The sequence below is a fragment of the Clostridium saccharobutylicum DSM 13864 genome (assembly GCF_000473995.1).
Taxonomy (GTDB): domain Bacteria; phylum Bacillota; class Clostridia; order Clostridiales; family Clostridiaceae; genus Clostridium; species Clostridium saccharobutylicum.
The window spans coordinates 2,669,217-2,899,902 of record NC_022571.1 but is presented as its reverse complement, the minus strand read 5'-3'; the positions used below and the strand labels follow the sequence as shown (position 1 = coordinate 2,899,902).

At 28.0% G+C, this 230,686-nt stretch carries 196 protein-coding genes, 9 pseudogenes, 1 CRISPR repeat array, 3 riboswitches and 1 other annotated feature (2 of these 210 only partly in view); of the genes and pseudogenes, 163 read left to right on the top strand and 42 right to left on the bottom strand.

Going from position 1 to position 230,686, the window contains the following annotated elements; all coding sequences use genetic code 11:
- Positions 1-472, bottom strand: the 5' portion of a protein-coding gene (locus tag CLSA_RS12410) for a histidinol-phosphatase HisJ family protein (RefSeq protein ID WP_022746691.1). It extends 317 nt beyond the left edge of the window; the window shows 472 of its 789 coding nt (coding positions 1-472); its start codon is at positions 470-472; its stop codon lies beyond the left edge, outside the window.
- Between the two features lie 513 nt (positions 473-985).
- On the opposite strand from CLSA_RS12410, the gene CLSA_RS12405 reads away from it, so the two are divergent.
- The 5 genes and pseudogenes from CLSA_RS12405 to CLSA_RS12385 all read left to right on the top strand — a co-directional run bounded on the left by CLSA_RS12405 (position 986) and on the right by CLSA_RS12385 (position 6,886).
- Positions 986-2,002 carry a cytochrome b5 domain-containing protein gene (locus CLSA_RS12405; RefSeq protein WP_022746690.1) on the top strand — a complete coding sequence of 339 codons (1,017 nt, stop codon included), beginning with the start codon at positions 986-988 and terminating at the stop codon, positions 2,000-2,002.
- A 315-nt stretch (positions 2,003-2,317) separates the two neighbouring features.
- Complete coding sequence (locus tag CLSA_RS12400) at positions 2,318-3,307, top strand: flavodoxin family protein (protein ID WP_022746689.1); 990 nt, start codon at positions 2,318-2,320, stop codon at positions 3,305-3,307.
- A gap of 102 nt (positions 3,308-3,409) precedes the next feature.
- Positions 3,410-3,979 (top strand): TetR/AcrR family transcriptional regulator, encoded by a 570-nt coding sequence (locus CLSA_RS12395; protein WP_022746688.1) that lies wholly within the window; start codon positions 3,410-3,412, stop codon positions 3,977-3,979.
- A 113-nt stretch (positions 3,980-4,092) separates the two neighbouring features.
- A complete protein-coding gene (locus tag CLSA_RS12390) occupies positions 4,093-5,514 on the top strand; it encodes a DHA2 family efflux MFS transporter permease subunit (RefSeq protein ID WP_022746687.1) in 1,422 nt (473 codons plus the stop codon).
- A 133-nt stretch (positions 5,515-5,647) separates the two neighbouring features.
- A pseudogene (locus tag CLSA_RS12385) lies at positions 5,648-6,886 on the top strand (IS256 family transposase).
- A 357-nt stretch (positions 6,887-7,243) separates the two neighbouring features.
- On the opposite strand, the gene CLSA_RS12380 reads toward CLSA_RS12385, so the two are convergent.
- Entirely contained in the window at positions 7,244-9,337 is a 2,094-nt protein-coding gene (locus CLSA_RS12380) for a glutamine synthetase III family protein (protein ID WP_022746686.1), read from the bottom strand.
- Positions 9,338-10,178: 841 nt separating this feature from the next.
- Here CLSA_RS12380 and CLSA_RS12375 point away from each other — a divergent pair.
- Entirely contained in the window at positions 10,179-10,982 is an 804-nt protein-coding gene (locus CLSA_RS12375; protein ID WP_022746684.1) for a DUF4097 family beta strand repeat-containing protein, read from the top strand.
- Positions 10,983-11,410: 428 nt separating this feature from the next.
- On the opposite strand, the gene CLSA_RS23630 is transcribed toward CLSA_RS12375, so the two are convergent.
- Together CLSA_RS23630 and CLSA_RS12365 are read right to left on the bottom strand one after the other, a co-directional pair.
- Positions 11,411-11,731, bottom strand: coding sequence for a hypothetical protein (locus tag CLSA_RS23630; RefSeq protein ID WP_022746683.1), 321 nt, complete (start codon positions 11,729-11,731; stop codon positions 11,411-11,413).
- Between the two features lie 457 nt (positions 11,732-12,188).
- Positions 12,189-13,076 carry an AraC family transcriptional regulator gene (locus CLSA_RS12365; protein ID WP_022746682.1) on the bottom strand — a complete coding sequence of 296 codons (888 nt, stop codon included), beginning with the start codon at positions 13,074-13,076 and terminating at the stop codon, positions 12,189-12,191.
- Positions 13,077-13,326: 250 nt separating this feature from the next.
- Between CLSA_RS12365 and fabF the strand changes: the two genes are divergently transcribed.
- Both fabF and CLSA_RS12355 read left to right on the top strand, forming a co-directional pair.
- Entirely contained in the window at positions 13,327-14,565 is a 1,239-nt protein-coding gene (fabF, locus tag CLSA_RS12360) for a beta-ketoacyl-ACP synthase II (protein WP_022746681.1), read from the top strand.
- A gap of 306 nt (positions 14,566-14,871) precedes the next feature.
- Positions 14,872-15,381: a flavin reductase gene (locus CLSA_RS12355; protein WP_022746680.1), complete on the top strand. Its 510-nt coding sequence runs from the start codon at positions 14,872-14,874 to the stop codon at positions 15,379-15,381.
- Positions 15,382-15,502: 121 nt separating this feature from the next.
- Here CLSA_RS12355 and CLSA_RS12350 read toward each other — a convergent pair whose 3' ends face one another.
- A complete protein-coding gene (locus CLSA_RS12350; protein ID WP_022746679.1) occupies positions 15,503-16,381 on the bottom strand; it encodes a DMT family transporter in 879 nt (292 codons plus the stop codon).
- Positions 16,382-16,644: 263 nt separating this feature from the next.
- On the opposite strand from CLSA_RS12350, the gene CLSA_RS12345 reads away from it, so the two are divergent.
- Complete coding sequence (locus tag CLSA_RS12345) at positions 16,645-17,250, top strand: sugar O-acetyltransferase (RefSeq protein ID WP_022746678.1); 606 nt, start codon at positions 16,645-16,647, stop codon at positions 17,248-17,250.
- A gap of 121 nt (positions 17,251-17,371) precedes the next feature.
- On the opposite strand, the gene CLSA_RS12340 is transcribed toward CLSA_RS12345, so the two are convergent.
- Positions 17,372-17,689: a hypothetical protein gene (locus CLSA_RS12340; protein ID WP_041716262.1), complete on the bottom strand. Its 318-nt coding sequence runs from the start codon at positions 17,687-17,689 to the stop codon at positions 17,372-17,374.
- A 212-nt stretch (positions 17,690-17,901) separates the two neighbouring features.
- Here CLSA_RS12340 and CLSA_RS12335 point away from each other — a divergent pair, with 212 nt between their 5' ends.
- The 7 genes and pseudogenes from CLSA_RS12335 to CLSA_RS12305 all read left to right on the top strand — a co-directional run bounded on the left by CLSA_RS12335 (position 17,902) and on the right by CLSA_RS12305 (position 22,250).
- Positions 17,902-18,357, top strand: a complete 456-nt coding sequence (locus tag CLSA_RS12335; protein WP_022746676.1) for a hypothetical protein — start codon at positions 17,902-17,904, stop codon at positions 18,355-18,357.
- 334 nt (positions 18,358-18,691) lie between these two features.
- On the top strand, positions 18,692-18,898 hold the full coding sequence (locus CLSA_RS12330; protein ID WP_139355292.1) for an alpha/beta-type small acid-soluble spore protein: 207 nt from the start codon (positions 18,692-18,694) through the stop codon (positions 18,896-18,898).
- Positions 18,899-19,203: 305 nt separating this feature from the next.
- Positions 19,204-19,527 carry a thioredoxin family protein gene (locus CLSA_RS12325; RefSeq protein WP_022746674.1) on the top strand — a complete coding sequence of 108 codons (324 nt, stop codon included), beginning with the start codon at positions 19,204-19,206 and terminating at the stop codon, positions 19,525-19,527.
- A gap of 332 nt (positions 19,528-19,859) precedes the next feature.
- A complete protein-coding gene (locus CLSA_RS12320; protein ID WP_022746673.1) occupies positions 19,860-20,159 on the top strand; it encodes a SoxR reducing system RseC family protein in 300 nt (99 codons plus the stop codon).
- Between the two features lie 92 nt (positions 20,160-20,251).
- A pseudogene (locus CLSA_RS12315) lies at positions 20,252-20,569 on the top strand (nucleotide pyrophosphohydrolase).
- Between the two features lie 475 nt (positions 20,570-21,044).
- Positions 21,045-21,620 (top strand): GNAT family N-acetyltransferase, encoded by a 576-nt coding sequence (locus CLSA_RS12310; protein ID WP_022746672.1) that lies wholly within the window; start codon positions 21,045-21,047, stop codon positions 21,618-21,620.
- Between the two features lie 39 nt (positions 21,621-21,659).
- Positions 21,660-22,250 (top strand): NUDIX hydrolase, encoded by a 591-nt coding sequence (locus tag CLSA_RS12305; protein WP_022746671.1) that lies wholly within the window; start codon positions 21,660-21,662, stop codon positions 22,248-22,250.
- A 275-nt stretch (positions 22,251-22,525) separates the two neighbouring features.
- On the opposite strand, the gene CLSA_RS12300 is transcribed toward CLSA_RS12305, so the two are convergent.
- Positions 22,526-22,861, bottom strand: a complete 336-nt coding sequence (locus CLSA_RS12300) for a winged helix-turn-helix transcriptional regulator (protein WP_022746670.1) — start codon at positions 22,859-22,861, stop codon at positions 22,526-22,528.
- Positions 22,862-23,113: 252 nt separating this feature from the next.
- Here CLSA_RS12300 and CLSA_RS12295 point away from each other — a divergent pair, with 252 nt between their 5' ends.
- Together CLSA_RS12295 and CLSA_RS12290 are read left to right on the top strand one after the other, a co-directional pair.
- On the top strand, positions 23,114-23,746 hold the full coding sequence (locus CLSA_RS12295) for a flavodoxin family protein (protein WP_022746669.1): 633 nt from the start codon (positions 23,114-23,116) through the stop codon (positions 23,744-23,746).
- Between the two features lie 865 nt (positions 23,747-24,611).
- Positions 24,612-25,289, top strand: a complete 678-nt coding sequence (locus CLSA_RS12290; protein ID WP_022746668.1) for an SIMPL domain-containing protein — start codon at positions 24,612-24,614, stop codon at positions 25,287-25,289.
- 121 nt (positions 25,290-25,410) lie between these two features.
- On the opposite strand, the gene pknB is transcribed toward CLSA_RS12290, so the two are convergent.
- Entirely contained in the window at positions 25,411-26,952 is a 1,542-nt protein-coding gene (gene pknB, locus CLSA_RS12285) for a Stk1 family PASTA domain-containing Ser/Thr kinase (protein ID WP_022746667.1), read from the bottom strand.
- 404 nt (positions 26,953-27,356) lie between these two features.
- Here pknB and CLSA_RS12280 point away from each other — a divergent pair, with 404 nt between their 5' ends.
- From CLSA_RS12280 to CLSA_RS12255, 6 genes are all read left to right on the top strand, one after another.
- Positions 27,357-27,740 (top strand): hypothetical protein, encoded by a 384-nt coding sequence (locus tag CLSA_RS12280; protein ID WP_022746666.1) that lies wholly within the window; start codon positions 27,357-27,359, stop codon positions 27,738-27,740.
- A 243-nt stretch (positions 27,741-27,983) separates the two neighbouring features.
- Complete coding sequence (locus CLSA_RS12275) at positions 27,984-28,928, top strand: ABC transporter ATP-binding protein (RefSeq protein WP_022746665.1); 945 nt, start codon at positions 27,984-27,986, stop codon at positions 28,926-28,928.
- A gap of 11 nt (positions 28,929-28,939) precedes the next feature.
- Positions 28,940-29,683: an ABC transporter permease gene (locus tag CLSA_RS12270; RefSeq protein WP_022746664.1), complete on the top strand. Its 744-nt coding sequence runs from the start codon at positions 28,940-28,942 to the stop codon at positions 29,681-29,683.
- Between the two features lie 13 nt (positions 29,684-29,696).
- Entirely contained in the window at positions 29,697-30,644 is a 948-nt protein-coding gene (locus tag CLSA_RS12265; RefSeq protein WP_022746663.1) for an ABC transporter permease, read from the top strand.
- A gap of 303 nt (positions 30,645-30,947) precedes the next feature.
- On the top strand, positions 30,948-33,506 hold the full coding sequence (locus CLSA_RS24325; RefSeq protein ID WP_022746662.1) for a LuxR C-terminal-related transcriptional regulator: 2,559 nt from the start codon (positions 30,948-30,950) through the stop codon (positions 33,504-33,506).
- A gap of 100 nt (positions 33,507-33,606) precedes the next feature.
- Entirely contained in the window at positions 33,607-34,515 is a 909-nt protein-coding gene (locus tag CLSA_RS12255; protein WP_022746661.1) for a metallophosphoesterase family protein, read from the top strand.
- 238 nt (positions 34,516-34,753) lie between these two features.
- Here CLSA_RS12255 and CLSA_RS12250 read toward each other — a convergent pair whose 3' ends face one another.
- Positions 34,754-35,125, bottom strand: a complete 372-nt coding sequence (locus CLSA_RS12250; protein WP_022746660.1) for a hypothetical protein — start codon at positions 35,123-35,125, stop codon at positions 34,754-34,756.
- A gap of 243 nt (positions 35,126-35,368) precedes the next feature.
- Positions 35,369-36,715, bottom strand: coding sequence for an aminotransferase-like domain-containing protein (locus CLSA_RS12245; protein ID WP_236903241.1), 1,347 nt, complete (start codon positions 36,713-36,715; stop codon positions 35,369-35,371).
- Positions 36,716-37,114: 399 nt separating this feature from the next.
- Here CLSA_RS12245 and dapA point away from each other — a divergent pair, with 399 nt between their 5' ends.
- The 3 genes from dapA (at position 37,115) to CLSA_RS12230 (ending at position 40,234) form a co-directional block, all read left to right on the top strand.
- The gene (gene dapA, locus CLSA_RS12240; RefSeq protein ID WP_022746656.1) at positions 37,115-37,999 is read left to right on the top strand and encodes a 4-hydroxy-tetrahydrodipicolinate synthase; all 885 of its coding nucleotides are present in this window, start codon (positions 37,115-37,117) and stop codon (positions 37,997-37,999) included.
- 158 nt (positions 38,000-38,157) lie between these two features.
- Complete coding sequence (locus CLSA_RS12235; protein WP_022746655.1) at positions 38,158-39,042, top strand: LysR family transcriptional regulator; 885 nt, start codon at positions 38,158-38,160, stop codon at positions 39,040-39,042.
- Between the two features lie 208 nt (positions 39,043-39,250).
- Entirely contained in the window at positions 39,251-40,234 is a 984-nt protein-coding gene (locus tag CLSA_RS12230; protein ID WP_022746654.1) for a carbon-nitrogen hydrolase family protein, read from the top strand.
- A 69-nt stretch (positions 40,235-40,303) separates the two neighbouring features.
- On the opposite strand, the gene CLSA_RS12225 is transcribed toward CLSA_RS12230, so the two are convergent.
- Positions 40,304-41,512, bottom strand: coding sequence for an MFS transporter (locus tag CLSA_RS12225; RefSeq protein ID WP_022746653.1), 1,209 nt, complete (start codon positions 41,510-41,512; stop codon positions 40,304-40,306).
- Positions 41,513-41,749: 237 nt separating this feature from the next.
- Positions 41,750-42,367 (bottom strand): histidine phosphatase family protein, encoded by a 618-nt coding sequence (locus CLSA_RS12220; RefSeq protein ID WP_022746652.1) that lies wholly within the window; start codon positions 42,365-42,367, stop codon positions 41,750-41,752.
- A 133-nt stretch (positions 42,368-42,500) separates the two neighbouring features.
- Between CLSA_RS12220 and CLSA_RS12215 the strand changes: the two genes are divergently transcribed.
- From CLSA_RS12215 to CLSA_RS24590, 7 genes and pseudogenes are all read left to right on the top strand, one after another.
- Positions 42,501-43,382, top strand: coding sequence for a LysR family transcriptional regulator (locus CLSA_RS12215; RefSeq protein WP_022746651.1), 882 nt, complete (start codon positions 42,501-42,503; stop codon positions 43,380-43,382).
- Positions 43,383-43,571: 189 nt separating this feature from the next.
- Complete coding sequence (gene hydE, locus CLSA_RS12210) at positions 43,572-44,615, top strand: [FeFe] hydrogenase H-cluster radical SAM maturase HydE (RefSeq protein WP_022746650.1); 1,044 nt, start codon at positions 43,572-43,574, stop codon at positions 44,613-44,615.
- Between the two features lie 52 nt (positions 44,616-44,667).
- Positions 44,668-45,561 carry a phosphatidylserine decarboxylase gene (locus CLSA_RS12205; RefSeq protein WP_022746649.1) on the top strand — a complete coding sequence of 298 codons (894 nt, stop codon included), beginning with the start codon at positions 44,668-44,670 and terminating at the stop codon, positions 45,559-45,561.
- Positions 45,562-45,878: 317 nt separating this feature from the next.
- Positions 45,879-47,426 carry a nitrite/sulfite reductase gene (locus CLSA_RS12200; protein WP_241393267.1) on the top strand — a complete coding sequence of 516 codons (1,548 nt, stop codon included), beginning with the start codon at positions 45,879-45,881 and terminating at the stop codon, positions 47,424-47,426.
- Between the two features lie 29 nt (positions 47,427-47,455).
- A pseudogene (locus tag CLSA_RS22550) lies at positions 47,456-47,584 on the top strand (deoxyribose-phosphate aldolase); the annotation flags it as partial.
- Between the two features lie 49 nt (positions 47,585-47,633).
- Positions 47,634-48,854 carry a peptidase U32 family protein gene (locus CLSA_RS12195; RefSeq protein WP_022746646.1) on the top strand — a complete coding sequence of 407 codons (1,221 nt, stop codon included), beginning with the start codon at positions 47,634-47,636 and terminating at the stop codon, positions 48,852-48,854.
- Between the two features lie 67 nt (positions 48,855-48,921).
- Positions 48,922-49,106: pseudogene (locus tag CLSA_RS24590) on the top strand (gfo/Idh/MocA family oxidoreductase); the annotation flags it as partial.
- A 133-nt stretch (positions 49,107-49,239) separates the two neighbouring features.
- Here CLSA_RS24590 and CLSA_RS12190 read toward each other — a convergent pair.
- A complete protein-coding gene (locus CLSA_RS12190) occupies positions 49,240-50,139 on the bottom strand; it encodes a LysR family transcriptional regulator (protein ID WP_022746644.1) in 900 nt (299 codons plus the stop codon).
- Between the two features lie 129 nt (positions 50,140-50,268).
- Between CLSA_RS12190 and CLSA_RS12185 the strand changes: the two genes are divergently transcribed.
- Both CLSA_RS12185 and CLSA_RS12180 read left to right on the top strand, forming a co-directional pair.
- Positions 50,269-51,258 carry a sulfide/dihydroorotate dehydrogenase-like FAD/NAD-binding protein gene (locus CLSA_RS12185; RefSeq protein WP_022746643.1) on the top strand — a complete coding sequence of 330 codons (990 nt, stop codon included), beginning with the start codon at positions 50,269-50,271 and terminating at the stop codon, positions 51,256-51,258.
- 321 nt (positions 51,259-51,579) lie between these two features.
- Positions 51,580-52,581, top strand: coding sequence for an NADH:flavin oxidoreductase (locus tag CLSA_RS12180; protein WP_022746642.1), 1,002 nt, complete (start codon positions 51,580-51,582; stop codon positions 52,579-52,581).
- A gap of 320 nt (positions 52,582-52,901) precedes the next feature.
- On the opposite strand, the gene CLSA_RS12175 is transcribed toward CLSA_RS12180, so the two are convergent.
- From CLSA_RS12175 to larA, 4 genes are all read right to left on the bottom strand, one after another.
- Positions 52,902-53,957, bottom strand: a complete 1,056-nt coding sequence (locus CLSA_RS12175; RefSeq protein WP_077393795.1) for an alpha/beta hydrolase — start codon at positions 53,955-53,957, stop codon at positions 52,902-52,904.
- A gap of 108 nt (positions 53,958-54,065) precedes the next feature.
- Positions 54,066-54,614, bottom strand: a complete 549-nt coding sequence (locus tag CLSA_RS12170) for a spore coat protein (protein ID WP_022746640.1) — start codon at positions 54,612-54,614, stop codon at positions 54,066-54,068.
- Positions 54,615-54,661: 47 nt separating this feature from the next.
- The gene (locus tag CLSA_RS12165; protein WP_022746639.1) at positions 54,662-55,333 is read right to left on the bottom strand and encodes a manganese catalase family protein; all 672 of its coding nucleotides are present in this window, start codon (positions 55,331-55,333) and stop codon (positions 54,662-54,664) included.
- A 350-nt stretch (positions 55,334-55,683) separates the two neighbouring features.
- A complete protein-coding gene (gene larA, locus CLSA_RS12160) occupies positions 55,684-56,961 on the bottom strand; it encodes a nickel-dependent lactate racemase (protein ID WP_022746638.1) in 1,278 nt (425 codons plus the stop codon).
- 593 nt (positions 56,962-57,554) lie between these two features.
- Between larA and thiS the strand changes: the two genes are divergently transcribed.
- From thiS to CLSA_RS24005, 11 genes and pseudogenes are all read left to right on the top strand, one after another.
- Positions 57,555-57,752 carry a sulfur carrier protein ThiS gene (gene thiS, locus CLSA_RS12155; protein WP_022746637.1) on the top strand — a complete coding sequence of 66 codons (198 nt, stop codon included), beginning with the start codon at positions 57,555-57,557 and terminating at the stop codon, positions 57,750-57,752.
- 1 nt (position 57,753) lies between these two features.
- A complete protein-coding gene (thiF, locus tag CLSA_RS12150; protein ID WP_022746636.1) occupies positions 57,754-58,563 on the top strand; it encodes a sulfur carrier protein ThiS adenylyltransferase ThiF in 810 nt (269 codons plus the stop codon).
- A gap of 230 nt (positions 58,564-58,793) precedes the next feature.
- The gene (locus CLSA_RS12145) at positions 58,794-59,570 is read left to right on the top strand and encodes a thiazole synthase (protein ID WP_022746635.1); all 777 of its coding nucleotides are present in this window, start codon (positions 58,794-58,796) and stop codon (positions 59,568-59,570) included.
- 13 nt (positions 59,571-59,583) lie between these two features.
- Positions 59,584-60,741 carry a 2-iminoacetate synthase ThiH gene (thiH, locus tag CLSA_RS12140; protein WP_022746634.1) on the top strand — a complete coding sequence of 386 codons (1,158 nt, stop codon included), beginning with the start codon at positions 59,584-59,586 and terminating at the stop codon, positions 60,739-60,741.
- Positions 60,734-61,336 (top strand): thiamine phosphate synthase, encoded by a 603-nt coding sequence (locus tag CLSA_RS12135; RefSeq protein WP_022746633.1) that lies wholly within the window; start codon positions 60,734-60,736, stop codon positions 61,334-61,336. The genes thiH and CLSA_RS12135 overlap by 8 nt, the downstream gene beginning before the upstream one ends.
- A 253-nt stretch (positions 61,337-61,589) precedes the next feature.
- Positions 61,590-61,796: a hypothetical protein gene (locus CLSA_RS12130; protein ID WP_022746632.1), complete on the top strand. Its 207-nt coding sequence runs from the start codon at positions 61,590-61,592 to the stop codon at positions 61,794-61,796.
- The gene (locus CLSA_RS12125) at positions 61,781-62,032 is read left to right on the top strand and encodes a type II toxin-antitoxin system PemK/MazF family toxin (RefSeq protein ID WP_022746631.1); all 252 of its coding nucleotides are present in this window, start codon (positions 61,781-61,783) and stop codon (positions 62,030-62,032) included. The genes CLSA_RS12130 and CLSA_RS12125 overlap by 16 nt, the downstream gene beginning before the upstream one ends.
- A gap of 334 nt (positions 62,033-62,366) precedes the next feature.
- Positions 62,367-62,982 (top strand): annotated as a pseudogene (locus tag CLSA_RS12120) (IS607 family transposase).
- The gene (locus CLSA_RS12115; protein ID WP_022746629.1) at positions 62,960-64,120 is read left to right on the top strand and encodes an RNA-guided endonuclease InsQ/TnpB family protein; all 1,161 of its coding nucleotides are present in this window, start codon (positions 62,960-62,962) and stop codon (positions 64,118-64,120) included. The pseudogene CLSA_RS12120 and the gene CLSA_RS12115 overlap by 23 nt, the downstream one beginning before the upstream one ends.
- 159 nt (positions 64,121-64,279) lie before the next feature.
- Positions 64,280-64,915 carry a tRNA-uridine aminocarboxypropyltransferase gene (locus CLSA_RS12110; RefSeq protein WP_022746628.1) on the top strand — a complete coding sequence of 212 codons (636 nt, stop codon included), beginning with the start codon at positions 64,280-64,282 and terminating at the stop codon, positions 64,913-64,915.
- A 5-nt stretch (positions 64,916-64,920) separates the two neighbouring features.
- Positions 64,921-65,142: pseudogene (locus CLSA_RS24005) on the top strand (nitroreductase family protein); the annotation flags it as partial.
- Between the two features lie 204 nt (positions 65,143-65,346).
- Here CLSA_RS24005 and CLSA_RS12105 read toward each other — a convergent pair.
- Positions 65,347-65,826, bottom strand: coding sequence for a flavodoxin (locus CLSA_RS12105; RefSeq protein ID WP_022746626.1), 480 nt, complete (start codon positions 65,824-65,826; stop codon positions 65,347-65,349).
- Positions 65,827-66,175: 349 nt separating this feature from the next.
- A complete protein-coding gene (locus CLSA_RS12100) occupies positions 66,176-66,496 on the bottom strand; it encodes a winged helix-turn-helix transcriptional regulator (RefSeq protein ID WP_022746625.1) in 321 nt (106 codons plus the stop codon).
- Between the two features lie 363 nt (positions 66,497-66,859).
- Between CLSA_RS12100 and CLSA_RS12095 the strand changes: the two genes are divergently transcribed.
- The 16 genes from CLSA_RS12095 (at position 66,860) to CLSA_RS22540 (ending at position 89,774) form a co-directional block, all read left to right on the top strand.
- Positions 66,860-67,261 (top strand): pyridoxamine 5'-phosphate oxidase family protein, encoded by a 402-nt coding sequence (locus CLSA_RS12095; RefSeq protein WP_041716591.1) that lies wholly within the window; start codon positions 66,860-66,862, stop codon positions 67,259-67,261.
- Positions 67,262-67,836: 575 nt separating this feature from the next.
- Positions 67,837-69,411, top strand: a complete 1,575-nt coding sequence (locus CLSA_RS12090; RefSeq protein ID WP_022746622.1) for an MDR family MFS transporter — start codon at positions 67,837-67,839, stop codon at positions 69,409-69,411.
- A 1,129-nt stretch (positions 69,412-70,540) separates the two neighbouring features.
- Positions 70,541-71,233: a CRISPR-associated endoribonuclease Cas6 gene (gene cas6, locus CLSA_RS12085; RefSeq protein WP_022746621.1), complete on the top strand. Its 693-nt coding sequence runs from the start codon at positions 70,541-70,543 to the stop codon at positions 71,231-71,233.
- A 15-nt stretch (positions 71,234-71,248) separates the two neighbouring features.
- Positions 71,249-73,027 carry a crispr-associated protein, Csh1 family gene (locus tag CLSA_RS12080; RefSeq protein ID WP_022746620.1) on the top strand — a complete coding sequence of 593 codons (1,779 nt, stop codon included), beginning with the start codon at positions 71,249-71,251 and terminating at the stop codon, positions 73,025-73,027.
- The gene (locus tag CLSA_RS12075) at positions 73,027-74,004 is read left to right on the top strand and encodes a type I CRISPR-associated protein Cas7 (protein ID WP_022746619.1); all 978 of its coding nucleotides are present in this window, start codon (positions 73,027-73,029) and stop codon (positions 74,002-74,004) included. Before CLSA_RS12080 ends, CLSA_RS12075 begins: the two co-directional genes overlap by 1 nt.
- 3 nt (positions 74,005-74,007) lie before the next feature.
- Positions 74,008-74,808, top strand: coding sequence for a type I-B CRISPR-associated protein Cas5b (cas5b, locus tag CLSA_RS12070; RefSeq protein ID WP_022746618.1), 801 nt, complete (start codon positions 74,008-74,010; stop codon positions 74,806-74,808).
- Positions 74,809-74,886: 78 nt separating this feature from the next.
- Positions 74,887-77,478 (top strand): CRISPR-associated helicase/endonuclease Cas3, encoded by a 2,592-nt coding sequence (locus CLSA_RS12065; RefSeq protein WP_022746617.1) that lies wholly within the window; start codon positions 74,887-74,889, stop codon positions 77,476-77,478.
- A 182-nt stretch (positions 77,479-77,660) separates the two neighbouring features.
- Entirely contained in the window at positions 77,661-78,155 is a 495-nt protein-coding gene (locus tag CLSA_RS12060; protein WP_022746616.1) for a CRISPR-associated protein Cas4, read from the top strand.
- Positions 78,156-78,164: 9 nt separating this feature from the next.
- Entirely contained in the window at positions 78,165-79,163 is a 999-nt protein-coding gene (gene cas1b / locus CLSA_RS12055; protein WP_022746615.1) for a type I-B CRISPR-associated endonuclease Cas1b, read from the top strand.
- Positions 79,163-79,453, top strand: a complete 291-nt coding sequence (cas2, locus tag CLSA_RS12050) for a CRISPR-associated endonuclease Cas2 (protein WP_022746614.1) — start codon at positions 79,163-79,165, stop codon at positions 79,451-79,453. Before cas1b ends, cas2 begins: the two co-directional genes overlap by 1 nt.
- A 175-nt stretch (positions 79,454-79,628) precedes the next feature.
- Positions 79,629-81,747: direct repeats of the CRISPR family, unit length 30 nt; unit sequence GATTAACATTAACATGAGATGTATTTAAAT.
- A gap of 486 nt (positions 81,748-82,233) precedes the next feature.
- On the top strand, positions 82,234-82,935 hold the full coding sequence (locus tag CLSA_RS22110; RefSeq protein WP_022746613.1) for a lysozyme inhibitor LprI family protein: 702 nt from the start codon (positions 82,234-82,236) through the stop codon (positions 82,933-82,935).
- Positions 82,936-83,065: 130 nt separating this feature from the next.
- Positions 83,066-83,587, top strand: a complete 522-nt coding sequence (locus CLSA_RS12040; protein ID WP_022746612.1) for a cysteine hydrolase family protein — start codon at positions 83,066-83,068, stop codon at positions 83,585-83,587.
- A gap of 27 nt (positions 83,588-83,614) precedes the next feature.
- A complete protein-coding gene (locus CLSA_RS12035) occupies positions 83,615-84,130 on the top strand; it encodes a ClbS/DfsB family four-helix bundle protein (RefSeq protein WP_022746611.1) in 516 nt (171 codons plus the stop codon).
- 229 nt (positions 84,131-84,359) lie between these two features.
- Positions 84,360-86,081 (top strand): methyl-accepting chemotaxis protein, encoded by a 1,722-nt coding sequence (locus tag CLSA_RS12030; protein WP_022746610.1) that lies wholly within the window; start codon positions 84,360-84,362, stop codon positions 86,079-86,081.
- Positions 86,082-86,648: 567 nt separating this feature from the next.
- The gene (locus CLSA_RS22105) at positions 86,649-87,299 is read left to right on the top strand and encodes a putative cell wall binding repeat protein (RefSeq protein WP_022746609.1); all 651 of its coding nucleotides are present in this window, start codon (positions 86,649-86,651) and stop codon (positions 87,297-87,299) included.
- 567 nt (positions 87,300-87,866) lie between these two features.
- The gene (locus CLSA_RS22540) at positions 87,867-89,774 is read left to right on the top strand and encodes a sensor histidine kinase (protein WP_022746607.1); all 1,908 of its coding nucleotides are present in this window, start codon (positions 87,867-87,869) and stop codon (positions 89,772-89,774) included.
- Between the two features lie 197 nt (positions 89,775-89,971).
- On the opposite strand, the gene asnB is transcribed toward CLSA_RS22540, so the two are convergent.
- The 3 genes from asnB to CLSA_RS12005 all read right to left on the bottom strand — a co-directional run bounded on the left by asnB (position 89,972) and on the right by CLSA_RS12005 (position 93,882).
- Positions 89,972-91,561: an asparagine synthase B gene (gene asnB / locus CLSA_RS12015; RefSeq protein ID WP_022746606.1), complete on the bottom strand. Its 1,590-nt coding sequence runs from the start codon at positions 91,559-91,561 to the stop codon at positions 89,972-89,974.
- A gap of 49 nt (positions 91,562-91,610) precedes the next feature.
- Positions 91,611-91,884, bottom strand: a binding site (T-box leader).
- Positions 91,885-92,081: 197 nt separating this feature from the next.
- On the bottom strand, positions 92,082-93,080 hold the full coding sequence (locus CLSA_RS12010) for an aromatic acid exporter family protein (RefSeq protein WP_022746605.1): 999 nt from the start codon (positions 93,078-93,080) through the stop codon (positions 92,082-92,084).
- A 16-nt stretch (positions 93,081-93,096) separates the two neighbouring features.
- Positions 93,097-93,882 (bottom strand): PucR family transcriptional regulator, encoded by a 786-nt coding sequence (locus CLSA_RS12005; RefSeq protein WP_022746604.1) that lies wholly within the window; start codon positions 93,880-93,882, stop codon positions 93,097-93,099.
- An 87-nt stretch (positions 93,883-93,969) separates the two neighbouring features.
- On the opposite strand from CLSA_RS12005, the gene CLSA_RS12000 reads away from it, so the two are divergent.
- Positions 93,970-94,908 carry a transposase gene (locus tag CLSA_RS12000; protein ID WP_022745633.1) on the top strand — a complete coding sequence of 313 codons (939 nt, stop codon included), beginning with the start codon at positions 93,970-93,972 and terminating at the stop codon, positions 94,906-94,908.
- Positions 94,909-94,962: 54 nt separating this feature from the next.
- Here CLSA_RS12000 and CLSA_RS11995 read toward each other — a convergent pair whose 3' ends face one another.
- Positions 94,963-95,472: a hypothetical protein gene (locus tag CLSA_RS11995; RefSeq protein ID WP_022746603.1), complete on the bottom strand. Its 510-nt coding sequence runs from the start codon at positions 95,470-95,472 to the stop codon at positions 94,963-94,965.
- Between the two features lie 228 nt (positions 95,473-95,700).
- On the opposite strand from CLSA_RS11995, the gene CLSA_RS11990 reads away from it, so the two are divergent.
- The 4 genes and pseudogenes from CLSA_RS11990 to CLSA_RS11975 all read left to right on the top strand — a co-directional run bounded on the left by CLSA_RS11990 (position 95,701) and on the right by CLSA_RS11975 (position 100,165).
- Positions 95,701-96,654 carry a flavodoxin family protein gene (locus CLSA_RS11990; protein ID WP_022746602.1) on the top strand — a complete coding sequence of 318 codons (954 nt, stop codon included), beginning with the start codon at positions 95,701-95,703 and terminating at the stop codon, positions 96,652-96,654.
- Positions 96,655-97,173: 519 nt separating this feature from the next.
- Positions 97,174-98,088, top strand: a pseudogene (locus tag CLSA_RS11985) (DMT family transporter).
- 138 nt (positions 98,089-98,226) lie between these two features.
- Positions 98,227-99,129, top strand: a complete 903-nt coding sequence (gene rarD, locus CLSA_RS11980) for an EamA family transporter RarD (protein ID WP_041716586.1) — start codon at positions 98,227-98,229, stop codon at positions 99,127-99,129.
- A 91-nt stretch (positions 99,130-99,220) separates the two neighbouring features.
- The gene (locus CLSA_RS11975) at positions 99,221-100,165 is read left to right on the top strand and encodes a DUF2935 domain-containing protein (protein ID WP_022746600.1); all 945 of its coding nucleotides are present in this window, start codon (positions 99,221-99,223) and stop codon (positions 100,163-100,165) included.
- Positions 100,166-100,470: 305 nt separating this feature from the next.
- Here the strand turns inward: CLSA_RS11975 and CLSA_RS11970 are convergent, their stop codons facing one another.
- The gene (locus tag CLSA_RS11970; protein WP_022746599.1) at positions 100,471-101,463 is read right to left on the bottom strand and encodes a sodium:calcium antiporter; all 993 of its coding nucleotides are present in this window, start codon (positions 101,461-101,463) and stop codon (positions 100,471-100,473) included.
- Positions 101,464-101,934: 471 nt separating this feature from the next.
- On the opposite strand from CLSA_RS11970, the gene CLSA_RS11965 reads away from it, so the two are divergent.
- The 5 genes from CLSA_RS11965 to CLSA_RS11945 all read left to right on the top strand — a co-directional run bounded on the left by CLSA_RS11965 (position 101,935) and on the right by CLSA_RS11945 (position 106,813).
- The gene (locus tag CLSA_RS11965; RefSeq protein ID WP_022746598.1) at positions 101,935-102,471 is read left to right on the top strand and encodes a hypothetical protein; all 537 of its coding nucleotides are present in this window, start codon (positions 101,935-101,937) and stop codon (positions 102,469-102,471) included.
- 666 nt (positions 102,472-103,137) lie between these two features.
- A complete protein-coding gene (locus tag CLSA_RS11960; protein WP_022746597.1) occupies positions 103,138-104,688 on the top strand; it encodes an acyl CoA:acetate/3-ketoacid CoA transferase in 1,551 nt (516 codons plus the stop codon).
- A gap of 84 nt (positions 104,689-104,772) precedes the next feature.
- Entirely contained in the window at positions 104,773-105,408 is a 636-nt protein-coding gene (locus tag CLSA_RS11955) for a class II aldolase/adducin family protein (protein WP_022746596.1), read from the top strand.
- Between the two features lie 240 nt (positions 105,409-105,648).
- Positions 105,649-106,104 carry a LytTR family DNA-binding domain-containing protein gene (locus CLSA_RS11950; RefSeq protein ID WP_041716261.1) on the top strand — a complete coding sequence of 152 codons (456 nt, stop codon included), beginning with the start codon at positions 105,649-105,651 and terminating at the stop codon, positions 106,102-106,104.
- A gap of 1 nt (position 106,105) precedes the next feature.
- Positions 106,106-106,813, top strand: a complete 708-nt coding sequence (locus CLSA_RS11945) for a LiaF transmembrane domain-containing protein (RefSeq protein WP_022746594.1) — start codon at positions 106,106-106,108, stop codon at positions 106,811-106,813.
- A gap of 117 nt (positions 106,814-106,930) precedes the next feature.
- Here the strand turns inward: CLSA_RS11945 and mmuM are convergent, their stop codons facing one another.
- Positions 106,931-107,869 (bottom strand): homocysteine S-methyltransferase, encoded by a 939-nt coding sequence (mmuM, locus tag CLSA_RS11940; protein ID WP_022746593.1) that lies wholly within the window; start codon positions 107,867-107,869, stop codon positions 106,931-106,933.
- Positions 107,870-108,207: 338 nt separating this feature from the next.
- Between mmuM and CLSA_RS11935 the strand changes: the two genes are divergently transcribed.
- The 11 genes from CLSA_RS11935 to CLSA_RS11885 all read left to right on the top strand — a co-directional run bounded on the left by CLSA_RS11935 (position 108,208) and on the right by CLSA_RS11885 (position 123,220).
- On the top strand, positions 108,208-108,978 hold the full coding sequence (locus CLSA_RS11935) for a GH12 family glycosyl hydrolase domain-containing protein (RefSeq protein WP_022746592.1): 771 nt from the start codon (positions 108,208-108,210) through the stop codon (positions 108,976-108,978).
- A 143-nt stretch (positions 108,979-109,121) separates the two neighbouring features.
- Positions 109,122-110,609, top strand: a complete 1,488-nt coding sequence (locus CLSA_RS11930; protein WP_022746591.1) for an amino acid permease — start codon at positions 109,122-109,124, stop codon at positions 110,607-110,609.
- A 293-nt stretch (positions 110,610-110,902) separates the two neighbouring features.
- The gene (locus CLSA_RS11925) at positions 110,903-111,793 is read left to right on the top strand and encodes an MBL fold metallo-hydrolase (protein WP_022746590.1); all 891 of its coding nucleotides are present in this window, start codon (positions 110,903-110,905) and stop codon (positions 111,791-111,793) included.
- 96 nt (positions 111,794-111,889) lie between these two features.
- A complete protein-coding gene (surE, locus tag CLSA_RS11920; protein WP_022746589.1) occupies positions 111,890-112,648 on the top strand; it encodes a 5'/3'-nucleotidase SurE in 759 nt (252 codons plus the stop codon).
- A 313-nt stretch (positions 112,649-112,961) separates the two neighbouring features.
- Positions 112,962-114,404: an MFS transporter gene (locus tag CLSA_RS11915; RefSeq protein WP_022746588.1), complete on the top strand. Its 1,443-nt coding sequence runs from the start codon at positions 112,962-112,964 to the stop codon at positions 114,402-114,404.
- A 444-nt stretch (positions 114,405-114,848) separates the two neighbouring features.
- Entirely contained in the window at positions 114,849-116,606 is a 1,758-nt protein-coding gene (locus CLSA_RS11910; protein WP_022746586.1) for an HD domain-containing phosphohydrolase, read from the top strand.
- A gap of 125 nt (positions 116,607-116,731) precedes the next feature.
- Entirely contained in the window at positions 116,732-117,031 is a 300-nt protein-coding gene (locus CLSA_RS11905) for a hypothetical protein (RefSeq protein WP_022746585.1), read from the top strand.
- A gap of 251 nt (positions 117,032-117,282) precedes the next feature.
- Positions 117,283-118,077: an SIR2 family protein gene (locus CLSA_RS11900; protein ID WP_022746584.1), complete on the top strand. Its 795-nt coding sequence runs from the start codon at positions 117,283-117,285 to the stop codon at positions 118,075-118,077.
- Between the two features lie 574 nt (positions 118,078-118,651).
- Positions 118,652-120,130 (top strand): glycosyltransferase family 39 protein, encoded by a 1,479-nt coding sequence (locus CLSA_RS11895; protein WP_022746583.1) that lies wholly within the window; start codon positions 118,652-118,654, stop codon positions 120,128-120,130.
- Between the two features lie 146 nt (positions 120,131-120,276).
- The gene (locus CLSA_RS11890; protein WP_022746582.1) at positions 120,277-120,981 is read left to right on the top strand and encodes a response regulator transcription factor; all 705 of its coding nucleotides are present in this window, start codon (positions 120,277-120,279) and stop codon (positions 120,979-120,981) included.
- A gap of 31 nt (positions 120,982-121,012) precedes the next feature.
- Positions 121,013-123,220 (top strand): sensor histidine kinase, encoded by a 2,208-nt coding sequence (locus CLSA_RS11885; RefSeq protein WP_171770623.1) that lies wholly within the window; start codon positions 121,013-121,015, stop codon positions 123,218-123,220.
- A gap of 369 nt (positions 123,221-123,589) precedes the next feature.
- Here the strand turns inward: CLSA_RS11885 and CLSA_RS11880 are convergent, their stop codons facing one another.
- Complete coding sequence (locus CLSA_RS11880; RefSeq protein ID WP_022746580.1) at positions 123,590-125,701, bottom strand: M6 family metalloprotease domain-containing protein; 2,112 nt, start codon at positions 125,699-125,701, stop codon at positions 123,590-123,592.
- Positions 125,702-125,994: 293 nt separating this feature from the next.
- Between CLSA_RS11880 and CLSA_RS11875 the strand changes: the two genes are divergently transcribed.
- From CLSA_RS11875 to CLSA_RS11775, 21 genes are all read left to right on the top strand, one after another.
- Positions 125,995-126,738 carry a TatD family hydrolase gene (locus CLSA_RS11875; protein WP_022746579.1) on the top strand — a complete coding sequence of 248 codons (744 nt, stop codon included), beginning with the start codon at positions 125,995-125,997 and terminating at the stop codon, positions 126,736-126,738.
- Positions 126,739-127,050: 312 nt separating this feature from the next.
- A riboswitch (TPP riboswitch) is annotated at positions 127,051-127,156 on the top strand.
- Between the two features lie 152 nt (positions 127,157-127,308).
- Positions 127,309-127,599: a thiamine-binding protein gene (locus tag CLSA_RS11870; RefSeq protein WP_022746578.1), complete on the top strand. Its 291-nt coding sequence runs from the start codon at positions 127,309-127,311 to the stop codon at positions 127,597-127,599.
- Positions 127,571-128,335, top strand: coding sequence for an ABC transporter permease (locus tag CLSA_RS11865; RefSeq protein ID WP_022746577.1), 765 nt, complete (start codon positions 127,571-127,573; stop codon positions 128,333-128,335). Before CLSA_RS11870 ends, CLSA_RS11865 begins: the two co-directional genes overlap by 29 nt.
- A 189-nt stretch (positions 128,336-128,524) precedes the next feature.
- A complete protein-coding gene (locus CLSA_RS11860; protein ID WP_022746576.1) occupies positions 128,525-129,529 on the top strand; it encodes an ABC transporter substrate-binding protein in 1,005 nt (334 codons plus the stop codon).
- Positions 129,510-130,238 carry an ABC transporter ATP-binding protein gene (locus CLSA_RS11855; RefSeq protein WP_022746575.1) on the top strand — a complete coding sequence of 243 codons (729 nt, stop codon included), beginning with the start codon at positions 129,510-129,512 and terminating at the stop codon, positions 130,236-130,238. The genes CLSA_RS11860 and CLSA_RS11855 overlap by 20 nt, the downstream gene beginning before the upstream one ends.
- Positions 130,239-130,507: 269 nt before the next feature.
- Complete coding sequence (locus CLSA_RS11850) at positions 130,508-131,212, top strand: lantibiotic protection ABC transporter ATP-binding protein (protein ID WP_022746574.1); 705 nt, start codon at positions 130,508-130,510, stop codon at positions 131,210-131,212.
- Between the two features lie 2 nt (positions 131,213-131,214).
- Positions 131,215-131,964, top strand: coding sequence for a lantibiotic immunity ABC transporter MutE/EpiE family permease subunit (locus CLSA_RS11845; RefSeq protein WP_022746573.1), 750 nt, complete (start codon positions 131,215-131,217; stop codon positions 131,962-131,964).
- Positions 131,965-131,969: 5 nt separating this feature from the next.
- Positions 131,970-132,746, top strand: a complete 777-nt coding sequence (locus CLSA_RS11840; RefSeq protein ID WP_022746572.1) for a lantibiotic immunity ABC transporter MutG family permease subunit — start codon at positions 131,970-131,972, stop codon at positions 132,744-132,746.
- A gap of 251 nt (positions 132,747-132,997) precedes the next feature.
- The gene (locus CLSA_RS11835; RefSeq protein ID WP_022746571.1) at positions 132,998-133,660 is read left to right on the top strand and encodes a response regulator transcription factor; all 663 of its coding nucleotides are present in this window, start codon (positions 132,998-133,000) and stop codon (positions 133,658-133,660) included.
- Positions 133,648-135,009, top strand: coding sequence for a sensor histidine kinase (locus tag CLSA_RS11830; protein ID WP_022746570.1), 1,362 nt, complete (start codon positions 133,648-133,650; stop codon positions 135,007-135,009). Before CLSA_RS11835 ends, CLSA_RS11830 begins: the two co-directional genes overlap by 13 nt.
- Positions 135,010-135,226: 217 nt before the next feature.
- Positions 135,227-136,342, top strand: coding sequence for an SLC13 family permease (locus CLSA_RS11825; RefSeq protein ID WP_022746569.1), 1,116 nt, complete (start codon positions 135,227-135,229; stop codon positions 136,340-136,342).
- Positions 136,343-136,568: 226 nt separating this feature from the next.
- A complete protein-coding gene (locus CLSA_RS11820; protein ID WP_022746568.1) occupies positions 136,569-137,966 on the top strand; it encodes an amino acid permease in 1,398 nt (465 codons plus the stop codon).
- Positions 137,967-138,166: 200 nt separating this feature from the next.
- On the top strand, positions 138,167-138,442 hold the full coding sequence (locus CLSA_RS11815; RefSeq protein WP_022746567.1) for a CD3324 family protein: 276 nt from the start codon (positions 138,167-138,169) through the stop codon (positions 138,440-138,442).
- Positions 138,443-138,806: 364 nt separating this feature from the next.
- Positions 138,807-139,613 carry an MBL fold metallo-hydrolase gene (locus tag CLSA_RS11810; protein WP_022746566.1) on the top strand — a complete coding sequence of 269 codons (807 nt, stop codon included), beginning with the start codon at positions 138,807-138,809 and terminating at the stop codon, positions 139,611-139,613.
- Between the two features lie 312 nt (positions 139,614-139,925).
- Entirely contained in the window at positions 139,926-140,702 is a 777-nt protein-coding gene (locus tag CLSA_RS11805) for a class I SAM-dependent methyltransferase (RefSeq protein WP_022746565.1), read from the top strand.
- A 487-nt stretch (positions 140,703-141,189) separates the two neighbouring features.
- A complete protein-coding gene (locus tag CLSA_RS11800) occupies positions 141,190-142,110 on the top strand; it encodes a nuclease-related domain-containing protein (RefSeq protein ID WP_022746564.1) in 921 nt (306 codons plus the stop codon).
- Positions 142,111-142,341: 231 nt separating this feature from the next.
- Positions 142,342-142,854, top strand: a complete 513-nt coding sequence (locus CLSA_RS11795; RefSeq protein ID WP_144079386.1) for an RNA polymerase sigma factor — start codon at positions 142,342-142,344, stop codon at positions 142,852-142,854.
- Positions 142,833-143,303, top strand: coding sequence for a hypothetical protein (locus tag CLSA_RS11790; protein ID WP_022746562.1), 471 nt, complete (start codon positions 142,833-142,835; stop codon positions 143,301-143,303). Before CLSA_RS11795 ends, CLSA_RS11790 begins: the two co-directional genes overlap by 22 nt.
- Positions 143,284-143,808, top strand: a complete 525-nt coding sequence (locus tag CLSA_RS11785) for a hypothetical protein (protein ID WP_022746561.1) — start codon at positions 143,284-143,286, stop codon at positions 143,806-143,808. The genes CLSA_RS11790 and CLSA_RS11785 overlap by 20 nt, the downstream gene beginning before the upstream one ends.
- Positions 143,801-144,106, top strand: coding sequence for a LiaI-LiaF-like domain-containing protein (locus tag CLSA_RS11780; RefSeq protein WP_022746560.1), 306 nt, complete (start codon positions 143,801-143,803; stop codon positions 144,104-144,106). The genes CLSA_RS11785 and CLSA_RS11780 overlap by 8 nt, the downstream gene beginning before the upstream one ends.
- A 494-nt stretch (positions 144,107-144,600) precedes the next feature.
- The gene (locus tag CLSA_RS11775) at positions 144,601-145,782 is read left to right on the top strand and encodes a NupC/NupG family nucleoside CNT transporter (protein WP_022746559.1); all 1,182 of its coding nucleotides are present in this window, start codon (positions 144,601-144,603) and stop codon (positions 145,780-145,782) included.
- A gap of 123 nt (positions 145,783-145,905) precedes the next feature.
- Here CLSA_RS11775 and CLSA_RS11770 read toward each other — a convergent pair whose 3' ends face one another.
- A complete protein-coding gene (locus CLSA_RS11770) occupies positions 145,906-146,640 on the bottom strand; it encodes a GntR family transcriptional regulator (protein ID WP_022746558.1) in 735 nt (244 codons plus the stop codon).
- A gap of 372 nt (positions 146,641-147,012) precedes the next feature.
- Between CLSA_RS11770 and udp (CLSA_RS11765) the strand changes: the two genes are divergently transcribed.
- The 5 genes from udp (CLSA_RS11765) (at position 147,013) to CLSA_RS11745 (ending at position 152,471) form a co-directional block, all read left to right on the top strand.
- Complete coding sequence (gene udp, locus CLSA_RS11765; RefSeq protein WP_022746557.1) at positions 147,013-147,792, top strand: uridine phosphorylase; 780 nt, start codon at positions 147,013-147,015, stop codon at positions 147,790-147,792.
- A gap of 244 nt (positions 147,793-148,036) precedes the next feature.
- Positions 148,037-149,218, top strand: a complete 1,182-nt coding sequence (locus tag CLSA_RS11760) for a NupC/NupG family nucleoside CNT transporter (RefSeq protein WP_022746556.1) — start codon at positions 148,037-148,039, stop codon at positions 149,216-149,218.
- A gap of 334 nt (positions 149,219-149,552) precedes the next feature.
- Positions 149,553-150,332 (top strand): uridine phosphorylase, encoded by a 780-nt coding sequence (gene udp, locus CLSA_RS11755; RefSeq protein WP_022746555.1) that lies wholly within the window; start codon positions 149,553-149,555, stop codon positions 150,330-150,332.
- Between the two features lie 243 nt (positions 150,333-150,575).
- Entirely contained in the window at positions 150,576-151,766 is a 1,191-nt protein-coding gene (locus CLSA_RS11750) for a phosphopentomutase (RefSeq protein ID WP_022746554.1), read from the top strand.
- A gap of 21 nt (positions 151,767-151,787) precedes the next feature.
- Complete coding sequence (locus tag CLSA_RS11745) at positions 151,788-152,471, top strand: YczE/YyaS/YitT family protein (protein WP_022746553.1); 684 nt, start codon at positions 151,788-151,790, stop codon at positions 152,469-152,471.
- Between the two features lie 171 nt (positions 152,472-152,642).
- On the opposite strand, the gene CLSA_RS11740 is transcribed toward CLSA_RS11745, so the two are convergent.
- Both CLSA_RS11740 and CLSA_RS22535 read right to left on the bottom strand, forming a co-directional pair.
- Positions 152,643-154,070, bottom strand: a complete 1,428-nt coding sequence (locus CLSA_RS11740) for a DUF4317 domain-containing protein (RefSeq protein WP_041716258.1) — start codon at positions 154,068-154,070, stop codon at positions 152,643-152,645.
- 204 nt (positions 154,071-154,274) lie between these two features.
- A pseudogene (locus CLSA_RS22535) lies at positions 154,275-154,391 on the bottom strand (DUF4317 family protein); the annotation flags it as partial.
- Positions 154,392-154,645: 254 nt separating this feature from the next.
- Between CLSA_RS22535 and CLSA_RS11735 the strand changes: the two are divergent.
- The 6 genes from CLSA_RS11735 to CLSA_RS11710 all read left to right on the top strand — a co-directional run bounded on the left by CLSA_RS11735 (position 154,646) and on the right by CLSA_RS11710 (position 162,127).
- Positions 154,646-155,893: a glycoside hydrolase family 16 protein gene (locus tag CLSA_RS11735; RefSeq protein ID WP_022746551.1), complete on the top strand. Its 1,248-nt coding sequence runs from the start codon at positions 154,646-154,648 to the stop codon at positions 155,891-155,893.
- A 109-nt stretch (positions 155,894-156,002) separates the two neighbouring features.
- On the top strand, positions 156,003-156,719 hold the full coding sequence (locus tag CLSA_RS11730) for a zinc dependent phospholipase C family protein (RefSeq protein ID WP_022746550.1): 717 nt from the start codon (positions 156,003-156,005) through the stop codon (positions 156,717-156,719).
- 507 nt (positions 156,720-157,226) lie between these two features.
- Complete coding sequence (locus CLSA_RS11725; RefSeq protein WP_022746549.1) at positions 157,227-158,570, top strand: FAD-dependent oxidoreductase; 1,344 nt, start codon at positions 157,227-157,229, stop codon at positions 158,568-158,570.
- A 186-nt stretch (positions 158,571-158,756) separates the two neighbouring features.
- On the top strand, positions 158,757-159,197 hold the full coding sequence (locus tag CLSA_RS11720; protein ID WP_022746548.1) for a MarR family winged helix-turn-helix transcriptional regulator: 441 nt from the start codon (positions 158,757-158,759) through the stop codon (positions 159,195-159,197).
- A 26-nt stretch (positions 159,198-159,223) separates the two neighbouring features.
- Positions 159,224-160,645 (top strand): MFS transporter, encoded by a 1,422-nt coding sequence (locus CLSA_RS11715; RefSeq protein ID WP_041716584.1) that lies wholly within the window; start codon positions 159,224-159,226, stop codon positions 160,643-160,645.
- A gap of 159 nt (positions 160,646-160,804) precedes the next feature.
- A complete protein-coding gene (locus CLSA_RS11710; RefSeq protein ID WP_022744368.1) occupies positions 160,805-162,127 on the top strand; it encodes an IS3 family transposase in 1,323 nt (440 codons plus the stop codon).
- 82 nt (positions 162,128-162,209) lie between these two features.
- Here CLSA_RS11710 and CLSA_RS23450 read toward each other — a convergent pair whose 3' ends face one another.
- Positions 162,210-162,374: a hypothetical protein gene (locus CLSA_RS23450; protein ID WP_022746546.1), complete on the bottom strand. Its 165-nt coding sequence runs from the start codon at positions 162,372-162,374 to the stop codon at positions 162,210-162,212.
- Positions 162,375-162,827: 453 nt separating this feature from the next.
- Positions 162,828-162,916: riboswitch (cyclic di-GMP riboswitch) on the top strand.
- Positions 162,917-163,007: 91 nt separating this feature from the next.
- Here CLSA_RS23450 and CLSA_RS11705 point away from each other — a divergent pair.
- The 15 genes from CLSA_RS11705 (at position 163,008) to CLSA_RS24320 (ending at position 180,428) form a co-directional block, all read left to right on the top strand.
- Positions 163,008-164,729, top strand: a complete 1,722-nt coding sequence (locus CLSA_RS11705; protein WP_022746545.1) for a methyl-accepting chemotaxis protein — start codon at positions 163,008-163,010, stop codon at positions 164,727-164,729.
- 289 nt (positions 164,730-165,018) lie between these two features.
- A riboswitch (cyclic di-GMP riboswitch) is annotated at positions 165,019-165,107 on the top strand.
- Between the two features lie 82 nt (positions 165,108-165,189).
- Positions 165,190-165,552, top strand: a complete 363-nt coding sequence (locus tag CLSA_RS11700; RefSeq protein ID WP_041716257.1) for a response regulator — start codon at positions 165,190-165,192, stop codon at positions 165,550-165,552.
- Between the two features lie 27 nt (positions 165,553-165,579).
- A complete protein-coding gene (locus CLSA_RS11695; protein ID WP_041716256.1) occupies positions 165,580-167,658 on the top strand; it encodes a chemotaxis protein CheA in 2,079 nt (692 codons plus the stop codon).
- Positions 167,659-167,677: 19 nt separating this feature from the next.
- A complete protein-coding gene (locus CLSA_RS11690) occupies positions 167,678-168,178 on the top strand; it encodes a chemotaxis protein CheW (protein WP_022746542.1) in 501 nt (166 codons plus the stop codon).
- A 32-nt stretch (positions 168,179-168,210) separates the two neighbouring features.
- On the top strand, positions 168,211-170,049 hold the full coding sequence (locus CLSA_RS11685) for a methyl-accepting chemotaxis protein (protein WP_022746541.1): 1,839 nt from the start codon (positions 168,211-168,213) through the stop codon (positions 170,047-170,049).
- A 59-nt stretch (positions 170,050-170,108) separates the two neighbouring features.
- On the top strand, positions 170,109-170,924 hold the full coding sequence (locus CLSA_RS11680) for a CheR family methyltransferase (protein WP_022746540.1): 816 nt from the start codon (positions 170,109-170,111) through the stop codon (positions 170,922-170,924).
- Positions 170,925-170,938: 14 nt separating this feature from the next.
- A complete protein-coding gene (locus tag CLSA_RS11675) occupies positions 170,939-171,961 on the top strand; it encodes a protein-glutamate methylesterase/protein-glutamine glutaminase (RefSeq protein ID WP_022746539.1) in 1,023 nt (340 codons plus the stop codon).
- 252 nt (positions 171,962-172,213) lie between these two features.
- Positions 172,214-173,563: a GH25 family lysozyme gene (locus tag CLSA_RS11670; RefSeq protein WP_022746538.1), complete on the top strand. Its 1,350-nt coding sequence runs from the start codon at positions 172,214-172,216 to the stop codon at positions 173,561-173,563.
- A gap of 554 nt (positions 173,564-174,117) precedes the next feature.
- Entirely contained in the window at positions 174,118-175,170 is a 1,053-nt protein-coding gene (locus CLSA_RS11665) for a phosphate/phosphite/phosphonate ABC transporter substrate-binding protein (protein WP_022746537.1), read from the top strand.
- A 59-nt stretch (positions 175,171-175,229) separates the two neighbouring features.
- Positions 175,230-175,994, top strand: a complete 765-nt coding sequence (gene phnC / locus CLSA_RS11660; RefSeq protein WP_022746536.1) for a phosphonate ABC transporter ATP-binding protein — start codon at positions 175,230-175,232, stop codon at positions 175,992-175,994.
- 10 nt (positions 175,995-176,004) lie between these two features.
- Complete coding sequence (locus CLSA_RS11655) at positions 176,005-176,790, top strand: PhnE/PtxC family ABC transporter permease (protein WP_022746535.1); 786 nt, start codon at positions 176,005-176,007, stop codon at positions 176,788-176,790.
- Positions 176,787-177,638, top strand: coding sequence for a PhnE/PtxC family ABC transporter permease (locus CLSA_RS11650; protein WP_022746534.1), 852 nt, complete (start codon positions 176,787-176,789; stop codon positions 177,636-177,638). The genes CLSA_RS11655 and CLSA_RS11650 overlap by 4 nt, the downstream gene beginning before the upstream one ends.
- Before the next feature lie 114 nt (positions 177,639-177,752).
- On the top strand, positions 177,753-178,436 hold the full coding sequence (locus CLSA_RS11645) for a hypothetical protein (protein WP_022746533.1): 684 nt from the start codon (positions 177,753-177,755) through the stop codon (positions 178,434-178,436).
- Between the two features lie 198 nt (positions 178,437-178,634).
- Positions 178,635-180,110, top strand: a complete 1,476-nt coding sequence (locus CLSA_RS11640; protein ID WP_022746532.1) for an amino acid permease — start codon at positions 178,635-178,637, stop codon at positions 180,108-180,110.
- A 189-nt stretch (positions 180,111-180,299) separates the two neighbouring features.
- The gene (locus tag CLSA_RS24320; protein ID WP_257788092.1) at positions 180,300-180,428 is read left to right on the top strand and encodes a hypothetical protein; all 129 of its coding nucleotides are present in this window, start codon (positions 180,300-180,302) and stop codon (positions 180,426-180,428) included.
- 256 nt (positions 180,429-180,684) lie between these two features.
- On the opposite strand, the gene CLSA_RS11635 is transcribed toward CLSA_RS24320, so the two are convergent.
- A complete protein-coding gene (locus tag CLSA_RS11635) occupies positions 180,685-181,074 on the bottom strand; it encodes a thioesterase family protein (protein ID WP_022746531.1) in 390 nt (129 codons plus the stop codon).
- Positions 181,075-181,337: 263 nt separating this feature from the next.
- Between CLSA_RS11635 and CLSA_RS11630 the strand changes: the two genes are divergently transcribed.
- The 5 genes from CLSA_RS11630 (at position 181,338) to CLSA_RS11610 (ending at position 185,530) form a co-directional block, all read left to right on the top strand.
- Positions 181,338-181,982 (top strand): flavin reductase, encoded by a 645-nt coding sequence (locus CLSA_RS11630; protein ID WP_022746530.1) that lies wholly within the window; start codon positions 181,338-181,340, stop codon positions 181,980-181,982.
- A 123-nt stretch (positions 181,983-182,105) separates the two neighbouring features.
- Positions 182,106-182,297, top strand: coding sequence for a small acid-soluble spore protein Tlp (locus CLSA_RS11625; RefSeq protein ID WP_052334806.1), 192 nt, complete (start codon positions 182,106-182,108; stop codon positions 182,295-182,297).
- 302 nt (positions 182,298-182,599) lie between these two features.
- Positions 182,600-183,904 (top strand): MATE family efflux transporter, encoded by a 1,305-nt coding sequence (locus CLSA_RS11620; RefSeq protein ID WP_022746528.1) that lies wholly within the window; start codon positions 182,600-182,602, stop codon positions 183,902-183,904.
- Between the two features lie 30 nt (positions 183,905-183,934).
- Positions 183,935-184,747: a MerR family transcriptional regulator gene (locus CLSA_RS11615; protein ID WP_022746527.1), complete on the top strand. Its 813-nt coding sequence runs from the start codon at positions 183,935-183,937 to the stop codon at positions 184,745-184,747.
- A 255-nt stretch (positions 184,748-185,002) separates the two neighbouring features.
- Entirely contained in the window at positions 185,003-185,530 is a 528-nt protein-coding gene (locus CLSA_RS11610; protein ID WP_022746526.1) for a 2'-5' RNA ligase family protein, read from the top strand.
- 275 nt (positions 185,531-185,805) lie between these two features.
- On the opposite strand, the gene CLSA_RS11605 is transcribed toward CLSA_RS11610, so the two are convergent.
- Entirely contained in the window at positions 185,806-187,500 is a 1,695-nt protein-coding gene (locus CLSA_RS11605; RefSeq protein ID WP_022746525.1) for a methyl-accepting chemotaxis protein, read from the bottom strand.
- A gap of 417 nt (positions 187,501-187,917) precedes the next feature.
- Here CLSA_RS11605 and argF point away from each other — a divergent pair, with 417 nt between their 5' ends.
- Entirely contained in the window at positions 187,918-188,913 is a 996-nt protein-coding gene (argF, locus tag CLSA_RS11600; protein WP_022746524.1) for an ornithine carbamoyltransferase, read from the top strand.
- A 132-nt stretch (positions 188,914-189,045) separates the two neighbouring features.
- Here argF and CLSA_RS11595 read toward each other — a convergent pair whose 3' ends face one another.
- On the bottom strand, positions 189,046-189,813 hold the full coding sequence (locus tag CLSA_RS11595; protein WP_022746523.1) for a DeoR/GlpR family DNA-binding transcription regulator: 768 nt from the start codon (positions 189,811-189,813) through the stop codon (positions 189,046-189,048).
- Positions 189,814-189,974: 161 nt separating this feature from the next.
- Here CLSA_RS11595 and CLSA_RS11590 point away from each other — a divergent pair, with 161 nt between their 5' ends.
- From CLSA_RS11590 to CLSA_RS11580, 3 genes are all read left to right on the top strand, one after another.
- A complete protein-coding gene (locus CLSA_RS11590; RefSeq protein ID WP_022746522.1) occupies positions 189,975-190,763 on the top strand; it encodes a Cof-type HAD-IIB family hydrolase in 789 nt (262 codons plus the stop codon).
- Between the two features lie 356 nt (positions 190,764-191,119).
- The gene (locus CLSA_RS11585) at positions 191,120-191,905 is read left to right on the top strand and encodes a CsxC family protein (protein WP_022746521.1); all 786 of its coding nucleotides are present in this window, start codon (positions 191,120-191,122) and stop codon (positions 191,903-191,905) included.
- A 143-nt stretch (positions 191,906-192,048) separates the two neighbouring features.
- Entirely contained in the window at positions 192,049-193,023 is a 975-nt protein-coding gene (locus CLSA_RS11580) for a CsxC family protein (protein ID WP_022746520.1), read from the top strand.
- A 228-nt stretch (positions 193,024-193,251) separates the two neighbouring features.
- Here the strand turns inward: CLSA_RS11580 and CLSA_RS11575 are convergent, their stop codons facing one another.
- The 3 genes from CLSA_RS11575 to CLSA_RS11565 form a co-directional block, all read right to left on the bottom strand.
- Positions 193,252-194,991 carry an ATP-dependent metallopeptidase FtsH/Yme1/Tma family protein gene (locus tag CLSA_RS11575; RefSeq protein WP_022746519.1) on the bottom strand — a complete coding sequence of 580 codons (1,740 nt, stop codon included), beginning with the start codon at positions 194,989-194,991 and terminating at the stop codon, positions 193,252-193,254.
- 472 nt (positions 194,992-195,463) lie between these two features.
- Entirely contained in the window at positions 195,464-196,006 is a 543-nt protein-coding gene (locus CLSA_RS11570; RefSeq protein WP_041716255.1) for a hypothetical protein, read from the bottom strand.
- Between the two features lie 89 nt (positions 196,007-196,095).
- A complete protein-coding gene (locus CLSA_RS11565) occupies positions 196,096-196,275 on the bottom strand; it encodes an H-type small acid-soluble spore protein (RefSeq protein WP_022746517.1) in 180 nt (59 codons plus the stop codon).
- A 243-nt stretch (positions 196,276-196,518) separates the two neighbouring features.
- Here CLSA_RS11565 and CLSA_RS11560 point away from each other — a divergent pair, with 243 nt between their 5' ends.
- The 3 genes from CLSA_RS11560 (at position 196,519) to CLSA_RS11550 (ending at position 199,657) form a co-directional block, all read left to right on the top strand.
- The gene (locus tag CLSA_RS11560; protein WP_022746516.1) at positions 196,519-197,121 is read left to right on the top strand and encodes an ECF transporter S component; all 603 of its coding nucleotides are present in this window, start codon (positions 196,519-196,521) and stop codon (positions 197,119-197,121) included.
- 642 nt (positions 197,122-197,763) lie between these two features.
- A complete protein-coding gene (locus tag CLSA_RS11555) occupies positions 197,764-198,222 on the top strand; it encodes a hypothetical protein (RefSeq protein WP_022746515.1) in 459 nt (152 codons plus the stop codon).
- Positions 198,223-198,577: 355 nt separating this feature from the next.
- A complete protein-coding gene (locus CLSA_RS11550) occupies positions 198,578-199,657 on the top strand; it encodes a DUF3810 domain-containing protein (RefSeq protein ID WP_207713766.1) in 1,080 nt (359 codons plus the stop codon).
- A 225-nt stretch (positions 199,658-199,882) separates the two neighbouring features.
- Here the strand turns inward: CLSA_RS11550 and CLSA_RS11545 are convergent, their stop codons facing one another.
- A complete protein-coding gene (locus CLSA_RS11545; RefSeq protein ID WP_022746512.1) occupies positions 199,883-200,677 on the bottom strand; it encodes a Cof-type HAD-IIB family hydrolase in 795 nt (264 codons plus the stop codon).
- A 223-nt stretch (positions 200,678-200,900) separates the two neighbouring features.
- The gene (locus CLSA_RS22095) at positions 200,901-202,508 is read right to left on the bottom strand and encodes a glycoside hydrolase family protein (RefSeq protein ID WP_022746511.1); all 1,608 of its coding nucleotides are present in this window, start codon (positions 202,506-202,508) and stop codon (positions 200,901-200,903) included.
- 208 nt (positions 202,509-202,716) lie between these two features.
- Here CLSA_RS22095 and CLSA_RS11535 point away from each other — a divergent pair, with 208 nt between their 5' ends.
- The 11 genes from CLSA_RS11535 to CLSA_RS11485 all read left to right on the top strand — a co-directional run bounded on the left by CLSA_RS11535 (position 202,717) and on the right by CLSA_RS11485 (position 214,409).
- On the top strand, positions 202,717-203,358 hold the full coding sequence (locus CLSA_RS11535; protein WP_022746510.1) for a hypothetical protein: 642 nt from the start codon (positions 202,717-202,719) through the stop codon (positions 203,356-203,358).
- A 318-nt stretch (positions 203,359-203,676) separates the two neighbouring features.
- Positions 203,677-205,080, top strand: a complete 1,404-nt coding sequence (gene pepV, locus CLSA_RS11530; RefSeq protein WP_022746509.1) for a dipeptidase PepV — start codon at positions 203,677-203,679, stop codon at positions 205,078-205,080.
- A gap of 66 nt (positions 205,081-205,146) precedes the next feature.
- On the top strand, positions 205,147-206,364 hold the full coding sequence (gene pepT / locus CLSA_RS11525; RefSeq protein WP_022746508.1) for a peptidase T: 1,218 nt from the start codon (positions 205,147-205,149) through the stop codon (positions 206,362-206,364).
- A 433-nt stretch (positions 206,365-206,797) separates the two neighbouring features.
- Positions 206,798-207,193, top strand: a complete 396-nt coding sequence (locus CLSA_RS11520) for a zinc ribbon domain-containing protein (protein WP_022746507.1) — start codon at positions 206,798-206,800, stop codon at positions 207,191-207,193.
- 167 nt (positions 207,194-207,360) lie between these two features.
- Complete coding sequence (locus CLSA_RS11515; RefSeq protein ID WP_022746506.1) at positions 207,361-207,543, top strand: DUF1858 domain-containing protein; 183 nt, start codon at positions 207,361-207,363, stop codon at positions 207,541-207,543.
- 638 nt (positions 207,544-208,181) lie between these two features.
- Entirely contained in the window at positions 208,182-208,838 is a 657-nt protein-coding gene (locus tag CLSA_RS11510) for a nitrite/sulfite reductase domain-containing protein (protein WP_022746505.1), read from the top strand.
- A gap of 143 nt (positions 208,839-208,981) precedes the next feature.
- Positions 208,982-209,170, top strand: coding sequence for a hypothetical protein (locus CLSA_RS11505; protein ID WP_022746504.1), 189 nt, complete (start codon positions 208,982-208,984; stop codon positions 209,168-209,170).
- Between the two features lie 206 nt (positions 209,171-209,376).
- Positions 209,377-210,099 carry a hypothetical protein gene (locus CLSA_RS11500; RefSeq protein ID WP_022746503.1) on the top strand — a complete coding sequence of 241 codons (723 nt, stop codon included), beginning with the start codon at positions 209,377-209,379 and terminating at the stop codon, positions 210,097-210,099.
- A 406-nt stretch (positions 210,100-210,505) separates the two neighbouring features.
- Positions 210,506-211,132, top strand: a complete 627-nt coding sequence (locus tag CLSA_RS11495) for a DUF47 domain-containing protein (RefSeq protein WP_022746502.1) — start codon at positions 210,506-210,508, stop codon at positions 211,130-211,132.
- Complete coding sequence (locus CLSA_RS11490) at positions 211,125-212,129, top strand: inorganic phosphate transporter (RefSeq protein WP_022746501.1); 1,005 nt, start codon at positions 211,125-211,127, stop codon at positions 212,127-212,129. The genes CLSA_RS11495 and CLSA_RS11490 overlap by 8 nt, the downstream gene beginning before the upstream one ends.
- A 330-nt stretch (positions 212,130-212,459) precedes the next feature.
- A complete protein-coding gene (locus CLSA_RS11485; protein ID WP_022746500.1) occupies positions 212,460-214,409 on the top strand; it encodes a [FeFe] hydrogenase, group A in 1,950 nt (649 codons plus the stop codon).
- A 235-nt stretch (positions 214,410-214,644) separates the two neighbouring features.
- Here the strand turns inward: CLSA_RS11485 and CLSA_RS11480 are convergent, their stop codons facing one another.
- Both CLSA_RS11480 and gloA2 read right to left on the bottom strand, forming a co-directional pair.
- Positions 214,645-215,883 carry an IS256 family transposase gene (locus tag CLSA_RS11480; RefSeq protein ID WP_022743471.1) on the bottom strand — a complete coding sequence of 413 codons (1,239 nt, stop codon included), beginning with the start codon at positions 215,881-215,883 and terminating at the stop codon, positions 214,645-214,647.
- 305 nt (positions 215,884-216,188) lie between these two features.
- Positions 216,189-216,569 carry an SMU1112c/YaeR family gloxylase I-like metalloprotein gene (gloA2, locus tag CLSA_RS11475; RefSeq protein ID WP_022746499.1) on the bottom strand — a complete coding sequence of 127 codons (381 nt, stop codon included), beginning with the start codon at positions 216,567-216,569 and terminating at the stop codon, positions 216,189-216,191.
- Between the two features lie 222 nt (positions 216,570-216,791).
- Between gloA2 and lexA the strand changes: the two genes are divergently transcribed.
- From lexA to CLSA_RS11450, 5 genes are all read left to right on the top strand, one after another.
- Complete coding sequence (lexA, locus tag CLSA_RS11470; RefSeq protein ID WP_022746498.1) at positions 216,792-218,321, top strand: transcriptional repressor LexA; 1,530 nt, start codon at positions 216,792-216,794, stop codon at positions 218,319-218,321.
- Positions 218,322-218,548: 227 nt separating this feature from the next.
- Positions 218,549-219,565: a hypothetical protein gene (locus CLSA_RS11465; protein WP_022746497.1), complete on the top strand. Its 1,017-nt coding sequence runs from the start codon at positions 218,549-218,551 to the stop codon at positions 219,563-219,565.
- Between the two features lie 242 nt (positions 219,566-219,807).
- Positions 219,808-220,239 carry a hypothetical protein gene (locus tag CLSA_RS11460; RefSeq protein ID WP_022746496.1) on the top strand — a complete coding sequence of 144 codons (432 nt, stop codon included), beginning with the start codon at positions 219,808-219,810 and terminating at the stop codon, positions 220,237-220,239.
- Positions 220,240-220,241: 2 nt separating this feature from the next.
- Positions 220,242-221,249, top strand: coding sequence for a type II toxin-antitoxin system antitoxin SocA domain-containing protein (locus tag CLSA_RS11455; protein WP_022746495.1), 1,008 nt, complete (start codon positions 220,242-220,244; stop codon positions 221,247-221,249).
- A gap of 175 nt (positions 221,250-221,424) precedes the next feature.
- Positions 221,425-222,624 (top strand): Mbeg1-like protein, encoded by a 1,200-nt coding sequence (locus tag CLSA_RS11450; protein ID WP_022746494.1) that lies wholly within the window; start codon positions 221,425-221,427, stop codon positions 222,622-222,624.
- A gap of 326 nt (positions 222,625-222,950) precedes the next feature.
- On the opposite strand, the pseudogene CLSA_RS11445 reads toward CLSA_RS11450, so the two are convergent.
- Positions 222,951-224,408 (bottom strand): annotated as a pseudogene (locus CLSA_RS11445) (IS1182 family transposase).
- Positions 224,409-224,899: 491 nt separating this feature from the next.
- Here CLSA_RS11445 and CLSA_RS11440 point away from each other — a divergent pair.
- Positions 224,900-225,529 carry a histidine phosphatase family protein gene (locus CLSA_RS11440; RefSeq protein ID WP_022746491.1) on the top strand — a complete coding sequence of 210 codons (630 nt, stop codon included), beginning with the start codon at positions 224,900-224,902 and terminating at the stop codon, positions 225,527-225,529.
- 516 nt (positions 225,530-226,045) lie between these two features.
- Entirely contained in the window at positions 226,046-227,146 is a 1,101-nt protein-coding gene (locus CLSA_RS11435; RefSeq protein WP_022746490.1) for an N-acetylmuramoyl-L-alanine amidase family protein, read from the top strand.
- Between the two features lie 156 nt (positions 227,147-227,302).
- Here CLSA_RS11435 and CLSA_RS11430 read toward each other — a convergent pair whose 3' ends face one another.
- Complete coding sequence (locus CLSA_RS11430) at positions 227,303-228,412, bottom strand: DEAD/DEAH box helicase (RefSeq protein ID WP_041716252.1); 1,110 nt, start codon at positions 228,410-228,412, stop codon at positions 227,303-227,305.
- Positions 228,413-228,784: 372 nt separating this feature from the next.
- Here CLSA_RS11430 and CLSA_RS11425 point away from each other — a divergent pair, with 372 nt between their 5' ends.
- Together CLSA_RS11425 and trpE are read left to right on the top strand one after the other, a co-directional pair.
- Positions 228,785-229,213, top strand: a complete 429-nt coding sequence (locus CLSA_RS11425; RefSeq protein ID WP_041716251.1) for an RrF2 family transcriptional regulator — start codon at positions 228,785-228,787, stop codon at positions 229,211-229,213.
- Between the two features lie 1,402 nt (positions 229,214-230,615).
- A protein-coding gene (gene trpE, locus CLSA_RS11420) for an anthranilate synthase component I (RefSeq protein ID WP_041716250.1) crosses the window boundary here: on the top strand, positions 230,616-230,686 show its start. The gene runs 1,321 nt beyond the window's last position; 71 of the gene's 1,392 nt are visible here — the first part of the coding sequence; it begins with the start codon at positions 230,616-230,618; its stop codon lies off the right edge, out of view.

Here is a 230,686-nt window from a genome sequence, read left to right as displayed (position 1 = left end):
CATAACGTTGAACAATGTCAAGATGTCCAAGTATATCAAAATCCCCCATTTTAGCATAGTTAAGAATTTCTTTAAAATAAGCTTCATATGTATAATTAACACCATTTTCTGAAATGTTTTTTCTAAAACCTTCACCATTAAGATTATGTATTGAACCTATAATAAAATCAATATCATGCTCTTTAAAGTAGTTATCAAAATCTTTCTTATAAAGAGGATATTCTCCTGTCTCGAGTCCTTGCTTTATAAGAATTTTTCCATAATATTTCTGAGAAAGTTTTTTTATCTCACTTTCATAATCTTTAAAATCAAAGAATTTGTAACTATTATCTTTAGGATCAAAGCTAATATGCTCAGTTAAACATATTTCATTTAAGTTCATTGAAATAGATTTAATTACAATATCTTCAATTGTTTGATTAGCATCAAAAGAATATGTTGAATGTATGTGGTAATCACTTAAATATCTCATTTGTAATTTATCATCTCCATTAATATTAGTATTTTTTAATATCTATTCTGTTACTGTAAATAAAAACTAAAATATTATATTATAGAAATTATAGATGTAAAAATCATTTATATAATAACTTGAAATTATTTAGCATATATAACTATATAATTATTAAAAAGTATAGTCAAGTTATAATATAGTTAATAAAATTAATGATATAAATTGACATTAATCTTCAGTATAGCTTTCAATTTATATAACTATAAATTGAAAGATAGTTCATGAAGAATAAGAGAAAAATAATTTATATAAGTTCTAAAAGATTTTATTTATAAATTTTAAGTCTCAGCAAAGCAAGTACAGAGCAATGTTTATTATTTATGAATTTTAATAATTAGAGCTTATATATAAGATCTTTCTTATTATTAATTATATTAATAAACTAATACATGAATACTTTATAGTAGAAATATGCATTTTTATAGCTCTAGATTCATACATTTTATATATAGAAATACATGTGAGGTATAAATGTCTATTTATTTTGATTTCAAAACCATTAGAGAACTTGTAGATAATGAACAATATAGAGAACAAAAAAAATTTACTTTAGATGAATTATCACAGTATGATGGAAGTAATGGAAAACCAGCGTATGTGTCTGTGAATGGAATAGTCTATGATGTGAGCAAAGAAGGCTCTTGGAGCGGAGGAACACACCATGGTATTTTTGCTGGTAAAGATTTAACAAACCAATTAAATTCTTGTCATGGTATGGCTGAAATTCTTGATAATGCACCTATAGTAGGAATACTTTCGGATAACTATGATGTGAATGATTTCTTCATGTCCATGAACAGGCAAGCAAAGCAAGATACATCAAAATTTACTCCAGATGATTGGATTAGGTATATTACTCCATTAGTCAGTTATGCTTTAAGAGAAAGTAATCAAAGTACCATGGGTACACAGGGAAGTACCATGGGTACACAGGGAACTGACATGCAACGTTTATATCAGAGGATTACTTTGATGGGAGTGCTTGTTGGATTAGGAAAAACTCCTCAAGAAGCAATTAACCAAGTTCAAAATTGGCAAAATAGTGGTGCATCTCAATTGCTAAAAGGTGGCATGGGAACAACTACTGGAGGTGGCATGGGAACAACTACCGGAGGTGGCATGGGAACAACTACCGGAGGTGGCATGGGAACAACTACTGGAGGTGGCATGGGAACAACTACCGGAGGTGGCATGGGAACAACTACCGGAGGTGGCATGGGAACAACTACCGGAGGTGGCACAGGAACAACTACTGGAGGTTCTACAGGTACTGGTGGCTTTGGTCCAGGAAGCGGAATGGGTGCAGGTGGTTTTGGTACAGGCACTGGTGGCTTTGGTTCAGGAAGCGGAATGGGCGCCGGAGGCTTCGGTACAGGTACTGGTAGTTTTGGCTCAGGAAGCGGAATGGGTACAGGAGGAAGCACAGGCACAAATACAAGAAATGGGAGTAGTACTGTAAATAAAAGAAATAGATTGTACTACGAGTAAATTAAGCTTATTATAGGATGTGAATTTATATTCATATCCTTTTTTATATACAGAAAATTAAACAATAATATTATAAAAATGTTTTTAAAGTGAAATGCAACAAGTAAAATCGTCGTTAATTTTTTATATAAGTTATATATGGTAGTTTATTTCATTAAGTATATAACTTAATTGATAACGAGTACATATGTTAAGAAAATTAGTTTTTTTGATCTAAAGGTAAAAATAACTTATTAGAATACAAATAAATTGATATAATTCAAAAAGTGAGTAAAAACAATATTCATAAATATATTATATGTAAGGAGAAATTATATGAAAATATTAGGATTAACATGTGGAAGAAAAATGAGTAATTCAGAAATTCTTGTTAAGGAAGCTTTAATGGGAACGGAAGAATTAGGTGCAGAGGTAGAATTAGTAAGATTAAATGATTTGAATATTAAACCTTGTACAGGCTGTAACGCATGTGTCGTAAGTTTGCTTGGAAAATCAAGTTCTGGAGAATGTATTATTAAGGATGATGATTTTGCATTCATTGAAGAAAAGATTATGGAATGTGACGGATTAATTCTTGGATCACCAATTTATGAAAAAGGACCTACTGGATTATTAAAGATTTTAGCTGATAGAATGGGACCATCTCATGATGTAGCATTTAGACTTATTTCTAAAAAGAATCGTGAAGAAAAAGGAATAACTACTGGAACTCCAGTTGATGAAAGATCTTTTAAGACAAGAGTAGCATCACTTATAGCTGTTGGAGGAAGTGAATGGGATAACCTGGCTCTTCCATTAATGCATTTATCACTTATATCAACTCATATGGATGTTGTAGATAAAATATTAGTTAACTGGACAGGCCTTCCAGGAAGTGTAGCATTTAATGATGATGCATTAGCTAAAGCAAGAAAATCAGGACGTCATGTAGCAAAATGTCTATTAGAACAAACAGATAGAACTTTATCTGATAACAAAAAGAAACCAGAATTTATAGGAGAACCAGGAATTTGTCCTCTTTGTCATTCAAAACTTATAGAAATAAGAAATGAAGATAAGAATTATCCAGCAGTATGTGCTGTTTGTGGAGTCAAAGGAACTTTAAATGTAATAAATAATAAAGTTAAATTTGAAATTTCAGAAGAAGATAAGGTTCATTCACATGTAATGCTTTCAGGAAAATTTGAGCATGGTGATGAGTTAAATGATATTGCATTAAAGCCAAATCCTAAAGCTAGTGAATTACCTAAAATGTTAGAAAAATATAAAAACTATTTATCATATTCTAAACCAGAAAATAAATAGAAAATCTTTAATAGATTTTGTTAGTATTGAAACTAACAGTGTTTAGTCATATAATTTAAAATATAGACCAGTCACTATAATAAGTTTGGAAGGTATAAGCTCATGAGAAATAATACAAATGCAAAAGAGAAATTTATTGAAACTGCATATAAACTTTTTGAAGTTAAGGGATACAATGCAACTGGATTAAATGAAATTTTAAAAGAGAGCGGAGCTCCAAAAGGTTCATTATATTATCATTTTCCAAATGGGAAAGAAGAACTTGCTTTAGAATCAATAAAATTAGCAGGTGAAAAAATAACTACCAACTTAAAAAAAAATATAGATGTTTTTGAAAATCCCATTGATGGTATTGTCTTTAATATCAATAAACTTGCAGAAATAATAGATAATAATAAAAAAATGCATGATATGTCTATAAGTTTAGTAGCTTTGGAGACATATAATTCTAGTGAAGTTTTAAGGAATGCTTGTGAAAAAGTTTTTAAAACAATACAGAATATATATATTAAAAAGTTAATTGATTTTGGAATTAGCGAAAAAAGAGCTGAAGATATAGCAATATTGATATTGACTATGATGGAAGGCGCTATTACTGTTAGCTTGACTATAAGGAATGGTGAAACTTTAAGAAGACTTGGCAAGCAAATACCAATATTAATAAGAGAGTAGAAATCTACTAATAGTTATCTTAAAAAGATTAAATACTAAAAAAATAATGTTTTAAGATGATTTATTTGGTTGGAATTTATTATGTAGACTGGTCTAATAAACGGAGGAAATAAATGAAACAAAAAAACAAAGTAAACGCAACAGCAATTATATCAATATTAGTATTCAGTGCATTTATAGCCACATTTAATGAAACTATATTAAATGTAGCGTTATCAGGAATAATGAAAGAGATGAATGTTACAGCTGGAACTGTTCAATGGTTAATTACAGCTTATATGATAGTAACATCTGTTATGGTACCAGTAACGGCATTTCTTATTCAAACGTTTAAAACTAAACAATTATTTTTAAGTGCATTAGGGTTATTGTTAGTAGGAACAATATGTGCAGCATGCTCAGGATCATTTATTATGTTGCTAATTTCAAGAATGATACAGGCATCAGGAACAGGTATGATGATACCAATTATGATGAATACAGTATTATTAGTATCTCCAAAAGAAAAGATAGGCTCATCAATGGCAATATGTGTATGTGCAATTTCACTTGGGCCTGCATTTGGACCAACAGTATCAGGTATCATATTACAATATTTTAGCTGGCATACATTATTTATAATCCTAATTCCAGTTATAGCATTGGCTATGGTAGCAGGAAAATTAGTATTGGCAGATGTAGCAGAAATTACAAAGCCTAAAATAGATTATTTATCAATTATTCTTTCAACGATAGGATTAGGTTCTATAATATATGGAATAAGTAGTATTAGCGGAAGTGATGTTAAAATTACAATATTAAGCTTTGCAATAGGAATAATCTGCATGATAATATTTGTGAAACGTCAAATTATTTTAAACGAGCCTATGCTAAATTTATCTCCGTTTAAATACCCAAAATTCGTAATGGGTGTATTATTAGTAATGGTATCGATGATGATTATGTTTACTATGAATGTAATGTTGCCAATGTTTATGGAAGGATCACTTGGAACAACAAGTTTCATAGCAGCACTTGCATTATTACCAGCTATAATCTGTAATGGGATTGCTACAGCAATAGGTGGAAAAATCTATGATAAGTGCGGTGTAAAATTGTTAGTACCAGCTGGAGTTGGAATAATAGCTATATTTGTATTTGTTTTAGCTAATTGTAGCAGTGAAACATCATTGATTAAAATAATAATAGCTTACATATGTGTTTGCGTAGGTGTTGGATTTACTATGTCACCATGTCAAACACATTCATTAAATCAATTACCAAAAGAATATTATCCTCATGGAGTGGCAATAGTAAATACACTTCAACAAGTGTCAGCAGCAATAGGGTCATCACTTTTTATGGGAATAATGTCAGCAGTTCAACTTAAAACTTTAGCAGCTCAACATGTATCAAATGAAGTTGCAGTAGCCACAGGATTTTCAAGTGCAACAATGGTGGCATTTGGAATTGCTATAGTTGGATTGATTTTATCATTTGTTTTTGGAAAGGATAAAAAATCTTTAAAAAGCAAAGAACAAACAATTTTAGAATAGAATATTTTAATAAGAAAATATTAATAGGGACAGTAGATAGTTTTGTGTAAAAAACAAAACTATCTACTGTTTTTTTACATAATCAGTTGGTAGTTTTGGAATAATATACATAAAGAATAAAGGAGGAATATGTATGTCAAAACCAATTGATGATGACTTTGATTACAAAGCTGAGGTAAAGAAATGTAAGACTATCGATGATGTCATGGGTAAAAATGGTTTAATTCAAAGATTAGTTAAAGATGTGTTAGAAAATATTTTAGAAGGTGAAATGGAAGAACACCTTGGAAGAAATAAATATCAAAGAGCAGAAACTAATGATTCTACAAAAAAGAATTATCGAAATGGATATAGTACCAAAAATCTTAGAAGTTCCTTCGGTGACGTCGATTTAGACGTACCAAGAGATAGGAATGCTGAATTTGAGCCACAAATTATAAAGAAATACGAAACTGTGTGTACAGAATTAGATAAAAAGGTGATTTCTCTTTACGCAAAAGGAATGACCACAAGTGATATTCAAGCAGAAATAGAGGACTTATATGGAATAACAATATCACCTTCTATGGTATCTAGAATTACAGATAAAGTTATGGAAAGTGCTGTTGAGTGGCAAAATAGATCACTAGATAAAGTTTAGCCAATAGTGTATTTGGATGGTATGTATTTCAAGGTGCGAAGCAATGGAAAGATTATGAATAAAGCTGTTTATATATGCTTAGGATACAACATGCAAGGATACAAAGAAATTTTAGGAAGTTGGGTAGATGAAGCTGAGGGTGCTAAGTTTTGGTTAAAGATATGCACTGATCTTAAAAATAGAGGCGTACGAGAAATCCTTATAGCATGTATGGACGGATTAAAGGGGTTACCAGAAGCCATTAAAACTGTATTTCCATCAGTTAACATTCAAACATGTATTGTTCACCAAATAAGAAACTCAGTTAAGTATATAGCATCAAAAGATAAGAAAGAATTTATTAAAGATTTAAAATGTGTTTATAAGGCTTCAACTGAGGAACTTGCGCTAGCGCAGCTCGATAATTTAAAGGATAAGTGGGGAGATAAATATGCTATTGTAATAGATTCGTGGTATAACAATTGGAGTCACCTATCAACATTCTTCACTTTCTCTCCTGAAATAAGAAAAATGATATATACAACTAATACGCTTGAAGGATTTAACAGACAAATACGTAAGTATACTAAATCAAGAACTGTATTTCCAACCGATGAATCTTTAAGTAAATGTGTTTATCTAGCTACTATGGAAATTATAGAAAAGTGGACTCAACCAACACCAAATTGGGGTCGTACTTTAGCAGAATTATCAATAGTATTTGAAGAACAATTAAATGATGAATTAGCTTAATAGCTTGTACTTTTTGCTAAACTTTATGTATAATATCTGATTTTTCACTAATACTATAAATGGATATAAAACATATTTTTAGCATTTACTAAAAATAAAAAAATATTACTGGACCATAAAATTTCCAGTAATATTTAAATAACAAATATACTAATAACACAAAATTATCTAGAGTCCCTATTAATAAGGCCACTAATATCATGAAGCAAGTTATTTCATGAAAGTATGGGCATTTTATTTCTTAAAAATATGTTTTTAAGTATGGTGAAAAGATCGAAGTAATAATTATAAATTATTAGATAGAATAAAAGGAGCACTTCATTTCTGAAGTGCTCCTTTTTGTGAAATTTATTTATATTAAACGTTGAATAACATATCTTCATAAGTTGGTATTGGCCAGAATTTTTCATCAACTAGAGTTTCAAGCTTATCAGCATCTTCTCTTAAAGTATTCATTTGTTCAAATACTTCGTATCTGTACATCATACCTAAATCGAATATATCTCCAGTGAAGTTGTCAGCTTTTTCAACTAATTTTTCAAGAAGTACTACATTCTTATTTAATGAAGCTGTTAATGTTGAAACTTGCTTTAATAATTCAGATTGAACTGAAACATCAGCGCCTATTCCAGTAGCATTTATAGTGTTTATAGATTCCGCAAGGCTTGTAGCAAACTTGATTACAGCAGGTAAGATTTGACGTTTTGCCATTTCAAGTGTTGTTAAAGCTTCTATATTTATAATCTTATTGTAGTTTTCAAGAGTTATTTCGTAACGAGATTCTGATTCAACTCTAGTTAAAACTCCATGTTTTTCAAGTACTGATTGATTCTTTTCAGACATCATAGCTTTAGCAGCTTCTACAGTTGAGTGAATGTTTGGAAGTCCTCTTCTTTCTGCTTCAGCAACCCATTCATCTGAATATCCATTACCATTGAAGATAATTCTCTTATGGTTTTTAACAATATCAGTTAAGATTGCTTGGATTTCAGCATCTAAATCAGTAGCTTTTTCAAGCTTATCTGCAATTTCAGATAAAGTTTCAGCAACTATTGTATTTAAAACAAAGTTACATCCAGCAATTGAAGCTGAAGATGGAACCATTCTAAATTCAAATTTGTTTCCAGTGAATGCAAATGGAGAAGTTCTGTTTCTGTCAGTTGCATCTTTTGGAAGAGCTGGTAATGTATTTACTCCAATAGTTAATTTGCTTGAAGATTTAGAGCTTGTAGCTGGTCCTTTTTCTATTTGTTCTAATACGTCTTCTAATTGATCTCCTAAGAATATAGAAATTATAGCTGGAGGAGCTTCGTTAGCACCTAAACGGTGGTCATTTCCAGCATTTGCAGCTGATACTCTTAATAAATCTGGATATTCATCAACAGCTTTTATTACAGCACAAAGGAATAAAAGGAATTGTTGATTTTCGTGTGGAGATTTTCCTGGTTCAAGAAGGTTCATTCCATCATCAGTTCCCATTGACCAGTTGTTATGCTTACCTGATCCATTAACTCCAGCAAATGGTTTTTCATGAAGTAGGCAATATAAATCATGTTTTTCAGCAACTTTCTTCATTATTTCCATTGTAAGTTGGTTGTGATCAGTTGATATATTTGTTGTACTAAATATAGGAGCTAATTCATGTTGACCAGGAGCAACTTCGTTATGTTTAGTTTTAGCTAATATTCCAAGCTTCCAAAGTTCTTCATCTAATTCTTTCATGAAATCAGAAATTCTTTGCTTTATTGTTCCGAAGTAATGATCTTCAAGTTCTTGACCTTTTGAAGGTTTTGCTCCGAATAATGTTCTTCCTGTTAAGATAAGGTCTTTACGAGCATTATACATTTTCTTATCGATTAAGAAGTATTCTTGTTCAGGACCTACAGTTGTAATAACTTTTTGAGTAGTAGTATTACCTAATGATCTTAAAACACGTAGTGCTTGCTTATTTATAGCTTCCATTGAACGTAATAGTGGAGTTTTCTTGTCTAAAGCTTCTCCATTATAAGAACAGAAAGCAGTTGGAATACATAAAGAACCATCTTTAATAAATGCTGGTGAAGTACAATCCCATGCAGTGTATCCTCTAGCTTCAAAAGTAGCTCTAAGTCCTCCATTAGGGAATGAAGATGCATCTGGTTCACCTTTAATTAATTCTTTACCTGAAAATTCTAGTATAACATTTCCATCAGAAGTTGGATTGATGAAAGAATCATGTTTTTCAGCAGTAATTCCAGTCATTGGTTGGAACCAGTGAGTGAAGTGAGTAGCCCCTTTTTCAACAGCCCAATCTTTCATTGCAGAAGCAACAACATCTGCAACCTCTAGTTTAAGAGCAGTTCCTTGTTCAATTGTCTTTTTTAACGCTTTATAAGTAGCCTTTGGAAGACGTTCTTTCATTACAGCATCGCTAAATACGTTTGAAGCAAAAATTTCATTAATTTTGTTCATTGATAAAAATCCCCTTTCAGATATGCAACATTATTTAAATCGTTATTAACTAAAATAAAAAATTAATAATTTACAAAAAATTGTAGAATATTTATATCAAAATGTCAATATAAATATTACTTTGTCAATAAAAACATAGAATAAAACAGCAGCTGTTACTTAATAAATACATATTTGGAATAAAATTCATATTCAAAAAATAATGAGGCTAAAGAAAGATTCAACATTCTTTAGCCCCATTGCTAAAATTTTATTTAAAATTTGTAAATAATAATCACCAAAACATATATAATTAAAACTGCCATAGCTTTAATCTTTATGAGTTAATTATACTATATTGTTATGGCTTGTTCAATACAAAAAATCGATTTTTTTCATTAAAAAATCAATAAAAGTTCGTGTTTTATATTAAATTTGTTTTTACCATTTCAATATTTTTAGCATTGGGGCTATATAAAAATCTATTTTTAGTATGTACTAAAAATAAAAAAATATTAGTTGGAAATATTTTTTGTATAAAAGTAAGTATGTTCATATAGTAAAACTTACATTAATGGAATTATTAAAATTGATTGCAATATATTATAAATAAGCTTTATAATTAAAATGTAATTATTTGAGTTTATATGTAAAAAAAGTAAGTGACATAGTTCGGAAAATTTAACAATTAAGTTCTTTACAAAATTGTATAAATATAAGATTTGTATATTTGACTATAAAATACTATATATTGTAGTTGGTTGTTTTAGCTTTGAGTTATGAAAAAGCTTATTTATATTCTGCATATTCACAAATAAATTTGCTACAAATTGCTGTAAATTAAGTCTTAGGAGTTGAAGTGATGAAAAAAATTTTATTTTTAGCTATAAGTGGAATTCTAGTAATTTTATTTATAGGATGTGGCATTAATTTTAAAGATAGAAGAAATGCAAATAATAATGGAAGTAAAAATTCGGGTAATAGTAATTTTGTAAATCAAAATTTAGCTGTTGATAATGTAACTGATATAGATATACAGCTTTGTGCATCCAAGGTATCTGTTAGTAGTTATGATGGAGATGAAGTAAAGATAACAGGTGAATTATCTGACAAAAGTAAAGGAATCGATATAAATAGAAACAATAATAAAATTGAAGTGGTGGAAAAAGGATATGAATTTTTTGATTCTAAAATTGGCTCTGAAGATAATGGTTCCAATTTGGAAATTTTAGTTCCTTCTAAAATTAAGGAACACTTTAGCTTTAATCAGGGAGCTGGAGAAGCTGATATAAAAGGAATAATAGTTAAAAACATGGACATAAAAGGTGGTGCTGGAAAGCTAAAATGTGAAAATATAAAATTTGATAAATTAAATTTAAATTCATCAGTAGGTGAAGTTGATTTAAATTTAGATCAAAAATGTGGTGATATTGTTATTAATGGACGCGTAGGGGAGTTGAATCTCAATATGGCAGAAGTAGGTGGTAACCTTATATATAAAGGTGGCGTTGGAAAAAGTAACATCACAATTCCTAAAAATTCACCAGTTAAGTTTATAACAAGTAAAGGTGTTGGAGGATGTGATATCAATGCTAAAACTAGTGGTGAAGATATTTATACATTTGATTTAAGAGTTGGAGTTGGATCAATAACTGTACAAAATTAGATAGAAATAATTTATTTTTATAAAGAGAATATTATAGATAGGAATCTTTCTATCTATAATATTATAAAAACAATGAAAGCTTAAATTTAAAAGAAAATTTGATATAAGTATAAATGAAAAGTAGTTGTTCTAAATTGAATTACATATAGACATGCAATTTATAAATAACACTTATGTTCTGAATATGTATCCTAAAGTAGAAATAGAGGTCATGCTTTTGTGCAGTGTTACCTTAAAAAATTGATAGCTATGCTTCTTAGATTGTAAGTTGTTCCACATATGCTTGTTTACAGCGTGCCTGTGAAGCAAGTATTGTGGGTACAACTTGCAATCTTAGAAGCATCTATCAATTTTTTAAGTAACCGAAACAAATGCATGACTTCTATTTCGGTTATTTACTACATAAGTTTAAATCTTGATTTAGATATCTACATATTAGGATAGCTTAAGTTATTTACATTTTCGATTCTTTCCTCACTTGGCTCGTAATCAGCTTTTGAGGTTGGCAGATAAAGTCTTTTGAATTTTTCAATATCTGAATCTTCAGGTTCAGATTTAGAAGAATTCAAATTATTTAAACGTTCAATTTTTTCTTGACTAGGCTGGTAATTAACTTTTGATTCTGGTAAATAGAGTCTTTTAAACTTTTCAATATCAGATTCATTTGGTTCTGAAAGATGCATGTTATTTATTCCGCTTTGAAGGGAATTTATCTGAGATTGATTATTTGAAATCCTTTCAGTACTCATTATAATCACTCCTAACACAATAGTTATATATATTCCAATAAATAAACTACATATAATTAGCTTATTTGTGTTAATTTAATGTAGCAAATTAATTAGAACTTATATATTAAATAGAACATAATTAAAGTTAAATTTAATTACAAATTTATTATTTGAAAAAACATGTTTAATAATTCAAGAAATATTTAGATTTTAAATAATATAGTGGTAAAGTTATTTGATTATGGAGTGCATAGCAATTCTATTAAGTGTATGTATTAATAAATGAAGATAATTGGAATTTTGGAATGGTTTTATAAAAATTTCTTGATTTTATAGAATATTAAGTACGACAAGTGAGAAGTTAAATTAAAAAAATAAATAGATATATTTTAAACAAGCATTATGAAAGTTAGTGAAAAACATATCTATCTAATTTTGATTTATATAAACAAAAATTCAATTTTCATATTAAACGTTACATATTTTCTATGGGTTGATATACATATAATTCGCAGTAGTTATCTTTTGACATAGAGTTATCGATATATTCAAATCTAAAGGTATCAGCAAACTTATAGCCTGATTTGAAAATCCATTTTCTATATAATTGAACTAGCAATCTTCCTATATGTCTTCCGTTAAGATCATCTGGGCGAAAGAAACCTACAAAGCGAAATACTACATATTTATGAGCAGGTATAGAAATATTTATCATTCCTTCTGGCACTTTTGTTGAATTAGATACCTGGGCACTTGGAATATAATAAATAAATCCATTATTGTTACTACTCCAATCTGTATATCCCAAATATACTTGTGGATTAATGATATTATTAATCTTGTCTTTATGATTATAAAAGAAATCTCGTCCGTATGAATTTGCAGTTTTATCACCAGATTTACTTAATATCTTATGCTTTATACCAATTAAGTTGAATTTTTGCTTAAAGACAAAGTGTGGATTATAAGTAATTGAATTACCTACAGATAAAATATCATTGGTATTTATCTTTTCCTTAATTATTAAACTTAGAGGTTTCTTGTCGGATCTAACTTTCAAAGGGGTACATCCAAATGCTTTCTTAAACGCTCTAATATAAGATTGTTCATAATCAAATCCATAATTTAATGCAATATCTATAATTCTCATGTTAGTATTTACAAGTTCATCAATACTACGTGTTAATTTTCGTGATTGAACATATTCAATGATAGATTCTCCTGTTAAAGATTTAAAAATTCTGTGTAGATAGTATTTGGATACTCCCGCATACTGAGAAATATCATCTAAAGAAATTTTATCATATAAATTTTCCTCAATGTAATCTATAGTTGAAGCAATAGTTTCTTTTAAGTTTTTCATAATTTAAACACCTTTTTCTAATTAACAATATAAATATTATTTATTAAACATTATTAAAAAGTAATAAGTTCATATGTTAATTCTTTGCTTTCATATTATTAAAAGCAATATTTGTTCATTTTAATAAATAATATCTATTACAATTATATTCAAAGGAATCATTCATTTATTTTAATTATTATATACATTAAATTTAATAAAGTAAAGATTAGAAAAAATTCAAATTAATTAAATATAGGAGGAATTTATTATGAGAAAAAGAGTAGTTATTACAGGAATGGGAGCTGTTACATCTCTTGGGATTGGTGCAGAAAATCTTTGGAAATCAATAAAAGAAGGAAAATCTGGAATAAGTAGAATTGAGAGAGTTGATGTTTCAGATTTGCCAGTGAAAGTTGGAGCAGAAATAAAGAATTTTGATCCAAGTAATTTTATGGATAAAAAAGAAGTAAGAAGAACGGATAGATTTGCTCAATTTGCTCTTGCAGCAGCTCAAATGGCAATTGAGAATTCAAAACTTGATTTGGAAAGTATAAACAAAGAACGCGTTGGAGTGATAATAGGAACTGGTGTTGGTGGAATTGAAACTATGCTAGGTCAACATAAAGATTTTCTTGAAAAAGGTTATCGTAGAGTTAGTCCATTCTTAGTTCCAATGATGATACCTAATATGGCATCAGGAGTTATAGCTATAAAGTATGGATTTAAAGGATTTAATGAATGTACAGTTACAGCTTGTGCATCTTCAACTAATTCTATTGGCGATTGTTTTAAGGTAATACAAAGGAATGATGCAGATGTAATGATTGCAGGCGGTGCTGAAGCATCTATAACAGGATTGACTTTAGCAGGTTTTTGTGCAAGTAAAGCTATGACGACTAATGATGATCCAAATACAGCTTGCAGACCATTTGATTTAGAGCGAAATGGTTTTATATTAGGTGAAGGTTCTGGAGTTCTTGTAATTGAAGAACTTGAACATGCATTAAGCAGAGGAGCTAATATTATTGCTGAAATAGTAGGTTATGGATGTACTAATGATGCACATCACATGACTGCACCAGCTGAGGGCGGTGAAGGTGCTGCAAGATGTATGAAACTAGCTATTGATGATGCTGGTGTAGATATTTCTGACATTGGATATATAAATGCGCATGGAACTTCAACTAAAGCAAATGATAAAGGTGAAACTGCTGCTGTAAAATCTGTATTTGGTAAACATGCTTATGAACTTTCAATTAGCTCGACAAAATCAATGACAGGTCATTTGTTAGGAGCATCAGGTGCTATTGAAGCTATTATAACAGCATTTGCACTTAAGGAAGGATTTTTACCTCCAACAATAAATTACAAAACTCCAGATCCTGAATGTGATTTAAATTATGTTCCTAATAAAGGTAAAAAGTCAGATTTTACTTATGCTTTAACGAATTCTTTTGGATTTGGTGGTCATAATGCAACATTAGTTTTAAAAACATTCAATTTATAATTTGAATTTATAAATTCAAGGAAAAGAAAAAATAAACTAAGAAATTTATTTGGATAGTTATGGATTACCTAACCATTGATTTGATATAATATAATCAATATATAGAAAAACATGATTAAGGTTATTAGATTACATTAAAGTGTATACTATTATTATGTATAGATAAACAATTTATAAATCACATTTATGCTTTGATGCATGTTGCCTCAGAAAATTTTAATAGCTATGATTCTTAGAGTGTAAGTTGTTACATTCACGTGACTAAAGCAAATTGTATTAAGAATATGAAAGAGGGATATTTATATTATGAATAAATTTAAAGAAATTAAACCAGAAGAATTGAATGAAAACACATTTAAACTTATAGGTAAGGATTGGATGTTGATTACAGCTGAAAAGGAAAATAAAGTGAATACTATGACTGCTTCTTGGGGTGGCCTTGGTGTCATGTTTAATAAGAATGTAGTTTATATAGTGTTGAGACCTCAACGTTATACTAAGGAATTTGTAGATTATTCGGATACATTTTCACTAACATTTTTTGATGAAACTTTTAAAAAACAATTAAGCTATCTTGGAACTGTATCTGGAAAAGATGAAGATAAACTTTCAAAAGTAGATTTAACAATTGAACATTCAAATGGCACACCATATTTTGAAGAAGGAAAGACTGTAATAATATGCAAAAAATTATATGCACAAAATTTTCAACCTGAATGTTTTATAGAAAGTGAAATAGATAAAAAATGGTATCCAGATAAGGATTATCATACATTATATATAGCGGAGATAGATAAAATTTTTATAAAAGAATAGTTTTTACAATATAAGAATATTGTATTGCATAAAATAGAAAAATACCATAGTGCTCATAACGAACAGATGGTATTTTTGTTATATGTTTAATTTAAGATAAATTATCATCAATTAAAAAATATTAAGCGGCATTTGCATGTTTATCATTTGCCAATATAATTGTAGAAACTAATATAAGAATACTTCCTATCAATAATGCAAATGATAATTGTTCGCCAAGAAACAAGATTCCTAAAAATATGCTTACTATAGGTTCAAAGGTTCCAAGTATTGATGAAGATGAAACACCTATTAGTTTAGTAGCTTTTAAAAGCAAAATTATTGATGCTATAGTTGAAATTACAGATATGCCTAAATAACAACCAAAAGTTTTATAGTTAAAATTGAAAATTATAGAGTTGTTAAAGGTTCCGAATAAAATCATCCCAATTGTTGAACCTAAGCATAAATACATTGTAATAACTCTATTATCTAAGACTTTAATTGAGCGTAGATTAAGAGCAATCATAGTAAATCCATAAGTTACACCAGAAAGCAAAGCTAAAGAAATTCCTAGAATGTTTATAGAGTTATTTTTAAAAGCGATTAAAGAATATACCCCAAGTGCAGAAAGCATTAAAGAAATAATCTTTCTATTGCTAATTTTATTTTTAAAAAAAATAAATCCTGTTATACAAACCACCACTGGATAAATAAAATGCAAAGTAGTAGCAAGTCCAGCTCCTAAATAATTATAAGATACAAATAAAGTTTGAGTTGTTATAGTATATCCAACGATACCGATGCATAACAATAATAATATCTGTTTTCTTTTAAGATTGACACTAATATGATTGTATCTTAAATATAAAAATAATATTAGTGTTGAAATTAAAAATCTAAATACTAAGACAGTAGTTGGATTTGATCCATTGGCATATGCAACTCTTGCTAAAATAGGCATAACTCCAAATGCTGCTGATGATAGAAGTGCATAAGCTATTCCCTTGTAATTATTCAAAGTTTTGTCCCCCTTTGGACGTTAATATTTAATTTTAGGATTTTTTAATCACGTGAAAGAATAGTAGATTAAATATGCGACATATATATGAAGTTAGACAAGCATGCTAATCTATTATTTTTTGATTGTGCTTCATGCATAAGTATTGATACTTAGCAATCAAAACTTATTATAACATAAATTTGAAATTTATCATCTCATAATATAAATATGATTATTAGTTTAAGTTTAAGAATTAAAAGTAAAATTAGGAGGAGTTAATTATGACTGAAAAAGAAAAAATGTTAAGAGGGAAACCTTATAAATCTTTTGAAGAAACATTGTTAAATGAGCGTCAGCATGCAAAAGAATTACTCTTTGATTTTAATGCTTTGAGACCAAGTGAAATAAAGAAGAGAAATGATATTATTAAAAATTTATTTGGCAAAACAGGAGAGAGTTTTTTTATAGAACCGCCATTTCGTTGTGATTATGGATATAATATTGAAATAGGTGAAAATTTTTATTCTAATTATAATTGTATAATTTTAGATTGCGCAAAAGTAACCATTGGAAATAATGTATTTTTGGCTCCTAATGTAGGTATTTATACCGCGGGCCATCCAATCCATTACGAACCTCGGAATGAAGAATATGAATATGCATTTTCAATTTCAATAGGAAATAATGTATGGATAGGAGGAAATACAGTTATAAATCCAGGAGTTAATGTTGGAGATAACTGTGTTATAGGGTCTGGAAGTGTAATCACAAAAGATATTCCAGCTAATTGCATTGCAGTTGGGAATCCTTGTAGAGTAATTCGTGAAATTACTGATGAAGATAAAAATTATTACTTTAAAAAGTTAAAATTTGAAAATGAAGATTAAAATTATTTAATATTAAAATCTCTATTATTTATAAACATGAATACAAATATTAAATAATCATAAAAATATATTATAAATAAAAATTGCAGAGCTCATATAAAAGATACAGTATCAGTAACTTTTAAGATAACTCTGCAGTACCATTACCAAGAACTACAATTAGATAATCATATTGAAGAGGTTTTACAGTGTATTTAGCAGAACTAGGCTCTAATCTTATAAACTCTTGTACAACTTGATCAGAGGCAACTATAAGAACAAGGAGACTAGAGCTAGTAGAAGTATTTCGGATATTATATGAGGTTCCAATTAATAAGTTTGCATCTCTTACATTATAAATTCCTTGAGTAAAAGTTTTTGGCTGAGCAAATGTACAAATTGTATTTAAGTTAAATGATAAAAACAAAAATAAGGAAAATATTGCAATAAATTTTTTCATTAAATGTAACCAGCCCTTCAAGATTTTTGGTTTAATTATCTTATTAATTATTATGTGAAAATAGAAAAAATATATTCAAAATGGGAATTTTAATAATCTAGAAAAAATTTTTCAATTATATCAAATAATAAATTACTAAGATTTAAGAATAATAATTTTACTATGGTGAAAAGATACCTTTAAAGTAAGCAATTAAAATTGGAGGTATTTTCATGAAGATAGAAAGTTATTTTAGTGGGATTAAAGCTGCAAATGAAGCTGTAGAAGCATTAAAAAAAGTAGGTATAACTGATGCTGTAGCAGATATAAATGACCATTTTACGGGAAATGATAACCCAGGAACAAATAGTCCAGGAACTTCTAGTAGTACAAATAGCTTAGCTAATCTTGTACTTAGAAATGATGATCCAGTAGGGGATCCGTCGGTAAGGCCAGCTGCAGCCGCAAGCCCTATGGTAAGTGGTATGGGCGGATTTGAAGAAATTGCAGATGTAAATTATAAAGTTATTGTAAATATAGATGATAATAATGCAGAAAGAGTAAAGCAAATTATTGCTAAGATGGGAGGAGATTTAAGAGATCCTAATTTTAAAATGCCTAAGGGATTTGAAGATAAAAGCTTAGATGATTTACTTACTAATATGATAAATGAGATGAACATGGGATAATAAACATTATTTTTTATTAGAAAATGCTTAATTCTTAAATTTAATTGATATAAAATTTGGTAATATATTTAATTATTAAAAAAGTTTAAATTCTATTATTAAGTAATTTTAAATATGCTAAAATTTAATGAATTTAGTTCTTATCATAAGTATGTATAGAGATATATATAAATAAGTATAATCGAATTATACATAAAAGTTATAAACAAGGAATAATATCTAAAGTTAACTAATAACACTTTTAAATGCTACTTCTGATAATATTTTAATAGAGTATTCTTTATTATAGTGGTTAATATAATAATGTTCAACAAATTAACATATGAGGAGGAAGATATATATGAATAACAGTGGAAGAAATAGAACTTTAGTACCAGAAGCAAAAGAAGGATTAAACAGATTAAAAACTGAAGTGGCATCTGAAATTGGTTTACAAAACTATGAAGGTGCAGATAAAGGAAATCTTTCTTCAAGACAAAACGGAAGCGTTGGTGGAGAAATGGTAAAAAGAATGGTACAAAATTACGAACAAGGACTATAAAAATTAAATATTAATACAAATAATAAAGCCAATACTTATATTGCTTAAGTATTGGCTTTATATTTGTATTATAATATTAAAAATATAGATATTGTGATTTGGCGCTGTATCCTAATGGATTGGTGAGGATTCTTGCATGCATATCAATCATATCTAGGACGGTAAATGATTTTATAAAAATTTATTATAATGTTTTAAATAAACATTGATTTATTATGATAAGATAGGAGTGTTTAAATATTTTTTAGGAGTATATTAAGTTAACTATTATTAGCGTTTAAAATAATATTGGGAGATGAGATTAATTGAATAAATTACATAAAGATAGTGAAATAGAAGAGTTAATAAAAAGCAATAGCATGTCAGTAATATACTTTACTGGAAGTGATTGTGGCGCTTGTGAAGTTATTAAAATCAAGATTGAAGATATTTTGAAAAGGTTTCCTAAGATAAAAAGTGGAGAGATAAATACACAAAAGCATTTAGATCTAGCAGCAAAATATAATATATTTTCTGTTCCAGTATTTATACTTTTTATAGAAGGAAAAGAAAGCATAAGAGTGGGAAGAAATATAAATTTATTAGAACTAGAATTAAATATAAAAAGATATTATGATATGATATTTTAATTTGGAATTTTACTATTAGAGCACGACAAAATGTCGTGTTTTTTGTTGCTTTTTAGGAAGTTATACTAAATTGAAATCTGTAGATAACTTTTAGAGAATTCAGAAATGCATAGTCTGGCAAGATGATTTTTTAATTTTGAAAGTCAGAAATTGGTCTTAATTATGGCAAAGAAAGAGTTGTTTATTTAGAATATATGCTATAATTATTTTAGGAAAAATATGGAATGAAGTATAGCTAGATTATATCATTAAGTCAATAAAATTTAAAAAAATAACTTATTAATAATTATTTATTTAATCTTCAAATTTATTAATATAGAAAGGAAATTTGTATGAGTATTAAAGAACAAAAACAAACTAATAGTAACGATGATAATAAGTTAGAAGGTGAGAAAAAGAATACTAACATGTTAGTTGCTGCTTTTATGATGTTTATTCTTCCAATAATTTCTGTATTTCTTGGTGCATTTATAGGAGGTTATATTGGGAAATATATTGGATGTAATATTAAAATTTCTGAAGTGGTTGGAGGAATAGTAGGTTTTGTAGTATCGGCAATAGCCATAAAGTTATTTGATAAGTCTTCAAAAGCAGATGAAAATGCAGATAAAATTCACTGGGATGATCTATAGAAAGCAAATGCTTATTTATATTTTACGATAATGATATTCAGAATATGATATAATAGTACACAAATCGGTAAAATATAGAAAGAGTGATATTAATGAAAGATACAATAAATAGAATTAGAAAGTTTAGGAATGACAGAGATTGGAGTCAATTTCATACACCAGCTAATTTGTCTAAAGCAATTTCAATCGAGGCAGCTGAACTTTTAGAAGAATTTCTATGGGATGAAAAAAATTATAATAAATAACATGTTTTAGAGGAACTTGCTGATGTCATGGTATATTGTATACATATGGCGGATTGTTTGGGTGTTGATTTAGAAGAAATTATAAATAGTAAGATGGATAAAAATGAAAGGAAATATCCAGTTGAAAAAGCAAAGGGAAATAGTAAAAAATATACTGAATTATAATTAGTCTTTGATTTTCATAAGAATAGATTAGAGCATATAGATATCCAAATCAAGACTTACACTTATGTGGTGAATAACCGAAATCAGAAATATTTTTGTTACGTAGGACTATGAAAATATCGCTGAAAGGGTTTAAATAGATGGTTGCATCCACTTTAGCATGTTCCCACTGTTCAGCGTGACAGGCTAAAGTGGAACAACCATCTATTAATAACTTTAAGCAGCTCATTTTCAAAGGCCTACTACACAAAAATATTTCCGATTTCTAGTTGAGATATTCACCACATAAGTTTAGGTTATAAGTTGTTTATGTATACTATGTTTATTATTAAAATGTAATAAATTATATATATTGTAGATGTATCTAAAAATCTAATAAATGATTTTTAGGCACATGAAAGAAAATAATCATGACATTTTGGACTTGCTATTTTTTTGAATGTGCCTTAATTTACTGAAAGATAGGATGAGAAAAATGAATTTAAAAAAATTAGATAATGAGGAAATTGTAAGCGTATATAATAACCATATGAAAATAGATTTTCCTGCTCAGGAATTAAAGCCACTTGATGTAATACAAAAACTTATTAAGAGAAAAATTTATATATGCTATGGTTTGTATGATAATGATAAATTGTTAGCTTATGCATTTCTAATTACTTCAGATTTATATTTGCTACTTGATTACTATGCAGTATGTAGTGAATGTAGATGTAAAGGTATAGGAAGTAAATTTTTAAATATGTTGAAAGAAAAATGTAAGGATTATGAAGGTATAATAATAGAAGTTGAAAAAATTGAGTATGCAGTTAATGAAAGTCAAGAAGCTGAGCGTAAAAGAAGAATTGATTTTTATAAGAGAAATGGAGCGTTAATGACTAAAATTAGTAGTGAATTGTTCAATGTAAATTTTTCTATTATGTGTTTATTAATATGCAGTATTAGAAAAGATGATTTTATTATATGTGAATCATTAAAAACAATTTACAAACAAATGGTTCCAAGTAGCCTTTATTCAAAATATGTAAAGATTACTTATGACGAAGAATAATTGTAAATTTCTACAATTTAAAGTATATGGAGAATTAATATGAAGGAACTTTTAACAATATATAACAAGAATCTAGAAGAAATAGGAATTAAGACACGAGATGAAGTTCATAAAAAAGGACTAAGACATAAGGTTGTTCACTGTTGGATTATAGAAAGACTTAAAGAAGAGTTATTAATATATCTTCAACAAAGATCTTATAGAAAATCTGATTTTGCAGGATTATATGATATTTCATGTGCGGGTCATATTGATGCAGGTGAAGAAGTAGAAAATTCTATGATACGTGAATTGGAAGAGGAATTGGGACTACATGTAAATAAAAATGATTTAAAATATATAGGAAGAAAATTTGAAACCTATGAAATGAAAAATTTTTCTGATGATGAAATATGTGAAATGTATATTTTAGAAGTAGATAAAAGTACTATTTTTAATTTGGGAGAAGAAGTTGAAAATATGGTAAAGTTACCGTTTAGTCAATATAAAAAATGGGTTAATGGAGAATTGAAAATTCTAGAAGCCACATCAATTAAAGATAATAAGAAAGTGAAAATTTACGATGAAAATATATGCCCTCATATTAAAGAATATAATAGACAATTATTTGAAGAATGTAAAATTATTTAAAGAAAAATTAATATCTTATAGATAAATAACTTGATTTTTAAACTTATATCGTAATTAGCTCAAATTAGGGATATGTTTTTATTTAGTTTTCTAAGGAATTTTCATGGGTGATTCTAAGAGGATAAAAATTCAAATGAAACGCTTCAAAAAAGCATATCTATAGTTTCTATTTTGGTAAATTACTACAGAGGCCTTAGAGTTATGTGATAGCTAAATGAAATAGAGGTCATGCACTTATTTATGTTAGTTGCTACAACATAACTTTAAGTTTTAACTTATTTATCTAATAAATCCGAAAATTGTTTTTTAGACCATTGTTCAATTATTTTTAAGGCAGGAACTAGTTCTTGTCCTTTTTCGGTTAGTAAATATTCTACTTTTGGCGGTACTTCTGCATATATATGTTTAGTTATTATTTTATCGCTTTCAAGTTGTTTTAAAGATTCACTTAATACTTTTTGACTTACTCCACAAGTAATTCTTTGTAATTCTAAAAATCTTTTTGGTCCATCATGTAAATGACATAGGATCACGGCTTTCCATTTACCTCTTATCATTTCAAATCCAAGATCCAAAGCACATATGTATGATTTACCCTTATATTCTATCAAAAATATCATCTCCTATACTTAACAAGTATTTTAATCACAATTATATTATAAAATAGAAAAATTTAAAATAAAAGTTGTGGCTATTGTAAAAAATATTTCTGTATTAAAGTATTGAAAATTCAACAATTCCTACTTTAAAGTAACTTGTCTAACTTTAAAGTGCGTACTTGTTATTAAAGATTGTGCACAATATACTATACCTAGTGCTAAAAGCATTTATTATTAAAAAACTTAAAGGATAGGTGAAAAGATATGAAAGTAGTTGCATTTAATGGAAGTCCTAAACAAGAAGGAAATACATTCCATGCTATAAAAATGGTTGCACAAGAATTGGAAAAGGAAGGAATAGATGTTGAAATTATTCATGTGGGTAACAAAAATATTAGAGGCTGCCTCGCTTGTAACGGCTGTGCAAGAAATCAAAATGAAAAATGTGTTATTAAAGATGAAGTGAATGAATGGATTCAAAAGATGAAAGAAGCAGATGGTATAATATTAGGCTCTCCGGTACATTATGCATCAATAGGAGCTACAATGAAGGCGTTTTTAGACAGAGCTTTTTATGTTGCAAGTGCAAACAATTCTATGTTAAGACATAAGGTTGGAGCATCAGTTGTTGCTGTAAGACGTTCAGGGGGAGTTCCTACTTTTGAACAATTAAATCAATATATTAATTATTCTGAAATGCTTATGCCAACTTCAAATTATTGGAATGTAATACATGGAACAGCACCTGGTGAAGTTAAAGGCGATGAAGAAGGAAAACAAATAATGAGAGTTCTTGGTAAAAATATGGCTTGGCTTATGAAGCTAGTTGAATTAGGAAAAGATCAGATTAAAGAACCTGAAAAGGAACAGAAATTATTTACAAATTTTATCCGATAAAGAAATTTATCTATTAAACATAAGAACAAATAGAGTGAATAATGAAATATCAAAACGTCATCTATGCAAATTATTATTAAGCAATTTTAAATCTTAAAAAATCATACAATATTTTAAAAGATAAAACAAATATATATGTTGCAATATGATTGATTTATTCTTTAGTGATACGGTACCTAGTTTTAATGTAGAATTCAATTTTTAACATATATATTTTTAGATAAAATTAAAAATCCAATGCTAATTATTAGCATTGGATTAAAAATTACTAAAAATATATCCGAAAAGTCGGTACTCCAATTTTGACGCCTATCTCCCGATAGGTGGGTATCCTCACAGATGCTTAAATCAATCTCAATGCCGTAAAAGGACTCACAAGAAAGTACATTTTTACATCTAGATATTGAATTCCCTAAATTAATATGTAGGTTCAAAATAAGAGCTTAACGAGTATTTCAGAAATTATTCATTTGTTATGAGTATATAATAACATATTTAAGTTTCTTGTACAAGGAAAATGCAAATTAAATTTATTGGAAATATATATAAATTTAATAGTGTCATTTATCATAGAAAATCATATTATGAAGTAGTTAAGGCATATTAAAAAAAATAATAAGTAATGATAGTAATATTTTGCGATCGCTTTACAATAATGTTGACCTAATAGATAGTCTATAGGGTAAACATAATTCCTCCTATTATATAAATATAGAAGTTGAATTTTAAGATGAAACTAACTTATTATTTCATCTAATTCTGATTAAACTTAACCTTCAAAGTGCATCTCGTTTTATAGCAAAATATACAAAGGCTCTTCTTATTATTTTTTTATGTGCTTAATTATTTTGAAGGGAATTGAATAATGTATCGACTAGAATATAATGATATCTGTAAATTGAATGATTATAACAGTGAAAAATGTGAAAATAATAGAGTTAGAGTTTTTGGACAAGGCATAGTAAATGTAAAGCCTGATGCAGCACAAGTTGTAATTGGTGTTGTAACAGAAAATTTGGAATTAGAAGCTGCACAAGGTGACAATGCTAGAATAACCTCTCAGGTTATAAACAGTATCTGGGGGTTAGGTATATTACCACAATATATACAAACGCAAAATTATAATATAAGACCTAACTATGATTATGTAAATGGAAAACAAGTTTTTAGAGATTATGAAGTAACTAACAGCTTAAATATACTTATCAGGAATATTAATTCTGTAGGAGAAGTGATTGATACAGCAGTAAAAAATGGTGCAAATCTTGTAAGTGGAGTCAATTTCATTGTTTCAGATGCAAAAAGATATTATAATGAAGCACTAAGATTGGCTTTAGAAGATGCTCAAAATAAGGTTAGAGTTATAGCTAATAAACTTAATGTAAATATGGACTTTATACCAATTAAAATAAGCGAGCAAGGAAGAGAAAATATAATACCATTAACAGCAATGGCATTTAAATCCACAAATGGAACAACGCCGATTGAAGCTGGAGAAAACAAAATAACGGCAGAAATTGAAGCTGTATTTGTTTATGATTAGTAGTAGATTATTATATATTCGAAATTAAATTATTAAAATACTTTAATTAGTTATAGGCAGTAAAGTCACATAATAACTTTCTGCCTTTTGAATAATTTTAATTAATATAATACATAAATTGCTATTTCTTTAACTTTTTATCTTTCTGTTGTTTATCTTTACCATTACCTTTTCCATTATTATTATTATTATTATTACTGTTGTTACTGTTGTTATTAGAGGGAGTCGCGTAGCTATTTTCAGTTACATTCTCGTTAGATTTGGTTTGAGGTTCAATATGGGTAGTCTTTTGCCCTAAGCTGATAACTAAATCAATTTTTGTATCTTTATCACAGGATTTATCTGCTGAAGGTGACTGATTGATAACTTGACCAGAGGGAATAGTATCATTATATTCACTAGTTATATTACCCAATAAAAATCCACTATTGGTTATAATGTCTTCAACAGTATCTTGATTTTTTCCTATAAGTAAAGGTACAATCTTTTTTTCATCCGTTGTTGGTTTTATACTTTCCTTTTGTTTTGTAATGTCTTCAGATGAAATGTCTTTTGAATTTTTAGAAGAATCAGCAGTATAATCATAAGTATATTTAACTAAAATGCTAATAATAATTATTAAAATAAATGATCCAATAGTTAATAAGGTTTTCCAGTTTTGGTTTAGAAAATTATGTTTAGATAATTTTGCTTTATGATCTTTAAGTACTAACGTTTCTGATAGTGTTGGGTCATTGATAGAAATTGTAGAATCATCAATTTCATCACGTAATAATACAGTTTCATCTGTTATCATAACTTTTGTAGTATTTGTCGATTTATTTTTAAAATCTATTTCTAAATTAGGATTAATTCTAATTTTTTTTAATATTTCAATAAGTTCTTTAGCTGTTTGAAATCTGTCTATTGGATCTTTCTCTAAAGCTTTTAAAATTATTTTATTTATATTTTCAGGTATATTAGTAATTATTTCTTTAGGCGGAACAATAGCTTTTTGAATATGCGCCATGGCTATTGCAATTGATGATTCACCATCATAAGGTACTTGACCAGTTATCATTTCATACATTACAATTCCTAAGGCATATAAATCTGTTCTACAATCTACAAGATTTCCTTTGGCTTGTTCTGGAGAAAAATAATGTACAGAACCCATAGTTTTATTAGAATTAGTTATAGTTAATGAATCTGAAATTTTAGCAATTCCAAAATCAGTTAACTTAATGATGTTATCAGTTGTAATTAAAATATTATCAGGTTTAACATCTCTATGAATTATGTTATTTTTATGGGCATATTCAAGTGCGTCTGCAATTTTTAAAGTGATGTTCAATGCAGTTAAAAGATCAAGTTTAACATTTTCTTTTATTACTTGTTTTAGAGTTTTTCCATTAATATACTCCATAACTAGGAAATTAATATTATTTTCTGAACCAACATCATAAATACTTACTATGGTTGGATAAGATAAACTTGCAATTGAATTTGCTTCCCTTTTAAATCTAGTGACAAAATCTGCATTATTATTAAATTCAGGTTTTAATATTTTAACGGCCACAAATCTATTGAGCAATGTACACTTTGCTTTATAAACAATTCCCATACCGCCTTCTGCAATTTTTTCTAGTATTTTATATCTATTTGAAAGTAATGTTCCTATCATGTATATCTCCCTGTGAAAAATGTTAATACAGGTATTATATCATATATAACTAAAAAGAAAACTTGTGTTTAGAAGCTATTGAAATTGTGTTTTAATAAAACATGTATTTGTATAAAAATGATTGCAATTTGAATTATGTATCAAAATACTATATACTGGTTAAGTATGTAAAATTATTAATAAATGCCCAAATATAATGTGGAGTAAGTTATAGAGTTTCATATTGATATCAAAGCATATAAATTGTTGCAATTTCAGAAATGTGAGTGATTTTTTAATTTCACAAATTTGAATCTTAATGAAACCCTATATTGATTCAGAAATGAAGATACCATTTATAAATGACATTTTTATTTTGAATAAAAGATTAACAAATAATTAAACTGTAGAACATGGAGGAAATCATGCAAAAAGCAGAACGAGGAAGAAGATTATTTTTAGCAATGGCAACAGTATCTATGATATTAAGTAGCGTTGTAACTTTATTAAATATTATTTTAAATGGACAAGTTGAAAGATTAGGTTCAGGAATTATAAGTATAAGTATTCAGGGAATTCTTTTATATAAAATTCATAATGGCAAAAAGTGGGCTAGGAATATACTTAGCATGTTAGCCTTTTTTGGATTAATTTCAATATTAGTAATATGTGTAGATGGACCGGTTAAGGAAAAAAATTTATTAATAAATTTGATTATGGGTTGTATGTTGGTATTATATAGTTGGATAGTATATGTACTAGCTTTATCGCCAAGTTTTAATGAGTATTTTAAATCTCAAAACGTTTAGTACAAACTGTGTTGAGGTTTTAAACGGAATAAATATTACATAGGCATTTATATTATTTTTAAATTTTAATAATTAAATAAATAAATTAAAAACTCTAGCAGTATTATCTATGGAAATAGAAATTGTTAGAGTTTTAATTTTTCTTATAAATTTAATTAATTACTAATAGTCAATCAAATCAACCTTTTGGTTGATTACAAGTTGTATGGTTAAGGCGTAGTATAAGTTCTAGAGGTGATGATTATGGAATCAATATTAGAAGTAAAAGATTTAAAAAAATATTATAAAGAAAGTAAGGCTGTAGATGGACTAAGTTTCAATTTATATGAGGGAGAAATATTAGGGCTTTTAGGACCAAATGGTGCAGGAAAAAGCACTACAATAAACATTCTTTCAACTATATTAAAGCATGATGAAGGAAAAATAACGTTTTTGGGGATTGACATAAATGATAATAAAAAATGCATTAAGTCTCAGCTTGGTATAGTGCCTCAGGAATTAGCAATTTTTGAAGAAATATCAGCATATAGAAATGTTGAATTTTTTACATCTTTATATGGATTAAGTGGAAAAAAGTTAAAAAGTGCTGTATTAGAAGCATTAAAAATGGTTGGACTTGAGGATAAAAAGAATAGTAAACCAATAACTTTTTCTGGTGGAATGAAACGAAGACTTAATATAGCTTGTGCAATAGCGCATAAACCCAAAATACTTATATTAGATGAACCTACTGTTGGTATAGATCCGCAGTCTAGAAACCATATATTAGAGTCAATTAAAAAATTAAGAGATTATGGAACAACTATTATATACACTACTCATTACATGGAAGAGGTTGAAGAAATAGCAGACAGAGTAATAATAATGGATAAAGGTACTAAGATAGCACAAGGAACTATACCTGAATTAATGGAGAATTATAAGAATACAAGGATATATAAAATATGTATAAATACTTTTTATAAAGAAAATTTTAAATATGACTTTTTATATGAAATAGAAGGTGTCCAGAAAGTAGAGTTTACTCACAATTGTTTTAATATAACAACAATTAAGGAAATAGAAAATTTGGATAAGATAATTGTAAGTTTAATTGATAGAAATATGAAAATAAGTCATATAACAAGCGAAGAAGGAAATTTGGAAATGGTATTTTTGAAATTAACAGGAAGAAAATTAAGAGATTAGAGGTGAGGAAAATGACTTTATGGAAGCTTGTTAAACAAGATTTTAGAAATTTAATAAAAACACCAGTCATTGTAACATGTTGTGTTATATATCCATGGCTGTTAATTACCTTATTTGGTTTTATATTTTCTAGTCTTTATGGTGGAGAAGGGGTGAGCTCATATGATTATTATGGTGTGACTATGATGATATATTTAATAGTGGCTTCACTTACTATAACACCAAATACTTTTATGGAGAAAAAGCTGCGACAGGGCAACATTAGAATAGCGTATGCACCTGTTTCAAGAGTTTCGATTTATATTTCAAAAATAATATCATCATTTTTATTTATGGGCATTAGTTTTTCTATAAATATGACATTGATGAACTATTTTAAATTTGTTAATTTTGGTGGAAGCAATTTTGAATATGTAATAGCCTTATTTTTAGTATTTTTATTATTTTCAGTGACACTTGGAGGAGCAGTTTGTGTGATTTTAAAGACAGAGGAGTTGACTAATATGATTCTTTCAAATGTAGGAAGTGTTTTTGCATTGCTTTCAGGTATGTTCTTTCCTGTTGATAGTTTAGGTGATATGGTAAGTAAACTATCAAATTTATCACCTTTAAAATGGATATTAAATGTAACTTTCAGTGTAATATATGATAATGATTTTCAAAATTATAGTTGCATAATTTTAGGGTTAATTTGTCTTTCAATTATTTTTATAATAGTTATGCATTTTAACTATAAACCAGAAGATTATATATAAAAGGAGAAAAAATATGATAAATGTTATTAAAGTAATACTATATAGAATGATAAAAAGCAAATCATACCTGGTGATGCCTATTTTTATAATTCCAATTGTAATAGCCTGTTCTATTTATTTTTCAAGCAGCTTTGTAACAAAAGCTAATATTGGAATTGTGGGAGATTACAATATAAATTTTAATAGTGAGGAAATTAATATAATAAAGCTTCAAAATAAAGTGATGCTTTCAGATTTAGCTAAGAATAAATATGATGCTGTTATATCATTTGAAGATGGAAAAGCAGTGGTAGATACGATAAAAGGAAATGACTTTAAAAACAAAGTAGAAAAAACTATAAATGGTGAAAGTGTTACATTTAAGGATGGTGAAAAAAGAGGTGTAGCAGCCAATATAATTGGATACATAACTATGTTTGTAATCTTATTAGGAGTAATGCTGTATAGATTCTTTTTAGATGATAAAAGAGGCATAGCAAAGAGAATAATAAGTGCAAATATATCTTATGGACAGTATATATTAAGTCATCTAATTTCAGTATTTATTATAATATTTATTCCAACATCAATAGTAACAGTACTATGTAAAGAATTGTTTCATTTAGATACAACTGTAACTATATTTCAACTAATTTTCATAATATTAATTTTATCATTATTATCATCAGCTTTTGGACTTCTTATATCTTCGTCTGTGAAAGAAATGCAAAGTGCAAGTATGTTAAGCGTTATGATTAATATTATAACTACTTTGTTTGCGGGAAGTTTTTTCACTGTATCCAATAATAATCTAATAACTAAGATAGGTAGTTTGTTACCTCAAAAACATATCTTAGATTTTACAATTGCGTTAGAGAATAACGATGTAATAACGTATGGTAATGTAGCTAGTGTTATTGCAATCACCATTATAATGATATTTTGTTCATTTTTAATAAACAAGTATAAATCCTATTCGTAAAAATAGATATAGATATCCAAACTATAAATCATACTTATGTGGTGAATAACCGAAATCAGAAATATTTCCGATTTCTAGTGGAGATATTAACCACAAATAAGTTGAGTTCTTAAATTGGATATCTATATTAGTGAGGATGTTTAGATATTTTTTTATGTTATTTTATGCTTTAGCGTTCAGAAAACCACCTGCTAAGCGTGTGGTCCTGACTTTTTGAATGTGCCTTATAAGAATGAAATGTAATTGTGATTGGATAATATGATAAAATGTAGTATGTGGAATAAATTATTAAGGGTGATTGAAATGAAGAATATTCTGTATACAAAGTTAATAAGACCGAAAAGTAAAGATATAGTTCATAGAAATAAAAATATAAAAGATAAACTTATGAGTATATCAGAAAATAAATTAACAATAGTAAAAGGTGGCCCAGCTGTTGGTAAGAGTACTCTTATTTCTAGTTATATAGGTGAACAAAATAATTACATGTGGTTATCGCTTGATGAAAATAGTGATGATTTATCTTATTTTTGGACTTATTTGCTTAATGGATTAAAAGAGAATATTGAGGATTTAAATTTTTATATTGATATTATAAATCCATTGGTTAAGAGAGAAGATATTTTTGAATTAGTATCATCTTTAATTAATGAACTTATTTATAAAGAAGAATTGTTTATAGTATTGGATGATTTTCATTATATAGAAAATAAATTTCTTTTAGAAACTATTGAATATTTTATATGCAATTCATCTGATAACATACATTTTATATTAATATCAAGAAGAGAAATTAATATTTATTTGGGTGATATTCTTATGAAAGGTGGAATTGTTGATATTGGTGGAGAAGATTTTTATCTTTCCTTAGATGAAGCAGAAGAATTTATAAAAAATAGTAGTAAAAAGATTATAAGTGATGAATTAATCAAGGAAATTTATTTGAATACGGAAGGATGGATAGGAGCAATTAAGCTATTATTAACTATATTAGATACAAATAAGACTATAAAAAACTTACCTAAAAACAACAAATTATTTATTGATTATATGAATAAGGAAATCATAAATAGTTTATCAAAAGATGAAATAGATTTTTTGGTTAAAACATCACCTTTAAATTATATAGATCCAAGTATCTATGAGTATATAGCTAGTAAAAATGGGTTTGAAATTATAAGAAAGTTAATAGAAAGGAATATGTTGATTATCACAATAGACGAGGATAAAAAGATATTTAGATATCATAATATATTAAGACAATATCTAATAGAACTTTTTAATAAATATCCAGTGAAAATCAAAAACGAAATTATAGAAAATCTTACACGTTTTTTAATAAATGAAAAGAATTATGATGAAGCTATAAGTATTTTCATAAATTGGAATGTATATGATAAGGCATTAAAAATAATTGAAAGCAATGCAGATAAGATTGTATCAATTAAAGTTGTAAATGAGTTTCCACTGCAATATTACAGGAAAAGCATTGATTTAACTTTTATATCAATCTTTTTTAACTATTTAAATTTGGATTATGAAAGATGTTATACAATAATTAATTCATTAGGAAATGAGATAAATAATGAATGCTTAAAAGCAGTTAAAATATTTGATATTTTAGCAGGCAATGGATCAAGGAGTGACTTAGATACTGAATTCATAAGTGAAATTGATAGCGATTTAAATATATTTACTAAAATAATATATTATCTTTTATATTCATGTGCATTAGGGATTAGAGGAGAATATATAAAAGCCTTAGATATGATGAATATAATAAAAAGATATAATAAAGAATTAAATAATAGCTATGTTGATATAATATGTCAATATAATAAACTTAGTTTATTAGAGGAAATCGGAAAACTAAATCAAAGTGAAGCAGGTTATGGAGAGCTATGTAAACTAATAAGCAATAAAAATTATAGATATTGTTTTGACATTTTTAGAAATGTAGGGTTACCTGGTATTTATATAAAAAAGCTTGAGGATCAAAAAGCGGAAAATTTATTGATTGAAGCAATAAGGATACTCAATGAATTTAATGGAAGAACTGCTTTTGCTTTAATAGAAAAAAACATTGAATATAATTTAGCAGAGGTAAAATATATTCAAGGAAATATAGTTGAATGTGAGCGATTAGTGAATAAAATAATTCAAAATTGTGAAGACAATAGTTCATATATAGAAGCATTGTCTTTGAAAATTATACTGTTGTATTCTGAAAACAAAATAAAGGAAGAGGAGTATAATGAGTTTATTAATCTTTATGAAAAAAATTATATGAAATCAAATTATTATTCCAGGATAGAGATAACATATGGAATTGTTCTTTATAATTTAAAAAGATATGAAGAAAGTTTAGAAGTATTCAATAAAGTTATATTAATATGTAGAAAGAACGGAATAGGATATTCACTTGTATGTTGCTTGTTATGGAAAGTAATACTATTAAATAAGTTAAATTCTGATAATATAAAAGAGTGTATAAATATATTAAAAGAAGCTATGTTTTATTCGAGAGATGAAGATATATTATTTCCTTATTATAACAATAGAAAATATTTAAAGGATATTATAACAAAGTTTAAATTACAATTATTAAATGATGATAACAATAAAGAATTTATTAAAAAGCTGATTAATTTAATGGATATAAAAGATGAAAGTGAAATTTTAAGTCCGAGGGAGATAGAAGTTCTTGAATCTTTAATAGCTGGACTGAGTAATAAGGAAATTGGTGAAAAGCTATTTATATCTATCTCAACAGTAAAAACGCATATTATAAATATATATTCCAAACTTGGTGTTAAAAATAGGGTGGAGGCAGTAAACAAGGGGAGAAAAATAATTTATTAAGGCAGATGGACTTGTTATTTTTTTATGTATCTAATATCAAAACATACAACTATTTCGTATAATATATTGTTTTTATTAATTTATGAAGGTAGGCTAATTCATGAGAATTCCTCTTAGATTTGATTCTTATGGTAATTTTAAGATTGTTCAGTTTACAGATTTACATGAAGGACCAAATAAAGATAAGGCAATAGACATTATGAACAAAATTTTAGAGTATGAGAAACCTAATATGGTAGTATTAACTGGAGATATTATTGATGGTAAATGTCAAAGCGTAGATGATGTGAAACTAGCTATTAATCATGTTGCAGAACCAATGGAAACTAGGAATATACCGTGGGCTATTGTTTTTGGCAATCATGATGATGAGCACAATATGATGAGTAAAGAAGAAATGATGAAGTTTTATATGAATTTTAAATATAATGTTAGTCAAATAGGTTATAAGACTTTTGATAGAGTTGGCAATTATAATATCCTTTTAAAAAGTTCAAAGGATAATTCTATACCTAAATTTAATCTTTATTTCATGGATTCAGGAAAATATGCACCTAGATTTATTGGTGGATATAACTGGATCAAATTCACACAGATTTGTTGGTATAAGAAAAAAGCACTAAATTTAAAAATTAAATATAATAAAAATATACCAGCTCTTATGTTTTTTCATATACCATTACAAGAATTTAAAAAAGCATATAAAAATGGTGTGATTAACGGTAAGAGATTTGAAGAAGAAAGTTGTCCTAAAATAAATTCTGGTCTTTTTGAATTTATTTATAATGTTGGGGATGTAAAAGGCGTATTTGTTGGACACGATCATCTAAATAATTATTGTTCGGTGTTTAAAGAAATTAAACTAGGTTATGGTGGATATGCTGGATATAGAACTTATGGTGAAGATTATATACCACGTGGAGCAAGAGTATTTCTTATTAATGAATTAGATCCAGCTAATTTTAAAACATGGGTGAGGCAAGAAGGGGATAGTGAATTGAATTTATGACGAAGTCTAATTTGCTAAGTATAAAAGTCACATTAAATTGCAATGTATAATTATTTAATTAAATGTTGATTACAAAGTTAGATAGTCTAAATGTAAAATTTGGATTTTAACTTTTTATTATTTTATAATTTAATTGAATTGCATATTAATTTAATATAGCATAATCACTTAAAAGAAAAAAATAAAATATTAAGCTCTAATAGTATATATAAAAATATAATGCTATTAGAGCTTATGTTTAGTTTGAAAGCCAATCTAAGACAGCTGAATTTGCACATGCTGAAGATTTTGCATCTACTTTTGTTACGAACACAATATCACCTTTATTGGTTACAGAATTAACTTCATTAAAAATATCTTGAGCAGATAAATTTGTTTTAACCAAAAATCCTTCAGGCATAAATTGAGCCCAAGCACCAAGAGATTTGATTTTTCCTATTATATTAATATCTACATTGGTGTTTTTATGTGAATGTGTGTCATCTTTACCACATCCGCAGTTTTCATGCTCATGAGAATTTGAGTGATCATCATTGCATCCACAATCATCATGATCATGATCATGACCTAAAGTATCGCTTAAAAAATATGTAATCATAAATGTTGACATAATGTTATCTCCTTTGAATCTAATGTTTATTTGAAATTGCATAATCGATAATAATTAAACAAAAATGATAATTGTTATCAATTAAATTATATATCATATATTATTTTTGTCAACATTAATATATATTGTATTATCAATAGCAGCGTGATTATTTAAATAAAATACATGAGTAATTAATAAAATCCTTGATATTACTAATTTAAGTAGTATTAAGGATTTTATAGCTTGCATACAGATATAATGTTAATTCAAATTTTTTTGAATAGAATGAAGTATTATAGGTATGTTTTTCTTTATTTGTTTCTCATTCACTTCACTTATAGTAATTCTGAAATAATTATCACATTTGTATTCTTTAAGGAAACATTCACGTGTGTCAAATATTCTTATATTCTTATGATATAGTGAAGTAATTATTTTATCATAATTTACTGAACCATTTACATGAATACAGCTAAAGTATCCAGACTCAGGGATGTTATATTGTATATTTGGATATTCGCATTCTAATAAGATATTTTTTAAGCAATTGATACGACTACTGTATAGACTAACTAATTGTTTCATATGGGAATCAAACATTCCGTTCTTTAAGTATATTTCTAAGGCTCCTTGAGATAGTATTGGACTGTTCATATCAGTCCATTTTTTATATTCTAAAAAATTATTAATAAGTAAATCAGGTAATATAAGAGCCGCAACCCTTAAACCTGGCATAATTATCTTTGAATAACTTTTTAAGTATATTACCCTTGATGAAGTATCATAGGAATATAGAGGGTCATTCTTTTTATTTATATCTAAATCTGCTGAAATATCGTCTTCGACAATGTACACATCATATTTTTCTGCTAATTTAATAATCTCTTGTTTTTCAAATTTACTGTATGAAGTTCCAGTTGGATTGTGAAATCTAGGTATACTATAGAAAAATTTAATATTGCCGTATTTAAACAACTTCTCTAATTCATCTAAATTTATTCCATTGAAGTCTCTATTTATTCCTAGAGTAGGGATGTTATTAAGTTCAAGGAATTTTATCATTCCATAATATGTAGGCTGTTCAACAAGAATATTAGATTTACAATTTGGAAATGGCATGATTGATAAAATATTCAATGCTTGTTGAGAGCTTGATGTAATAAGTATGTTATCAGGTTTTGTGAATATTTGATAATTTTGAATATGTTTTGTTAATACCTTAATTAAAGATTTTAATCCTCTAGGATCAGAATATGTAAAAAGTTTTTCCTTGTATAAATCTATTGATTTATTTAAACAATGTTGAAAATTCTTATATGGAAAAGTTTCAGAGTTTAAATTTACAGCTGAAAAATCTACCATTGGCTGCTTAGAGGAATTTGGGTTATGAAAATCATCAACTATATAATATCCACTTTTAGGTACTGAATAGATAATATGATCCTGCTCAAGTTTTTCATAAGCTTTTAGAACTGTACCTGTACTACACTGAAACAGTTCTTTAATTGATCTAATAGAAGGTAGTTTTTTTGGAGTATTGAGTTTTTCAGACTTTATATTATTTTTTATGTATTCTATAATTTCTTCATATTTTAACAAATTAAGCACCTCCTCTAAAATTGTGCTAGTACAGATGACTATTTTATTCGTTGATATATAGATTACACTATAATAACATAATTGTATAGTAAATTTTAGTTAAGGGGGGGATGTGTTATGGAAAAGAAGAAGGCTCATGATTTGAATTCAGATAAAGTTTTATTAAGGATTTTGTTGAAAAAACTGGGGTATGAAGAAGAGGTTATAGATAAGGTATGTGAAGTTATTAAATAAAAGGGGGCATTTTATATATGAATTTTTCAAATATAAAATACTAGAATAAATATGCATAAAATATATGAAAATGATTGAATTATTTAAAAAATGAGAAAAATTTTCTGTATTTATAATTTTTCTTTATAAAATGAATCAATTATATAAGTATTAACGATTTGGAGGCATGTTTTTATGAAGAAAACAATATTTACTGGTGCAGCAGTTGCTATAGTTACACCTTTTAATGAGAATGGAATTAATTTTGAAGAATTAAAAAGACTGATAGATTTCAATATAGATAATGATACAGATGCAATTGTAATTGCTGGAACTACAGGTGAATCATCAACTATGTCAAATGAAGAGCACAAAGAAGCAATTAGATTTACAGTAAAATATGTGAATAAGAGAATTCCTGTAATAGCAGGCACAGGTTCAAATGATACAGCGTATGCTGTTGAACTTTCAAAATATGCTGAAAATGTTGGAGTAGATGGAATATTGGTTGTGACACCTTACTATAATAAAGCAACTCAAGGTGGTTTAGTTAAACATTTTACATATATAGCAGACAGAGTTAATGTACCAATGATTTTATATAATGTTCCATCAAGAACTGGGGTTAATATTCTTCCAGAAACATATGTAGAATTAGCTAAGCATCCAAGAATAGTTGCAACAAAAGAATCTAGCGGCGATTTATCTCAAGTAGCTAAAATCAAAGCTTTATGCGGAGATAATCTTGATATTTATTCTGGAAATGATGATCAAATAGTTCCCGTATTATCATTAGGGGGTAAAGGAGTTATTTCTGTATTATCAAATGTTATGCCTAAGGAAGCACACGAAATTTGTAGCCTTTACTTTGAAGGAATGATAGAAGAGAGTACAAAAATGCAGACGGATTATTTAAAACTTATAAATAATTTATTTATTGAAGTTAATCCTATACCAGTAAAGACTGCTTTAGGACTTATGGGATACAATATTGGAGATTTAAGAATGCCTCTATTTGCGATGGAAGGTGAAAATTTAGAAACATTGAAAGAGTGTTTAAAAGAATATAAATTAATTTAGAAAAAGTATTAAAACCTATATAAAATAATTCGATATTTGACAATGGCTGTCTATTCTGAAATATGTTTGGCAGCCATTTTCTATATGTAAAAATTTAAGTTTGGTAAATGTGAATATTTATTCTATTTGTTTATTTTTAGAGTATGGGGGGAATTATTATGAATATTAAAGAATTAATTAATTTCTTAAAGGTGTGTAAAATGAAGAGTATTTCTAAAGCATCAAGAGAACTTTTTATTTCACCACAAGGTTTGAGTAAATCAATAAAAAAATTAGAAAAAGAGCTAGGCGTAATACTATTTATACGCTCTTCAATTGGAATGTCTCTTACGAAACAGGGAGAAGTATTGAAGAAAAATGCTATAAGAATTATTCAAGATTTAGAAAAACTTAAATATGAAATGTATAATGCAACAAAATTTAATAAGGAAAAAATAAAATTAGTTTCATCTTATGGTGTAATAAGATTATTAGAGCCTGAATGCATTTTAGAATTTAGTAAAAACAATACTAATATATCATTAGAATATGAGGAACATCCTGATATGTATATTGATGAATATGTTAAAGAAAATAAAGCAGATATAGGATTTGCCATTGAGCCTATAGATGATGCAGCGTTTAATAAAACAGTTATTAAGACATTTGATATTAAGCTTTTAGTACATAAGGATCATCCTCTAAGTAAAAAAAAGGTCATTACTTATAAAGATGTTGATAATGTAGATATGGTTATTGAAAGTAAAGTATTTAAAGTATATCATATTTTAGATGAACATTTTAAACAAGCAGGAGTAGAACCTAATATTATTTTTGTGACAAGTGGTTTTAGTCTTTGTCATAAGTTATGTGCTGAAAATAAATGCATATCTATTACTATGGATTTTATAAGCAGAGATATTAAAAATAATGACATTGTGGCTATTCCTTTTGAAGATAAAAGTTTAAAATGGACAATTTGTATGATAACTAAAAAAGGGCATATATCAAGCACAATCAAAACATTTGAAGATTATATATTAAGTTGGATAAATCATATTTAATATGTATAAGCTATTAACCAATAGTTTATGCATATAAAATTACTGGTGCTACCCAAGTAAAATTTAAGATGATATACTAACATCAATAAATGACTTACGTAAGAATTTATAAAAAGTGATAAGTAATAAATAAATGACAAAGGCGTCTTAAGTATTAATGAAATATACTTGACACGTCTTTTTTGGTTAAATTAAGGAGGATACAATTATGTCAAAACAATACCCAAAATTCAAAGCAGCAGCAGTTCAAGCTGCACCAGTATATTTAGATTTAGATGCAACAGTTGAAAAGTCTTGCAAATTAATTGATGAAGCAGCATCAAATGGAGCAAAGTTAGTAGCATTTCCAGAAGCATTCATTCCAGGTTATCCTTGGTTTGCATTTATTGGACATCCAGAATATACAAGAAAATTTTATCATGAATTATATAAAAATGCAGTTGAAATTCCAAGCTTAGCAATTCAAAAAATAAGTGAAGCAGCAAAAAGGAACAAGACCTATGTATGTATTTCTTGTAGTGAAAAAGATGGTGGTTCATTATATTTAGCACAATTATGGTTTAACCCAGATGGAGATTTGATTGGAAAACATAGAAAGATGAGAGCATCTGTTGCTGAAAGATTAATATGGGGTGATGGAAGTGGAAGTCTAATGCCTGTGTTTGAAACAGAAATCGGTAATTTAGGTGGATGTATGTGTTGGGAACATCAAGTACCATTAGATCTTTTAGCTATGAATTCACAAAATGAACAAGTTCATGTAGCTTCATGGCCAGGATATTTTGATGATGAAATTTCAAGCAGATACTATGCAATTTCTACTCAAACTTTTGTATTAATGACTTCATCAATTTACTCAGAAGAAATGAAGGATATGATTTGCTTAACACCAGAGCAAAGAGAATATTTTGATACATTTAAAAGTGGACATACTTGTATCTATGGACCAGATGGAGAACCAATTAGTGAAATGATTCCAGCAGAAACAGAAGGAATAGCTTATGCAGAAATAGATGTAGAGAAGATAATTGATTTTAAATATTATATTGATCCAGCAGGTCACTATTCTAATCAAAGTTTAAGCATGAATTTTAATCAAAATCCTACACCAGTTGTTAGAAAGTTTGGAGAGAGTAAAAATAAAGTTATATCATATGAAGAAATTAATTTATCAGTAGGTAGTGAAGAATAAAATTCAGTACTGCATATAAAAAGTAAAAGACGCAGAATTCTGCGTCTTTTATATTATATAAGGAAGTTTTTAACTATTAGTTTCTGATTTAGGTCGGACTTCTAAGCGGAATAAATAAATAGCTAGTATTGCAGAAATCAGGGCAATCGTTCCAAATACTATAAATGCTGTATTAATACCGAACTTAAGAAAATAACTAAATACCAAACTTCCAAGTCCCATACCTGTGAATAATGTAAATACATTTAATCCCATTGCTGCACCACGTTTTGGACTAAGAGTTGTTACAATTCCAGCTAAAAGAGGTTGTGTCATGTCGTATCCTAAAGAAAGAGTAGTTACAAAGAATGTAGCAACATAAACTGGTAGATTAATTGTAAGTGCAACAGTTGATAAACCAGCTATTGCAAGACCAGCAGGAATTAAGTGATTTCTTCCAAAGCGATCAGCTAGTCTACCAATTACTGGCCCAAGTAAAAAACCAGGTAATCCATAACCTATCAAAGCAAGTCCAATACCAAATTCACTTAAAGCATAGTTTTTTGCAAAATATAAACCAAGCCAAGTATATACACCAGAATGGAATATTGCATTAATCAATACATAAGCATAAGTTTGTTTACTTCTTCCTGAATTAAGAATACTAAAATAAGATGATATTACATTTTTGATACTAGCGTGTTCACCAGTTTGTACTTTTGTATTTAAGAAATTCCTGTATGGTAATAATATAATTAAAACTATAGAAGCTAAAATAGTAACACTAAGGAAAAGACCACGCCATGTAATGAACGGTTCAAGGATTACTCCAGCAGTAGAACCAAAGGCCATTCCTCCTGCCATAGCTCCAAAAATCCAGCCAAGCGCCCTGCCTCGTTCAGTATATGGAAATAAATCACCGATTAAAGCAAGAGAAATAGGTACTACGCCACTTGCTCCCATGCCTGTTAATATACGAATATATAGCATTGATGTTGCAGAAGAAGCAGTGACAGTTAAAGCTGTAAGTAATATGAAGCATATAAAGGAAGAAAGTATAATGGCTTTTCTTCCGAAGCGGTCTGATAATGGTCCCCAGATAAGTGTAGTCATTCCATAAGGAATTAAGTATGCTGGAACAATCAAACCAATATTCTCAGCTGATACCCCAAATATATTTGCTAACTTAGGTATAATAGGTGCTACCATAAAAGCTTGGTAAAAGATTAAGAAAGTTGCTCCAGCTAATATCATTATTAAATTTTCTCTTTGTTTTTGTTCTAAATTATTTGAATTCATTTTATCCTCCTGTTAAATATTGTTAAGTAGATTTAATCATTCTTTTTATTTGTTTTTGAAATTTTAAAAGATTATAATGTTTAAAAAAACACCCCCTGGGGGTGGCGTATATATATTTTAAATTACAATTTGATTTATTTCTATAAAAAAAATTCTTATCTGTACTAATACAGACAAGAATTTTTGGTAAAACTTAAGCACAACAAGATAGTAATTATATATTTAGTATCATATTTTTTATTTGTAATGAGATGTATCTCCATGTAATAGAATTTTATATGTTCCATTGCAGATACATATTTTAGAAAGACTCGCTGGATCTATATCTGGGTTATTACAAATTTCATGCATGTCTTGATTTTTAAAATATGACATTATAACTTTTAAAGTAATTCTATGTGTTACAATTATTATATTTTTACCTTGATTTGAATTAATAATATTTTCAAGTGCAGGTATAACTCTGTTTTTTAAGTTTGGATAAGATTCACCTTCGCCAGTTGGAGAATATTTTATAGGATTATTCCAAAAATTATTCCAAGCTTTAGAATATTTATTAATAATGTCAATTTGTTTCATGCCTTCCCATTCACCCATGTTAATTTCTTTTAATTCTTTGCATATATGAAAAGGAATGTTTTGATTCCCTTGTATAATTTTAGCTGTATCATAAGCACGTTTGCTTTTACTAGAGTATATTAAATGAAATTTTTCATTTATAAGTCTGTCATGTAATTTTTGGGCTTGAATTATGCCAAGCTTTGTTAGAGGTGAGTCCTTATGTCCTTGCATTCGTGTTTCTAAATTCCACTCTGTTTGTCCATGTCTAATCAAATATATAGTAGTTTGTATCATATTTTTCTCCTAAATAATTTATTATAAATAATGCCGACAATGATTTATATAAAGAGTATAGCAAAAGTGAATATATATGTATAATATATGTTATTATACTATTCATAAATAAAATATATAAATAGGAGCAAATATGAATTTACATGCATTAAGATTATTTTATATGGTAGCTAAAGTAGGAAGTGTAACAGTTGCAGCACAGCAACTAAAAATTAGTCAGCCAGCAATTACAGCACAAATTAAAAAATTTGAAAAAGAAAATGGTGTTATATTATTTTTACCCAAAGGTAGGGGGATTTACTTAAGTGAAATAGGTGAGCAATTAGTAAAAGAAGCAGATGCAATTTTTAAAATAGAAGATAGAATAGAAACAATAATAGATAATTATAAACAAGGTAAAAATGGAACTTTGAAAATAGCGGGTAATTATCTCTCAACTAATTTTTTAATACCTATGTGGGTTACTAAATTAAAACAAAATAATAAAGACATTAATATTGAAATTAATACATTGAATACAGAAAGTGCTATTAATCAGCTTGTGTCATATGAGGTGGATGTTGCAATTTTAGGTAGTGGAGCAAAGAAATATATAGATGAAATTAACATTACTAAAATAATGGATGATGATTTATGGTTTGTAGCATCTTCAAAGCATAAATATGCAAATAAAAAAGTTAGTTTAACTGATATTATGTTAGAACCGTTTATAATGAGAGAAAAAGGAAGTTATGCAAGAAGTATTTTGGAATCACTTTGTTATACTTATGGTATTGAACTACCTAAAATAGCACTTGAATTTAATGGATTACATGAAACACTTAGGGCATCTATGTCTGGTTATGGTGTGAATTTTTGCTCATCAATAGCAGCGAAAGAATTTATTGATATGGGAAGATTATCTAGAATCTATATAGATAATATAAATCTTAAAAATGAGATTGTTATTTGTATAAGAAAAGATGAAGAAAAAACAAATTTAGTTAAGAAATTCATTTCAGTTATAAATGCTTAGTGATTAACTAATTTTACACCCTTTTATAATATATAGGTAATTTTTATACTAGCACAGATGATGTTTTTATTTCTTGATATTTACATGGTCATAATATAAATTATAAATTGCAAATGGAGAATATTATGTGAAAAACTATCTTTGCTCAAATAGCCAGTAGGCTTAGTTTTACTTAAGAGGGTGATGTTTATGAATTTGAATATAAAATTAATTGAAAAAGCTGAGAAAAATCATTGTTTAAGTGAGGAAGAATTAATATCTATACTTAAAGATGATAGTATAAATAATATACTTTTTGAAGCAGCTGACAGAATAAGAAAAAAATATGTTGGGGATGAGGTTCATTTAAGAGGAATTATTGAATTCTCTAATATATGCAGACGCGATTGTTTATATTGTGGGCTGAGGAAGTCTAATACAAACATTAAGCGATATAGGTTAATGCCTTACGAAATAATAGATTTGGCACATAAAGCAGCTGGATATGGATATAAGAGCATCGTCTTGCAGTCGGGAGAAGATTTATATTATACAGTGGATATCATGAAGCACATAATATCAAATATAAAGAAATTAGGTGTAGCAGTAACTTTAAGTTTAGGCGAAAAGACTTTTGAGGAATATAAAGCTTATAAGGAATCAGGAGCAGATAGATATTTAATGCGAATAGAAACTACTGATAAAAAACTGTATGAAGAATTAGATCCAAGAATGACGCATGAGGAAAGAAAAAGATGTCTTAGAGATTTAAAACATTTAGGTTATGAAGTAGGAACTGGCAATTTAGTAGGGCTACCTAATCAAAGCATAGAATCACTAGCTAATGACATACTCTTTTTTAAAGAAATAGATGCAGATATGATTGGCTTAGGTCCGTTTATTCCAAATGAAGATACTCCGCTAAAAGATTATAAAGTAGATAATTTTGAAATAAGCATAAAGGTAATGGCTTTGGTGAGGCTTTTATTACCAGATGCAAATATACCTGCTACAACAGCAATGGAAAGCTTAAATAGAAATGGTAGAGTAATTGCACTTTCAAGTGGAGCAAATGTTGTTATGCCTAATATTACAGAAGGTGAGTATAGAAAACTATATGCTATTTATCCAGGTAAAATATGTGTAAATGAGACACCAAACCAATGTTGGAATTGTATTACAGGAAAAATAAGTTCTATAGGAAGAACTGTTTCAAAAGAACTTGGATGCAGAGAAAAAAGGAATATGGCATAATTTATTGTTTTTAATTGTGAGAGAAGTTTAATATAACTAAGAGAGGTTAATTATGATTAAATACTATAATAGAAAAGTTAATAAATATGAAGTTGAAAAAATTGCAGGTGATAAGTATCTTAATTGGATTTATTCCTCCCCTATTGGGATGAGTTTCTTAGAAATAATAATTAAAAAAAAGTTCTTTTCAAAAGCTTATGGGCTTTTTTGTGATAGTAAAGTAAGTTGTAAAAAAATTGATTCATTTATTAATGATTTTAATATAGATGCTTCAGAGTTTGAAAAGAAGATAGATGAGTTTAAATCTTTTAATGATTTTTTTACAAGAAAGTTAAAAAATAAATTTAGACCAATAGATACAAACAGGCAAGTAGTAATTTCGCCTGGAGATGGGAAGTTAATGGCTTATGAAAATATTGATTTAAATAAAATAGTTCATATTAAAGGTGGTATATATAAGTTTCATGAACTCATCAATAATAAAGATACTTCCAAAGAATTTTTAGGTGGAACTTGTTTGATTTTGAGACTTTGTCCTACAGATTATCATAGATATCATTTTATAGATAGTGGAGCATGTAGTACAAGCTTTAAAATAAGTGGAGATTATTATTCGGTAAATCCAATAGCTTTAAGCAAAGTGCCAGAGATTTTTTGCAGAAATGAAAGACAATGGAGTATTTTTGATACTGATAACTTTGGACGTGTATTATATATTGAAGTTGGTGCAACCTGTGTTGGGTCAATAGTACAAACGTATAGGGTTAGTGAACATGTCAACAAGGGAGATGAAAAAGGATATTTTAAATTTGGAGGCTCTACAATTATAATGATGTTTCAAAAAAATAAGATAAAAATAGATAGTGATATAATATATCAAACTCAGAATGGATTTGAAACTAGTGTGTTTATGGGAGAAAAAATAGGAATGCAGATAACAAAATAAATATAAATGTCATCTGTACTAGCACAGATAGGAATTTTATTTGTTGATATATAATTCATACTATATTACTATGAATATGAGGATAAGAATACTTCTCATCTTTTACCAATATAAAGGGCTATTAAGTGAAACTTGATTCAGGTGGAATTCACGTTTAAATCTTAGTTGAACTTATCTATGATAGCACCATTTTGTTATCTTTAACTTAAGGAAGAGAGAGTATTATAGTGGTTACACATGAGATAAAAATATTTTTATTTATGTTATTCATAAAGTAAATAGAAGGGAAAGACAAATAGATGAATTTAAGTCTTTTAATGCAATTGTGGGAATTTAAATCTTTTAGTGCAATTATGGGAATTTATAAAGAAAGGCTGATAGAAACTTATATGATAAGACCAAGAATTCCAGGTGGATGTATAACATTGAAGCAACTGAAAGCAATAAGTGAAATAGCAAAAAAATATGGAGGCAATCAAATACGTTTTACAACAAGACAGGATATTCAATTTCATTCCGTAAAAGCAGATGACTTGAATAATTTATTAGAAGAACTTATGAAAGCTGAATTAACAACTAAAGCAGCAGGTGGAGATGGAGTAAGAAATATTGCGTGTTCACCTCTTTCAGGTGTGGCTACAGATGAAATTTTTGATGTTACACCATATATGAAAGCTGTTGCAAATTATATGATGGATGACCCTAAAAATCTTAAATTACCTAGAAAGTATAAAATAGCTTTTTCAAATAGTTTAGAAGATACTGTTAATGCAACTATAACAGATATAGGATTTATAGCAAAAATAGTTGATGGAAAAAGAGGATTTGAAGTTTATGGTGCTGGTGGACTTGGCAGAAATCCAAGTGTAGGAATAAAACTTGAAGATTTTATTGATCATAATGATGCATTATATTATGTACAAGCTATGAAACAAATCTTTGAAAGAGAAGGAGATAGAACAAATAGACATAAAGCTAGATTAAGATTTGTTCTCCAAAGATTAGGTGAAGAAAAATTTAGAGAAGTGCTTAAAATTGAACTTGATAAAGTTAGAACTGAAAAAGATTTAAAACTTAACATAGATTATAAAGATGAAGATTTAGAAGATATAAAACAAATTAATCAAAAGCAATGGGATGAAAAATATCAAAATAGAATTATTAATCAAAAGCAAGAAGGTCACTATTCAGTATATATTCATCCAATTAGTGGTAATGTGACTACTGATAATTTAGATATTATATTAGATTTCTTAACTAATTTAAATTACAAAGTATCCTTAAGGTTAACTATGACACAAGGATTTTTTGTAAGAGACTTAAAAGAAAATGATGCTCAAAGATTAATTGATATAACATGCGGTTTTTCTTCTATATTTAACATAGATAGTTCAGTAGTTTGTGCTGGGGCTAAGACTTGTAAATTTGGAATTAATAAATCTCAAGGATTATTAAATAAAATTATTGAAACTTTCAAGGATAAATCTTTTGAAATAAAAAATGTTCTTCCACAATTATTTATATCAGGATGTCCAAATTCATGTGCTCAACCTCAAAAAGGCATTATTGGTCTTATTGGAAAGAGAAAGCGTACAGAAGATGGAATGATACCAACATACGCTATTATGTTTAATGGCAAAGTGGGACCTAATATAGCAAGGGTTGGGCAAGTATATGGTGAAATTCCTGCTAAAAAAATACCTAACTTTCTTGAAGAATTAGCACAGCTTAAAGTTAATTCTGGATATGAGGATTTCGTTCAATTTGTAGGAAATAAAGAAATTGAAATAAGAGAATTAGTAGATAAATATTCTACATTAGAAAGCATTAGTGAAAATTCAGATTTATATTCTGATTTTGAATAAAATAATTAAAAATAAGGAGAAGGAAAATTATGAATATAGCTAAATATATAGATCACACAATATTAAAACCAGAGGCAATGACTGAGGAAGTTAAAAAATTTTGTAAAGAAGCAAAGGAATTTGGTTTTGCTTCAGTTTGCGTTAATGCTTGTAATGCTATAAATGTATTGCAGTATTATTTATTTAAATAATAAGGAGTAATAAAGTATGAAGAAAATTGAATTACTAGCACCAGCGGGAAATTTAGAAAAACTTAAAACAGCTATAAATTTTGGTGCTGACGCAGTATATCTTGGAGGCGACAAATTAAATCTAAGAGCAGGAGCGGATAATTTTACAATAGAAGATTTAAAAGAAGGGGTTGAATTTGCACATTCAAGAGGGAAAAAAATTCATGTGACATTAAATGTAATTCCACATAATGAGGATTTATTTGGAATAGAAGAATATCTTAGAGAATTATATGATATTGGTGTTGATGCTGCACTTATTGCTGATCCTGGAGTTATAAGCATAGCAAGAGAAGTTGTGCCAAACCTTGAAATACATTTAAGTACTCAAGCTAGCAATTTAAATTATCAATCTGCTTTATTTTGGCATAAGGTTGGAGTGAAAAGAGTTGTAGCAGCAAGAGAAATGAGCTTGGAAGATTTAAGAGAACTTAGAAATGTATTACCAGAAACTTGCGATGTAGAAGCTTTTGTACATGGATCTATGTGTATGGCCTATTCTGGGAAATGTTTATTATCAAATTATTTGAATGGAAGAGATTCTAATAGGGGAGTTTGCTCACAGCCTTGTAGATATAAATATAATTTATTTGAAGAAGGGGAAACAGGAGATTACAATAAAATTAATGAAGGCTCTGATGGAGTATATTTAATGAATTCAAAGGATTTATGTATGATAGAACATATTCCAGAGCTTATTGAATCTGGTATAAATTCTCTTAAGATTGAAGGAAGAATGAAAAGTTCTTATTATGTTGCATCTGTAGTAAAGGTGTACAGAGCAGCTATTGATAAATACATAGAAGATCCTAAAAATTATAAGTTTGATCCTAAATGGATGGACAATCTTATAAAACCTAGTCATAGACCATATACAACTGGTTTTTATTTTGATAAAGAAATAAGACAAAATTACGAAAGCTCATCATATATACGAAATTATGATATTGTAGGTGTTGTAAAGAATTATGATAAGGAATCTCATATTGCAAATATAGAACAAAGAAATAAAGTTTACAATGGAGATTTTGTTGAAGTTTTGGCGATAAAGGGAGATAACAAGATTATAAAGCTTGAAGATATGAAGAAAGAAAATGGTGAATCTATAGAAAGTGCGCCTTCTGCTAAAATGATTTTTACTGTAAAATGTGATAATGAACTTAAAGATGGAGATATACTGAGCAAAAGTAAGAATTAAGATTTATTAGGACATTTCTAAAAAGTATGTTTTTATAAAAAATAATATTGTAAACAAATAGATTTTAATAAATGAAAATAATTATGAACATAGAATGGTTAATCAATTTATTGAGTTTACAAAGATGATTAAAAATAATGATTTGGAAAGATGCTACAAAATGTTAGACCATAGCTTAGTGGTTAGTAAAATACAAACAATTGCAAGGTATAAAGGTGAATAGTATTTACAGCTGATAATGATATAAGATAAAGCTTATAAGTGAGATTCTTTAAGCAAAGAAAGTATAGTATCCTCGATTCAGAAATTTTTGAGTCGGGGATATCATTGTATATAGAATATAATTAAGTATCTGTTGATTTAGAGTAAAAGTTTGTGTAAATTATTACGGTTTAAAATATCTAAGATAGTTATTCTTAAAAATATTTAAAAAGTGTCGGGCAGCTGGGGAGAGATATCTATTCTTTATCCATATTAAGGCAGTACTGGTGCTTAGAGATTTTTCATTAATTTTTCTGTAGTTCAAATTCAAATTTGGAATGAGATCAATCCAATCCATTGGCATAACGGCAACACCCATGCCAAAGCTTGCTAATAAGAGTATTGATCTAGTATCATCAATTTTACAAAGTATATTAGGTTCAAATCCTGCATTTTTGCAAGCCTCTGTTATAATGTGTTCAAGTCTGAAGTGAACTATTAATGGTTTATTTGAAACCTCAGTCAGCATTATGTTTCTTTTATGTTTACTCCAATATAAATTGTCCGAGGCTGCGACTATCATAGGCTGATTCTGTAAGTATAGAAAGTTATACATATCTGAATTTAAAGGAGTTCTGATTATTCCAATCTCTATAATTCCAATTTTTAAAGATTCTAATATTAAATTAGTAGTCATATTTCTTATTTCAAATTTTACTTTGGGATAGGTCTTATGAAAATCATTAATTATTTCAGGTAAAACTACATTTACTGATGTCGGTATAGCTCCAATTGTTATAGTGCCATAAATACCTTCTTCAAAGTTTGTTAATTCATCAATGGTTAAATCCATCAAATCCAACATTTGTTTGGCACGAAGCTGAAGATTTTTACCTGCATCTGTTATTTGAAATTTTCTCGTATTTCTTATTATTAATTTAACTCCTAATTCATTCTCAAGTTTTTTCAATTGATTACTAAGATAAGGTTGGGCTATATGCAATTTTTCAGCAGCCTTTGTTATATTTTCTTCTTCAGCAATAGCCAAAAAATAATTTAATTGCTTATTATCAATAATAATCACTTCCAATATTTTTATTTATATACATTTTATTATAAGTAAGATACTTATTAAGTATTACTGTAATTTGAATTAAATCATATTTTAATTATTGAAGAATAAAGTATGATTTAAGGAGTTGTAAAATTTTAAATGAAGTATGAAAAAGTGGATTGTATTGATGCAGGAACTGAATACTGTCCATGTAAGCTTGCAGAATATGGGCAATGTTTGATATGTTCTCAATGCCAAGGAGAAATTTTGTGCGATTGTTTGAATTGGAAGGGGGTGTGCATATATCAAGAACTCTATAATAATGGTAATAAAGCAAAAGAGGGACGTAAAACTTTTAAATGTCATGTAAAGGAAGCATTAAATTATGATAACAAATTATTAGTAATTAAGTTTAAAGCACCTCATAAACTAATTATAGATTTGGTTAGACCAGGAAGTTATATATTTATAAGAACAACTGAAAATACTTATTTTGATATTCCAATCTCTATTATGAATTCAGATGTAGAAAATGATATTATTACAATTGCTGTTGAAATTAAAGGAATAAAAGCAGTTAAATTATTAGATATAAAAACTGGTGGAAGTATAATCATACGTGGTCCTTATTGGAATGGTGTTTTTGGTGTTAAGAATATATTCGATGAAAAAAATAATAAAGCACTAATACTTGCAAGAGGAATTGGACTAGCTCCTATGATTCCTGTAGCAAGAAAATTAATTTCACAAAACAATGAATTGCAGGTAGTAATAGATAAAAGCCCATTTAAAGAAAACTTTGCTAAAGAATTTTTAAATGAATACAACATAAAAATATCTGAAAATTTTTTATTAGATAAGGGTAAACTTTCAGATCAGGCAAAAAGAATAATTAAAGATGCTCTTGAATATGGTACAAATTATATTCATATAGCAGGAGCTGATATTCTAACTTATGATGTAATTAATTATTTAAACAAGATTAACAGAAATGATGTTTCTATTTCGTGTTGTAATAATTTTAAAATGTGTTGTGGTGAAGGAATTTGTGGAGCATGTACAGCAAGATTTTCAGGTCATAGAGTAAAAAGATTCTGCAAAGAACAGGTTGATCCAAGAAGTATTTTTGAAGAGAGAAGATTTATATAAAGTTTTTATTTAATAATATTAGTTGACTAATTTAGTTTAATTAGTTAACTAAATGGAGGATATATGTATGGGAGGAATAAATGTTGAAAAATTTATTGGCATATTAAACAGACAATTTTAAATGTAAGACGAACATTAAATTCCATTTGGTGCCAATTAAAGATTTAATATATGAAAAAGGTATGTTATTTATTTCTTTGATTTATGAAGTTTAGCTCTCTTTTTAGATAGTATCTTACTTTAAAGTGCATACTTTAATTATTAACTATCTCGTCATATAATGAGCATAGGAATAAAATAACAAAAGGGGAAGCGATAAAAATGTCATATTTAATTAAAACATTAGATAACTGTAAGTTATCTTTGAAAAATAGATTAGTCTTTCCACCTATGGCTACTTCTAAATCAGAAGGTAATGGAGAGGTAAGTAAGGAATTATTACAATATTATGATGAAAAATCTCGAGGTGGTTATATATCATTGATTATTATTGAGCACAGTTTTATTACACCTCAAGGTAGAGCTAGTAAAGGGCAGTTATCTGTAGCAGATGATAGTACTGTTGAAGGTTTGAAAAAATTAGCTGATATTATTCACAAAAATGGTTCCAAAGCAATAATGCAAATTAACCATGCAGGAAGTGCAACTAATACAGATGTTACAGGCGGATACGCGAATGTAGGTCCTTCATCTATAGTTAATCCACGTTCAAAATCGGAAGTGCCAAAGGAACTCAGAAAACAAGAAATAAAAGAAATAATTCAAAATTTCAAAGATGCAGCAAAACGTGTAAAGGATGCTGGTTTTGATGGTATAGAGATTCATTCTGCTCATGGATATCTTTTAAATCAATTTTATTCTCCACTTACAAATAAAAGAAATGATGAATATGGCGGTGATGTATTAGGTAGAATTAAAATTCATTTAGAAGTCATAGAAGCTGTAAAAGAGGCAGTAGGTGGAGATTTTCCAATTCTTCTTAGACTTGGAGCTTGCGATTATATGGAGGGTGGAACAACAATAGAAGATAGTAAAATAGCAGCGTTAGAATTTCAAAAAGCAGGAATAGATATACTAGATATTTCAGGTGGATTATGTGGGTACACAGTTCCAGGTCTTGTTGGACAACAAGGATATTTTTCTGAGCTTACACAGTCTATTAAAGAAGTAGTGTCAATTCCAGTTATATTAACAGGTGGGATAACTGAAGCTAATGCTGCTGAAAAGTTATTAACTTCAGGTAAAGCTGATCTTGTTGGAGTAGGAAGGGCTATGTTTAGAGATTCAATGTGGGCAAAAAAAGCGATTGAAAGCTTGGGATAATAAATAATGTAAGTGATGCAGATAAACAGTTATTAAAAAATTCAATACATAATTGTTTCTTTGTGTTTTAATATTAAGTTAATGTATTATCAATAAACTGGAAAGTGTATAAATAACTTCTAAAGAAAGCATTATTGCTTAAAGTTAAAGTTTTAGACTATCTAAAAATATATAGATAGTCTAAAATTTTGTTCTAAATTATTAAAATATTAACAAATAGCTTTAACATAAGAAAAAATCAAAAAAATCATTAAATGTAAAAAAATAAACAGCTATGTGATTTCTAGCTTCAAACAATGCAGATAATGTAATTGTGTTTGTTATTGTTTTTCAGTTTGAAATTCATCTTGCAAATATGAAGAAATTTGATTCAATGCTTCGTCTGCTTTATTTGTGATCTTATCCATTGTGATAAATCCATGAGTAACACCATTAAATCTTATAACTTCAGATTGTATTCCTGCATCTTTTAGTTTTTTACTATAATCTTCTCCTTCGTCTCTAAGAGGATCAATTTCTGCTGTTATAACAAGTGTATCTGGTAATTGATCAAATTTATTAGCTAAAAGAGGAGAGACATATGGATTTTTTAGATCTTCTTTTTGTGGTACATATAATGAAATATATTTTTCCATTTCTTCTTTTGAAATATTGAAACGATTAGAAAAGTAAAGCCAAGATTGAGAATTTAATTCATATAAGTTTGTAGATGGATATATTAATACCTGACAAGTAATGTGAGGACCGTTTTTATCTCGCGACATTAATGAAACTGCTGCAGAAAGATTTCCCCCAGCACTATCGCCAGCAAGAGCAATATGTTTTTCGTCGCCATTTATGCTTTTTGCATTTTTGCTAGTCCATTGTAATACATTATATACATCATTTAGTGCAGCAGGAAAAGGATTTTCTGGAGCAAGGCGGTAATCTACGGATACAACTATTGCTTTTGTATTTTGTGAAAGCTTTCTACAAACATTGTCATGGGTATCAAGGTTTCCTGCAATCCAGGTGCCACCATGTGAATAAATAATCACGGGAAGTATCCCTTCGTATTCAGGTGTATATATTCTTATTGGTATTTTCTCAGAGTTTTCTTCTATGGTAATGTTTTTTATGTTTGAAAATGGTATAGGTTGCTTAGAAGACTTAGTAGATTGTTTATTTAAATTTTCTCTAATTTGTTCTATAGATTTATCGTCGATTGATTGTGGATTAAGAATTTTATCTAATTGTAAGTTTAATGCAATATATGTATTAATTTTACCATCAAGTGTTTCAGTCAAGTTTTTTATAATAAAAAAGCCTGCTATCATAAGTGTTAATATAAAAATTAATATAATCGTACCTTTTTTTTTCACATTATTTACCTCCATTAATTATAATGACGACATTAACTTAGTCATTTGTAAAATAAAGAGCATCTATAAAAATACAAATGCTCTTTAGAAATAAAATCTATAATTATTTATAGAAAATGTATTTTATTGTTGCACTAGATTGAAGATAGATCCTATTGTATCTATTTCAGTTTGTGGTGCTGGAGATAAAGCATAAAAACCATTTTTGACCATCCATTGCCATACTTCATAAGCATGATTACAACTCATTGTAAAGGCATCCTTTAAAAATTCTCGAAGTTCTGGATTACTTGCTTCCATAGCACTCCATGCATATTCTCTTCCAGCTCTTTTTAAAGTTAAAAGATATCCTGTAGCTATTTCCCTATCATTTAATTGTTGTATATCTGTTCTAGGTGTAACTGGAATTGTTGCAACTGGTGCTTTAGTAAAGTCTTGTAGAACTTTTGATAACACTGGAACATTTAACTTTTCTGTAGGTGCAGTTGCTTCTTTAACAAATTTAACTTTCATATTGTAATCTTGAACATGAACTGGAAAATGGGCTTCTATCATAGCCTTTAATTCTGGATCTGTAACTGCATTTTTATACAATGCCATATTAGTTATGGAATTTACGCAGCTTAAAATTAATTCACTTAAATTATGTAATTCACCACATGATAATTGCATATATATTCCTCCTGTTAATTAGATATTTTATATATTAATATTAGACTTTATTTTCTAGGATTTTCAAATGAAGGTGGAGTTGGGTTTGGAGCTTCATGTGAAGGTCCTGGTTTAGATAGATCAAAGTAAAGTTTAGAATCTTGTGTAACACCAAAATCTTTATTTGACCCTGTATTTTGAACTTTGTTTAAGGCTTCTCTAAATAATGCATTATGAGCTTCCTCTCTGTTAAGTAAGAAATCAATTGTTGCTCTAACTTCTTTGTCTTCAATTTGGCGATACAAGTATTCATATACAACTTTAGCTCTTTGTTCAGATGCTATATTAGATAATAAATCTGCAACTAAATCACCAGTAACAGTTACATAATCTGCTGTCCATGGTGCTCCAGATGAATTAATTAATACAGGTGATAATCCGCATTGAACATGAGTTTGGATTTCTCCACTATTAATTGCTGTATTATTTACATCATGGCCATTTAGCAAGTTTATTGTTTGTGCTACCATTTCCATATGGCTAAGTTCTTCTGCACCAATATCCAAAAATAAATCCTTTATTTCTTGATCTTTTATTCTAAAACTTTGAGAAAGATATTGCAGTGCTGCTTTAAGTTCTCCGTTACCTCCACCTAATTGTTCCTGCATTAATACTGCGTATTGTGGATTGGGTTTCTCAACTTTTACTTCATGTAATAATTGTTTTTTATGTTCAAACATATATAATACCTCCAAGCAATAAATTTTACTCTCATAGTATTTGTCTTTCTATTATTAATATTCATACATAATTATCAAAAAATGAGTGGATTTTATATAAGGGTAAAAGAAAAGTAAGCAAAAGCATGTGAAAATCTATCATAAGATTTGGAATGATTATAACTGAGTAGAATGTTATTAATTTAGAGTGTAATTATAAATTATCATCGTAAATAAATCAGAGATATATGTTGCAATATGATTTATTCATTCCGTAGTGATACTATACATAATTTCAATGTAGAATTCAATTTTTAACATATATATTAACTAAAAAAGAGGATTAATAAATTCTAATCCTCTTTTTTAGGTTAGTCAGTTACTACAACAGAAACACCATCTGGTATAACAACAACCTTTGCATCATTTCCTTTTAATTTATAGGCTTTATTCAATGCTTCTTCAATTGTAGACGCATGATCCATATGCATGTCCTTTATTATTTTAGTATCACACATATCTGTCACCATAATAACTTTATTTTTACTTAATATTCTTGCTAAAATTTGAAATTCCCATTGATCTGGTTTTGTTTCGTTCTTTGAAACTTTAAGTACTTTATCTAATACTTCTTGAGGGCTTTTTGCTTCTGCCATATTCTTATAAAATGATTCTCCACCATGACCATCATTACAAGCAGATACCATTATTATTACAGAACCATCTTTACAACATGCTTCAGCTGCTGTCATTCCTTTAACAGACTGATATATATTTTGATCAAGTGGATATCCACCATTAGAACTAATTACTATATCTCCCTTTACACTTTTAATACTTGAAAGATTTGAAACAAATTTACATCCCTCTTCATGTGCAAGTTTACTATCTCCACTAACAGCATGTATAATTTTTTTATCCTTGTCTATAACTACGTTCATTATAAATGCTAAACCTGCTTTTTGAGCTGCAAAAAGCATATCTTCATGTATAGGATTTTTTAAAAGTTTTCCTGTTCTTGCATTATTACTATTTATAAATTCTGAATTATGATTCCACATAATTGTTCCAGCAGCGGCTATTCCTGGTAAAATACTTTTCCTGCCTCCAGAAAAACCAGCAAAAAAGTGTGGTTCTATAAATCCTTCAGAGATTACAAGTTCAGCTTCAACCGCTAATTTGTTTATCCATAGTTCTCCACCTGATGGAAGGGTTCCTATAAGTGCTAGGTCATCTTTATTTTGGGAAAGATGATTTATTATTTGTTCATTATTTACAATATTTTCACCAAATTTATCAATCATTTCTTCTCGGGTTGTTGGTCTATGGAATCCTGTTGCAATTAAAATTTTTATATCTATTTCAGGATTTACTTTTCTAATTCTTCTTAATAATATTGGCAAAGTAATTTTGCTTGGAACAGGTCTTGTATGATCACTTGTTATAATAACCATATTATTTTTTCCCTTTACCAATTCTTCTAAACTCTTACTTCCAATAGGATTATCTAATGCTTGTTCGACAATTTCTTCTTGTGTAAGTTTTGTTGTGTAACTCTCTGATCCTGATTGAAGGACAGCTGCAAGATTTTTATCTGGAATATCTACCTCTAACATTTTTTTGTTGTATGGAATTTTTATCTTTGCCATTTTATCTTCTCCTTTACATATAAAATTTAATAAAAAACACTTTGATAAACGATTACAAAATAAGACCAAATTTATATATTTTTTTATTTGATCAATTCACTTTAATTAATTGTATCATAGCAATACTTTTTTTTCCATATGTAGTTTTAATATCTATAGGAAATATTGGTGATCAAAGTTTTATTTGGTAAAAAACATTTCGGGTTGACTTATCTTATTGCATTAAGTTGTAATATTCGTACACTAGGAACAGATAATATAAAACCATATTATCTAGTTGTTAATGTATTATCATATTGGAGACCATGATGCGTACAGCCCCTTGAGCAAAACTGAATATCTTGAAAATTATGTAGATGTTAATTAATATATTAGATCTTTTAGAATAAATTCCTCCCTTGGAATTTGAAGGAAGAAAAATAAAATGAAATTATTAATTTGATATGAATTATAAAATTATATTGACATTATGATAACATATTGGTATTATATGTTACAGAGTGATGATTAAGGTCACACGAAGGGGTACACCACCACGGGTGTAAGTCTTCGTGTGGCCTTTTTTGCTATTTCCAATTTTTAGGAGGTGAATTATGATATACGTAAATGGCAATAAAATAAGCAATGCAGATAATCTAAGTTTAGCGCATTATTTAGTGCGAGAAGGTTATAAAATTGCTTTTGTTGCAGTTGAATGTAACGGCTCAATTGTGCCTAAAACTCAATATGAAGAAAAAATATTAACAGATGGTGATACTATTGAAGTTGTAAGTTTTGTAGGAGGTGGCTGATTTGAATATAAAGATTAATGGTAAGAAAGTAACAACTAATTGTTTAAGTCTTCATGATTTGCGTAAAGAGCATTATGATGATGAAAAAAATATAATAACTATTTTAAATGGATTTCAAACTTTTAATGATTATAATCTTAATGAAAATGATGAAGTAAGCTTTATTGAAAAAGGTAAAATGCCACCACAAGATGAATTTGAAAGCTTGATGTGTGCAAGACATACTCCACATGTATTTGAAAAAGTTAAAGCTGCTAAAGTAGCGATTGCGGGACTTGGCGGTCTTGGCTCTAATATAGCAGTAAGTTTAGCAAGAACAGGAGTGGGACATTTACATTTAATTGATTTTGATATAGTAGAACCAAGTAATTTAAATCGTCAGCAATATAAAATTAAGCATCTTGGATTATATAAAACAGAAGCATTAAAAAATGAAATTGAAGAAATAAATCCATTTATTGAAGTAACTATTGATACTGTACAAGTTACGGAAAAAAATGTCCAAGCATTATTTAAAAATGATGAAATTATTTGTGAAGCATTTGATAATCCAAAAGCTAAGGCTCTGCTTGTAAATACTCTTATTGAATATTATCCGCTAAAAAAAATTGTATCAGCATCAGGAATGGCTGGGTATGAAAGCAGTAATACAATAATCACGAAAAAAATAACAGATAATTTTTATTTATGTGGGGATAGGACAACTGGAGCAATGGTAGGACGAGGCCTAATGGCTCCACGTGTATCTATTTGCGCAGGTCATCAATCAAATATGGTTTTAAGATTAATACTGGGGATAGAAGAAGTATAAATCTAACAATTTAATAGAACATGAAAGTGTTACAGTGACTAGATATCTTATCAAGTAAAACCTGATTAAGGTTAGGGTTGATCCCCATCTGAATTTTAGTTGAACTTATACACTCAATGGTACCTCGTCCAGGAGCGTGCAGCCGTTATCTCAACATTGTAGAAGTTGGAGTGTTACGGATGCTAGCTATGAAATAAATTTAAAATTTGGAAAGTGAAGGAGAATAGAACATGGAAAATAATACTGACAAACTTATTATAGGTGGACATGAGTTTAATTCAAGATTTATATTAGGATCAGGAAAATATTCACTTGATCTAATTAATGCAGCTGTTGAAAATGCTGGAGCTGAGATAATTACTTTAGCATTACGTCGTGCTAATTTAGGTGGCAGTGCTAATATTTTAGATTATATACCTAAAAGTGTTACATTACTTCCAAATACATCAGGGGCTCGTAATGCTGAGGAAGCAGTTCGTATTGCACGTTTAGCTAGAGAAATTGGATGTGGAGATTTTGTTAAAATTGAAGTTATTCGTGATTCAAAATATCTTTTACCAGACAATCATGAAACATTAAAAGCTACTGAAATTCTTGCAAAAGAGGGATTTGTAGTAATGCCTTATATGTATCCAGATTTAAATGTTGCAAGAGATATGGTAAATGCAGGAGCATCAGCTATTATGCCACTTGCTTCACCTATTGGATCCAATAAAGGTTTAAGTACACGTGATTTTATTAAAATTTTGATTGATGAAATTGAACTTCCAATTATTGTTGATGCGGGAATTGGACGACCTTCTCAAGCTTGTGAAGCTATGGAAATGGGAGTGGCAGCAGTTATGGCTAACACTGCAATTGCCACAGCAGGAAATATTCCAGCTATGGCATCAGCTTTTAAGAATGCAATAATTGCTGGAAGATCTGCATATCTTTCAGGGCTTGGTCGTGTACTTGATAAAGGTGCTTCAGCTTCATCACCATTAACTGGATTTCTTGAAGATTAAGGAGGGGATTTAAATGGAACAACGTGTTGATCATATGAAGTATATGGAGGGCATGGAGGTGATTGAATCTAATGTTATGGATACGGTTATCTCAAAAATGGAAGCATATGATTATGAAAAATATACAGCTCATGATGTGCTTACCGCTCTTAAGAAAGATGTATTAGATATTGAAGATTTTGCAGCATTATTATCACCTGCAGCTCTTCCTTTACTTGAAGAAATGGCTAAGCGTGCGAAACTTGAAACACGCAAGCATTTTGGTAATTCAATTTATATGTTTACTCCGCTTTATATTGCTAATTATTGTGAAAACTATTGTATTTACTGTGGTTTTAACTGTCATAATAAAATTAAGCGTGCGAAACTTAATGCAGAAGAAATAGAAAAAGAGATGCAATGCATTGCAAAAACTGGATTACAGGAAATATTGCTTCTTACTGGTGAAAGTCGTAGTATGTCTGATGTTTCTTATATTGGTGAAGCATGCAAGATAGCTAGAAAATATTTTAAGGTGGTTGGCCTTGAAGTATACCCAATGAACTCTGATGAATATGCATATTTACATGAATGTGGTGCAGACTTTGTTACTGTATTCCAGGAAACTTATAATTCAGATAAATATGAAACATTACATTTAGCTGGACACAAACGTATTTTTCCTTATCGTTTAAATGCACAGGAAAGAGCATTAAAAGGAGGAATGAGAGGAGTTGGATTTGCAGCACTGCTTGGATTAGATGATTTTCGTAAGGATGCATTTGCAACAGGACTTCATGCATATCTTCTTCAACGTAAGTATCCACATGCTGAAATTGCTTTGTCATGTCCAAGGTTACGTCCAATAATTAATAATGATAAAATTAATCCAAAAGATGTACATGAGAGACAGCTTTTACAGGTAATTACTGCATATAGAATATTCTTGCCTTTTGCAAGCATTACTATATCAACTCGTGAATGCGCTCGTTTTCGTGATAATGTAATTGGACTTGCAGCAACTAAAATTTCAGCTGGAGTTTCAGTTGGAATAGGGGGCCATAGTAATGATGAAGAGGCTAAAGGTGATGAACAATTTGAGATTTCAGATGGACGTACAGTAGAAGAAATAGCACAAGCAATTGATAATCGGGGTCTTCAATTTGTTATGAGTGATTATATATATGTATAAATTACTATCAATTACTAATCGCCATCTTTGCAGGAATGACTTTTTAACACAGATACAAAACATATGTATATTGAATGAAAAAAACACAATGATTAAGTCTGTAAGTATAGTTCTTAGAGAAAAAGATTTATCTGAAAATGATTATAAAAAATTAGCCGCTGAGGTATTAAAAGTATGTAGAAAAAATAGTACAGAGTGTATATTACATACTTATTATAAAGCAGCCAAAGAACTTAATTGTAGAAAGATTCATCTTCCATTACATGTTTTAAAATCTAATCTCACTATTTATAAAGAATTTGATGAAGTTGGAGTTTCAATTCATTCAGTAAATGAAGCAATAGAAGCTATGAATTTAGGCGCAACTTATATTACAGCAGGACATATATTTGCTACTGATTGTAAAAAAGGAGTTCCGCCAAGAGGTTTAGACTTCTTATCATCAGTCTGCAGTTTTGTAAATATTCCTGTTTATGCTATTGGGGGTATTTCACCTGTAAATGCCCAAAAAGCTATTGATGCAGGTGCAGAAGGTGTTTGCATTATGTCAGGGCTCATGACTTGCAAAAGTCCTGAGTTAGTATTTGAAATTTAATGTATGATTTAACTTACTTTCTAGTTTTGAATATATTTCAAGGTTTAAATTTAGTTAGTAGTTTGTTTATCTGTATCATGCTTAGACTTTATCAAATAAGAACTAGAATTTTAATACAATGCAAAGCCATTAATAATTTCAATGTTTTTTGGGATAAGCCTTGGTAGGCAATTTATAGATTTATAGATTTTTTAGAAAGTTTTTAATTGTATATGTTATAGTATTAATATAAAGTTAAAGGAAGGTGATTAGAATGATTAATAGGGAAACATTATTAAAAAAGATAGAAAACTTACCACCTTATCTTTTGGAAGAAGTAGATGACTATATACATTTTATACAATTTAAAAAAGTGAAAAATAATAATGTGAAAATTGATAATATAACTTTAGCGAGTCAAGACAGCTTAAGTAAAGACTGGCTTAAGCCAGAGGAGGATGAAGCTTGGGCAGATTTATAAAAGGAGATATAGTTGTTGTTCCATTTTCATTCTCAGATTTATCACAATCTAAAAAAAGACCAGCACTAGTTTTATCAGATTTAGATGGGGAAGATTTAATATTGTCTCAGATAACAAGTCAAAATATTTATGACTCATATGCTATTGAGATATCAGAAAATGATTTTGAAAAGGGAAGTCTTAATAAAATAAGCAATATTAGACCAAATAAATATTTACAGCAGATGAAGGAATAATACTATATAAGGTTGCACATTTAAGTGAAGAAAAAATTCAAGAGGTAATTGATAAAATAATTAGTATATTTACTGAAGGTTAAAGTTTAAATTATAATGAAATATATGATAAATAGCATTCAATATTATAAATTGAGTGCTTTTTATTTTTTTACTTATCCCTTAGAATGTGGAAATGTAGATATTTAGATGTTATACTAACTTTTATATAATATTTATATATAGTTATGTAAAGATATTAACACAGGGGAAAGTGTTTAGTTAATAAAAATATAGAAAAAAGTGTGTAAATGTGTTAATATGCGCTCATAGGAGAGTGGGTATATTGAAACATATCACAAATTATAAACCAAGTGATTTTGCTGAATTATTAAATGTATCAGTAAAAACATTGCAACGCTGGGATAGAGAAGGAATACTTCATGCAAAACGAACTCCAACTAATCGAAGGTATTATACTTATGACCAATATTTAAAATTTAAAGGGTTAGACAATCATGTTGATAGGAAGATAGTTATATATAGTAGAGTTTCTACTAATAATCAAAAAGATGATTTAGCTAATCAAATTGAATTTTTGAAGAATTTTGCAAATGCTAAAGATATTATAGTAGATGAAGTTATAAAAGATATAGGAAGTGGACTTAATTATAATCGTAAAAAATGGAATAAACTATTGGAGGAATGTATGGAAAATAAAATTGATTCTATATTGGTAACTCATAAAGATAGGTTTATACGTTTTGGATTTGAGTGGTTTGAAAGATTTATAGGAAAATTTAATACAAAAATTATAGTTGTAAATCAATGAAAGTTTTTCCCCACAAGAAGAATTAGTTTAAGATATAATATCAATACTTCATGTATTTAGTTGTAGAATATATGGTCTGAGAAAGTATAAGAAAAAGATTAAGGAGGATAAGGAGATTGAAGAAAGCATACAAAATTGAAATTAAGCCGACAGGAGAACAAATAACCAAAATTCATCAAACTATTGGTGTGAGTAGATTTATATATAATTTTTATATTGCACATAATAAAGAAGTTTATAAGAATGAAAAGAAATTTGTTAGTGGAATGGATTTTTCTAAATGGCTTAATAATGAATATATTCCTAATAATCAAGATAAAGAATGGATTAAGGCGGTATCTTCCAAAGCTACTAAACAAGCCATTATGAATGGTGAAAAAGCATTTAAGAAGTTCTTTACTGGTGAAAGTGGTTTCCCTAAGTTCAAGAAAAAGAAAAATCAAGATGTCAAAGTCTATTTCCCAAAGAATAATAAAACAGACTGGACTATTGAAAGACATAGAGTAAAAATCCCAACATTAGGATGGATAAGGCTTGAAGAATTTGGATATATTCCAGTTGATTCTGTAGTTAAAAGTGGTACAGTAAATCAAAAAGCTGATAGATATTATGTATCAATTTTAGTAGAAGAAAATATTATATCTAAATCTAAACCATATTCAGAAGGAATAGGTGTTGACTTAGGTTTGAAGGATTTTGCAATCTGTAATAATGGAATATCTAAAAAGAATATTAATAAAACTAAAATAGTAAAAAAAGCAGAAAAGAAATTAAAGAGAGAACAAAGAAAACTTTCAAGGAAATATGAGAGTTTAAAGTTAAGGAATAAAAAAGAGAAAGGAGAAGCTACTCGTCAAAATATCCAAAAACAAATAGTCAATGTACAAAAAATTCATCAAAGACTTACAAACATTAGAACTGATTATATTAATAAAACAGTAAGTGAGTTAGTAAAGCAAAAACCAAGCTTTATTGCAATAGAGGATTTAAATGTTAAGGGAATGATGAAGAATAGGTATTTAGCTAAAGCAGTAGCACAGCAAAAATTTTATGATTTTAGAACTAAGCTTATTTCAAAGGCGAATCAAAATAATATTGAAGTGAGAATAGTTGATAGATGGTATCCATCATCTAAACTATGTTCGTGTTGTAAAGCATATAAGAAAGATTTAAAACTTTCAGATAGAATCTATAAATGTGAATGTGGAAATGTTATAGATAGAGATTTAAATGCTTCAATAAATTTAGCTAATACTAAAAAATATAAGATAGCTTAAATTAAACAAGTTCTTATATATGTACCCAAGGCTATTTGGGGAATTTACGACTATGGAGTGTTATATAAAGCTGTAGTAGCTATAGGCAAGACAGAACACGTTGAAATAGTAATAATCTCGATATGGGTATGTTTGTCCGTATTTTGAGTAGCAGGTAAGATGGATTCTAAATTTAAAGTTAAGCAAGTTACAAAATTGTACGAAAGTTGCAATAAATGTGGGCTACCAACAATAAACTGTATTTGCAATATTGTGCCTAAGATACAAACTAAAACAAAAATATGGATATTATCAACGGAAAGAGAATTCAGTAGGCCTTCAAATACAGCTAGATTACTGAAACTTGTTAATCCAGAATCAACTGAGCTAATTCTATGGGAGAGAACAAATGCTCCTGAAAAATTGATTGAATACATTAATAGTGAAGAGTATGAAATATATATACTATTTCCAATGGAGAATGATGAGTTATCAGAAAGCAAGTTTGAATATAAAAGTTCGGAAAAGATTCCTGCATTTATTATCTTGGATGGTACATGGAAAGAAGCTAGGAGGATATTGAGAAAGAGTGATTATTTAAAGAATTTACCAAGAGTTTCGTTAAATACAATTCATAAGTCAGAATACACCTTGAGAAGAGGTGCATCAGAAGGAGAATTGTGTACTATAGAAGCAGCAATTGAAGTACTTCAGTTAAATTATGAGCTTGAAAATGCAAAGTTAATTAAAGGCGTCTTTGATTTGTTTATAAAAAGTTTTAAAGCAGGAGCTAATGGACTAAAGTTAAAAGAGTAATTGTTTCTCTGGTCTCATCAAATATGGAACTCATAACTAATACTTTAGGTCTTGGAACATTCTTTAGTGGATTTTTTGCTATTGCAGCCCAAGGAAATGATGAGATTAGAAATTTTCTTCATCTTGAGGAAAAGAAAGAAATTGTTATATGCATGGTTATTTGATATCCTGATCTGAAATATTTTAGAACCGTTCTAAGGAAAGATTCATTAATATCATGGAAATAAAAAAATCATGGAAATAAAAAATACATGGTATTAGCAAAATCTGCTATTACCATGTATTTTTTTTGATATTATATAAGACACATCATATTTTGTACTTGTTATTTTCTTTTATGTGATTAACTTAACTATTTTAATCATATTTTGCATAGTTAATTTTTCTAAATGCGTCTTTGTTTTTCAGCTTAGAAGTGATGAACTAAAAAGCTATATATTAATTTCATTTAACCAGTTTTCAATTAAATGTTTTAGCTCATTAGGATTTTTCGATTTACTGTTAGGAAAATCTATGCCTTTAAGAACTGTGGAATTAGGGCACATGCTTTTGAATTTTTCGAAGAAGTTCCCTGGATTTCCTCCATGAGTACAGAATGGAACTACGGTTTTATTTTCTAAATTATATTCTTTAAGAAAAGATGCAATAGGAGGTGTAAGTGTAAAACACCATATAGGTGATCCTATAAATATAGTATCATAATCTTTTAGATTGGATAAATGATTTTTAAAAGATGGTGTATGACCAGTTCGTGTGTGCACAACACCAATAGTATAAGAGGTAAATAAATTATAAGGTTTTTCAAGTTCTATTTCAAAAATATCTGCGCCTGTAATATCTTTAATTATATTAGATACTTCTTTGGTATGTCCCTGAAGAGAGTAGTAAACAATAAGAATATTCTTTTTCATGATAAATCACCTTTCTTTCAAATAATTTTAATTAATATAGCAAATAAAACCAAATATAGTTTATTGTACTACTTTAAGTTCACTATAAGTCAAGTTTTTATCTTAAATTCTTTTTTTAATGCGAATAAATTATTGAGTCATATAGGAAATATATCTATTCCTTTTATATGCAACAATAATATCTTCCTTTGGTGCAAAGGTTGCTAAAGGTTCACCTCATTTGGTTGAAATGTCATTTTGCTGCTCATATTGTTTAACAAAGATTTGTGTCATTTTAGTGGTTTTTTATTTGGTGTTAAACCACATAACTTCTTTCTTTAATTTCAGCTTGTCTATTATATTAAAAACATTACTCAGCTTTATTTTTATAAGAAGTTCCCCATTCAATCATTGAGTCAAGAACAGATTTTAAACTATATCCAACTTCAGTTAATGTGTAGTCAACTCTTGGAGGAACTTCAGCATAAACTTTACGAATAACTAGTCCATTTTCTTCCATGTCTCTTAAATTTTGAGTAAGAACCTTCTGTGTTATTGAACCAACAGATTTCTTTAGTTCTCCAAAACGTTTTGTTCCTTCAAGCAAATCTCTCATTATTAATACTTTCCACCTATTTCCTATGAGCTGCAAAGTTATTTCAACAGGGCAGGCAGGTAATTCTTTAGCCATACAAACACACGTCCTTTCTTAATAGTATCCATTTGAATACTATAGCACTTTTAGATGCTTACATTACGCTTGATATTATAGAAATTATTATAAAATTAAAGCTAAAGAAAATCAATATAAATTGGAATTGATCTAATACTTAAATAATTTGTATAAGGAGTTTTTTATGTGTCTTAAGTATAGATGCATTTTCAATAGTATCCTATTGGAAACTATACCACTTTAAAGTGCTTACTTCACAGTAGTAATGTAACTAATTATAATAAAACCATAGGAAGTGGCCACTTCGCATTATAAGGAGCTTAGAAAATGAGTTTTAAACAAATAATTAAAAATGTTTTTATAAATAAAGGAGATAACAAAATGAAAGAAGTAGTTGAATTTTTACAAGCAAATTCAGTTCAATATTTAGCAACAGTAGGTCGTGATGGAAAAGCAAAATGTCGTCCATTTATGTTTTGTTTAGAAATGGAAGGAAAGTTATGGTTCTGTACAAACAATACTAAGGATGTTTATAAAGACATGCAAGCAAATCCTGAAATAGAAATATGTGTTTCAAGTCCTAAATATGCTTGGATTAGATTAAATGGAAAAGCTGTATTTGAAAACAACATGGCTGTTAAAGAAGCATGTATGGCAAACCCTATAGTAAAGGGACAATATAATGAAGCTTCAAACCCAATTTTTGAAGTATTTTACTTGGAAAATGCAAAAGCAATAATAGCAGATTTCTCTGGAAACCCACCAAAGGAATATAATCTATAAGAAAATTAAGGCAAATGAAAATAAATAACATATAGTTTTTAGGTGTAAATATAACAGACAGCCTTGAAATGTATTCCATTTCAAGGCTGTCTTAATTTTAAGAATATTAAATTCTTTAAGCATAAGTACTTATATAATCATGAAGTTTTTTAAAAGTAACTTTCTTTCTAAGATTAGCATCAGAATAACACATGTTTTTTAAATAAGCGTAATTTTTTAATGCTAGTTTGTCATAATATTTGATTGGTATATATAAAGTTTTTTCACAAGTGCCATAGAAAAGCTTATACATATTTTTTATTATATTTGCTAAAAATATAGTTGTTAATTTACTATAATTTTTATAAAAAAGAGAAGTAAAAACGAATAGAAGTAAAAAGATTAGAAATGGTAAAGAAAATAAATCTATAGAAAATATTACTGAAATTAGAAGTCAAAAAACAACTTTTCATAATTTTTATACTTCTAAAAACAAGCAAGTATTTTTATCTAAAAATACACACAGAGTCTTAGACTTTGCGTGTTTAAAGTAAATTCTTAATTTATTAACGATAATGAACAATGGAGGAATAAAAATGAATGAAAATCCTAAAAGCAGAATTTTATTAGTAGGGCTCTTATTGGGTATATTTTTCTCCTCATTGGATCAAACAATTGTTGGAACAGCAATGCCTAGAATAATAGGTGATTTAGGCGGTTTAAGCATTATGGCTTGGGTAACAACAGCTTATTTGCTTAGCTCAACAACAGTAGTACCTATAGCGGGAAAAATGTCGGATTTATTTGGACGTCGCATAATGTATGTAGGAGGACTTGTTCTATTTATGATTGGTTCTATGCTATGTGGAACAAGTCAGAATATGACACAGTTAATTTTTTATCGTGGACTTCAAGGAATAGGTGGAGGAATTTTGATGCCAATGGCTATGACTATAATTGGTGATATCTTCCCACCTGAAAAACGTGGTAAATGGCAAGGAGTAATAAGTGCTGTATTTGGACTTTCATCCATAGTAGGACCTAGTATTGGTGGATGGTTTGTAGATAATGCAACATGGAGATGGGTATTTTATATAAACCTACCTGTAGGATTATTAGCTGCAATTACTGTTTTTATAGGATTAAGTGGTGAAAAGCGTGTTGAAGAAAAGGTAATAATAGATTATGCAGGTGCTTTGACTCTTGTTATATTTATTGTATCCTTACTATTAGGCTTAAGCCTTGGAGGAAAAGATTATCCTTGGATTTCATGGCAGATTATCGGATTATTTGCTCTATTTTTGATATTTTGTATTGTATTTATATTTATTGAATTAAAAGCAGAGGATCCTATTTTGAATCTTCATCTTTTTGAAAACAAGGTTTTTGTAGGTGCAAATATTGTTGGATTTCTAATGGGACTAGGCATGTTTGGTGCAATGATGTTTTTACCACTTTTTATGCAGGGTATAATCGGCATAAGTGCTACAAAATCAGGAAATTCAATGATCCCAATGATGTTAGGAATGATGGTAACAAGTGTGGCTGGAGGACAATTGGTTACAAAAGTAAAGTTCAGAACTTTGTTTATTTTAGGTATTGCCTTAATGGGAATCAGCTTGTATTTATTAAGCACTATGAATGTTGATACAACTAGTTTTACTGTAAGCTTATACATTATTATACTAGGTCTTGGACTTGGATTAATAATGCCAACAATAACATTAGCTGTACAATCAACCTTTTCTATTGAGCAACGTGCAGTAGCTACATCAGCAACTCAATTTTTCCGCAGTATAGGAAGTACTCTTGGTGTAACTATACTTGGAGTTGTGCTTAATAATCGCTCAGCAACTATATTGGATGAAAGTTTTTTTCCAATAACTGATAAGATTGCTGCATTACAAACTGGAGCTTTAGGTACAATGCTTCAAAATGCTCATAATGATCCACAAAGCTTATTCAACACTTTATTAAGTCCAGAGATATTAAATAAAATTCCATCACAATTACAACAGATTATGATTCCACCTCTTAAATCAGCATTAGCAGATTCACTTCATACTGTGTTTTTTGTTTGCACAATTATTGTATTGTTAGGAATACCTGCAAGCTTTTTATTAGGTGAATCAAAAATAAAAAACAAAACTAAGATGAGTGGAAAAAAATAACAGACTAAAAGATGCAATGTATATTTAGGCAGGCAAGAAAGTAAAATCAGCTCATAGTGACCCTATTAGTTGATTTTACTGATGTAGTATGATGCAAAATAGGCAAGCATACTGGTCTAGTATTTTTTGATTGTACCTAAATACAAATAAATAACTTATAATTTGGAATTAAGTGGTGACTAACTAAAAAATGATGCTCTTTTGGTTTGCTTACTAGAAAAAGGACTATAGATTTTTAACAATAGAAGTTGTATCATTTTCAGTATACTTTTTAAGAAAGTTAATGACATGGAAGAATGAAATAACTTCTACTGAATAAATTATACAGTCAAATTATCAACACAATTCAAAAGAATTCCTCATTATTTCAAGTGTACAATATATTTCATAGCATAAATCTAGTTAACATTTTGTTTATTTATAAGAAAATAATATCTACAGCTAGTATATATAGTTTAGAATCATATATATTAGCTGTAAAATATGAAATTTTATTATGAGGTGAAAAATTTTTTAGGGGTTTATCAAAATGAACAATTTTATAATAGGAGTTAGTTATACTGCAAGTTGAAATGTTGGATATGGAATTATTGATCAGTTTGATGAAACAATGCTAATCGCGACATTGAAGCTTTAGTTGTAGGAAAAATTATATAGTGTTAATAGCAATTTTATATTTAAGAAGTAGTAATTAAAATAAAAAATTACTACTTCTTTTATTTTCAAATATATTTGAAAGTAAAATATAGTTTCATCCAACGATTAATATTTTTTTAAAATAGTGAATAAAAAATTTTAGAAAGGTAATACTGACTAATGCGTTAAGTTGCTATATTAGTTAATACTAATGAAGTTATAAAGATGTGAGAAAAAATATGATTAAAGTAATAAAGAATACAGGAGGAAGATGTTACTATAGAAATGCATAAAGAAAAAAAGATTAGTAAAGTTATGATAAAGAAAAAATAGATATTTTAAGACATTATTTTAATTAATATCAACATTTATTAATGTATTTAAATTTAGTTTTAACTAATATTTTTGATTAACAACAACATTTGGATGTATATTAGTACCTTTATTTACAAATAAATACATTGATAGTAAAATTATAACGGGAGGTGTAAAAATGAATGTTTTTCAAATAAAGCTAAAAATATTTGTGCTAAAAGATATACCTATAGAAGATTCACAAGGAACAGTGAGCGCGTTTATTGATAGTGGATTGATTAAAGATGAGAAACTATTAGAATTTCATGAAAGTAATAAATTTAAAGGATATTGCTTTGATGCTCCATATCCATTAGAAGATGATAAGATTTATAAAAAAGATAAGATTTATACAATAACTATTAGAACTATAGATAAAAATTTAGCAGAATTTTTTGCAAATAAGTTAGTAAATGAATTTAATGAAAATGTTAAAGGTCTAACATCAGAAATAAGAATATTACCTAAGAAACATATTGAAAAGCTCTATTCAATAACTCCAGCAGTTATGAAAAATGAAGATGGATATTGGAAGAATAAAATTAAGTTGGATGATTTTGAAAGAAGATTAAAAGAAAATCTTATTAAGAAGTATAATAGTACAATGAATCTTAAGATTGATGAAGATTTTCAATTATATACATCGATTGAATTTAAAAATAAAAAGCCAATATCAACTAAATATAAAAATATAAAGTTATTAGGGGATAAGATATCTTTAAATATAGCGGAAAATGAAAATGCTCAAAAGTTAGCTTATATGAGCCTTGGAACAGGGATTTTTGAAATGAATGCTAGGGGATATGGCTATGTAAATTATAGATGGCTTTAAGGAGGTGAATATGATTTGCTAAAAGAGTGTCTTGAAGTATTTAAAAAGAAGTTGGATGAGAATGGTGATAAATTTATAATAGACTCATATGTACTAGAACAAGGAACATATCTTTTGATTGAACCAAAAGGTGATTCATATCAAATTAGAGAAAAAATTGACATAATATTTGATAAAAAAACTAAAGAAATAAATGGGAAAAGTAATTCTAATTTTGAAAATATATGCAACTATGATTATAATAGTAGAATTATAAACACTAATAAACCAATGGCTAGTGGAACTTTTGTGAATAAAAGGATAATTCATAGTAATAATTATTTTTCATTTATTGTGAAAAAAGAAAGTCTAATAAATGGAAAATTAACAAATGAAATCATTGATAATTATTATGAAACACTATCTGATCCATTTATAAAATATTCGAAATCTCAAAATGCTATGAAGATATATGAATCTGTAGAGAAAGAGCTAGGGAAAGTAGATAAAGAAATAGTAGAAAGAATAAGGAATTGGATAAAAGAAAATATATTTAATTTAGACATTGATATTAAAGGAAAAGACTATTTAAAGATATTTTTTGAATATCCTATTAAAGATTATAAAAGAGAAGGTAAGCGGTATTTAGTTCCCAATATTTACAACAGTAATGAGTTTAATATTATAGTTAAAGATAAGATATATGGACTTCCTAATGACAATATGGGACTTAATTCTAAAAAACCTTACTTAGAAAATAAAACAAGAAAAATCATAGTGCCATATTTGATAGATAATACAAATATATTACTACAAAAAAAATTTTTCGATTATTTGATGAATTTTGTAGTTATAGGTAGGACTAATGTTTATATTGATAACTGCAATAATAAAATTTATGTATATGAAAATGAAGAATTACCAGATAGAAATTTTAAAGGTATATTTCTAAGAATAAAATTAATATCAAATAAAACTGGCAAAGAAGTAGAAATACAAGATTATGATATCATAACTGGATACAAACCTAATTTAACTAGAAAATTTAAATTTAAAAATATTTTAAATATAGAGCAAAATTCTAAAAGTGTATCCATAAAAGAATATGGAGATTATGGAAAAATAAAAGAAATGCAGCAATTATTAAATGATATATTTTTTCAAAACAAATTAATAAAAAATTATTTTAAAGAATCCAAAGATTTGTTAATTGATGATAGTTCATTAAAAAGCAATCTTTTATTATCTAGAGAGACTATATTTAATTGGATTTATAAGGGAATAGATAATGATATATTTCCTGTATTAAATAAAATTTCCTTAAGCCTTTTAAAAGGTTCAATTAAAAATGGATATATTTCAAAGGCAAAGCATCAATTTAATTTACGATGGTCACTAATTTATTATTTTAAGGAGGGAAAAAGAATGGCTGAAATATTAAATGAAGTTAATGAAGTGTTAAGAAAGAAAATTAATTCAAAAGAATATGATCCAATAGAAAATGATGAACAATATTATTTTTCGGTTGGGCAAGTTGTAGCATTTTTGTTATCAAAATATAGAGGAAAAAACAAGCCATTTTCCTTGGCAAAACCTATTGTTAATTCTAAGAACAACGAAATTATAAAAGAAAATTTAAGGAAAATGTATAACAAATATAGTTATGATCCGAGTATAAACATAAAAAGATTTAAAAATTTTTATGTAATGATTAGCGGATATATTCCAGAAGGTAAGGTTAATCAGGATATGATTATAGCTGGATTTTTAAGTAATAGTTTGGTGTATGAAAAAGATAAGGAGGAAAATAAATAATGGATAAGAGAATATATGGGGTATTAGGAATTTCATCTATAATGGGTAATTGGAATGCAGATTTTACTGGATACCCCAAAACGACTTCTGATGGAATAGTATTTGGAAGTGATAAAGCATTAAAATATCCAATGAAAAAAATGTGGGAAAATAACGGAGAAAAAGTATTATATATAAAATCTATGCGAATATCTAATGAAAAAAAAGGTGAAATTCAAGTTGTACCAAGAAATTTGAAAGAGCGATACGAATACATCTTTAATACTGAAAATTTAAAATACTGTAAAGATACAAAGGAAATACTAACAAATTTATTTAAAACAATTGATGTTAAAAATTTTGGTGCCACATTTGCAGAAGAAGGAAAAAATATATCAATTACAGGTGCAGTACAGATAGGGCAAGGCTTTAACAAATATATAGGCACATATTCTGAAACACAACAAATATTATCTCCGTTTAGAGATGATTCAAAAGCTCAAAAAGAAGCGAAAAAGAAAAAAAATGAGAATTGGGAAGAAGAGGAGGATGCTAAGAATTCAACCCTTGGAAACAAAATTGTAAGTAATGAAGCTCATTATTTTTATCCATTTACTATAAATCCATTAGCTTATAAAGAATTTGTAGAACTTGGGGTGACTGATGGTTACACAGAAGAGGATTATAAAAAATTTAAGAAGACATCTCTAGTGTCAGCTACATCTTTTGCTACAAATTCAAAGATTGGATGTGAAAATGAATTTGGTTTATTTGTAGAAACAGATGAGGATTTATACCTGCCTAATTTATCTGAATATATAAGTTTTAATAAAGGAGAAAGTAAAAATACAATAGAACTAAATTGTTCAGATTTAATAAATTCAGTTGTAGATAAAGTTAAAGCAATAGAAATTTATTATAATCCTTATACAACTGAAATTAAATCTGATATAAAAGGAGCAAAAATTTATAATATATTTACACAAGAAGAGGTGTAAACAATGAAAATTTTAAAATTTACACTAAGTGGAAAGACTGCATTTTTTAAAAAGCCAGATGTAAATACATATTTGTATTTTACTTATGGAAATATTCATAGAGTGTCTTTACTTGGAATGTTTGGGGCTATACTTGGATATGGTGGATATAATCAGATGAAAAAAACTGATATATCAAAAAAAGCCAAGAAAAAAGACGACGAAAATTCTATTTTTCCAGAGTTTTATGAAAAGTTGAGAGATATAAAGATATCAATAGCTCCTAACAACAAAAAAGGATTTATTCCTAAAAAAGTACAAACATTTAATAACTCTGTAGGATATGCATCAAAAGAGCAAGGTGGTAATTTAATAGTTAAGGAACAATGGCTTGAAAATCCTTCTTGGGATATATATGTTTTAATAGATAGTGAAGAAAGCGAAAAAGTCTCAGAATATATATTAAATCACAAGGCTATATATCAGCCATACTTAGGTAAAAATGATCACTATGCTAATATTACCAATATAGTAGTAATAGAAAATAGTGAAATTGTAGAAATTAATAAATTAAATATAATAAATTCTCTTTTTCCTAAGAAACTTTTTGAAGTAGACCTTGAAGATGAAGACGAAGAAGAGGATGAATTAGCAGACGATGTTTATATAGAAGCATTTAAATATGAAGAACAATTACCAATAGCCTTAGACAAAAAAACTAATATGTATATATCAGAAGGGTTTTTATATACAAATATGAAAGTAAGTAGTCATAATAATGTTAATGTATATAAGGTTGGGGAAAGAAATATAGTTTTTTATTAGTACTAGGAGGGGAAACCCTCCTTTAAGTTTAGATAACAGATTAATTATACGTTAAATTAATTAATGGGAGGATAATTGATGTATTTTAATGAAAATTACTTTATTAATATAGATAATTTGTTGAGTAAAAAATATTCTTTTTATGCTCATTTAAAAAATGATAGGAAAGAGACGTTAAAAGAACATACAGAATTATGCAAAAATTATTTTAATAAGTTAGTAGACTCAAAGGGATTAGATAGAATATTTTTAAACTTTGAAGAAATATATTTAAAAAATACAAGTGAAAAAGGAAAATTATTATTTAGAGAATTATTGATGAATACAATTGTGCTTCATGATATAGGTAAGATAAATCCATTTTTTCAAAGCAGGAAGATGGGAAATAATTCAATAGAATATTCGGAGAAATTTTGCATAATTGATTCACAACATTCTATTATATCCGCTGTCTTATATTTAGACTATTTTATGGATAAAGTATTAAAATTAGAAAAAGATGATAAGAAGTGCATTAGATTATTTATGTTTTTAAATGCTTATATAATATCTAAACATCATGGAAATTTAGAAGAATTTAAGAAATTCCTATCTAGCTTTGATGATGACGAAGTTGGATTTAAGGTTATGAGTATTTTTAATAATACTTACAAGGATATATATTTAAAAGATTTTTCTTTATCTGAAGTTAAAATGAAAAAAGCATGCAATAATACAAATAATTATTTAAAAAAGATAGATAAAGAGAAAGCAGTATATCTGTATACTTATGAAAGATTACTATATTCACTACTTGTAGCTTGCGACTTTTATGCAACAACCGAATTTATGAATGGCGTTGAATTAAATGAGTTCGGTGAAATTGCAGAAATTAGCGAATTCTATGATATTTATAAAAGTACTAGTGTGTATAGAAATATAAGAAAATATGAAAATGAAGACTATTACAAAGATAGAAAAGATCTTAAGAATGAAAAAAACATAAATATTTTAAGGAATGAAATGTTTTTAGATGCAGAAAAAGAGTTATCTAAAAAGATAAATGAAGATATATTTTATTTAGAAGCACCTACTGGAAGTGGAAAGAGTAATGTTTCTATAAATTTGAGCTTCAAGCTTTTTGAAGATAATCCTACTTTGAAAAAGATATTTTATGTATATCCATTTAACACATTGGTAGAGCAGAATTTAAATACATTAAATGAGACTTTTGGTGAAAATGAAGATGTATTTAATAGGATTGCAGTTATTAATTCTATTTCGCCTATAAAGATGGATGAGAATAGTAAAAAGGGAGTAGATAATGAGGATAATTATGAATATTATGCTAAGGCTTTATTAAATAGGCAATTCTTGAATTATCCAATCATATTAACTACTCATGTAAGCTTATTTAATAGTATGTTTAATTCATTAAAAGAATCGGCATTTGCATTTCATCAACTTGTGAATAGTGTAATAGTATTAGATGAAATTCAAAGTTATAAAAATATTATTTGGGCAGAAATTATTTTATTTTTAAAGGGATTTGCCAAGATATTAAATATGAAGGTTATTATAATGTCAGCAACTTTACCCAATCTCAATATTTTAACTAGTAGCAAGGAAAGTACAGCAACATTAATTGAAGATAGAAACAAGTATTTCTCTAATTCGCTTTTTAAAGATAGGGTAAAGGTAAGTTATGAATTAATGGATGAAGATGATACTATAAATGCTTTATTAAATCATGTTATTGATAATAGTTATAAGAAGAAAAAGATATTGATTGAGTTCATAAAAAAAGAAAGTGCCTATAATTTTTATAGAAAAGTAAAAGAGTCTATAGATATGAATGATAGGATAAATTGTAGTGTTGAACTTATGACAGGCGATGATAATTCTATAGAGAGACAAAGAATTCTTAAGAGTATAAAAAGTTCAAATGCAGAAAAAGAAGGCATAATATTAGTTGCTACTCAAGTCATAGAAGCAGGAGTAGATATTGATATGGATATAGGGTATAAAGATATCTCTAAATTAGATAGTGATGAACAATTCTTGGGCAGGATAAATAGATCATGTAAAAGAAGAGGCGTAGTTTATTTCTTTAATTTAGATAGAACAGATGGAATATATAAAAATGATGTAAGAGTAAATACAGAATTAAGTCTACTAGATGATGATATGAAGAGAATATTAGTAGAAAAAAACTTTGAAGACTACTATCTACCAGTACTTAACCTAATACAAGAGAGATTTAATAATACTTTTAATGACAGTAATCTAGAAAAGTTTTTAATAGAAGATGTTGGACAATTAAACACTAGGAAAGTTGAGGAGAGAATGAAACTTATAGAAGAAGATAATTGGAACATGTCTATTTATTTAGCTAGGATTATAAATAAGGAAGAAGAAAACACTACAGTAAATATTGATGGAAAAGAGGTTTGGGAAAGTTACAAGGATCTATTAGCAAATAATTCTATGCAATATGCTGAAAAACAAGTTAAATTATCAGAAGTAAAAAGCAAAATGAATTATTTTATTTATCAAATTAATAAAAATAGTGATTTGCTTTATAACGACAAAATTGGAGAATTGTACTATATAAAAAATGGAGAAAAATATTTTGATGGGGAGAAGCTTAATAAAGATAAATTTAAGAGAGAAGTTGGGATTTTTGTATAATTTCAATAAAAAATATATAAATTTTAGGATTATAATTGCAGAAAATGCGTGCTGATTTTAAGATTTTAATGAAAATTTATATAAATTTTGGACACGGAATTTATACTTAATTAAGTTGAATTATAAATTAAACAAAGCGGGTTATTGCAACGAATAAATATGGTATAAGGAGGTTTTATGTATTGAGGATAAACGGTACTTTAATTAACTATTACTTTCATTGTAGAAGGCAATGTTATCTTCATGGTAATAGACTTAACTTAGAAGATAATAGCGAGACGGTAAAGATCGGGAAAGCTATTCATGAAGAGAAAGCTTCTGGATCGAAAAATGCTGAAATTTCAATCGATAATATTAAATTGGATAGACTTACATCTGAATATTTAACAGAAATAAAGAAATCAGATGCAGATATTGAAGCAGGCAAGTGGCAGCTGATTTATTATTTGAAAGTTCTTAAAAGTAAAGGAATTATAAGAAAAGGAAAATTGGAGTGTGTTGAAAAAAATAAAACTGATAAGAAAATTATGTATTTTGAACTAAGTGATGAACTTGAGAAGGAACTGGAAAAGTACGTTAAAGAAATAGAAAATTTAATTTTAAGTGAAGAAATACCTAAAGTATTAAATAAATCTAAATGCAAGAAATGTGCATATTATGAGTATTGTTATATATAGGAGGATTATATGGGAAGTACAAGATATATATCATCCATGGGTGAACTTACAAGAAAGGATGATTCTTTATGCTTTAGAAAAGAAGGGAAAAATGTTTATATTCCAATTGAAAATACAAAAGAGATTTATTGTCTAAATGAAGTGAGTATAAATACAAAACTATTAGATTTTTTATCGCAAAACAATGTAGTAGTGCATTTCTTTAATTATTATGAAGGATATAGTGGTACTTTTTATCCAAAAGCGCAATATAATAGTGGAAGATTATTAGTAAAGCAAGTAGAGAAACATAATAATTCAAGAATGACAATTGCTAAGGCTATAGTAAGTGGAATAGGAATTAATATAAGAGAGGTAGTTTATCATTACTATAAGCATAACAAAAAAGAAGTTAAAGGAACTGTAGACTGGATTAAGAAAGAATTTTTTGAAAGGATAGAAAAAGCTCAAAATATTAAAGAGCTTATGTCAGTAGAAGGGGAAGTATGGCAGAGATTTTACAGTGAATTTAAAAACTTTTTGCCAGAGGATTTTATTATGAATAAAAGAGTAAAAAGACCACCAGATAATCCCATAAATGCTTTGATTTCATTTGGAAATACATTGCTATATACAAAAACAATATCTGCAATTTATAGAACTCATCTAGATCAAAGAATAAGTTATTTACATGAACCTTCAGAAGGAAGATTTTCATTAAGCTTAGATATAAGTGAAGTTTTTAAGCCTGTCATTGTATATAAAACAATTTTTGACTTGGTAAATAACAAGAGACTTCAGGTTAATAAGCATTTTGATAAGAAGGTAAATTATTGTTTGTTAAATGAAGAAGGTAGAAATATATTTATTACAGCTTTTGAAGAAAGACTAGAATCTGTTTTTTTACATCCTAAATTAAAAAGGAGAGTTAGTTATAGAACAGCTATTAAACTAGATTGTTATAAATTAATAAAATACATAATGGAAGAGAAAGAATTCATTCCTTTTAGTTTAAAGGAGGGAATGTAGTGAGTAAAGTTAGTAATTATAATTATGCTTTTGTATTTTATGATGTCAATGAAAAACGAGTACAAAGGGTTTTTAAAGTTTGCAAAAAATACTTATCTCATTTTCAAAAATCAGTATTTAGAGGAGAAATGTCTCCTTCAAAGCTAATAAAGTTTAAAACAGATTTAAATAAAGTTATTGACAAAAATGAAGATTTCATTTGCATAATTAAGTTAATGAACGACAATGTATTTGGAGAAGAAGTATTAGGTGTAACATCGGGAGCAAATGGTGAGGATTTAATAATATAATTTACCAGGCAAAAACAAATTTATATCTACGAAAAACAAGGTGTAATGCGGATTAACATAAATATATTTAAAAAATTAATTTAAGTTGAGGGTGCTTGGTAAATTTTTAAGGATGTGTTACACTAACTATAATGAAAGCATTATCTTAATATAAGAAGTGGCTTTTTTCTTAGGGGATTAACATTAACATGAGATGTATTTAAATCTCAACTGACTAAATGTAAAATCAGAATACCTTGAAGATTAACATTAACATGAGATGTATTTAAATTGATGAAATATGCACTAAGAGGATTTGATTGATAGATTAACATTAACATGAGATGTATTTAAATATAACAACTAAAGTCTGATGTTCTTTACCCAAGTCAGATTAACATTAACATGAGATGTATTTAAATTTGATGGAACAATGGGCAATTGATTTAGGATTAACCGATTAACATTAACATGAGATGTATTTAAATAGTATAAATACGTTTCATTCTAATAATAGTTACGTGATTAACATTAACATGAGATGTATTTAAATGATATTTTAATATTTGCGATTCTTATTTTCTTTATGAGATTAACATTAACATGAGATGTATTTAAATACGAACTGAATTACCTGACCTTACAAAAGTGAGTCGATTAACATTAACATGAGATGTATTTAAATATTCTATTCTCTTGAGTTTTATCTATTTCTAAATGATTAACATTAACATGAGATGTATTTAAATACAGAAAAAGAAAATCCACTAACAGAGCAACCATAAGATTAACATTAACATGAGATGTATTTAAATTATGTTTTATCATATGTTCAACCTCACTTTTACTAGATTAACATTAACATGAGATGTATTTAAATCTACCACTTTTTGTATAACATATAGTAACATGAGTGATTAACATTAACATGAGATGTATTTAAATAACATAATAATAATTTCCTCCTTAAATTAAATTTGCGATTAACATTAACATGAGATGTATTTAAATGCTAATTTTAAATAAATATCAACATTTCCGGAATAGATTAACATTAACATGAGATGTATTTAAATTTAGGAATTACCATGTAGAATTTACCACCATTATGATTAACATTAACATGAGATGTATTTAAATGTTTTAGTATCAGTTTTAGTGTTTGTATCAGTAAAAGATTAACATTAACATGAGATGTATTTAAATAAAGCTTCTTAAAATCTACTTAAATATGCCTACCTTGATTAACATTAACATGAGATGTATTTAAATATATAAAAGGTCAAGATGGAAAAATTAACTGTTGGGATTAACATTAACATGAGATGTATTTAAATTTCTGATAATGTTAAGTTTAAGTCTGTTGCACAAGGATTAACATTAACATGAGATGTATTTAAATGAAGGAGCAGGGTCACTTGGATTATCAGTTTTCGGATTAACATTAACATGAGATGTATTTAAATTACATTGATTTAAAAGATGATGAAATTAATATAGTTGATTAACATTAACATGAGATGTATTTAAATCTCATCATTTATCACCTCTCTATTTTAAATACTTTGATTAACATTAACATGAGATGTATTTAAATTTTGCATCGAATCCAAGTTGAGTAAATCCATCTATGATTAACATTAACATGAGATGTATTTAAATTGTAGATAATAGTTTAGTACGAGCAAAAAGAATAAAGATTAACATTAACATGAGATGTATTTAAATTTCCATCTATTTGTAATACACTAGCATTAGCTGGAGATTAACATTAACATGAGATGTATTTAAATATCTACAATAGATAACTTAAGCCCAAGTAACTATGTGATTAACATTAACATGAGATGTATTTAAATTTGTATAAAAAAAAGAAGACTAAAACAAATCAAAGATTAACATTAACATGAGATGTATTTAAATAACCATAAGATACCTATGTATCCAAAAGGCGGTTTAAGATTAACATTAACATGAGATGTATTTAAATGCAGTAATTACACTCTTTGGTAATAACTTTAACCTGATTAACATTAACATGAGATGTATTTAAATTTATTTGAAATATCTATACCTTTCATTATTCATCTTGATTAACATTAACATGAGATGTATTTAAATTATTTAATAAGCTTATCTATAACTGGCTCAAAGTGATTAACATTAACATGAGATGTATTTAAATAAATTAGCCAATATAGCAAACAGAAAAGGAAGAAATGATTAACATTAACATGAGATGTATTTAAATAGTAAGCCATGGGGTAGCTACAGAGTAAGTGTAGGATTAACATTAACATGACATGTATTTAAATTTATCTAAAACATACTTGTGCTTTGTATAATTTAAAGACTAACATTAACTATGATGAAACCAATTGTAAAAGACATATTGTTTTTAGCATAAAAATCAGAAGAGGCAACTGAAAATGTATGGTAGTAATTATGGATTTAATAGATACATTAAGAGTAAGCTTAGAGAATTTAGGATTTAAATTTACGTAAAATTATGAATTAAAAAATAAATAGCAAATTATAAAATCGCATTATTCAAGAATGAAACAGCAACCTTTTTAATTTATTGCGTCAGTTGCCTTGTATTAAGAAAGGATGCATTTGCAATTTGGTAATATTACGTTATTCGTTACATGGAAAGTTTACAATTATTTACACAACATGTAGACTTGGCGCGGTAAACAAACATTGTTCTTTGATAAATAAGCACTATAATATTTACAAAATATGCTATAATTGATTGAAAGATAGTAATTTGTATGAGCGATTATATGAGGAGATGTATTATGATTAAAAATAATAAAAGAATTAAGCTTGTCATTGCTGCAGGGGTATGTGCTTTTATGGGATTAAGTGCAACAATAATGCACTTGGTAAATACAAATAATAATAAAAATGAGCAATCTGCAGAGGTGTCAAAATCTGAAGAAAATCCGCAATCTAAAGATGATGAAAAAAATAATGAAGAAAGTGCGTCTAAGCCTGATGTTAAGGAAGATACAGATAAAAATAAATCAGAAAGCAAATCAACAAATAATGTTGAAAAACCTACAGAAAATAAAAATAAGCAAACAACAGGCGTAAAATCAAAAAGTTCAGCTGATAGTAAAACTTTCACCAAAGTAAAAGGCGGCGGTGATTATATTAAAACTTTAAATGCAATTAATAGTATATTGGATGATCCTAATTTACTAGATGGAAGCACTTTAGAAATGAAGAGTAAAGTTAATCAGGAATATGATCTATGGGATGGATACCTAAATGAAATCTATAAAGTTATAAGTTGCAATTTACCAGAAAGTGAAAAACGAGATTTAGCCAAAAAAGAAAATGCTTGGATTAAAGAAAAAGAAAGCAAGGCTAAACTTGCAGGAGATAAATATAAAGGTGGTACAGCAGAGAACCTAGCATATAGCATATCTGCAGCAAAGTCAACAAGAGATAGATGTTACGAATTAATAAATACTTATATGGTAACAGATGATTAGAAGACTAGTTAATGCCAATAGTGTATTTACTAATCAGTGATTATAATAAATTAGTAAAGATTTATGCAAAGAAGAGGGACATATAGATAGAAGCATTTAAGATAAACAATGATTTACGAAGGAGATTAAAATGGTTTTATTAGTAATTGATACACAAAACTTAATAACAAATGAGAAATTATATAAATTTGATACGTTTGTATCCAATGTTAAAGAAATAATAAATAAGGCTAGGAAAAATAACATTGAAGTAATATATGTGCGTCATGATGATGGAGAGGGTAGTGAGCTAACAAAAGGAACTGACGGATTCGAAATATATGAAGAATTTCAACCAATAAATGGAGAAAAGATATTTGATAAAAATGTTAATAGTGCTTTTAAAGGGACAGGCTTACTGGAGTATTTAAGAAAGAAGGATGAAAAGGAAATAATCATTGTAGGGCTTCAAACAGACTATTGTTTTGATGCTACTATAAAATGTGGATTTGAACATGGATTTCATATGATAGTTCCAGCATATTCAAATACAACAGTAAATAATAAATTTATGTCAGCAGAACAAAGCTATAGATATCATAACGAATTCATGTGGAATGGAAGATATGCAGAATGTATTTCCTTTGATGAAACAATTAAAAGAATGAAGTAGTTAAAGTGTAAGAAAGGTTGTTTAAGTATGCCAGATTATAAAAGTAAGCAAGAATTAATTAATGAAATATCAAGTCGTGCAAAACTATTTATTGACGAATTTTCTGATATTAAAGAAACAGATAAAGATAAATTTATCGATGGTATAGATAGAACTCCAGTACAAATGATAGCTTATCAATTAGGGTGGCTTAACCTCATTCTTGATTGGGAAGAGCAAGAAAAACAAGGAATCACAGTAATAACTCCACATGCTAATTATAAGTGGAATAATCTTGGTGGATTATATGAGGACTTTTATAAACAATATGAGAATTATACTTTGCATGAATTATGCAGTATGTTTGAGGAAGCAAAAGAAAAAATTATCCATCTAACAGAAGGGTATACCGATATGGAACTTTTTCAATCTGGCGGTAGGAAATGGGCTTCTTCAACTCCTGCTAATTGGGCACTTTGGAAATGGATTCATACAAATACAGTTGCACCTTTTAAGTCATTCAGAAGTAAAATTAGGAAGTGGAAAAAGCTAAATCAAAGCTAATAAATTTCAATTTAAATATATAATTTTTTCTAACCTACAGATTATTTAAAATCTGTAGGTTTATATTTTTATCCAATTTTAGAAAATGTGGCATAAAGTATTATCCTGAAGTATCGATATATTAATATAAATAAAAAACTGTTGTATATTGTAGAATAAATACGAAACAACTCTTTTAATGTACAATTGGACTTTCTATAATGAATAGTATATAGAGGCGGGGATAAATTTGATAACATTATTTAAAAATTTGAAGGTAATACATAAGTTAATTTTATGTTTTGGTATAGTGATTACAGTTGTAATTATAAGCGGAATCATGAGTTATCATAAGATGAGAGAGGTTAATGGAAATCTAGATGTAATATATTCTGAAAGTTTGGTGAAATTATCAACAATACAGGATATTAGAGCTCATATGGCTGATTTAACTTCAGGATCACTTATTTTAGTTAATCCTGATAAAAAAGCAGTTGTTGATAAAACTATTTCAGATATGAATGGTTTAATAGAAAAGGATAATGAACTTACAAAAAAATATGAAGCGCTAATTAACAATGAAGATGACAGAAAGATATTTGCCGAATATTTAGAAAATCTAAATAGTTACAATAATGCAAAAGATAAATTTTTTGAAGTTGCAAAGGGTGGCGATTATGATGATATTAAAAATGAATTTGCTATTTTTGATGGCTACAGAGCTAAAATAAATGATTTACTTGATGAAGAAATAACATACAATGAAAAAAATGCAAAATCAAAATATGAGGATAGTCAGATAAAGTGTAAGAATGCTCTTTTTATTACAGTTATGTTTACAATAGTTGCTATCGGATTAAGTATCATATTTTCGTATTTACTAGTAAAAAATATTGATGATGCATTAAAGAAAATTAAGCAATTTGCTGGACGAATTGCAAAATTTGATTTTTCAAGCAATATAAATATAGTTGGGAAAGATGAGTTTGGAGAAACATCAGCATCATTAAATGAAGCACAAAGTAATATAGTTCATTTGTTAAAAAATATAAATGATAATTCAGATGATTTAAAGTCAGATAGTGAAGAACTATCTTTAACATCAAATGAACTTATGTCAAAAATGGAACATATGAATAGTGCCTGCAAAACTATTAGGGGAACTATAGAGGAAAATAGTGCTGCTTCAGAAGAAATAACTGCATCTATTGAAGAGATAAATTCAGCAGTAAATGAATTGGCTCAAAGGGCATTAACGGCAAGAAATGTAGCAAGCAAGGCAAAAGATAATGCTGAAAATATTCAAGAAAAGGGAAAAATTGCTGTAGATACTACTGAAAATTTATATAAAGGAAAAAGAGAAGCAATACTTAAAGCTATTGAGGAAGGCAAGATAGTTAATAAAATAAAACATATGGCAGAAGCTATTGAAAGTATAGCCGACCAAACAAATTTACTTGCACTAAATGCAGCTATTGAAGCAGCAAGAGCAGGAGAAAATGGAAAAGGTTTTGCAGTTGTAGCAGATGAGGTAAGAAAATTAGCAGAAGAATCAAAATCTGCGGTAAATGATATTAATGAAAATATCGGTAAGATTGATGAGGCTTTTGATAATATTTCTTCAGGCAGTAATGATATTTTAGTGTTTATAAATGAAAAGGTAATACCAGAATTCAATAGCTTTGTTGAAAGTGGAGATCACTACTATAGAGATGCAGACTATATTAATAATTTGTCTGAAGAATTAGCCTCAACATTAGAAGAATTTTCGGCAACTATAGGGCAAATAAGTGAAGCTGCTCAAAATGTAGCACTTAATGAACAAAAATCTTCAGAAGAAGTTGAGGTTGTAGGAGATATTGTTAAGGATACTACAAAAATAGCAGTTAATGTATCAGGTACATCACAAAATCAAGCCAAGTTAGCTGAAACATTATATGATCAAGTAGGTAAATTTAAAATAAAAATATAACTTAAAGATATATTAGTGAATATAAATAATTTAATTTTTAAGGTAAGTGATAAATGTCTGTAAATGCAATAGAGCATTTGTCACTTACTTTTTTGTGATATTTGATTTAGTGTAATTTTTAATAAAGCTTATTGAATTAATTATGAAGAAAACTTTTAAGTATTAGTACAATTAACATGAAATTTAAATTTAATGAAACAAGTAAAAAAAGGTTTAGATAATTATGGATGAAGGCAACTTTGTTTAAAGATTTAAGTAGAATTAAAAAAACATAAATTTTTAACCTATCAATTAACCATCACAGAACTTCTTATAAGACTAGTAAATTAGGAGTTTTATGAAGATAAAAATGCACAGATTAACCATAAGACTAACCATCCACTAACCAAGGGTTAACCAAGAGGTAACCAAGTACTAACCAACGCCTAACCACTAACAAGAATGATAAGAATTATAAGAATGATAAGAAATATAATAGATATAAATAAAAGAATTTAATTTTATGTTGCGTAAAATATTCAAGTAATGTAAAATATTACTATGGTGTAAAAATAGGGGGATAAAATAGTGATTACAAAACATTTAAATAAAATTATAACTTTATGGATAATGGCTGTATTGTTATTAGCATTTAATCCAATGGGGGCTTCAGCTAGGGTAAGTGAAAATGAAGCAAAAGATTTAATACTTAGGTATGGAAATGATGATATTTTTAGTTATGATTATAATTATTTAAAAACTAATTTAGTATTTAGTGAGGAAGTTTCAAAAGACAAGTTAGATGACGGTCTATTAGGAAAGGGACTGTATAAAATTACAAAAAGTAATGAAAATTTATATTATTTTCAATTAGAAACAGATCATTATTACGTAGGTGTAGATAGTGGGCAAATATATTTATATGATGGTGGTTCTGGGTGCGGAACATTTCATTGGATTGAAAATAATAAAGTAGTTAAAGTATGGTATTGGGGGAGAAAAGAGATAGATAAAGATGGACAGTTCGGTGGATGGGAGTATAGCGATTGGCAGCAAAACAATGGTTGGGTATTGCTAAGTGATAATACTTGGTCTTATTATGTTGATGGATTACAGAAAACTGGCTGGATTTATGATAATGGTAATTGGTATTATTGTTATAGTAATGGTCAAATGGCACATGATACAACTATTGCCGGATATTATTTAGGTTCCAATGGTGCATGGACTAATAATTAATATAGGATCCAGCGGAGATTATAATGAGATTGCTCGTCACTCTGCTAAGTTATACATAGTTGTATGACCATGAGAAATTATGTATTATTTCCATTGTATCTTGTGAAATTCCAGAGCTTTATTTCGCTATATACATATTCAACCTGTTTAAATACAGTTTTGCAATTGAATCTATATGTGATGGATTATCGTTTTTTAAAAGAAATAATAAATATAAATAGATTACAGAAAAGAGAACGTGTTACTTACAAAGATGGAAGCTTATCTAATGAAAAGATGAGCTTCTATTTTTTTATAACGAAGTAACTTCATACTTAGTAGCTGTTATTTGAGTACTGCATTTTTTAAAATCACTAGAATTAGTTTCAAAAAAATTTAGTAATTTTATTTTGAGTTTGATTGATTCAATTATGGATATACAATTAAAAAAATACATTAATAGTATAAATATGATACAATATAGATAAATATGTATATCAATGTAGAAAATATGAAAAATAAAGATAAAACATCAAAAATATGAAATACGTTTTTATCTTAATTCATTAATTTGACAAGGAGGAAATTATGAAAAGTATAAAATCAAAATTAGTATTATATTTAGGGGTACTAATAGTAATTATATGTATAGGACTTAGCGTAGTTTCATATATAAACTCATCAAATGCACTACTATCGAATTTAAGTAAGACTCTTCCTAGCATTGCAGAGCAAACAGCTAGTAGTGTACAAGGAAGAATTGAAGGAAAGTTAAATACATTAGAGTCTATTGCCGAAAGGTCTGAAATAAAAGATATTAACAATTCATGGGGAAATAAGATGTCTATTCTTTCAGATGAAGGTAAAAGAATAGGCAGTGTTAGATTGGAAATTGTGGATAAGAACGGAGATATAAAAAAAGCAGATGGGAAAACTTCTAATGTTAAAGAGAGATCATATTTTAAAAATGCAATATGTGGAAAGAGTAATGTGTCAGATCCACTTGTAAATAACACAGATAAATCTGTAGTAGTTATATATGCAGTTCCTATTAAAGATAATGATAATCAAATTATAGGAGTGTTAATTGATACACAAGATGGTAATGATTTGAGTGAACTAACTAACAGAGTTAAAGTTGGAAAAACAGGCTATGCATTTATGATAAAAAAGGATGGAACCAATATTGCTAGTACTGATAAAAATAAGGTGATTAATATGCATAATCCAGTTGAAGAAGTAAAGACAAATCCAAGTTTCCGAGCAATAGCAGATATTGAAATAAAAATGGGTAATGGCGAAACTGGAATGGGTGAATATTTCTCAGGAGCAGACAAATATGTAGGATATGCTCCAGTAGAAGGTACTGAATGGTCAGTAGGAGTTATAGTATTAAAAAGTGAAATATTATCAGAATTGGACACTTTAAAGAGTTGGACTGTATTAGTGTCTGTATTGTTTTTATTAATTGGATTTTTGATTATTTACATTATTTCTAGCAATATAGTTAAAGGCATAAAATCAGCTTCAAAACATTTAGATTTATTGGCAAATGGTAATCTTTATAAAGAAGTTTCTATTAAATATTTAAAACAAAAAGATGAAATTGGAGCTATGACTAGCTCTATGAAAGCAATGCAGCAATCTCTAGAAAATATGATTAAAAAAATAGAAGAGGATTCTGCTAAAAAAATAAAAGAAACTCTTAAAATTCAAGATGAAATATTCGCAAATGTATCACATGAACTTAAAACTCCTTTGAATGTAATTTTTAGTGCTAATCAATTAACTGAATTGTATGTAAAAAATAGTTTAATTGAAGATGATAAAGAAAAGATTTTAAAAAATATAAATATAATAAAACAAAATTGCTACAGGTTTATGAAACTTATAAACAACATAGTAGATATATCAAAAATGAATTCGGGCTTTTTTAAAGTAAATCTATCCAATGAAAATATAGTTGATGTTACTGAAGAAATTGTGCAATCAATATCTCAATATATTAATGCAAAACATATAAATATTATTTTTGATACAAATACAGAAGAAAAGATTATCGCTTGTGATCCTGAAAAGATTGAAAGGGTTATTCTAAATCTTATTTCAAACGCAATTAAGTTCACTAATACAGATGGAAGTATTTTTGTAAATGTAATTGATAAAGGTGATACTGTTGAAATATATGTAAAAGATACTGGTATAGGAATTGAAGAAAAGCACTTAAAGAATATTTTTGAAAGATTTGAGCAGGTGGACAAGTCTATTTCGCGTAATGCTGAAGGAAGCGGCATTGGATTATCTTTGGTAAAATCAATTGTTAATATGCATGGGGGCAAAATAAGCGTTGAGAGTGAAGTTGGCAAAGGAAGTATATTTAAAATAGAACTTCCTGTAAAGATTGTAGAAGAAATAGAAGTTTGTGAGCAAACTAAAGCGTGTAATAATAAAATTGAAATGATCAATGTTGAATTTTCGGATATATATTCAATATGATAATTATGATAGAGTAGAGGACATGAATATCGTTTTTGACCTCTGACATATAAATCCTTGACAATTCCAATGTAATATTATCAAGGATTTTTTAAAATTTTTAAGATGAAAGGTGCATTAGAAATATACGATTAGGTATGTTTCTAATGCACCTTTGTCTCAGTTATATAGTATATATTTATTTTATATTTTGTTGATTATTTACCGCTATCACCATAGTTTGATAATACTCTGGCACTAGGGTCATTTACGTTACAGCCTTCCCATTCTTTGTTTGGCATCCAATAATCTACTATCATTTCAGCTTGTTTTGGATAATGCTTTTCAAAAATTTCTCTATATAATAATGATTCTTTTGTGAATGGTTTAGCATGATATGCATATTTTTCACATAGTTTTTCAAAGTCGTCATCAGAGTAGCATTTTTCGGCATATTCTTTCAAGTAATCTACCATAGAATGACCTACAGCATCACTGAATGCAGCTTTATCACGATATAAAATGCTGTTTGGTAGATAATCGCCTTCAAATGCATGTCTTAAAAGGTATTTACCCATGTTGTAGGTATTTAATTTCTTTTCAGGATCTATTGCCATAACATATTTTACAAAATCTAAATCTCCAAATGGAACTCTTGCTTCTAGAGAATTTGAACTTATACAACGGTCTGCACGAAGTACATCATACATATAAAGTTCTCTTACTCTCTTTTGAGATTCTTTTTGGAACTCACCTGCATTTGGAGCAAAATCAGTATATTTATATCCGAATAATTCATCAGAAATTTCACCTGTTAGAAGAACTTTTACATCAGAAATTTCATGGATTTTCTTACAAAGTAAATACATTCCCATACTTGCTCTTATTGTTGTAATATCGAAAGTTCCAAGAAGCTTAATAACTTCATCAAGTGAATCGATAACTTCTTCTTTTGTCATATAAACAGCAGTATGATCACTACCAATATAATCTGCAGCTTCTTTTGCGTATTTTAAATCAATTGCATCTTCAGTCATACCTATGCAGAATGTTTTAATTTTCTTTTCAGGATATAATTTTTGAGCAACTGAGCATACTAATGAACTATCTAAACCACCGCTTAATAAGAACCCTACAGGAGCATCAGCATCCATACGTTTTTCTATAGCAGTTACTAATTTATCATGAATGTTTTTACAAATAACTTCTAAATCATCTTTGCAATATTCACCTTCAGTTGCTGCTATATCACAATAACATGTGAATTTACCGTCAGCATAATAGTGGCCTGGTGGAAATGCAATTATCTTGTCTGTAAGACCAACTAAATTTTTTGCTTCACTTGCAAACATTATTTTACCACTTTCAGAATAACCGTAGAATAGTGGACGAATTCCAAATGGATCTCTTGCTGCAATGAAAGTATCATTTTCACCATCGTAGATAACAGTTGCGAATTCTGCATCTAGTTTTGCAAACATATCTAATCCATATTCATAATACATAGGAAGTAGTACTTCACAATCACTATCAGAAATAAACTTATGTCCTTTTTCCATTAGTTCATCTTTAAGTTTACGGAATCCGTAAATTTCACCGTTACAGATAGATGCATCTTTTTTTCTTGTGAATGGCTGCATTCCACTATAACTTAAATCCATAATAGCAAGTCTTTGAAATCCTAAAATACCAGATGGCAAAGTAAGAATTTCAGTCATATCTGGTCCTCTTGACTCAGTTCTTTGTAATGATCCTGCAAATTTTTCATGTTTCATGTCTGTACCTGTATAACACATAATTGTACACATATTAAAATAACCCCCTCAGATATATAAAAATAGCGTCAATTCGTTCTATTAATAGGACGAATTGACGCTTATCCGCGGTGCCACCTAAATTACCATGTTGGTCTCTTTTTTTCCAGCTACTACTGGTATTCAAATAACGCATGAAATACGGCGCACCTAGTTTATTTGAACCTAAATAAAACATTAGTTTAAATTACAGTTTACAAATATTTCAGTTTGCAACTCCGGAGTGTTATTCAAAAAAACTCTGCCGCTGGGTTCACACTATCCCCAACTCACTAAGGGTGAATATTCTTTTTACTTCTCTCCATCATTGTTTTTGTCTTTGTTGAATCTAATTCTAAACTCAATATATTGCTTTGTCAATACTTTTTTTATTTAAAAATGACGAAACTTAGATTATTAAGTTATATTAACACGACAGCAGGAAAAACTTTATTAATAGTCTTTATATTGGTAGAAAATATTTTGGCAAAAAAGCTTATATTTAAAGCAATACAAGTAGATTTTCCATTATTTTTTACTTATCATCTGCGTTAGTATTTGTATTTTTATTATTTATATTAACAGACTTTTTAAAGTCTCTTTTTATAACTAAAAAATCCTCTAAATCATTTAAAAACTGAAATAGTAATGCTCTATTTTCAAATTCATTTCGATTTTTAGGCAGTTCCATATTAGCATAATCTTTTCTTAGTAAATTCAGTTTATCAATCAGTTCGATGCAATCATTATCTTCATAAAGATTCATTGCAACATTATTGGTGAATTCTGATAATATCTTAGTTTGTTCGTAAGTCATGTAAAACCTTGAGAAATGCCTATTCATTTTTTTCATAGCATCTAATTGAAGTATTCTCATGTCTATATAATTTACATAATAATCATTTTTCTTAAATAATTTATTGTTATTTATTGCTCTAGCTATATCTTTAGATTTCTTTACGAGATTTTCAACTTCCAATAATAGTTTTTGTTCATAAACTGGTATCGCGTGAGTAACTAGCGTAACAGCCATATCAGATAATAATGCTCTATAGCAGTCTTCTATTCTTTTTTTATTCTTTTCAAATTCATCTTCCAATGAAGCAGTATAGAAGTTAAAAAACATTGCAACTCCAATACCTATTACTGTTAGCTTAGCTTCGTTTATAATCCAAGAAGCATTGATATTAGCACTTGTTAAAAGATGAGTTGAAAGTACTGCACCGACAACCATACCTTCTTCCATCTTTAAAACTTTAGTTAATGGTATAAATATTAGCAAGAACAATCCAAATACAACTGGGTTATTACCAAGTAACATGTATAGCACGAAAGATAAAAGAATCGCTATGGTAGATGTAATTATTCTTCTCCCTCCAATTAACAATGCTTCTTTCTTAGTATCTTGAATTGTAAGTATTGCAATTACTCCTGATGTTACTCCAAATTGTAAGCCTATGTAATTTGATATAGTTATTGCTATTGTAGCTGATAAAGCCATTTTAAATACTTTTGATTGTAAATATTTTTTCATATGTATTTCTCCTGTATCAATCATTTAATTTACCATAGTTATGTAATTTGTAAGATAATAGTTTAAAGGATAGTTCTAATTTTAGCAAGTTATTACCATTATCAAATGATGTATCAAGCAAATTTTGAATTTTATTAAGACGATAAAAGAATGTACTTCTGTGTATATTAAGTTTGCTTGAAGTGTTATTAGCATTCCTGTTATTTTCTAAATAAGTTTTCAGAGTTATAAATAATTCAGCTTTGTTTTCTTCATCAAATTTAATAAGTTTTTTGATCCAAGGGTGAACTAAAGTTGATAAATTTATTTTATGTAGATCATTGGTAGTATTATTAGCCATATGAAATAAGTAATACTCAACATAATCTTCAAAATAGTTTAGATTTTCATTAATTTTCATATATGAAGATAGTTGCAATGTATTTATAGATTGATAAAAATAGTCTTTTATATATGATAAATTTTCAAAAACAAAACTAATACCACACCTTAAGTTATTTAATTTCAAAAATTCTAAGAGAGATGATTTTATACTCTCACTAATAACTTGTTGATGAGAATTGCTTATAAGAAAAATAATCATATCTTTGTGATATGTTGAAATACAATTTCCGAGTATTCTCTTTAATCCATTAATTATTTGCTTCAATCCAAAATTATGCCTATAATCTTCATATTTTTGTTTGTATGGTATTGAAAGTATAAGAAGATTTTTATCTAAGATAAAATTACCATGTTTTAATCGTTTTTCAGCGTATTCAAGATTATCTATTTTATTTACTATAGGTTGTTGAATAAACAAAATTTGTAAAAAATAAATAAGTCATTCCTTTGTGATATAATAATTTCGCGAAAAACCTAAAAATATCACATAAGGAATGACTCAAATATGATTATATCATTAAATATTAAAAGCGAAAATGACCATTATAAAATTTTTGAAGCTGTCAAAATTGCATTTGCTAAATTAAATTCAAATATTCAAAGTACTAAAGGCCGACCACGCAAGTATTCAGATGAACAAATAGTTGCATGTATATTATATGGCGTTAAAAGTAGTATTTTCAGTTTAAGGGAACTTGAATACCGTATAAAGCAAGACTTTGTGTTTCGAACTATAATTCAACTTAATCAAGTACCAGATTATTCTACATTCTCATTAAGAACTAAAATTTTAGAGAAGCATATATATTATGGTATTTATGCTATGTTTGTTGAACTTATCAATCCTGAAACTAGACTGTGTGCAATAGATGGAACTGCTTTAAGAAGTTCAAAATACGATAGCGAAGCTAAATCCGGCAAGGGTACCCGCCTTGGATACTATAAAGGTTATAAATTACACTGTATTGCAGCGGTTAGTGATATTATAATTCCTTTGGTTTTTGATTTAACAACCGCCAATGTTTATGACAATCAAGTCTCAGATTTACTATATGAAGCTAAAATTTATAATCCATTTTTAATACTTGCAGATGCAGCATATGATTCAGCAGGATGGTTTGAAATTGCTTCTAGCTTAGAATTTAATTTGTTAACTGATATAAATATGCGTAAGGCTAAAAGTATTGAGTCATTTGCTGATAAACGATATGAAAATGCCTTGTTTCTTCAATCTCCTATCGGATTAAAATTATATAAAAACAGATTGAAAATAGAGCAATTATTCTCTGTATTAAAGGGATTATATAACTTAGAAAACCCAAGACTTTATGGGCAAGCCCGATACGAACGTCATATAAAATGGGTCTTATTAGCGTACTTAATAGATGAATTTAATAAAAAACAGCAAGGAATAAAAACTAGAAAATATCCTTGGAATCTATAATTTCTAAGAATACTTTCTTGAATAACTATTTGTAAAAATTAGTTATTCAACAACCTATACTAGTAAATCCATCAAATAATACTCTTCGTCTAATCCAGAATTACTTATAAATAAATGTTCTTTTTGTATTTGAATAGAAAGTATGTTAGATAATATATTAGTTAATTCTAAATCTTCTTGCTTAAACTTACGCTTACTTTGTAGTACACAGATATATGCAATGGTAAGCGTATTGATTCTAATTGAGCAAAATATTAAAGATTGATCAGAATAATAGAAAAAGGAATTAGTTGTTTTATAAATGGTATCTATGCATTTATCTTTTTTCATTAAACTAACAATATCTGATAAAAGATAATTTTCCTCATTGTGTGTTTCTGTACTTGAAATTTCATCTCTTGCAAGTGGGGAACGAGAGATAAATCGATAGCTTGTATCTAAAATGAAAACAGGATTATTTAAAAAGTTCTCAACTGTCTCAAGAATTCCATCTATGTTATTTTGAGTGAATAAACTATCGTAAAGTTCATATTTTTCCTTGTATAAATCATATTCTTTATTCATAAGTTTCTCCTTGTTTTATTGAAATTGAAAAAATGTCTAAATATTATAGAATTTAGAGCGTTATTTTAAGACTTATTTTTGATATGTTACATTTCTTAACATGTTAATATTATAGCAAATAGCTTACTTGTGTAAGAGAAAATTAATTATTTAGCTAAAAAATAATTATAAATTAAAAGTATAAATGATTTTTGCAAAAATATTAAGCAATTGGAAGGATGATATTTTATGACATTTACAGTATTAGGTATTACAGCAGGAAGAAAGGATTCAAATTCTGAAATTTTATTAAAGGAAGCATTACTTGCGTGCCAAGAACAAGGTGCAGATGTTAAAATGATAAATCTAAGAGATTATAACATTATTGAATGTACAGGCTGTACAGCTTGTACACATGGTATGAGTAGTGGAAAAAATGTTGGATGTACATTAAGCAAAAAAGATGATAAGCAAGCAATCATGGATGTTATGTTAAATGTAGACGCTATAATTGCATCAGCACCAACATATGATTTAATGCCAACTGCAACATTTTCAAAATTTATGCATAGAAATCTTGCATATGAATCAGCATTTTTAGAATCAATTGGTGCAATCGAACATAGAGATAGAGTTGCAGGATTAATTGCAGTTGGAGGATCTACTCGTTCATGGCAATCAATGGCTTTGGAAAGTATGCAAGCTACATGTTTTACAAATGACTTTAAAGTAGTAGATATGTATTTAGCAACAAGAGTACCAGCACCAAAACAATGTTTATTACATGATGATATGATAAAGCGTGCTCATAAGATGGGTGAAAATATCATGACATCATTAAAAACACCGGTAGCAGAAAGAGGCTGGTTAGGCGACGAAGGTATGGGATGGTGTCCAAATTGTCATTCAAATGCACTGATTTTAGGAGAACCACAATGGGATGGATTATATTTCCCAGTTGAATGTCAAGTTTGTGGTGCAGGTGGAAATTTAGAAAAGACAGAAGAAGGTAAGTGGAAGTTTGTAATTCAAGAAGATGGATTAAGCCGTGATCGTACTGATACTGAAGGAAGAGGACATCATGTAAAGGAAATAATTCATACACAAGGTGGCTTCTATACAGAAGAAAATCTAGCAATTGTTAAAGAGAAATTTGGAAAGTATAAAGATTTAAAATTTCCTACAATTGAAATTAATAAATAATAGAACAAAATGGGTATCTCAAAAGAGATGCCTATTTTACATTATATGTATAAATTTCTATTGGAAAATCATATGAACCATGTTTTTTTGTTTCTTGTAAATTTTCGTCTACTTCTATTTTTGAGGATTGCATTTTTATCAACTCGCTAATATAGTTTTAATTTTAGGCAATATATTAATTGATATTCTGCTAAAATCATACTAAAATTATTACAGATTAATTCAAATAAATCAATATATTTGCAACGAGTTTTAATATTATAGTCTTACTAATGATAATAAATTTACACATTTAAAAGTTATTTATATATTATAATCTCTGGCAATGTGTGTTTAAACTTATCAATATGTAATCCAATATGTTATAGTGTTACATATTGAGGAATATACATTATCATAATTTAAGGAATATCAGTGAGTTTTAAAATTCATAAGCTTGAATCTCGATGAGTAATCCTATAATTAATTATTACAGTAAAACTTGTTAAGAATAATTGAAAAGAAAGTGAGGAAAATTTAGTGGAATTAAAACCAAGAATAAAAGGGATATTTCTTGTAATCATAAGTGCTATGTTATGGGGAGTATCTGGGACTTTTGCTCAATATTTGTTTCAGGATAAAGGATTTAGTCCAGAGTGGCTTGTTGAGATTCGTCTACTGTCATCAGGAATAATTTTATTATTATATGCTTTTATGAAAGGTAACCAAGATATGTGGACAATGTGGAGGTCCAAACGTACAATATTGAGTCTTATTTTTTTTAGTGTTGTAGGGATGTTAGGTGTACAATATTCGTATTTTGCAACTATAGAGTACAGTAATGCGGCTACAGCTACAATACTTCAGTATTTAGCACCAGTAATAGTTACATGTTATTTAGCTATTTCTACTAAGAAAATCCCTAATTTACAAGAAATTTTAGCTGTTATTTTGGCAATGTTAGGAACATTTTTTTTAGTTACAAAAGGTAATATTCATAGCATATCAATTTCTAAATTAGCATTGTTTTGGGGAATTATTTCTGCTTTTACAGCGGCTTTTTATACATTTTATCCTCGATCTCTTCTTGATAAATTAGGATCTACACTTGTAGTAGGATATGGAATGTTCATTGGTGGACTAGCCTTTTGCTTTATACATTAGCCTTGGAATTTTACAGGCGAGTGGTCTATTTCTTCAATAATTGGTGTTATATTTGTAGTGTTATTTGGAACTCTTATATCTTTTCATTGTTATTTGGAAAGTTTAAAATATATAGAGCCCACAGAAGCAAGTGTGCTATCTTCTATGGAACCTTTAACAGCAGCTTTTTTATCTGTGTTATGGTTAAATGTCCATTTAGATGTACCGCAATGGTTAGGAATAATATGTATTATAGTTACTATAATAATCTTATCTCGTGCAAAAAATATGGAAAGTGTAGCTGAATTATAAATATTCAAATTAATTTTTGAATTTATGTGGTAACTTGTCGAAATTATAAATTATAATATAATTTAATTGTAAACTTTATTGTATTGCAATTGGTAAATAATTAAAAAATAAACATAGAAGTGGGGAAATTAAATGCAAATGAATAATGAAAAAACTGCAGGTGTAATATATGCAGTTACAGCATATACATTATGGGGGATTCTGCCTATATACTGGAAGCTTATTGATAGTGTGTTTTCGATGGAGATCTTATCCAATAGAATTGTATGGGCCTTTGTATTTACAGCTATAATTATTGCAGTAACTAAACAATGGGATGAATTGAAGATTATAGTTAAGGATAAGAAACAAATGTTGTATATCTTTATTGCATCAATTCTGATTGCTTTTAACTGGGGGTTATATATTTGGGCTGTTAATTCAGATAAAATTGTAGATGCAAGCCTTGGATATTATATAAATCCATTGTTAGCAGTGGTGCTAGGAGTGCTAATATTTAAAGAAAAGATGAATCATTGGACAGCAGCTGCTCTTATTATTGCCTCTGTTGGCGTGTTAATAAAAACTGTGCAATATGGTAAAATTCCTTGGATTTCTTTGGGGCTAGCTATTTCTTTTGGATTATATGGTGCAATTAAGAAATCGGTCAAAGCTAGCTCTATAGTTGGATTAACGATTGAATCAGCTATGGTTACTCCATTTGCTGCTGCATATATAGTGTCAAGGCATATAAGTGGAATAGGTGCTTTTAAGACACAAGGTTTACTCGTAATTCTTATGCTTATAGGAGGTGGAGTAGTTACAGCTATTCCATTGCTGCTTTTCGCAAGTGGTGCAAAAAGACTTCCTTTATCATTGATAGGTTTCACACAGTATATATCACCAACCATAAGCCTTTTTATTGGAATCTTCGTGTATCATGAAGGTTTTACAGCTGTTGATATGATAGCCTTTTGTTTTATATGGGCAGCAATAGCTATATATTCTTTTTCACAAATAAGTTTAGTTAAAAGCCCGAAGAATATAGAACAAATTAGTTAAATATTATAATATCGCAAAGAAAAGTAACAGATAATTTAATTAATTAATATATTGAAAGTAGTATTTGAATATTAAATTAGGAGAAATTAGCGTGTTATCAAATAGAAAATTTATAAAACAATCTTTGGAGTTACATCTTTTCTTTACAAGAATCATGAAGGAGCACTCATTTTTTTTAGAAGTAGGCTTTACACCAAAGGATTCAAATTATATAGAGATGGCAGATGCTTTTAGAATGGAGTTTGATAAACTTTTAGCTGATGTAATTTCTATTTCTGAGGGTGTTATAAGCAATGAAGTAATAGAATCAGGGGAAGCAGTAACACAATTTACAATAGCAGCCGAACAAGCATCAGCATATTACACAGGAGTAAAAATTGCAGTTAATCTTACTAAAGTAGAATCGAAATTAATGGGCTATTCTCTAAATAGAGATGGTTGTGATGCTCTTGAACAAAAAGTATTTGATATTAACGATAGAGCAATGGAGCTAACTAGAGGGTTAATAGAATATAAGAGTAAATTATTATCGGATGTTTTATCATGTAATGTATTTACAGTTAATTATCCTTTGCTTATAGATCATATTTTAAGAGAAGCAAAACTTTATTATATACTAGTTAAAAGACTTCAAAATCGTGAAGAGATTGATATAGATAAAGAAGCTTATGAGCAAGAAGTTTTCTGGAATAGAATTATGGCTGAACATTCAAAATTTATTCGTGGACTTCTTGATCCAACTGAAGATGATCTAATAAATACAGCAAATAATTTTGGACATCAATTTGATGAACTGGAAAAGGATGCAAAACAAGCTATGGATGAATCAATGTCAAATTCGCAACTTACAAATGATAGTTACAAAGCTACTTTAGCAATAAAGAAATTTAAGACACAAGGTACACAAGGATTGTTGCAATGCAAAATTCAATCCATAATAATACCACTACTTGGTGATCATGTTTTACGTGAAGCAAATCACTATTTACGTTTATTAAGGATATTTAAAAAAGAGTCAGATATGAATTATGATTAATTTTAGAGTTGAAAATTTTTAAATATAAACCTGCATAAAGTTTTTATGCAGAATTACTATAATAATATAGTCGTAAAATTTATTCGACATATATGAAAGTAGTAAAAATATAATATAAATAAATGTTTCAAAGGAGACGATAGGCAATTTTGCTTATAAACATCTCCTTGGAAATTAATAACTCCTGCTATAATAAAATATAGTAGGAGTTATTAATTTAGAATATAGGTAACTAGTAGAATTATTTAACATAAGTTTTTAGTACCAGTTAATTAAATTATATGTTGCTACAGTTTAAAATATACTTATATTATGAAAATCATACCTATAACAAAAGCTACATAGAACATAGCCACAAATGATAAGCGTTTAACTGATAAATGATGCTTTCTTAATGTCATGTATAAAAATAAAATAGCTATAAATGTTATAATTGCTGAAAATGCTAAACTTTTATCAAAAATCCATGACGTAAACATAATACCTAATCCACTTGGCACTGTAGCTTGAATCATCATAGAACCACTAATATTTGCAAGAGCCAGGTTTTCTTTTCCTTGTCTAACCCATATAATAGCATTAAGTATTTCTGGTAACTCTGTAGCTACTGGACTTAAAAATAAGGCAACAATATGAGCTGGTATACCAAGAGCTGTACTAAAATTGTTTAAATTATGTACAAACAATTGCGAACCAACAAATATTAATGTTAGTGAAAATAGAGTTTGAAACAATATAATTGATTTTTTAGGATTTAAACTTTTAGAAGCAAATTTTAAAGGTTCAAGTTTTTCGTCTATTTCTTTACTTTCACCATTCATTTCAGTAAAAAAGTAGAATCCATAAGCTATGAAAAATAAAATTCCAAGATAAGGTTTAATTGCAAATGCAACAAATCCCAAGCCAACTTTGAATACAAAAATAAATAAAAACCAAAGTTGATCATGTCCGAGTTTTCTTCCATCAATATTAAGATGACTTCCAAGTTTCCTATTGTTACGAAAAATAATAATACTTATACCCACAACAGCATAAGCAAGTGTACTTAAAACTAGAGGACCTCCAAGTGCTGCTCCAATTCCTACGTCTTTTTGACTTGCATTAGTTCCAAAAGCTACGGCTATTAAAGTAACAACACTTTCTGGCAAAGCAGTACCAAAAGCCGCAAGAACAGTTCCTACAGCATTTTGCGAAATATTAAATGCTTTGCCCACCCATTCAATTGCATTAACGAATAATTCACAACTAAAGTAAATTAAAAGTGCAGCAGCAAGCATAATTAGAATAGTGATAATCATTTTTATTCCTCCTATAAATAATATGTAATAAAAAAAAGACTCCAGACGTATTACAAAAAATACGCCAAAAGTCTTGTTTCACAAATTTGTGGATAATGCCAGGCAACAAGCCAATATGTTGACATTATCTAATAAACTACTCCCTTTTGCCTATATAACAGCAAATATATTAAATAACTGTATTAAAATATATCATAGTAATTATATAGTGTCAACAACGTTTACAATTTTTGCCTAAAAATTTAATAAATATAGTATGGATTAAAGTATAATTATCAATAGTTTTCTTTTAATCGCAGAGGAGAATCAAATTTAAGTGGATTGAGATCTCCTTCTTTATTTAAAAGAAAATGTTGGCAATAAATATTGTTAATGTTTTAAGGAATAAAATCTTTAAAATAACAAAGGCTAAATTTAGAAAGTAATTTTTGTTAATATGCAAACTTATTAGAATAATATGGAGGAATAATAATGCCAAAAAGAGTAATTCGTTTAATAACATTTGTAATATTTATAACATTATTTATGAGTAATATAGCATATGCAGAAACACCAATTAAATCTCAACCTTATGGACCTAAAGTATCAGATTTACAGAACAAAGAAGATATTCTTAATAGCTTTGAAGAAATTAAAACGATACGAGGAAATTTAACTGTAATTAATATAAAACCTAACACGCCATTTGAAGACTTAAAAATAATAGATAACAACTTAGAGGGATATATTGGGCAACTTAGAATTATTAGAGCAAATTTAGTAAAGCATGCTGATACATATGGAAATTCAATTTCTGATGTATTCTTTTCAGAGCAAATGGTGGCTATAACTGATTGCTATATTATAAGTTTAAAACATCAACAACTATTGGTAAGAACACTAGAAAATAATGTAGAAGAAGCATCTACGCTATTTTATTCAACTTATATGATACCGGTATATTATTACATTACACAAGGTGATCAACTGGTAGCTTATACTCAAACATTTATGGTAATTTCTAAATAAATATAAAATTAAAGTGTAGGAATGTGGGAATTTTCTTAATTTGAAGGAGAGTCGGTAAGAATACTACCTAATAAAGAACATAGATTTAGGAATGACACATATAAGGATATACGATTGGAATGATCTATTACACTTAAGAAGATCATTCCTTTTTTGTGAAATTATATGAAGACTTTTATATTAAAACAAGAATTGGTTGTTAAGAATATATGTAAGTTTATTTAAGAAGAACTTAAAGCATAAATGAAGTATTGAAGAACAAAATTCATTGTATAGTGAAAATTAATGCTAGAAAGAAATAGACTTTTAATTATATATAGTATATAGATGAGATAATAATGAAAGTGCTACTAGGAAATTAGTGATTATGAAAAAATAGTTAAAAAAATATCAAGTAATAATAATTTTATAGGAATATATTCAAAATATATAATTATAATTCATCAATATATACTATGTTTTGATTTGTACATCGAGAAAATATCAATTAAATTATAAAAAAATATAATTGTAAATGAATACATTTAAGTTTCACAATAAATTAATTGTGCAAAAAGTCTAAATTTTCAGAAAAATTGATTGACAAAAAATAGACAAAGAATTAAAATATAACTATAGAGATTGATAAAAAAATAACAATAAATATAAATTTTGGGAGTGATATTTATGGTAACAAAAATTAGCTCTAAAGAAGCAGCAGATTTGGTAAAAGATAATGACGTTTTAGCAACATCAGGTTTTGCATTATTAGGAGTTCCAGAATCGCTAATCAAAAGTTTAGAAAAAAGATTTTTACAGGAGGATAGTCCACGAAATTTAACTTTAATGTTTGCAGCAGCATCAGGTGACAGAGAAAATAAAGGATTAAATCATTTAGCACATGAAGGATTAGTTTCTAAGATTATAGGTGGACACTTAGGGCTAGCACCTAAGTTAGGAACATTGATTAGACATAATAAAACATATGCCTATAATTTGCCTCAGGGAGTCATGTGCCATATGTTTAGGAATAAAGCAGGCAAGAAGACAGGCACAATAACTAAAGTTGGTTTAAATACCTTTGTAGATCCGAGAGTAGAAGGCGGAAAAGCAAATTCGAGAACTGAAGAAGATATAGTTCAAGTAATAGATATTTTAGGTGAAGAAAATTTAATATACAAATGTCCTGATATCGATGTGGCTTTTATAAGAGGAACATACGCAGATGAAAATGGAAATATTACAATGGAGCATGAGGCCACTTATTCAGAAGCTGCATGTATAGCACAGGCAGTTAAAAATTGTGGTGGGATAGTTGTTGTACAAGTTGAAAAAATTGTTAAACCAGGAACACTGGATCCAAGGGCTGTAAAGATACCCAGAATTTATGTTGATTATATAGTTGAAGCGGAAGATAAAGAAGACCAAGCACAGATATTAGGATGTAGTTATGATCCTTCGTTAACTGGAGAAGCTAATATGGTAGCAGATAGATTAGATTCATTAAGTTTAGATGAGAGGAAAATTGTTGGAAGAAGAGCAGCAATGGAATTGGTTAAAGGACAAGTTGTAAATATCGGTATTGGAATGCCAGAGGCAATTGCGAATGTTGCCAATGAAGAGGGAATAGCAGATTATTTTACTTTAACGGTAGAACCAGGAGCAATAGGTGGAATTCCACAAGGTGGAAATAAGTTTGGAGCATCAATAAATCCAGAATGCATGTTTGATCAACCAACTCAATTTGATTTTTATGATGGTGGAGGTTTAGACATAGCATTTTTAGGACTTGCAGAAGTGGACAAGTATGGAAATATAAATGTAAGTAAATTTGGGACAAAGATTCCTGGATGCGGTGGATTTATCAATATTACTCAAAACTCAAAAAAAGTAGTTTTTTGTGGAACATTTACAGCTAAGGGGTTAGAGATAAAAGTAGAAAATGGACAATTAAAAATTATAAATGAGGGTAGGAACAAGAAGTTTGTAGATTCTGTTAATCAAATTACTTTTAGTGGAAATCGTGCTAGGAAGCTTAATCAACCAGTTATGTACATTACAGAAAGAGCAGTTTTTGAGCTGAAAGGTGATGGCATGTATTTAACAGAAATTGCTCCAGGAGTAGATCTTAAGAAGGATATATTAGAAAAAATGGATTTCACTCCAATAATAGATGAAAATCTTAAATTAATGGATGAGAGAATATTCTTAGATGAAGTAATGGAATTAAATAAATAATTGCTAATTTTAAAGGACGAGCAAAATAATAAAAATAAATCTAAGATGAAATAAATAATTTTTAATTTTAAAGGAGGACCTATTATGTTAGAAAATTTAAAAATTAAACTTATAAAAATCGCTAAAGATGCGGAAAGATATAATTTATGTACAGAAAGATTAGGAACTTTCAGCATTAAAGAAGAAAGTTCAGGATATGTTGTCATAACACCAGCAAAAATTAAAATACAAGATTTGAAGCTAGAACATATTTGTGTTGTAGATTTAAATGGAAACAAAATTGAAGCAAGTGATGGAATTGAACCTAATAGTGATATGCTAATGCACCTTGAAACATATAAATCTAAAAAAGATATAAGAGCTTTTATGCATGTTCACTCAGTTTATGCAACTACTTTTTCTGTTGTTAATAAGGTGATTCCACCAATAACTTATGATTCAGCAAAATATGGCGGATACATTTATGTGGCTAATTATGGAAAAGCAAAGAGCGTTGGAGTAGCAGATGAATTAATAGAAAATTTAAATATAAGTAATGCATGTCTGTTAGAATGTAATGGAGTTGTTGTTGTAAGCAACGATATAGATGATGTATTATCTAAGGCAAGATGTGTTGAAAGAGTAGCTGAAATTTATTATAGAGTATTAGAATTAAATAGATTCAAAGAACCTAAAAGATTCACAAGAGATGAATTAGCGTCACACATTCAAAATCAATAAAAATATATCATTTCAATACTTTAACATTTACATGAAATATCACATTATTCAGAAATGAATTTGTGATATTTTTTGTTATGCAATTATATTAATTGATTTTATACAAGAATGTAGATACTAAATAATTACTATCGTATTGTCAAAAGTATACCACTTACAAGGAATAACTAACCACTTACTTCTGTTATGTTTACAATGAAAAAAACAATTAATATAATAAAAAATGTGGGGAGTGAAAATATGAAGATACAAGTTGAAGTAGACAATAAAATTAAAGAAAATGAAGTTATTATTAGATGCAGTAAATTAAGTGAAGAAGTTAAAAATATTCAAAGTATGCTTGATGACATGCTGTCAAATAATAAACGTATAACTTTTTACAAAGGTGATACTGAGTATTATCTTTCTTTGGAAGAAGTTTTATTTTTTGATACTGAAGAAAATGGTATTTGTGCACATACCATTAACAATATTTATAATGTAAAATATAAACTTTATGAACTTGAAGAATTATTGCCAGGATATTTTATGAGAGTTTCAAAGTCAACAATTTTAAATACGAATCATATTTACTCTATAACACGTAGTTTATCATCATCAAGCAAGGTTGAATTTCAAAATACTCACAAACAGGTATATGTATCAAGATATTATTATAAACCTTTAAAAATTAAATTATTAGAAAAGAGGAAATGATATGAAAAAAGAAAGAATTTTTTGGGGAGTTTTATTTATACTAGCAGGTATTTTTATGATTATGAGTAAACTCACATACTTTCCAAATGTGAATGTGTTTAGTTTATTGTTAACAGTTTTTTTGGTAATAGTTATTGTGAAGAGCGTACTTCATTTAAATTTTTCAGGAATTCTATTTCCTATAGCATTTATTTGCATAATATATGATAGACAATTAGGAATTACAAATATTACACCTTGGACTGTACTAATCGCAGCATTACTTGGTAGTATTGGCCTTTCTATGATTTTTCATAAACAAATTAAATGGAATCATCACAATTATTATCATAATAATAATGAAGATTATAAGTTTGAGAAAATTGATGTAGAAGATGAAAGTCATGTTAAATTTAAAAATTCATTTGGTGCTAGTATAAAATATATAAATACTGATAAGTTTGAGCAAGGAGAGTTTGAGTGTTCATTTGGTGCCATGAAGTTGTATTTTGATAATGCAGTAATGAGTAACGAAAATGCCGTAGTTAGGATTAATGCTTCTTTTTCAGGAATAGAATTATATATACCAAAAGCTTGGAATGTTGATGATAAAACTAACGTATTTTTGGGTTCTGTCAGCGAAAAAAATAGAAATAATCAAGTAACAACAAATACTTTAACATTAGTTGGTGATGTCAGCTTTTCTGGAGTGGAGATAATTTATATCTAAATGATAATAAAATTTGTTAAAAAATAATAGTAAACAATTTTGAATTTTAATATAGAATTAGATAAAAGCTGAGATTTTTTATATATAGAAAATCTCAGCTTTAGTTATGTTATAATTTTATAGATTTCTACTCCACTTAGAAATAGCTTTTATATCTTGGGGTGTTGTTCTGCAACAGCCACCTATTAGCTTCGCACCTTTTTCAAACCAGCCTTTAGCACTGCAACAGTAGGATTCGCTAGAAGAATGGCCATGCCATGTTTTTGAATTAGCATCATATTCTTCACCAGAGTTTGGATAAACTACTACAGGTTTATTAGAATTATTTTTAATTTCTGTAATTAGTGATTCTACATATTGAGGTGCAGTACAATTTAATCCAATTGCTGCAACTTGATCAAATTTATCTAAATAATTAGCACATTCAGAAATATTAGTTCCATCACTTATTTCATAAGCGTTTTTACAGCTAAAGCTTATCCAACAAGAAATCCCAGGGAATTCTTTGAGAAGCTTAACAAGAGCTTTTGCTTCAATAAGGCTTGGAATGGTTTCACAAGCAAGAATATCTACGCCTTCTTCTACTAAAATTTTTATTCTTGGTCTATGAAAATTAATTATTTCTTCTTCTGTGATTTTATAATCACCGCGATATTCAGAACCATCAGCGAGATAAGCACCATAAGGACCAACTGAACCAGCTACTAAAGGAGTTGGTCTATTTTTTCTATTTTCAGTATTATTCCAAAAGTCATCTCTTGCTTTTTTAGCAATTTGCACAGATCTTTTTATAAGAGATACTGCTTCATCTTCAGAAAATCCTTTTTGTATAAAACCATCAATAGTAGCTTGGTAACTTGATGTTATTGCACAATCAGCACCAGCAGCAAAGTAATCATAATGTACTTTTTCTATCATTTCAGGCTTTTCAGCTAAGATTTTAGCAGACCAAAGAGAATCGTTAATATCGCAGCCTCTATTTTCAAGTTCTGTAGCTAATGCACCGTCTAAAATTATTAATGGAAAATCATTCAAAATGTTATTAATTGGATTCATAATGTAATACCTCTTTTCTATGTAATAATTATAAATTAAAGATTATAGAGTTCCATATTGATATCAAGATATATAAATTGATACAATTTCAAAAGTATTAGTGATTTTTTAATTTCATAATTTTGAATCTCAATGAGTAACTCTATATTAGTGTATTTATAACATTATATGTTAATTTGTTAATTCATTCAATTAAATTCGTCTTATTTGCTTTTCATTCCTAATTTTATTCGTTTAGAGAAAATTGTATTTCTTTTATTTGAATATTATGACAATATATAATTAAAAGTTACTTAATATATCATTAATTTTCAATAAACAATAAGGGGTGTAAAATTATGAATAAAATAGTAAAGGCAGGAATGTCTGTCGCGGTATTCACAACAATATTAATGGGTGGTGGAGCTGTTAAAGCAAGTGCAGCAACATGGTCAACAACGGATAAGTATGGTTCGTGGAGTAATAGTGGATATACTCTTAATAATGACGTATGGGGAGAAGGCTCAGGAGCTCAAACTATATGGGGTAACTCATATAGTAATTGGGGTGTATGGTCAGCACAGCCTAATACTGGAGGAATAAAATCTTATCCTCATGTTGAAAAAGTAATAAATAGAAAGGTAAGTGCTGTAAATACTCTTAAAAGTAGCTTTAATGTCACAGTTCCTATAAGTGGAACTTCAATGGAAACTGCTTATGATATATGGTTACATGATCCAAGTTATTCTAATCGTGATTCTAAAAAGAATAAGCATGAAATTATGATTTGGATGAATAAATTTGGAGACGTAAATCCTATTTCATATGGATGGAATGCATCAGGTCCAATACCAGTTTATAGAAATGTATCAATAGGTGGTCAGACATGGAACGTGTATTATGGTGATAATACTCAAAATATGGTTTATTCATTTGTAAGAACTGGTGGAAATGTTAGTTCAGGGTCTGTTGATATAAAGGCAATAACTAACTGGATTAAGAATACACCAAAGTGGTATGGAGATATTCAATTTGATAGTGTTCAATTTGGATATGAAATCACATCAAGCTATAATAACGGTAAGGGCCAAAATTTTAACACAAATAATTTTTCTGTAACATTTAATTAAAAAGCATAATGGAAAAGAAGCTGTAACTTTAAATAAGAAATAAGTTACAGCTTTTATTTTCTGTACATACTTTATATATTATGGTAACATTAAAAACAATATCATTATTTATTACAAAGTTTATAGGATAGGTGGGGATATTTATGAAAATAGATAATGAAAAAGAATATAAACTAAATAGAAGTTTAAAAGCAAGGCATATGAATATGATAGCTATAGGGGGCTCTATAGGTACAGGACTTTTTTTTGCAAGTGGAAGCGCTGTAAGTACAGCAGGACCAGGAGGGGCATTACTAGCCTATATAATTATGGGAATAGTTGTATATCTATTAATGATGTCTCTTGGAGAAATGTCAACATTATTACCTATTTCAGGTTCATTTGAAACTTATGCTACAAGATTTGTTGATCCTGCACTAGGATTTACACTTGGGTGGAATTATTGGTTTTGCTGGGCTATAGGTGTAGCAGCTGAGTTGGTTGCAGGTTCGCTTATTGTAAAGTTTTGGTTTCCAGACACAAATGGAACTATGTGGAGCATAATATTTTTAGCAATTATTTTTGTTTTGAATTTTTTATCAGCTAAAGCTTATGGCGAAAGTGAATATTGGTTTGCAAGCATTAAAGTAATTACAATAATTATATTCATTATAGTTGGTGTTCTAATGATAATTGGAATATTAGGAAATGGTTCTCCAGGATTCACCAATTGGGGATTATCAGATGGAAATGGAAACAAAGGGCCTTTCATTGGTGGATTATTAGGAATTATAAATGTATTTTTGGTAGCGGGATTTTCCTTTTCTGGAACAGAAATAGTTGGACTAGCAGCAGGGGAATCAGAAAATCCACAAGAAAATGTACCAAAAGCAATAAAGACAGTTTTTTGGCGTATATTATTATTTTATGTAGGTGCGATTATAGTAATAGGATTCATAATTCCTTTTACAGACGAAAATTTATTAAAAAGTGGTGTAGATAATATAGCATACAGTCCATTTACAATGGTATTTGAAAAATGTGGAATAGCATTTGCAGCAAGTGCTATGAATGCAGTAATTTTAACTTCAGTATTATCTTGTGGAAACTCCGGACTTTATGTTTCATCAAGAATGTTATATGCTTTAGCATTAGAGGGAAAAGCTCCTAAGTTTTTACGAAAAGTAAATAAAAGAGGAGTTCCAATGAATGCACTATATGTTACAACTATAGTAGCATGTTCAGCATTTTTTGCATCATTAATTGGAGATGGAAAAATATATTACATACTTTATAATGTTTCTGGAATAATGGCATTCTTCGCGTGGCTTGGTATAGGTATTTGTCATTATAGATTTAGAAAAGCGTACATAGCTCAAGGCAGAGATTTAAATGACTTAAAGTTTAAAGCTAAATTCTATCCATTTGGACCAATAATATCTGTAATTTTATGCGTAATTGTTATATTTGGATCTAATATATGGGTATTCCAAGGTGATACTTTCAGCTGGTTTGATTTTATTACAAATTATATTACTATTCCTATATTTATTTGTTTATACTTTGGATACAAATTTATTAAGAAAACAAAGATAGTTCCTTTGGAAGAATGTGATTTTGAATTTAAAGAAGAAATAAGGCAGGCAAAATAACAAAGTAATATTAGTAAAGTAATTAATTAAGGCACATTCAACTCTTTTATGTGTTTGAAATCCTTGATAATACTGATGTGATATGCTTATTTTATATATAGACAGTTAAAATAATAAAACTGCTTCTATAAAGTGAGCATGTTAATTTAGTTTTGTCAGGGATTTTTGCATTGTTTTTGAATTCAAAAAAACTAAAACAAGAACAAAATGTTTGATATAATTAAATAAGGATAAAATAGACAATAGTAAAGATAAAACTTATTTATTGCACTAGTAATAAAGGAGAAGGTTGAATGGATATATTAAAAATAAAAGGAAATACTTATTGCATTGATACTGGAATGACCTACATACCATTTTATAAAATTAATGATGAAAAAATTATTATGCTAGATACGGGCTGGAAAAAAGAAGAGCGTGATGGTATAGAGGAAGTTTTGGAAAGCAATAATTTTAAAGTTTCAGCTATTATAAATAGTCACGCACATATAGATCATATTGGAAATAATGAATATTTTAAAAATAAATACAATTCAATTATTGCTATGTCTGATTTTGAAGCGCTTACATGCAGCTCTGAAATTAATCTCAAGGTTTTTTATGGAAGTCAAACATTAGAATCTGTAAAGGAACACTTTGGTCATATGATATGTAAAACAGATATTAGAATATTTGAAAATCAAGATGAAATATCAGTATGTGATGTTAATTTTAAGATTGTTCATACACCAGGTCACAGTCCTGCTCATATATGTATTATAACGCCTGATGATGTTGCATATTTAGGAGATGCTCTTATAAGTTATAACGTAATGAAGGGAGCTAAAATACCATATAGTTTTATATTAAGTGAAGATATGAAGAGCAAAGCTAAGCTTTACGATTTGCATTGTAGTAAATATGTGGTAGCTCATAAAGGCATTTATGACAATATCAAAAAATTGATAGATGATAATATGGATTTTTATGAAGACAGGGCAATGAAAATATATGAAGTAATAGAGGGACAAATGACACTTGAGGATCTTATGAAAGCTGTTATTAAAAAGTTTAATATCAATGTAAATAGTATAGATAGATATTATCTTATAGAAAGAATGTTAAAATCATATGTGGAATATTTATATGATATAAAAAAGCTTAATTTAATTATGGAAGATGGATTTCTTAAATATTCAAAATAAAAGCTAAAAACATGAGAATTCGCAAAGATTTATATATTTGTGAATAACTAATGTTGTTAGATATAAACTATATATATTATAAATTTAGGAGGTTTTATGAATATTTTAATTACTAACGATGATGGAATTAATGCTCCAGGAATAATTTCATTAGCTAAAGAAGTTTCTAAAGAGCATAATGTAATAATCGTTGCACCTAGAGAACAAAAGAGTGCGTCTAGTCATTCTATATCAATACACAATCCTATAAAAATAAAGGAAGAATCTATAGAAGGATTAGATTGCAAAGCGTATAGCGTATTAGGAACACCAGCTGACTGTACTCAAATTGGATTATCCTTTTTACAAGATGATATAGATATTGTAATATCGGGTATAAATAAAGGACCAAACTTAGGAATAGACATTTTATATTCTGGAACAGTTTCAGCAGCTGTAGAGGGAGCAATTTATGGTGTACCATCAATTGCTGTATCTATGGATGTAAATTATGAAAAAGATGATGAAGATTATTCAAAGGCAGTAAAGTGGCTAATGAAAGTTTTAAATGTAGCAAAGGAAAAATATTTAAAGAGTGATGTTGTTTTAAATGTTAATATCCCAGATTTAAATGATAATGATATAAAGGGAATAAAAGTATGTAAGATAGGTAAAGCAACATATAATAATGAATATGTTCTTGTAGAGAGTAATGATGAAGATAAATCATACAAGTTAAAAGGAACAAGAAACAATATTGAAGAAGATGAAACAGATTTATATTATCTATCTAAAGGATATGTTACATTAACACCACTTCATTTTGATTTTACTAATTTTAGTATATTAGAAGATGTTAAAAAAATATTTGAATAATTTTTTGAGGATTTTTATAAATTTGCTTTAGTAATTAATATTGGAAAAATTATAATGGAACAAAATCTATATGATAGAATAATATAAATTAAAGATAAATTATGATTAAGGGGTAGCTATAATGATATGGCTATCTCTTTTTCAATGCAAATAATAGAGTGATTAAAGTAAGGAGCTTACAATAAAATAAATAATATCAGTATATTGTAGTAATTATATAATAATTAACAGCAAAGTAAAAAGTGTTATTCAATATGCAGATGTGATTCAGAAGAAGTAGAGCATAATTGATGAAAGAAGATGATTTTTTATTATGGAGATAGAGAAAAGGAATGAATATAAAAATAGATGGATAATATTAGCTGTAGTAGTTTTGCTACCATTTATGGCAACATTGGATAGTACTATAGTAAATGTAGTATTGCCAGTAATGGTAAATATGTTTTCTGTAACTATGTATTCTATACAATTAATAATAATTTGTTATCTTATTACGATAGTCAGTACAATTTTATTTTTTGGAAGATTAGGTGATATAAAAGGAAAATCTATAATATTCAATTTGGGGTTATTGGTATTCACTATAGGATCTTTACTCTGTGGTTTATCAAAGACTTTTACATCTTTAGTGTTTTTTAGAATAGTTCAGGCTATAGGGGCTTCGGCTGCTATGGCAAACAATCAGGGAATTATAACGCAGGTATTTCCTGCAAATGAAAGAGGAAAAGCACTTGGAATATCAGGAACTTTTATAGCTTTAGGAACAATGATAGGTCCGCCTTTAGGAGGGTTTATAGTTTCATATTTAAATTGGAATTATATATTTTTTATAAATGTTCCTATTGGAATAATTGCTACAATAGTTGGTTTTAAGATGTTACCTAGAAAATTAAACGAAAAGAAAGAAGATATTGATTTTGCTGGTGCTATAATATTTGGCGTTAGCGTTATCTTTTTATTTTATGCTCTTATAGTTGGGCAGACTATTGGATATGATAACAGTAAAATAATATTTAGTTTTTTTATGGCAGCTTTATTGTTTGCTGTATTTATACTTGTAGAAAAGAAACAAAAATATCCTCTTATAGACTTTTCAGTATTTAAAAACTCACTGTTTTCTGTAGGTATAGTATGTACTTTTATATGCTATGCATCATTTAACAGTAATAATATTGTTCAACCATTTTATCTTGAAAATGTGTTAAAAATGACTCCGGATTATGCAGGAATGATTATGATGATTTGTCCAGTTATAATTACAATAATTGCACCTTTTAGCGGACATCTATCTGATAAAATTGGATCAGAGTCTTTAACATTCATTGGTTTAATAGTTATGGGAATAGGAATGGGATTAATGGCAACTTTAAATGAAAGCTCACCTGTTCAAGAATTAATTGTATATATATCCTTAATAGGTATTGGAAATGGATTATTTCTATCACCTAATAATTCACTTGTTATGTCTTCGGCTCCGAGTAATAAATTAGGTATTGCAGGAAGCATAAATGCTTTTGTAAGAAATTTGGGACAATCTTCAGGTGTTGCTATGGCTACATCACTTTTATATTATTTCATGAGTATTAAAATGGGAAAAAAAGTACTTGGATATGTTGAAGGTAGAAATGATGTTTTTATATTTGGAATGAAGTATGTATATATTAGTGCAGCACTTATTTGCTTTATTGGAGTTGTAACTACAGTTTTAAGATTAAAAAGAAAAAAACATATTCGACAAAATCATCTACAAATATAATTTTTCTTTCAAATAGTTAGTGGCAATATTAGCAACATATTCTACGTTTATTGACAATTATTATTCTGTAATATAACATAATATAAAATGGTTAGCAATTTTAATGGCTAGGTCAGTAATAACTTTAGAAAATATATGGAAGACATAACTAAGTTTAGAAAGAAACAATATATATTTTATATATTGTTTTTTTCTGAATTTTATTATGCAGTCTATTTATATCTTAAATTCGTTTGTCTTTTGTAAAAGCATTGTATTTAATATATTATTAAGAATACAGTACTTTATTGATTTATGATATTTATCCAATTATATTTAATAATAAATTTAAATGACATTTATAAACATTAAATTAAAATTATTGAAGGAATTGAAAGAAATAAGTAGAATAATGTTAAATGTGCAAATTTATATGATTTATAAAAATGGAATTGGAGAATATATATGTTGATATTAATCAAGGAAAAATTTAACTCAATATTAAGGGAAAATAGAACTAATTATGAAAGTATTAAAATATCACTAATATACTTAATATTTGGGTTTACTTGGGTCTACTTTTCAGATAGAATGGCAAATTTGCTTTTTAGAAATAGAAAAATTTTATTAATAGTTAATACATACAAAGGTTTCATGTATATTTTTTTGACTTCATGTATTCTTTATTTGCTTATAAATAATCTTTTAAAAAAGATTTATTTGAAAGAAGAACAACTTAAAAATAGCTATACAGAGCTTGAAGCATATGTACAGCAATTAGCTGCTAGTGAAGAAGCGTTGAGAGTTCAATATGATCAGATATATGAAAATGAACAGCAGATAAGTAAAAGTGAAGAAAAAAGCAGGGCGATTATTAAAGCAATACCAGATGTGTTATTTATAATTAATAGACAAGGTGTTTTTTTGGATTGCGAAGCTAATGATGAAAGTATTTTGTTAATGTCAAAAGAATTCTTTCTCGGAAAATCTATAGCAGAAGTTATGCCTAAGCAAGTATCAGATTTGGCTTATGAAAATTTAGATTTAGTTTTTGAAAGTGGTAATTTGCAAAGTTTTGAGTATGAATTGATTGATAAAGGTATAGTGGGATATTATGAAATTAGAATGGTTAAAAAGGGTAAAGATAAAGTTTTAGCTATGTTAAGAGATATCACAAAGAGGAAAGAATTAGAGAAGAGTTTAGAATTTCTAAGTTATAATGATCAATTGACAGGTTTAAGAAACAGAAGATTTTATGAAGAAGAACTAAAAAGATTAGATGTAAAAGAAAATTATCCATTAACTATTATTTTAGGTGATGCCAATGGGTTGAAGTTGATTAATGATTCGTTTGGACATGAAGCTGGAGATGAATTTATTAGAACATTAGCACAAATAATAAAAAAAGGATGTCAATCTGAAGATATTGTTGCAAGAATAGGCGGAGATGAATTTGTTGTTCTGTTACCGAAAACAGACAATTATAAAGCTGAACAAATTATTAAGAACATTAACAATTTAGTACAAAATGAAAAAGTACAGAATATAGAACTATCAATATCTTTTGGTTATGAAACTAAAAATCATGAAAATGAAGACATTAATGAGATATTTAAAAAAGCTGAAGATTGTATGTATAAGAGAAAGCTTTTGGACAGCTCATGTATGAGAGGAAAAACAGTTGATACTATAATGAATACTCTTAATGAGAAAAACAAAAGAGAAGAGCAACATTCAGTAAGAGTTTCAGAGTTATGCAAAAGGATGGGGGAAAGTCTTGAATTAACTGAAAGAAAAATTCATGAACTTAAGATAGCAGGGCTGCTACATGATATAGGAAAAATAGCAATAGAGGAAAATATACTTAATAAGCCTGGTAAACTTACATCTGATGAAGTTAAAGAAATTAGACGTCATCCAGAGATAGGATATAGAATACTGAGTACAGTACATGAAATGTCAGAAATTGCACAATATGTACTTTTACATCATGAAATGTGGAATGGAAATGGATATCCTAAGGGGTTAAAAGGAGATAATATACCAATTGAATCAAGAATTATAGCTATAGCAGATACATATGATGCTATTACAAGTGAAAGAAGTTATCGTAAAGCTTTATCAAAGGAATTTGCGATAGAACAATTGAAAAGAAATGCAGGTATTCAGTTTGATTCAAAATTAGTGGATATATTTATAAAAAAAGTACTAATAAAAGATTAATATTTAGGATAGTAAATTTACTATCCTATTTTTTTATTGTGTCTAAATTAGAAAATCTAATGCATAATCATCATATTTTAAATATATAGGCAATAATCTTATAAATAAAGGGGGCAAAAAGCAAAATGATAAAAATATATAATATAACAATGAAAACTCCGTTTGGAACTCAAAATGGTAGAATTACGTTTGTGATAAATGGTGGTTCTTTGACTGGTGTACTTGAAGGTATGGGATCTAAAAGTAAATTTATTAATGGGAAAATTAATGATGACAATTTTGAGTTTTCGGGAGAAATTAAAACGTTATTAATAAAGATACACTATTTTGCAAAAGGGACTCTAAATAATAATAAGTTAGCAGCATCTGTAAACACAAATCATGGAATCTTTTCTGTAACTGGACATCTTGTATCACAATCATAATTAAAATTTTAAAAATAAGGCATATAAGTCGCGATCTTGAATAATTTAAAGTAGTCTATTCATACAAGTAAAAGTTTATTCCATTCTTGCATGCTTATAAGCTTTTAAGACAAGTAAGAATGGAATAACTTTTAGGATTGTATCTGATAATAATTAAAGCACATGAAATCATTATTTTTTGGATTATGATTAAAGTTGCGTAGTGCAATTTATATGATATTCTTATATTATGAGTTACAGGGAGGTTTAATATGAATGAGTTGAAAAATGCAATAAAGAATAAAAATGTAATATTATTTATTGGTGCTGGAATTTCTATGAATTTAAATATACCATCATGGAATGATTTGATCGATCATATGTCAGAAGAATTAGGATACGATAAAGAAGTGTTTAATTCATATGGTAATTATCTATCATTAGCTGAATTTTATGAAATAAAAAAGAAAAATATAGATTCTTTAAAAAGTTGGATGAATAGAGAATTACATAAAACTTCAATAAATATTAAAGATTCCAAAATACATAAGTTGATTGTAGACATAGATGCCCCTTTAATTTATACTACCAATTATGATCGATGGATTGAACATGCTTATGAGTATTATGGGAAAAAGTATAGGAAAATATCTAATGTTGGAGATCTTGTGAATTTAAGAAATGATGAGACACAAATTATTAAGTTTCATGGTGATCTTGATGATGATAATAATTCCATTGTATTAACTGAGTCTAGTTATTTTGAAAGATTAAATTTTGAGACTCCTTTAGATATAAAATTTAGAGCGGATTCTTTAGGAAAAAATATACTATTTATTGGGTATAGCCTTAGTGATGTTAATATAAGGTTTTTATTTTATAAATTAAGTAAACTTTGGGAAGATTCTAATATTAATAATAGACCTAAGTCATATATTTTTTTAAGAAAACCTAATCCAATTCAAGAAGCAGTATTAAAAAAGCGAGGAATAAATGCAATAATATCTAAAAAGGAAAATATTACAGAGGGTTTAGAAGAACTATTAGAAGAATTGATATATAAATAATATAATTATAAAGCTCTTAAATATAATAAAATAGAATAAGTGAAAATAGGACAGTATCTAGTTTAGTGTGAAAACAAAGCTAGATACTGTCCTATTTTATAATGTAACTTTAAAAAATATTTCAGCCTATTTTCAATCACATTTTGTCAGCAGGTTCACAGGATAGCAAATTAATTTCTTATCTGACAAAAAATATATACATTGAATTTTAAACTTGTTATTTTCTTTGATGTAACTAACTTAATAAAATTAAGATGTCTTTTGGAAAATCTTTCGTTTTTCTTTAGAATTTAATACATATAATCTTTAATTATAAGGAGTAGAATTTTAATATACTCTAAAAGCGATAAATTAAGGCACAATTAAGAAAAAAATAGACCAGTATGCTTGATAATTTTGAGGCATGCTCTAAATAAGCAATTTTAGCTTATAGGCTCACTATGAGGTGAAATAGTATCTCTTTGTATAACACAAAATATACGTCGCTTATTTGGTCTGTTATTTTCCTTCATGTGTCTAACTTACTAAATATTAAAATTTTTATAGTTATATTGAACTCTAAAGGAGATTGAATATGACTAAGTTAATTAAAAAATTTACAAGATTTATGCATGTCTCACTTATATTTTTATTGGTTATTGATATAGTTGTAAGTATTGGACTAGCAGGCATAAGCATACAAGGTTTTAATAAAAGTACTTTAGTATTTGGATTTATAGCTATTGTAGCAACCTTTTTAGGGTATAAATTTATAAATATGAACATGAGTTCAAGAAATAAACTATTATTAATTTTAATAATTGGATTTTTACTTAGAGTATTATGGATATTAAATGTTAACAGCATCCCAACTTCAGATTTTAAATTAATTTATGATAGTGCAGAAAATTTTATTAATGGTGATAGGGCAATGTTTTATGGAACATCTTATATTGGAAGATTCCCGCATTTAACAATAATTACTTTATATATATCATTTATAAGATATATGTTTCCAATAAGCAATTTATTGGTTATTAAGATCATAAATTTAATTTCTAGTATAGTTGTATTAATTTTAATCAATTTAATTATTAATGCACTATATAAAAATAAAAATTATGCGTTAATAGGGACATTAATAGGTTCAATTTTTCCACCTTTCATAAGTTATGTTGGAGTATTTTGCAGTGAAAATTTAGCAATTCCATTGTATTTGTTAAGCATTTATTTATTTTTAACTGCAATAAAATCTAAAAATAAAATTAAATTTTTTATTTTATGTGGTGTGACTTTAGGAATAGGAAATTTATTTAGAATGGTTGCCACGATTGTTTTAATTGCATATTTAATATACATTTTAATTTACTACAAAGACACATTACTCTGTAAGGTTAAAAATATAGCATTAATAATAGTTCCTTATGTAATTATAATTTGTAGTGTAAGCTCAACGCTTCAAGTACTAAAAATTACACAGTACCCTTTGTGGAAAGGGAGTGAACCTAAGATAACCAATGTACTTAAAGGAACAAATTATAATAGTTTTGGTGCTTGGAATGAAGAAGATGCAAAAATTATAGAAGGAAATATTAATGATTATGATAAATTAGAAAACTTAAGTAAAAAAATAATAAAAGAAAGATTAACTAGTGCTTCAATTTTTAAGCTTGGAATATTTTATTTGGAAAAATTCTCACTTGTATGGAGCACTGGGGATTGTTCTGGTGTTCTTTGGTCTCAAAAGGATATTGATGAAAGCACAATAAAGTGTCCGGTGAAAGAAATAAAAAATATCAATGTCCCATTATCTACTACCTTTCAAATAATATATATATTAATTTTAGTGTTGGTCTTATTTGGATTATTTAATAAGAATGATCTTGAAAATATTAAGGAAATTAATTTATTCTATTTAATTTTTTGTGGTTATGGATGCATGTATCTAATAACTGAAGCACAGCCAAGATATTCTTATATTGCATGTTGGATATTTATAATATTATCTATTAATGGATTAGATTATTTAAAAATATTTAAAAGTTCTTCAATTACTTATAATGAATCTCTTTAACAAAAGTGAATGTAATCTTTTTTTGTATTTACAATAATTATCAAAATAGGTTAATTATATAGATAATAAGACTAATTATGTTATATAATGGTATAGCATTAATATATATGCATAAAAATAAGAGAAAAATTGTGAGGATGTTAAAGATGAATTTATATAATGTTTTGATTGTAGAAGATGATAAGGAAATCTGTGATGGTATAGGAATTTACTTAAAAAACCAAGGTTACAATGTATTTAAAGCTAATGATGGTGAAGAAGGACTTCAAATTATTGAAAGGGAAACATTACATTTAGCAATTGTTGATATAATGATGCCCAAAGTGAATGGTACAACAATGGTTATGAAGCTTCGTGAGAACTATGACTTTCCAGTAATAATGTTAACTGCAAAATCAGAAGAAATGGACAAGATTATGGGACTTAATATTGGAGCAGATGATTATGTTACTAAGCCGTTTAATCCAATGGAGCTTTTAGCAAGGGTTAATTCACAATTAAGGAGATATTCAAAATATTTAAATTTAGCAAATAATTTAAAAGAAAACGATAATAGCTATGTTATTGGTGGGCTTGAATTAAATGTAGATAGAAAAGAAGTAAGTTTAGATGGAGAAGAAGTTAAAGTAACTCCAATAGAATTTAAAATTTTAAAATTACTTATGAAAAATTGTGGAAGAGTATTTTCGCCAGAGGAAATATATGAATCAGTTTGGAATGAACAAGCTGTAAACACTGATACTGTAATGGTTCATGTTAGAAATATAAGAGAAAAGATTGAAATTGATAGGAAGAATCCTAAATATTTAAAAGTAGTCTGGGGAGTTGGATATAAAATTGAAAAACAATAAAATTGACACTACTAATTTAAAAATTAAATTTATGAATAATAAAAAGAAAACTATTATAAATTTTGTAACTATAATTTTAATTTTAGTTTTTGGAATAGCAATGACAGGGAGTTACCCTAAAATAGATGCAGCTGGAAAAGGTGATAAATATGAATATAAAGATAGGATAAATGGATATTTATGTACTTATGAGTTTCAAAAGGATTTATCAAAAAATACCTTTGTGCTTTATAAAGAGGCATTGGAAAGTATGCAAGGGAAAGAAATCGAAGCAAGTGATATTTATGTGAAACCAGAATCAGAATTTGAAAGCAATAATGATTATAATATCTTAAAAAATAAGATGAATGATTATTTAAAGGACTGGAAAAAGGATTTTGAAAATAATTTTCTTAATCTTGATTATGTTGTATTGAATAAAGATGAAAATGTAATTAAGTCAAATAACAATAGTTTAGGTGAATTGATTAAGTCAAATAATATTAATAATTTAGGAGATAAATATTCTTTTTGTATTTCAATTAAGTTTGATGAAAATGGAAAATTTGATATAGAGAACTTATATGATGGAGAAGCATTTTCGATAGGTGATAAATTGGTGTTAAGATCACTAGTATACACCGATAATTATGATATTGTAAATCCAATAAAAAATATGACTTTTATATATGGTATAAATAAGCATTTAAAATATACTGATAAAATTTCAATGGCAATAAATAGACACAATCACAGATATGAAACTATAACATATTTCTATATTATTATACTTTCCACAATAATTAGTATTTTAGCATTATTTATTCCATTTAAATTAGAAAATGAGATTATTTTATATAAAAAGCTTTATAAATTACCTTTTGAAATTATATTTGTTTTAATGAGTATTTTTATCAGTAGAATTGCTTCATGGACACCTGATTTAATACGTAATACTATGGACGGAAGTTTTGTAAATTTATTTTTAAATGAGATTTTTAAGATTGAACCTGCTATTGGCAATCCAGCAGCTTATTTATTTAATGTACTTTATTGGTCAGTATATATTACATTAGTATTTATAACTGTAGCTATAATAAAAAATATATTTAGTGTAGGACTAATTAAATATTTTAAAGAAAAAACACTTATTGGTATTATTATAAGATTTGTAAAAAGAACTGTTCAAAAAATATATAATAATATAGATATTGCAATTCATAAGATAAATTTAAATGATAGATCTAATAAATTTATAATAAAAATAGTTGCAATTGATGCCGCTGCAATTTTGTTTTTTTTTATTGTATGGTGTATTGGAACATTATTAACTGCATCATTGCTGTTTTCAGCATTTGTGGGGATATTATTAGCATTTATCTATTGTATAATTATGTTTAATTTATTAAAACAATATGTAAATAAAATAAAGAATAAATATGAAGTACTATTCAATACAACAAACAAAATTGCAGAAGGGAGTTTAGAGGTATATATAAATGAAGATTTAGGATTATTTAATCAACTTAAAGAGCAACTACTGAATATACAGAAAGGTTTTAAAAGAGCAGTAGATGAAGAAGTTAAAAGTCAAAAGCTGAAGACAGATCTTATTTCAAATGTTTCTCATGACTTAAAGACTCCTTTAACATCAATAATAACTTATGTTGATTTACTTAAAAATGAAAATATTACCGAAGAAGAGAGAAAATCTTATATTGATACGTTAGATAAAAAATCTCAAAGGCTAAAATTTTTAATTGAGGATTTATTTGAAGTAAGTAAAGCTACAAGTGGTAATATAACTTTAAATTTAGTAAAAGTTGATATAGTAGAATTAATGAGGCAAACACAAATTGAATTGGAAGATAAGATAAGTGATGCACATTTAAAAATAAAGAACAATTTTCCTAAAAGCAAAGTCATATTAGAATTAGACAGCCAAAAGACTTTTAGAATTTTTGAGAATCTTTTAATTAATGTATCTAAATATGCAATGAAAGCTTCAAGAGTTTATATTGATATAATAGAAGGCGAAGACAGCGTTGAAATTGATATAAAAAATATGTCTGCAGAAGAAATAAATTTTAATTCCTTTGATATAGTAGAAAGATTTCAACGAGGAGATAAATCAAGAAATACAGAAGGCTCAGGTCTTGGTCTTGCAATTGCAAAAAGTTTTGTGGAAGCTCAAGGAGGATCTTTTAAGATAGAAGTTGATGGAGATTTGTTTAAAGTTATATTGGCATTTAAAAAATAATAAACAACTTCCATTATGGACTTATTATTGTAGTTATTGCAGGATTCCTCATTGATAATTTAATATATTACAAATGGAGAAATTGCATACATTTTTGTGAAACATTATTGAAATTGAACTGTGAAGGTTCTTGATACAAGTGGTTACCATTTTTTGCTTGTCCTAAAAGTGAGAATAGAAATTTTACATTTCGTTATTCGAACTTTCTCTGTTAGCTTTTATATTAGGAACATGCGAAAGTGGGCACAACCTTGAACTTGGAACCTTTCAGTCAAAATTTCATGGTCCTGTGGAACAAAAGATGTATGCAATTTCGGTTATTTACCACAGGAGTTTTATTCTCATTGTGGAACACTATATTTATATAATTTATTTACCATATACTTTCCATTCAAGGACTCCTGTTGAGCTGCTTCCTTTAGAATCCATTTCAATTGCAATAGCATTTGTTGATACAGGAGTAAAAGTAGTAGTATTATATTTGTTAATTTCTGTACCTAAACCTTGAGGATTTTTGACATATTGCCAAGACTTCCCGTCCCAATATAATATTCTATATGAAGAAGGCACATCAATTCCTTGGCCATCTTTAAACCAGTATACATCGCAACTTGATATTGTGAAGTTTTTGTTGAATACGTAATTTACCCATTGAGTTCCAGTTTTTGGCCAATTTCCATATACAGCACCACTTCTATCATTTGAGCTTGTAGGATCTTTTCCATCATTTAAAGCGCTTAATTTTTCCCAATCTGATACATAAGAAGTTGAGGCAGTAGCTTGTCCAGCTATATTAGTACCATTACTTTTATCTGGATTTGTTGGGTTTGTTGGGTTTGTTGGGTTTGTACTTGAGCTTCCTTGTACAAAGGTCATATCATTACCTAATTTACTTATTTGTGAAATTTTTAAACCAGATGATGATCCATTCCACCATTTTGAATTTGGATTAGTACTATCGCCGAATGAATCTTTATATCCAGCTCTGAATAAATCTCCACTATCGCCACCATTTTTATTCTTTTCTAAATCAAACTTTCCATCTGCTTGTTCAATAGACACTAAATAGTGATTGTTTGCAGTCATATCATTCTTCGAATTATTGCCGTTTTCATCTACATGCCAAATAGCTAGTCCAGAATCAGGCACATCTGCATATCTTCCTTTTTTTTGAATATTTTCTATAAGATAATATTCTTTTGGATTATTACTTGACCATTTATATGAATTTTGGTTTCCATTTGAATCAGCTACAGCATCAAATTTGGTTCCGTTACCATATGAATTCATGTTTTGTGGTGTATTCCAACGTGATATGATATTTCTACAATATGGATCTGGTGGAGCTGGATTTTTTGCATTTGCACAACTACTCATTAAAGTATATGCTCCAGTACCTTGCGAATCATAGTCATAGTCATATAAATCTGGATAGCCGTAAATCATATGTCCACTTTCATGGCATATTGTATAAATGGATAAATCACTGCCTATGTCAGACATTTCATATTTTTGTATTTTGGTACCATTTATACTATCTGAACCACCATACCAATCTTGATGTGGCCATAATCCTTTGGCCCAACCTGCATCAGCTGTACCTGCATAAAGGATATTAACAGCTTTTACATAACCATTTGCATCTGTTGTTAAAGTTGACATATTGAAGCCAGAAGTTTTTAACCATTGGAAAACTTCATCTGCCAGTTCTTTTGATTTAGCATACGATCCTGTTTCTTCATTAATATCGTCATAATAAGATTTTGGATGCTTTGCAGTATAAAATCCTATTACATTATTTGTATATGTAAGTTTTCCTCCAGACACATCATAATAATAATCTCTTACAGATCCATTATTACCAAAACCAGTGTAACCTACTCCATTAAAGAATTGATTTATATCAGATTTTGATATATCACTTTTGGTATCTGGAAAATCTACTAAAACAGCTAATCCTTTTACATTACTTGTAGAAGAAGTTTGAATTTTAGAATCCAATAGTCCATTAGAATTATTTTTATTGTCTTTTATTGATGAAGGACTATAATCCATTCCATGAAGTTTTTTTCTTACTGTATCCGCTTTTTGTTTTATAGACGCTTTCTTTATTTTTAAATGTTTTTGAAGATTACTTTTTACGCCATTAGTGTTATTTTTATCTATTGCAATTTTCATATCACTAAAAGTGTCAGTTCCTTTATATACTTCTCCAGTTGAAACGTAATCTGTTTCGTCTGCATTTAATTTTGCATAGCATATCCATCCATTTTTATCACGGCAAAGTGTATATCCATCTAAGCTTTCAACTTGTTGAAAGTATTCATCTCCTGAAATTTTTACTTGAACCTTACTTCCGTCTGGTTGAATTAATTCATGTTTTTGATTAATATATGGTGCTGCTGATGCTCCTACATTCATAGTTCCCCAAATAGTTGCTACTGTAGCTGCAGCTGTTAAAAATTTAATTATTTTACCCATTATAAATACTCCTTATAGTTTTTAATCTAGATAGGTTTTTTAAAACATTAAAAACAAAATATTGTTTAAATTTTTATTTCACATTAAAAAAAGTATTATGTTAAAATGTTAATAAAAGTTAAATTAGTTGCGCAACAATTTAATGTTCTCATACTTTTTTGAGTAAATAAACACTTATTGCTTTAAAAGGATATATTTTGTAATAAAAAGTAATTATATTACGAAAAACATAGGAATAAAGTTAAGAAATTAGATATAATGAATATATTGTAGAAAAATGGAGAGATGTAAAGATGTATATTGATGCCCATACTCATTTAGATTTCTTTAATGAGAAGATAGATGATGCAATTTATGAAATCAATAATTTTAGAATACTAACAATTGCTAATGGAATGGATGTAGAGAGTTATTTACAAAATAAAGAATATAGCAAAAGAAGTGAATATATTAAGGCCACCTTTGGAATTCATCCATGGAAAGCAGCAGAATACATTGGAGAGCTTAAAGATTTAATTCCTTATATTGAGGAAAGTGAGATTATAGGCGAAATAGGCTTGGATTTCTTTTGGGTTGAGGATAAAGAAAGTTATGAATCTCAAAGAAAGATTTTTAATTTTATATTAGATGAAAGCATTAAAAGAAATAAGGTAATATCCATTCATACAAAAGGAGCAGAAGAAGAAATCTATAATATTCTTAATAATTATGGCTACAACAAAGTAATTATCCATTGGTATAGCGGTGATATTAAAATTTTAGATAAGTTTATAGAGCTTGGATGCTATTTTACTGTAAGTGTTGATTTAGGTTACTCTGAATTAAGCGAAGAAATATTATCAAGGATTCCAATAAATAGACTACTTGTGGAAACTGATGGACCAACAGCTTTAGAATGGGTAAATGGTGAATATGGTTATCCAAGTGCAATAATTGATGTTGTAAAAAAAATTGCAGAGAGAAAAGCTCTTTCCATTGATGCATTATCAAAAATAATACAAGATAATTTTTTTGAATTAACTGAAATTAAACTTTGAGTGCATATATACACCAGAAATGAAATACATTTGTGTAAAACAGACATTTGAAAATTTCGCTGCTAAAAGCACTTAATAGGGGATTGTCCTAAACTAGCTTGTCACACTTAAAGTGGGAGAAAGCTAATTGGGGTGCAAGCTCTTATTTAGTGCTTTGTGTGAAATTTTCATAGTGCTGTGGGACACAAATGTATTTGATTTGGGTAAGTTACCACATAAATTTAAACTTAAAGTCATTTATCTATAATTTGGAAGATAAAATAGTTCATCTTGACAAATCATCAAAAATGTTTACAATTAATTATGACAACTGAATAAAAAACGGGGAGTTAGTTAAACTATCTGAGAGGAAATTTGTAATTTCGACCCATAACCTGATTTGGATAATGCCAACGTAGGGAAATATATTATAAAGAAACTACAAGCATACTATTTTTAGGAGTTAGAAAATAGTATGCTTTTTTATTCTTTAGGAAATTATAAGGCAGTTAAATCTGTGGATAATTTCTGAAAGTAGTAGAAACACGTAGTCTGCGAAGCAGATTTTCTTATTTGAGAGGGAGGATAATAATGTCAGTATGTAATGTAAGTTTACAAGTAATACCTAAGGTACCAGATGAGATGACATATCCAGTAGTAGATAAGGTCATAGAATACATTCAGTCTACTGGAGTAAAATACGAAGTAGGTCCAATGGAGACAACAATGGAAGGTGAATTAGATTTTCTTCTTGAAATTGTAAAGAAAGCACAAGAAATTTGCATTGAAGAAGGAGCATCCAGAGTTGCTTCTATAGTTAAAATTGACTATAAAAAAGAGGGCGTTACAATTGATGAAAAAATTAAAAAGTACAGGGGATAAATTAATACCAGTATTTTTTGCTCTTGGATTACTCATATTATGGCAGTTAGTTGTTTCAATAGGTGGTATTGAAAAATATATTCTGCCAGCACCTAGTGATGTTATTAAAGTGATTATAAAGGATTTTAATGTCATGCTTCCCCATATATTAATTACATTATATGAGGGAATAGTAGGATTTATTTTATCTACAGTTGCAGCATTAATTTTAGCTATAATAATGGATATGTCCGCTTTAGTAAAAAAAGCACTTTATCCTTTGTTTGTAATATCGCAGACAATACCAATAATTGCGCTAGCGCCACTATTTATAATATGGTTTGGTTTTGGAACTCTACCTAAAATAATAGTTGTTATATTAGTATGCTTTTTCCCTATTGTTATTAGCATATCAGATGGTTTGGAATCTGTAGATAAGGATTTTATTAATCATTTTAAATTAATGGGAGCATCAAGGATAAAGGTGTTTTTACATTTAAAGCTTCCTTATGGAATATTAAGCTTTTTCTCTGGAATGAGAATTGCAGCAACATACAGTATAATGGGCGCAGTAGTTGGAGAATGGCTTGGTGGAGATAAGGGAATTGGAGTATATATGACAAGAGCTAGAAGTGCATATGCTTTAGATAAAATGTTTGCTGCAATAATTATAATTGTTGTAGTCAGCATGGGAATATTTATTTTGGTTACATTTATTGAAAAAATATTAACACCATGGAAAAGAGTTCAAGAATAAGACACAATGAAGAAAATAATAGAACAGTATGTTCATATCTATTTTGATGAGTAAAGCATCACAATTTTTGTTAGTAAATTAATTATGAGCATGAAGGTGTCTCCTTGATTTACACTGAATATATATGTAGTTTCTGACATATTGTTTTTTTATGTGCTTGAAAATATAGAAAATTTAGGGGGAATAATTATGAAAAACAAAAAAATATTAGCATTGGCAACATCAATATTACTAGTTTCAACAGTATTTATGGGTTGTGGTTCTGTTAAAAAGGAAACAAAAGAAGAAAATTTACAAAAGGTTAAGTTAATACTAGATTACACACCAAACACAAATCACACAGGTATTTATGTGGCTAAAGACAAGGGATATTATAAGGAACAAGGAATTGATCTTGAGATTGTTCAACCATCTGAAGGTGCAGCATTGCAATTGCTTTCTGCTGGTCAAGCAGATTTTGCTATAAGCTATCAAGAAGATTTAACTTTTGCTAGAACTTCAGATAATCCATTACCTGTTAAAGCAATTGCTACAATTATTCAAAACAATACATCAGGGTTTGCATCACCAAAGGAAAAGGGAATCAAAACTGTTAAGGATTTTGAAGGAAAAGTATATGGCGGCTGGGGAAGTCCTAGTGAAGAAGCAATATTAAAAACTGTTATGGAAAAGAACGGAGCAGATTTCTCAAAACTTAACAGAGTAGATGCAGGAACAGAAGACTTTTTTGCAGCTACAAAAAACAATATAGATTTTGAATGGGTTTTTGAAGGCTGGACTAATATAGAAGCAAAAGATAAAAATATTGACTTGAATTATATACCACTTAAAGATTTAGATCCTGCGTTAAATTACTACACACCAATAATAGCTACTACTGAAAATAATATTAACAGTAATCCAGAATTGGTAAAGAAATTTTTAGCAGCTACTTCAAAAGGATATGAATATTCAATGGAAAATCCAGAGGATAGTGCAAAGATATTAGTTTCAAATGCACCAGAAATCGATCAAACTTTAGCTACAGATAGTATGAAATTTTTAGCTAATCAATATAAAGCGGATGCAAAAAGATGGGGCGAAATGAAGGATAGCGTTTGGGATAACTACACAAAATTCCTTTTAGATAACAAAATCATAACTAAGGATATGAAAGCAAGCGAGGCTTATACAAATGAATTCCTACCAGAATAAAATACAGCTTACAAAGGTTAAAAAATCTTTTGGCAATATGGAAATATTAAGAGATATAACCTTTAATGTAGGAGAAGGTGAACTGATTTCAATTGTAGGTCCATCAGGTAGTGGAAAAAGTACCATTTTTAATATAATCACTAAAATAATAGATAAAGATGATGGAGACATAGTGGTTAATGGTGATGTCAGTTATATGTATCAAAAGGACATGATGGTACCTTGGAAAAAGGTAATAGATAATATAGGCATACCCCTTGTATTTAAGGGTCATAGCAAAAAAGAAGCTAGAGGACAGGTATTAAAATATCTAGACACATTTGGTCTTGATGGATTTGAATATAAATATCCATCTCAGCTTTCAGGAGGTATGAAGCAAAGAGCAAACTTCTTAAAGACATTTTTAACATCAAAGGATATAATGCTTTTAGATGAACCCTTTGCTGCTTTAGACTCAATAACACGAAGAAAAATGCAGAAATGGCTTTTAGATTTAACAAAAGAGATGAAAACTACTATATTATTTATAACTCACGATATTGAAGAAGCGATATTTTTATCAGATAGAATATATGTAATCTCTGAAAAGCCTGCCACCATAAAAGGAGAAATTACAGTTAACCTTAGTTATCCAAGAGAAGAGGACATTGTAACAGATGTTGAATTTGTAAGGATAAGAAGAGAAGTACTAGATTTATTTAAAGCTTGATAAGCTGTAATAAACGCTACATTAATAATTTTTGATTAATAACATAATATCTAAGAATGAAACTCACGAAAATCTGAATTTTAGATTTTTGTGAGTTTTTTCTATATATGATGCCTAAATGAAAAAACGAAATATAGATATTAAAAGCTAAAGTCTGTTAGATTAAACTGTTGATATGTATTAAAACAGACAATTTATTATTAATTTTCATTTCCTTATAAAATCCTTATAATTACTGTTTATCATTTAATTGTAGGGAGGATGAAAAAATGAATGAAGTTATTTTAGAAACAAAAAAATTATGCAAAACATTTAAGAAACAAGAGGCAATTAAAGATATTTCAATATCAGTTCAAAAAAATTCAATATATGGACTGCTTGGACCAAATGGAGCTGGAAAATCTACATTATTAAAGATGATTACAGGAATGCTTAGACCAAACTGTGGAGAAATTTTATTTAATGGGCACAAATGGAGTAGAAAAGATCTACGTGAAATTGGTTCTTTGATAGAATCAGCGCCTTTATATGAAAATTTAACAGCAAAAGAAAATCTAAAGGTTCGAACTACAGTACTTGGATTGCCAGACTCAAGGATTGAAGAAGTTCTTAATATAGTAGAGCTTGAAGACACAGGGAAAAAGAAAACAGGGCAATTTTCTATGGGGATGAAACAGAGGTTAGGGATTGCTATTTCGCTTATTAATAATCCAAAACTTTTAATTTTAGATGAGCCAACTAATGGTCTTGATCCATTTGGAATTCAGGAATTAAGAGAGTTAATACGTTCTTTTCCAAAGAAAGATATTACCGTAATATTATCAAGTCATATATTAAGTGAAGTGGAACAGATTGCTGACCATATTGGAATTATATCAGGTGGTATTTTAGGATATGCGGGAGAACTAAAGCAAGGTGAAGATTTGGAAAAATTATTTATGAATATAGCTAAGAAATATAGAAGGGATGAATAAAGATGTTTGAATATTTCATTTCAGAGAATATGAAGATAAAACATACATTTGTAAAGAAATTAGTACTGATAGCGCCATTAATGATAATTATTCTTTCAGTATTTCTAGCAACAAACTATTTTCAAGTTGATATTTACAATTGGTGGTATACCTCAATACTTCAAGGAAGTATTGCTTTAGGAAGTTCTCTTTTATTTAGAGTAGATGGATCTATGAAAAATAAAGGAGTAATGTCACTTCCAGTTGATTTAAAAAAAATATGGATTGCTAAAATATTAGTAGGAGTAAAAAATATATCCATTTCTTGTATAATAATTTTTATAGCTGGCCAATTAAGCATATTTATTATCCAAATGGACAGTATATCTAATATTTCAATGATTAGTGGTCTATGCGGAACTTTAGTAATTATTATTACATCAATGTGGCAAATACCAATATACTTTTTTCTATCAAATAAAATAGGAATGTTTCCAACTATTGTGTTAAGCATTATAGTTAGCGAATTTTCCGTAATTACTGCTGTAAATAAATTTTGGTGGGCAAATCCTTTTGATTATACAGATAGGCTTATGTGTCGGATTTTAAAATTACTTCCAAATGGTTTGGTAGCAAAACCTGAGAGTCAAACATTTACACCAGAATTACTTAGTACTTGGGGAATACCATTTGGTATTTTGATATCTATTATGTTATTTATAGCAATCACTTATCTAACAGCTAAGTGGTATGAAAAACAGGAGGTAAAGTAAATATAATGCAAATTTTTCGATTAATGAAGTCAGACTTTTTAAAAATGAAACATACTCCATTTTATTTAATTCACATTTGTGTACCTTTTATAGGAATACTAATGTTTTTAAAGTATTACTCCTTTTCGTCATGGAGTACTATAAATAAGATAAATGGATACTTAGAATCTATATCAATAATTTTCCCTGTATTAATTGGAGTTGTATGTTCAATGGTTATAGAACAAGAAGTAATGGCAGGGAAATTTAAAGAGATGCTGTCGATAGAATATGGAAAAGGAAAAAGTCTTTTAAGTAAGATATTAGTTTTACTTTTTCTTAGTTTGTGTTCACTTATCTTAGCAATAGGAGGATTTTTTCTTGGATTTCAATATGTTTTGAAACAAAATGTATTACCTTTAGGATTTTATATTAATGTAACTTTTATTATATTTGGAGCTCAAATATTTCTTTATTTATTTCACTTATGGCTAACCATAAAGTTTGGAAGCGGAGCATCTATAGGAATGGGCATATTTGAAACTTTATTTTCAGCTTTGTTGATTACAGGACTTGGAGATGGAATATGGCAATGGATACCTTGCGGATGGTCAGTTAAATTTTGTAATAATTTTTTTATAAAGGAACCTGGTTCTGTAGATGTATTTAATAAAATGGCAAATATTAATACGATGATTAGTAATAATGCTGTTGGAGTTAGAAATTGTGTCATATTTACAATTGTTTTTGCAATTTTATTTGCAGTTTGGTTTGATTTTTTTGAAGGTAGAGGAGAGAAGTAAAGTACTTATATATGGTTCTTAGCCACTATAGTTTTAAGAATAATAACGATTAAGGACTATTCAAATAAATAACAAGTCATTTGTTAAATTATTTTCCATCATTCTGCATTGGCAAATTGACCTAATAGTCCTGTTATGAGCACAATTCACATCCTTGCCTGATGAAAAATATCCATGGCAAATTAAACTTGGTGTTTATCTTCACGTGATTAACAGGAAAAATAAGTTATAATAAGTATGGAGGGATGGACATGGCATATATTTTAGCTATAGATGATGAAGAAGGAATATTAAGTATTATAAAAAATGCATTGGCAAAAGAAGGACACATTGTAACTACAATATCTAATCCTACAAATTTTCAAAAGGATCAATATATAAAATACGATTTAATATTACTGGATGTAATGATGCCAGAAATAGATGGCTTTTCTCTTTGCAAAGAAATACGTAATTTGGTTGACTGCCCGATTATTTTTCTTACAGCAAAGACAATGGAACAGGATATAGTGATGGGATTAAGCATAGGAGGTGATGATTATATATCAAAGCCTTTTGGAATTGGTGAGTTAAGAGCAAGGGTAGCAGCACATTTAAGACGTGAACATAGGGAAAAACAAAATGCTTTTTCTATTTCAGATGTAAAATTTAATATAACTGCAAAAGAGGTATATCATAATGATGAATTAATTCCTTTTACAAAAAGTGAATATAGTATCTGTGAATATTTGGCTACTAATCATGGGCAGGTATTTTCAAAGGAAAAAATATATGAAAGCATATTTGGATTTGATGGAAATAGTGATACAAGTGCAATTGTTGAGCATATTAAAAATATACGAAGCAAGTTGAAAAAGATAGGAATAACTCCTATAGAAACAGTTTGGGGGATAGGATATAAGTGGAAAGAGTAAAGAAGCAAAAAAGTATTTCTAAGATTTTTGCAATGTATATAGTTGCTTTTTGTATAGCAGCTATTCTCTTAGTATTGTTTTATTCTGCTTCATTTATAATTGGGATTCAAACAGGATATATTTTACCTGCTAACTATTATGAACAGAAAATTGAGAAGCAAAGAAAGACAATAGAACAAACTGAAGATGTAAAAGATTTGATACCACAAGAATGTAAGTATGCAGTTTATGATTTGAATGGAAATATGCTCCAAGGAAATGTTTCAGAAGCAAAAGCTTTAGATATGTGGAATATTGTGCAAAGCGATTCAAGGAGTAGTGGAAAATATTTTTATAAAGTTATACAAAGGGATAATGGAATATGTGTAGTGGAATATATACTAAATGCAAGTTTTGCTAATCCTATTTTGCATAGATATGTTGAAAATTTTGAAATTGTTTTTTATGTTTTTTTATTTAGTTCAATTGCTATTGAAATTATTATTTTTTCTAAAGCTTTTAAAAGAAGAGTAGTAAAAGAAATGAAAATTTTAAAGGATACTACTGAAAATATACAAATGGAAAACTTAGATTTTAAAATAGAATACTCAAATATAGTAGAAATTAATGATGTACTTAGTGCACTAGATAAAATGAAATTAGAATTAAAAGAAGCTCTTGCTAAACAATGGAACATGGAAGAAACACGTAGGGAGCAAATAGCTGCACTAACTCATGATATAAAAACACCATTAACGATAATAAAAGGAAATTCAGAGCTTTTAGGTGAACTAGATTTGAAGCCAGATGAGACAGAATTTAATAATAATATCTTAAATGAAATTAAAAATATGGAATCTTATATTAAATCCTTAATAGAAATTATGAAATCAGAAAAAGAATGTATCTTAGAAAAAAGGCAGATAAATTTAATGAAATTTATAGATGAGATAGTTGAACAAGGGACTTTAATTAGTATAAATAAGCAATTAAAATTTAAAAGTGAAGTTAAAGATATTCCAGAATGTATTTTGGTCGATGAAGAATTACTGAAACGTTCTATAATTAATGTTATTTCAAATGCAGTTGATTATTGCCCAATAGATGGAGAAATATTATTTTCTGTTAATTGTAAGGATGGGAATATAGAATTTATAATTGAAGATTCAGGCAGAGGTTTCACAAAAGAAGAATTAAATTGTGCTACAGAAGAGTTTTTTCAAGGGGATAAGAGTAGAGCTTCAAAAAATCATTATGGCATGGGATTATACATCACTAAGAAGCTTATAGAAAAGAATAATGGAAATATATATTTAGACAATTCTGAAAAACTTGGAGGTGCTAAAGTTATATTAAAAATATTAGTATGATAAATATATTTATCATACTAATATTTTTATACAGGTCTTTAAGTTCAAATTTAATTATTAGATGTTTTAAAAACTATAACAATGGAATTTAGTATCTGATTGATTATTTTTTAGCAAATTTATCGTATTATGTAATACGAGATAGTTGGATATACTGAAGCACCATGTTATAATAAAAACGCATTTTTATTATAAAGATAATTTTGGAGGCTATTTTATGAATATTAAACAACTTTTTACTAGTTCTATAGTAATGTTAAAAACGGAAGTAGTTTTTACTATTTCATTAGTTTTAGCTTTTACTACATCTATAATTACTAAACCTCAATTAAACTATATAAATTTTCAGGTATTAATATTAATGTTCAACCTTATGATAGTAATAGGCGCCTTTGAAAAATTTAAATTATTAGATAAGGTAGCAGTTGAAATATTAAGAAAGAATACAAGCCTTAGAATGGTTTCAACAGTATTGGTCAGTCTGTGTTTTGTTTCTTCGATGTTTATAACAAATGATGTTGCACTAATATCTTTTGTTCCTCTTACTATGATTATTGCTAAAAAAGCTGGCTTTAATCCAATGAAAATAATAATTTTGGAAACATTAGCAGCTAATATCGGTAGTAGTTTTACACCTATGGGAAATCCACAAAATTTATATTTGTTCTCATTTTTTAATATAAGTATATTAACCTTTTTTAAGAGTACAATATTTTTCGTTATATCAGGTGGAGTGTGGTTATTCATTTTAAATCAAAAAATTTCAAATGTAGATTTAAAATTTGATTTAGATAAGATAGAGATTAAAAATACAAAGGCTGCAACTATTTATTGTGTTTTGTTTATGTTTATATTACTTTCAGTTTTTGATGTGATTGATTATAGAGTGGCATTTATAATAACAATTTGTGTAAGTTTAATTTTAGAAAGAAAATTGTTTAAAGAATTAGATTATATATTATTACTCACTTTTGTATGTTTTTTTATAGCTATAGGGAATCTGTCAAATATGCAAAGTATTAGTGAGATTATGAAAAAACTATTGAATAGTGATAGTGGGATATACTTTTCAGCTATATTTTTCAGCCAATTGATTAGTAATGTGCCTTGTGCTATTCTTTTATCCAAGTTTACAAATTCTTGGCGACCAATCTTAATTGGAGTTAATGTTGGTGGAATGGGAACAATTATTGCTTCACTTGCAAGTTTAATATCTTATAAATTTTATAGTAAGGAATATGATGGAAAAAAGTACTTATATAAATTTATAAAATATAATTTTGGCAGTCTTATAATATTTGCAGTATTATTTTCTATATTTTTATATTTATAAATGCATGCAATGTTATAGGCTAGGGCGTGAAATGCTTATGATTAAATCACGAAATAATATTTAAAATGGTTAAATGTAAGAATAATGCAATTATAATAAATTAAAAAATTGTGGCAAAAAAATGAAAAAATCTTAACATTGTGGTAATATATTATTAAAAGAACAAACAAATGTCTAGAAAAAGAAACAATTTATTAATAGACATTTTTGAAAGGGGACCTTTTAGGTGGAAGAAAAAGAGTTATCACGAGGCTTAAAAGCACGTCATATTGAATTGATTGCTTTAGGTGGTACAATTGGAGTAGGCTTGTTCATGGGATCAGCTAGTACAATTAAATGGGCTGGACCATCAGTATTGTTGGCCTATGGAGTAGCAGGGATTGCTATGTACATAATTATGAGAATCATGGGAGAAATGCTTTATATTGAACCATTGACTGGTTCTTTCGCAAATTATGCACAGAAATACATAAGTCCTTGGGCTGGATATATGACAGCATGGTGTTATTGGTTTATGTGGATAACAGTTTGTATGTCTGAAATTACTGCAATTGGAATTTATATTAATTATTGGTTTCCGAATTTGCCAGCTTGGATTCCTGCTTTAATTGGACTAGCTATTATAGCTGCTGCGAATATGGCTTCAGTTAAGTTTTATGGTGAATTTGAATTTTGGTTTTCGCTCATTAAGGTTGTTACAATTATAGTTATGCTTATAATTGGATTTGGCTTAATTTTTTTCGGCATTGGTAATCATGGTGAAGCTATTGGGCTAAAGAATCTTACAGCAAATGGCGGTTTTTTTGCTGGTGGCTTGAAGGGTTGGTTATTTGCATTATGTATGGTAACAGCATCATATCAAGGAGTGGAACTTATAGGTATTACGGCTGGTGAAGCACAAGATCCAAAAAACACATTAAGAAAAGCAACAAAAAATATAATTTGGCGTATATTGATTTTCTATATTGGTGCTATATTTGTAATTGTAACAATTTATCCATGGAATCAAATTAGTACTCTAGGTAGTCCATTTGTCTTGACTTTTTCTAAGATTGGCATTGCTGCTGCTGCTGGCATAATCAATTTTGTAGTGTTAACAGCTGCAATGTCTGGGTGTAATAGCGGAATTTATAGCTGTGGACGTATGCTTTATACATTGTCAAAAAATGGTCAAGCTCCTAAATTCCTAGGTAAATTAAACAAAGATGGTGTACCAGCAAATGCTATCAAAACAACTTTGATTTGTTTGATAATCGGTGTAATTTTAAACTATATTTGTCCAAATTCTAAATTATTTGTTTATATCTATAGTGCAAGTGTTCTTCCTGGCATGGTTCCATGGATTGTTTTATGCATAAGTCAAATAAAATTTCGAAAAGAACATGCAACTGAAATGGAAACGCATCCTTTTAAATCAAAGCTTTTTCCATATGCAAACTATATTGTAGTAGTATATCTTTGCTTAGTTTTAATCGGTATGTGCGTTAACTCTTCAACTCAGATGCCATTATTTATTGGTGTTGTTTTCTGTGTTATCATTACTATTGGATATTTTGTTTGTGGCATGTATAAAAGGAACCCACCCAAAGTAAAGGAACTTGAAGAAGAAAAATTAATGGGGTAAGATAAGTTAGTATATATGTGCACAAATGTTATAAGGAAGTGAGTTTGAGATGTTTCTAGCAAATGTAGTTAGCTCCATGCAAAGATTATAATATGTGAAAAACTTTTGCTTGGAGCTAATATAAATCTTGAGTTTTTCATATTCTAATTAATCTTTGCATCTTCATTTATATATTAAATGTAGAGTGGAGCGAACAATTTATGAAATATGAAAAAGCACAAAATATACTGCCTCACAATATAATTGAGATGATTCAAAACTATATTGATGGTGGATATATCTATATACCTAGAAAAAATGAAAATAAAAAATATTGGGGAGAAAATACTGAAACTAAAAGTTATCTTAAAACACGAGATAAAGAAATATTTAATAAATATTCATCTGGAATACCTGTTAAAATATTATCTGAACAATATTTCTTGACAGAAAGCAGTATTAGAAGGATAATCAGAAATCAAAGAAGTTTGGATTAAGGCACATTAAAAGAATGGATAAGCATAGTGGTCTATTCTTTTTTTGATTGTATCTCATAAAAAAGCATATTTTTCATAGTTATTACTGTGAAAAATATGCTTTAATTTCGTACAAATGTATATATTTATACAAAGTTGTAATACCCTTCAGATTTTACGTTAGTTTATATATGCTAATTCATGTAGTTATAGACATTACAGATTTATTTATGATCTTGGTGTTTTCGCTACATTAATGATATTATTTATTATGAGGAAACAAAGATATAGATAATATTAACATTTTATAAAAATGATAATTTATATATATTAAAATTACAATATATTAGAAAAGTGTTTTCTAATAATTAGGAGGTAAGTAGCAATGAATAAAGATATAATAAATCTTCCACAAGAATTATTTGATAATACCCCTTTGGAACCAACAAAAGTTTTTGATAATTTATATTGTATTGGTAGCCGAAGCGTTGTAACATGGGTGTTGAAAACATCTGAAGGGATTATTTTAATTGATTCTATGTGGGATAATAGCGATGCACAATTAATTATTGATGGTATGAAAAAGTTGAATTTAAATCCAGAGGATATTGAATATATCATTATTACACATGGACATGGAGATCACTATGGTGGAGCTCAATTTATCAAGGATAATTATAAAGTGAAAATAGCTATGAGTGAAACAGATTATAATTTTATGAATACAGTTAATTCAGGTGCAAATGGACCACGCTCACCCAAATGTTCAGTTGATATTATGATAAAAGATCAACAAAAAATACAATTAGGAGATACGACAGTAACTGTTGTAGAAACACCGGGTCATACACCAGGTTGTATATCTTTGCTTTTCCCTGTTAAAGAAAATGGAAGAATTTGCAATGTAGCACAATGGGGTGGGATTGGAGCACCAAGTGATTTGGAAGGAAAGATAAAATATAGAGAATCAATTGATTATTTTGAAAAGTGTGCAAAGTCACAACAGGTAAGTGCTGAAATTACGGCTCATTTGTTTTCTGAAAATGGGTATTCAAATTTAGAAACCGTAAGAAATAGAAAAGGTAGCGAAGCTAATCCTTTTATAATAGGTGAAGCAGGCATTAAAAATTATTTTGACAATTTGAGGAATGAAATAGATAAGAAGATAGCAAAACAAAAAGGACAAGAGTAGTGATAAGTACGCTTTTGGGATATTTGTAGAAGAGTATACTCTTTTAATATTTTTTAAGAAAATTCATATTTTAGATGCAATGTATAGTATAATATTTGTTATAATGTAAAGTGAGAGTATAATGTAGTGTATTGAACTATAAAAAGAAGAATTAATCTTATTTTATACAGCTTTATACTCTAGAGTCATTAATAGGGAAAATTAATTGCTAGATATAAAAAAGTGTTAATTTGCTTTCTCCAGTGAAAACTATTGGGACTGAATTGCAAAAATAATAACTTCTAATAAAATAATAGGTGGGAATATAAAGAGATGACAATGGAATTAGAAAAATACTATAATAAATTTTGTGAAGACAAAAGATTAACAAGAAGACATGGACAAGTTGAATATATAACTTCTATGAAGTATATTCATGATTATCTAGAAAATAATGAGAACGCAAAAATCTTAGATGTTGGTGCAGGAACAGGTAGATACTCTGTACAATTAGCAAATGAAGGATATGATGTTACAGCAGTTGAACTTGTGAAGCATAATCTAGGTGTTTTAAAGTCAAAAGGAAGTGCAGTGAAAGCATATCAAGGAACAGCATTAGATTTATCAAGATTTTCAGATAATACTTTTGATATGACATTGGTGTTTGGACCAATGTATCACTTATATAAATTTGAGGATAAAGTACAAGCTATGCAAGAGGCTAAAAGAGTAACTAAGATTGGCGGTATTATCTTAGTAGCATATTGTATGAATGAATATAGTGTATTAACATATGGTTTTAAGGAAAATAATATTCGTGCATGTATTGATAATGGGAAACTCACTGATGATTTCCATGTTATATCAGAAGCAGAAGATTTATATGATTATGTAAGGATTGAAGATATCAATAAGTTAAATGATGAAGCAAAAATGCAAAGGATAAAATTAATAGCGGCAGATGGGCCAGCTAATTATATGCGACCTATTTTGAATGCTATGGATGAAGAGACATTTAAAACTTTTATCAACTATCATTTTTCTACGTGTGAAAGACAAGAACTGTTAGGAGCAAGCGCACATACATTGGATATTTTGAGAAAGAAATAAGAGAAAAAGAGTAAGATAATAAAAAGGTATATCTTTAAAATTTAAATATAGAATAGATGGATAAGAAGATTTTATATTTGAGAAGTGCTTATTTTTCTAAAATTTTCATACGCTCCCTTTATAGTATACAGTTAAAATAACAAAACTGTTTCTATATAAAGGGGGTATTTTAATTTAATATAATTAAGAAATAAATGTAGAATTTCGAGACGGATATGAGTTTAAAAGAAAGAAATACTAAAAATTATATTAAATACTTAAAAGATTACGGTTTTAACGTTAAGTGTGAAAAATGAATATATTTATTAGGCGATATAAATGAAGCAAAAGTTATAGATAAAGAGGCAATCAGAGAAATACAAATTTTAACTATAGTTGGTGCGAATGATGGAATTTTGAATAGAAAATGCTTAGTTGAGTGTAACAGGGGGGACTGATAAAGTAAAATTGACATCAAGGTTAAGTAAGTGTAAAAAAATGTCCTTAAATGGATTTAGAATTAAGGCATAAATTAAGTGAAGGATGTGTAAAAATGAAATTACCAAATATTATTTATATTTTCCCGTGTATTATAGTATTAATTTTTATTATTTCAATAATTTCTGCAATAACAAATGGCATAAAGTTGCATAAGCTGAAGAAAATTGGAGATAAATTAATAAATAATCAAACTAACGATTTGGTTGAAGATTATGCGAATTTATTAAAATCTGCACGTGTTATTAATCATCCAAATGAATGGCAAAAACTTAAAAATGTATTTTTTGCTGTTTATAATTCAAAAACAGTATCGGGACATATCAAGAAAAATTTATATAATGAGTTATTAAAAAAAGGATGTAGATTAGGTAGAGATAATTTTAATTTTGAAACAGAGGAAGAAAGAATAAAAAAGAGTGGGCAAGTAGGCGAAAGTATCGTAGCATATAATTTAAAATGGTTACCAGAAGAATATAGAGTTCTATATAACATAAAGTTAAGTTCTATTGTTGGTGTTCAAGAGTTCGATAATATAATAATAGGATCTAATGGTATCTTTCATATAGAAACAAAGAATTTTGGTGGAGAAAGAGGCTGTAAGATTAAAATTAATTCATCAGGTAGCTGGATTAAGCAATATGGAGATATTGAAACAGGCATGGAAAGTCCAGAGTTTCAATTACAAAGGCATGATAAGGTATTGAAAGAAAACTTGGACAAACATTATGGTGCTGGAGAATATGTTCCCCATGGAATTATAGTACTATCTAATGCTAAAACAATACTTGAAGGAACAGAAAATTCAGATGTGCCAGTTATAAAGTCGGATTCTATAGTTAAGTACATAAGTAAATATGAAGGAGATAAAAGACTATCACAAGCAGAAATTAATAGTATATATGAAAAATTACAATTGATAAAAAGATAGATATTAGAGTTCGAACTACATATGTCAAGCGGATATATTAGAAGATAAAAAATTATAAAGTTAAGATTTAATTTCGATATTAAGGCGCATGAAAATAGATTTGCTATTTTCATGCGCCTTAATTGGATTCGGATATTTTGAATTATAATGTAAATTTAAAATTATTTTATAAATATTGAAGTGTTTTATAGTTCTTAATCGTTATAGTTAATGTAAGGATTAAAGAAGGTGGTGATAACAATTGAAAAAGAACAATTTGAAATTTGCATAAAACAATATGAACGTTTAATTATTACTATTTGCTTATCCTTTACGAAAAATTATTTTGACGCTGAAGATTTAGCTCAACAAACATTTTTAGCGGCGTATCAAAAGTGGGAAAGCTTTGATGGTGATAATCTTAAGGCTTGGCTTACTACAATTGCCGCAAATAAGTGTAAAGACTACATTAAGAGTAAAGCTAGGACAACAGTTAGTCTATCAGAAGAGGAATATGGAATCTTAGAGGATAAGGGAGATTCACCAGAAGAAACGGTAGTGAAAAAGAACACTATGGAGAGAATACACAGTGTATGTAATAAGTTAAAAGAGCCTTATAGAACTGTAGCTGTAAGCTATTTTTGCAAAGGTATTAAACTTTCACATTTAGCAAAGAAAACAGGAAAGAACATTAAAACTTTAGAAACACAGCTGTATAGATCAAAAAAATTATTGAAAGATTTATGGAAGGAGGAGTTTATGTGAATGGTGTACTATTTGATAAGGAAGGGCATTTAACTGAAGAAACATTGAAACTACTTAAATTCGGTAATTTAAAGGATGAAGATTTGATTTCTATATTGGATCATATTAGTGATTGTCAAAAGTGTTCTGGTGCATTTGCAGACAGTTTTAAAGATGATGAACTTGCAGACGCTCCTTTAGGATTTCAAGAAAAAGTACAAATTAAAATTAAAAATAAGAAACAAAGCACTATTACGTTTAGTTTTTATTGTGCTAAAGTTGCAATTGCAGCTAGTATAGCATTAATGATGGTTTTTTCAAATGGATTAAATTTTTTGGCTAGTACAAAAACAAGTTATGTAAAGCCAGTAGATTTTAGTGTTTTAAACTCAATTAATACAAATCTTAATAGCTTTTCTCAAAAAATAATTAAATTGGAGGTTTTTAATAATGATAAAGAAAAAAAGTAGATTTTTAACTTTTGTTTTTTCAATGTTGCCTGGTGCAGGACATATGTATATGGGATTTATGAAGACAGGTGTATCTTTTATGTCTGTATTTTTCTTTTTGATATTTTTTTCTTCTTGGCTTGATGTGGGACCATTACTATTTTTAGCTCCACTTATTTGGTTTTATGCATTTTTTGATTGTATTAATAGAATGAGTTTAGATGAGGAAAAGCTTTTACTTTTAGAAGATAAATATCTATTTTCTCTTGATAAGTTGACTGAATTGGATAAAAATGTATTTAAAAAACGTAAACTTGCCATAGGCGTGTTAGTATTATTTTTTGGTGTTTATTTACTATATCAAAATATAATGCATTTCTTAGAACCACTTATTCCAAATGAACTTTATTATAATCTTTATAGTTGTATGAGACAGGTACCTCAAATAATTATAGGAGTAGCAATAGTTATGTTTGGCCTAAAGCTTATAAAAGGGAAGAAAATGGAGAGTGAGGTTGATGATTAAGGGACGTAGAGTAGGTACATTAACTGCAGGTATTGTTTTAGTTGTATTTGGTATACTGTTTTTACTTAGATTAATTAGCACTAATATTAATATTTTTCAAATAGTATCCCTATGGCCACTTATATTAATTAGTGTAGGAGTAGAAGTTATTGCAGCCTACATAATAAACAAAGAAGAAATAATAAAATATGATTTTAAGGCAATAATATTAGTTATTATTTTAGTATTCTTTGCTATGGGGATGGGTGGAGCTGAATTTATAATTACCCATTTGTCAGAGTTTAGAGGAAATATTTAATTAACATTAATTATTTAGAAAATCATGTTTTGCATTTATTATGAAACCCATGAAAATGAACTACCACTGCCAAGCAGGCAATGGATAGTTCGTTTTTGTGGGTTATTTCAGTTTATATAAAATTAAGAAATTTTTCTATGTTGAATAAATAACAAACATAGTTCTATAATTTTCATCAATATAGTGCTTCATAACTATTTCTAAAATGATATTTTAATTTTCTTTTAAGAAAATTAAAATTAAACCTTTATAAATGTTGAAAAGGAATATATAATAAGTAATGTCGAAAAAATGCAACATAATTCACATATTGTAATAAAAAGAAAATCTGCTATATATTTGTATGAATCTAAGGTTATAAAGTAAGACTACAAATTATGGATTGAAGATTGTTAAAAAATAAATATAGCAATCTACTAAAAAGTAAAGTGTTTTTATTGTAGCAGATAGATAACACCATAATATTAAAGTTTTCGTTAGAGAGGAGCATAAATATGAAATATATTATTGGAATTATTGGATTAGTTGTTGTTTTAGCACTTGCATGGCTTGGGAGTTATGATAAGAAAAATATAAAGTACAAGCCTATAATCGTAATGCTTGCATTACAATTCATACTTGGCTTTGCTATATTAAATACTGAAATAGGAAATTTTTTAGTAGGTGGTATAGTAAATGGTTTCCAAGTACTACTTAAGTGTGCTGGAGAAGGCGTGAATTTTGTATTTGGTGGATTAGTTAATGATAATCAGTATACATTTTTTATTAGCGTTCTTTTACCAATAATCTTCATTTCAGCTTTAATTGGTATTTTACAATATATAAAAATACTTCCTATTGTAATCAAATATATAGGGAAAGTTTTAAGCAAAGTTAATGGAATGGGAGAATTAGAATCGTATAATGCAGTAGCATCAGCTATTCTTGGACAATCTGAAGTATTTATTTCAGTAAAAAAGCAACTTGGTTTATTACCTAAACATAGATTATATACTCTTTGTGCATCTGCTATGTCAACAGTATCTATGTCCGTAGTGGGTTCTTATATGGTTCTTTTACAGCCTAGATATGTTGTAGCTGCACTTATTTTAAACTTATTTGGTGGATTTATTATAGCATCAGTTATAAATCCATATAATGTAACAGAAGAAGAAGATATTCTAGTAGTTGATGAAAAAACAAAACAAACATTTTTTGAAGTTCTTGGTGAATATATTATGGATGGATTTAAGGTGGCAATTACAGTTGGTGCTATGTTAGTTGGATTTGTAGCAATAATTACCATGATTAATACAGTATTTAAGATGATTTTTGGAATTAGTTTTCAAGATATACTTGGTTATGTATTTTCTCCATTTGCATTCTTTATGGGTGTACCTTTAAATGAATCAATAAAAGCTGCAAGTGTAATGGCAACTAAATTAGTTTCTAATGAATTCGTTGCAATGAACTTATTAGCAAGCGGAAGTGTAGAGTTGTCAGCAAGAGCAACAGCTATTGTTTCTACATTTTTAGTTTCATTTGCAAATTTCGCATCAATTGGAATTATTTCAGGAGCAGTAAAAGGACTTAACGAAGAACAAGCAAATGTTGTTGCACGTTTTGGACTAAAACTATTATATGGTGCAACATTAGTGAGTCTTTTAACAGGAACAATTGTTGGATTAATTATTTAAAATAAGTAAGATATATTAAATTAAGTTATATAAAAAGTTATTGTTGTAAATAGGACAAACACTTTACAAAAATTAAAAAAACATAAGGTATCTAAAAATAAGAAGATAACCTTATGTTTTTATTTATTTTTTGGGATGGAATTTAATTGAACTGTTTTTTATAGGCAAATAATGTTTATTAGATGCAATGGGAAATTCTGAATCCTTATATATAGTTTCTTGTATTAGATGAAAGTGATTTTCTGGTGAAATTGGATCGGTTTTAGCAGTAAAATTTCCAGAAGTAGAATACTTGATTTCAACTAATATATCGCTGGATATTTCATAAATATCTTTTTCTAAAAACTTCAAAATATTATCTTGATTGTTTAAATCCAAATTAAATTTTGAAATAGTTTCAATAGGTAATAATGTAAAAGTATAAGCTATTGCATGTCCTTGAAATTTATACCATCTATCTATTAAGACTACGGCAGCAGTCTTATTGACTAAAATTTGATTAAAGTAATCTGTTGATGGTTCTATACGAAGCTGAATTTTAACTTCGTCAATTTCATCGTTCATGCATTTGTATACAGGGTGCCCCATTGTTTCAAGACCTACATTTTTTTGAGATTCGGATTTTATTATAAAATTTCCTTTTCCTCGAATATTACGTATTAGGCCATCATCCTGTAATAATGCAAGCGCTTGTCTTAATGTTGTTCTGCTTACACCTATTAATTTTGCAAGTTCAGGTTCTGAGGGCAATCTACTTCCTTCTGGAAAAGTACCTTCATTTATCATTTTAAAAAGTTGATTATATACACTTACATATCGTAATTTTTTTTCCTGTCGAATTATATTAAATTCATTCATAAAATATCACCTTTCCGTATATATAAGCTTGTTTAGACAAGTGAACAAATCAAACATGATTCTTTACCAAATATGGTATTATATTAGGTCTAAATACTATATTTATCGAAATTGAATTGTTATACTTGCTTCGCTATAGCTATTAATTATAGTATGATGAAAGTGTTCAAGTTACATTTTAGCACAGGTTGTTAGCAATGTATAATCCAAAATTTTGAAAAAATGTTAAGTAAACCTTGACAGGAAGAAATAGACATGTTATTCTCTGTGTATAGACAATTATACAAGTTAGTGGACAAGTTACATGATATTCAATATTTTTAACACGTGATTGTAATCGTATTCTAAATTAATTAAATGGAGGGATTTTTTATGACAGATTATACAGAAGGCTCAGGAAAACAATACCATATCAATATTGGAAAAGGAGAAGTTGGTAAGTATGTTATATTACCAGGAGATCCTAAAAGATGCAAAAAAATAGCGGAACATTTTGAAAATCCAAAGTTGATTGCTGATAATAGAGAATATACTACTTATACAGGATATTTAGATGGTGTTAAGGTAAGCGTTACATCAACAGGAATAGGTGGACCATCAGCTGCAATAGCATTAGAAGAATTAGTAAACTGTGGTGCTGATACATTTATAAGAGTAGGCACATGTGGTGGAATGGACATAGATGTTAAAGGTGGAGATGTAGTTGTAGCTACTGGAGCAATTAGAGCTGAAGGTACAACTAAAGAATATGCTCCGATTGAATTTCCAGCAGTTGCAAACTTTGAAATTGCAAATGCATTAGTTCAGGCTTCGAAAGAATTAAATAAAACATATCATGCTGGAGTTGTTGAATGTAAGGATTCATTTTATGGCCAACATTCGCCAGAAACAAAGCCTGTTAGTTATGACTTATTAAATAAATGGGACGCGTGGTTAAAGTTAGGATGCCTTGCTTCTGAAATGGAATCGGCTGCTTTATTTGTAGTAGCAAGTTATTTAAAAGTTAGAGTTGGATCAGTCTTTTTAGTAGTTGCTAATCAAGAACGTGAGAAAGCAGGACTTGAAAATAAGCAAGTGCATGATACAGAAACAGCAATAGAAGTTGCAATTCAAGCAATTAGAAATTTAATAAAAGCTGAAAATCAAAAATAATTCAATAAAAAACTACTCTAATATATATGTTGTAATATGATTTAGCGATTTAGTAATATAGTACTTAGTTTTTATGTGATTTCAATTTTCAACATATATATTAAGAGATTATTGCTAATATCTTTTAATAAAAACAATTTTAAAGAATAAATCTTTTGATATCACAAAAATAATTAACTGAATGAATATTAATTAAGCTGGTTAGAACATAATATTAAAGTTTTCGTTAGAGAGGAGCATAAATATGAAATATATTATTGGAATTATTGGATTAGTTGTTGTTTTAGCACTTGCATGGCTTGGGAGTTATGATAAGAAAAATATAAAGTACAAGCCTATAATTGTAATGTTTGTATTACAATTCATACTTGGCTTTGCTATATTAAATACTGAAATAGGAAATTTTTTAGTAGGTGGTATAGTAAATGGTTTCCAAGTACTACTTAAGTGTGCTGGAGAAGGCGTGAATTTTGTATTTGGTGGATTAGTTAATGATAATCAGTATACATTTTTTATTAGCGTTCTTTTACCAATAATCTTCATTTCAGCTTTAATTGGTATTTTACAATATATGAAAATACTTCCTATTGTAATCAAATACATAGGAAAAGCTTTAAGCAAAGTTAATGGAATGGGAGAATTAGAATCGTATAATGCAGTAGCATCAGCTATTCTTGGACAATCTGAAGTATTTATTTCAGTAAAAAAGCAACTTGGTTTATTACCTAAACATAGATTGTATACTCTTTGTGCATCTGCTATGTCAACAGTATCTATGTCCGTAGTGGGTTCTTATATGGTTATGTTACAACCTAGATATGTTGTAACAGCACTTATTTTAAATTTAATTGGAGGATTTATTATAGCATCAGTTATAAATCCATATACTGTAACAGAAGAAGATGATATTCTAGTAGTTGATAAAAAAACAAAACAAACATTTTTTGAAGTTCTTGGTGAATATATTATGGATGGATTTAAGGTGGCAATTACAGTTGGCGCTATGTTGGTTGGATTTGTAGCAATAATTACCATGATTAATACATTATTTAAGATGATTTTTGGAATTAGTTTTCAAGATATACTTGGTTATGTATTTTCTCCATTTGCATTCCTTATGGGTGTACCTTTAAATGAATCAATAAAAGCTGCAAGTGTAATGGCAACTAAATTAGTTTCTAATGAATTCGTTGCAATGAACTTATTAGCAAGCGGAAGTGTAGAGTTGTCAGCAAGAGCAAATGCTATTGTTTCTACATTTTTAGTTTCATTTGCAAATTTCTCATCAATTGGAATTATTTCAGGAGCAGTAAAAGGACTTAACGAAGAACAAGGAAATGTTGTTGCACGTTTTGGACTAAAACTATTATATGGTGCAACATTAGTGAGTCTTTTAACAGGAACAATTGTTGGATTAATTATTTAAAATAAGTAAGATATATTAAATTAAGTTGTATAAGAAGTCATTGTTGTAAATAGGACAAACACTTAATAAGAATTGAATTGCTATACTTGCTTCGCTATAGTTATTAATTATAGTATGATAAAAATGTTTAAGTTACATTTTGGCACAGGTTGTTAGCAATGTATAATCCAAAATTTTGAAGGAAATATTAAGCAAACCTTGACAGAAAAAAATAGACATGTTATTCTTTTTGTATAGACAATTATACAAGTTAGTAGACAAGTTATATAATATTTAACATTTTAACATATAATTGTAATCGTATTCTAAATTAGATTAAATGGAGGGATTTTTTATGGCAGATTATACAGAAGGTTCAGGAAAACAATACCACATCAATGTTGGAAAAGGGGAAGTTGGTAAGTATGTTATATTACCAGGAGACCCTAAAAGATGCAAAAAAATAGCGGAACATTTAGAAAATCCAAAGTTGATTGCTGATAATAGAGAATATACTACTTATACAGGATATTTAGATGGTGTTAAGGTAAGTGTTACATCAACAGGAATAGGCGGACCATCAGCTGCAATAGCATTAGAAGAATTAGTAAACTGCGGAGCTGATACATTTATAAGAGTAGGCACATGTGGTGGAATGGACATAGATGTTAAAGGTGGAGATGTAGTTGTAGCTACTGGAGCAATTAGAGCTGAAGGTACAACTAGAGAATATGCTCCGATTGAATTTCCAGCAGTTGCAAACTTTGAAATTGCAAATGCATTAGTTCAGGCTTCAAAAGAATTAAATAAAACATATCATGCTGGAGTTGTTCAATGTAAGGATTCATTTTATGGCCAACATTCTCCAGAAACAAAGCCTGTTAGTTATGACTTATTAAATAAATGGAATGCGTGGTTAAAGTTAGGATGTCTTGCTTCTGAAATGGAATCAGCTGCTTTATTTGTAGTATCAAGTTATTTAAAAGTTAGAGTTGGATCAGTATTTTTAGTAATTGCTAATCAAGAACGTGAGAAAGCAGGACTTGAAAACAAGCAAGTGCATGATACAGAAACAGCAATAGAAGTTGCAGTTCAAGCAATTAGAAATCTAATAAAAGCTGAAAATCAAAAATAATTTAATAAAAAACTGTTATAATATATATGTTGAGATATGATTTATTTATTGAGTTAGTAATATAGTACTTAGTTTTTTGATATTTCAATTTTCAACATATATTAAGGGATTATTGCTAATATCTTTTAATAAAAACAATTTTAAAGAATAAATCTTTTAATATCATAAAAATAAATTAACTGAATGAATATTAATTAAGTTGGTTAGAATTAATATTCATTCATTCATTAGGAAGGAATAATTATGAAGAAATATAAAAGAATTTTTACAATTGTAATTGACTCACTTGGAATTGGAGAAGAAGCAGATTCAAAAGAATATGGAGATATTGGTGTTGATACGCTTGGCCATATAGCAGAATCAGTGGAAAACTTAAAAATTCCTAATTTACAAAAGTTGGGTTTGGCTAATTTGCATCCAATTAAACATGTAGAATCTGTAGAAAAGCCTTTAGGTCATTTCATGAAAATGAAAGAAGCAAGTGTAGGTAAAGATACAATGACTGGCCACTGGGAAATGATGGGGTTAAGAATAGATACTCCATTTCAAACATTTACGGATACAGGATTTCCACAAGAGTTATTAGATGAGTTAACTAAAAGAACAGGGCATAAAATTGTAGGAAATAAAAGTGCAAGCGGTACTGAAATATTAGATGAACTTGGTGAACATCAGATGAAAACAGGAGATATGATAGTATATACTTCAGCAGATTCTGTTTTACAAATTTGTGGTCATGAAGAAACATTTGGTTTAGATGAACTTTATCGCTGTTGTGAAATTGCAAGGGAAATAACTCTTAAGGATGAATGGAAAGTAGGAAGAGTTATAGCAAGACCATATGTTGGAATGAAAAAAGGTGAATTTAAACGTACAAGTAATAGACATGATTATGCTTTAAAGCCATATGGAAGAACTGCACTTAATGTATTAAAAGATAATGGTTTTGATGTGATATCTGTTGGAAAGATAAATGATATATTTGATGGTGAGGGTATAACAGAAAGTAATAAATCAAAAAGTTCTGTTCATGGAATGGAACAAACATTAGAAATAATGGATAAAGATTTTAAGGGATTATGTTTTGTTAATTTAGTTGACTTTGATGCATTGTGGGGTCACAGAAGAAATCCTATTGGTTATGCAGAAGAATTAGAAAGATTTGATATTAACTTAGGAAATGTATTAAATAAACTTGGAGAAGATGATTTGCTTATAATTACTGCAGATCATGGTAATGATCCAACTTACAAAGGCAGCGATCATACACGTGAATTTGTTCCTTTCTTAGCATATTCACCATCAATGGCTGAAAATGGAGTAATGGAAACAAGTAATGGGTTTGCAGCTATAGGAGCTACAATAGTAGATAATTTTGGATTACAAATGCCTGAAAATACAATCGGAGAATCTGTACTAGACAAACTTATTTAACACTAAGAAAGGTATTAGTAGATGAACAATACAATTGAGAAACTAAAGAAAAAATCAAATATAAATTTTTTGATTAGAATATTAATATCATTAATTGGAGTTGCATTTGTTGGTTTTGGAATTGCATTTAATTCAGCTGCAATGCTTGGAAATGATGCAGTAGCAATTATATATGATGGAATTAGGAATGCATTTGGATTTCAGTTAAGTGAATTAGGAATGATAACAAATGTGGTTAATTATTCAATAATAATAATCGCATTTATACTTAATAAAAAGTATATAAACATAGGAACATTCATATATACAATTCCTATGGGAACTTTTGTTGGAATAGGTTCTAAAATTCATGAATATATGCATTTTTCTAATATTTTAGAGTCGAGAATATTAAGTTCAGTGCTTGGATGTTCAATGACATTTTTAGGGCTTGGAATTTTTATTGCAATAGATATTGGATTAGATCCATTTACAAGTATACACATGATAGTAAGAGATGCAATAAAATCTCAATATAAAACAGCAAGAGTAATTTGTGATGTTACGTCAGTATCACTTGGTTTTATACTTGGAGGAAAAGCAGGTATAGTAACAGTAATTGCAGCATTAATAGCAGGACCGAGTATACAATTTGCATCAGAATTTTTCAAAAAAGTATTTGTGCTAAATATTAAATTAAATAACGATGATATTTTAGAATGTTAAATAGTAAGTTTTATTGTAAACAATAAGGAAATGATTTTTTTAATACATTAAGATGAAATTAAAGCGCAAGAAAATAAATGGGCAAATGGATTTGTTATTTTTTTGAATGTAATTAAGTAAAGAATAGACTAATACGCTTATAGCTTTGGTCTATTCTTTCTTTAATTGTGATTAAAGCAGGGCATCAATGCCGTTTACATTAGCTTGTTCATCATCGTCCATAGGAATAACAATACATTTTTGTCCATCAATTATTTGTGATTTTATTTGAGGGACTTTTTGAGGTTTTACATGAAGTACAATATCATAATTTGGCGTTGTATGTTCTTTAGATTCTATTTCAGAGTCAGAAGTTGGTTCTAAATTAGTATCAGAATCTATTTCGAAGTCAGAACTTTGTTCTAAAGTGGTAGAATCTATTTCAGCATTTGAAGTTGATTCTAGATTAATATCAGAATGTGTTTCTGATATAGTATTAGTCTCTGATTCCAAAGCTGATTCTTTCTCTGAATCTAATGTAGCAGCTTGCTTTGTTTTTTCAAGTTTTTCTTCTAGTATTTGTACTTTTTTTTCAAGTCTTTTTTCTTTTTTTCTTTGTTCATTTGCGGCAAGTACTTTTGCATCAATTAAATGATCTACTACAGGAGGAGTATCACCAAATTCTTCTGTATATGATTTTTCGATTTTGGCAGTGATTTCTTCAGGAATTCCGCTTTCAATTAGAATATCTTGAATATTATCATTAGTCAAAATTACAGGTTCAGCATCTTTACCATTAACAGTATTATGATCATCTACTATAGTATTAAGAGTTTCTTGAATTTCCATAAATAAATGATCAGATTTTTTTTCATCACTGCCAATTGCATTACGAATAATAGTTTGGAATTTTTCTTTCTGCTCAGTAGCAGTTTGCTTTGAACTACAGCCTAAAACTTCTTCCATGAATTCTGGATGTGGATCTTTTGCATTTTTTGTATAGTACATAACTGAATGAATGTCAGTACTACGGTCTATAAAAGCTGGAAATACAAATCCAAGATCAGGGGGACCAACTGTCCAATCTCTAATACGTGCACCAATTCGATTTTCATCTTCAAGATAACCAAGAGCTGGTTTGGAAAGTGACACTGGACATATTGCACATAAAACATATTCATATACTTCTTCAGATTCATCTAACTTTGAATTATCTGTAGTTTTTATTAGAACATCATAAGCGTCGTGAAAAATGAGTATTAGAAAATTACCAGTGTAATCATAGCTATCTATAATTGATTTATAGAAGTTATCAAGAAGATCATCATCTTTTAATTTGCTTTTTTTTAGTTCCATTAAAGAAAGCTGCTTGCCACCTATAGTTTCTTCATTAAGAGGAAAGTTAAGTTCTAAAATATTATTTCCAATTGTACCGGATAATGTTTTTCTTGCAATTTCTAAGTATTTGAAGAATTCTTCCTCTCTTAAATTTAAAAAAGTTTCTTTAAGATTTAAAATAATATTCTTTTCTCCATTTACATAGCAACCACACATTTTGGTAAATGTACATTCATCCTTTTTTAATCGTCTTTTTAATTCCAATATGTCTTTTTTTCTCATATATAAACCTCTCATTTCATGAATTTTTCTAAGGCACATGAAGGAATGCGCATTAGAACATAATAAAGAATATGCTACTTAATATAGTATAGTGTTCAATGAACAGCTCTGCAAGTGAGAAAATAAATGAAAAATAGAATTGAGCAATATGTGGTAAAATATTGTTGTGTATTAATTAGCTGTAAGTTAATGATATAATATATACTTAAGATTTAAAATAATATTCTTTTCTCCATTTACATAGCAACCACACATTTTGGTAAATGTACATTCATCCTTTTTTAATCGTCTTTTTAATTCCAATATGTCTTTTTTTCTCATATATAAACCTCTCATTTCATGAATTTTTCTAAGGCACATGAAGGAATGCGCATTAGAACATAATAAAGAATATGCTACTTAATATAGTATAGTGTTCAATGAACAGCTCTGCAAGTGAGAAAATAAATGAAAAATAGAATTGAGCAATATGTGGTAAAATATTGTTGTGTATTAATTAGCTGTAAGTTAATGATATAATATATACATATTTAGTTTAAAAGTGAATTTGAACTAGAGATAGATAGGGGGATAACATGAAATCAAGTAAATTAATTTTGCGATTAGCAGTAAAAACTGCAATTATAACTAATTTAATTTTAGTAGGTAATATAAGTTTAGCTTCTTTAAAAGCACATGCTGAAACTACAACAGATAACTGGAAGCTTATGTGGAGTGATGAATTCAACGGAGATAAGATTAATCCATCAAATTGGACTTATGACATTGATGGACATGGATGGGGAAATAATGAACTTGAATATTATACTGATAGACCTGAAAATGCACGAGTTGAAGATGGCAATCTTATAATAGAAGCACGAAAAGAATCGTACAAGGGTAGTCAGTATACTTCAGCACGTCTAAAATCTGAAGGATTGCAAAACTTCCTCTACGGAAAAATCGAAGCAAGAATTAAGCTTCCTGAAGGTCAAGGTCTTTGGCCAGCATTCTGGATGTTGGGTTCAAATATGGCGTCAGTTGGTTGGCCTGAATGTGGCGAAATTGATATTATGGAACATGTAAATTTTGCTGATGATATTTATGGTACTGCTCATTGGAATGCACATGATGGAGAACAATATAAGTCTTATGGTGGTCAAATAAAAATTGATGTTACTAAATATCATAATTATTCCGTTGAATGGAGTCCAAATTCTATTAAATGGTTTGTAGACGATACTAAGTATGCAGAATACGATATTACAAATAGTGTTAATGGCACTAATTCATATCATAAACCATTCTTTATACTTTTAAATATGGCTGTAGGGGGAAATTGGCCTGAAAATCCTGATTCTTCAACTGAGTTTCCTGCTAAAATGTATGTTGATTATGTACGTGTGTATAATGATAGTTCATCAAAAATCCAAACAAGAAATATGTGGCTGAAGGATGAAAGTACTGGCTGCTGGTCCTACTTAGGTGAAGATGGAAACACGAAAACAGGATGGCTTTATGATAATGGAAAATGGTATTATTTTTATGGAAATGGCCAGATGGCAACGGGATTTATAAATCTTGGAGGGGATGCATATTACTATTTGGATGAGAGTAATACAAGCAATATTGGAATTATGCAAACAGGCTGGCAAAAGATTAATGGTTATTGGTATTATTTTAATACTAGCAGCGATAGTGGCGTTACTGGAATGATGAAAAAAGGATGGCAGAAAATAGATGGAGCTTGGTATTACTTCTATTATGGTGATGGAAAAATGGCTTCCAATACAAATATAGATGGTTATTACATAAATTCAAGTGGAGCATGGAGTAAAAGTTAATATATTATTTTTATTATGGAGTATAATTATTTCTCGTGTTACATGAATAATAATTAAAAATATGTTTATAATAATTTAGACTATAAATATACTTTTAGGAATGATGATTATGAATGTTTTAGAAAAGTTTTATTCATATGTATTTAAAAAAATACTACAAACTATAAATCCTGTGAAGAAGCGAATTATGAAAACCGAGTGTATAGTTCATAAATTTATAAATATTCAATCTTTAACGGTGCTTGGAAATGATGGAAATACAGAAGCTTATAAAATTATGAAATCATATATAAGTGATATAGAGGCTGGAGTAGTTTGGGCTGATCAGGATTTAAAAAGCAGTAATCATTTTTATAATCCAAATACTAATAAAGGATTATATGGTAGTAATGATGCAAAAAAAGAATGTATATCTTATTATACTAAGGCGTTAAATGAGTATTTACATGGTGATATTAAAAATTCAATGTTCTATTTAGGTGCTTCTTGTCATTTGATTCAAGACTTGACAGTTCCTCAACATGCTAATGTTAAGTTATTAAATGATCATAAAAGTTATGAAAATTGGGTGATTAGAGCCCATAAACATTATAATGAATTCAAAATCAAAGAAGGGGGAATATATTTTAATTCATTAGAGAATTACATTGATTTTAATAGTAAAGAAGCCATAAAAATATACACAAAATATTCTAGTGTAGAAAATAAGCAAGTCAGGTTTTATAAAATTACTTCGGAAATTTTAACAATGGCTCAGGCTACTACCGCTGGTTTGATGCTTAAATTCTATAAAGATATACAAGAAATTAAACCTCTTATGACTTAAAACAACCATGTCCTCAGTCTGCATGATATGATGATTTGGTGCTAATTTCTGCAGCAGTAGAAAATGTATAATTAACTTAATAAATATTTAAATGCAACATATATGAGGATATTTAATCGTAGTCAAAGTTTTAATCAAAAATTTATATGACTATGTATTATATATCCTCTATTTTATTGTCTATACAAAAAGTTGATTTAAAATTAACTATGCAGATATAAGTTACACCGTTAATCTCTATAAATATATAAAATTTATAGAGTATAATTTAAACTTATATTTCTAATAATTATATTAAGTATTTTATTAGTTAATCATATTATTCGATATAGAATATAGATTTATGTTTTAATTACTTGATTTTTACTATTAAACTAATAATATTTTTTGAATTTGCTTATTAAAAAAATGTTTTGATTTATTTTGAATAAGAATGTATAATAAAGCTGTGGATAATGATTATTAAATAAAAAGGATTATTTATATATAAATTAGGAGGGATTAACATTGAAAGTTATAGTAATAGGATGTACTCATGCAGGAACAGCTGCTGTTGTTAATTTAAAGGAGCTTTATCCAGAAAGTGAAGTAGTAGTTTATGAAAGAAATGATAATATATCATTTTTATCTTGTGGAATAGCCCTAAGTGTAGGCGGAGTAGTTACTGAAACAGAAAAGTTATTTTATAATTCACCAGAGAAGTTAAATTCTATTGGCGTTACAACTAAAATGAAGCATGATGTGTTAGATATTGATTTTAATAATAAAATAGTTAAAGTTAAAGATTTAGAAGATGATAGTATTTTTGAAGATAATTATGATAAATTAGTTCTAACTTTGGGTTCATGGCCAATAGTACCTAAATTTGAAGGTGGAGATTTAGAGAATATACTTTTATGTAAAAATTATCATCATGCAAAAGAAATAGAATCTAGAACAAATAATGCAAAAAATATAGTTGTTATTGGTGCTGGATATATTGGAGTGGAACTTGCAGAAGCTTTTAAAACAAAAGGTAAAAATGTCACATTAATAGATGCAGAAGAGAGAATAATGTCTAAGTATTTAGATAAAGAATTTACTGATATTGCAGAAGCAGAATTCAAAGATCATGGAATTAATTTAGTTTTGGGAGAAAAAGTTAAATTATTTAAAGGTGAAGATAGTAAAGTAACTCATGTAGTAACTGAAAATAAAGAATATGATGCAGATTTAGTTGTATTATGTATTGGATTTAAGCCTAGTACTTCTCTTGTAAAAGATAAGTTAGAAACATTAGAAAATGGCGCTATATTAATAGATGAATACATGAGAACAAGCAAAGAAGATGTTTTTGCTGGAGGAGATTGTTGTATTGTTAAATATAATCCAGCTAATGACAATAGATATATACCATTAGCTACTAATGCAGTTAGGATGGGAACTTTAATTGCTCAAAATATAATTGAACCTAAACTAAAATATATGGGAACTCAAGGTACTTCTGGAATCAAGATATATGAAAAATCTATAGCATCTACAGGACTTACTGAAGAAGTTGCTAAAAATACAACTAATTTTAATGTAGGAGCAGTTGTTGTTAAAGATAATTACAGGCCAGAATTTATGCCTACTTATGAAGAGGCAAGTTTAAAATTAGTATTTGATAAAGATACAAGAAGAGTATTAGGTGGTCAAATAATTTCAAATTTAGATTTTACTCAGTTTATGAACACATTATCTGTAGTAATTCAAAATAATATGACAGTTGAAGAGCTTGCAATGACAGATTTCTTTTTCCAACCACATTTCAACAAGCCTTGGAGTTTATTAAATATTGCAGCATTGGAAGTATTGAAAAACAACAATTAACATTCTATTGAAAATTAAATATAATGTTTTATTTAAAGCTGAGTTTTTTATATTGGAAAAAGCTCAGCTTTATTTATATTATACTTATGTTTGATTAAACTATTATAGAAGAAAAAGTTGACTAGTCAACAATAAAACAATATAATATTGTTGACTAGTCAATTAAATTTACAGGAGGTAAAAGCTGTGGAAAGAGAAACTACTAATTTTATAATGTTCAATAGTAAAATTTTTAGAAATACACAAATTTTTTTAGATAGAATTTTAAAGAAATTTGAATTAAGCAGCGGTTCAATTCCGTACATATTTAACTTAGAAAAAAATGAAGGCATCAGCCAAAATAAATTAAGTAAAGAAGTAGGCAATGATAAATCAATGTCAGCAAGAACAATTACAAAACTTATAGACTTAGACTTTGTATATAAGAAACAAGATGAGAAAGATAGCAGAGCCTATAATTTATATTTAACAGCAAAAGCCAAAGAACTTATACCTGAAATTCGTAAAGAGATTAAGACAGTTTTAGATTTGCTAACAGAAGATTTAACAGAAGAAGAGATGCTTATTACTGCAAAGTCCTTAAGGAAGATCTTGAATAAAACTCAAAGGTTAAAGGATAATGAGTAAAAGGAGGAATTTAAATGGAAAAAGAAATGCAAAAAGAAAATGATAGAAGTAGATGGTCTATATTGATTATAGTTTTAATGTTTACAGTTATGTCAGCATTAGATGGCAGTATTGTAAATGTAGCATTACCTAAAATGGCTATTGCTTTAAATGTATCAACATCTAGTATTCAATTAGTTGCAACAAGTTATTTAATAGTTATTGCCGGGACAGTATTAATTTTTGGAAGACTTGGAGATATGTTTGGAAAATCCAAGATGTTTACTTTCGGATTGGGTTTATTTACACTTGGATCTTTGCTATGTGGAATAACAAGTTCGTTTACAGTATTAATTTTGGCAAGAGTAGTACAAGCCATAGGCGCTGCTGGAACTATGGCTAATAATCAAGGGATTATTACAGAAACATTTCCTAAAAATGAAAGAGGAAAAGCGCTCGGATTTTTAGGAACGTCTGTAGCATTAGGTTCTTTAGTAGGACCAGGTCTTGGAGGAATTATAGTAGGTGCAGCCAGCTGGGAATATATATTTTTAATAAATGTGCCTATTGGTATAATAGCATTGTTTTATGCCATTAAATTATTACCTAAAGGTAATAAAAATGCAAAAGGAAAGTTGGATATTCTAGGTGCTGTATTATTTATATTTGCTATAGTTCCACTTTTTGGAGCTTTAGATGAAGGATTAAACATTGGTTTTACAAATCCAATGATTTTAACAAGTTTTGTTGTTGCAATCATTTCATTCATAGCATTTATTTTTGTGGAGAAGAAAAAAGAAGATCCACTATTACAATTGCAAATATTTAGTAATAAGTTATTTTCTTTAAGTATATTTTGTGCATTTGTAACATTTATAGCAATATTCTGCAACAATATTATTTTGCCATTTTATCTTCAGGATGTAATGAATTATACTCCACAGCATACTGGATTAATACTTATGGTTTATCCTTTGCTTTTAACTGTAGTGGCACCTCTTAGTGGAAGTTTATCAGATAAAATTGGTTCAGAAGTTTTAACATTTATAGGTTTAGTACTTATAAGTTTAGGATTAATATTAATGGCCACTTTAAATGTAGATTCAAGTTTATTAATTACAATAATATTTATTGGAATCATGTCTATTGGTATGGGATTATTTCAATCGCCTAATAATTCTTTGATAATGTCAACAGTACCAAAGGATAAGCTTGGAATTGCAGGAAGTGTAAATGCACTTGTAAGAAACTTAGGAATGGTATGTGGTATAGCTTTAGCTACAACACTTTTATATAGTATGATGAGTTCTAAAATTGGATATCGTGTTACAGATTATGTAACAGGAAGAAATGATGCTTTCATATATGGTATGAAAACTGTATATATAGCTGCGGCAATAATAAGTTTGGTGGGAGCTGCGTTAACTTTTTTCAGATTAAATAACAAAAAAACTAGTGAGAGCAAATAAATAAAAATTAATATTTAATAAGGTTTTCTATAAGAAAATAATAGACCAGTATGTTTTTTAAAATGGAACCTATGAAATAGACACTTAAAAAAGACTATTTTTATAGGTTCTTTTTTTGTACAATAAAATCAAGTATAAATTCAGTCAGGATGTGAACTAATGAGTAAAAAACTATTTACTAATAAAGAAATTGAATTGTTATCAAAGAATAAATATATAAAAAACGTCACAAATAAAGCAATCACGTATACAGATGAATTTAAAATACTTTTTATCGCTGAGCGTAGCAAAGGTAAACTACCTATTTATATTTTTCAGGATGCAGGATTTGATACAGATGTTATTGGAAATAATAGAATTTGGTGCGCAAGTAAAAGATGGCGTAATATTTATAATGAATCAGGAGCGCTTGGATTGAGAGATTCTCGAAAATTAAATAGTGGTCGTCCACTAAAACGTGAACTAACCGTGAATGAAATAATAGCTAAAAAAGATGCTGAAATTGCTTATTGGAAAGCGGAGGCAGAACTATTAAAAAAAATCGAGCTGCAAGAAAGGCAGGTGAAAAATAATAAATTAAGTTCAACATCAATATTCAAGATCATACAGAGTATAATTTCAAAATACAGTTATAAAAATATAATTTCTCATTTATGCAAAATAGCTGAAGTCTCTAGATCAGGATATTATAATTATTTAAATTCAAGTAATAAGCGTAATTCTAAAGATGAAAAGGATTTAGAATTAAAGCATATAATTCTTAAAGCATTTAATCATAGAGGCTACAAGAAAGGATCACGCTCTATAAAAATGGTTTTAGAACATGAATTTAATAGAGTAATAAATCGAAAGTGTATACAAAGAATTATGAGAAAATATAATATTGTGTGTCCAATTAGAAAGGCAAACCCTTATCGTAGAATGATGAAAGCTACTAAAGAACATACAGTTCTACCTAATACTTTGAACAGGGAATTCAAACAAGGTTTGGTCGGTAAGGTATTATTAACTGATATAGCTTATTTAACATATGGAGCATCTAATAGAGCCTATTTATCTACTATTAAAGATGCTTCTACAAATGAAATTCTCTCGTATCATCTTTCAGAAAGTCTTACATTAGATATAGCTACTGAAACTGTTAAAAAGCTGATGAGGAATCATAAAAAATTACTTGATAAAGATGTTTTTATTCATTCAGATCAAGGCGTTCATTACACTAGTCCTAGATTTCAAAAACTTCTTAAGAAATATAAAATTGGACAATCCATGTCTAGACGCGGAAACTGTTGGGACAACGCCCCGCAGGAATCATTTTTTGGACATATGAAAGATGAAATAGACTTAAAAATTTGTACAACATTTTACGAATTAGAATCAACAATTAATAATTATATGGATTACTATAATAATTACAGATACCAATGGGGACTTAAAAAGCTGGCCCCTGTTCAATATCGGGACCAGCTTTTAGCTGCCTAGCCTTTTTCAAAATGTCCTTGACATAGGGACCATTTTATTTGTATATTTCATATCATATTGGTCTATTATTTTTTTATGTGTTTTAATTACCAAATCTATTGAAGTGTTGACTTGAAACACCTTGTTGTTCTACAGACTTATGTTTTGCATTGGGATTATGATTATGGCCTTCTTCAGTTATTGGTATTTGATAATTACATTTTTCCATTCTTGCTACTTTATTATCTGGTTGACTATCCTTTGCCATGAAAATACCTCCTTACATAGTATTTATACAAAATTAGTATGTACACTAGTGCGCATAATTATCCGCTTATCTTAAAAATAACCTTATAAAATGTAGGAACCGTATGTGAGTCTAATTTCATTTTGGATAGACACATCATATAGAAATCAAGCTACAGGATAATGAATTAAATTCATATTTATCACATGTAATAATATTATTTTCTCAATTATTTTGTTTTTCTAAATTTTAATGGAGTTTTTTTATAAGTATTTTTAAATATTTTAGGGAAATAAGGAATATAATTGTATATTTTGTTCTGTGTTTTTGAATTATTTACTATGATATTCATAATTCACCATGAAAATTGTTGATTCGACTTTTGAAATATGATATTATAATTGTGATTTAAGTATAAATTTAAACTTTATTATATATTATCGCTATATCTAAAAAAATATTAAGTAAATCAAATATTGTAAATAGCAAATTCATTGAAAGATGGAGACGCAAAGCCATGAGTCTAAAGCAATAGTTGTTGCCATGATAGTCAGGTTGCCAAAAATATTAGTAGTTTATTTTATGGCAGGCAATATCTTTATTGCCTGCTTATTTTATTAACAAGTTAGTAATAATCGGTAGGGGGAAATAATAATGAAATGGTTTTATGATTTAAAAATTGCAACAAAGTTAATCTTAGGCTTTGTTACTGTAGCCTTTATTGCAGGAGTTGTAGGTGTAGTAGGTATTGTGAATATTAACAAAATTAACAATCTTGATACTGAGTTATATGAGCGTCATACTGCTACAATGCCAGATTTGATAGATATAGTAAATAACTATCGAATAGAGAGAGGAATATTAAAAGACTTATTAATCGTAAAAGATTTAAGTAAAATACAAGAGAATATAAACAGATTTAAAGCCTTAGATGATGAAATTGATACTAGTATGCAACATTTAGAAAGTAATTCGAAAGATTCTGAGGTAATTAAAAATCTAAATGACTTAAAAAAATTATTAAGTTCATTTAAACAATATAGAGATAAGGCGATAAATTTTATAACAACAAATCAGGAGCAGCAAGCAACAGAAATTTTATATACAGATATATCAGGAATAGCAGATAATTTAGACACTACTATTAGTAACTTGACAAGTCTAAAAATAAATTTAGCAAAAAATGCTTCAGATAATAATTCAGCTTCAGCAAGCAGAGCAACTATTACAATGATTGTTGTACTAACTTTTGGAGTGATTATAGCAATTGTTCTTGGGATAGTCATAGCTCGAATTATAGGCAGACCTATAAATAAAATGGTGGAGGTTGCCAATAAAATTGCTTTAGGTGATATGAGCGTTGATGTTGAAACGGACACCAAAGATGAAATAGGCAGTCTTGCAGAATCATTTAGAAGAATGATTGAGAAGAATAATGAGGTCCTAAGTAATATTAGAAGTGCGGCAGAACAAGTAGCATCTGGTTCAAAACAGATATCTTATTCAAGTATAGCACTTTCACAGGGAGCAACAGAACAGGCAAGTTCAATTGAGGAATTGACTGCATCTGTTGAAGAAATATCTTCTCAAACACACTTAAATGCTCAAAACGCTAATAAAGCAAATGAACTGACTGAAGTTGCTAAATTAAATGCTATTCAAGGTAATAATCAGATGAAAGAAATGCTTAAAGCTATGGAAGCGATAAATGATGCTGCAAGCAATATTTCAAAGGTTATTAAAGTAATTGATGATATTGCATTTCAAACCAACATACTTGCACTTAATGCTGCTGTTGAGGCTGCAAGAGCAGGACATCATGGTAAGGGATTTGCAGTTGTAGCTGAAGAAGTAAGAAATCTTGCTGCACGTTCAGCAAATGCCGCAAAGGAAACAACTTACATGATTGAGAATTCAATAAATAAGTCTGAGGGTGGGACAAAGATTGCAATAGATACGGCTAATGCTCTTAATGAAATAGTAAATGCTGTTGAAAATGTAGCAAACCTTATAAGTGATATTGCTATTGCTTCAACTGAACAGTCTACAGCTCTTGGACAAATAAATCAAGGCATTGTTGAAGTGTCGCAGGTTGTTCAAAGTAATTCAGCTACTTCAGAAGAAGGTGCTGCAGCAAGTGAAGAATTATCAAGTCAAGCTGAACTTCTTAGAGAAATGGTTAGTAATTTTAAATTAAAACAAAGTGTAAAATCATATAATACCTTAAATGAACTTAATCCAGAAGTGTTAAAAATGCTTGACGAAATGGCTGAAAAAAAGAAGTATCAAACATCTCATATTAATGAGGAATATAGAGAACCAGCAATTACAAAAACTAAAATTATATTAAGCGATAATGACTTTGGAAAATATTAATTAATATAAGTCTGTGATTGGTGTATTAAGAAAAGGAGTAGTTTAAAATTAAGAAACTACTCCTTTATTTTCTTACATAAGCTTTGTAATATAACTAAATAATCCATTCTTCAAATATCTTGGATTATTTACTATACAACTCATGATTCTCCATAAAATTTATTGATTCGACTTTTAAAATATGCTATTATAATTATGATAATTGTAATTTGTATTTAAATTTAAATCTTATTATATACTATCACTATATTTAAAAAAACTTAGTAAATAAAATATTTAGTAAATCAAATATTGTAAATAGCAAATCCATTGAAAGGTGGAGACGCAAAGCCATGAGTCTAAAGCAATAAGTAATGCCATGATAGTCAGGTTGCCAAAAATGTTAGTGGTTTATTTCATGGCAGGCAATATGTTTATTGTCTGCTTATTTTTTTCTTAATAAGAAGGAGGAGTTATGATAATGAAAAGAGTTCTTATAGTTGATGACGCAGCATTTATGAGGGTTACTTTGAAATCCATGTTGGAGAATAATGGGTTCGAAGTAGTTGGCGAAGCTGAAAATGGAATTATCGGAGTACAAAAATATGTGGAATTAAATCCGGATGTTGTGACCATGGATATTACAATGCCTGAAATGAGCGGTATTGATGCTTTAAAAGAAATGAAAAAGATTAATCCAAATGTAAAGGTAGTTATGATTTCAGCTATGGGGCAAGATATGCTTATACGTGAATCTGTAATAGCTGGTGCTAAATCATTTATAGTAAAGCCTTTTAAAGAAGAATTTATGGTGAAAACTTTAACACAAGTATTAGGAATTTAATATATATTTTGGAACGGAGTGAACTAATTGTCAGATAATTTTATTCAAGAGCCCATGCTTGATATGTATATATTTGAAACTACGCAGCTTGTTGAACAGATTGAACAGGTCATAATAGATAGTGAAAAAGTTGGTTCTCTTACAGAGGAAGCCATCAATGAAGTATTTAGAATAATGCACACTATAAAAGGTTCATCTGGAATGATGATGTTCAATACTATAACGACAGTAGCCCACTCAATTGAAGATTTATTCTATTTTCTACGTGAAAATAAATCAGCAAATGTTGATTGTTCAAGACTTTCAGATATAGTCTTAGAGGGAATAGATTTTATTAAAACTGAAGTGGATAAGATTATTGAAAAGGAAAATCCTGATGGTGATACAGCAACGCTTATTTCAGATATAAAGGAATTTTTATCATACTTAAAAGAAAATAATGTGGCGATCGATGAAGAGAGGATTAATGAAAAAAGTGGTGAACCACAAGAATATATAAATTCAGCAGCTTGTGATAATTTAAGAAAAAATGTATTCAAAGCTACAATTTATTTTGAAGATGGATGTGAGATGGAGGATATCAGAGCGTTCAGTATAATAAATGATCTTAACGGATTGGCAGAAGAAATTTATCATATTCCTGAAGAAGTTTTTGGAAATGAGAAAAGTATTGAAATTATTCGTAATGAAGGTTTTAAAATATCGTTTAATACAGATAAAGGATACGAAGAAATACATAAATTTTTTACGCAGATAGTATTGTTAAAAGAATTTAAACTTATTCAAGAAGAAGATAATGAGGATTTAAATAAGTTTGGTAGGAAAGAGCAGGATTGTATAGAAGAAAATCCGGCAGAGATTCCATGTAGCCCTAAGATTATAGAAGTTCAAAACGGGAAATCAGAAAATACTAATAAGGGCAAGCAATCAAATTCTTCTCACCAAAATATAATAAGTGTAAATGTTTCTAAGCTTGATCAACTCATGGATATGATTGGAGAATTAGTTATCTCAGAAGCTATGGTAACTCAAAATCCAGATTTAAAGGGATTGTCTCTTGATAATTTTCAGAAGGCAGCAAGGCAATTAGAAAAAATTACAGGCGAGCTTCAAGATATTGTGATGTCAATAAGGATGGTTCCTCTAGCTGCAACATTTCAAAAAATGAATAGGATTGTTCGTGATATGTCAAAAAAGCTATCAAAAGAAGTAAAGTTAAAAATCATAGGAGAAGATACGGAAGTTGATAAAAATATCATAGAACATATATCGGATCCACTTATGCATATTGTGAGAAATTCGATTGACCATGGTTTAGAATCCTCAGATGAGAGAAGTGCAAAAGGCAAGTTAGAAATAGGTACAATTACTTTGGAAGCAAGAAATGAAGGCGGAGATGTACTTATAATTATAAGTGATGATGGTAAAGGGTTAAATAGAGAAAAGGTTCTTGCTAGAGCAAGGGAAAATGGACTTATAAATAGACCTGAAAATGAGATTGCAGATAAAGAAGTTTTCTCATATATTTTTCTCCCAGGTTTTTCAACTAAAGAGAAAGTAACAGAATTCTCTGGACGTGGTGTTGGCATGGATGTAGTAACAAAAAATATAAATTTGGTTGGCGGAACTGTTTCAATCGACAGTAAGCAAGATGTAGGAACTACTATAACATTAAAAATACCATTAACTCTTGCTACTATGGATGGAATGACAATAAAAGTAGGTAAATCAAATTATACAATACCAGTTAAAAGTATTAAAGAATCCTTTAGAGCAAAGGAAAATGATATAATAATTGATCCTGATGGTAATGAGAGTATTATGATTAGAGGTAAATGTTATTCAATTTTGAGATTACATAAATTGTATAAAGTAAAAACTAACGTAGTGAATATTTCAGATGGGATTATTGTTATGATTAGCAGCGAAGATAAAAGCATTTGTATATTTGCTGATGAATTAATTGGCCAGTATCAAGTAGTTGTAAAAGCATTACCACAGTATATTAAAAAATTTAATAAGATAAATGGATTATCAGGCTGCACATTATTAGGGGATGGAAGTATCAGTTTAATACTTGATGCCGCAGGATTGATTAATTATTAAATAAGGAGGGAATGAAGACATGGCAAATTTAAATGAAGATAATTTGGAGTCAATAGAAGATACTCAAAAAGGTAGGTATTTAACATTCTCACTTGGCAGGGAAACCTACGGGATAGAAATTAAGTATGTAACGGAAATAATAGGAATTCAGACTATAACAGAAATTCCACAGCTTCCAGATTACGTTAAAGGAATTATAAATCTTAGAGGTAAAATAATTCCTGTTATGGATGTAAGACTACGTTTTAGAAAAGATTCACGCGAATATAATGATAGAACTTGTGTAATTGTTGTAGATATTAATGATATTTCTATAGGTCTTATAGTAGATAATGTGGCAGAAGTACTTACAATTCCAGATGAGGATATTGTAGAGCCACCGAAAATGAATAATGGGACTAATAATAAATATATACAAAGTATAGGTAAAGTTGGAGAAAGTGTAAAGCTGCTACTTGATTGTGAAAAACTTTTATCTCAAGATGAACTTGAAGATTTAAGTGGAGCAATGCAAAACTAATTCTTAGTAATAAGTATTAAGGAGAAATAATAATGAAATGGTTTTATAATTTGAAAATTGCACAAAAGTTAATAATGGCTTTCATTACTGTAGCATTTATTGCAGGGGTTGTAGGGGTAGTAGGTATTATTAATGTTGAAAAAATTAACAATTTGGATACTAATTTATATCAGTATCAGACTGCTACAATGCCAGATTTGACAAGTATAGCAAATAGTTATCAAAGAGAAAGATCACTATTAAGAGATTTAATGATAGTAAAAGATTCAGGTAAAAGACAGGACAGCATAAATAAATTCAAAAGTCTAGATGAAGAAATAAATGCTAGTATGTCACATTTTGAAAAAGGAATACAAAATCCTGATGTGCTTAAGAATTTCAATGATTTAAAAAAGGTAATGGATTCCTTTGAACAATTTAGAGATAAGGAAGTAAGTCTTATAACAACAAATCAAGAACAACAGGCAATAGATGGCTTATATACAGAGGGAACAACAATAGCGGATAAGGTAGAAAGTAGTATTGATAATCTAACAAATTTGAAAACAGATTTAGCAAAACAATCTTCAGATAATAATTCAGCTTTAGCAAGTAAAACAATTACAACAATGATTCTTGTAATAGCTTTTGGAGTAATTATGGCTATTGGTCTTGGATTATTCATATCTAAGATTATAAGTGCACCTGTAAAGAAAATGGTAGAAGCTGCAAATAAGCTTGCTTTAGGTGATATAAATGTTAATGTTGAAGCGGATAGCAAAGATGAAATAGGCAGTCTTGCAGAATCATTTGGAAGGATGATAGAAAATATTCGAGGACAAGCTTTAGCTGCTGAAAGAATGGCTTCAGGAGATTTGAATTTCGAAGTTTCAGTTAAATCCGAGAATGATCTACTTGGAAAAAAACTATCACAAATGATTGAAAGAAATAATGATGTTTTAAGCAATATTAGTAATGCAGCAGAACAAGTTGCTTCAGGTTCAAAGCAGATATCTGATTCGAGTATAGCTCTTTCACAAGGTGCAACAGAGCAGGCAAGTTCAATTGAGGAATTGACTGCATCTCTTGAAGAAATATCTTCTCAAACTCACTTAAATGCTAAAAATGCCAATAAAGCAAATGAATTAGCTGAAGCTGCTAAATTAAATGCTATCCAGGGTGATAATCAAATGAAGGAAATGCTTAAAGCTATGGAAGAAATAAATGAGGCTTCAGGTAATATTTCGAAGATTATTAAAGTAATTGATGATATTGCATTTCAAACAAATATCCTTGCACTTAATGCTGCCGTTGAAGCTGCAAGAGCAGGTCAGCATGGTAAGGGGTTTGCAGTTGTGGCTGAAGAAGTAAGAAATCTTGCTGCACGTTCAGCAAATGCTGCAAAGGAAACAACTGATATGATTGAGGATTCTATAAAGAAGTCTGAGGGAGGGACAAAGATTGCAAGTGATACTGCTTGTGCTCTTAATGAAATAGTAAATGCTGTTGAAAATGTAGCTAATCTTGTAAGTGATATTGCTATTGCCTCAAATGAGCAGTCTACAGGACTGAGCCAAATAAATCAGGGGATTATGGAAGTTTCACAGGTTGTTCAAAGTAACTCAGCCACTTCAGAGGAAGGTGCTGCAGCAAGTGAAGAACTGTCCACACAAGCTGTACTTCTTAAAGAAATGGTTAGTAAATTTGAATTAAAGAAGAATGTAAAATCATATAATGCTTTAAATGAACTTAATCCAGAAGTATTAAAAATGCTTGATGAAATGTCTGAAAAAAAGAAACATCAAACGTCGTATTCTAATGATGGATACAAAGAAAATGAATCTGTAAAATCTAAAATTATATTGAGTGATAAGGAATTTGGAAAGTATTAATATAAATTTATTGGGAGTGGTCGCAAGGCTCTCCCTTATTTTTTAGGCAGGTGAAGCATATGGTTACAATTACAAAAAAAGAATTTAGAAAATTTGCAGACTATATAAAAATTAATTACGGTATTAATTTGAAAGAAGAAAAGCAGGCACTTGTGATGGGAAGGCTTCAAAATGTACTTATTGAGAACAATTTTAAGAGTTTCTCAGAATATTATGATTATGTTATATCAGATAAAACTGGAAATGCAGTAGTTACTCTTATTAATAAGATTACTACAAATCATACCTTCTTTATGAGGGAAATTGATCATTTTAATTATTTTAAAGATAAAGTTCTCCCATATTTGAAGAAAGTTGCTAGCGATAGAGATTTAAGAATATGGAGTGCAGGATGCTCTACAGGGGAAGAACCATATACGCTTGCTATGATTATAGATGAATTTTTTAGCAAGGAAAAAATGTGGTGGGATTCTAAGATTTTGGCTACGGATATTTCTAGCAGAGTTCTTGATTCGGCAATAAAAGGTATTTATGGAAATGAAGAGATAGATTTACTTCCATCTAGTTGGAAGGTAAACTATTTTAAAAAATATGATAAAGAAAATAGTATAATTACAGATAAGATAAGGAATGAAATTATATATAGAAAGTTTAATCTCATGGACGAAATATTTCCATTTAAACGTAAATTTCATGTTATATTTTGTAGAAATGTTATGATTTATTTTGATCCTAAAACAAAAGCGAAGCTTATTAATAAATTTTATGATATGACTGAACGTGGAGGATATTTATTTATTGGTCATTCAGAATCGCTTAATAGAGAGGAAACAAAATATAAATATATAATGCCTGCTGTATATAGAAAGGAATAGAGGGGGATGATACTATGCAAATGGTTAAAAAAATAAAAGTGTTGGTAGTTGATGATAGTATGTTGTTTAGGGAAGTATTATCGAGAGGAATTTCATCTGATCCATATATAGAAGTAGTAGCTATAGCCGTTGATGCTTTTGATGCACGAGATAAAATATTAGAATTTCAACCTGATGTTATGACCTGCGATGTGGAAATGCCTAAAATGAATGGAATTGAGTTTATTCGTAGATTACTTCCTCAATATAAACTTCCTGTAATTGTTGTTAGTACAGTAAGTGAAGCGGTTTTTGACGCTATTAATGCAGGCGCAGTTGATTTTGTTACAAAGCCAGATGTTCAGTCAGCAAAGAGTGTTGAAAGTTTCATTAATGATTTAATAGTGAAAATAAAGATTGCAGCAGTTGCCAAAGTATCAATGTCCAAAAGTATTTCAGCAATTAATTCAGTTACTAGTGAAGCATCTGATACGGATAAAATAATTGCTATAGGAGCATCAACTGGTGGGACTGAAGCTATACATAGATTACTTAGCCATCTTCCTAAGAATACTCCAGGCATCGTTATTGTTCAACATATTCCTCCTATTTTTTCTAGGATGTTTGCCGAGAGACTTAATAATTGCACTAACCTTAAAGTAAAAGAGGCACAGACTGGTGATTTCTTAGAAAACGGTAAGGTGTTGATAGCGCCTGGTGATAAGCATATGATAATTAGAAAAGTTGGCAGCATGTATAAAGTTGAGTGTTTTTATGGTGATAAAGTAAATGGTCATTGCCCGTCTGTTGATGTGCTATTTGAATCAGTAGCAAAAGCTTGTGGAAATAAAGCTATAGGAATTATTCTTACAGGTATGGGATATGATGGGGCTAAAGGACTTCTATCCATGAGAAAATGTGGAGCAAGGACATTAGGCCAAGATGAAAAATCTTCTATTGTTTATGGGATGCCAAAGGTAGCATATAATATAGGTGCGGTTGAAAAACAGGTATCCTTAGATAATTTACCACAAAAATTATTTTCAATGCTTAGATGATTTAGAAATGCAAAGAATTATCGTATAAACTTATAGTTAATTATCAATTTATTAAATTATAAGCACAGTACTAAATACACGTTTAGTACTGTGATTTATTCTATTATTTTCCTCAACACCCATAGTAAAATTGTTGCCTAGAAGTGGAGAGGATTATATAATTTAAAATGAACTATATTTACTGATGAGTGCTTTAATAAAGTAACAAGTCAGCATGCATAACTAATGATAAGTAAAGGGAGAACGATTTCTGTGAATATTAAGGGAAAAACTACTTCATTTGTTTTAACTCTTGCAATTGTGCTGAGTTCTGGTCAAGCATTAAGTGTACAAGCTGCAATTGCTGAACCTCAAACAACATCGGATAGTGCTGCTACTCAATCATCAAATTCAGGCCCAAATCCCGGAACACCTGAAAATAAGCCAAATGTTTTAAATGTTATTTCGAAATACACGACTAAAAACATTAATAATATTGCAAATGGCCCTGCAAATATAACATCAACTATTGGTTGGAAAAAAGAAAATGGATATTGGTATTACTACAGATCAGATAATACTAGAGCAACAGGTTGGATTAAACCAGATAGTAATTGGTATTATTTAAATTATGATGGAAAAATGGCAACAGGTTGGATATATAGTAGTGGTACATGGTATTACTTAGATAAGTCAGGGTCCATGAGTACAGGTTGGAAACTATTAAACAATACTTGGTATTTTTTGAATGAGTCAGGTGGTATGGTAACTGGTCTTAATGTAATAGATAATAATACCTATATGCTATATAGCAGTGGAGCGATGGCAAAAGGTTGGGTTAAGTTAAATAATTACTGGTATTATTTTAATAATAATGGTAGTATGTCAACAGGCTGGGTAAATTCAGGAAGTGATTATTATTATTTAGATCCATCTACAGGAAGATTACTTAAAGATACTATAGCAGGTGGATATAAAATAGGTTCTGATGGTAAGAGATTAGAAGCAGTAACCTCAAGTAATAATAGCAATTCTAGTCCTGCGTCAAGTGGTATATATAAAGGTATAGATATTAGTCATTACAATGGAGATATAAATTTTACAAAAGTGAAATCAGCGGGAATTCAATGTGTATACATAAAAGCTACTGAAGGGACAACCTATGTAGATAATTATTTAGAAACTTATTATAATGGGGCTAAAAGTGCAGGGTTAAAGACTGGATTCTATCATTTTTTAGTTGGAACAAGCGCTCCAGAAACACAAGCTCAAAATTTTTATAATCATATAAAAGATAAGCAAAGCGATTTAAAACCAGTTTTAGATATTGAAACATATGGATTTGATACTATGGATTATACAATAAGATTCATAAATGAATTTAAAAGATTAAGTAATATGGATTTATGTATATATACATATTCAGATTTTATAAATAGTTTAGATACTAGATTAGCTCCATATTCATTATGGGAAGCTAATTACTCTAAGAGGTTATATAATTTACCATCTAATAATATTTGGAGTTCTAGAGTTGGATGCCAATATACAGATCAAGGTTCTATTGATGGAATTAATGGGGATGTAGATTTAAATGAATTTACCCAGGATATTTTTAGATAGGTTTAGGTTAATATCAAATTATATTAAAAAATAAATAAAGTATTTAAAGAGGCTGCCGCATTAATTATTTAGTGCAACAGTCTCTTTATTTTAGCTACTCCGTTTTTGGATGGAAGTTTCCATCAAGGCCAGAAGGTAATTGGATAAGCAGCGATATGTTTAGACTCATCACAGATGTAAGTTATTACTTGCCTGAATTAATAGGTTTTGTAATTATAGGCTATTTTTTTATAAAGCTTTTAAGGAATAGACAAATAAAATATTTTATAAGTAAAGGAAAATTATAGTTTTAACTTCCTCGTTCAGTTTTTAGCTGAGCGAGGATTTTTTTATAAGTATATTACTAGATAAATATCCAAAATTATATTTTATTTCCAAAAAACTAATGAACGTATTGTATTGAACAATGAACGATGTTAATATGGTGTTGTTCAATAAATGAACTTGGATTTTTAAGCTTAAAATTTTTATACTAATTATTTTTAAAAGTTGTTATAAAAACAGCTTAATACTAAAACTGAAAAATGATTTATTTTGAGGGGAGATATTTAATAATGAAAAAAGTTTTAACACTAATAATAAGTTTTCTACTTTCTATGACAATGCTTGTAGGATGTGGAAGTGTAGATTATAAGAGTGCAAATGGTGGTGCTAAATCATCAGACACAATTACAATGGTTTGGTATCCAAATGAATCCGCTGGAGATTTAGCAGAGGCTCGTGATGAAATTGGTAAAGTAATTGAAAAAGCAACAGGAAAGAAAGTAGAACATAAACTTACTACTGATTATTCTGTAGTAGTTGAATCAATTGTTAATGGTACAGCTGGAATTGCATATATGGGACCTGAAGGTTATATCCAAGCGAATAAAAAGAATAATAAGGTTCAACCTTTAGTTGTTTCAAGTGGCAAATCAGGAACTATTGACGATGCTGTTTATTATAGTTGGCTTGCAGTACCAGCAGATATGGCAGATGAATATAAAAAGGATGGTAAATATACGTTAGATAACATCCAAGGTAAGAAGATATCTTATGTATCCAATAGTTCTAGCTCAGGATTTAAGGTACCAGCACAATCAATAGTATCTTATTTTTCTAAACAAGATAAGTGGAAGGACTTAACAACAGATGATTTGATGCAAGGTGGAAATGATAAATTTTTTAGTGAAGTATTATTTGGTGGATCACATCAAGGTTCAGCAGTAAATGTATTAACAGGAAAAGCTGATGTGGCAGCATTTTGTGATATAACTTTAGAAAATTATATTGATGCAGTAAGTGGAAAATTTGATGAACTTGGTACAACTTATAAAGTTAAAGATGGTGCGTCAGAGCCATTTAATTCATTATATGGAAAAGAATTTACAACAATTGCAAATGTACCAGTTTTAAATTCACCATTTGCTATAAATACAGATGCTATAAGTGCAGAAGATCAAAAGAAAATATTAGATGCACTTACTTCTGATGAAGTGGCTAATAACTCTAAAATATTTGTTAAAGAAGGTTCGGATATTAAAGCCTTATTTGCTAAAGAAGGAAATGAAAGATTCTTAAAAGTTGAAGATTCATGGTTTGATCCGGCTAGAGATGTTGTTAAATAAATTTGATTACCTCGTAGTTATCTGCGAGGCAATATTTTAAAAAAGGAGAATTGGGGAAAATGGAATTGCTAGAAGTTAATGATATAAGCAAAGTATATAAAGGTGGAACTAAAGCTTTGTCGAACATTGGTTTTTCAGTAAAAAAAGGAGAATTTGTTTCTGTAATAGGACCATCAGGAGCTGGAAAGTCAACACTCCTACGATGCATTAATAGGTTGATTGATGCAACACATGGAAGCATCACATTTGATGAAACTAAAATACAAGATTTAAATAGAAAAGGCTTAAGAGAACTTAGAACTAAAATAGGAATGATCTTTCAAAATTATAATTTAGTAGAGAGATTAAGTGTTATTGAAAATGTATTACACGGAAGACTTGGATATAAGTCAGTTATAGCAGGTGTTATTGGAATATATACAGAAGACGAAAAACAACAGGCTTTTAGAATTATTGAAAAGCTTGGATTACAAAATGAAGCCTATAAAAGGTGTGATGAGTTAAGTGGTGGACAAAAGCAAAGAGTAGGTATTGCAAGAGCTTTAATTCAAAATCCAAAACTAATGCTATGTGATGAACCTATTGCATCGTTAGATCCCAATTCCTCAAAAATAATTATGGATCAATTAAAGAATATTAACAAGGAAATGGGACTCACTTGTATTTTGAATCTGCATCAAGTAGATGTGGCGATGAAGTATTCTGATAAAATTATTGGAATTAATGGTGGAAAAATAATTTTTAATGGAAGGCCTTCAGAGTTGACTAAGCAAAAGATTCATAAAATATATAAAACGGATCAAGTTAGTATGATAGCAGACTAGAGGTGAGAAGATGAAGATAAATATTTTAAGAAAAAGAAATAGAATAGTGACTATAATTTTTATAACCATTATAGTTTTCTGCATGTTATGTGCTCAAATTACGCAGTTTAGTGTTATAAAGGGAATGAGTTCAGTTCCAAGCGCTATAGCATGGATGTTTGGTCAATTCATACCTAATACAAAATCCTTTGCAAAATTGCCAAGCATATTATCAAAATTGATAGAAACTATTTTGTTGTCTATAGCATCAACAACCACAGCAAGTATTATTGCATTGTTCTTTGGCGTAATGGGCTCTAAGGTTGTTAAAACAAATGGAGCAATACGTGCTTTTAGCAGATTTATAGCATCTATATCTAGAAATGTACCCGATGCTGTTTGGGCAATGATATTTTTATTATCATTTGGACAAAACATATTGACAGGATATTTGGCTTTGTTTTTTGCCTCTTTTGGAGTGTTAACAAGAGCATTTATTGAAACTATAGATGAATCTAGTGATAGTTCAGTTGAGGCTTTAGAATCAATAGGAGCATCGTATCCCCAGATTGTATTTCAATCAGTTCTGCCATCTAGCCTTAGTCAGATGATTAGCTGGATATTGTATATGATAGAAACTAATATTAGAAGTTCTACATTGATTGGAATATTAACTGGTACAGGAATAGGATTTATTTTTGATTTATATTATAAAAGTATGAATTATTCTGTTGCAAGTTTAGTTGTGATTTCTATAGTTTTGTCAGTATTTGCAATTGAATTTATATCTAACTGTGTAAGGAGGAAAATACTATGACAGAAGCTGTAGTGAAACCTTATGATATTAATATTAGAAAAGATATGTTTGGTAAAATTAAAATAAAAGGTAAAGATTCATCTCAAAAATATGTAAAAATTACATTGGGCACATTAGCGGTATTAACAGTATTAGCATTTTCAACTTTTGATTATAAAGGTGTAGATATTATTAAAGCAATTGCTCAGACATTAGCGAATATGAAGAATATGTTTTTTGAAGCAGAATTAACTCATTTTACATTATCTGATGCTATTCATGAAATGGAAATAACAATATCTTTAGCATTTTTAACAACTGTAATAGGTTCAGCAGTTGCATTAATATTAGGATTATTTGCAGCAAAAAATTTATCCATACCTTTAGTATCAAATATAATAAAAGCAATAGTCTCATTTATAAGGGCAGTGCCAACTGTACTTTGGGTTTTAATTTTTGCAGTAACAGCAGGACTTGGAAGTGAAGCAGCAGTAATAGGCATGACTTTTCATACAGTTGGATATTTAATAAAGGCTTATTCAGAAACTTTTGAAGAAATATATGAAGAAACTTTACAAGCCTTAAAAGCAAGTGGAGCAAGTTGGTGGCAAATAGTATTTCAAGCAGTGTTACCATCATCCATGGGGTATTTATTAGTATGGACATTTATGAGATTTGAGATTAATTTTACAAATGGAGTGGCAATGGGAGCAGCAGCTGGAGCTGGAGGAATAGGATTTGAATTATTTATGGCAAGTGATTTTTATTTTAATATAAGAGAAGTTGGATTTATTACCATATCAATACTTATTTGTGCAATTTCACTTGAAATTTTTTCAACTAAGATTAAGGTTAAATATTTAAAATAATGAACTACACTTTATTTTTGATACGAATATAACTATCTTCAACCTTTTAATAATTGTATAAAACTACTATAATGGTTATATATGTAAAATTTGTAACTAAAATAGGAGGTTATTATGATTAAAATTGATTTAAAGGTTGATGAAGGTATTCCTCAATATGGTTGTAGTTCTTGTGGCAATTGTCAGAGTGTTTTTGCAAATAGCTTATGTTCTATAAAAAATAGAGGATGTTGTTGGTATTTCCCTAAATTTACACTGTATGAAATTCATAAAATGGTAAAGGGGAAAGACGGGCTGAAAACATTAAAAAGTATTTTGAGTGTTCCAAAAGTAGATATTTATAATTATTATATTCATGCAAAAGGGTATTTTGATAAAGTAGGTTATAAAAAATATATTAAAACTGAACATTTTAATGATACAGATGTTAAAGATAAATCCATGTTTTTTAGGGCATGTCCATTTGTAAAATCAGGAGTTGGCTGTACGTTACCTAAGAGATATAGAAGTTATGTGTGTAATTTTTTTATTTGTGATGAAGTAATAAAAAAGATAGAGAAACATGATGAATTTAAAAATTATATTAATGAACGTGATAATTATGTTAGATGGATTGAATGGGAGAACTATTCACTTGAAACATTTTTAATTGAGAAAAAATTAAATTTGAAAAATGGTTTTGATGAAATTGTTAATATTCTTAGAGATATGCCACTAAGAGAGTATAAATTTAAAAATTTAGATCCAATTGTAATTTTAGATGAAGTTTATAATAATTTAAATAAAAAATTAGGATAAAAAATGTGCCTTAAAATTATTTTGTTATTTATGTATTAAATAAAATGTATAGCGGATATTAAATGGTTTAAATTATAAAGAATGTATTTTAAAGTTTAGGGGATAATATTCTAGAAGTTATTTTGAGCATCTTTAATAAAGTAACAATAAATTTTTACTTTACTTTTAATCTAGATGTATAAATAGGAGGGGAATATTATGGAGAAAAAACGTCAGGGTTTATCAGCATGGCAGCTTACAATGATGGCTCTAGGAAGTATAATAGGTGGATCATTTTTTTTAGGGTCATCTGTAGCGATTAATGCTGCTGGACCGGCTATTTTAATATCTTATATATTAGGAGGAATATTAGTATATTTTATACTTTATGCTTTATCGGAAATGACTGTAGCAAATCCAGATTCGGGATCTTTTATGACATTTGCAGCGCAAGCTTTTGGTCCGGGAACTGGATTTATTGTTGGGTGGATTTATTGGGTTGGAATGATACTTTCAATGTCTAGTGAGGCTACTGCTGTATCGATTTTATTGAATAACTGGTTTTCTAATATATCAATACCTGTAGGTGGAACTATAATTATAACGGGCGTAACTTTACTTAATCTTTTAGGAGCTGACAAGTTAAGTAAATTAGCGAGTGGTCTTTCTGTAATAAAACTGATAGCTATATTTTCGTTTATAATTATATCATTGTTGCTAGTTACAGGGATAATTCCTGGAAGAGCAGCCATAGGAGTCGGAGAATTGGCAAGGGAACCTTTGATACCATCAGGAATAAGCGGTGTTGCAGGAAGTATGCTTATAGTTATATTTGCTTATGCTGGTTTTGAGATAATTGGATTAGCAGCTTCAGAAGCAGAAAATCCTAAAGAAACAATTCCCAAAGCGATTAATTATACAGTTATAAGTCTTGTAGGATTTTATATACTTTCTGTTATAGCGTTACTTCCTTTAATTCCTACAGCTGAACTTAATGAAAGTATAAGTCCAATGGTAGCTGCTCTTAACAGATGGGGGATTACATGGGCTGGAAGTATTATAAATCTAGTACTTGTTACAGCTATACTTTCTGCATCACTTGCATCTATGTTTGGAATTGCACGAATGCTTAGATCTCTTGCAGATGATGGTTATGCTCCTAAATTACTAAAAGATAAAAAGGATGTTCCTTATAAGGCAATAGTGTTTTCAGGGTTTTCTATGCTTTTAGGGTTAGGATTTGGATTATTATTTCCTAGAATTTATTTATTTTTAATAAGTGCAAGTGGTTTTTCTTTACTTTTTACATATGCAGCAATTATGGCTACTCATATACGTTTTCGTAAAAAAATTAGATATGCTTCAGATGGAAAATTTCAAATGAATGGGATTCCATATATGTCTTACATTGGTCTAATAAGCATGATTATTGTGATTTTTAGTATGCCACTTATTTCTGGGCAAGGAGCAGGGCTTGTTGTTGGGTTAGGAATGATAGCTGTATTTTCATTAATTTATATGGGAATTGAAGTATTTAATAAGCATGAAAAAAGTAAGAGTAATAATATAAGCATAAATAGAAAGATACATCAATCTAGATTAGCAACGGAATTTTCTGAAGAACTGACTCATAGTTCTAAAGATGAAGACAAAAATAAATGTGTAGAAAAACAATGCAACCGTAATAAAAAATAATTAAAAATTGTTTTAATCAACTTAGATGTGACAAATAATAAAATCATATGTAGTAAATTAGAAGCTCAATTATTTTATACTTGGAATAATTGTTAAAAGTAAAACTATTGAATAACTTTTTACATAGTTAATTTTAGATTATGAATATAAACTTTAGAATAAGTAAAAACTAAAATTGAGGTGATAAAAATGACAAACTATAAATTTATTACAAACAATGAAAATGACAATAATGAGTCATCAAATACATCGAATACACGAAAACCAGCGCAAAATAGGAAAAGACATAAACCAGTGAAAGGTCTTCCAAGAGTGTAAAAATAGCATGAACATGAGGAGTTAAATAAACTAAAAACAATGCAGATGCTTTATAAAGCATGATTCTATGATAGTTTATTGTGGAATATAATAATTCTACATAAAAGCAAAATATTAAAGAAGATTTAAGCCTGAAGAAATTATCTTCAGGCTTAAAATTATTCTAACATAAATATGCAGCTTAAAAATAGTATATAGTTTTATTTTCTACACAAAATTATCTACTATTTCAATTAAAATTAAGCAGTCTGTTTGTTTATATATTTTTTGTCTTTTCCATGAAATCTTGCGAATTTACTATATATCTTATGTGAGTAGCTTTTCCAATAGTACCTTTGTCATCACTTGCTTCCACATCAAAAAATAATTTTTTTCTATCTATTTTTGTAAGAGTAGCTTTACATTTTATATTTGCTCCAACAGGCGAAGATTTAATATGTTGAACATTAATCTCAATTCCAACTGTAGTGTAGTTCTGTGGAATTTGTTCTATTACCAAGCTCTTAGCTACGTTTTCCATAAGAGCAATCATAGCAGGAGTTGCATAAACATCTAAGTCTCCTGATCCCATTTTTATAGCTGTCTCATTCTCAGTAACTTTTGATTCTTTAATGATTGAGGTACCTTCTTTTAAATTGAATTCCATCTAATATTACATCCCCTTTCTGTAAGTATAATTATAATGAAATATATGGAAGTACACAATAGGTAAAAGTTTTTGATGTAAATTAAATTATTATTAGATAATATATAATAAATTGAAAGAAAATTTTGAAATCTTAAATTATCTAAGGTATAATATTAATAATAAAGATGATACGTACTTATTTTTATAAGTATGGAATACTATTATTATAATTTGAAAATAGTTATTATAATAGAATAAGCAAAAGAAAGAAGGCGATAGTTATGAATAATAATGCGTTTAGGAACTTATCATATGGAGTTTATATTATTTCTACATGGGATAATGGAAGAGCAACTGGCTGTACAGCTAATAGTGCTATGCAGATAACATCTGATCCTGCAACTATTGCAATTAGTATAAATCATAATAACTATACAAATAAATGTATTGAAGAGAGTGGAAACTTTGCAATTTCTATTTTAGGAGAAAATTCAGATCCATCAATAATTGGGACATTTGGATTTCAATCCGGTAAAGATATAAATAAATTTGATTCCGTAAATTATGAAATAAAAGGAAATATGCCAATAGTAATGGAAGGGTGTGCTTATCTTACTTGTAAAGTAATTAATAAGATGGAAACAGATACACATACAGTTTTTTTAGGTAAGGTTTTGGATGCAGATATTCTTTCAGAGGATAGTCCTATGACATATTCATATTATCATAAAGTTATAAAAGGAAAAAGTCCTAAAAATGCTCCAACTTATATTGCAGAGAATACTCCAGTAGAAAAGAAAAGTGAAAAATATGTATGCAGTGTATGTGGATATGTGTATGAAGGAGATAATCCATTTGAAGAATTGCCAGATGAGTATACTTGTCCAATATGTAAGCAACCAAAGAAAGCATTTAAAAAGCAATAGTAAAATTTATGTAAGTGTTTCAAAGACTAGTTACAAAATTAAAGTAACTAGTCTTTTTATATATTTTTATAATATTCTTATTATTATAATTTTCAGTGTAATATCCTCTGCTTTGTTTAATGAATTAATATTATATATAATATTGATAAAACTATTTTAAATTGTGAATTAGCAGAAGAGCTTATTGAAAAAACAGATGATAAACGAATGAAGCGTGAATTAACTGAAAAAAATGAGAGAAGAAAATCAGCTCTTAAGAATATGAGAAGAGAGATTAGAGATGAAGCAATAGATAAAGAAAATCGATATGAATAAAATTTATTCTTAAACTGATTAATAATCTATATTTAAGAATGTGAAAAAATAATAAGTTACATAATACTATGTATATTTTCTGTTAAACTGAAGTATAAAAGAAAATATAATGCAGATTTATTATGCTTTGAAGATTATTTAAATGAATGAGGTATTTCGAAGTGATTATAAATCATTTTGAAATACTTATACAAACATAGCAAAAGAATTCATAAAAATAATAATTGCCATTATTGACTCTATAGTAACTATAGACTTTATAATAACTTTAAATAAATATATTATTTAAGGAAGGTAAATCTATGTTAAAAAAATTTTTAAAGTACTCTATACCATCATCAGTATCTATGTTTATATCTTCATTATATACTGTTATAGATGGAATATTTGTGGGTCGTGGAGTAGGAAGTTTAGGACTGGCAGCAATAGCGATTGTAATTCCAGCTACAATATTTTTACTTGGATTAGCTACAATGTTTGCGGTTGGAGGAGGTGCACTGGTCTCTAAAAACTTTGGATCTGGAAACAAAGAAAATGCAGTAGAAGTTTTTAGACAAGCATTTAAGTCTATTATAATGTTTAGTATTGGTATTAGTTTTATATTTGTAATATTTGCAGAACCTATAGTAACATTACTAGGAGCAACTGAAAATTTGAGGAGTATGTCAGCAGAATTTTTAAGATATTATTCTTTGTTTTGTATACCGAATTTATTAGGAATAGTCCTAAACGGATTTGCAAGAAATGATGGAAGGCCAAGATTGGCTATGGTGTCAACAATAGTAGGAACTCTTGTGAATGTATTATTAGATTATATTTTTATATTCATTTTGCATATGGGAGTTAAAGGGGCTGCTATTGCTACTGGATTAGGACAAGTAGCTACAATTGTTATAATTTTACCACACTTTTTAAGTATAAGAACACAATTGACATTTGGTAATGTAAAATTAAAAATGAATGTAATCAAAGAGATTATGAGTATAGGCTTTCCATCTTTTTTTGCAGAAATAGCATTTTCAATAATAATATTCTTCTATAATTTAGAATTAGGTATTAATATGGGAGAAAGCGGAATTGCAGCATATAGCATAATAAATTATATTACTACAAATATATATTTAATGCTTTTGGGCGTTGGTTTAGGAGCACAACCATTAATAAGTTATTATTTTGGAGCTAAAGAGATGAAAAGAATGTTAAAAATATATAAATTTTCATTAATAACTTCAACAGTTGTAAGTTTAGTTTTCGTTTTGGCATGTTTTATGTTTGGAAGTAAATTTATAGGCCTATTCACAGGAGATGCTCAATTAATAAATATAACTTATAATGGACTTAATATAACAAGTTTGGCTTATATTATCATAGGATTAAATCTAAGTACATCAATGTATTATCAATCTATAGAAATGCCTAAATTCTCTAATTTAATTTGTTCCTTCAGATCTTTTATATTTTTGCCAATAGTTTTATTTTTATTTGCACATTTTTATGGTATAAATGGAATATGGGCAGGCATGATATTTTCAGAGATATTGTCTTTTATAGCAATAAATATTTTTGCTAATATAAAAACTAATACTAAAAAAGCTATATCAGTATAAGGTAAGATAAAGAAATAAAGGTGGTAATGGATGAATAATTTTTCTATTGGAGAAATGTCAAAACTTCATAATATATCGATTCAAACTTTGAGATACTACGATAAAATAGGTTTGCTCAAACCTAAAGTTATAAATGAAAAGAGCAATTATAGATATTATACTATAGAACAATTTCTTCAGATTGATATAATTAAATATTGTAAGGGTATAGGTTTGTCTTTAGAACAAATAAAAGATTTTATTGGTACAAATTTATCTATGGAAGAAATACTTCATATAATAAATACCCAACAAGAAATTATGGAAGATAAATTGAAAGACATGAACAGAATAAAAAATCATGTAGATTCTATTAAAAGTAGTATATCTTCAATCATTGAACATGAATTTAATAAAGTCTTTATTAAGTATAATAAAGAGAGAAAATATATATGTTATGATTTTATTTCAAATAGTAGTGATGAATTAGAATTCAGTTGTAGAAATGTAATGTTAGGTATCGAAAAAAAATCGGAAATTTTAAATTATGAATTATCGACTATTACATCTTATAATAATAGAGAAGAGAAAATTACATATAAAAATATAATGATTAATATTGATGAAAATGCCTTGAAAGATAAGAGAAATATAATTACTTTGCCAGAGGGAGAATATTTAACAGTATATTTTGAAGGTAAGTGGTTTGAGTGCAATGAGCATTATAATCAAATTATAAAATATATAAATGAAAATAATATCAAAGTAAATGGAGATTTTCATGAAATATACATCTTCCCTAAAATGAATGAAAGTGGTATAGAAAATACTTTGACACAACTTGAAATATTAAAAAGTGGATAATAATAATAATAAAAATATGACAAAAGAATGACTTGTATACTTTACAATTTTTTCATTCAACATAATAATAAGTGGTAAAATAAATACAATTCTTAATATTTACAATATAATATCTTACACTATCTTATAAATTTAAAATACAATACCTTCATCAAAATAAATCAGCGTTTCAATAAGTATTAAGAGATGAATTGAAATATAATGTAAGGGTATACTAATATAATATTATAAATTATTTTGATAAGGAGAAAAAGAATGAGGTACGTAATTGTTTGTATATTAAAAGGAAGAGCAGGAGATTTTAATAACAATTTAAGAAAAGAGCTTATGCAAAATTTTAAGACAAGATCATCAAAACTTCCAGCTCATTTTACTATCAAAGCACCTTTTGAATATGATAAAGAAATTACAGATCTTAATAAAATTCTTGAAGAGTTTTGTCAAAATGAGAAAGCAGAATCTTTTATGATAAACAACTACGGTCATTTTGATGATAGAGTAATATATATGAATGTTAATATGTCAAAAGAAGCTAAAAATGTTCATGATAAATTAATAGATAAGATGAATACATTACATTATATTAAATTTGAAAATAAAGATGGAAAAGATAAAACCTTTCATGTAACTTTAGCATCAAAGAGGCTAAAACCATTGTTTTATAAGGTATGGGAATATGTACATAAATATCCTTGTGAATTTTACTGCTTATTTGATAATATCACTATTTATAAATGGGAAGAAAATACTTGGAAGTTATATAAGGAATATAAACTTAAATAATAGAATTATAATAATTATATTTTAATAGTAAAAAATATAATTATTATTAAATATGTTTGTTAAAAACACATTTTAAATGAGAAAAGTTAATTGTAATTTAGATTTAATTACAATATTTGCACAATGCTGTAATTAGTTCTTGCATAATAGCCTGTACTAATTTTAACAAAAGTGGTACAGGCTTTTTGCAACATTTATTCAAGCAATAGAGCATTGTGCTAGTTTATGTGAATGAGAATTGATTAATATATTTATACTTAAAAAGTGGTTGTAAATTAAACTATTTTAAAATAATTTATATAATTATCTAAATCTTGTGTTATACTACTTAATTGTTCAACCGATAATACAACTTTCTGAGAAGATTCATTTAATTCTTCTACTGATGCAGTTATTTCCTCAGTAGAAGCAGATATTTCTTGTGAAGAAGCAGTTGAAGTTTCAACACTATCTAAAATTTGTTTTTTATCGTTATTTATAATTTCAATAATACTATTTATTTGTGTGATTTTTGGTAGCATGTTTTCTATATGTGAAACAATTTGTTTAAAATCTTTTATATATGTATTGACAACTTTTCCTTGATGGTCAAGATTAGTGTTTACCTTATTTGATGCTTGAAAAATATTAACATTATAATTTGCAATTTGTTCAAATAAAGAATTTATGTGTAAACATGAGGATTTAGATTGTTCAGCTAATTTTGTAATTTCTTCAGCAACAATAGAAAATCCTTTTCCAGCCTCTCCAGCTCGCGATGCTTCTATTGTTGCATTAAGAGCAAGCAGGTTTGTTTGATCTGCAATATCATTTATTAAATCTGTAATTTCGTTTATTTGTGATAAATGATCGTTTAATCCCTTTATTTTGATTATTATATCTTTAAATGAATAAGTAAGATCGTGAATGAACGATTCCAAGTTTTCAAGAGTTTTATGACTTTTTTTTACACTATAATTTATAATTTCACCATGAGAATTTAAATCATATATTAAATTAGCAGTTGATTCAAGCTTTAATCCAAATTCATTCAGGACTTCTGTTATGTTTACCATTTCTTCAGCTTGGACAGAAGTTTCTTTAGCAATATAATCAATTGAATTATTAACGGTTTTTGATGATGTTGTTATATCTAATGACACGTTGCATAAAGTATTTGTTTGCTTTACAACTTTACTTGAAGATTGCGAAACCCTTTGAAGAATATCTAGTGTCTTTATTCTAAAAGTGTTTATATGTTGTGCAATATTTTCTATCTCATCATTACTGCTGATATTTAAAGGTACAGATAAATCACCAGTGGACATTTTATTTAGAACATCTTTTATATTGTTTACATTTGAAGAAATTCTATTTGAAAAAATAATGCTAATTAAAGTAATTGCAATAATCATAATAAAGCTAAGTAGTATATAAATTTGCTTAAATTTAGACACAATATAAGTATATATTCCAACATCAGCATCAGCACCTACAATTGCAATAATTTTACCAGAAGAATTTTTTATTGGTGCATATCCTGAAATAAGCGTGCCGTATTTATCCGTTTTGGATTCTTTTGTAAAGGATACGTTTCCATTAAAAGCGCTAGTCATCGCATCTTCCAAATTAAATTCTTCACCAAAGACAGATGTATCTATAAGTGAACCATCAACCGCCATATAAGGTATATCATCATCATTTTTAACAAGTGTATATATGTATTTTATATTTTGATCATTTTTAAAATTTACCAAGGAACTTTGTATTTCTTTGTAATCAATTGTATCCATAGATTTACTGTTAATTACTTTTTCTAATTTATCTCCATCAATAACATCCACAGCTGAATTAGCGGCATTACCAACTTCAACTTGTAATTGTGAAAAAATATTCTTGAAGATATATACGTTTGCTGTAATAAGTATGCTAATTGAGATAATGTATGTCGCCATGATAAGTTTTAATATTTTTAATCCTAATTTCCCCATAAATATTCTTCAGTACAATACCTGAAGTTTCCCTCCCTTTTAATTTTTCAGTTAAAATAAATCTAAATAAATCATTTATCGACATAATAAATCTTAACATTTATTGATTTACTTGTAAATATATATTGTGGTTAAATTAAATTAAAAAACAAAAATGTGATATACGAAATTGTTAGTTTTCTAAGAGTTAGTATTATAAATAAAAAATCATATAAAACGATATAATAATAAATATAAATTAAAATATGCATTTTTAAGAATAATATTTAGACAAAAGAATATATAATGGTTATAATTTAATAAATGGCAATAAGTAATATTTTAACTTTCTAGTATTAGTTTAAGAGAAAGTTAAATACTATAGAAGTTAAAATAATAAATAATGCTTATACAATTTATATGAAAAGGGGATTAACAATGGCAGTAAATTTACGAGGAAGAAGTTTTTTAAAATTATTAGATTTTACACCAGAGGAAATAAGATATTTATTAGATTTATCTAAAGAACTAAAATTATTAAAAAGAACTGGAATGTTACATGATAAATTGAAAGGCAAGAACATAGTTTTGTTATTTGAAAAGACATCAACTAGAACAAGATGCTCTTTTGAAGTGGCAGGAAGAGACTTGGGACTTGGGGTTACATATTTAGATTCAGCAGGTTCACAAATGGGCAAAAAAGAAAGCGTTGCTGATACTGCAAGGGTTCTTGGCAGAATGTATGATGGAATAGAGTATAGGGGATTCAGTCAAGAGGTGGTTGAAGAATTAGCAAAGTTTGCGGGAGTACCTGTATGGAATGGATTAACTGATGAGTTCCATCCAACTCAAATGATTGCTGATTTGTTAACTATAGAAGAAAAGCTTGGAAGATTAAAAGAAATTAATTTTGTATACATGGGTGATGCAAGAAACAATATGGGAAATTCATTAATGGTGGCTTGCGCAAAAATGGGTATTAATTTTACAGCATGTGCACCTAAAGAACTATTTCCAACAGAAGAATTAGTAGAAAAGTGCAAACAAATTGCAAAGGAAAATGAATCAACGATAACTTTAACAGAAAATGTTAAAGAGGGAACTAAAAATGCAGATGTAATTTATACAGATGTATGGGTATCTATGGGAGAACCAGATGAGGTTTGGGAAAGTAGATTGAAGCTTCTTCTACCATATCAAGTAAATAAAGAAGTTATGAACAATGCAAAAAAAGAAGCAATATTTATGCATTGTTTACCAGCTTATCATGATTTAAAAACTAAAGTCGGAAAAGAAATTGGAGAAAAATTTGGTTTGAGTGAATTAGAAGTTACAGATGAAGTATTTGAAGGTAAACAATCTGTAGTATTTGATGAAGCAGAAAATCGAATGCATTCAATTAAAGCAATAATTTTAGCTACAATTGGAGCATAAAGAGACTTATTAATAACGTAGAAATTAACTTTGATTAATGTGATTATAGCAATAAAAAGTAGATTGTTTAGTATAAAAAACAATCTACTTTTTGTATTTAGAATACAATTTGTTATGAATGGCCCAAATATATTAATAAATTAAATTTATATCATATTGTTGAAGTAAAGTCATAATTGTGTTGTTAGGGACTGCTTCTGTAATTATGCTATTAAAATCAGCTATATTTGAAAAATTAAAAATTCCATCTAAATTAAATCTCTCAGTTGGTGCCATTAGATATAATTCTTTGGATATACTCATAATTGCTTTTTTAGTACCTGCATCTTCAGATTCTCCAGTACTTACATTTCCATCTCTAAGATCGATTCCACTACATCCAATAAACGATTTATTACAACGATAGAGTTTAATTTGTTCATTAGAATGTGAACCTATATTTCCACCTACCAATGGACTGTAATCTCCACCTATAAAAATAACATGTAATTTTGAATCTGAGTTTATCATTGATGATATTTCAACCATATTTGTAATCAAAGTTATATTTCTATTGTTTTCTACTAATAATTTAGTTAAGAGATGGGAAATGCTTGATGCATCTAAAAATATTGTATCACCTTCATGTATTTGTTCATATGCTTTTTTAGCTATAATCTTTTTCAAATCGATATCTTTTTCAACTCGCTTGAGTAAACTTTCACCATTTACTATAGTACGTTTTATGTTGATGGCACCACCATAAGTACGTTGTAATAGATTGTTTTTTTCTAAAACTTGAAGATCTTTTCTAATCATACTTTCACTTACTTGAAACTGTGCACTTAAATCCTTAACTAATACCTTTCCGTCTCTTTCTAATATATCTAAAATCTGTTTATGTCTTTCTTCTATAAACATAGTTGCCTCCAATTCATTCTCATTTATTATTATTCTAACAATTATAATACTAAAATGCAATTAATTTAATTGACAAATGATAATAAATGAAATAAAATGATATTAAACGGTAATAAATTATATAGAATAGGAATAAAATATAAGGAGAGGAAGATGGATTTATGAAAAAGGCAGTATTTTTTGATATAGATGGAACTTTAGTAGATTGTTTAAATGGTATAAAAGATATTACTCCAAGAGTAAAGAAAGCAATACATGCATTGCAGGAAAATGGAGATTATGTTTTTATTGCAACAGGAAGACCATATGCGTTTCTAAATGAAGCTTTACGCAATTTTGGATTCGATGGTTTTGTACTTACAAATGGAGCATATGTAAAAGTAAAAGAAAAATGTATATATAAAGAATTTATTAATAAGGATTTTATAAATGATATAGTGGGCAACTTTGAAAAGTATAATATCCAATATATATTACAGGGCGAACCATATTCATATATTAAAGATGAGCATAAAAAATTACATTCGTTTTATGATTCATTTGGAATATCTAAAAAGTATTTAGAAGGTAATTATTCTCTCGAAAATTTAGATATCTATAAAATAGAAATGCTATGTGATGATAAAAAAGGAATAGATTATTTTTTATCTATAGTTAATGATGAATATGATTATATTCATGATGAGGAACATGGTTTTTTTGAATTGTATTCAAAACGAAATACAAAAGCATCGGGTATATTAAAAGTATTAGATTTCTTAGATATTCCTATAGAAAATAGTTATGCTTTTGGTGATGGAAAAAATGATATAGAAATGCTATCAACAGTAGGATGTGGAATCGCTATGGGGAACGCTAGTGATTATGTAAAAAAATATGCTAAAAAAGTTACAGACACAGTTCACAATGATGGGGTAGCTTTGGAAATAGAAAATTTTATTTTAAAATAACTTTTTTATAAATGCAAATTATAAAAAATAGACTTTAGACTCACCACACAAATGTGTTTTTGACATTTTAAAATTGTCAAGAACACATTTTTATGGTGAGTCTAAATTATAATAAGAAATAATTATAGATAATTTGAGTGTTATGGTTATCTCACAGAACAAACTACATTTGCACATTCTTAATCAATTATTTCATTTTGGTTATCGTCGTCAAGTTCGGCTAGCAATTTGTAAAAAAGCACCAAACTGCGATATAAAACGTATTTTCATGGGACAAAAACCCAAAAAAGGCATACTATATATTAGACATTATTTACTAAGTAAATTTTGATTAAATAAAGTGGAGGAATATTATAATGAGCAATAACAAAAGATTAAATATTGAAAATGAAATGGGATGCTCACGCCAAGAATCTTGTGCAACAGTTGCTACTCAAATTCAACCATTAACTGAACAAACTTCTGTAGCTCCTCCTGTTCCAGCAGGAAGTGTACTTGTTAAGCTTCCTATTGTATTGGCAGAAACTAATATAACAATTCCTATTGAAGCTACTATCACATTGGATCAAACTGTTAGGGAGATTAAAAGAATTAAAAAGAATGTATTTTTAACTCAATCACGTCTTATTCCATTTTCTTCAACTACTACACCTGTTACGAATGGAATATTATTCATAGCAGGTTTTGTAAGAAAAAATATTGAGTATTCAACTCAAACTTGCATTACAGCTGGTACTGCAAATTATTGTGGAAATATAGGACAATGTACAGTTGAAGTGCCTTTTAATTTCACAACTAGAGTTACTTTTATTAGACGACCAATTTTTAATGAGAATACAACTCCAAGTGAATTAGAGTATTTTACAGATCAACTTCAAAGCTGTGACACTTGTTCAGATCCAGTACTTGGACGTAACCCTTGTGATCAGAGTTTTAGCTTTACTGAATTCTTTAACGAAAAGCCTTTTGTTGAATTAGTAAATGCAGTTGTTACTGAAGTTGATATTCATACAAACCCAACTGTAAGTTGCACACTTCCTACAGAACAATTTTTCTCAACACTTACAGAAAAATTAGTTGTTAATTTAACATTAAAAGTATTGCAAAAACAACAAGTAATAGTTCCAGGAACAATAGTATAGGAAAATTTTAAATATAGTAATTTAATTAAGAATTTAATATAAAGTACTCTCACAGAATTATATATTAATTAATTAATTAATTAATATATAATGGCCTAAAACTTGAAGAGAGTTTTAGGCTATTTTTAAGAGGAGGATAAATTATGAAAAAGATATACTGTTCAAAAAGACGATATTGTAATCAGCTTAAGAGAAAACAATATGAAGAATTTCTTAAAAAACGAAAACAGTATTGTTTATTAAAGAAAAGACATAATAATAAAGATTATAATATTGTTTCAAAAGAAAATAGATCTAAATTAGCGGAATGTAAGCCAGTGGATAAAATATATAAAAAACATTATTATAACAAACTATATAATAATGAGCACAAGAATGAAGTAGATAAATGTAATATTAAGATTTGCAAAACAACTGTTTCTTCAGATACATTGCCAATTTGTGAAAATACTCCACATGAATCAGATACCACTTCAGGACCTGTGACTGTAAATATTCCAGTAGTATTGACAGAATGCAATATAACTATAACTATTCAATCTTTACTTAAACTAGAAGATGATGTATTAGAAATTAAACACATTAGAAAAAATGCATATGTAAACCAGTGCAAACTTATTCCAAACTCTGAAAATGACAAGCCTAATACCGGAATATTATTCCTGTCTGGTTTTATTAGGAAAAACATAGAGTATTCTGCTAAAGAGTGTACTTGTAGAGGAATACTAAATGGAAAATTGAAGCATGTTACAGTTGATGTTCCTTTTAAATGTGCTACTAGAGTAGTTTTTAAAACTCTACCAAAGTTTAATATAAATACTCATCAAGATGAAGTAGAAATATTGCAAACTAATATTGGAGTCTGCAAGCCTTGTAAAGAAGAAATAAATGGCTCGGATATTCGAGAAAAAAATTTTAGATTAATTGAATCCTTCAATGAAAAAGTATTCTGCAAATTAATTAATGCTGAATTTATTGAATCGGATATTCTTGAAAATCCAACAAATAAAGAGTATAAATTGCATAATGAACAAACATTTCATGATATTACTGAGAAAGTAGTACTATTTTTAACAATAAAATTATTACAGAAGCAGAATGTGATAATTCCTAGATAAAAGAGCTTTTATTAATTTTAAAGATGTTTATTAATAAAAAATTAAATATATATGTTGAAAATTTAAAGCTACATTAAAACTATATGATGTATTACTAAGTTAATGAAGAAATTATATTGCAACATATATATTTTCTAAGCAAAAATTTAATTGATGCTAAAATGTATAAGACAGTAAATAGTTTTTTCATATGTCAAAGCTATTTACTGTCCTATTAAATAGAGTTTATTATATAGCTAATTTGTTTAGTTCATCTTCATATAAAGATTCTTTTTCTAATAATTCTAAAGCTATTTTATCAAGAGAATCTCTATTTTCTCTTAAAAGTTCAAGAGTTTCTTCATATAATTGATCAACTAGTTTCTTGCATTCGTCAATAACAGGATTTCCATAACTGCTATATAGAGAACCAACACTTGAAAGTTTTATAAGCCCTAACGTTTCGCCCATACCATATTCAGTTATCATTTTTAATGCTATATCAGTAGTTTGAGAAATATCGCCCTCTGCTCCAGTAGAAACTTTATCCTTTCCGAAGATAATTTCTTCAGCAGCTCTACCACCAAGTGAAACTTTGATTTTATTCTTTAAATAATCGATTCTATGATAATTTTTATCCTCAGGAATAGTTAATGTATAACCACCAGCACCGTTAGTAGTTGGTATAATTGTTATTTTAGATACTTTATCCTTTGGAAGCAATAACATACTTACTAAGCCATGACCTGCTTCATGGTATGAAGTAAGAAGTTTGTCCTCATCTTTTAGATAACTTCTTTCTTTCTTCTCATGACCAGCTAAAGTTATAGAATAAGCACTTTCAATATGAGCTGAAGTAATAGAATTACTATTATCTTTGGCTGCTAGAATAGCACTTTCATTGATTAAACTTTCTAGCTTTGCACCAGAGAAGTAAATAGTTTTTTTAGCAATATCCTTTATATCTATATTTTCATGTGGTTTATTTTTTAAATGTAGAGATAGAATTTTTTCTCTAGCATTAACATCTGGTAATGCTACTTGTATATGTCTATCAAATCTACCTGGTCTAAGAAGTGCTTTATCTAGCATGTCTAATCTATTTGTAGCTGCAATTACAATTATACCTTCTTCTTGTCCAAAACCAGACATTTCTGTTAAAAGAGCATTTAATGTTTGATCTTTTTCATCATTGCTAGAACCATTTTTTCCATTACTTCTTGCTTTACCTATAGCATCAATCTCATCTATGAATATTACAGCTTTTCCATGAGATTTTGCTTTTTTAAATAAATTTCTTACTCTAGCAGCACCAACTCCAACATATACTTGTACGAAATCTGAACCACTAAGAGCATAAAATGGAACGCCAGCTTCTCCAGCTACTGCTTTTGCAAGTAATGTTTTACCTGTACCAGGATCACCATAAAGAATAACCCCCTTAGGCATTCTTGCACCATATTTTTGATATTTCTCAGGATTCTTAAGAAAATCGACAATATCCATTAAACTTTCTTTAGCTTCTTCATTACCAGCTACAGCATTAAAATTTAAAGCATCTTTTTTATTTTTGCTAAAATCCTGCATTTCCATAGACGTTACAGAAGAAGCACCACCACGAGCTTTAGATATAAGCATAGCACCAAGTGTTACAAGTGATAATACAAAAATACTAGCAGGAATAGTTTTTGTAAGAGGAGGATTAGTTTCATCTTTAACGTCTATTCCATTTAGTAATAATTTTTCTTTTAATGTATCTGTATGTGGATTATCTGTAGAATATTTATCGCCATTATTTAGTGTTACAGTCATTTTAGGAGAACTGTCTACTACAACTGTAGATATATTGTTAGAATTTAAATCATCTGTAAACATTGAATAACTTTTGTTAACTGACTTTGTATTATACGATGTTGCTACCATGACAATAAGTGATAGTATTGCAGTAATCATAGGAATAATAATGTAATATTTTTTTATTTTATTCATTAAGTACCTCCATATTTTAAATGATAGCTTAAGACATATTAAATTTTTTGCTTTAACAATATGTCTAACATTGATTATACAGATTTAAATTTAGAAGTCTAATTTCTTTCATGATTTTTACCAATGTAATTTTTGGACAAACAATAAAAATTTTCATTGGTAAAATATAAATGTATAAGTTGCTGTAAAGAATTTAGAATTCTGTTTAAGCTTCAAATCTATGTTCAGTACCAAAATACAAAAACTTTATAGCGACATATATATATAAAAGGTAATTTATAACTATATGTTAATGTATAGTTTAACTCAATATGAAATTATATCTTTGTATTAAGGATAGTGTTGCAGTACAAAAAAGGTAGGGGAGTAGCCTTTGCAAAATTACCAATCTAATTAACATTTTAATTAGATAAAAGCAGATAGCTAATAGTTGAATTACAATTTTGGAAAAAATAACTCGAATTTATAATTGTTAAATATTAATAGGATTTAGAATAATTTCTTTTTCAAAAGTACCTATAAGAGTTTGAACAATTAGCTTGTAACTTTTTGTTTGGGTAATTGGCTCAACATTCTGGAAAACAGCATAACCATTTAAATCATTATGTGAACAAATTGTAGTGTTTTTAAGAATATTTTCGGATAAAGTATTTATCTTAATAAATTTAGATTTATCTTCACTTATTAGCGTAATACCATTTTCATTATAATCATCTGTTATTTTTGGGAAAACTGCCAGGTACGAATTGTTTTCATCAATCAGTTTTACTGTTGTAATTTCAATAGTATTTGCTGATTCATTTTCTATGTTTAAGTGTATAATAGTTAATTGATATTTATTATTGCAATAAAGTGAAGAAGAATAACTTCTTGAAGCATCATAAGAGATTTTTAAATTAATAGCAGGAGATGAGTACTTTTTAAGTTTATAGAATAATAAGAAAGTATCCAATGTTATAAATAACATTAATAAAAGAAGTAACATATCTGAATTTGATTTTATAAATGTAATCACTGCAAAACCACCTTTCATCATAATTTTATCATATGTAAAGGTAAATAAAAATAAGGCAGCTATTTTCCAATGAATAGCCGCCTTATTTTCTAATGTTCTTGTAAACTAGTTAAAGAAACTTCTTGTGAATTTGATGGTTTGTTACAAAAGTGTATGTTGGCAGTTTGATTATTTTCGTTAACATTTTCGATGTAAATTTGTTCACCATTATAGGTCACATTAGCCATAACTGGAGAACAAGCAATTTCTTTTGCACGTTCTTTATTCATAATAACAATCTCCTTTCAATACTCAAATATCAAAAATAGCTTTTGTATTAATTTAATTAAATATTCTTATATATATAGAATAATTTTTTATAAATAAGTATAATTTAGTTTAAAAATATTTAGCAGGAAATTATAAATACATTTGATATATGTACCCATACAATTGAAACGATAATTCTAAAGTGCTATAATAGTCACAATATTTACATATAAAAACACAAATTTGAAAAAGGGGGATATTATATGGAAAATAAGAATCATAGAATTGTGAAATTAATGCAGACAGGATTACTTGCATCATTATGCTTTGTATCATTCACTTTTCTTCAAATTAAAATTCCAGTACCAGGTGGAGATGCAGTTTCATTACATGTAGGAAATGCATTTTGTGTATTGGCTGCTTTATTACTTGGTGGCTGGTATGGTGGACTAGCTGGCGCTATAGGTATGACAATATCAGATTTGCTTGATCCGGTATATATGGTAGGAGCACCAAAAACTTTTATATTGAAATTATGTATTGGTTTAACAACAGGTTTGATTGCTCATAAATATGCGAAAATAGATCAAAGTGATGATAAAAAATATATCTTAAAATGGAGTATTATTGCTTCAATTTGTGGATTAGCTTTTAATGTTGTTTTTGATCCTCTTGTTGGATATTTTTATAAACAATATATTCTTGGACAACCACAGGAAATGGCAGCAGTTCTAGCAAAACTAAGTGTGATTACAACTTTAATTAATGCAATAGTATCTGTAATTTTAGTAAGCTTTATATATAATGCTATAAGACCTATTTTAACAAAATCAGGATTATTATTACCTGTAGAAAAGACAAATTAAAACTGAAATTAAAATGTTTGCGCCAATGCTTAATAACAATAGCATTGGCGCAAACATTTTAACATATGAAATCCAAAATATCGGTACTCTGATTTTGCCACCTATCCTTCGATAGGTGGGTGTCTTCACAGATGATTCAATCGCTCTAAATGCCATAATGGACTCACAATAAAGTACATATCTTCATCTAAATATTGAACTCCCGAATTTTAAATGTAGGTTCAAAATAAGAGCTTAACGTATATTTCAGAATTTGTAATCTATATTAGCATATTCAATTACGGCAAGTAATTGTTTCTCTGCCGTGAAACTATGATAACATATTAAAAATTCCTATGCAAGAAATTTATGCGTGGTAATTTAATCCTGATATTTATCTGTTGAATGCAGTTTTGGATTTATATTTATTTTCATGAACCTAAATTTTTATAAGGAAAATAGTAACATTAACTACTACTGATGCATTTTATTATTTTAGAAAGAAAATAAAATCATGAATAATATCTAAGAATATAAAAATTTTTAGATATTTTAAATCGAAAGCAATATAAATACGAACTAATTTACTATAAAGAGAATAATATAATATGTAGAGTGTTTTACAATAATTTTAAATATATTATTATGAAGCAGGTGCTTGGAATGAGGATTGTATTTAATCAAATTATGTTTAATGTAGCACGAGGATATTATAGATATATAGGTTCAGGTTCTGGTAGGAAAGTATTTGATTTAGGAAATGGATATGTAATCAAAGTAGCAAAAAATAAAAGAGGAATTGCACAAAATATGTGTGAATATAGAATTTCAGCTAATGATTATTCTAACTTATTTGCAAAAGTAATACAAGCTTCCAACGACTTCTCTTTATTAATAATGGAAAAAGCGTATAAAATAAATGACATTTCACATGTATGGAAGTATTTCAATGTAGCTAGTAAAAAGGAATTGCTTAATTTAAGGGAATTAAGGAATCTGAATAAGAAATATAATTTATTGTTAGGTGATTTAGCAAGAAAAAGCAGTTGGGGAATTATTAGCGGCAGACCTGTAATTATTGATTATGGTTTTACAAGAGAAGTTAAGAAAAAGTATTATTAAGTTTTTTGATATGCAGAATGATGCAAAGATTGTGCATCATTTTGTATTACATAAACATCGCCAAATAAAAAATAAATTTATTATTAAAAGTATTTTATTTTCTCAAAAGTGTTTATAAATATATTATAAATTCTTAGATTAAAGTTGGAAATCAATGATTGGGTTTTAAAAATTAAATTTGTGATATAATAGGAAGATGAAATTAGTTTATTTTGATAATGTAAAAGGTTATATAAATAATTTAACTATAAGAATATTAATAAATGAGAATAATATAGCTAATTTTTCTAAGATGGTTAAAAATAAGAAGTTTTAAGTATATAATAAAATTTTACATGAGAAAGGAAAAAGAAAATTGTCTTCAAAAATTAAGTTAAAAGTAAGTGGGCTGCTTTTTATATTTAGTGCTATTTTATTTGTATTGTCGCGATACACAGATAATTTTGCAAATTTCTATTACAAATATATTTATATAATGTTAGTTAATACAGTTTCAAGAGGATTTTCTTTATTTTCTTTTTCAATATATGAGTTAATATTATATGGATTTATATTATATGTTTTTATTAAATCAATATTATATATTTTTTTATGGTTAACTAAAAAAATATCGATTAAGAAGATTATATTATGTTCTTCTGCAAATTTATTAATTTATTTATCATTGTTTATATTTTTAAATGTTATAGCTCAAAGTATAAATTCATTTAGATCTAGCTTTGTTACAATAACGGGACTAAAAGTTAATGATAATTCAGAAGAAAAATTAATTGAGCTTTGCAGTTATCTTAAAGACAAGCTCAATGATTTAGACGGGAAAATACATAAAGATGAAAATGGATTTCTAAAGTTGAATAATGATGTAAGGGTCGATGGAATAAGAAATATGAATAATTTAGCTGAAATATATCCGTGTTTGCAAGGATTTTATCCAAATCCAAAACCATATATATTTTCAAAATTAATGTCTTATCAATTGTTACAGGGAGAAACAACTTTTACAATGGAAGCAAATTATAATAATGACATGCCAAGAAGTAATATTCCAAGTACAATTTGTCATGAATTAAGTCATATTAGAGGATTTAATAATGAAGATGAGGCGAATTACATAAGCTTTTTAGCATGTAGCAATTCTACAAATTATGAATATCAATATAGCGGATATTTAATGGCGTATTCTTATTGTATGAATGATTTATATAATTTTAATTTAGAAGCAGTTAAAAATATAAATAATGAGCTTTCTAACAATGTTAAAGCTGAAATGAAAAATGATGTATTATACTGGGAGCAATATAGGGGAGGATTATCAAATTTATATGATAATGTATATGATGTGTTACTAAAAGCCGGTGGCCAACAAGATGGGATTAAAAGTTATAATGGTGTAGTAAAACTTTTAATTTCAGGATATGAAGTTCAGTTCCAATAAATTTGGAATAATCATATAAAGTTTTTGAAAATTATACAATATATAGGGTTCTGCCATGAGAATAGATTTCATGTGAATTCCAACCGAAATTAGATACATATTTGTTTCATATTCTTATGACACAAACATGTATCTAATTTCTCTGTTTGTGATATACTAAATTCTCATTGCGGAACCCTTTATAAATAATACTTATGTTTTGAATATATATCCTTATATACTATATTATATTAGACCATAATGTTTTAAGGCATGTGCAATACCATCATCTTCAATATCTTTTGTAACATATGATACTAAATCAAATAATTTAGGATGGCTATTACCCATGGCTATGCTATTTTTTACATATTGTAGCATTGGTAAATCATTTGTGCTGTCACCAATAGCATAAGTGTTTTCAAAAGGAATATTCAAATGGTTAATCAAAAATTCTATTCCAGAAGCCTTTGAAAATCCTAAAGGAACAAGTTCATAGAAACCTTCACCTCTGTGTATGAAATCAAAAGAGCTTTTAAATTCTTCATAAAAAGCATCAAAATTACTAGTTTCATTAGTCCATATAACTAATTTATCAAAATCAATATTCTCATCATCAAATGTTTTGCCTTTGTAAAAACCTACTTTAATGTGACGTTTTTTAATTCTAATTACTTCTTTAGAGGCAATATTGTCATCATGATCATAATAGATACCATTTTTACCTTCTAATATAGCATCAATATTATAATGTCTTAATTTGAAAGCAAGCTTTTTACTTAAGCTTGGTCCAATACTTTTATAAAATAATTCTTTATCTTCAAGATTAATATATGTACCGCATCCGCAAACATATCCATCAAAGTTAAGTTCTTTAATGCAGTCATCAATTTCAGAAATTGGTCTACCAGTATTGATAAATGCTAAGTGTCCATTTGCTTGAACTTTTTTTATTGCTTCTATGGTGCTATTTGGGATTATGTAAGTTTCTTCAGTTATTAATGTTCCATCAATATCAAAAAAAATAATACTTTGATTCATTGGTATTACCCCCTTCATACTTATTCAAAGTAAAAAAAATGTATTTAGTTTTATATATTTTCATATTATAAGCATTCTGTAAGATTAAAATAATGTCAAAAAAGAATACATTATATATTAAAAATTAGTATTGCATCAATATAATATATTAATACAATACTAATTATATTGATCCTTATCAATTATCCAAAATGTAATCTTTGTTAATAGGGATCATATTGGATTACCGATTTCTGTAATCTCTTGTGTAATCACCTTTTGAATATATATCATATTCATCCATTCTTCTTCGCCATAGACCTAACGATTCAATTTGTTGACCACTTGCATCAGTTACATGTATATAAAGACAAAAGTCATCTTTTATAGTGTCTAAAGAAGCACCTGTTTTAATGTCTTTTAACAATTTAGATTGAGTGAAAGCATGTATACCACAGTTATAAGAAAAACTAACAAGAGCATCAAACTGATTACTAGTTAAGTTAAGTTCATGAGTTAAATCGTTAACTCCACTAACATAGATATTAAGGTCGCTTTTCAATAATGATTTGGCTTCAGCCTGCGTTAAATTTGTAAATGTTTCACCATCCTGAATAACATGTCCATATCCTATTGTTTCATTTTGAGAATCTTGTCCACGGTAGGCCGTAGGGTAATAAGCTTCATAGTCGGCTATAAACTTTATACCTTTATCTGAAATTTGGTGGTTTTTAGTACCAACGCCACTTTCATCTATTATCCAACCATCGATAGAAGTATTAGTTGCCATGGTACCATCTTCATTTAAGTAATACCATTTATCATCAACAGATATCCACATTGAATGCTTCATAACACCATTGTCTGCAAGGTAAAACCATTTACTATCATATTGCAGCCAGCCATTACAATACATAGAACCATCGTCGTTAAAATAATAAGATAAACCATTAATGTTATTCCATCCTTTAGCCATAACTCCATTATCCAGAAAGTAATAATACTTACTATTAACTTGTGCCCAATCGGATTTTTTCATTACACCATTTTCATCTAAATAGTACCAATTATTTTTATCATTGAAGAAAGTTGATGATTTCATTGAACCATCATCCTGCATATAGTACCAATTTTTATCTGGATTAATCCATCCTTTGGCCATAGTACCATCATCATTAAAATAATAACATTTTGAGTTATCTTTAAACCATCCAGTTTTAACAATGCCGTTTGCTCCTATGTAATAATATTTTTCTGAAATTTGAGTCCAACCGTTTCCAGACATCATATTTCCTGACTCATTGAAATAATATAAATTTGAACCATCATTTACAATCCCTGTTGCCATAGCACCTGAATCCTTAAAATAATACCAATTATCATCTATTTTAAGCCAACCAAGTGCCATGATTCCAGAATCTTTAAAATAATATTTTTTACCGTTATAATTAATCCATCCTTTAGTCATAGTACCGGATTCATTGAAATAGTAGATTGAACCATTATCATCAATAAAGCCAGTAGCCATAGAGCCAGAGTCATTAAAATAATACCACTGATTATTTAATTGAAACCAACCTTTGACCATAGAGCCAGAATCCTTAAAATAATATTTTAAACCATTGTCATTAATCCATCCAGTGGCCATTTTTCCGTCATCCTTAAAATAGTACCAGTTGTTGTTTATTTCAAGCCAACCTAATGCCTTAGTATTATCTGATTTGTAGTAGTAGTATGAACCATTATCATTTTTCCATCCAGTAGTATCAGCTTGTACCGTAATTTTTGGGAATAAGCTTAACACACTTATTAAACAAAAAAACGAAATAATAAGTTTCTTTTTAATACTCAATTATTTTCACCCCCTTTTACATATTATATATTAACAATAAAATGAGTTAATTTCAAATTTATGGATAAAAAATAATAATATGTGATAAATTGGGAAAAGAAATAAGATATTTGCATTGATTTATATTTAAAAGATGTTATTGAAATTATGTTTCATTTTACTTTGTATAAATTTACTGTTAAAATTTATACAGATAGGAGGTATTTACATGAAAAAGAAGAGAATAATATCAGCATTGTTGATATGTGTGTTTAGTTTTATGTTATTAGGATGTGAAGCAAAGGATGCAAATACTAAAGAAAATGCTGATAATCAAACTGAAACTAGTAATAACAAAGCGCAGGAAAATGAAACAACTAAAGATGAGAGCACAAAGAAAAATGACAATGATAAAACTAAAAGTGAAGATATCATATCTAAGGATAAAAATAATGATAATACAAAAAATTCAAGTGAAGAAAAATCTGCAGAGAAATTTTATGGAACTTGGATAATATCAAAGGATTTAACAACAAGTAAGCAAATTACTACCTATAGTAGTAATGATATAAAATCAATTATTGGACAAAAATTAATATTTTCTAAGGAAAAAGCAACAGCTTTTGGTGAAAGTATAGACACACTAAAACAAACTATTGAAAATCCGATATATAAGAAAAATGTTATCTCAAAAGCTAAATTTGAAGAAGAATGGAAAATCACATTCAAAGATTTGGGAATACAAGGTAATTCAGTTACTGAAGTTAATGTATCTAGTAGTAAAGGGGAAAACACTTGCGATTTCCTTATTGTAGATGATAATACTTTAGTTCTTAGTGGTGGCGGAGTATTTCTTCAATTAAAAAAATAAAATTAAAGTTTATAAGTAAAATAATAGGCAAGGATAATTGTCTATTATTTTATTTATAAACTATTTAAATAATAAATTATAATAAAATTTAGTTACAACTAATAATTTTATATCAAAGTTATTAAACTAATATGAAATTATAAATTATATTATTTTAGTTGAAAAATTAAAAAAATCAATAATAATTCTATAAATGTATTCTGAAAATAGAGGAATTTGAAATATTAAGGTAGAATAAATTTATAAATAGGTAAAACTTAGAATTTACGCATAAATAATATAATTAATTATTAAAAATTCAAGAAAGTGGGAATTAAAATGTATAAAAAACAAATTGAAGAATATTTTGCTATTCACAAAGATGAAATGTTAAATGATATATGTAGCATGATAAGAATAAGAAGTGATAGAGGTGAAGCAAAGGAAGGAATGCCTTTTGGAGAAGGTCCTGCAAAAGCTTTAAATGCAGCATTAGAATTAGCATCAAATATGGGATTTAAAACAAAAAACTATGATAATTATGTAGGAGCTATAGATTTAAATGATAATGAAAAAGCTCTAGATATATTAGCTCATTTAGATGTAGTTCCGGTTAGTGATGATTGGAAAGTTACAAAGCCATTTGAACCAATTATCAAAGATGAAAAGTTGTATGGTAGAGGAAGTAGTGATGATAAAGGACCAGCTATTGTGGCTTTATATGCATTAAAAGCTGTAAGAGATTTAAATATACCAATTAGTAAAAATGTTCGTCTTATTTTAGGAACAGATGAAGAATGTGGAAGCGGAGACATTGAGTATTATTATAAAATAGAAAAAGAAGCTCCTATGACATTTTCACCAGATGCAGAATATCCAGTCATAAATATAGAAAAAGGTCGTTTAAGCAGTACTTTTGAAAGTAAGTTTAGTGAAGATGTTAGTCTTCCAAGAATTTTATCGATGAAGAGTGGAATGAAAGCAAATGTTGTTCCAGATAAAGCAAGAGCAATAATTGAAGGATTTAGTAAAAATGAAATAAATGATTATATAGAAAAAGCTTCTAATATGACAAAAGTAAAGTTTACTGTTAATGAAGAAAACAATAAACTTATTATTGATGCAAAAGGTAATGGAGCTCATGCATCTACCCCTGAAAATGGTGATAATGCATTAACTGCAATGCTAGAATTACTTGTTACTTTACCAGTAGCTAAAAGTGAAGGCTTTGAAAGATTATGTGCTGTACAAAAATTATTTCCACACAATGACCATAAAGGTGAAGCTTGTGGTGTTAAAATGAATGATAAAATTTCAGGTGACTTAAGTATGGCTTTTACTATTTTTGAATATGATGTTTGTAGTTTAAGTGGAACCTTTGATTCTAGAGCTCCAATATGTGCAACTAATGAAAATCTAAGAGATGTTTTAAAGGACAACATGGCAAAGGTAAATATTGTTTTAAGCAATGAAGATTTAAATCCAGCACATTATGTAAGTGCAGATTCAGATTTTGTACGTACACTTCTAGATTGTTATGAAAAATATAGTGGACAAAAGGGAGAATGCTTAGCAATTGGTGGTGGAACATATGTGCATCATCTTAAAAATGGTGTAGCGTTTGGCTGCTCAATGCCAGGAACAGATAATAATATGCATGGTGATGATGAATTTGCAGTAGTAGATGAATTAGTGCTTAGTGCTAAAATTTTCACTCAAGCAATCATTGATTTATGTAAATAATTATAGAAACTAAAATTAATATGACTAAATTTAATTTGAAAATTATATAAAAAGGAGAGAATAACAATGAAAGCCTATGAACGTTTATTAAAATATGTTAAAGTGCATACAACATCAGATGAATCATCAAACTCTCATCCAACAACAAAAAGACAATTTGATTTAGCAAATATTCTTGTTGATGAAATGAAGGAAATTGGAATACAGGAAGTTAGATGTGATGAACACTGCTATGTTTACGGAGTTATTCCAGCAACTGAAGGATATGAGGAAAAGCCAAGTATTGGTCTTATTGCACATATTGATACTGCACCCGCTGCTAATGGTCAAAATGTAAAGCCACAAATTATAGAAAATTATGATGGTGAAGATGTAGTATTAAAAGGAAATAATGAGATTCTTTCAGTGAAAAAATTTCCACATTTAAGAAATTTAAAGGGAAGAACATTAATTACAACAGATGGAACATCATTACTTGGAGCTGATGATAAAGCTGGTATTTCAGAAATACTAACAGCTTGTGAAACAATAATTAATGAAAATATTCCTCATGGAAAAATATGTGTTGCATTTACACCGGATGAAGAAGTAGGTCTTGGAGCACATTTATTTGATGTGAAAAACTTTGGAGCAGATTTTGCATACACAATTGATGGTAGTGTTGAAGGTGAGATTTCATATGAAAACTTCAATGCATCAGCAGCTGAAGTAAATATTCATGGTGTATCAGTTCATCCTGGTTCCGCTAAAAATACTATGATAAATGCAACAAATGTAGCAATAGAATTCAATGAAATGCTACCATCATGTGAAAAACCAGAGTTTACTGAAGGTTATGAAGGATTCTATTATTTAGAAAGACTTACAGGAAGCACAGAACATGCAACTATGAACTATATCTTAAGGGATCACGATTCAGCCAAATTTGAAAATAAAAAATCAACAATATTATTAGCTGAAAAACTTTTAAATGAAAAATATGGTGAAGGTACTGTAAGAGTAAATATAAAAGAACAATATAAAAATATGGTTGAGAACATTAAACCATGTATGCATTTAATAGATAATGCTTTAGAAGCTATGAAATCTCTAGATGTAACACCTGTTGTAGAACCAATCAGGGGCGGTACAGATGGAGCAACATTAAGTTATATGGGGCTTCCATGTCCAAACTTAGGAACTGGCGGATATGCTTTCCATGGTGAATTTGAGCATATTACAGTTGAAGGTATGGATATTTGTACTAACATAATAATTGAAATTTTAAAAAGATACGCACATTAATAAACTGCGCTTCGCGCAATACATTCATTCCACATTAATAAACTGTGCGAAGCACAATACGTTCTTAACACGTTAATAAACTACGCTTCGCGTAATACGTTCTTAACACATTAGAAAAAAGGACCAATCACACACTAAAATCTGTTATATTAGAAAAAGCATAAAGTATGATGTATTCTTTTGTTCAAAAAGATGAGTAATTATAAACTCTAATATTAAAGATTTATTAATCTAAAATAAATGTGAATATTTTAATTTAAAGGATTGCTAAAAATAATAATAAAGATTATTTTTACAATCCTTTTTAGTCTTAAAAGCAGTATTTATATATAAAATACTGAAGAAAGTTGTGATATAATTTTATTATATAGAAATCAATAACTAAGTAATGTGTAGCATTTATTAATAAAATTAAAATAAAGGATACGATGATATGTTTTTAATAGGAATATTCGGGATAGAAAATAAGAATAAAGAAATAATGACCTTAAAAAATTTAGCTTGTAAGAAATGCAATAAATCAACAAGCGCAAAGTTAATAAAAAACTTTGATTTTTTTCATATATTTTTTATTCCAGTATTTAAATGGAATGAAAAATATTATGTAGTATGTGATCAATGTAAAGCTATATATAATATTTCGAAGGATAAGGGAAAAGCAATTGAAAGTGGTGAAAATGTAGAAATAACTTATTGGGATTTACAAGATGTGGATACAGGAATATATAATAATGAGTTCTATAATTCGAATGTATGTAGCAGTTGTGGTAAAACAGTAGAATCAAACTTTAAATATTGTCCTTATTGTGGAGCTAAGATTAGAGATTAATAATTATCCAAGATTTGATGTTAAGGCATAATCAAAAACAATATAATTATGATTGTAACATTTGATACATACTGTGATTAATCATTTGTATATAATGTATATAGGATCAATGATAAATAAAGATCATGTTATTAATATATAAATTATAAAATTAGGAGGAAAAAGTAATGATAACTAAGGAAATGACAATAGCTCAAGTAATACAAATTAAAGAGGATGCACCACAAATTTTAATGAATTTTGGAATGGGTTGCATTGGATGTCCATCAGCTCAAGCAGAGAGTATTGAAGATGCAGCAGCAGTTCATGGATTGAATGTTGATGAATTATTATTAGCTTTAAACAAATAATTGTATATAAAATTTTAAATGTATAAATGACAAATGTTTGAATCTATAAATTATTAAAATTGCACTAAATATTATTAATACATTAAGTTGTGCTAAATTTTTTAATATAAAGGGTAAGCTTTATATTAAAAGATTTTAAACGACGGAGGTAATAATATAGGTGCAATTTAAATAGTTTGTTTTTCAAATACTTGTCTTATTTATTTTAGAAGGATTTTTATTTATTGATATTAAAATGAAATTTAGTCTATAATAAAGTAATAAATTAATATATAATTCTAGGTTATATAAAATAAGAAATATAGTAGTTTAAACGAGAATAGTTTTATATTAGGCACAATCAAATAAATAACAAGTCCATTTGTCAGCCTATTTTTCATCAGAGGAAGCTCGACTCGCATTCGCTCACTGAGTAAGCGATTCACACCAAATCATAGATTTGGGTTCTCTGCTCATCGGCAAAATACCATAATAGGTCCCCTATGATGGCACTTTGTCTCCTTGCCTTATGAAAAATATGTATGGCAACTTTGGATTTGTTGTTTATTTCCATGTGCCTTATCTAAAAACTTATAATATTATTTGTAAAATTAAACTTATATAAAAATTAGGCTGTAGTTAATAGGAGGAAGTAATATATGAGCTCTGGAAATCTTCAAAAAATCAGAGATGGAAAAAGAACCTATGGAATAACTCCCCATATTCCGGGAGGATTTATCACTGCTGATACAATGCAAAAAATTGTTGACGTAACAAAAAAATATAATGGAGTTTTAAAAATAACATCAGGTCAACGAATTTTAATAACAAATCTTAAAGAAGAAGATTTGGCTAATATTTGGAATGATCTTGGTATGGACCCAGCAGTTAAAACACAAAATTCAGTAAAAAATGTTGAAATGTGTCCAGCAGGATATTGCAAAAGGTCAAAGCACAATACAATTGGAATAGGTATGAGACTTTCGAAAAAGTATCAATGGATGGAAATGCCTTGCAGGACAAAAATAGGAGTAGCAGGATGTAGAAATGCGTGTGGAAGCGTATATAGTAAAGATGTTGGGGTTATAGCTGATAAAACTGGATTTGTTGTAAGCGTTGGTGGATCAGGAGGATATAATCCAAGAATGGCAGATATTATTGTTGAAGGTATAACTGAAGAACAAGCATTAAATCTAGTAGATAACATTTTTACATATTATAAGAATGAAGCAGAAGCTGGAGAAAAGTTAGGCTTTTTTATAGATAGAATTGGAATTGATAAGTTTAAGAAAGAAGTTCTTAAAGATATATTATGATATGCTTTGAAGAAATTTATTATCAATTTTAACGCTTAATAATAATTTAAAGTAGTACTAAAATTAAAGTTTTACGCTAATAAATATTATATATAAAACCTCTAATATATTGATCTTATTTCAATATTTTAGGGGTTATTATTATGCCTAAAATTAATAAAAAATTGATGATTTTATTGAATTTGCAAAGACATAGAGGGAAATATTCATTTATTCGTGCAAATGAAAAAGCAGAGAAAGTAGGTGATACTAATACAGCAACTATTACAAGTAATACAACAAATACTGATTCTAGTACTAATAATACTACTACTATAACTACAAAATGTTAATATTTTGGAATAAAAAGAATGTTTAGAAGAAAATAAATCAAATATGTACATCATTTGCGTTTGGTACATGATTTTGTATGTTTGGAGGAAAAGATATTTATTTAAATTAAGTAGTATGAGAAAATCTAATCGTAAGAACTAAATGATTAATATTGGAAATAATGTGATTTCCATATAATAGTAAAATTGTTAAAGGGGATTTAAAAATGAAAAAAATTAAAATGAAAGTTATTCCTTTAGGAATATCGTTAGCGTTGTCTGTAGGTACTATATTTACACCAGTTTCTGCTTTTGCAGGAACTGAAGATCAGTTAGATGGACAAGTAACAGTATTTCATCAAGGAGAAGAAGGGGATTGTGGAGCTGTTTCAGCAATTCAGGCGTTTGACAACAGTACGTATGGTAAGGGATTTATTATGCGATTAATAAAGCAAAATAGTGATGGAAGCTACACATTAAATTTTGGAACAGGAAAAGTAACAGTATCTAGATATGATGCAATAAATGCAAGAATTACTGGAGATTTTGATGCTAAAGTTATAGAAGCAGCTCTTCAAAATGAAATGAACGTATATAATGGATGTTTTGCTAGTGATGTATTCACAAAAATGACAGGATTTGATCAAAAACAAATTAGAGGAAATAAAGCTAAAACTAATTTGATGAATACTATGGCTAAGAATTGTTATTCAGGACAAGGTATTACAGCTGCTTGTGATTTTAAATATGCAGATGAGAGTAAAGGCATTATAGGGGATGGAGGTCACTCGTATTCAATAAGATGCGTACTTAATGATACTGTAGTATTAATAAATCCATGGGATACATCTAAATATATATACATGCCTAGAAGCCAATTTGAGAATTCAATAAGATACATGACATATGTGGATAACAATTCAAAAAAAGTAACGGTATTTTGGAGTTAAGTTATGTAAAACTTGTTATTTCAATTCTGTAGAACTAGACGAATAATATATTAGTTTAAAAGATTGAACTAAATAATATTAATGTCGAAGAAGATGTTATACATAAAAAGACACTTGCGGAAAATGTAGGTGTCTTTTAGTATTCAAAAAAATTGAAGCAAGAGAGGCGAATAAAAGGGATTTTAAAGGTTATGACTAAGGAATATAAAGTATTTAGATATTTTTTGAATTATTTTATTAAGCTATAAAAATAATATATTTGGGAGTTAAAGGGAGTCAATATTAAATTTAGGTTAAGTTTTATTAAAAATAGTTTAAATTTTAGTAAAAATATAATATACTTAATTCAGATTGTCATGTTTGGCAATATATTTAATGTTTATATTTCATAGGGAGATGTGATCAAATGTTTAATTTTAAACCAAAAGAAGATAAATTTTATAAGATGTTTGAGGAATCTGCACAAAATGTAACTGAAGCTGCAGTGACTTTAAGACAAAGCTTAAACTCATTATCTAATAAGGAAGTTGAGGTTGCTAAGATTGAAGAATTAGAACATAAAGGTGATAGACTAGTAGGAGTTGTTGTTAAAGAGTTAAATGAAGCCTTTATCACTCCAATAGATAGGGAAGATATTTATTCATTAGTTAAGAAAATGGATGATGTGCTAGATTTAATTAATTCAACAATGCATAGATTTTTAATGTTTGATATCAATGAAAGTACAGAAGAAGCTAAACAATTAGCTGATATGATAGTAGAGTGTACTAAACATATTTTAAAATTAATGGTTGGAATTAATTCTGTAAATAATAAGGCAGACTATATAAAAGATAAGATTATAATAATTAATCAAATTGAAAGTGAAGCTGATCGTTTATTTAGAAAAACTGTAGCAGAATTATTTAAGAACGAAAAAAATGTTTTGGAAGTTATAAAGTGGAAAGAAATATATCAAATACTAGAAGATACTATAGACAAGTGCGAAAAAATTGCAAATACTGTAGAGGGAGTTGTAATTAAGAATGCTTAGTACTATGACCATAACAGTATTAATAGTAGTATTTGTATTAATATTTGATTTTATAAATGGATTTCATGATACAGCTACAGCAGTTGCCACTTCTATTACAACAAGAGCACTTAGACCAATGCCTGCTATAATATTATGTTCTATATTTAATTTTATAGGTGCATTTTCTGGAACAGCAGTTGCTAAAACTGTTGGTGAAAATATTGTGAGTCATTCATCAATACCTGAATGGGTTATATTAGGTATTTTAATTTCTTCTATAATTTGGAATTTGATTACATGGTATTTTGGAATTCCAAGCAGTTCTTCTCATGCTTTAATAGGAGCATTAGTAGGTGGTGGAATTGCATATAATCATACATTTAATGTAGTTAATTGGTATAATCTTTTCCACAGTGTAGTGGTGTGGTTATTTATATCTCCAATTATAGGTTTCACAGTAGGATACATATTAATGAAAATATTAAATTATGTTCTAAGACCTTTTAACTATCACTTTGTAAATAAGTTATTTTTAAAACTTCAAGTTGCAGCAGGAGCATTTATGGCGTTAAATCATGGTGGAAATGATGCTCAAAAGTCTATGGGAATGATAACTATGGCTTTACTAAGTGGCGGATTTATAAGTGCAAATGAATTTAAAGTACCTACTTGGGTTATAATATGTTGCGCTTCAGCTATGGCACTTGGAACATCTTTAGGTGGTAAAAAAATTATCAAAACTATGGGAAGTGGAATGGCAAAATTAACACCAGTAAATGGTTTTGCAGCTCAAACGGGAGCAGCATCAGTAATTTTGATGGCAACACTATTCCATGCGCCAGTTAGCACAACTCATATAATTTCAACAACTGTAATGGGTGTTGGAGCATCTAAAAGACTTAAATCAGTAAAATGGGGAGTAGCTAAAAACATAGTTTGGGCTTGGGTATTAACTATACCAGTAACAGCAGTTCTTTCAGCATTGATAATAGATATAATGAAGTTATTTATGTAATTTTAGGTACATGAAAATAACTAATAGATTCAAAAATTAAGTTTGAATTTAAACTTTTTTAGTGATTTTACTTAATAAACTTGTCATTTCTTATAAAATAAGGAATGGCAAGTTTATTTTTTTTATAGTTTGTGAATTTATCTAAATATAATTATTTTATAATTGATTTAATTGCTAAAAGTAAAAAAAGTGCATTGTATATAGAAAAATGAACTTAGCAATACATTTCTCACATTTTAAATGAAGAATATGAATATAGTAAAATAAGGAGAATTTTAATGAGATTATTTTATAAATTTTAATGAAGCAATTATAAAGGAAGTTTAGATTATGGTGAATAAAAATACATCGTTCATACAAAGTTCATTAGGCTCTGTGTTCTCTACCTTTAGTGAAGAAGAGCTAAAACAAATAACTAATAACCAAAAAAGAAGCATAGCAATTTGCGGGAAAATAAATAAGCCTGGAATAATAGATGTACCTGAGGGAGCTACACTAAAACAGATAATTGATATTTGTGGTGGACTTATAAATAATAGTGGTTTCAAAGCGGCTCAGGTAGGAATTCCATTTGGAGGATTTTTGACCGAAGAAAGTTTAAATAAGGAATTAGATTTTGAGTTATTTGATAAAAATGTCAGCAGAAATATTATAATATTATCTCAAGAAGATTGTATTATTCAATATGAAAAATTTTACATAGAGTACTTACTTGGAAAAATTAAAGATGGTAGTTATAAAAAATATATTATTGTTGAAGAAGAATTAGTTGAAATGCTTAAGATTTTAGATAGAATAAGCAAGGGTGTATCAAATATGAGAGAAATTTACTCATTAAGGAATCTTACACAAACTAAAAAGCTTAAATTAAAACAAAGTCATAATATTATGGAAGAGATTATAGAAAAGTTTTATGATGAAATTAAAGAACATATAGAAGAAAAGAAATGTTATACGTCACAATGTAATCATCTAATAAAGCTGACAATTACAAAAAAGTGTATTGGATGCAGTAACTGTAAAAGAGCATGCCCTGTAGATTGTATAAATGGAGAAGTAAAGAAACGTCATAATATAAATTATAAGAGATGTACTCATTGTGGAGCGTGTATTTCAGCATGTCCTGTTGATGCTATAACAGCAGGCGATAATACACTTTTATTTCTTAGGGATTTAGCTACACCTAATAAAATAGTAATTACTCAAATGGCACCGGCAATAAGAGTTGCAATAGGTGAAGCATTTGGGTTTGATCCTGGAGATAATGTAGAAAAAAAACTAGCGGCAGGTCTTAGAAAGCTAGGAGTGGATTATGTATTTGATACTACTTGGGGTGCTGATTTAACTATAATGGAGGAAGCAGCAGAGTTTCAAGAAAGACTTGAAAAATATTTGAAGGGAGATAAAAATGTAAGGCTTCCAATTCTTACATCTTGTTGTCCTTCATGGATTAAATTCATAGAACAAAATTATCCGGATATGTTAGATGTACCTTCTTCTGCAAAATCACCAATGCAGATGCTTGCTATAGTAGCGAAAGAATTATGGGCAAAAGAGAATGGACTTTCAAGAGATAAGGTAACTTCTGTTGCAATTATGCCATGTATTGCAAAGATATATGAAGCCTCAAGGCCAGAATTTTCAGTTAATATGAATTATGACGTTGATTATGTAATTACAACAAAAGAACTAATCAAAATATTTAAAAATTCTGGTATAGATTTAAAAAATCTTAAAGATGAGGAGATAGATTCAGTTATGGGGGAATATACTGGTGCTGGAATTATTTTTGGCAGAACTGGTGGAGTTATAGAAGCTGTATCTAGAACCGTTATACAAAATATAACTGGTAAGAAAATTGATAATGTTGAATTTCAAGGACTTAGAGGATGGGAAGGATTTAGAGTTTGTGAACTTGATGTTGGCAGTATAAAATTAAGAATAGGAGTTGCACATGGACTTAGAGAGGCGGCTAAAATGTTAGATAAAATAAGAAATGGAGAAGAATTTTTTCATGCTATTGAAATTATGGCTTGTGTAGGTGGCTGCATTGGAGGTGGAGGACAGCCTAAAATAAGAAAGAATAAGCAGCGAGTTTTGGAAAAAAGAGCAGAAGGTCTAAATAATATAGATAGAGAAAAATTATCTAGAAGATCAAATGAAAATCCAGAGGTTCTAGCTATTTATAAAAAGTATCTGGATTACCCATTAAGTCATAAAGCTCACGAGTTACTTCATACAATGTATTTTGCTAGACCAAAGAAAAATAATAATGACTAAAAAGACAAATAATTTTATATATAATGAACTATAATTTGTATAAATATTTTATTATTAGGGACTCTAGATAATTTTGTGTTATTAGTATATTTGTTATTTAAATATTACTGGAAATTTTATGGTCCAGTAATATTTTTTTATTTTTAGTAAATGCTAAAAATATGTTTTATATCCATTTATAGTATTAGTGAAAAATCAGATATTATACATAAAGTTTAGTAAAAAGTACAAGCTATTAAGCTAATTCATCATTTAATTGTTCTTCAAATACTATTGATAATTCTGCTAAAGTACGACCCCAATTTGGTGTTGGTTGAGTCCACTTTTCTATAATTTCCATAGTAGCTAGATAAACACATTTACTTAAAGATTCATCGGTTGGAAATACAGTTCTTGATTTAGTATACTTACGTATTTGTCTGTTAAATCCTTCAAGCGTATTAGTTGTATATATCATTTTTCTTATTTCAGGAGAGAAAGTGAAGAATGTTGATAGGTGACTCCAATTGTTATACCACGAATCTATTACAATAGCATATTTATCTCCCCACTTATCCTTTAAATTATCGAGCTGCGCTAGCGCAAGTTCCTCAGTTGAAGCCTTATAAACACATTTTAAATCTTTAATAAATTCTTTCTTATCTTTTGATGCTATATACTTAACTGAGTTTCTTATTTGGTGAACAATACATGTTTGAATGTTAACTGATGGAAATACAGTTTTAATGGCTTCTGGTAACCCCTTTAATCCGTCCATACATGCTATAAGGATTTCTCGTACGCCTCTATTTTTAAGATCAGTGCATATCTTTAACCAAAACTTAGCACCCTCAGCTTCATCTACCCAACTTCCTAAAATTTCTTTGTATCCTTGCATGTTGTATCCTAAGCATATATAAACAGCTTTATTCATAATCTTTCCATTGCTTCGCACCTTGAAATACATAGCATCCAAATACACTATTGGATAAACTTTATCTAGTGATCTATTTTGCCACTCAACAGCACTTTCCATAACTTTATCTGTAATTCTAGATACCATAGAAGGTGATATTGTTATTCCATATAAGTCCTCTATTTCTGCTTGAATATCACTTGTGGTCATTCCTTTTGCGTAAAGAGAAATCACCTTTTTATCTAATTCTGTACACACAGTTTCGTATTTCTTTATAATTTGTGGCTCAAATTCAGCATTCCTATCTCTTGGTACGTCTAAATCGACGTCACCGAAAGAACTTCTAAGATTTTTGGTACTATATCCATTTCGATAATTCTTTTTTGTAGAATCATTAGTTTCTGCTCTTTGATATTTATTTCTTCCAAGGTGTTCTTCCATTTCACCTTCTAAAATATTTTCTAACACATCTTTAACTAATCTTTGAATTAAACCATTTTTACCCATGACATCATCGATAGTCTTACATTTCTTTACCTCAGCTTTGTAATCAAAGTCATCATCAATTGGTTTTGACATACATATTCCTCCTTTATTCTTTATGTATATTATTCCAAAACTACCAACTGATTATGTAAAAAAACAGTAGATAGTTTTGTTTTTTACACAAAACTATCTACTGTCCCTATTATTAAATAAATAATACTTTTTAAATGTGTTAATAAGGCACAATCAAGAAAATAATAAACAAACGTACTGGTTTATTATTTTCTTGATTGTGCCTTAGTTAAATAGAAAATTAAAATGTTTTTTCATAGTAATATGAAAATGTATATTAAAATTTAATATGGTATTTGGTCTATTTGTTTTTTGGTTTACTACAATTATTCGTGTAACTCTAAAGGAAGTCCATCTGGGTCGCTAAAAAAGGTAAGCTTTCTTCCAGTATAATCATCAATTCTAACAGGTTCTGTTAAAATCCCTTTTTCATTTAGTTCACTGATGACATCATCTATATTGTCTACTTTAAAGGCAAGATGTCTTAATCCACAAGCTTCTGGATGTGTAGGTCTTGCTGGAGGATTATTCATAGAGAAAAGTTCTATTTCACTATCACCTAATTTTAAATCTAATTTATAAGAATTTCTTTCTTGCCTATAGTTTTCACGTATTATTTCAAAACCTAATAAATTGACATAAAAATTTTTAGATACTTCATAATTTGAAACTATAATAGCAATATGATGCATTGATTTTAAGTTCATTACACTTGTCTCCTTTTGACATAAATTATATGTTAATTATATTTAAATCTTTATTAAGATGCAAATATTATTAATTTAACATAAAGAACAAGATAACAATTTTGCTTTTTAAAATTGAATGAAAATAATATTCTATGATTACATATTATAAGTTAATCTTTACATATACCAGAAGAATAGAGTAAAATATAATAAAAATAGCAATGGTAAAGAGGGATTAAGATGCAATTTAGTGCAGAACAAATAAGAATTATTAAGAGTAAACCAAATGGTCATAGATTGATTAAAGGAGCAGAGGGAACTGGAAAGACTACTGTGGCAACTAATAAAATTCCAGGATTGCTTAAGCATTATTGTATTGATAAAACTGATAGAGTTTTAATGGTTACTTATAATGAACAAGCTTTGAATTATGTATCTTATATATATGATAATATAGAACAAGATAAATATATTCAAAGTAGTTTTTTTGATGAAGATAATAGCTACAAATTAGAGATTAAAACAATAGATAGTTTAATTATTTGCTATTTTAATGATTATAAAAAATCGCATAATTTAAAATTAGAAATTGCATCTAATATTGAATGTGAAAATATACTTATATCTGCTATAAAGATAGTAGGCAAACAATATAAGAAATTAAAGTTTTTAAATAATGAATATTTTAATTTTATTCAAGAAGAAATTAATTGGATTAAATCTTGTAATTATACTAATTGTGAAGAGTATCAAATTGCACGAAGGTCAGGAAAAATTAACAATATAGAGAATGGCAAAGTTATAAAACTTAGAAGAAATTCTAAGCAAAAAGAAGCAATATATGAAGTTTTTAAGGAATATAACAATAGATTAAGAGAGAGTAATATTGTTGATTCACAAGATGTAATACTTTTAGCATTGTACGAAGCCAATAAAAAGAATTGTAAGAAATATACTCATATTTTAGTAGATGACAGTCAAGCTTTAACAAAAATTCAATTACAATTTTTGAAAGCTATATATAACCCCAAAATATATTCTAGTATTACATTTATAATAGATACGGATGCAAATAAATATCCCAAAGGCTATCTTACAAGAAAAAAAGCTTTTATGAGTTTAGGATTTAATATGAAAGGAAAATCTAATTCTTTAAAGAAAATATATAATAAGTGTGATTTATTGAATACAAATACTTGTTATACTATTAAAAAAGAAAATAAAATAAATAATTATAGAAAGGAACAAGATGATTCAAAAAAATCTTACATGTTAGATACTACTAAGTATATTGATTTGAAAAGAAACGTTTCATATGAATTTATAAGGGATTCTTCAAGTAATAATGAGATTTACATAGAAGAAGATGGAGAAGAAAAAAAGATAGAAGATTTAAGCTATATACCAGTATACAATGAAATTGCAGCAGGAAATCCTATTTTAATAAATGATTTACTTGCTGATAATTATTTGTTGCCAAAATCATGGATAAGGGGATCTTCCAATATTTTTATGCTTAAAATTAAAGGAGATTCAATGATTAATAAGAATATTAATGATGGAGATTATGTGTTAATAAATAAACAAAATTTTGCAAGTATTGGGGATATAGTAGCGGTTGATATTGAAGGAGAAGCAACTTTAAAGACATATAAGATTAAGGATAATAAGATATCATTAATGCCTGAAAATGATAAATATGAGCCTATTATATTAGATGAAAATGAATTCGATATAATTGGAATTGCAGTTGGATTAATTAAAAATTAAATTCATTAGTCTAATATTAATATTTTTTATTTATGTTATATAAGTTCTAAAAAATATTGTTCATCAAACTTGAATTTCTACTTTTATAAATATTCAATTAGTAATCTTACTAAAGCTTTATTAATTAGAACTTATATAATTGGGATATTAAATTAATTTTTAAAATTGAAGTATTGATGAAATTTCAAATACAAATTTAATTATGAGGTGATGATGTGGGATTACATATGAAAAGGAGCTTTATAATTTCTAAAGATACAAAGTTGAATTTAGGTTCTAAAGGTGTAGGAATAGATTTTGGAGAAATGGGACTTGAATATGCACTAAGTTCTATTAAAATAAAAAATGATAACAATTTTAATAGAAAAAAATTAAGTAAACTGAATATTATCAATAATGAACAAGAAACTGGAGAGTTAAATAAGGAATTGAATGTTGATACGTATAATAAATTGTTAAAATTAATTGTAACTGTACATAAGAGAGGACAAGAAATTATTGAATGGCAAAAAATTAACTCTACAGAACCACCATATGATTTTTCAACTGTAGGACCAAATGAACAAAATGCTATTAACAAATATGAAGAATTCAAAGAAACATTTTTAGAAAAAATTATTAAATCCTTAGCCAAAAAGAAAAAAAATCGTTTATTTAATATGATTCAAGAAGCTAAAAAAATGGATAAAGAAATTTATTTACAATGGGAAAATTTAAATATGCTATCAAAGAAAGTAATAGAAGGGGATATTGATGCGTATTTTCAAGTCATTGATGAGATGAATTCATTTAATGAATTGTTGAGTTATGGAAGTGAATTTGAAGTTGGGACTAATGATGGTAGTGCTATAGAAGTAGAGTTTAGAGTAAAATCTTCTAATGTAATACCAATTAACGGTCCATACAAAAATGGAAAACCATGTGGTGAGCGCATGAGTAAAAGAAAATATTATGATTTAGTACAAGAATATGCTTGCAGTGGAGCAATAAGAATTGCACGAGATATTATGGCACTTATACCAGTAGAAAAAGTTGTTGTACATGCAGTTGATACCGTTAAAGATGATGAAACTAACGAAAATTATGATATTACTATTTTATCAGTAGTTTTTGATAAAGAAACATTTGATACATTAAAGTTTGATACTATTGACCCATCTCTAGCACTTAGAAATTTTTTGTGTAATATGAAGCAACAAAAAACAACTGGTTTAGAACCTGTAAGTAGAATAATTTATTATTAAATGTTAGCTTTTAATAATAATTTTATATAAAGATAACATAGCACAATTAAAAGGCGTATTTTGCATCAAGTATCGAATATATAAAGGGCAAGATAGGCTTTTTAATTTGATACATTTATATTATAATATGAACGTTAATTGAAGTATATGTTCTAAGTATGTAGAATTGACAGCGTAACTTGAAAATGATACGCTTTTATTGAGTTATTTGAAAGATAGCTTATTAAGGTGGTGAAAATAGAATGTTAATAAAAGATTACACTGAAGATCAAATTAAAGGCTTAATTAAAATAATTAAAGATTGTGTTTGCGATGCGCGATATACAATATCTTTAGATGATAACAAAATTGAGAATCTTCAGTTCATTGAGGAATATAATATAAATGAAAATAAGCGTATAGATATTTTATATAATATAGAATATACGGATTTTTGTTATGGACTTAAAAATATGAAAGATGGCATATTAAAGAATGATCTTTATGTATTCTGTCCTAAAAGGGAACTTTATAATATACAAGGAAAAAAGGAATTAATAGATATATACCTTAAATTTTCTATAATACGTAATGAATGTGAAGAATACAAAGTTATAGTATCTTTACATAAAAGAAATAAGCCGATTACATATATTTTTAGACATGGCACTCAAAAGTTAGAAAAGGAGGGCTAAATGTGGATGAATTAGTATTGTGTGAATATTGTGAATGTGAACAAAAATATAAATTAAACATAGTGAAAAAAACATCTATTTTAAAAGACGAAGAAATTAGTTACATGGGCAACGAAGCTGTTTGTAAAAATTGCGGTAATGAAATTTTTATTTCTCATATCTGTTCTGAAAATTTAAAATCATTATATGAAGAATATAGAAAAAAGAACAATATTATAAAAGTAAATCAAATTAATGATATTATAATAAGGTATTGTATTAGTGAAGAATGTTTAAATTTATTATTAGGATGGGAAGAAGCTACAATTTTGAGATATTTAGACGGCGATATGCCTACTCATAATCATTCTGACCTTTTAAAAAAAATATATGAATATCCAAGGTATTATTTAACTATATTACAGAGCAATAAGGATAGAATAAAGATTATAGATTATTACAAAAGTATGAAGAGTGTTAAAATATTTTTAGATAATTGTATTGTAGAAGAAAAAATTGATAGTGTAATAAAATATTGTTTAGAAAGATGTGAAGACATTACATTAAATTCTCTTCAAAAGCTTTTATATTATGTACAAGCAGTCTATTATATGTTTACAGATGAATTTTTATTCAATGAAGATTGTAGAGCTTCCCTAGAGGGGCCAGCTTATAAAAGTGTTCATGAACGATATGAAAGATTTGGTTTTTATGAAGTTAATGAACAATTAATGAATAAGAAAAAATTAGTTTTAAATGATTATGAAAAAAACATAGTTGAAAGTGTAATTAAATTTTATAGTTGCTATAGTGGAAAAATATTGAAACAAATGGCGCAAAATGAATCTCCATGGATTTTGTCAAGACCTAGGAATATTGATACGAATGTTTATGCTAATAAAGATTTTAAGATAATAAAAAAGAATGTAATTGGGCAGTATTTTAAAGCTATAAAACAAAAATATGATATGGAAAATTTAGTGGATTTAGATAGGTATGTTAAGGATTCATTTAGTAAAGTATCAATGTAAAAATAAAATACGTAATTTTATATTAGGCACGTGAAAATAAATAACAAGTCAAATTTGTTATTTATTTAAATGTGCCTTAAGAGACTATGTTATTATAAAGAATAAAATAACATAGTCTCTTTTTAAAGCAAGTTGAATATTTTATTAAGGAGATAAATAAATTTGAGAGGATAAAATGAGCAGGTTAAACAATGATGAACTTGTACTTTTAGATAATTTAATATACTTAGATTGGGATGCTGATGAAAATGAAGAATTAAAAGATCTTATTGATAATCTTTTGGAAGATGGTGAACTTGATAGAATTATAAATAAAACAAAAAATTGTTTGGTTAGTATGTGTAAAAACGAATGGATAAAGATATTAAAACAGATACAAAATAAACCTAATTTGCAAGATCTTAAAATCATAGATTTAGTGAATCATAAGAGCGGAATGAGAGTTGCGTGCTTTGTGGATAGTCAAGATAATTGTACAGTTGTTTTTAGAGGAACAGCAACGTCTAAAGAATGGGATGATAATGGTCAAGGGGCTTATGAATATGATACTACAGAACAAAAATATGCTTTGAGTTATATTAATAGTCTCAATTTCGATAAGATTGTTGTAACTGGACATTCCAAGGGAGGTAATAAAGCTCAATATGTAACAATTTTATCTCCTAAAGTACTTAATTGTGTATCAGTCAATGGACAAGGATTTTCCAATGAATTTATAAATAAATACAAAGATAATATTGAAAAGAATAAAAATAAGATTGTAGCTATAAATTCTAAATATGATTATGTAAATTGTCTTTTTAATGGGATAGCAGGAGAAATCCATTATATTAAAACTAAATTTCAAGTTAATCCACTATTTTATCATAAGGCTAATATACTTTTAGATGATAATGGTGATTTAAGGCAAGAGAGTAATAGGGGAATATTCTCCAAAATAATAAATGATTTTTCTACTTCAATTATTTCGGATTTGCCTGAAGATATTAGGAATTTAACAATAGATGGCATAATAAGTGCTATAGAATTTGTTTTATGTCATGATAAAAACAATGATAAATTAATAAAGATAGGGGGGAGTATTTTAATTATGCTAACTTATGGTAAATACTTTAAGTACAAAGAGGCATTTGCTTTAAGTTATGTTATTTTACAAATTTTAATGTTACCTCTATTATTATGGGGAGATTTTATAGATATAGAGGAAACGCATTCCGTGGAATTACTTAATGAAGTAATTAGAAAAATATCAAATGCAGGAGATAAAATAGTAAATAAAATCAATATCATAGATAATAAATTTAGTCCAATGTCAAATACAGTATCAAATGCTATTAATACTTTGATAAATAAACTTAAAGCTCAAGAAATTTAAAATATATAGATATCCAAACTATAAATGAGGCCACTGAAAAAGTCCCAATATTTTTTGTACAAATCATTTGGCAAAATAAGTAAGGTGTCAGAAGGCCTTCTAATAGCCTTGTAACAACTTTTTAGATATAAATGACCTGAAAAAATATACATATATATCTAAATTAGTAATATTTTTTAGTTTTTCAGTGACCTCGTTTTTAAAGAAGCCACTGAAAAACTATCGTTTTTTAGTAGAAACTTTTAAAATATTCAAAAATAGTATTAACAAAATTCAAATTGATTTTATTAATACTATTTTTTGAGTATTTTAGTTATTTAGGGGGCTTATTTTCCCCCAATTAGTTTTATTATTCTTTTCAAATTGACAGCAAATATTGCGACGGCACCTTGCAATTGCATGCCAACTAGACCTGAAGATGATGCAACATCATACCCATGTCTGTATTTTAACTCACTATTCTTTGCTTCGATTTTATAGCGTTCTTTAGATTTTTCTTTAAAGTATTCACTTTTTTCAAAATCCATCTGCGCTTTATGTACATCACTTTTTATTGTTACGGTATAAGTTTTGCTTTTTGAGCACTCTTTATAGCATCCTTCCTTGTAAGAGCAATATTTACATTTATCTATATCAAAATAATATGAAACAGCTTTATTTAAGTTTTTATTTTTTCTAATTTGATTTACTTTACGAAAGGCCATGTGGCCAGCTTTACACACATACATTCCAGCATCTTTATTAAATTCAAACTCATCTTCTTTTCTTCTATGTCCCTGCGTTACAGCAGTGTTAAGATTTGAAACAAGTTGTATATCATTCTCATTTGCAAATTCAATATTTCCCTTTTCAGAATATGCAGCATCTCCAATAATAGTATCAATTTTAAAACCTGAGTCCATAGTTTTATTTATTAGTGCCTTTAATTCTTTTCCATCGCTTTTTTCACCAGTTGTTATAGCTGCAGCAGTAATAATTCTTTCTTCGCTCATTGCTATATGTGTTTTATATCCAAAAAATGATGAGTCTGCTGTTTTATGCCCTATTTTAGCATCCGCATCGGACGAAATATTAAGACGCTCAATATCATCATCTAAAGTTTCAGACAGTAAATTTAATTTTTCTTTAACCTTTGGAAATGAAGCCAAAAGTTCATTGCTTTCTATTGCTTTAATTAATTTTTGGCAATAAACAATTTCTTCTTCTAATTTATCAACTGTGTTTTTTACTGGAAATATATCTTTCATTGTCTCATCTATTTCATAAACTGATTTTCTTAACTTTTTAGAACGTTCTTGTAATATTTCGCGAGGTGATTTTTGATTATAACGAGCCTTAGTATGCGTAGCGTCAACAATAACTGATTTTGATTTTATGATTCCTTTTTCTAATGCAACTGTTACAGTTTTATTTATTAGCATGTCTAAAAGATTTAGGTCTTTTAGTCTAAGCTTACGGAACTTTGTTAATGAGCTTGCATCAATAACATCATCTTCAGGTGCCATATCAAGAAAATATTTGAATGACATATCATATTTAGAGCGCTCAACAATATCTATATCTGATAAATCAAATATAGTTTTTAACAAAAGATATTTAAACATACGTGTCGGAGCGATAGCATTTCTTCCATTATCTAAACAATACTTGTCCAAAAGTTAGTCATAAATAAATGAAAAATCAATTAATTCATTTATTTTTCTTAATAAATTATCCTTAGGAACTACTATGTCATATATACCTGAATACGGACTTAAAATCATAGTTTGTTGTTGCTTAATCAATAAAAACACCTACTTACATTTAATACTATAATTATATCATAAAAGCCATGAAATATTAGTAGCAACATTTCATGGCTAATTCATAATAAAAGGACTTTTTCAGTGGCTTCGTTTTTAAATTGGATATCTATATAATTATTAAAAAATATCCATGGCAACTTTGGAATTATTCTTTATTTTCATATGTCTAAAAATTACATTTAAATATAAAAGGATGTTCAAAAATACGAAATTAGTGCAATATATTGTATTTAAAATTTATTTTGATACAGTTCTTTTGATTTGAAATGCAAAACCATAAAATTATAGCAAAAAATATGATACAATAATTAAGAACTTGCAATTAAATGGGAAATTAAGATACATGAAAATAAATAATAAGTCCAATTTGCTGTGGATATTTTTCATCATGCAATGAGGTTAATTGCAATCATAACAGGTAACTAAATGGACTCGTCATTTTTTGAATGTGTCTAAGAAAGAGGGTACATATGAAAACTACAATATTATTAATTAGGCATGGAGAAACTGAGTGGAATATATTAGGAAAATTTCAAGGATGTACAGATATAGCTTTATCAGAAGAAGGAATAAAGCAGGCTAAATTATTGAGAGATAGACTTAAAGGAGACTTTGATTTCCTATATGCTAGTCCACTTATAAGAGCTTTAGAAACAGCGAGAATTATATCAGAAGAAACTAAGAAAAAGGTAATGATTGCACAAGATATTAGAGAAATAAATTTTGGAGAATGGGAAGGCTTGACTATTAAAGAGATATCTGAAAAATATCCAGAAATATTTAAGTGTTGGAGAAGTGATAAGTTGGAAGGTAAGTTTTGTGGTGGAGATGCAAGTATACAAAACGCCTCAAATAGAGCTAAAGAATGTATTTTGAATATAGTCAAAGAACATAAAGGAGAAAAAGTAGCAATAGTTGCTCATGGAGGAATAATTAAAGCTGCGCTTATAGGTATATTTGGATGGGATATGACTATGTATCATAAAATGGCATTGGGTAATACTTGCATAAATACAATAACATTCGATATTCATTTAAAACCAGTTTTATTAGGTTTAAATGATACTAACCATTTAAATTATAGTGCAAAGACTGTATAAATTTAGATGGTGAAATTAAATTAATCAATATGGTTAAATAGGTTTAATCTAAAAAGTATCAATAGTGTGAAATTAGTCTTATAATATGAAAAAGAGAATTTAATATTAATAACATTAAAGATAGAGTAGTGCGTTTATATCGTACTGCTCTTTAATTTTGCATAAAAACATCGTATACATTATTAATTTTTATAGTTTATATTTGTATATAAATAAGATGATTAAACTTTTTAATATCATCTAATATCAAGAAAATTAATTTCGTGTTCTTACTATAATTTTATTATTTTAATTGCTCGGAAATTTATAATTTGTAAGAATTTTGTGAGTTTATAATTAACTTAATAAAAATAGTTTGATTCATTACTATTTTCTTACAATATATGGTAAAATAGTAATGTGAAATATTTGGTGAAGTGTTAATCTTTAAAAATTTATTAATCATATTATTATATAATAATTTATTATCAGTTTAGTACCATTTTTTGATAAATGATTATAAAGGGGGGGATGATAGTGAAAGAGGTAAATATAAGTAAAATAGTTGCTTTAACACTTTTATCTATGACAATATTAACCAGCATTATGATAACTGGATGTGCTTCTTCACAAGAAACCTTTAATCCAGATGGAATTCAACTAAAAACACAGAATAGTGATAATAATTCCAAAGAGGATAATGTTGTAGAAGATAAAAATACTGAAAATTCAAAAGAGGGTAGTAATAATGCTGTTGAATGGAAATTAATAAATGATACTTGGTATTGTTATGATAACTATGGATCAAAAGAAATAGGATGGATAAAAGATAATGGTAAATGGTTTTATATGGATCCATATTGTGATGGTGCAATGGTAAAGGGGTGGATTCTTCTTAATAATAATAGGTATTATACAAATTCAGATGGAGCTATGGAAACTGGCTTTGTGAGGATTGATGATGTGACATATTATTTTTCATCAAACGGAGTTATGCAGAATATTTCTACTATTGGTAAACCAGAATGGAAAGTAGATAAGAATGATATTTTATTTGAGTACAGTTTATTAAGATATGGTAATTATATAGTATCAACACAAGTTTATGATAGTAATGATAAACAAATAAGAACAGGTAATTGGAATTATAAAAAAACAGTTGAAGAAGAATCAAAGCAGTTTGTATCAATTTCAGCAAGATTAGGTGAAATGAAAAGTGGAGATTATATTATAGCTAATATAGTTCCAGATAATGATCTTACTTTAAATTCAAAATCAGAAAAAATGACGGTTATTGAGAATGCTGCTATGAATATAGATGTATCAAAATTCGAAATATCTGGGTATGAAAATGAAGAGGATAAGGAATATTGTGATTTTACATTAACATCAAATGATAGGTTTAAAGATGGTATTTATGTAATATATGGACAAGACTCGAAGGATTCTAATAATACTTTTATTGGGACATCATATTGCAACGGGAACACAAATACTATAGATTTTAAAAAAGTTACTTCAAAATTTATAGATGGAGAGGTATCAAATTTTAAACTTGCTAGAATTTATGATACCAAAATTGATGAAAATCTTAGCGGTACATGTAAAATCCAAGTTAGTGATAAATTTACTCGATAAAATAGGATATAATAAAAACGATGCATAAATATGAAAATAGACCTTATTGTTGCATCGTTTTTATTATATACAGTTTTTTAACATTTAAAAGAGCTTAGCACCTATAAACATGTAGAATTAAATTTTTATAAGTGTTAAGAAGTATAAGTAAATTTGTTATAGTTCAACAATTCTTCTTGGAATTTTAAAACCAATCTCATCTTCAATTTCTTCCAATGCTTTTTTGTTTTTGGGATCGATGAACATACAAGTATAGCCGCTTTCTCCAGCTCTTCCTGTTCTACCAATTCTATGAATGTAACTTTCAGTACTTTCAGGTATGTCATAGTTATAAATGTGAGTTATTCCACTTATATCTAGTCCACGAGCAGCTACATCTGTAGCGATTAAATATTGAATATCGGCATTTCTAAAACATTTCATTATTCGTTCTCTTTTATTTTGTGGAATACCACTATGTATTTTTACACAATTATATTTACGATTATGCATAATGGCTTCTAAATCATCAACCCTTCTTTTTGTTCTACAGAAGATTATCGCCATAAAAGGATTATCTTCATCCAATACTTTGCATAAAGACTCTCTTTTATTTCTATCAGTTGTTTCGACTACATTTTGCTTTATTGCACTTAATGTAACTTCATCTTTTTGTATAGATACAATTGATGGATCTTTCATATATCTATAAGCTAACTTTTTAACAGCTGAATCCATTGTAGCTGAGAAGCAAAGCATTTGTTTTTTCTTAGGCATTTCCTTCATTATAGTTTCAACTTCATTTTTAAAGCCCATAAACAACATTTGATCAGCTTCATCTAAAACAAAAGTTTTTAAATCACCTAATTCAATTGTTTTTCGTTCTAAATGATCTATAAGTCTTCCAGGAGTTGCTATTATCAAATGAATATTGTTATTTAATTTTTTTATTTGAGATGATATGTCACGTCCTCCATAAGCAGCTAGGATATTAAAATCCTTTAATTCTTTAAATTTATTAGCTTGATCTGTTATTTGAATTGCAAGTTCTCTAGTTGGAGTTAATATTAGAGCTTGAACTTTATTTGATTTAGGATTTATATTTTCAAGTATAGGAAGTAAAAATGCAAGAGTTTTACCAGTACCTGTTTGAGCTTCTGCTATAACATCTTTTCCTTGTTTTATAAAATTCATACTTTCTTTTTGTATAGGTGTTGGTTCAGTAATTCCCAATTTACTCAATATATTTACTATATCTGAACTAAGTCCTAATTCTTTAAAATCCATAATTTTCATACCTTTCTTATTGTGCATATTAATGATTAAGTTACTATTTTAATCAAGCACTAACTTCTATAATATAATTACTCATTCAAGATTGTCAATCACTAAATGTATTTAGAAACTATTTATTTTTAGTGTGCCTATATTATAAAAAATAATTTAAATATTTAAACAAAGTGAATTAAAAAAGTAATTACATTATTTTATTTCAGTATATAATGATGTATCTCAATAAATTGGGAGAAGCATGTATTATTAAAATTAGGTATAGTATTATTGATTTTATAAAAAACTATTAATATAATTAAATAGTAAGGCATATTTTAAAAAAGTAGTTTTATGCCTAAACTAGAAAGGTATGGATATGGTGGTTTTATGAAAATTTCAACAAAAGGTAGATATGGATTAAGAGCTTTAATAGATATATGTTTATATTCTTCAGACGAGATGGTTACAGTTAAAAGTATTTCAGAAAGAGAAAGTATATCGGAGCGATATCTAGAGCAAATTTTTTCATCGCTTAGAAAGGGCGGGATAATTAATGCTAAAAAAGGTGCTCAAGGCGGATATTATTTGGCAAAGTCTTCAAGAGAGTTTTCTATTGGACAGATTTTAAGTGTTTTAGAAGGAGATTTACTTTTAATTGATGTAGAGCATGATGAAAATGAGATAGAAAATTTTATGTGCGATCATCTTTGGAATGTGATAAATACCAAAATACAGAATTTCTTTAATTCAATAACATTAGAAGATTTGGTAGAAGATTATAAGAATAGTGGTAAGGATGATATGTATTATATATAAATAATTATAATTACATCTTATACAAGAAAGTACTATATAGTTTTAAATTTTATTAGAGCTAATGTAAAAATGAGGCATTTTTTTATTGTTAACTAATTTATCTATGAGATTTGACTTGTAAGGATTGAGAGATTTGTACAGTTTTTATAAACAAATAAGGACAAGCAAGGATGTAACAATTTTTACTTGGGAAATATATTATTAGATAATTATAACGACATTATAAAAAATGTCCATTTTTTATGCAAAAAATAATTAAGCATAAGATATTATGATACATTTAACGACGAGTATATTTTTATATAGATAAAGTTTTAATGAATAGTAATCAAATACAGTGATAAATTAATTTAAGGAAAGAGTGTTAAATTAACATCTCATGAAAAGGCAAGATTATTTACAAATTTTATATTTGAATAACCATTAGTAAGTGCAGAAAATGTTATGTTAATATATATATAATTTTATAAAATATAAATTTCTTTTAGTATGCTTTTTTATAAATGGTTATTATATATAATAATTATTATGTAAAGTAAAGTATGCCGAAAAACATAATCTAAAATGTATCAATGATTCATTAGATAGAAAAAATATATAGAATAAATAAAAGGTAGATGATGTGAGAAAAATAATTTATTTATTGTGAATACTAGTATAATCAGTTATTTTAATCTTTTTTTGTACTATACAATGGAATATATCGGAATATTTGTCTAAAAAATTATAAAAAACGCTTGTAAAAATTAGTGAAACATGTTATAGTTTTATCAAGTTAAAAATATATTTTTTAAATAAAGCCAGTGATAAGAATAGTAGATAATACAGCTTAGTGTAAAGAGAGTTCGGAGATTTGGTGAGATTCGAGTACTGTAGGTATTATTGAATGGGTCTTTGAGGTGACATTTTGAAGTTTATAAAGTAGGAATGTACGGGGAGTCAGCCGTTAAAATGACAGGATATAAGATAATTAATTTAGATTATAAATATTTTTAAATTATCCGTATCTGATAAAGTATATACATTAGGTGGTATAGCGAAATTTTGGTATTTCGTCCTGGTAAGGATGAAGTACTTTTTTATTATACTAATTTAAATTTAATATTATTTAGTTGATAACAATATAGTAATTTAATCAAAATAAAATTTAAAAGATGATTATAATTTATTATTTGACAAAGGCTAAATTAATATTAATTATATTTATGAATTAGTATAATAATAAGTTCAAATGCCTATTATGTATTAAAATTTGGGTGGCACCACGAGTCACTTCGTCCCAATTTAATTGGAATGAAGTGGCTTTTTTTATTGTATAAAAGATAAAAAAATGGTTAATGTAAAATTTAATTTAAGGTGTATACATAAAAAGCAATTAAGTATACCAAAAGGGGGAAAAATCATGATAAATATTTCAAGAGAAGATTTTCAAGAAAAAAAGAATGATAAAGCTGTATTTTCTTTGATTAGTGA

Bases quoted from the DNA above. Each gene is read 5' to 3' on its own strand.
- CLSA_RS12405 (WP_022746690.1), top strand. From the start codon at position 986: ATGTCTATTTATTTTGATTTCAAAACCATTAGAGAACTTGTAGATAAT.
- CLSA_RS12400 (WP_022746689.1), top strand. From the start codon at position 2,318: ATGAAAATATTAGGATTAACATGTGGAAGAAAAATGAGTAATTCAGAA.
- CLSA_RS12395 (WP_022746688.1), top strand. From the start codon at position 3,410: ATGAGAAATAATACAAATGCAAAAGAGAAATTTATTGAAACTGCATAT.
- CLSA_RS12390 (WP_022746687.1), top strand. From the start codon at position 4,093: ATGAAACAAAAAAACAAAGTAAACGCAACAGCAATTATATCAATATTA.
- CLSA_RS12380 (WP_022746686.1), bottom strand. From the start codon at position 9,337: ATGAACAAAATTAATGAAATTTTTGCTTCAAACGTATTTAGCGATGCT.
- CLSA_RS12375 (WP_022746684.1), top strand. From the start codon at position 10,179: ATGAAAAAAATTTTATTTTTAGCTATAAGTGGAATTCTAGTAATTTTA.
- CLSA_RS23630 (WP_022746683.1), bottom strand. From the start codon at position 11,731: ATGAGTACTGAAAGGATTTCAAATAATCAATCTCAGATAAATTCCCTT.
- CLSA_RS12365 (WP_022746682.1), bottom strand. From the start codon at position 13,076: ATGAAAAACTTAAAAGAAACTATTGCTTCAACTATAGATTACATTGAG.
- fabF (WP_022746681.1), top strand. From the start codon at position 13,327: ATGAGAAAAAGAGTAGTTATTACAGGAATGGGAGCTGTTACATCTCTT.
- CLSA_RS12355 (WP_022746680.1), top strand. From the start codon at position 14,872: ATGAATAAATTTAAAGAAATTAAACCAGAAGAATTGAATGAAAACACA.
- CLSA_RS12345 (WP_022746678.1), top strand. From the start codon at position 16,645: ATGACTGAAAAAGAAAAAATGTTAAGAGGGAAACCTTATAAATCTTTT.
- CLSA_RS12340 (WP_041716262.1), bottom strand. From the start codon at position 17,689: ATGAAAAAATTTATTGCAATATTTTCCTTATTTTTGTTTTTATCATTT.
- CLSA_RS12335 (WP_022746676.1), top strand. From the start codon at position 17,902: ATGAAGATAGAAAGTTATTTTAGTGGGATTAAAGCTGCAAATGAAGCT.
- CLSA_RS12320 (WP_022746673.1), top strand. From the start codon at position 19,860: ATGAGTATTAAAGAACAAAAACAAACTAATAGTAACGATGATAATAAG.
- CLSA_RS12310 (WP_022746672.1), top strand. From the start codon at position 21,045: ATGAATTTAAAAAAATTAGATAATGAGGAAATTGTAAGCGTATATAAT.
- CLSA_RS12305 (WP_022746671.1), top strand. From the start codon at position 21,660: ATGAAGGAACTTTTAACAATATATAACAAGAATCTAGAAGAAATAGGA.
- CLSA_RS12295 (WP_022746669.1), top strand. From the start codon at position 23,114: ATGAAAGTAGTTGCATTTAATGGAAGTCCTAAACAAGAAGGAAATACA.
- CLSA_RS12290 (WP_022746668.1), top strand. From the start codon at position 24,612: ATGTATCGACTAGAATATAATGATATCTGTAAATTGAATGATTATAAC.
- pknB (WP_022746667.1), bottom strand. From the start codon at position 26,952: ATGATAGGAACATTACTTTCAAATAGATATAAAATACTAGAAAAAATT.
- CLSA_RS12280 (WP_022746666.1), top strand. From the start codon at position 27,357: ATGCAAAAAGCAGAACGAGGAAGAAGATTATTTTTAGCAATGGCAACA.
- CLSA_RS12275 (WP_022746665.1), top strand. From the start codon at position 27,984: ATGGAATCAATATTAGAAGTAAAAGATTTAAAAAAATATTATAAAGAA.
- CLSA_RS12270 (WP_022746664.1), top strand. From the start codon at position 28,940: ATGACTTTATGGAAGCTTGTTAAACAAGATTTTAGAAATTTAATAAAA.
- CLSA_RS12265 (WP_022746663.1), top strand. From the start codon at position 29,697: ATGATAAATGTTATTAAAGTAATACTATATAGAATGATAAAAAGCAAA.
- CLSA_RS24325 (WP_022746662.1), top strand. From the start codon at position 30,948: ATGAAGAATATTCTGTATACAAAGTTAATAAGACCGAAAAGTAAAGAT.
- CLSA_RS12255 (WP_022746661.1), top strand. From the start codon at position 33,607: ATGAGAATTCCTCTTAGATTTGATTCTTATGGTAATTTTAAGATTGTT.
- CLSA_RS12250 (WP_022746660.1), bottom strand. From the start codon at position 35,125: ATGTCAACATTTATGATTACATATTTTTTAAGCGATACTTTAGGTCAT.
- dapA (WP_022746656.1), top strand. From the start codon at position 37,115: ATGAAGAAAACAATATTTACTGGTGCAGCAGTTGCTATAGTTACACCT.
- CLSA_RS12235 (WP_022746655.1), top strand. From the start codon at position 38,158: ATGAATATTAAAGAATTAATTAATTTCTTAAAGGTGTGTAAAATGAAG.
- CLSA_RS12230 (WP_022746654.1), top strand. From the start codon at position 39,251: ATGTCAAAACAATACCCAAAATTCAAAGCAGCAGCAGTTCAAGCTGCA.
- CLSA_RS12225 (WP_022746653.1), bottom strand. From the start codon at position 41,512: ATGAATTCAAATAATTTAGAACAAAAACAAAGAGAAAATTTAATAATG.
- CLSA_RS12220 (WP_022746652.1), bottom strand. From the start codon at position 42,367: ATGATACAAACTACTATATATTTGATTAGACATGGACAAACAGAGTGG.
- CLSA_RS12215 (WP_022746651.1), top strand. From the start codon at position 42,501: ATGAATTTACATGCATTAAGATTATTTTATATGGTAGCTAAAGTAGGA.
- hydE (WP_022746650.1), top strand. From the start codon at position 43,572: ATGAATTTGAATATAAAATTAATTGAAAAAGCTGAGAAAAATCATTGT.
- CLSA_RS12205 (WP_022746649.1), top strand. From the start codon at position 44,668: ATGATTAAATACTATAATAGAAAAGTTAATAAATATGAAGTTGAAAAA.
- CLSA_RS12200 (WP_241393267.1), top strand. From the start codon at position 45,879: ATGCAATTGTGGGAATTTAAATCTTTTAGTGCAATTATGGGAATTTAT.
- CLSA_RS12195 (WP_022746646.1), top strand. From the start codon at position 47,634: ATGAAGAAAATTGAATTACTAGCACCAGCGGGAAATTTAGAAAAACTT.
- CLSA_RS12185 (WP_022746643.1), top strand. From the start codon at position 50,269: ATGAAGTATGAAAAAGTGGATTGTATTGATGCAGGAACTGAATACTGT.
- CLSA_RS12180 (WP_022746642.1), top strand. From the start codon at position 51,580: ATGTCATATTTAATTAAAACATTAGATAACTGTAAGTTATCTTTGAAA.
- CLSA_RS12175 (WP_077393795.1), bottom strand. From the start codon at position 53,957: ATGGAGGTAAATAATGTGAAAAAAAAAGGTACGATTATATTAATTTTT.
- CLSA_RS12170 (WP_022746640.1), bottom strand. From the start codon at position 54,614: ATGCAATTATCATGTGGTGAATTACATAATTTAAGTGAATTAATTTTA.
- CLSA_RS12165 (WP_022746639.1), bottom strand. From the start codon at position 55,333: ATGTTTGAACATAAAAAACAATTATTACATGAAGTAAAAGTTGAGAAA.
- larA (WP_022746638.1), bottom strand. From the start codon at position 56,961: ATGGCAAAGATAAAAATTCCATACAACAAAAAAATGTTAGAGGTAGAT.
- thiS (WP_022746637.1), top strand. From the start codon at position 57,555: ATGATATACGTAAATGGCAATAAAATAAGCAATGCAGATAATCTAAGT.
- CLSA_RS12145 (WP_022746635.1), top strand. From the start codon at position 58,794: ATGGAAAATAATACTGACAAACTTATTATAGGTGGACATGAGTTTAAT.
- thiH (WP_022746634.1), top strand. From the start codon at position 59,584: ATGGAACAACGTGTTGATCATATGAAGTATATGGAGGGCATGGAGGTG.
- CLSA_RS12135 (WP_022746633.1), top strand. From the start codon at position 60,734: ATGTATAAATTACTATCAATTACTAATCGCCATCTTTGCAGGAATGAC.
- CLSA_RS12130 (WP_022746632.1), top strand. From the start codon at position 61,590: ATGATTAATAGGGAAACATTATTAAAAAAGATAGAAAACTTACCACCT.
- CLSA_RS12110 (WP_022746628.1), top strand. From the start codon at position 64,280: ATGGATTCTAAATTTAAAGTTAAGCAAGTTACAAAATTGTACGAAAGT.
- CLSA_RS12105 (WP_022746626.1), bottom strand. From the start codon at position 65,826: ATGAAAAAGAATATTCTTATTGTTTACTACTCTCTTCAGGGACATACC.
- CLSA_RS12100 (WP_022746625.1), bottom strand. From the start codon at position 66,496: ATGGCTAAAGAATTACCTGCCTGCCCTGTTGAAATAACTTTGCAGCTC.
- CLSA_RS12095 (WP_041716591.1), top strand. From the start codon at position 66,860: ATGAAAGAAGTAGTTGAATTTTTACAAGCAAATTCAGTTCAATATTTA.
- CLSA_RS12090 (WP_022746622.1), top strand. From the start codon at position 67,837: ATGAATGAAAATCCTAAAAGCAGAATTTTATTAGTAGGGCTCTTATTG.
- cas6 (WP_022746621.1), top strand. From the start codon at position 70,541: ATGAATGTTTTTCAAATAAAGCTAAAAATATTTGTGCTAAAAGATATA.
- CLSA_RS12075 (WP_022746619.1), top strand. From the start codon at position 73,027: ATGGATAAGAGAATATATGGGGTATTAGGAATTTCATCTATAATGGGT.
- cas5b (WP_022746618.1), top strand. From the start codon at position 74,008: ATGAAAATTTTAAAATTTACACTAAGTGGAAAGACTGCATTTTTTAAA.
- CLSA_RS12065 (WP_022746617.1), top strand. From the start codon at position 74,887: ATGTATTTTAATGAAAATTACTTTATTAATATAGATAATTTGTTGAGT.
- cas1b (WP_022746615.1), top strand. From the start codon at position 78,165: ATGGGAAGTACAAGATATATATCATCCATGGGTGAACTTACAAGAAAG.
- CLSA_RS22110 (WP_022746613.1), top strand. From the start codon at position 82,234: ATGATTAAAAATAATAAAAGAATTAAGCTTGTCATTGCTGCAGGGGTA.
- CLSA_RS12040 (WP_022746612.1), top strand. From the start codon at position 83,066: ATGGTTTTATTAGTAATTGATACACAAAACTTAATAACAAATGAGAAA.
- CLSA_RS12035 (WP_022746611.1), top strand. From the start codon at position 83,615: ATGCCAGATTATAAAAGTAAGCAAGAATTAATTAATGAAATATCAAGT.
- CLSA_RS22540 (WP_022746607.1), top strand. From the start codon at position 87,867: ATGAAAAGTATAAAATCAAAATTAGTATTATATTTAGGGGTACTAATA.
- asnB (WP_022746606.1), bottom strand. From the start codon at position 91,561: ATGTGTACAATTATGTGTTATACAGGTACAGACATGAAACATGAAAAA.
- CLSA_RS12010 (WP_022746605.1), bottom strand. From the start codon at position 93,080: ATGAAAAAATATTTACAATCAAAAGTATTTAAAATGGCTTTATCAGCT.
- CLSA_RS12000 (WP_022745633.1), top strand. From the start codon at position 93,970: ATGATTATATCATTAAATATTAAAAGCGAAAATGACCATTATAAAATT.
- CLSA_RS11995 (WP_022746603.1), bottom strand. From the start codon at position 95,472: ATGAATAAAGAATATGATTTATACAAGGAAAAATATGAACTTTACGAT.
- CLSA_RS11990 (WP_022746602.1), top strand. From the start codon at position 95,701: ATGACATTTACAGTATTAGGTATTACAGCAGGAAGAAAGGATTCAAAT.
- rarD (WP_041716586.1), top strand. From the start codon at position 98,227: ATGAATAATGAAAAAACTGCAGGTGTAATATATGCAGTTACAGCATAT.
- CLSA_RS11970 (WP_022746599.1), bottom strand. From the start codon at position 101,463: ATGATTATCACTATTCTAATTATGCTTGCTGCTGCACTTTTAATTTAC.
- CLSA_RS11965 (WP_022746598.1), top strand. From the start codon at position 101,935: ATGCCAAAAAGAGTAATTCGTTTAATAACATTTGTAATATTTATAACA.
- CLSA_RS11960 (WP_022746597.1), top strand. From the start codon at position 103,138: ATGGTAACAAAAATTAGCTCTAAAGAAGCAGCAGATTTGGTAAAAGAT.
- CLSA_RS11955 (WP_022746596.1), top strand. From the start codon at position 104,773: ATGTTAGAAAATTTAAAAATTAAACTTATAAAAATCGCTAAAGATGCG.
- CLSA_RS11950 (WP_041716261.1), top strand. From the start codon at position 105,649: ATGAAGATACAAGTTGAAGTAGACAATAAAATTAAAGAAAATGAAGTT.
- CLSA_RS11945 (WP_022746594.1), top strand. From the start codon at position 106,106: ATGAAAAAAGAAAGAATTTTTTGGGGAGTTTTATTTATACTAGCAGGT.
- mmuM (WP_022746593.1), bottom strand. From the start codon at position 107,869: ATGAATCCAATTAATAACATTTTGAATGATTTTCCATTAATAATTTTA.
- CLSA_RS11935 (WP_022746592.1), top strand. From the start codon at position 108,208: ATGAATAAAATAGTAAAGGCAGGAATGTCTGTCGCGGTATTCACAACA.
- CLSA_RS11930 (WP_022746591.1), top strand. From the start codon at position 109,122: ATGAAAATAGATAATGAAAAAGAATATAAACTAAATAGAAGTTTAAAA.
- CLSA_RS11925 (WP_022746590.1), top strand. From the start codon at position 110,903: ATGGATATATTAAAAATAAAAGGAAATACTTATTGCATTGATACTGGA.
- surE (WP_022746589.1), top strand. From the start codon at position 111,890: ATGAATATTTTAATTACTAACGATGATGGAATTAATGCTCCAGGAATA.
- CLSA_RS11915 (WP_022746588.1), top strand. From the start codon at position 112,962: ATGGAGATAGAGAAAAGGAATGAATATAAAAATAGATGGATAATATTA.
- CLSA_RS11910 (WP_022746586.1), top strand. From the start codon at position 114,849: ATGTTGATATTAATCAAGGAAAAATTTAACTCAATATTAAGGGAAAAT.
- CLSA_RS11905 (WP_022746585.1), top strand. From the start codon at position 116,732: ATGATAAAAATATATAATATAACAATGAAAACTCCGTTTGGAACTCAA.
- CLSA_RS11900 (WP_022746584.1), top strand. From the start codon at position 117,283: ATGAATGAGTTGAAAAATGCAATAAAGAATAAAAATGTAATATTATTT.
- CLSA_RS11895 (WP_022746583.1), top strand. From the start codon at position 118,652: ATGACTAAGTTAATTAAAAAATTTACAAGATTTATGCATGTCTCACTT.
- CLSA_RS11890 (WP_022746582.1), top strand. From the start codon at position 120,277: ATGAATTTATATAATGTTTTGATTGTAGAAGATGATAAGGAAATCTGT.
- CLSA_RS11885 (WP_171770623.1), top strand. From the start codon at position 121,013: ATGAATAATAAAAAGAAAACTATTATAAATTTTGTAACTATAATTTTA.
- CLSA_RS11880 (WP_022746580.1), bottom strand. From the start codon at position 125,701: ATGGGTAAAATAATTAAATTTTTAACAGCTGCAGCTACAGTAGCAACT.
- CLSA_RS11875 (WP_022746579.1), top strand. From the start codon at position 125,995: ATGTATATTGATGCCCATACTCATTTAGATTTCTTTAATGAGAAGATA.
- CLSA_RS11870 (WP_022746578.1), top strand. From the start codon at position 127,309: ATGTCAGTATGTAATGTAAGTTTACAAGTAATACCTAAGGTACCAGAT.
- CLSA_RS11865 (WP_022746577.1), top strand. From the start codon at position 127,571: ATGAAAAAATTAAAAAGTACAGGGGATAAATTAATACCAGTATTTTTT.
- CLSA_RS11860 (WP_022746576.1), top strand. From the start codon at position 128,525: ATGAAAAACAAAAAAATATTAGCATTGGCAACATCAATATTACTAGTT.
- CLSA_RS11855 (WP_022746575.1), top strand. From the start codon at position 129,510: ATGAATTCCTACCAGAATAAAATACAGCTTACAAAGGTTAAAAAATCT.
- CLSA_RS11850 (WP_022746574.1), top strand. From the start codon at position 130,508: ATGAATGAAGTTATTTTAGAAACAAAAAAATTATGCAAAACATTTAAG.
- CLSA_RS11845 (WP_022746573.1), top strand. From the start codon at position 131,215: ATGTTTGAATATTTCATTTCAGAGAATATGAAGATAAAACATACATTT.
- CLSA_RS11840 (WP_022746572.1), top strand. From the start codon at position 131,970: ATGCAAATTTTTCGATTAATGAAGTCAGACTTTTTAAAAATGAAACAT.
- CLSA_RS11835 (WP_022746571.1), top strand. From the start codon at position 132,998: ATGGCATATATTTTAGCTATAGATGATGAAGAAGGAATATTAAGTATT.
- CLSA_RS11825 (WP_022746569.1), top strand. From the start codon at position 135,227: ATGAATATTAAACAACTTTTTACTAGTTCTATAGTAATGTTAAAAACG.
- CLSA_RS11815 (WP_022746567.1), top strand. From the start codon at position 138,167: ATGAAATATGAAAAAGCACAAAATATACTGCCTCACAATATAATTGAG.
- CLSA_RS11810 (WP_022746566.1), top strand. From the start codon at position 138,807: ATGAATAAAGATATAATAAATCTTCCACAAGAATTATTTGATAATACC.
- CLSA_RS11805 (WP_022746565.1), top strand. From the start codon at position 139,926: ATGACAATGGAATTAGAAAAATACTATAATAAATTTTGTGAAGACAAA.
- CLSA_RS11800 (WP_022746564.1), top strand. From the start codon at position 141,190: ATGGATTTAGAATTAAGGCATAAATTAAGTGAAGGATGTGTAAAAATG.
- CLSA_RS11790 (WP_022746562.1), top strand. From the start codon at position 142,833: ATGGAAGGAGGAGTTTATGTGAATGGTGTACTATTTGATAAGGAAGGG.
- CLSA_RS11785 (WP_022746561.1), top strand. From the start codon at position 143,284: ATGATAAAGAAAAAAAGTAGATTTTTAACTTTTGTTTTTTCAATGTTG.
- CLSA_RS11780 (WP_022746560.1), top strand. From the start codon at position 143,801: ATGATTAAGGGACGTAGAGTAGGTACATTAACTGCAGGTATTGTTTTA.
- CLSA_RS11775 (WP_022746559.1), top strand. From the start codon at position 144,601: ATGAAATATATTATTGGAATTATTGGATTAGTTGTTGTTTTAGCACTT.
- CLSA_RS11770 (WP_022746558.1), bottom strand. From the start codon at position 146,640: ATGAATGAATTTAATATAATTCGACAGGAAAAAAAATTACGATATGTA.
- udp (WP_022746557.1), top strand. From the start codon at position 147,013: ATGACAGATTATACAGAAGGCTCAGGAAAACAATACCATATCAATATT.
- CLSA_RS11760 (WP_022746556.1), top strand. From the start codon at position 148,037: ATGAAATATATTATTGGAATTATTGGATTAGTTGTTGTTTTAGCACTT.
- udp (WP_022746555.1), top strand. From the start codon at position 149,553: ATGGCAGATTATACAGAAGGTTCAGGAAAACAATACCACATCAATGTT.
- CLSA_RS11750 (WP_022746554.1), top strand. From the start codon at position 150,576: ATGAAGAAATATAAAAGAATTTTTACAATTGTAATTGACTCACTTGGA.
- CLSA_RS11745 (WP_022746553.1), top strand. From the start codon at position 151,788: ATGAACAATACAATTGAGAAACTAAAGAAAAAATCAAATATAAATTTT.
- CLSA_RS11740 (WP_041716258.1), bottom strand. From the start codon at position 154,070: ATGAGAAAAAAAGACATATTGGAATTAAAAAGACGATTAAAAAAGGAT.
- CLSA_RS11735 (WP_022746551.1), top strand. From the start codon at position 154,646: ATGAAATCAAGTAAATTAATTTTGCGATTAGCAGTAAAAACTGCAATT.
- CLSA_RS11730 (WP_022746550.1), top strand. From the start codon at position 156,003: ATGAATGTTTTAGAAAAGTTTTATTCATATGTATTTAAAAAAATACTA.
- CLSA_RS11715 (WP_041716584.1), top strand. From the start codon at position 159,224: ATGCAAAAAGAAAATGATAGAAGTAGATGGTCTATATTGATTATAGTT.
- CLSA_RS11710 (WP_022744368.1), top strand. From the start codon at position 160,805: ATGAGTAAAAAACTATTTACTAATAAAGAAATTGAATTGTTATCAAAG.
- CLSA_RS23450 (WP_022746546.1), bottom strand. From the start codon at position 162,374: ATGGCAAAGGATAGTCAACCAGATAATAAAGTAGCAAGAATGGAAAAA.
- CLSA_RS11705 (WP_022746545.1), top strand. From the start codon at position 163,008: ATGAAATGGTTTTATGATTTAAAAATTGCAACAAAGTTAATCTTAGGC.
- CLSA_RS11700 (WP_041716257.1), top strand. From the start codon at position 165,190: ATGAAAAGAGTTCTTATAGTTGATGACGCAGCATTTATGAGGGTTACT.
- CLSA_RS11690 (WP_022746542.1), top strand. From the start codon at position 167,678: ATGGCAAATTTAAATGAAGATAATTTGGAGTCAATAGAAGATACTCAA.
- CLSA_RS11685 (WP_022746541.1), top strand. From the start codon at position 168,211: ATGAAATGGTTTTATAATTTGAAAATTGCACAAAAGTTAATAATGGCT.
- CLSA_RS11680 (WP_022746540.1), top strand. From the start codon at position 170,109: ATGGTTACAATTACAAAAAAAGAATTTAGAAAATTTGCAGACTATATA.
- CLSA_RS11675 (WP_022746539.1), top strand. From the start codon at position 170,939: ATGCAAATGGTTAAAAAAATAAAAGTGTTGGTAGTTGATGATAGTATG.
- CLSA_RS11665 (WP_022746537.1), top strand. From the start codon at position 174,118: ATGAAAAAAGTTTTAACACTAATAATAAGTTTTCTACTTTCTATGACA.
- phnC (WP_022746536.1), top strand. From the start codon at position 175,230: ATGGAATTGCTAGAAGTTAATGATATAAGCAAAGTATATAAAGGTGGA.
- CLSA_RS11655 (WP_022746535.1), top strand. From the start codon at position 176,005: ATGAAGATAAATATTTTAAGAAAAAGAAATAGAATAGTGACTATAATT.
- CLSA_RS11650 (WP_022746534.1), top strand. From the start codon at position 176,787: ATGACAGAAGCTGTAGTGAAACCTTATGATATTAATATTAGAAAAGAT.
- CLSA_RS11645 (WP_022746533.1), top strand. From the start codon at position 177,753: ATGATTAAAATTGATTTAAAGGTTGATGAAGGTATTCCTCAATATGGT.
- CLSA_RS11640 (WP_022746532.1), top strand. From the start codon at position 178,635: ATGGAGAAAAAACGTCAGGGTTTATCAGCATGGCAGCTTACAATGATG.
- CLSA_RS24320 (WP_257788092.1), top strand. From the start codon at position 180,300: ATGACAAACTATAAATTTATTACAAACAATGAAAATGACAATAATGAG.
- CLSA_RS11635 (WP_022746531.1), bottom strand. From the start codon at position 181,074: ATGGAATTCAATTTAAAAGAAGGTACCTCAATCATTAAAGAATCAAAA.
- CLSA_RS11630 (WP_022746530.1), top strand. From the start codon at position 181,338: ATGAATAATAATGCGTTTAGGAACTTATCATATGGAGTTTATATTATT.
- CLSA_RS11620 (WP_022746528.1), top strand. From the start codon at position 182,600: ATGTTAAAAAAATTTTTAAAGTACTCTATACCATCATCAGTATCTATG.
- CLSA_RS11615 (WP_022746527.1), top strand. From the start codon at position 183,935: ATGAATAATTTTTCTATTGGAGAAATGTCAAAACTTCATAATATATCG.
- CLSA_RS11610 (WP_022746526.1), top strand. From the start codon at position 185,003: ATGAGGTACGTAATTGTTTGTATATTAAAAGGAAGAGCAGGAGATTTT.
- CLSA_RS11605 (WP_022746525.1), bottom strand. From the start codon at position 187,500: ATGGGGAAATTAGGATTAAAAATATTAAAACTTATCATGGCGACATAC.
- argF (WP_022746524.1), top strand. From the start codon at position 187,918: ATGGCAGTAAATTTACGAGGAAGAAGTTTTTTAAAATTATTAGATTTT.
- CLSA_RS11595 (WP_022746523.1), bottom strand. From the start codon at position 189,813: ATGTTTATAGAAGAAAGACATAAACAGATTTTAGATATATTAGAAAGA.
- CLSA_RS11590 (WP_022746522.1), top strand. From the start codon at position 189,975: ATGAAAAAGGCAGTATTTTTTGATATAGATGGAACTTTAGTAGATTGT.
- CLSA_RS11585 (WP_022746521.1), top strand. From the start codon at position 191,120: ATGAGCAATAACAAAAGATTAAATATTGAAAATGAAATGGGATGCTCA.
- CLSA_RS11580 (WP_022746520.1), top strand. From the start codon at position 192,049: ATGAAAAAGATATACTGTTCAAAAAGACGATATTGTAATCAGCTTAAG.
- CLSA_RS11575 (WP_022746519.1), bottom strand. From the start codon at position 194,991: ATGAATAAAATAAAAAAATATTACATTATTATTCCTATGATTACTGCA.
- CLSA_RS11565 (WP_022746517.1), bottom strand. From the start codon at position 196,275: ATGAATAAAGAACGTGCAAAAGAAATTGCTTGTTCTCCAGTTATGGCT.
- CLSA_RS11560 (WP_022746516.1), top strand. From the start codon at position 196,519: ATGGAAAATAAGAATCATAGAATTGTGAAATTAATGCAGACAGGATTA.
- CLSA_RS11555 (WP_022746515.1), top strand. From the start codon at position 197,764: ATGAGGATTGTATTTAATCAAATTATGTTTAATGTAGCACGAGGATAT.
- CLSA_RS11545 (WP_022746512.1), bottom strand. From the start codon at position 200,677: ATGAATCAAAGTATTATTTTTTTTGATATTGATGGAACATTAATAACT.
- CLSA_RS11535 (WP_022746510.1), top strand. From the start codon at position 202,717: ATGAAAAAGAAGAGAATAATATCAGCATTGTTGATATGTGTGTTTAGT.
- pepV (WP_022746509.1), top strand. From the start codon at position 203,677: ATGTATAAAAAACAAATTGAAGAATATTTTGCTATTCACAAAGATGAA.
- pepT (WP_022746508.1), top strand. From the start codon at position 205,147: ATGAAAGCCTATGAACGTTTATTAAAATATGTTAAAGTGCATACAACA.
- CLSA_RS11520 (WP_022746507.1), top strand. From the start codon at position 206,798: ATGTTTTTAATAGGAATATTCGGGATAGAAAATAAGAATAAAGAAATA.
- CLSA_RS11515 (WP_022746506.1), top strand. From the start codon at position 207,361: ATGATAACTAAGGAAATGACAATAGCTCAAGTAATACAAATTAAAGAG.
- CLSA_RS11510 (WP_022746505.1), top strand. From the start codon at position 208,182: ATGAGCTCTGGAAATCTTCAAAAAATCAGAGATGGAAAAAGAACCTAT.
- CLSA_RS11505 (WP_022746504.1), top strand. From the start codon at position 208,982: ATGCCTAAAATTAATAAAAAATTGATGATTTTATTGAATTTGCAAAGA.
- CLSA_RS11500 (WP_022746503.1), top strand. From the start codon at position 209,377: ATGAAAAAAATTAAAATGAAAGTTATTCCTTTAGGAATATCGTTAGCG.
- CLSA_RS11495 (WP_022746502.1), top strand. From the start codon at position 210,506: ATGTTTAATTTTAAACCAAAAGAAGATAAATTTTATAAGATGTTTGAG.
- CLSA_RS11490 (WP_022746501.1), top strand. From the start codon at position 211,125: ATGCTTAGTACTATGACCATAACAGTATTAATAGTAGTATTTGTATTA.
- CLSA_RS11485 (WP_022746500.1), top strand. From the start codon at position 212,460: ATGGTGAATAAAAATACATCGTTCATACAAAGTTCATTAGGCTCTGTG.
- CLSA_RS11480 (WP_022743471.1), bottom strand. From the start codon at position 215,883: ATGTCAAAACCAATTGATGATGACTTTGATTACAAAGCTGAGGTAAAG.
- gloA2 (WP_022746499.1), bottom strand. From the start codon at position 216,569: ATGAACTTAAAATCAATGCATCATATTGCTATTATAGTTTCAAATTAT.
- lexA (WP_022746498.1), top strand. From the start codon at position 216,792: ATGCAATTTAGTGCAGAACAAATAAGAATTATTAAGAGTAAACCAAAT.
- CLSA_RS11465 (WP_022746497.1), top strand. From the start codon at position 218,549: ATGAAAAGGAGCTTTATAATTTCTAAAGATACAAAGTTGAATTTAGGT.
- CLSA_RS11460 (WP_022746496.1), top strand. From the start codon at position 219,808: ATGTTAATAAAAGATTACACTGAAGATCAAATTAAAGGCTTAATTAAA.
- CLSA_RS11450 (WP_022746494.1), top strand. From the start codon at position 221,425: ATGAGCAGGTTAAACAATGATGAACTTGTACTTTTAGATAATTTAATA.
- CLSA_RS11440 (WP_022746491.1), top strand. From the start codon at position 224,900: ATGAAAACTACAATATTATTAATTAGGCATGGAGAAACTGAGTGGAAT.
- CLSA_RS11430 (WP_041716252.1), bottom strand. From the start codon at position 228,412: ATGGATTTTAAAGAATTAGGACTTAGTTCAGATATAGTAAATATATTG.
- CLSA_RS11425 (WP_041716251.1), top strand. From the start codon at position 228,785: ATGAAAATTTCAACAAAAGGTAGATATGGATTAAGAGCTTTAATAGAT.